Annotated in this window: 161 protein-coding genes; 93 read left to right on the forward strand and 68 right to left on the reverse strand. The window is 71.8% G+C overall.

The window, feature by feature from the left end; translation table 11 throughout:
- The first annotated feature begins 251 nt into the window (after positions 1–251).
- Positions 252–923, forward strand: a complete 672-nt coding sequence (locus ACFYUV_RS36600; protein WP_387677094.1) for a CHAP domain-containing protein — start codon at positions 252–254, stop codon at positions 921–923.
- Positions 924–1,386: 463 nt separating this feature from the next.
- Positions 1,387–1,575: a DUF5999 family protein gene (locus ACFYUV_RS36605; protein ID WP_358294619.1), complete on the forward strand. Its 189-nt coding sequence runs from the start codon at positions 1,387–1,389 to the stop codon at positions 1,573–1,575.
- Between the two features lie 79 nt (positions 1,576–1,654).
- Here the strand turns inward: ACFYUV_RS36605 and ACFYUV_RS36610 are convergent, their stop codons facing one another.
- Both ACFYUV_RS36610 and ACFYUV_RS36615 read right to left on the reverse strand, forming a co-directional pair.
- Positions 1,655–3,304, reverse strand: a complete 1,650-nt coding sequence (locus ACFYUV_RS36610) for a fumarate hydratase (protein WP_387677097.1) — start codon at positions 3,302–3,304, stop codon at positions 1,655–1,657.
- A 31-nt stretch (positions 3,305–3,335) separates the two neighbouring features.
- Positions 3,336–4,202 (reverse strand): DMT family transporter, encoded by an 867-nt coding sequence (locus ACFYUV_RS36615; RefSeq protein WP_387677100.1) that lies wholly within the window; start codon positions 4,200–4,202, stop codon positions 3,336–3,338.
- A 68-nt stretch (positions 4,203–4,270) separates the two neighbouring features.
- Between ACFYUV_RS36615 and ACFYUV_RS36620 the strand changes: the two genes are divergently transcribed.
- Together ACFYUV_RS36620 and ACFYUV_RS36625 are read left to right on the forward strand one after the other, a co-directional pair.
- Entirely contained in the window at positions 4,271–5,647 is a 1,377-nt protein-coding gene (locus tag ACFYUV_RS36620; protein ID WP_387677102.1) for a PLP-dependent aminotransferase family protein, read from the forward strand.
- Between the two features lie 25 nt (positions 5,648–5,672).
- Positions 5,673–6,611 (forward strand): Gfo/Idh/MocA family oxidoreductase, encoded by a 939-nt coding sequence (locus tag ACFYUV_RS36625; protein WP_387677105.1) that lies wholly within the window; start codon positions 5,673–5,675, stop codon positions 6,609–6,611.
- A 13-nt stretch (positions 6,612–6,624) separates the two neighbouring features.
- Here the strand turns inward: ACFYUV_RS36625 and ACFYUV_RS36630 are convergent, their stop codons facing one another.
- The gene (locus ACFYUV_RS36630) at positions 6,625–7,788 is read right to left on the reverse strand and encodes an MFS transporter (protein WP_358294453.1); all 1,164 of its coding nucleotides are present in this window, start codon (positions 7,786–7,788) and stop codon (positions 6,625–6,627) included.
- A gap of 105 nt (positions 7,789–7,893) precedes the next feature.
- Between ACFYUV_RS36630 and ACFYUV_RS36635 the strand changes: the two genes are divergently transcribed.
- Positions 7,894–8,496 (forward strand): TetR/AcrR family transcriptional regulator, encoded by a 603-nt coding sequence (locus ACFYUV_RS36635; RefSeq protein WP_387677110.1) that lies wholly within the window; start codon positions 7,894–7,896, stop codon positions 8,494–8,496.
- Here the strand turns inward: ACFYUV_RS36635 and ACFYUV_RS36640 are convergent.
- The gene (locus ACFYUV_RS36640) at positions 8,471–9,133 is read right to left on the reverse strand and encodes a DUF998 domain-containing protein (protein ID WP_387677112.1); all 663 of its coding nucleotides are present in this window, start codon (positions 9,131–9,133) and stop codon (positions 8,471–8,473) included. The genes ACFYUV_RS36635 and ACFYUV_RS36640 overlap by 26 nt on opposite strands.
- Positions 9,134–9,382: 249 nt before the next feature.
- Between ACFYUV_RS36640 and ACFYUV_RS36645 the strand changes: the two genes are divergently transcribed.
- Positions 9,383–10,033 carry a DUF1707 domain-containing protein gene (locus ACFYUV_RS36645; RefSeq protein ID WP_387677115.1) on the forward strand — a complete coding sequence of 217 codons (651 nt, stop codon included), beginning with the start codon at positions 9,383–9,385 and terminating at the stop codon, positions 10,031–10,033.
- A 6-nt stretch (positions 10,034–10,039) separates the two neighbouring features.
- Here the strand turns inward: ACFYUV_RS36645 and glpX are convergent, their stop codons facing one another.
- A complete protein-coding gene (gene glpX / locus ACFYUV_RS36650) occupies positions 10,040–11,074 on the reverse strand; it encodes a class II fructose-bisphosphatase (protein ID WP_387677118.1) in 1,035 nt (344 codons plus the stop codon).
- Positions 11,075–11,322: 248 nt separating this feature from the next.
- On the opposite strand from glpX, the gene ACFYUV_RS36655 reads away from it, so the two are divergent.
- The 3 genes from ACFYUV_RS36655 to ACFYUV_RS36665 are packed head-to-tail and all read left to right on the forward strand — an operon-like array spanning position 11,323 to position 12,737.
- Positions 11,323–11,931 (forward strand): TetR/AcrR family transcriptional regulator, encoded by a 609-nt coding sequence (locus ACFYUV_RS36655; RefSeq protein ID WP_387677121.1) that lies wholly within the window; start codon positions 11,323–11,325, stop codon positions 11,929–11,931.
- Between the two features lie 11 nt (positions 11,932–11,942).
- The gene (locus ACFYUV_RS36660; protein ID WP_387677123.1) at positions 11,943–12,473 is read left to right on the forward strand and encodes a DUF4245 domain-containing protein; all 531 of its coding nucleotides are present in this window, start codon (positions 11,943–11,945) and stop codon (positions 12,471–12,473) included.
- Between the two features lie 36 nt (positions 12,474–12,509).
- Entirely contained in the window at positions 12,510–12,737 is a 228-nt protein-coding gene (locus ACFYUV_RS36665; protein ID WP_352325447.1) for an exodeoxyribonuclease VII small subunit, read from the forward strand.
- A 4-nt stretch (positions 12,738–12,741) separates the two neighbouring features.
- Here the strand turns inward: ACFYUV_RS36665 and ACFYUV_RS36670 are convergent, their stop codons facing one another.
- On the reverse strand, positions 12,742–13,155 hold the full coding sequence (locus tag ACFYUV_RS36670) for a nitroreductase family deazaflavin-dependent oxidoreductase (RefSeq protein ID WP_387677126.1): 414 nt from the start codon (positions 13,153–13,155) through the stop codon (positions 12,742–12,744).
- Between the two features lie 83 nt (positions 13,156–13,238).
- Here ACFYUV_RS36670 and ACFYUV_RS36675 point away from each other — a divergent pair, with 83 nt between their 5' ends.
- Complete coding sequence (locus tag ACFYUV_RS36675) at positions 13,239–13,844, forward strand: TetR/AcrR family transcriptional regulator (protein ID WP_387677129.1); 606 nt, start codon at positions 13,239–13,241, stop codon at positions 13,842–13,844.
- On the opposite strand, the gene xseA is transcribed toward ACFYUV_RS36675, so the two are convergent.
- Positions 13,841–15,043, reverse strand: a complete 1,203-nt coding sequence (gene xseA / locus ACFYUV_RS36680) for an exodeoxyribonuclease VII large subunit (protein ID WP_387677132.1) — start codon at positions 15,041–15,043, stop codon at positions 13,841–13,843. The genes ACFYUV_RS36675 and xseA overlap by 4 nt on opposite strands.
- Before the next feature lie 26 nt (positions 15,044–15,069).
- Positions 15,070–16,233, reverse strand: coding sequence for a hypothetical protein (locus ACFYUV_RS36685; RefSeq protein WP_387677135.1), 1,164 nt, complete (start codon positions 16,231–16,233; stop codon positions 15,070–15,072).
- Between the two features lie 100 nt (positions 16,234–16,333).
- On the opposite strand from ACFYUV_RS36685, the gene ACFYUV_RS36690 reads away from it, so the two are divergent.
- Positions 16,334–17,299, forward strand: a complete 966-nt coding sequence (locus tag ACFYUV_RS36690; protein ID WP_387677138.1) for a 4-hydroxy-3-methylbut-2-enyl diphosphate reductase — start codon at positions 16,334–16,336, stop codon at positions 17,297–17,299.
- On the opposite strand, the gene ACFYUV_RS36695 is transcribed toward ACFYUV_RS36690, so the two are convergent.
- A complete protein-coding gene (locus ACFYUV_RS36695; RefSeq protein ID WP_358294442.1) occupies positions 17,296–17,805 on the reverse strand; it encodes a DUF6542 domain-containing protein in 510 nt (169 codons plus the stop codon). The two genes, ACFYUV_RS36690 and ACFYUV_RS36695, sit on opposite strands and share 4 nt — an antisense overlap.
- Positions 17,806–17,819: 14 nt before the next feature.
- Complete coding sequence (locus ACFYUV_RS36700) at positions 17,820–19,076, reverse strand: DNA recombination protein RmuC (RefSeq protein ID WP_387677142.1); 1,257 nt, start codon at positions 19,074–19,076, stop codon at positions 17,820–17,822.
- Positions 19,077–19,171: 95 nt separating this feature from the next.
- On the opposite strand from ACFYUV_RS36700, the gene ACFYUV_RS36705 reads away from it, so the two are divergent.
- Both ACFYUV_RS36705 and ychF read left to right on the forward strand, forming a co-directional pair.
- A complete protein-coding gene (locus tag ACFYUV_RS36705; RefSeq protein ID WP_387677145.1) occupies positions 19,172–19,897 on the forward strand; it encodes a hypothetical protein in 726 nt (241 codons plus the stop codon).
- Positions 19,898–19,908: 11 nt separating this feature from the next.
- The gene (gene ychF, locus ACFYUV_RS36710) at positions 19,909–20,985 is read left to right on the forward strand and encodes a redox-regulated ATPase YchF (protein WP_352352936.1); all 1,077 of its coding nucleotides are present in this window, start codon (positions 19,909–19,911) and stop codon (positions 20,983–20,985) included.
- Positions 20,986–20,999: 14 nt separating this feature from the next.
- Here ychF and ACFYUV_RS36715 read toward each other — a convergent pair whose 3' ends face one another.
- Positions 21,000–21,299: a hypothetical protein gene (locus ACFYUV_RS36715; protein WP_364337782.1), complete on the reverse strand. Its 300-nt coding sequence runs from the start codon at positions 21,297–21,299 to the stop codon at positions 21,000–21,002.
- A 197-nt stretch (positions 21,300–21,496) separates the two neighbouring features.
- Between ACFYUV_RS36715 and ACFYUV_RS36720 the strand changes: the two genes are divergently transcribed.
- The 10 genes from ACFYUV_RS36720 (at position 21,497) to ACFYUV_RS36765 (ending at position 37,518) form a co-directional block, all read left to right on the forward strand.
- On the forward strand, positions 21,497–21,796 hold the full coding sequence (locus ACFYUV_RS36720) for a hypothetical protein (RefSeq protein ID WP_352352934.1): 300 nt from the start codon (positions 21,497–21,499) through the stop codon (positions 21,794–21,796).
- A gap of 623 nt (positions 21,797–22,419) precedes the next feature.
- Positions 22,420–23,172 carry a conjugal transfer protein gene (locus ACFYUV_RS36725; protein ID WP_352352933.1) on the forward strand — a complete coding sequence of 251 codons (753 nt, stop codon included), beginning with the start codon at positions 22,420–22,422 and terminating at the stop codon, positions 23,170–23,172.
- A gap of 81 nt (positions 23,173–23,253) precedes the next feature.
- Complete coding sequence (locus tag ACFYUV_RS36730) at positions 23,254–23,499, forward strand: hypothetical protein (RefSeq protein ID WP_352325464.1); 246 nt, start codon at positions 23,254–23,256, stop codon at positions 23,497–23,499.
- Between the two features lie 55 nt (positions 23,500–23,554).
- On the forward strand, positions 23,555–26,779 hold the full coding sequence (locus ACFYUV_RS36735) for a TcpE family conjugal transfer membrane protein (RefSeq protein ID WP_387677151.1): 3,225 nt from the start codon (positions 23,555–23,557) through the stop codon (positions 26,777–26,779).
- 47 nt (positions 26,780–26,826) lie between these two features.
- Positions 26,827–29,304 carry an ATP-binding protein gene (locus tag ACFYUV_RS36740; protein ID WP_387677154.1) on the forward strand — a complete coding sequence of 826 codons (2,478 nt, stop codon included), beginning with the start codon at positions 26,827–26,829 and terminating at the stop codon, positions 29,302–29,304.
- Entirely contained in the window at positions 29,301–31,613 is a 2,313-nt protein-coding gene (locus ACFYUV_RS36745) for a type IV secretion system protein (protein WP_387677157.1), read from the forward strand. Before ACFYUV_RS36740 ends, ACFYUV_RS36745 begins: the two co-directional genes overlap by 4 nt.
- Before the next feature lie 2 nt (positions 31,614–31,615).
- A complete protein-coding gene (locus ACFYUV_RS36750) occupies positions 31,616–32,239 on the forward strand; it encodes a hypothetical protein (RefSeq protein ID WP_352352929.1) in 624 nt (207 codons plus the stop codon).
- Positions 32,240–32,241: 2 nt separating this feature from the next.
- On the forward strand, positions 32,242–33,339 hold the full coding sequence (locus ACFYUV_RS36755) for a bifunctional lytic transglycosylase/C40 family peptidase (RefSeq protein WP_358294436.1): 1,098 nt from the start codon (positions 32,242–32,244) through the stop codon (positions 33,337–33,339).
- 13 nt (positions 33,340–33,352) lie between these two features.
- Complete coding sequence (locus ACFYUV_RS36760) at positions 33,353–33,745, forward strand: (deoxy)nucleoside triphosphate pyrophosphohydrolase (RefSeq protein ID WP_358294435.1); 393 nt, start codon at positions 33,353–33,355, stop codon at positions 33,743–33,745.
- A gap of 2,333 nt (positions 33,746–36,078) precedes the next feature.
- Positions 36,079–37,518 carry a hypothetical protein gene (locus ACFYUV_RS36765; RefSeq protein ID WP_387677162.1) on the forward strand — a complete coding sequence of 480 codons (1,440 nt, stop codon included), beginning with the start codon at positions 36,079–36,081 and terminating at the stop codon, positions 37,516–37,518.
- 55 nt (positions 37,519–37,573) lie between these two features.
- On the opposite strand, the gene ACFYUV_RS36770 is transcribed toward ACFYUV_RS36765, so the two are convergent.
- The 7 genes from ACFYUV_RS36770 to ACFYUV_RS36800 all read right to left on the reverse strand — a co-directional run bounded on the left by ACFYUV_RS36770 (position 37,574) and on the right by ACFYUV_RS36800 (position 44,890).
- Positions 37,574–38,326: a succinate dehydrogenase/fumarate reductase iron-sulfur subunit gene (locus ACFYUV_RS36770; RefSeq protein ID WP_352324162.1), complete on the reverse strand. Its 753-nt coding sequence runs from the start codon at positions 38,324–38,326 to the stop codon at positions 37,574–37,576.
- Positions 38,323–40,209, reverse strand: a complete 1,887-nt coding sequence (locus tag ACFYUV_RS36775) for a fumarate reductase/succinate dehydrogenase flavoprotein subunit (RefSeq protein WP_387677165.1) — start codon at positions 40,207–40,209, stop codon at positions 38,323–38,325. The genes ACFYUV_RS36770 and ACFYUV_RS36775 overlap by 4 nt, the downstream gene beginning before the upstream one ends.
- Positions 40,210–40,222: 13 nt before the next feature.
- Positions 40,223–41,008, reverse strand: a complete 786-nt coding sequence (locus tag ACFYUV_RS36780) for a hypothetical protein (RefSeq protein ID WP_387677168.1) — start codon at positions 41,006–41,008, stop codon at positions 40,223–40,225.
- 195 nt (positions 41,009–41,203) lie between these two features.
- Positions 41,204–41,653: a response regulator gene (locus tag ACFYUV_RS36785; RefSeq protein ID WP_352352922.1), complete on the reverse strand. Its 450-nt coding sequence runs from the start codon at positions 41,651–41,653 to the stop codon at positions 41,204–41,206.
- A complete protein-coding gene (locus ACFYUV_RS36790; protein WP_387677171.1) occupies positions 41,650–42,792 on the reverse strand; it encodes an ATP-binding protein in 1,143 nt (380 codons plus the stop codon). Before ACFYUV_RS36790 ends, ACFYUV_RS36785 begins: the two co-directional genes overlap by 4 nt.
- A complete protein-coding gene (locus ACFYUV_RS36795) occupies positions 42,789–43,925 on the reverse strand; it encodes a PP2C family protein-serine/threonine phosphatase (RefSeq protein ID WP_387677174.1) in 1,137 nt (378 codons plus the stop codon). Before ACFYUV_RS36795 ends, ACFYUV_RS36790 begins: the two co-directional genes overlap by 4 nt.
- Positions 43,926–43,960: 35 nt before the next feature.
- Entirely contained in the window at positions 43,961–44,890 is a 930-nt protein-coding gene (locus ACFYUV_RS36800) for a LysR family transcriptional regulator (protein WP_387677177.1), read from the reverse strand.
- A 132-nt stretch (positions 44,891–45,022) separates the two neighbouring features.
- On the opposite strand from ACFYUV_RS36800, the gene ACFYUV_RS36805 reads away from it, so the two are divergent.
- From ACFYUV_RS36805 to ACFYUV_RS36825, 5 genes are all read left to right on the forward strand, one after another.
- The gene (locus ACFYUV_RS36805) at positions 45,023–45,781 is read left to right on the forward strand and encodes a succinate dehydrogenase cytochrome b subunit (protein WP_352352918.1); all 759 of its coding nucleotides are present in this window, start codon (positions 45,023–45,025) and stop codon (positions 45,779–45,781) included.
- Positions 45,778–47,703 carry a fumarate reductase/succinate dehydrogenase flavoprotein subunit gene (locus ACFYUV_RS36810; RefSeq protein WP_352352917.1) on the forward strand — a complete coding sequence of 642 codons (1,926 nt, stop codon included), beginning with the start codon at positions 45,778–45,780 and terminating at the stop codon, positions 47,701–47,703. The genes ACFYUV_RS36805 and ACFYUV_RS36810 overlap by 4 nt, the downstream gene beginning before the upstream one ends.
- Entirely contained in the window at positions 47,700–48,440 is a 741-nt protein-coding gene (locus tag ACFYUV_RS36815; RefSeq protein WP_352352916.1) for a succinate dehydrogenase/fumarate reductase iron-sulfur subunit, read from the forward strand. Before ACFYUV_RS36810 ends, ACFYUV_RS36815 begins: the two co-directional genes overlap by 4 nt.
- Before the next feature lie 135 nt (positions 48,441–48,575).
- Positions 48,576–49,106 (forward strand): RNA polymerase sigma factor, encoded by a 531-nt coding sequence (locus ACFYUV_RS36820; protein WP_387677182.1) that lies wholly within the window; start codon positions 48,576–48,578, stop codon positions 49,104–49,106.
- Entirely contained in the window at positions 49,103–50,242 is a 1,140-nt protein-coding gene (locus ACFYUV_RS36825; protein WP_387677185.1) for a CU044_5270 family protein, read from the forward strand. Before ACFYUV_RS36820 ends, ACFYUV_RS36825 begins: the two co-directional genes overlap by 4 nt.
- A 20-nt stretch (positions 50,243–50,262) precedes the next feature.
- Here the strand turns inward: ACFYUV_RS36825 and ACFYUV_RS36830 are convergent, their stop codons facing one another.
- Positions 50,263–51,201: an anti-sigma factor RsbA family regulatory protein gene (locus tag ACFYUV_RS36830; RefSeq protein ID WP_387677188.1), complete on the reverse strand. Its 939-nt coding sequence runs from the start codon at positions 51,199–51,201 to the stop codon at positions 50,263–50,265.
- 266 nt (positions 51,202–51,467) lie between these two features.
- Between ACFYUV_RS36830 and ACFYUV_RS36835 the strand changes: the two genes are divergently transcribed.
- On the forward strand, positions 51,468–52,655 hold the full coding sequence (locus ACFYUV_RS36835; RefSeq protein WP_387677191.1) for an RtcB family protein: 1,188 nt from the start codon (positions 51,468–51,470) through the stop codon (positions 52,653–52,655).
- A gap of 53 nt (positions 52,656–52,708) precedes the next feature.
- Here ACFYUV_RS36835 and ACFYUV_RS36840 read toward each other — a convergent pair whose 3' ends face one another.
- On the reverse strand, positions 52,709–53,098 hold the full coding sequence (locus ACFYUV_RS36840) for a VOC family protein (protein ID WP_358294425.1): 390 nt from the start codon (positions 53,096–53,098) through the stop codon (positions 52,709–52,711).
- Positions 53,099–53,360: 262 nt separating this feature from the next.
- Here ACFYUV_RS36840 and ACFYUV_RS36845 point away from each other — a divergent pair, with 262 nt between their 5' ends.
- The gene (locus ACFYUV_RS36845) at positions 53,361–53,780 is read left to right on the forward strand and encodes a spore-associated protein A (RefSeq protein ID WP_358294424.1); all 420 of its coding nucleotides are present in this window, start codon (positions 53,361–53,363) and stop codon (positions 53,778–53,780) included.
- Between the two features lie 54 nt (positions 53,781–53,834).
- Here the strand turns inward: ACFYUV_RS36845 and ACFYUV_RS36850 are convergent, their stop codons facing one another.
- Genes ACFYUV_RS36850 through ACFYUV_RS36870 form a run of 5 tightly spaced genes read right to left on the reverse strand, consistent with a single transcriptional unit; the run spans position 53,835 to position 60,845 of the window.
- Positions 53,835–54,455: a phosphotransferase gene (locus ACFYUV_RS36850; RefSeq protein WP_352352909.1), complete on the reverse strand. Its 621-nt coding sequence runs from the start codon at positions 54,453–54,455 to the stop codon at positions 53,835–53,837.
- A gap of 48 nt (positions 54,456–54,503) precedes the next feature.
- The gene (gene narI, locus ACFYUV_RS36855) at positions 54,504–55,184 is read right to left on the reverse strand and encodes a respiratory nitrate reductase subunit gamma (RefSeq protein ID WP_387677196.1); all 681 of its coding nucleotides are present in this window, start codon (positions 55,182–55,184) and stop codon (positions 54,504–54,506) included.
- The gene (narJ, locus tag ACFYUV_RS36860; RefSeq protein WP_387677199.1) at positions 55,181–55,735 is read right to left on the reverse strand and encodes a nitrate reductase molybdenum cofactor assembly chaperone; all 555 of its coding nucleotides are present in this window, start codon (positions 55,733–55,735) and stop codon (positions 55,181–55,183) included. Before narJ ends, narI begins: the two co-directional genes overlap by 4 nt.
- A complete protein-coding gene (narH, locus tag ACFYUV_RS36865; protein ID WP_387677202.1) occupies positions 55,732–57,333 on the reverse strand; it encodes a nitrate reductase subunit beta in 1,602 nt (533 codons plus the stop codon). Before narH ends, narJ begins: the two co-directional genes overlap by 4 nt.
- Positions 57,333–60,845: a nitrate reductase subunit alpha gene (locus ACFYUV_RS36870; RefSeq protein ID WP_387677204.1), complete on the reverse strand. Its 3,513-nt coding sequence runs from the start codon at positions 60,843–60,845 to the stop codon at positions 57,333–57,335. The genes narH and ACFYUV_RS36870 overlap by 1 nt, the downstream gene beginning before the upstream one ends.
- A gap of 45 nt (positions 60,846–60,890) precedes the next feature.
- Between ACFYUV_RS36870 and ACFYUV_RS36875 the strand changes: the two genes are divergently transcribed.
- From ACFYUV_RS36875 to ACFYUV_RS36885, 3 genes are read left to right on the forward strand one after another with little or no spacing between them, the layout of a single operon-like run.
- Positions 60,891–62,066, forward strand: coding sequence for a nitrate/nitrite transporter (locus ACFYUV_RS36875; RefSeq protein ID WP_387677207.1), 1,176 nt, complete (start codon positions 60,891–60,893; stop codon positions 62,064–62,066).
- A gap of 55 nt (positions 62,067–62,121) precedes the next feature.
- Positions 62,122–63,810: an ABC transporter ATP-binding protein gene (locus ACFYUV_RS36880; RefSeq protein ID WP_387677210.1), complete on the forward strand. Its 1,689-nt coding sequence runs from the start codon at positions 62,122–62,124 to the stop codon at positions 63,808–63,810.
- A gap of 2 nt (positions 63,811–63,812) precedes the next feature.
- On the forward strand, positions 63,813–65,567 hold the full coding sequence (locus ACFYUV_RS36885) for an ABC transporter ATP-binding protein (protein WP_387677214.1): 1,755 nt from the start codon (positions 63,813–63,815) through the stop codon (positions 65,565–65,567).
- On the opposite strand, the gene ACFYUV_RS36890 is transcribed toward ACFYUV_RS36885, so the two are convergent.
- A complete protein-coding gene (locus tag ACFYUV_RS36890) occupies positions 65,564–66,439 on the reverse strand; it encodes an MBL fold metallo-hydrolase (protein ID WP_387677218.1) in 876 nt (291 codons plus the stop codon). The two genes, ACFYUV_RS36885 and ACFYUV_RS36890, sit on opposite strands and share 4 nt — an antisense overlap.
- 64 nt (positions 66,440–66,503) lie before the next feature.
- On the opposite strand from ACFYUV_RS36890, the gene ACFYUV_RS36895 reads away from it, so the two are divergent.
- Both ACFYUV_RS36895 and ACFYUV_RS36900 read left to right on the forward strand, forming a co-directional pair.
- Entirely contained in the window at positions 66,504–66,932 is a 429-nt protein-coding gene (locus ACFYUV_RS36895) for a MarR family winged helix-turn-helix transcriptional regulator (RefSeq protein WP_387677221.1), read from the forward strand.
- Between the two features lie 48 nt (positions 66,933–66,980).
- Positions 66,981–67,844: a hypothetical protein gene (locus ACFYUV_RS36900; protein ID WP_387677224.1), complete on the forward strand. Its 864-nt coding sequence runs from the start codon at positions 66,981–66,983 to the stop codon at positions 67,842–67,844.
- 31 nt (positions 67,845–67,875) lie between these two features.
- Here ACFYUV_RS36900 and ACFYUV_RS36905 read toward each other — a convergent pair whose 3' ends face one another.
- A complete protein-coding gene (locus ACFYUV_RS36905; RefSeq protein ID WP_387677226.1) occupies positions 67,876–68,586 on the reverse strand; it encodes a TetR/AcrR family transcriptional regulator in 711 nt (236 codons plus the stop codon).
- A 133-nt stretch (positions 68,587–68,719) separates the two neighbouring features.
- Between ACFYUV_RS36905 and ACFYUV_RS36910 the strand changes: the two genes are divergently transcribed.
- Positions 68,720–69,421 carry an NAD(P)-dependent oxidoreductase gene (locus ACFYUV_RS36910; protein WP_387677229.1) on the forward strand — a complete coding sequence of 234 codons (702 nt, stop codon included), beginning with the start codon at positions 68,720–68,722 and terminating at the stop codon, positions 69,419–69,421.
- 99 nt (positions 69,422–69,520) lie between these two features.
- Here ACFYUV_RS36910 and ACFYUV_RS36915 read toward each other — a convergent pair whose 3' ends face one another.
- Positions 69,521–71,587, reverse strand: a complete 2,067-nt coding sequence (locus ACFYUV_RS36915) for a prolyl oligopeptidase family serine peptidase (RefSeq protein WP_387677232.1) — start codon at positions 71,585–71,587, stop codon at positions 69,521–69,523.
- Positions 71,588–71,631: 44 nt separating this feature from the next.
- On the opposite strand from ACFYUV_RS36915, the gene mshB reads away from it, so the two are divergent.
- The 3 genes from mshB to ACFYUV_RS36930 are packed head-to-tail and all read left to right on the forward strand — an operon-like array spanning position 71,632 to position 73,504.
- Entirely contained in the window at positions 71,632–72,561 is a 930-nt protein-coding gene (mshB, locus tag ACFYUV_RS36920; protein ID WP_352325601.1) for an N-acetyl-1-D-myo-inositol-2-amino-2-deoxy-alpha-D-glucopyranoside deacetylase, read from the forward strand.
- An 11-nt stretch (positions 72,562–72,572) separates the two neighbouring features.
- Positions 72,573–72,992 (forward strand): DUF6113 family protein, encoded by a 420-nt coding sequence (locus tag ACFYUV_RS36925; protein WP_358294410.1) that lies wholly within the window; start codon positions 72,573–72,575, stop codon positions 72,990–72,992.
- Between the two features lie 17 nt (positions 72,993–73,009).
- A complete protein-coding gene (locus ACFYUV_RS36930; protein WP_352325598.1) occupies positions 73,010–73,504 on the forward strand; it encodes a flavin reductase family protein in 495 nt (164 codons plus the stop codon).
- Between the two features lie 8 nt (positions 73,505–73,512).
- Here ACFYUV_RS36930 and ACFYUV_RS36935 read toward each other — a convergent pair whose 3' ends face one another.
- A complete protein-coding gene (locus ACFYUV_RS36935; RefSeq protein WP_387677235.1) occupies positions 73,513–74,124 on the reverse strand; it encodes a TetR/AcrR family transcriptional regulator in 612 nt (203 codons plus the stop codon).
- Positions 74,125–74,177: 53 nt separating this feature from the next.
- On the opposite strand from ACFYUV_RS36935, the gene ACFYUV_RS36940 reads away from it, so the two are divergent.
- The gene (locus tag ACFYUV_RS36940; protein ID WP_387677238.1) at positions 74,178–74,519 is read left to right on the forward strand and encodes a cupin domain-containing protein; all 342 of its coding nucleotides are present in this window, start codon (positions 74,178–74,180) and stop codon (positions 74,517–74,519) included.
- A gap of 148 nt (positions 74,520–74,667) precedes the next feature.
- On the opposite strand, the gene ACFYUV_RS36945 is transcribed toward ACFYUV_RS36940, so the two are convergent.
- Positions 74,668–75,147: a VOC family protein gene (locus ACFYUV_RS36945; RefSeq protein WP_387677241.1), complete on the reverse strand. Its 480-nt coding sequence runs from the start codon at positions 75,145–75,147 to the stop codon at positions 74,668–74,670.
- Positions 75,148–75,199: 52 nt separating this feature from the next.
- On the opposite strand from ACFYUV_RS36945, the gene ACFYUV_RS36950 reads away from it, so the two are divergent.
- Positions 75,200–75,862: a TetR/AcrR family transcriptional regulator gene (locus ACFYUV_RS36950; RefSeq protein WP_387677244.1), complete on the forward strand. Its 663-nt coding sequence runs from the start codon at positions 75,200–75,202 to the stop codon at positions 75,860–75,862.
- Between the two features lie 199 nt (positions 75,863–76,061).
- Here the strand turns inward: ACFYUV_RS36950 and ACFYUV_RS36955 are convergent, their stop codons facing one another.
- On the reverse strand, positions 76,062–77,057 hold the full coding sequence (locus tag ACFYUV_RS36955) for a hypothetical protein (RefSeq protein ID WP_387677247.1): 996 nt from the start codon (positions 77,055–77,057) through the stop codon (positions 76,062–76,064).
- A gap of 75 nt (positions 77,058–77,132) precedes the next feature.
- Between ACFYUV_RS36955 and ACFYUV_RS36960 the strand changes: the two genes are divergently transcribed.
- A complete protein-coding gene (locus tag ACFYUV_RS36960) occupies positions 77,133–77,555 on the forward strand; it encodes a hypothetical protein (RefSeq protein WP_387677249.1) in 423 nt (140 codons plus the stop codon).
- A gap of 15 nt (positions 77,556–77,570) precedes the next feature.
- Here the strand turns inward: ACFYUV_RS36960 and ACFYUV_RS36965 are convergent, their stop codons facing one another.
- From ACFYUV_RS36965 to ACFYUV_RS37005, 9 genes are all read right to left on the reverse strand, one after another.
- Positions 77,571–78,422 (reverse strand): hypothetical protein, encoded by an 852-nt coding sequence (locus tag ACFYUV_RS36965; RefSeq protein ID WP_387677251.1) that lies wholly within the window; start codon positions 78,420–78,422, stop codon positions 77,571–77,573.
- Positions 78,423–78,552: 130 nt separating this feature from the next.
- Positions 78,553–81,039, reverse strand: a complete 2,487-nt coding sequence (locus ACFYUV_RS36970; protein ID WP_387677254.1) for a penicillin acylase family protein — start codon at positions 81,037–81,039, stop codon at positions 78,553–78,555.
- 119 nt (positions 81,040–81,158) lie between these two features.
- Positions 81,159–82,469, reverse strand: coding sequence for a cysteine--tRNA ligase (locus tag ACFYUV_RS36975; protein WP_387677257.1), 1,311 nt, complete (start codon positions 82,467–82,469; stop codon positions 81,159–81,161).
- A gap of 16 nt (positions 82,470–82,485) precedes the next feature.
- Positions 82,486–84,330: a sigma factor-like helix-turn-helix DNA-binding protein gene (locus tag ACFYUV_RS36980; protein WP_352352886.1), complete on the reverse strand. Its 1,845-nt coding sequence runs from the start codon at positions 84,328–84,330 to the stop codon at positions 82,486–82,488.
- A 48-nt stretch (positions 84,331–84,378) separates the two neighbouring features.
- On the reverse strand, positions 84,379–86,139 hold the full coding sequence (locus ACFYUV_RS36985; protein WP_387677261.1) for a UvrD-helicase domain-containing protein: 1,761 nt from the start codon (positions 86,137–86,139) through the stop codon (positions 84,379–84,381).
- Between the two features lie 66 nt (positions 86,140–86,205).
- Complete coding sequence (locus tag ACFYUV_RS36990; protein WP_387677264.1) at positions 86,206–88,374, reverse strand: hypothetical protein; 2,169 nt, start codon at positions 88,372–88,374, stop codon at positions 86,206–86,208.
- Positions 88,375–88,600: 226 nt separating this feature from the next.
- Positions 88,601–89,377, reverse strand: coding sequence for a methyltransferase domain-containing protein (locus ACFYUV_RS36995; RefSeq protein WP_352352883.1), 777 nt, complete (start codon positions 89,375–89,377; stop codon positions 88,601–88,603).
- A 101-nt stretch (positions 89,378–89,478) separates the two neighbouring features.
- Entirely contained in the window at positions 89,479–90,450 is a 972-nt protein-coding gene (locus ACFYUV_RS37000; RefSeq protein ID WP_387677267.1) for an ABC transporter substrate-binding protein, read from the reverse strand.
- A 119-nt stretch (positions 90,451–90,569) separates the two neighbouring features.
- Positions 90,570–90,800: a hypothetical protein gene (locus tag ACFYUV_RS37005; RefSeq protein ID WP_387677270.1), complete on the reverse strand. Its 231-nt coding sequence runs from the start codon at positions 90,798–90,800 to the stop codon at positions 90,570–90,572.
- A 105-nt stretch (positions 90,801–90,905) separates the two neighbouring features.
- Between ACFYUV_RS37005 and fdxA the strand changes: the two genes are divergently transcribed.
- From fdxA to ACFYUV_RS37020, 3 genes are all read left to right on the forward strand, one after another.
- Positions 90,906–91,232, forward strand: coding sequence for a ferredoxin (gene fdxA, locus ACFYUV_RS37010; protein ID WP_106240826.1), 327 nt, complete (start codon positions 90,906–90,908; stop codon positions 91,230–91,232).
- A gap of 94 nt (positions 91,233–91,326) precedes the next feature.
- On the forward strand, positions 91,327–92,397 hold the full coding sequence (gene dapC / locus ACFYUV_RS37015) for a succinyldiaminopimelate transaminase (RefSeq protein WP_387677273.1): 1,071 nt from the start codon (positions 91,327–91,329) through the stop codon (positions 92,395–92,397).
- A gap of 78 nt (positions 92,398–92,475) precedes the next feature.
- Entirely contained in the window at positions 92,476–93,150 is a 675-nt protein-coding gene (locus ACFYUV_RS37020; RefSeq protein ID WP_387677275.1) for a DUF4178 domain-containing protein, read from the forward strand.
- Between the two features lie 22 nt (positions 93,151–93,172).
- Here the strand turns inward: ACFYUV_RS37020 and ACFYUV_RS37025 are convergent, their stop codons facing one another.
- A complete protein-coding gene (locus ACFYUV_RS37025) occupies positions 93,173–94,030 on the reverse strand; it encodes a hypothetical protein (protein WP_387677278.1) in 858 nt (285 codons plus the stop codon).
- Between ACFYUV_RS37025 and ACFYUV_RS37030 the strand changes: the two genes are divergently transcribed.
- The 6 genes from ACFYUV_RS37030 (at position 94,029) to ACFYUV_RS37055 (ending at position 98,787) form a co-directional block, all read left to right on the forward strand.
- Entirely contained in the window at positions 94,029–94,847 is an 819-nt protein-coding gene (locus tag ACFYUV_RS37030) for a 2,3,4,5-tetrahydropyridine-2,6-dicarboxylate N-succinyltransferase (protein WP_352325370.1), read from the forward strand. The two genes, ACFYUV_RS37025 and ACFYUV_RS37030, sit on opposite strands and share 2 nt — an antisense overlap.
- Positions 94,847–95,902 (forward strand): succinyl-diaminopimelate desuccinylase, encoded by a 1,056-nt coding sequence (dapE, locus tag ACFYUV_RS37035; protein ID WP_387677280.1) that lies wholly within the window; start codon positions 94,847–94,849, stop codon positions 95,900–95,902. Before ACFYUV_RS37030 ends, dapE begins: the two co-directional genes overlap by 1 nt.
- 238 nt (positions 95,903–96,140) lie before the next feature.
- Entirely contained in the window at positions 96,141–96,941 is an 801-nt protein-coding gene (locus ACFYUV_RS37040; RefSeq protein ID WP_352352877.1) for a TIGR00730 family Rossman fold protein, read from the forward strand.
- Positions 96,942–96,952: 11 nt separating this feature from the next.
- Positions 96,953–97,537 (forward strand): TIGR00730 family Rossman fold protein, encoded by a 585-nt coding sequence (locus ACFYUV_RS37045; protein WP_387677283.1) that lies wholly within the window; start codon positions 96,953–96,955, stop codon positions 97,535–97,537.
- Positions 97,538–97,609: 72 nt separating this feature from the next.
- Positions 97,610–98,245 carry a hypothetical protein gene (locus ACFYUV_RS37050; RefSeq protein ID WP_387677286.1) on the forward strand — a complete coding sequence of 212 codons (636 nt, stop codon included), beginning with the start codon at positions 97,610–97,612 and terminating at the stop codon, positions 98,243–98,245.
- Positions 98,242–98,787, forward strand: coding sequence for a DNA-3-methyladenine glycosylase I (locus tag ACFYUV_RS37055; RefSeq protein WP_357974337.1), 546 nt, complete (start codon positions 98,242–98,244; stop codon positions 98,785–98,787). Before ACFYUV_RS37050 ends, ACFYUV_RS37055 begins: the two co-directional genes overlap by 4 nt.
- Before the next feature lie 21 nt (positions 98,788–98,808).
- Here ACFYUV_RS37055 and ACFYUV_RS37060 read toward each other — a convergent pair whose 3' ends face one another.
- Both ACFYUV_RS37060 and ACFYUV_RS37065 read right to left on the reverse strand, forming a co-directional pair.
- Complete coding sequence (locus ACFYUV_RS37060; RefSeq protein ID WP_358294613.1) at positions 98,809–99,570, reverse strand: enoyl-CoA hydratase-related protein; 762 nt, start codon at positions 99,568–99,570, stop codon at positions 98,809–98,811.
- An 11-nt stretch (positions 99,571–99,581) separates the two neighbouring features.
- Positions 99,582–100,379 (reverse strand): PaaX family transcriptional regulator C-terminal domain-containing protein, encoded by a 798-nt coding sequence (locus ACFYUV_RS37065; RefSeq protein WP_387677288.1) that lies wholly within the window; start codon positions 100,377–100,379, stop codon positions 99,582–99,584.
- Positions 100,380–100,538: 159 nt separating this feature from the next.
- On the opposite strand from ACFYUV_RS37065, the gene ACFYUV_RS37070 reads away from it, so the two are divergent.
- Together ACFYUV_RS37070 and ACFYUV_RS37075 are read left to right on the forward strand one after the other, a co-directional pair.
- Complete coding sequence (locus ACFYUV_RS37070) at positions 100,539–100,706, forward strand: DUF3117 domain-containing protein (RefSeq protein WP_020545024.1); 168 nt, start codon at positions 100,539–100,541, stop codon at positions 100,704–100,706.
- A gap of 75 nt (positions 100,707–100,781) precedes the next feature.
- Positions 100,782–102,197, forward strand: coding sequence for a leucyl aminopeptidase (locus ACFYUV_RS37075; protein ID WP_387677290.1), 1,416 nt, complete (start codon positions 100,782–100,784; stop codon positions 102,195–102,197).
- A gap of 24 nt (positions 102,198–102,221) precedes the next feature.
- On the opposite strand, the gene ACFYUV_RS37080 is transcribed toward ACFYUV_RS37075, so the two are convergent.
- Positions 102,222–102,860 (reverse strand): O-methyltransferase, encoded by a 639-nt coding sequence (locus ACFYUV_RS37080; protein WP_352325381.1) that lies wholly within the window; start codon positions 102,858–102,860, stop codon positions 102,222–102,224.
- Positions 102,861–103,021: 161 nt separating this feature from the next.
- Here ACFYUV_RS37080 and sigE point away from each other — a divergent pair, with 161 nt between their 5' ends.
- The 4 genes from sigE to ACFYUV_RS37100 all read left to right on the forward strand — a co-directional run bounded on the left by sigE (position 103,022) and on the right by ACFYUV_RS37100 (position 106,502).
- Entirely contained in the window at positions 103,022–103,654 is a 633-nt protein-coding gene (gene sigE / locus ACFYUV_RS37085) for an RNA polymerase sigma factor SigE (protein WP_352325382.1), read from the forward strand.
- Between the two features lies 1 nt (position 103,655).
- Positions 103,656–104,180, forward strand: coding sequence for an anti-sigma factor (locus ACFYUV_RS37090; protein ID WP_352325383.1), 525 nt, complete (start codon positions 103,656–103,658; stop codon positions 104,178–104,180).
- Positions 104,181–104,336: 156 nt separating this feature from the next.
- Positions 104,337–106,049 carry a trypsin-like peptidase domain-containing protein gene (locus ACFYUV_RS37095; RefSeq protein ID WP_387677293.1) on the forward strand — a complete coding sequence of 571 codons (1,713 nt, stop codon included), beginning with the start codon at positions 104,337–104,339 and terminating at the stop codon, positions 106,047–106,049.
- Between the two features lie 87 nt (positions 106,050–106,136).
- A complete protein-coding gene (locus ACFYUV_RS37100) occupies positions 106,137–106,502 on the forward strand; it encodes a sec-independent translocase (protein ID WP_358294385.1) in 366 nt (121 codons plus the stop codon).
- 68 nt (positions 106,503–106,570) lie between these two features.
- Here the strand turns inward: ACFYUV_RS37100 and ACFYUV_RS37105 are convergent, their stop codons facing one another.
- Positions 106,571–107,710, reverse strand: a complete 1,140-nt coding sequence (locus tag ACFYUV_RS37105) for an Mrp/NBP35 family ATP-binding protein (protein WP_358294384.1) — start codon at positions 107,708–107,710, stop codon at positions 106,571–106,573.
- 160 nt (positions 107,711–107,870) lie between these two features.
- On the opposite strand from ACFYUV_RS37105, the gene ACFYUV_RS37110 reads away from it, so the two are divergent.
- Positions 107,871–108,332, forward strand: a complete 462-nt coding sequence (locus tag ACFYUV_RS37110) for a MarR family winged helix-turn-helix transcriptional regulator (RefSeq protein ID WP_387677296.1) — start codon at positions 107,871–107,873, stop codon at positions 108,330–108,332.
- Here ACFYUV_RS37110 and ACFYUV_RS37115 read toward each other — a convergent pair.
- Together ACFYUV_RS37115 and ACFYUV_RS37120 are read right to left on the reverse strand one after the other, a co-directional pair.
- Entirely contained in the window at positions 108,316–108,783 is a 468-nt protein-coding gene (locus tag ACFYUV_RS37115) for a DUF1003 domain-containing protein (protein WP_387677298.1), read from the reverse strand. The genes ACFYUV_RS37110 and ACFYUV_RS37115 overlap by 17 nt on opposite strands.
- Positions 108,773–109,981 (reverse strand): magnesium transporter MgtE N-terminal domain-containing protein, encoded by a 1,209-nt coding sequence (locus ACFYUV_RS37120; RefSeq protein ID WP_387677300.1) that lies wholly within the window; start codon positions 109,979–109,981, stop codon positions 108,773–108,775. The genes ACFYUV_RS37115 and ACFYUV_RS37120 overlap by 11 nt, the downstream gene beginning before the upstream one ends.
- Positions 109,982–110,080: 99 nt before the next feature.
- Here ACFYUV_RS37120 and ACFYUV_RS37125 point away from each other — a divergent pair, with 99 nt between their 5' ends.
- On the forward strand, positions 110,081–111,031 hold the full coding sequence (locus tag ACFYUV_RS37125; RefSeq protein ID WP_387677302.1) for a DMT family transporter: 951 nt from the start codon (positions 110,081–110,083) through the stop codon (positions 111,029–111,031).
- A 33-nt stretch (positions 111,032–111,064) separates the two neighbouring features.
- On the opposite strand, the gene ACFYUV_RS37130 is transcribed toward ACFYUV_RS37125, so the two are convergent.
- Entirely contained in the window at positions 111,065–111,433 is a 369-nt protein-coding gene (locus ACFYUV_RS37130) for a hypothetical protein (protein WP_387677305.1), read from the reverse strand.
- A gap of 51 nt (positions 111,434–111,484) precedes the next feature.
- On the opposite strand from ACFYUV_RS37130, the gene ACFYUV_RS37135 reads away from it, so the two are divergent.
- The 6 genes from ACFYUV_RS37135 to ACFYUV_RS37160 are packed head-to-tail and all read left to right on the forward strand — an operon-like array spanning position 111,485 to position 115,359.
- Positions 111,485–112,126 carry a hypothetical protein gene (locus ACFYUV_RS37135; RefSeq protein ID WP_387677308.1) on the forward strand — a complete coding sequence of 214 codons (642 nt, stop codon included), beginning with the start codon at positions 111,485–111,487 and terminating at the stop codon, positions 112,124–112,126.
- Positions 112,127–112,181: 55 nt separating this feature from the next.
- The gene (locus ACFYUV_RS37140; RefSeq protein WP_352319223.1) at positions 112,182–112,793 is read left to right on the forward strand and encodes a molybdopterin-dependent oxidoreductase; all 612 of its coding nucleotides are present in this window, start codon (positions 112,182–112,184) and stop codon (positions 112,791–112,793) included.
- Positions 112,763–113,488 carry a ferredoxin reductase gene (locus ACFYUV_RS37145; RefSeq protein WP_387677311.1) on the forward strand — a complete coding sequence of 242 codons (726 nt, stop codon included), beginning with the start codon at positions 112,763–112,765 and terminating at the stop codon, positions 113,486–113,488. The genes ACFYUV_RS37140 and ACFYUV_RS37145 overlap by 31 nt, the downstream gene beginning before the upstream one ends.
- Before the next feature lie 10 nt (positions 113,489–113,498).
- Complete coding sequence (locus ACFYUV_RS37150) at positions 113,499–113,768, forward strand: DUF6510 family protein (protein WP_352319227.1); 270 nt, start codon at positions 113,499–113,501, stop codon at positions 113,766–113,768.
- Between the two features lies 1 nt (position 113,769).
- Entirely contained in the window at positions 113,770–114,366 is a 597-nt protein-coding gene (locus ACFYUV_RS37155; RefSeq protein WP_387677314.1) for a sulfite oxidase-like oxidoreductase, read from the forward strand.
- 60 nt (positions 114,367–114,426) lie between these two features.
- Complete coding sequence (locus tag ACFYUV_RS37160) at positions 114,427–115,359, forward strand: HpcH/HpaI aldolase/citrate lyase family protein (RefSeq protein ID WP_387677317.1); 933 nt, start codon at positions 114,427–114,429, stop codon at positions 115,357–115,359.
- On the opposite strand, the gene ACFYUV_RS37165 is transcribed toward ACFYUV_RS37160, so the two are convergent.
- Together ACFYUV_RS37165 and ACFYUV_RS37170 are read right to left on the reverse strand one after the other, a co-directional pair.
- The gene (locus ACFYUV_RS37165; protein ID WP_387677320.1) at positions 115,349–115,906 is read right to left on the reverse strand and encodes a DUF6529 family protein; all 558 of its coding nucleotides are present in this window, start codon (positions 115,904–115,906) and stop codon (positions 115,349–115,351) included. The two genes, ACFYUV_RS37160 and ACFYUV_RS37165, sit on opposite strands and share 11 nt — an antisense overlap.
- Positions 115,903–116,640 (reverse strand): hypothetical protein, encoded by a 738-nt coding sequence (locus tag ACFYUV_RS37170; RefSeq protein WP_387677323.1) that lies wholly within the window; start codon positions 116,638–116,640, stop codon positions 115,903–115,905. The genes ACFYUV_RS37165 and ACFYUV_RS37170 overlap by 4 nt, the downstream gene beginning before the upstream one ends.
- A 189-nt stretch (positions 116,641–116,829) precedes the next feature.
- Here ACFYUV_RS37170 and ACFYUV_RS37175 point away from each other — a divergent pair, with 189 nt between their 5' ends.
- Together ACFYUV_RS37175 and ACFYUV_RS37180 are read left to right on the forward strand one after the other, a co-directional pair.
- The gene (locus ACFYUV_RS37175) at positions 116,830–117,756 is read left to right on the forward strand and encodes a CPBP family intramembrane glutamic endopeptidase (RefSeq protein ID WP_387677326.1); all 927 of its coding nucleotides are present in this window, start codon (positions 116,830–116,832) and stop codon (positions 117,754–117,756) included.
- Between the two features lie 506 nt (positions 117,757–118,262).
- On the forward strand, positions 118,263–121,217 hold the full coding sequence (locus ACFYUV_RS37180) for a hypothetical protein (RefSeq protein ID WP_387677329.1): 2,955 nt from the start codon (positions 118,263–118,265) through the stop codon (positions 121,215–121,217).
- Here ACFYUV_RS37180 and ACFYUV_RS37185 read toward each other — a convergent pair.
- A complete protein-coding gene (locus ACFYUV_RS37185) occupies positions 121,201–121,602 on the reverse strand; it encodes an NUDIX hydrolase (protein WP_387677332.1) in 402 nt (133 codons plus the stop codon). The two genes, ACFYUV_RS37180 and ACFYUV_RS37185, sit on opposite strands and share 17 nt — an antisense overlap.
- Positions 121,603–121,676: 74 nt before the next feature.
- Here ACFYUV_RS37185 and ACFYUV_RS37190 point away from each other — a divergent pair, with 74 nt between their 5' ends.
- The 4 genes from ACFYUV_RS37190 to ACFYUV_RS37205 all read left to right on the forward strand — a co-directional run bounded on the left by ACFYUV_RS37190 (position 121,677) and on the right by ACFYUV_RS37205 (position 124,656).
- Positions 121,677–122,303, forward strand: coding sequence for a DUF6758 family protein (locus ACFYUV_RS37190; protein ID WP_387677335.1), 627 nt, complete (start codon positions 121,677–121,679; stop codon positions 122,301–122,303).
- 83 nt (positions 122,304–122,386) lie between these two features.
- Complete coding sequence (locus ACFYUV_RS37195; RefSeq protein WP_352319244.1) at positions 122,387–123,001, forward strand: MarC family protein; 615 nt, start codon at positions 122,387–122,389, stop codon at positions 122,999–123,001.
- Between the two features lie 11 nt (positions 123,002–123,012).
- On the forward strand, positions 123,013–123,732 hold the full coding sequence (locus tag ACFYUV_RS37200; protein WP_352352854.1) for an MBL fold metallo-hydrolase: 720 nt from the start codon (positions 123,013–123,015) through the stop codon (positions 123,730–123,732).
- Positions 123,733–124,656: a RecB family exonuclease gene (locus ACFYUV_RS37205; protein WP_387677338.1), complete on the forward strand. Its 924-nt coding sequence runs from the start codon at positions 123,733–123,735 to the stop codon at positions 124,654–124,656. It begins immediately after the preceding gene.
- A 15-nt stretch (positions 124,657–124,671) separates the two neighbouring features.
- On the opposite strand, the gene ACFYUV_RS37210 is transcribed toward ACFYUV_RS37205, so the two are convergent.
- From ACFYUV_RS37210 to ACFYUV_RS37220, 3 genes are all read right to left on the reverse strand, one after another.
- Positions 124,672–125,577: an oxygenase MpaB family protein gene (locus ACFYUV_RS37210; RefSeq protein WP_387677341.1), complete on the reverse strand. Its 906-nt coding sequence runs from the start codon at positions 125,575–125,577 to the stop codon at positions 124,672–124,674.
- Positions 125,578–125,590: 13 nt separating this feature from the next.
- Positions 125,591–126,481 carry an alpha/beta hydrolase gene (locus ACFYUV_RS37215; RefSeq protein WP_358294368.1) on the reverse strand — a complete coding sequence of 297 codons (891 nt, stop codon included), beginning with the start codon at positions 126,479–126,481 and terminating at the stop codon, positions 125,591–125,593.
- 312 nt (positions 126,482–126,793) lie between these two features.
- Complete coding sequence (locus ACFYUV_RS37220; RefSeq protein WP_387677345.1) at positions 126,794–128,638, reverse strand: DEAD/DEAH box helicase; 1,845 nt, start codon at positions 128,636–128,638, stop codon at positions 126,794–126,796.
- 350 nt (positions 128,639–128,988) lie between these two features.
- Between ACFYUV_RS37220 and ACFYUV_RS37225 the strand changes: the two genes are divergently transcribed.
- A complete protein-coding gene (locus ACFYUV_RS37225) occupies positions 128,989–129,642 on the forward strand; it encodes a ferritin-like fold-containing protein (RefSeq protein ID WP_387677348.1) in 654 nt (217 codons plus the stop codon).
- Positions 129,643–130,214: 572 nt separating this feature from the next.
- Here ACFYUV_RS37225 and ACFYUV_RS37230 read toward each other — a convergent pair.
- The 5 genes from ACFYUV_RS37230 to ligD (ACFYUV_RS37250) all read right to left on the reverse strand — a co-directional run bounded on the left by ACFYUV_RS37230 (position 130,215) and on the right by ligD (ACFYUV_RS37250) (position 133,272).
- Complete coding sequence (locus ACFYUV_RS37230; protein ID WP_352319257.1) at positions 130,215–130,445, reverse strand: DUF3107 domain-containing protein; 231 nt, start codon at positions 130,443–130,445, stop codon at positions 130,215–130,217.
- A 91-nt stretch (positions 130,446–130,536) separates the two neighbouring features.
- Positions 130,537–131,157, reverse strand: a complete 621-nt coding sequence (locus tag ACFYUV_RS37235; RefSeq protein ID WP_352319259.1) for a TetR/AcrR family transcriptional regulator — start codon at positions 131,155–131,157, stop codon at positions 130,537–130,539.
- Between the two features lie 108 nt (positions 131,158–131,265).
- Positions 131,266–131,475 carry a hypothetical protein gene (locus ACFYUV_RS37240; protein ID WP_387677350.1) on the reverse strand — a complete coding sequence of 70 codons (210 nt, stop codon included), beginning with the start codon at positions 131,473–131,475 and terminating at the stop codon, positions 131,266–131,268.
- Positions 131,476–131,518: 43 nt separating this feature from the next.
- Complete coding sequence (ligD, locus tag ACFYUV_RS37245) at positions 131,519–132,394, reverse strand: non-homologous end-joining DNA ligase (protein WP_387677353.1); 876 nt, start codon at positions 132,392–132,394, stop codon at positions 131,519–131,521.
- Positions 132,391–133,272, reverse strand: a complete 882-nt coding sequence (gene ligD / locus ACFYUV_RS37250) for a non-homologous end-joining DNA ligase (RefSeq protein ID WP_387677356.1) — start codon at positions 133,270–133,272, stop codon at positions 132,391–132,393. The genes ligD (ACFYUV_RS37245) and ligD (ACFYUV_RS37250) overlap by 4 nt, the downstream gene beginning before the upstream one ends.
- Before the next feature lie 81 nt (positions 133,273–133,353).
- Here ligD (ACFYUV_RS37250) and ACFYUV_RS37255 point away from each other — a divergent pair, with 81 nt between their 5' ends.
- The 3 genes from ACFYUV_RS37255 to ACFYUV_RS37265 all read left to right on the forward strand — a co-directional run bounded on the left by ACFYUV_RS37255 (position 133,354) and on the right by ACFYUV_RS37265 (position 136,742).
- Complete coding sequence (locus tag ACFYUV_RS37255; protein ID WP_387677359.1) at positions 133,354–134,256, forward strand: Ku protein; 903 nt, start codon at positions 133,354–133,356, stop codon at positions 134,254–134,256.
- A 1,435-nt stretch (positions 134,257–135,691) separates the two neighbouring features.
- Entirely contained in the window at positions 135,692–136,051 is a 360-nt protein-coding gene (locus tag ACFYUV_RS37260; RefSeq protein WP_387677362.1) for a hypothetical protein, read from the forward strand.
- 367 nt (positions 136,052–136,418) lie between these two features.
- Positions 136,419–136,742, forward strand: coding sequence for a hypothetical protein (locus ACFYUV_RS37265; protein ID WP_387677364.1), 324 nt, complete (start codon positions 136,419–136,421; stop codon positions 136,740–136,742).
- Positions 136,743–137,093: 351 nt separating this feature from the next.
- Here ACFYUV_RS37265 and ACFYUV_RS37270 read toward each other — a convergent pair whose 3' ends face one another.
- Together ACFYUV_RS37270 and ACFYUV_RS37275 are read right to left on the reverse strand one after the other, a co-directional pair.
- Positions 137,094–137,504, reverse strand: coding sequence for a hypothetical protein (locus ACFYUV_RS37270; RefSeq protein ID WP_358294358.1), 411 nt, complete (start codon positions 137,502–137,504; stop codon positions 137,094–137,096).
- A 459-nt stretch (positions 137,505–137,963) separates the two neighbouring features.
- Positions 137,964–138,353, reverse strand: coding sequence for a hypothetical protein (locus ACFYUV_RS37275; protein WP_387677368.1), 390 nt, complete (start codon positions 138,351–138,353; stop codon positions 137,964–137,966).
- Positions 138,354–139,112: 759 nt separating this feature from the next.
- Here ACFYUV_RS37275 and ACFYUV_RS37280 point away from each other — a divergent pair.
- From ACFYUV_RS37280 to ACFYUV_RS37320, 9 genes are all read left to right on the forward strand, one after another.
- Positions 139,113–140,018 carry an alpha/beta hydrolase gene (locus ACFYUV_RS37280; protein ID WP_358294356.1) on the forward strand — a complete coding sequence of 302 codons (906 nt, stop codon included), beginning with the start codon at positions 139,113–139,115 and terminating at the stop codon, positions 140,016–140,018.
- A gap of 43 nt (positions 140,019–140,061) precedes the next feature.
- Positions 140,062–141,243 carry an adenylyltransferase/sulfurtransferase MoeZ gene (gene moeZ / locus ACFYUV_RS37285; protein WP_358294355.1) on the forward strand — a complete coding sequence of 394 codons (1,182 nt, stop codon included), beginning with the start codon at positions 140,062–140,064 and terminating at the stop codon, positions 141,241–141,243.
- Between the two features lie 46 nt (positions 141,244–141,289).
- Complete coding sequence (locus ACFYUV_RS37290) at positions 141,290–142,012, forward strand: hypothetical protein (RefSeq protein ID WP_358294354.1); 723 nt, start codon at positions 141,290–141,292, stop codon at positions 142,010–142,012.
- Positions 142,006–143,241, forward strand: coding sequence for a S8 family serine peptidase (locus ACFYUV_RS37295; protein WP_387677373.1), 1,236 nt, complete (start codon positions 142,006–142,008; stop codon positions 143,239–143,241). Before ACFYUV_RS37290 ends, ACFYUV_RS37295 begins: the two co-directional genes overlap by 7 nt.
- 59 nt (positions 143,242–143,300) lie before the next feature.
- On the forward strand, positions 143,301–144,200 hold the full coding sequence (locus ACFYUV_RS37300) for a hypothetical protein (protein ID WP_387677376.1): 900 nt from the start codon (positions 143,301–143,303) through the stop codon (positions 144,198–144,200).
- Positions 144,176–145,345: a S8 family serine peptidase gene (locus ACFYUV_RS37305; RefSeq protein WP_387677379.1), complete on the forward strand. Its 1,170-nt coding sequence runs from the start codon at positions 144,176–144,178 to the stop codon at positions 145,343–145,345. Before ACFYUV_RS37300 ends, ACFYUV_RS37305 begins: the two co-directional genes overlap by 25 nt.
- A gap of 56 nt (positions 145,346–145,401) precedes the next feature.
- Positions 145,402–145,761 (forward strand): hypothetical protein, encoded by a 360-nt coding sequence (locus tag ACFYUV_RS37310; protein ID WP_352319288.1) that lies wholly within the window; start codon positions 145,402–145,404, stop codon positions 145,759–145,761.
- Positions 145,749–146,063 (forward strand): MGMT family protein, encoded by a 315-nt coding sequence (locus tag ACFYUV_RS37315; protein WP_352352833.1) that lies wholly within the window; start codon positions 145,749–145,751, stop codon positions 146,061–146,063. Before ACFYUV_RS37310 ends, ACFYUV_RS37315 begins: the two co-directional genes overlap by 13 nt.
- Before the next feature lie 101 nt (positions 146,064–146,164).
- Entirely contained in the window at positions 146,165–149,017 is a 2,853-nt protein-coding gene (locus ACFYUV_RS37320; protein ID WP_387677383.1) for a CDP-glycerol glycerophosphotransferase family protein, read from the forward strand.
- Positions 149,018–149,027: 10 nt separating this feature from the next.
- On the opposite strand, the gene ACFYUV_RS37325 is transcribed toward ACFYUV_RS37320, so the two are convergent.
- Positions 149,028–149,627 carry an NUDIX hydrolase gene (locus ACFYUV_RS37325; RefSeq protein WP_358294344.1) on the reverse strand — a complete coding sequence of 200 codons (600 nt, stop codon included), beginning with the start codon at positions 149,625–149,627 and terminating at the stop codon, positions 149,028–149,030.
- Positions 149,628–149,893: 266 nt separating this feature from the next.
- Here ACFYUV_RS37325 and ACFYUV_RS37330 point away from each other — a divergent pair, with 266 nt between their 5' ends.
- A complete protein-coding gene (locus ACFYUV_RS37330) occupies positions 149,894–153,166 on the forward strand; it encodes an ATP-dependent helicase (protein ID WP_387677482.1) in 3,273 nt (1,090 codons plus the stop codon).
- Positions 153,160–156,420 carry an ATP-dependent helicase gene (locus ACFYUV_RS37335; RefSeq protein WP_387677386.1) on the forward strand — a complete coding sequence of 1,087 codons (3,261 nt, stop codon included), beginning with the start codon at positions 153,160–153,162 and terminating at the stop codon, positions 156,418–156,420. The genes ACFYUV_RS37330 and ACFYUV_RS37335 overlap by 7 nt, the downstream gene beginning before the upstream one ends.
- Here ACFYUV_RS37335 and ACFYUV_RS37340 read toward each other — a convergent pair.
- From ACFYUV_RS37340 to ACFYUV_RS37355, 4 genes are read right to left on the reverse strand one after another with little or no spacing between them, the layout of a single operon-like run.
- Complete coding sequence (locus tag ACFYUV_RS37340; RefSeq protein ID WP_387677389.1) at positions 156,409–157,470, reverse strand: type III PLP-dependent enzyme; 1,062 nt, start codon at positions 157,468–157,470, stop codon at positions 156,409–156,411. The genes ACFYUV_RS37335 and ACFYUV_RS37340 overlap by 12 nt on opposite strands.
- Positions 157,467–159,071 (reverse strand): IucA/IucC family protein, encoded by a 1,605-nt coding sequence (locus tag ACFYUV_RS37345; RefSeq protein WP_387677392.1) that lies wholly within the window; start codon positions 159,069–159,071, stop codon positions 157,467–157,469. Before ACFYUV_RS37345 ends, ACFYUV_RS37340 begins: the two co-directional genes overlap by 4 nt.
- The gene (locus ACFYUV_RS37350) at positions 159,072–160,535 is read right to left on the reverse strand and encodes an IucA/IucC family protein (RefSeq protein ID WP_387677395.1); all 1,464 of its coding nucleotides are present in this window, start codon (positions 160,533–160,535) and stop codon (positions 159,072–159,074) included.
- Complete coding sequence (locus tag ACFYUV_RS37355) at positions 160,532–161,665, reverse strand: siderophore biosynthesis protein (RefSeq protein ID WP_387677398.1); 1,134 nt, start codon at positions 161,663–161,665, stop codon at positions 160,532–160,534. Before ACFYUV_RS37355 ends, ACFYUV_RS37350 begins: the two co-directional genes overlap by 4 nt.
- Before the next feature lie 147 nt (positions 161,666–161,812).
- Here ACFYUV_RS37355 and nudC point away from each other — a divergent pair, with 147 nt between their 5' ends.
- On the forward strand, positions 161,813–162,787 hold the full coding sequence (gene nudC, locus ACFYUV_RS37360) for an NAD(+) diphosphatase (protein WP_387677401.1): 975 nt from the start codon (positions 161,813–161,815) through the stop codon (positions 162,785–162,787).
- A 49-nt stretch (positions 162,788–162,836) separates the two neighbouring features.
- On the opposite strand, the gene ACFYUV_RS37365 is transcribed toward nudC, so the two are convergent.
- Together ACFYUV_RS37365 and ACFYUV_RS37370 are read right to left on the reverse strand one after the other, a co-directional pair.
- Positions 162,837–163,085 (reverse strand): glutaredoxin domain-containing protein, encoded by a 249-nt coding sequence (locus ACFYUV_RS37365; RefSeq protein ID WP_358294331.1) that lies wholly within the window; start codon positions 163,083–163,085, stop codon positions 162,837–162,839.
- Between the two features lie 85 nt (positions 163,086–163,170).
- Positions 163,171–164,067: an alpha/beta hydrolase gene (locus ACFYUV_RS37370; RefSeq protein ID WP_387677405.1), complete on the reverse strand. Its 897-nt coding sequence runs from the start codon at positions 164,065–164,067 to the stop codon at positions 163,171–163,173.
- Between the two features lie 154 nt (positions 164,068–164,221).
- Here ACFYUV_RS37370 and ACFYUV_RS37375 point away from each other — a divergent pair, with 154 nt between their 5' ends.
- From ACFYUV_RS37375 to ACFYUV_RS37400, 6 genes are all read left to right on the forward strand, one after another.
- The gene (locus ACFYUV_RS37375) at positions 164,222–166,255 is read left to right on the forward strand and encodes an ATP-dependent DNA helicase UvrD2 (RefSeq protein WP_387677485.1); all 2,034 of its coding nucleotides are present in this window, start codon (positions 164,222–164,224) and stop codon (positions 166,253–166,255) included.
- A 156-nt stretch (positions 166,256–166,411) separates the two neighbouring features.
- Complete coding sequence (locus ACFYUV_RS37380) at positions 166,412–167,281, forward strand: acyl-CoA thioesterase II (protein ID WP_352352821.1); 870 nt, start codon at positions 166,412–166,414, stop codon at positions 167,279–167,281.
- 547 nt (positions 167,282–167,828) lie between these two features.
- The gene (locus ACFYUV_RS37385) at positions 167,829–168,098 is read left to right on the forward strand and encodes a WhiB family transcriptional regulator (protein ID WP_125636897.1); all 270 of its coding nucleotides are present in this window, start codon (positions 167,829–167,831) and stop codon (positions 168,096–168,098) included.
- 41 nt (positions 168,099–168,139) lie between these two features.
- Complete coding sequence (locus ACFYUV_RS37390; RefSeq protein WP_357987333.1) at positions 168,140–168,334, forward strand: hypothetical protein; 195 nt, start codon at positions 168,140–168,142, stop codon at positions 168,332–168,334.
- A 467-nt stretch (positions 168,335–168,801) separates the two neighbouring features.
- On the forward strand, positions 168,802–169,245 hold the full coding sequence (locus ACFYUV_RS37395) for a helix-turn-helix transcriptional regulator (RefSeq protein ID WP_387677410.1): 444 nt from the start codon (positions 168,802–168,804) through the stop codon (positions 169,243–169,245).
- Between the two features lie 20 nt (positions 169,246–169,265).
- Positions 169,266–169,682 (forward strand): VOC family protein, encoded by a 417-nt coding sequence (locus ACFYUV_RS37400; protein WP_352352819.1) that lies wholly within the window; start codon positions 169,266–169,268, stop codon positions 169,680–169,682.
- The last annotated feature ends 451 nt before the right edge of the window (positions 169,683–170,133 follow it).

Consider the following 170,133-nt stretch of genomic DNA (forward strand, 5'->3'; position numbering starts at 1 on the left):
CATCGTGGCGAGAGTCAGTTGGGTCCAGTTTGTGCGCGGACGGCATGAGCCGTCCGCGCACAGGCGTCCTGTGGGGATTTCTTGGGGTGGGAATTACCCAGGTCAGGGCGCTGTTGTACCTGTTTGTACGCGACGGCAGGGCAGCCGTGTCGAGGCGCCCCCGCAGATCTGTCGTCATCACCCATCGCAGGATTCACACCTGTGACCCGCCGTGCCTCATGCGCGGACGGTGAGCAAAGGAGCACCCCCCGATGGCCAAGCACGCCATGATGACCACGTCCCATATCGCCAAGCTCGCTCTCGGCGCGACCATCGCCGTGACCGCGCTGGGCACCACTGCCGCCGTCAGCGCCGCCACCGCGCACCGGACCGACGCCCAGACCGCCGCGCAGCGGTCGGCCGCGCAGGGTTCGGCCCAGGGCCGGGTGAACGTCACCGCCGCCCAGGTGCTGGCCACGGCCCGCGCCCAGGTCGGCACCTCCGAGGACGCCAACGGCGGCGGCACCAAGTTCCAGAAGTGGTACGCCGACTCGCAGCGCGCCGGCGAGACCGTCGCCCGCGACGGCGGCAGCCGCCAGGACTACCTGAACGCCGCCTGGTGCTCGATGTTCGTCTCCTGGGTCGGCGAGCAGACCGGCGCCCGCCCGCAGGTCGGCTGGGACGCCTACACCGTGACCCACGCCAAGTGGTTCGCCGCCAACGACCGCTGGGGCACCGAGGCCAGGCCGGGCGCCGTCGTCTTCTTCTCCTGGAGCGGCAGCAAGAGCCTGAGCGACATCCAGCACGTCGGCTTCGTCGTCAAGGACAACGGCGACGGCACGATCTCCACGATCGAGGGCAACACCGGCAACGGCAAGGTCGAGGAGCGCGTCCGGCCGATCTCGCAGGTCGTCGGCTACGGTTACCCGTCCTACGCCGCCTGACACATCGACACAGCGCGCATTCCTGCCCGGGATGCGCGCTTTGTTGTATTACCGCACGTCAGAGCGACTGTGACGCTCGGCACACCCCTCTCCCCGATAAATGTGCATGATGCCTAGTAGGGCACTTTCCCGCGTACGGCAGGCTGATTGACAGGAACCACGGCACGCCGTCAGCAAGATGTAAGGGTGCCGAAAGGGGACGGGGGCATGGTTAGGACATGAGACCAGGCGAGAACCCGCGAGCAGCTGAAACTGTCGGTGCCGGCCCTGAGACTGGGTAGGACGCCGACGTTCCACCACTGACGACAGAAGTTGAAGGACGTGATGGAGATGCGCCAGACACAGGTTCGCCGCCGGCCGAGGAAGCCGGTCGGCGCCACCCTGGACCTTCGCACGCCGTCGGGGCGACAGTTGCCCTTTTGAACATCAGGAAGCAGGAGCGCCATCTGAGAGGTGCGCGATGATGTGCAGTCACTTTCCCGTATGCCCCAGTGCGGACTCGCCCGACCGTGAGCGTTCGCACGTGATCTCGGCCCACCCCGACCAGGGCTGGAGCCTCCTCTGCAACGGCGTGGTGCTGTTCGAGGACACGGGTCTGCTCCTGCCTGACGGCAGCGTCGTCGCCCCCCACCGAGCCGCCGTCGCGGCCTGAGACGCCCGGAGCAACCCCCCCGTCGTCCGGTGCCGAGGGGCTTCGACCGCCGCCCGGCACCCTTCGACGCGCTCGGGCCCTACCTGCGCCCGATGCTCAGCACCGGCCCGGTGCGGTCGGTGAAGAAGTCCTCACCCTTGTCGTCGACGACGATGAAGGCCGGGAAGTCCTCGACCTCGATCTTCCACACCGCCTCCATGCCCAGCTCGGGGTATTCGAGCACCTCCACCTTCCTGATGCAGTCCTGGGCCAGCCGGGCCGCCGGGCCGCCGATGGAGCCCAGGTAGAAGCCGCCGAACTTCTGGCACGCCTCGGTGACCTGCCGGGACCTGTTGCCCTTGGCCAGCATGACCATCGAGCCGCCCGCCGCCTGGAAGCGCTCGACGTAGGAGTCCATGCGGCCGGCCGTGGTGGGGCCGAACGAGCCGGAGGCGTAACCCTCGGGGGTCTTGGCCGGGCCGGCGTAGTAGACCGCGTGGTCCTTGAGGTACTGCGGCATCTCGCCGCCGTCGTCGAGCAGCTCGGCGATCTTGGCGTGCGCGATGTCGCGGGCGACGACGAGCGGGCCGGTGAGGGAGAGCCGCGTCTTGACGGGGTACTTCGTCAGCTCGGCCAGGATCTCGGGCATCGGCCGGTTGAGGTCGATGCGGACGACGTCGTCGGACAGGTGCTCGTCGGTGGTCTCCGGCAGGAAGCGGGCCGGGTCGGTCTCCAGCTTCTCCAGGAACACGCCCTCGGCCGTGATCTTGGCCAGCGCCTGGCGGTCGGCCGAGCACGACACCGCGATGGCCACCGGGCAGGAGGCGCCGTGCCGGGGCAGGCGGATCACGCGCACGTCGTGGCAGAAGTACTTGCCGCCGAACTGGGCGCCGATGCCGAGCTTCTGCGTCAGCTCGAAGACCTTGGCCTCCAGCTCCAGGTCGCGGAAGCCGTGCCCGGAGGGCGAGCCCTCGGTGGGGATGGAGTCGAGGTAGCGGGCGCTGGCGTACTTGGCGGTCTTGAGCGCGAACTCGGCGGAGGTGCCGCCCACCACCACGGCCAGGTGGTACGGCGGGCAGGCCGCGGTGCCCAGCGAGCGGATCTTCTCCTCCAGGAAGGCCAGCATGCGCTTCTCGTTGAGCACCGCCTTGGTCTCCTGGTAGAGGAACGACTTGTTGGCCGAGCCGCCGCCCTTGGCCATGAACAGCAGCTTGTACTCGTCGGCGTGGCCGTGGGGGTCCTCGGCGTAGAGCTCGATCTGGGCGGGCAGGTTGCTGCCGGTGTTCTTCTCCTCCCACATGGTCAGCGGGGCCATCTGGGAGTAGCGCAGGTTGAGCTTGGTGTAGGCGTCGTACACGCCCTTGGAGATGTGCTCGGCGTCGCGGCCGTCGGTCAGCACGTGGCGGCCGCGCTTGCCCATGACGATGGCGGTGCCGGTGTCCTGGCACATCGGCAGCACGCCGCCGGCCGAGATCGAGGCGTTCTTCAGCAGGTCGAGGGCGACGAACCGGTCGTTCCCGCTGGACTCGGGGTCATCGACGATCTTGCGCAGCTGCGCCAGGTGCGACGTGCGCAGGAAGTGGGAGATGTCGTGGACCGCGGTCTCGGTGAGCAGCCGCAGGGCCTCGGGGTCGACCTCCAGGAACGTACGCCCGGCCGCTTCGACCTTCCGCACCCCCTCCGACGTGATCAGCCGGTACTCGGTCTCATCGGCGCCCAGGGGAAGCAGATCGGTGTAGTCGAAGTCCATGTCCATAGAGGGTACGCCCCCCGTCAGGTGGTCATCCCGGGGCCGGCACGGGCTCCGGCGAGCGCCGCGCGGTGAGCCCCACCAGGATGCCGACGATCACCAGACCGGCCCCCGCCAGGTCGTAGACGCTCGGCGTCGCGATGCCGAGCGCGAGCCCCGTCACGATCGCGCCGACCGGGATGAGCCCGGCGAACAGCCCGGCCGTCCCGGGGCCGAGCCTGGGCAGCGAGGTGTACCAGAGGAAGAAGGCCACGACCGTGACCACGACCGCCAGGTACACGAAGCCCAGCGTCTCGGCCGCGGTCGGCGTCCTGAACATGGCCGAGCCCTCCTGGACCAGGCCGACCACGGCCAGCATGGGCACGGCCAGCGCCGTCGAGTACGCCGACACCCGGATCGCCCCCAGCTTCGGCAGCAGGGGGATGGCCAGCATGGAGAAGCTCACCTCGCCCGCCAGCGCCCCGAGCGCCCACAGCAGGCCGGTCGGGTTCCCGCTGCCCAGTCCGGTCGCCAGCGTCGCGCCGGCCACCACCACCGACGCCCCCACCAGCAGCCGCGGCGCCGGACGCCCGCCGGCCAGCGCCAGCGCCAGCGGCACGGTGCCGAGGACGGTGCCCACCAGCGCCGGCCCCGAGGCCCGGGTGGACTCGACGACGCAGATGTTGAAGACCACCAGCCCGAGCAGGGTGAGCCCGCCCAGGTACAGGGTCTCCCGCCCGGTCAGCCGGACGAACCGCAGGCCGAGCGCCCTGGTGACGACCAGCAGGATGACCGCCGCGGCGAGGTAGCGCACGGCCTGGCCGCCGTACACGGGATAGGAGCCGATCAGGCCGGACACTCCGGCCAGGGTGCCCACCAGGAACATGGCGGTGGCGGCTCCGGCGATTCCGTTTCTCATGTGCAGGATCGTAGGGAGACAATGGTTCGGGCAAACAGTCCAATAGGCCGCTATATGACAGGACCAATATGGCCGACCTGCACATCCAGATCAATCGGGATGCGGGAGGGATCGCTGGGCAGATCGCGGCCGAGCTGCGCGAGGGCGTGCGCCTCGGGCGGCTCGTGCCCGGCACCCGCCTGCCCGCCACCCGCGACCTCGCCGCCGACCTCCAGGTCTCCAGGGGCGTGGTGGTGGAGGCGTACGAGCAGCTGGTGGCCGAGGGGTTCCTGGTCTCGCGGGTGGGGGCCGGGACCGAGGTGGCCCCGCTGGGCGCCGTCCGGTCCGCCCGTCCGTGGCCGGTGGCCGACGGCGGCGCCTGCGGGCCGTACCAGGGGCACCGGGCCACGTCCCCCGACCTGGGGCACTTTCCCCGGGAGCGGTGGTCGGCGGCCGTCCGGCACGTGCTGGCCACCGTGCCGTCCGACGCGCTCGACTACGGCGACCCCGGCGGCGTCCCGGAGCTGCGCGAGGAGCTGGCCGGTTACCTGCGGCGGGTCAGGGCGGCCGACGTCCATCCCGACAATCTGGTCGTCGTGGGCGGTGTGGCGCAGGGGCTGAGCCTGGCGCTGCACGTCCTGGCCCGGCGCGGCGGCCTGCGCCTGATCGTCGAGGACCCCACCAGCCGCCGCCAGGTCCCGCTGCTGGAACGGGCCGGGGCCCGCCTGGTGCCGGTGCCCGTGGGCTGCGAGGGCCTGGTCACCGGCGCCATGGAGGGCGAGGCGGCGCTGGTCACGCCCGCACACCAGTACCCGACGGGCGTCGTGCTCTCCCCGGCCAGGCGGGCCGCGCTCATGGAATGGGCCTGCGCGGGCGACCGCACGATCCTGGAGGACGACTACGACGCCGAGTTCCGCTACGACCGCGACCCGGTCGGCTGCCTCCAGGGGCTGGCCCCCGACCGGGTGATCCTGACCGGCAGCGTCAGCAAGTCGCTCGCGCCCGGCCTGCGGCTCGGCTGGGTCGCCGCCCCCGCCCACCTGGCCGAGGCGATCCGCCGCGCCCGGAGCGAGCTCGACCTGGGCTCCCCGGTCATCGAGCAGTACGCGCTGGCCCACTTCCTGCGCACCGGCGGCTACGACAAACATTTGCGACGCATGCGCAGGGAGTACCGCCGCCGCCGGGACGCCCTGGTCAGGGCGCTGGCCGAGGAGCTGCCGGAGATCCGCGTCCGGGGCATCCAGGCCGGGCTGCACGTCTACCTCGACCTGCCGGACGGCTGGGACGAGCTGCGGGTCGTCCGCGCGGCCGAGGAGGTCGGCCTGGCCGCCGAGCCGGTCGCGCCGATGCGGTTCTCGCCCGGCCCGCCGGCGGTCGTGGTCGGGTTCGCCCGGCTGCCGGTGCATCAGGCGGCGGAGGCCGTACAAGGCTTAAAAGTCCGTATGTCCGGACATATCAAGGACTGAGGCGGAAAGCGGCATTGGAGGCGGCATGCGGGTGGGACTGCTGGGCCTGGGCCGGATCGGCGCGTTCCACGCGGTGAACCTGGCCGCGCATCCCCTGGTCGACGAGCTGATCGTGGCCGACCCGGTCAGGACCTCGCCGTACGGCAGGCCGGGGGACCCGTTCGAGGCCGACGCCGTGGTCATCGCCACGCCGACGAGCACGCACGCCGAGCTGCTGATCAGGGCGTGCGAGCGGGGCGTTCCCGTCCTGTGCGAGAAGCCGGTGGCGGGCACGGTCGCCGAGACGGTCAAGGTGCTGGAGGCGAGCGCGGGCCGACGGGTGTGCATCGGGTTCCAGCGCAGGTTCGACCCCGGCTACCGGGCCGCCCGCGCCGCGCTGCGGGCCGGCGAGCTGGGGGAGCTGCACCGCGTCCACCTGGTGACGGCCGATCCCGCGCCGCCGCCCGCCGGGTACGTCCCGCTGTCCGGCGGCCTCTTCCGCGACTGCCACGTCCACGACTTCGACGCCCTGCGCTGGGTGACCGGGCGCGAGGTCGTCTCCGTCCACGCCGTCGGCGCGAACCGGGGGGCGGCGTTCTTCAAGGAGGCCGGCGACGTGGACAACAGCGCCGCGCTGCTCACCCTCGACGACGGCACGCTGGCCACCCTCCAGGGCTCCCGCTACAACGGCGCCGGTTACGACGTGCGCATGGAGCTGGCCGGCACCAAGGGCACCCAGGTGGCCGGGCTCGGGCCGCGCGCCCCGCTGCGCAGCGCCGAGGGCCTGCAGCCGCCCGGCCCGCCCTGGCCCGACTTCGCCGCCAGGTTCGGCCCCGCCTACGCGGCCGAGATCGACGCCTTCCTGCGCGGCGGCGAGGGCCTGTGCTCGGTCGAGGACGCCCTGGCCGCCCTGTACGTCGCCGAGGCCGCCGACCTGTCGCTGCGCGAAGCGCGTCCCGTCCAGGTGGCCGAGGTGCGCGGCTGAGGAGGCTCGCGGATCACGCCTGCGCGGCGGCCCGCCGGGGCGCGAAGCCCGGCGCGAGCGCGATGATCACGCCGGCCAGCAGCAGCGGCGCGACGAACGCCACCCGCCAGTCCGTGGCGTCGGCGATGCCGCCGATCAGCGCGGCTCCCACGATGAAGCCCACGTAGTTGAAGAGGTTCACCCGGGCGATGGCCACCCCGGTGCCCGCCGGGTCCAGCTTGCCCGCAGCCGAGAACGACTGCGGCGCGACCACCGACAACCCCAGCCCGGTCAGCCCGAACGCGACGATCGCCAGCGGCTGGTTCGGGGCCACCACGACGCCGAGGAAGCCCAGCGTGGCCAGCGCGCCGCCGAGCCGGACGATGGCGGCCGGGCCATAACGGCGGACCGCGACGTCGCCGGCGAGCCGCACGGCCAGCGTCGCGCCCTGGTACACGCTGTAGGCCAGCTTCGCCACGCTGTCCTGGGCCAGCAGGGCCTTGCCCATGAAGACGGTCGCGAAGTTCGACACCGCCGCGTCGCCGATGTAGAGGAAGCCCATCGCCAGGCAGAGCGGGATGATCGGCCGCCAGGGGAACTTGCCGGTCGCGGCCTCGACGACGTTCTCGACCTTCTCCTCGGCGATCGTGCACAGCTTCGGCCCGGCGTAGATCGACCCGGCCACCGCCAGGACCATGGGGATCGCCATCGTGACCGCCAGCGAGACCCGGCCGGCCGCGAACACCGCCCACAGGGCGCCCGCCAGGCTGAGGACGCTCCACACGCTGTGGAAGCCGTTCAGCACGGCGGTGCCGTACCGGCGTTCGACGGCCACGCCCTGCATGTTCATGCCCGCGTCCACCGCGCCGACCGCCAGGCCGAACAGCAGCAGCGCGGGCACGGCCAGCGGCACCGAGGGCGCGAGGCCGGTGAGCACCACGGCGAGCGCCACCGCGGGCTGCGCGACCCGCAGGAGCAGCTTGCTGCCGTACCGGGCGGCGAACGTGCCCGCGCCGACGCTGCCCACGCCGGCGAAGACGGGCACGATCAGCAGCAGGAGCGTGAGCGCCCCGTCGGTGAGCTCCAGCTCGGTCTGGAGGCTGGCCACCTGGACGAGCAGGGTGGCGAAGGAGAGGCCCTGCACGCCGTACACGACGTACGTGGCGGTACGGGCCTGGCGATCACGCGGGGACGGCACGACGGCCTCCTGATCGGGGGGGAATCAAACGTGAGGCGGAGTCAGGTTAGCGGCTGCTCAGGGCCGTACGCCAGCGTCGGATCCGGCGGCGGATAGGGTGCCTGGGTGAGACGGGGCTACGCGACCGGCGAGGCGCGCAAGGAGCGCATCCTGGCGGTCGCGCTGCTGGAGTTCGCCGAGCACGGCTACCGCGGCGCCTCGCTGGCCCGCATCGCCGAGCGGGTCGAGCTCTCCCAGGCCGGGCTGCTCCACCACTTCAGAAGCAAAGAGCGTCTGCTCCTCGCGGTGCTCGACTACCGCGACGAGCTCGACCGGCGCAGGTTCGGGCCTGGGCACGACGGCCACGACGGCGGCGCCGCCGCGCTGCGCGCCCTGGCCGACGTCGTCGACCACAACGCGCGGGTGCCGGGCCTCGTCCAGCTCTTCTCGGTGATCAGCGGCGAGGCGGTGACCCCCGGCCACCCCGGCCACGAGTGGGCCAGGCGGCGCTACCGGCGGCTGCGCGCCGACGTGGCCGCCGCGCTGCGCGCCGGCGCCGAGCGCGGCGAGTTCCGGGCCGGCCTCGACGCCGAGGCCCACGCCGACCGCCTGATCGCGATGATGGACGGCCTGCAGACCCAGTGGCTCATCGACCCCGGCCAGGTGGACATGGCGGCCGTCTTCCGCGGTTACGTGGAGGACCTCATCGCCGCTCTACGGCCCGCCTGACCGCCCGCACGGGCTCGGCCTCCGCCAGCCGTCCGGCCGCCCACACCCCGAGGGCCAGCAACGCGGCCACCTCGGTAACCGCCAGCCCCCGTTCGACCAGGCCGAGGGGCATGACGCGGTACCACGGCAGCCCGTGGCGGGCGCCGATCAGCACCGCCGCGCCGATGCCCACGACCCACAGCGCCGAGCACACCCCCAGCCCGAACGCCACCATCGCCGACCTGCGGCGTTCCCGCTGACGCCAGGGCCGGGCGATGACCAGCGCGGCGAGCGGCAGGCTGAGGAAGGCCACGAAACTGCCGACCCGGTGGATGCTGCCGCTCGTGCTCGGCCCGACCGCCCAGTCGTGCTTCTGGAACGACGCCGTCAGCAGCAGCCCCACGCTCCAGGCCATGAGCGCGACCGTGCCGACCGCCCCGGCCAGCCGCTTGCGCGCCAGCGAGACGCCGATGGCCGCCGACCCGGCCGCGAGCAGCCCCACGGCGAGCCCGAAGATCCACCCTTCGGGGCCGAGACCGTGCTCGCTGATCGTGCGCCTGAACGGGTTCGTCTCGTCGAGGCTGGTCAGATCCAGGCCCGCGATCACGGCGATGCCCACCCCCGCCGCACCGAGCCCCCATCGCGCCGGTTGGTGCACGCCCGCCTCCCGGGATCAGCGGTCAGAAGCCTGTCGCGTGGATCAACGGTGGGAAACGCCGGACGATTCCGGCGTACGGCCATCGGTACGCCGACCGGACGATTCCGGCGCACGGTCACCGGCACGCCGAGGCGAATGGAGAGCCAGGTCGGGAGATCGGCGCGTTGCTCGGGCGGATTCGCCGATGTGCGCCCTGTTGGTCCGTTCTTGGGCGAGCGAATACCCGGGCCGCCGGATATCGTCAGAAGTGTGAACGAACGCGCGGGATCGTGGTTGCCGAAGCTGCAGGAAGTCGGAGAGCGGCTTGCTGAGGAGTTCGTGACGTCCCGGCGCGCACCGGCCGCGCCCGGCCTGCCGCAGCCGCACGAGCTGCGCGCCTCCGACGCCGACCGAGAACGCATCGCGCAGGTGCTCCAGGACGCCCACGCCGACGGCCGGCTCGACCTCGTCGAGCTGGAGGAGCGGCTCGGCGTCGTCTACTCCGCGCGCACGCTCGGCGACCTCGCCGGGCTCACCGCCGACCTGCTCCCGGCCGAGGAGCAGCCGCTGAACCTCGACGGCCGGCCGGTGTCGGCCATCTTCAAGAAGGAGCAGCGCGGCGGGCGCTGGGTGGTGCCCGCCGAGCTCGACGTCACGGCCATGTTCGGCACGACCAAGCTGGACTTTCGCGACGCGATCCTGCAGAACAGCCGGATCGTCATCAACGCCACCCTGGTCTTCGGCGGCCTGGAGATCCACGTGCCGGAGGACCTTGAGGTGATCAGGGTCGCCAAGGGGGAGACCGTCCGCCTGACCAGGCAGCCGGTCGAGCCCGGCGGGCCCGTGGTCGAGGTGCGCACCACGAACTTCGCCGGCGACATCAAGATCAAGGAACCGCCCAGGCGCAGACGACGCCGGTGAGCCGGGTCAGCCGGCCGTGTCGAAGTTGATCGCGCTGTAGGCGCGCAGCTTCCAGAGCTGGTGCTCGCTCTCGATCTTCCTGATGGTCCCCGACCGGCCGCGCATCACCAGCGAGCTGGTCACCGCCGCGCCCGACCTGAACCGCACGCCCTGCATCAGCTCGCCCTGGGTGATGCCGGTCGCGGCGAAGAACACGTCGTCCGACCTGACCAGGTCGTTCGTGGTGAGCACCTGGCTGAGGTCGTGCCCGGCGTCGACGGCCTTGGCGCGCTCGGCGTCGTCGCGCGGCCACAGCCGGCCCTGGATCACGCCGCCCAGGCACTTCAGCGCGCACGCGGCCACGATGCCCTCGGGCGTGCCGCCGATGCCCAGCATCAGGTCGATGCCGGTGCCCGCGCGGGCCGCCATGATCGCGCCGGCCACGTCGCCGTCGACGATGAACTTGATCCGCGCGCCCGTCTCCCTGATCTCCTTGACCAGCTTCTCGTGCCGCGGCCGGTCCAGCACGACCACCGTGACGTCGGACGGCGAGCAGTGCTTGGCCCTGGCCACGGCGTTGACGTTGTCGGCCACCGACGCCTCGATGTTCACCACGTCGGCCGCCTCCGGCCCGGTGACCAGCTTCTCCATGTAGAACACCGCGGACGGGTCGTACATCGAGCCGCGCTCGCTCACCGCGATCACCGACACCGCGTCCGGCATGCCGAGCGCCGTCAGCCTGGTCCCGTCGATCGGGTCCACCGCCACGTCGCAGTCGGGGCCGCTGCCGTCGCCGACGCGCTCGCCGTTGTACAACATCGGGGCGTGGTCCTTCTCGCCCTCCCCGATGACCACCACGCCGTTCATCGACACCGTGTTGATCAGCTGGCGCATGGCGTTGACCGCCGCGCCGTCGGCGCCGTTCTTGTCGCCGCGGCCCACCCAGCGGGCCGCGGCCATGGCGGCCGCCTCCGTCACGCGTACCAGCTCCATCGCCAGGTTGCGGTCGGGGGCGTGCTCGCCCGTCGCGAGCGCTGCCGGTACCGACGTCTGATCGGACATGATGAGCCTCCTCGTTGAGAACTCTCTCGATCGTAGTTGCCGGTCTATTCCCGGTCAGAGGGGGATAATCTGCCCAGTCCGGCTCAGCTCTCTGCACAAGGGCCGTCACGCGATGGTCAGGGACCGGCTAAAAGGGATATCTATATGGGTGCCCCGCATGACGGAGACCGGATTTTGCGCCATATCGCGTGCGCGTAGGAGATCTCGCCTCCACCATGGACATGCGCCCCCGCCGTGGAGGAGATCGAATGAGCGAAGTGGAACACGCGGTGACCCAGCCTCGCACGTCCGAGCGGGGGGCTGCGACGCGGAGCTCGCTGCTGGCCGCCGCGCGGGAGGTCTTCGTCTCCAAGGGGTTCGCCGAGGCCGGCGTGACGGACGTCGTCGCCAGGGCCGACGCCAGCGTGGGCAGCCTCTACCACCATTTCTCCGGCAAGGCCGACCTCTACCTCACGTTGTGGGAGGAATGGCAGGCCCGCCAGGCCCAGCGCACCAAGCAGGCCGCCCGTACGGCCCGCGCCGCCGCCGAGGGCGACCCCATGCGGGTGTTCATCGACGCCGCCCGCGCCTACCTCGAAGGCTGCCTGGAGGAACGCGAGCTGGCCGCCCTGTTCCTGCGCGGCGACGGCCCGCCCGGCTTCGAGGTGGTCATGCGCGACCGGCTGCGCACGTGGGCCCAGCGCAACGCCGCCCTGTTCGAGGACGAGCCCGCGCTCGTCGTCGTGGTCACCGGCGCCCTGGCCGCGGCCGTCAGCGAGATCGTCTTCTCCGGCGACCGCGCGATGGTCGACGACGTGCTGGCGATCATCGGCCAGATCAGGCCCGCCGCTTCGGCGACCGCGCCCTCCAGCGGGTAACCTCGCCAAGTGTGCGACGGTTCAGCCAAAGTTTCTACGGCTACGCGGTAGCCCTCTTCGTGTGCCTGGCGGGCGTGGGGCTCTTCATGCTCGTCGCCCCGCAGAGCCGCGAGGAGCACATCCCGCGGCTCGACTACTCCATCACCGTCGCCAACTTCGGGCACGACGTGCCCTACCAGGTGTGGTCCCCGCAGAAGGACCCGGCGGGCTGGGTGCCCAACAGCAACAGGATCGCCAAGGGCGAGAACGGCGCTCAGGTGCTCTACCTGGGCTACGCCACCGCCGAGCGGCAGCACGCCATGTTCGCCCAGAGCGACGAGAAGCCGGCCGCCGAGTTCGCCAACCGCATGACCGGCATCGCCAAGCCGTCCGGCAGCCAGCAGGTGGGCGGGGTGACGTGGGAGAAGCGGTTCCGCGAGGACAAGAACCAGCGCTCGCTCGTGCGGGTGCTCCCCGACGTCACCCTCGTGATCACCGGCACGGCCGACTGGCCCGAGCTGACCGAGCTGGCCGGGCTCCTGCAGCAGCGCGCCAAGGGATGACCCTGGCCGGGCGCGGCGGCGTCTAGGGTGGTGGCCGTGGCAGACGAGAAGACACCTTCGTACGAGCAGGCCCGCGAGGAGCTGACCGAGGTGGTGCGCCGCCTGGAGACGGGCGGGCTCACCCTGGAGCAGTCGATCGAGCTCTGGGAGCGCGGCGAGCGGCTCGCGGCCGTCTGCGAGGAGTGGCTGCAGGGCGCCCGGGTCAAGCTCGCCGCCGCCATGGCGAGGCGCTCGGAGCCGGGCGCCGACGACGCCCCCTTCTGATCCGTCAGGAGGCGGTGCGGTTGAGCGCCACCACGGGGATGCGGCGGCTGGTCTTGGCCTCGTACTCCGCGAAGCCGGGGGCGATCTCGACCATGCGGGCGTAGAGCCGGTCGCGCTCGTCGCCCTCGATGAACTCCGCCTTCACCTCGAACGTCTCGGTGCCGATCTCGGCGGTCGCCGCGGGGTTGGCGCGCAGGTTGTGGTACCAGGCCGGGTGGTTGTCGGCGCCCGCGTTGGAGGCGATGATCACGTAGCGGTCGCCGTCGGCCAGGTACATCACCGGCGTGGTCGTCGGCTTGCCGCTCTTGGCGCCCGTCGTGGTGAGCAGCACCAGCGACGCGCCCTCGAACATGCCGCCCACTCGGCCCTCGTTGGCCCGGAATTCGTCAATGACCTGCTGGTTGAACGAGTTGGTCATCCTCAGCTCCTCATAATCGGAGAGTTCTCCGATTCGGAGAATACCGGAGAGCTCTCCGTTCACAAGGGAGTTATGCTCCAGGCGTGTGCGCACGTCCCCTGCTGCCCGTCGTCGGGCAGCCCCAGCCCGAGCGGGCCGACGCCGCGCGCAACCGCCGGAAGATCATCGAGGTGGCCGCCGCGATGATCGCCGAGCGCGGCGCCGACGAGCTCTCGCTCGACGAGGTGGCCAAGGCCGCCTGCGTCGGGGTGGGCACCGTCTACCGGCGCTTCGGCGACCGCGCGGGGCTCGTCCTCGCGCTGATCGACGAGCGGGAGCGGCGCTTCCAGGCGGCGTTCCTGAACGGCCCGCCGCCGCTCGGGCCCGGCGCGCCGCCCACCGAGCGGGTCACGGCCTTCCTGCACGCGCTGGTCGATCGCATCGTCGAGCAGCAGGACCTGTTCCTGCTGCTGGAGAACGGGCCGGGCAAGGTGCGCTACAGCGGGCCGTACAAGGTGCATCAGGTGCATCTGGCGAGCCTGCTCGCCGCGGCCCGGCCGGGGGCCCACGCCGCCTATCTGGCCGACGCGCTGCTCGCGCCGGTCACAGCCTGGCTGATCAAGTTCCAGCGGGAGGAGCGCGGCATGACGGTGGAGGACGTCAAGGCCGGCCTCGCCGACCTGGCCGCCGCCGTCGTGCGGGGGCCCTAGTCCTCCGTACGGACCGTGAGCCGGTCGTCGCTCAGCCTGATCGTCAGCGGGGAGCCCGGCGGCACGTCCTTGGCCAGGCGCACGACCTCGCCCGACGGATGTTGCACGATCGCGTAGCCGCGCTCCAGCGTGGCCGCGGGCGACAGCGCGACCAGGCGGGCCCGCAGGTGCGTGAGGTCGTCGGCGGCCCGGTCGAGCGAGCCGGTCAGCGACCGCCTGGCCCGCTCCCGCAGCGCGTCGACCTGCTCGGCCCGGCGTTCGAGCTCGCGCACCGGATCGGCCAGCGACGGCCGCGAGCGCACCGACGTCAGCCAGGACATCTCGCGGTCGAGCCAGCCGTTGAGCACCCGCCGCCCGCGGTCGCGCAGCTGGCGGATCAGCGCGAGCTGCTCGCCCACGTCGGGGACGACCTTCTTGGCGGCGTCGGTGGGCGTGGAGGCGCGTACGTCGGCCACCAGGTCGAGCAGCGGGCTGTCCTGCTCGTGGCCGATCGCGCTGACCACGGGGGTGCGGCAGGCGGCCACCGCGCGCACGAGCGTCTCGTCGGAGAAGGGCAGCAGGTCCTCCAGCGAACCGCCGCCGCGGGCCACGACGATCACCTCGACCTCGGGGGCGGCGTCGAGCTTGCGCAGCGCCTCGGTGACCTCCCCGACCGCGTACGGCCCCTGGACGGCCACCTCCTCCACCTTGAACCGCACGGCCGGCCAACGGCGGCGGGCGTTCTCCAGCACGTCGCGCTCGGCGGCCGAGTCGCGCCCGCAGACGAGCCCGATCGTGCCCGGCAGGAACGGCAGCCGCCGCTTCCTGTCGGCGTTGAACAGCCCCTCGGTGGCCAGCAGCCGGCGCAGCCGCTCCAGCCTGGCCAGCAGCTCGCCCACGCCGACCGGCCGGATCTCCATCGCCGTGAAGGCGAACGAGCCCTTGTTGACCCAGAAGTCCGGCTTGACGTGCACCACGACCCGCGCGCCGTCGGAGGGACGCGGCTCGGCGGCCTCGTAGACGCCGCGCGGAGCCGTGACCCGGGCCGAGACGTTGGCCACCGGGTCACGCAGGGTCAGGAACACCGTGCCGCCGCGCGCGCTCAGATCGGTGATCTGGCCCTCGACCCACACCGTGCCGAGCCTGCCGATCCAGCCGCCCACCATCTGCAGGACCGTGCGGATCGGCAGCGGAGACTCGGGTGTGGTCTTCGAGGTCATGGCGGAAGACTACGGGTTCGCTACGACTACTCCCCGGTCTGCAGCTTGGCCAGCCGGTTCTCGAACATGCGGACGACCTCGTCGCGGGCCTGGGTGGCGCGCTCGTAGGCGAGGTAGTCGCCGATCTGCTGGGCGGACTTGCCGCGCATCCTGGCCCGCAGCGAGGCCACGGTCAGCTCGGAGTAGCCGGGCAGCGGCTCGGCCAGGTCGTCGGGGACGACCTTGGGCTCCGCCACGGGGGCGGCCGGCTCGGTGACGGCCTCCGCGGCGGCCTTGAGCACGCCGTCCTGGGGCGCGGCGGCGGGCGCGGGCTCCTCGGTGACCTCGGTGACGGCGGCGGGCTCGGCGGCGGCCTTGGCGGCCTTCGTCGCCTTCGCGGGCTTGGCCGGCTTGGCGGTGGTGGTGGTCGCGGCGGCCTTCGTGCTCTTGGCGGTCTTCGTGGCCTTGGCGGTCCTGGCGGGCTTCGCGGCGGGCTCGGCCGCGGGCGCGACCTCAGCCGCGACGTCCGGCTCGACCTCTGCGGCCGGCTCGGCCTCGGCGGCCTTGGTCTCGGCGGCCTTGGTCTCGGCGGCCTTGGTCTCGGCGGTCGGCTCGACCTCGGCGGCGGGCTCGGCCTCCGTCGGTGCCTCGGCCTTGACCTCGGCCTTCGCGGGCGCCTCCGCCTTGACCTCGGCCTTGGCCGGCGCGTCGGCCTTCGCCGGGGCCTCCGTCTCGGCCGCGGCTTCCGGCTCGGGCTCGGACGTCGCCTTGGAGCCGGTCGACGGCTTGGGCTCGGTCGTCGTCTTCGCCTCGGTCTCCGGCTTGGGCTCGGTCTCCGGCTTGGTGGCGGTCTTGCCCGCGGGGGCGAAGATGACCGGGTCCGGCTTGCTCTTGGCCGACCCGTTGGGCGCGGCCTCCGGACGCGGCGTGAAGATGACCGGCTCCTTGCGCGCCGGCTTCTCCTCCTCGGCCGGGGGAGCGGCGACCTGCGCGGCGGCGGAGGGACGGGACTCCTGCTCCTCCTCCTGCTCCTCCTTCGTGCCGAGCCCCTTGATGGAGTTCTTCACCCGGTCCACCACCAGCAGCGCCTGCCCGGCCGCGCTGAGCGTGGTCTGGACGACGAGCAGCGGCAGATCCTTGGCCTTCTCCTTGAGTTCGTCCTTGTTGGTAACGGTTCTGGCGATGTTGCGTATCACGTCGCTGAGGGACATGACGTCTCCCTGGGAGGTCTGTATTGGACGGCCAGTCTGGCAAACGGCGGGCGACCACGCACGCGCAGCCCTGATGGCCGCTCCACGTAGCATAAGAAGTATGGAGCCCCAGACCCCCACTTCCCGCCGAGTACTCGTAGCCAAGCCGCGCGGCTACTGTGCCGGAGTCGATCGAGCCGTGGTAGCGGTCGAGAAGGCTTTGGAGCAGTACGGCGCGCCGGTCTACGTCCGCAAGCAGATCGTGCACAACACCCACGTCGTCAAGACGCTGGAGGCCAGGGGCGCCATCTTCGTCGAGGAGACCGAGGAGGTGCCCGAGGGCGAGATCGTGGTGTTCTCGGCCCACGGCGTCTCGCCGGCCGTGCACGAGGAGGCCAGGCAGCGGGGCCTGCGCACCATCGACGCCACCTGCCCGCTGGTCACCAAGGTGCACAACGAGGCCAAGCGGTTCGCCGCCCAGGACTACGACATCCTGCTCATCGGGCACGAAGGCCACGAGGAGGTCGAGGGCACCTCGGGCGAGGCCCCCGACCACATCCAGCTCGTCGACGGTCTCGACTCGGTCGAGAAGGTCCAGGTGAAGGACCCCGACAAGCTCGTGTGGCTGTCGCAGACCACCCTGTCGGTCGACGAGACCACCGAGACGGTCGCCCGCCTCAAGGAGCGCTTCCCCACCCTGATCGACCCGCCGAGCGACGACATCTGCTACGCCACCCAGAACCGGCAGGTCGCGGTGAAGGAGATCGCCGCCGAGGCCCAGCTCGTGATCGTGGTCGGGTCGGAGAACTCGTCCAACTCCAAGCGCCTGGTCGAGGTGGCCAAAGACTACGGCGCCGAGGCCGCGTACCTGGTGGACAACGCCGGCTTCATCCAGGACGAATGGCTCGACGGCGTCACCACGGTCGGCGTGACCAGCGGCGCGTCGGTGCCGGAGGAGCTGGTCGACGAGGTGCTCGCGCGGCTGGCGGGGCACGGCTTCGGCGACGTGCGCGAGGTCGAGTCGGTGCCGGAGAGCATGCGCTTCGCGCTCCCGCACGAGCTGCGCAAGGACCTTCGCGCCGGCTAGTCGTCGCCGCGCGGGGTGCCGTAGACCTTGGGCTCGAAGTAGCCCTCCGGCTCGGGCACGAACGGCTGGCGCGGGCGCGGCATCTCCGCGCCCGCCTTCAGCTCCTCGCGCAGCTCCCGCACGTTGTCGCGCAGGCCGCGCCGCCAGGCGACGGCCAGCACGACCGCCGAGCCGGCGAACAGCCAGGGAGCGCCGCGGGTCAGCGAGCCGTACAGGCCGAGGGCCAGCGACTGCATGATCGACACCGAGCCGAACGCGCGCCCGAGCTCGACGAAGAGCGTCGCGCAGAAGAACACCAGCGGCGGCGTGACCACCAGCGACAGCAGCTCGCGCTTGTTGACCAGGAGCACGCCGAGCAGGCTCGACACCACGAACGCGGCCCCCACCAGGTAGGACAGGCCGAGCACCGCGGTCAGGACATAGCCCGCCAGGGTGGCGACCAAGGTGAGCGCGATGGCGCCGCGAGCGGTCAGCCTGACGCCAGAACGCCTGCCCTTCTCTGCCACTGTCCCACCCCCGTTTACGGCGACCCGCCTGCCAACTTACCGTTCGAGTGCGAAATCAGAGACGTGGTTTCGAGCAGTTCGGGCGAGGCCAGGGGTCTCGGCAGCCCTTCGAGCATGTCCGGGGCGTCCAGGTCGCCGTCCACGACGCCCAGATCGTTGAGTTTGCGTGCGGTGACCAGGACGCGGCTTTCAAGCGAACCGACCGACTTGTTGTACGCCTCCACCGCCCGCGTCAGCGCCTTGCCCAGCGACTCCACGTTCCTGCCGAGGGACGACAGCCGCTCGTACAGCTCCTTGCCCAGCTCGAACACCGCCCGCGCGTTCTCGCTCAGCGCGGCCTGCTGCCAGGCGTAGTGGGCGGTGCGCAGCATCGTGATCAGCGTCGTCGGGGTGGCGATGTGCACCCGCCGCGCCATGGCGTACTCCAGCAGCGCGGGGTCGCGTTCGAGCGCGGGCGCGAGGAACGCCTCGCCCGGGATGAACAGCACCACGAACTCCGGCGAGGGGTTGAACCCCTGCCAGTACGCCTTGGCCGCCAGCCGGTCGACGTGCTCGCGCACGTGCCTGGCGTGCGCGTCGAGCCGGACGGTGGCCAGCGACTCGTCGCCCGCCTCGGCCGCCTCCAGGTAGGCCGCGAGCGAGACCTTGGAGTCGACCACGATGTTCTTGCCGCCGGCCAGCCTGATCACCATGTCGGGACGCATCGCGCCCTCGACGACCTGCTCCTCGAAGTCGCAGTGGCGCTGCATCCCGGCGATCTCGGCCACCCGGCGCAGCTGCAGCTCGCCCCACCGCCCGCGCGCCTCGGGCCGCTGCAGGGCCCTGACCAGCGCGGTCGTCTGCGAGCGCAGCTGCTCGTTGCTCTGCTGCACGAACTCCATCTGCTTGGCCAGCTCCGCCCGCGCCGCCCGCTGCCCGGCCTCGGTGTCGCGAAGCTGCGACTCGACCCGCGCGAGCGCGTCCTTCAGCGGCTCGACCAGGTGCTCGACGGCCTGCCTGCGCTGGTCGAGATCGCCGGCGGCCTCCGCGCGGCTGGCCGACAGACGGGTCTCGGCCAGTTCGAGGAAACGCACGTTGTTGACGTCGAGGGCGCGCGTGGACAGGGCCTGGAACCGTTCGGCGAGCTGTTCCTCGACGTAGACCAGCTTCTCGGCGGCCGACCTGGCCCGCGCGTCGGCCTCGGCCACCCGCACCGCCGCGCGGGTCCTGGCGACCAGGAAGCCGACGAGGAGTCCGAGGGCGAGTCCGATGAGCAGCGAGACGACATCCACTCCAACGATGATTGCAGCACATCGCGTCTGGATCTTCCCGACACGCTTGCGGAATCCGCTTGTGCGCCGACTGATCCGTCACGCACAGTATTGGGATGGCTACCGGTACGAGGCTCGCCGTCGCCGTGTCCGCGGTGTCGGTCGCCCTGATCGCCCTGGCCGGAGCCGTGATCACCGGTCCCGGGGCCGAGGGGCCGGCGGCCACCCGCCCGACCCTGCGCTGGACGCCCGGCGCCTGCGTCACCGACCGCTACGCGCTGATCCCCTGCAACGGCGGCGACTTCGAGGTGCTGGCCATCGCCCACGACCCGCCGCGGCCCGCCGACTGCCCCGACGACACCGACGACGTGCTGCGCATCGGCCTGGGCCGCACGGCCTGCGTGCGGTCCTTCCTGGCCCCGCACGCCGGCGTGCCCGGCGGTGGCGGCGGCCTGCTCAGGCCCGGCGACTGCGTGGCCCTCGACGGGCGGGAACGCCCGTGCGCGGGCGCCGGTTGGTACGGCAGATCCGTCGCGATCGCCTCGACCGCCGACGAATGCCCCTCGTCCACCCTCGACACGCTCGAAAGCGGAGCGAACGTCGTCTGCCTCGGCCCCGGCGGTCAGGTGCTCGCCGAGGGCGCGTGCGTGGCCAGACCGCCCGCCGACGTCGTCGCCAGGTCGGCCGTGACCAGGGCCGCCTGCGACTCGTCCGCGGCCTGGGCCCGCGTCGTCTCCTTCGAGGCCACGCCCGCGGCCTGTCCGGCCGGCGTCCAGCGCTACCTGCGCGCGGCGCCCGGGACCTACCGTCCGGTGACCTGCCTGCACCTGCTCAGCAAGTAAACTCGCTGTCCGTGAGCCTTTCCATCGGCATCGTCGGCCTGCCCAACGTCGGTAAGTCCACGCTCTTCAACGCGCTGACCAAGACCGGCAACGCACTCGCGGCGAACTACCCGTTCGCCACCATCGAGCCCAACGTGGGGATCGTGGGCGTGCCCGACGACCGCCTGCCCAAGCTGGCCGAGATCTTCGGCTCGGCCCGCATCCTGCCCGCCAAGGTGGAGTTCGTCGACATCGCGGGCCTGGTCAAGGGCGCCTCGGAGGGGCAGGGCAGGGGCAACCAGTTCCTCGCCAACATCCGCGACACCGACGCGATCTGCCAGGTCATCCGCGTCTTCGGCGACCCCGACGTCACGCACGTCGACGGCGAGATCTCCCCCAAGCGGGACATCGAGACCATCAACACCGAGCTGATCATGGCCGACCTGCAGACGGTCGAGAAGGCCGTGCCGCGCCTGCAGAAGGAGGCGCGCAACAACAAGGACAAGAAGGCCGCGCTGGAGGCCGCCGAGGCCGCGCTGGCCGTCCTGGAGACCGGCAGGACCATCTTCGAGAGCGGCCTCGACCGGGAGGAGCTGCGCGAGCTCCACCTGCTCACCGCCAAGCCCTTCCTCTACGTCTTCAACCTCGACGCCGACGAGCTGACCGACACCGCGCTCAAGGAGCAGCTGTCGGCCATCGTCGCGCCGGCCGAAGCCGTCTTCCTCGACGCCAAGATCGAGTCCGAGCTGGTCGAGCTCGACGAGGAGGAGGCCCTGGAACTGCTCCAGTCGGTCGGCCAGGAGGAGTCGGGCCTGCGTCAGCTCGCCCGGGTCGGCTTCGAGACGCTGGGCCTGCAGACCTACCTGACCGCCGGCCCGAAGGAGACCAGGGCCTGGACGATCCGCAAGGGCGCCACGGCGCCCGAGGCGGCCGGCGTGATCCACACCGACTTCCAGCGCGGCTTCATCAAGGCCGAGGTGGTCTCCTTCGACGACCTGGTCGAAGTGGGCTCCATCGCCAGCGCCCGGTCCGCGGGCAAGGCCCGCATCGAGGGCAAGGACTACGTCATGCGCGACGGCGACGTGGTGGAGTTCCGCTTCAACGTCTGATCCGCCGGCCCGCGCTATCCGAGCAGCCCGCCGAGCAGGGCCGCGGGGCCGCCGCTGAGCGGGCCGCCGCCCCCGCTGAGCGGGCCCCCGCCGCCGTTGCCGGCGGGCTTCTTGTCGAAGTGGATCATCTCGTTCGCGTACGTGCCGCCCTGGCACACGGCCTTGCCGCGGCCGACGGGGGAGACCTTGCCGCCCGCCTCGGTGCACTCGCTGTCGGTGACCCAGGAGGGCGCGGCGGTGGCCGGGGAGGGCGCGCAGAGGGCGAACGCGGCGAGCGCGGCGGCGGGCAGGAGGGCGGCGGCGAGGCGACGCATCACATCAGTCCAATCACGGTGGGCTAACTTTCGCTACGCTAGGTTACCGGCGGATCGCCGTCGAAAGCCCATCGTCCGGATGACGAACGCGCAGGCCCCTCCGGGATTATGTGATTCCGGGACAACTGACGCGTCAACCACTTTGGGTCCCTACGCGTCGAATCGTCACGGCGTTCACGCTGACTCGGGAGGCCCTCATGATCCGACGCATCATCCGGAAACGACGTCCGGCGCCCACCCTCGCGGGCATCAGCCTGGAGGAGGAGCTGGCCCTGATCAGGGTCGAGCTCATGTACGGGCTGCGCGTCAACCGTGAGGCGTACCTGCGCAGGAAGGTCGACGAGCGCAACGAGCTGGCCAGCCGCATGCGGGAGCGGGACGCCGCCTCGATGCTCGCCGACCTGCGGGGGTCGCTGGAGCGCGCGGTGTCGCCCACGGTCGTCGACCTGCACAGCCGTCGCCGGGCACGCACGAGCCAGGACCCCGAGCCCGCCTGAGCCGAGACTGTCGTACCCCCAGAAGTGGTGCGTAACACCCTCTGTCCTCCTCTCATGCCAAATGCGCAGGTCGTGAGCATCTATGCCTGTTTTGGACAGGAATCCATGTCTGCCGCGCTAGGCGGAAATGGGCGTCTGGCCTGGTCAAATGGTGATTCCGCCAGTAAGTGACGGGAACCGGCGCTGACGTCTGCCATACGGATCCGGTTTGCCGTCAAGGCGGTCATGCCTGCAGCATGGGCGTGGCTTTCCTGGAAGAATGGCGGGACCGGATAGGGTGACTACTTCACCGCGGATGATGGGGATCGGCAACGGACGACACCGCGCCAACCGGGGGGATCGGCGCGAGCGGAGGCGTGATGGCTCGTAGGTCTACCGTCCAGCACGATCCTCGGATCGCTGGCGAGCCCGAGCTTTCCGCGCGCCCGGACATGGCTGACTTCGACGCGCCGCCCTCGCGCAGGCCGCGTCGGGGCGGCTGGTCCGGTGGCGGCGGACGGTGGCTGGTCTGGGCCGGCCGCATCATTCTCTGGGCGCTTATTGTGGTTATCGTGGTGAATGGGATTCGTGCCCCATTTGAGCGGTATACCCAGCAAGAGCCCACGACGACGAATGGCGCCGCCGTGGCGCACAAGGGATTCCCCGCTGACCAGGGCATGGCTTTCGCCGCCCAGTTCGCCGGGGTCTATCTGAATTTCAGCCCGGAAGACGCGGCCAGCCGCACCAGGAAGCTCGCCGCGTTCCTGGCCGAGGGCATGGACGCGCAGATGTGGTGGGACGGCTTCGGCAAGATGGCCGCCGTCGCGATCCAGCCGTACGACATCGAGGCGACCGACGCCCAGAACGCCGTGGTCAGCGTGGCCTTCCAGTCCGGGCCGCGCCGGCTCATGCTGTCGGTCCCGATCTACTACTCCGGCGACGACAACGGCAGGCGGTTCGTCATCGCGGGCCGTCCGGCGATCCTTCCCGCGCCGGCCCCGGCCGACCTGCCGCAGCTCGCGAAGCCGGAGACCGACGACGCGGCGGCGGCCGAGCTCAAGCCGCAACTGGAGGGCTTCTTCAAGGACTACGCCTCCGGCGACACCGCCGGGCTGCAGCGCTACGTGGCCGCCGGGAAGACCCTGCCGAGCTTCGGCAGCGCCTTCACCTTCGCGGAGCTGAAGGACATCGTGGTGCCTGTGGGGGGTGCCACCCGAGAGATCCAGGCGGTCGTGGTGTGGATCGTGCCCAACGGCGACGCTCCGGCCACGCCGAGCGCCACCGACCCGGCCGCCGTCGGCGGGCGGCTGGAGCAGGCCTACCGCCTCACCGTGGAGAAGCAGGGCGACAAGTGGTACGTCGCCGACATCCGCGGCGCTGGTCGGGCCGTTGGATAGACGCACGACCGCGCTGTTGTTCGGTACCCCCCGGGAGGACAAGAAGTGACGTTGAAGACCGTAGTGCTCACCTTGATCGAAATGTCGCCGTCGCCGTCGCCGACCGGCATTGACACCGGAGGGCTCGCCAACTTCCTGCGTGCCTTCTTTGCCCCGTTGTTCCTGGTAGTCGTCTCCGTGGTCGCGCTCTTCTTCCTCTTCACCCGCGAGATCACGCGTTTCGTCCAGTTCCTCATCCTGGCTGTGGCCATCGGAGTGATCTTCTACGTGCCCAACATCATCGAGGTGACGGCGAAGGCGATCGCGGGCGCTCTCGGCATCAAGTAAAGGGTTGAGACCGCTCCAGGGCGGTCATGTACGAGCGGGTGGAGAGGAGGACTGCGTGGACCTGCCCACGTATACGAACATCTGGCGCATCGAGAAGCGGCTCTACAAGCTCTACGACCTTCGCCTCCCGATGCCGCTCCCCATCGTCTGGATCGGCGTGTTCGTCGGGGTGTTCGTGCCGTGGTCGCTCCTGCTGATCCTGGTGGGCGTGCCGGTGGCCATGCCGTGGCACGTGTTGTTCCTGGTCCCGCCGGGGATCGTGACGTGGTTGTCCACGCGTCCCGTCATCGAGGGCAAGCGGCTCACCGAGCTTCTGGAGTCCCAGCTGCGCTACCTGGGCCAGCCCAAGGCCTGGTACCGGCTCGCGCCCACCTCCGAGCCCGAGGCGGTCACGTTCTCGGGGCGCATCTGGCGTACCACTCCGGTGCGGGTCAAGGCCAAGGCGGCGCGCAAGTCCCGCCAGCCGCAGCGCAAGCGTGAGGGGCAGCGGATCACGGGTCCGCGCCAGGTCCGTCCGGCCGTGGCCGCCGCGGCGGCGGCCGCCCAGCAGGCGCCGGTGGCGGAGGCGCGTACCGGGTGGGGGTCGCGTACCAGGCGGGGCATCGCGCCCGCGCTGGCGCCGCAGGCCCGCCGTCCCGCCCCCGCCTTCGGCCGGGACGTGCCGCTGGTCCTGGTCCCAGGGGATGAGAACGGACCGGCGCTGCCGCCGGTCGAGCACGACGTCGCCGCCGGAGAGCTGGCCAGCCGCGAGCTCACCGGCGGCGCCCTCCCGGCCCGTCCCCGCCGCGCCGCCCCCGACCGCCGCTCCGAACGCGACGCACCCGGCCACGAGGCCGTGGGTCCCGAGGCCGCCGTTCCCGAGGCCGCCGTTCCCGAGGAGCGGGACGCCTCTGAGACGGCGCAGCCGAGCGCGCGCAGGGGCTCCACGAGCAGGGCGTCGGGCGAGCGTACGGAGTCCGGCAGGGCGTCGGATCAGCGTGCCGACTCCGGCAGGGCGTCGGGCGAGCGTACGGACGCCGGTGCGGGTGAGGTACAGAGTGGTCGTGGGGCCGTCGTGCCGATCCGGTCGGCGGAGGGGCTCAGGCCCGTGGCCGGCAAGCCGATCGACACCGAGGCCCTGCGGCGGCTGCGCCGGCTCGCCGCCACCGCCGACGCGCCCGGTGAGGCGGCGGGTCGCGCGGAAGGCGAGCGCGGCGTCGCAGAGCGCCGCGACGACCTCACCGGACGTCGTGAGAGCACGGACGAGCGTCGCCAGGGCGTCGCCGGCCGTCCCGAAGGCGTGGGCCGCGAGGACGAGAACACGATCGCCCGTGACCAGCACAGGAAGGGGCAGCCGCCGCGGGTCGCGCCCGGGACGGTGATCCTGGGCGCCCAGCGTTCCTGGCCCCCGGTCGACCCCGACGCCAAGCCCCTCTCCGGCCCACCCCTCCGCCTCGAAGACCAGATCCCCACCCCCCACCCTCCCGCCGACAACCCACCGGCAGCCGAAGCCGGGCAGGTGGATGAACCCGACCTCGTGGGCGAAGCCAGGCATGTGGGCGAGGGCACGCACGCGGGAGAAAGCGCGCCCCTGGAGGAAAGCGCGCATTCGGGCGAGGGGGCGCGGACCAGCGCAGATGTCCCGACGGCCGAGGACGAGTCGGCAAGCGAAGGCGTTTTCGTCGAGGAGACCACTCCCGCCGCCGGCACAGACGCTCCGAGCCCCGACGCCCCCCACGCCGAACGGTCCTTCGAGACCGCGCACGAGACCGCGCACGAGACCGCGCACGAGACCGCCACCGAAGCCTCTGCCCGCGCCGAAGCCTCCACCCGCAGCGAAGCCTCCGTTGGTGGCGAGGATGTTGCCGAGCGGCCGGTCTCCGGCGAAGGGCACGTGTCCTCCGGGCCGGTTGTCACCGGCCAGGAGGATGTCCCCGCTGGGCAGGGCACTCCCGACCGGAGGGCCGGTGCCGGGAGGCGGGCCGTTTCCGAGGGGGGGGATGCCGTCACCGAGCAGGGGGCTGCCGTAGGGGTGTCCGCCGACGCGGGCGCGGTCGTCGAAGGGGCTGGGGTCGGACGTACGGAGGTGCCGGCCGATCGGTCCGAGGGCGAGGGGGACGTACCGGACGAGCAGGCCAAGCCTTCCGAGGCGTACGGCGAGCCCGGGCGGGACGTGGCGGCGCGACGGCGGCCCGCCGGCGGCTCGCCAGGTGACAGGGCCGGCGGCCGGCCAGGCGACAGGGCGGGCGGACGGCCAGGGGACAGGGCGGGCGGGCTCGTGGCGCCCGTGCCGGTTCCCAGGCCCGGTGAGGGCGGCAGGCCCGCCGAGGGACGGGTGCGCAGGGTCGAGTCCGTGGTGGGCCGGGACTCCGGCGGATGGCGCCGGATCGCCCAGGTCGTGGTGGGCGGAGGCGGCGTACGCACCGACGGGTCCGAGATCGACGAGGCCAGGGCCAGGGCCGTGTTCGGCGGCAGCAGGCGGATCGTGGTGCTCGGCTGCACCGGCGGCGCGGGCCAGTCCACGACGGCGCTCATGCTCGGCCACACCTTCGCCACCTACCGCGACGACCGGATCGTGGCCGTCGACGCCAACACCGGCGGAACCACGCTGACCAGCAGGATCGAGCCCGAGACGCCGGAGACCCTCACGTCGCTGCTGTCCGGCCTCGACCAGGTCAGCGGCTACCTGACGATGCGGGGCTTCACCACCCGCACCGCCTCCGGCCTTGAGGTGATCTCGGCCGACACCGACGCGGGCGCCGAGCAGCGGCTCGCCGACCGCAGCTTCTTCTCCGACCACCGACTGGGCGAGTCGATGCGCCTGCTCGACCGCCACTACAAGCTGTCGGTCATCGACCCGGCCGCCGCGCTCGCCGCCCGCATCCTGCCGTACGCCGACCAGCTCGTGCTGGTGGTCCCGGCGAGCGAGGAGGCGGCCGAGGCGGTGGCGATGACGTACGAATGGCTCGACGGGCACGGCTGCGGCGAGCTGCGCAGGCGTGCGGTGATGGTCGTCAACGGCGTGAGCAGGCGGTCGATGGCCGACGTCGAGCAGGCGGAGGCGGTGGCCAGAGGCAGATGCCGGGCCATCGTCAGGGTCCCGTGGGAGGACGGCCTGGCGCCAGGCGGCGCGGAGATCGTCGACCCCGGTCAGTTGCGCGCGGCCGGACGGCGGGCCTACCTCGCCCTCGCCGGCGTCGTGGTTGCAGGCTTCGCGGTACAGGCACACGGACAGGCCGTCCGACCGAGCGAAGAGGAGTTGGCGAGTGACCCCCCGGGCACGAGAATCGGTGAGCGTTAAGTGAACATGCGAGCAGGTCTGGCCCGTTCATGCGCCGAGGGGGCGGCATGAGCAGGGCGTCCCGAGCGCACCAGCGTCTCGCGGTCCGCTACTTCGACGACCGCATCCTGCTCACGGACACCTGCGCGTGGGCGTACTTCCGGCTTCCGACGGTCAGCTACGAGTTCGTCACGCCGGAGGAGCGCGAGGCGCTGGCCACCAACGTCACGATCGCGCTGGCCGCGATCAGGATGCCCGACGCCGAGGTCCACCTGCGGGTCGCGCACCGCACCTACCCGGCGGCCGAGTGGGCGATGGCGCTCAACGCCACCTCCGACGAGGGGCCGGGCTGGCGCGACTACCTGGAGGAGATGTACCGGCACGTCTGGGCGAAGGACTTCTGGTCGAAGGAGGTCTACCTGGGCGTCCGCCTAGGGCCGCGCGGCAAGCAGCTCGGCAGCGGCGTGCTCGCCCAGCTCCTCGGCTTCTACCAGAAGACCGAGAAGGCGCTCGGCATGGAGGACGACCACGTCCCGGACAGCGAGATCGGCCGCTGGACGGAGTCGGCCGAACGGCTGGGCCGGGCCCTGGCCTCCAGCGCCCTGTACGCCAGGCACGCCACGTCCGTCGAGGTGGCCTGGCTGTTCCAGCACGCCGCCGCGGGAGCGGTCGGCGACCCGCCGCCCTCGGCCAGCCCGAAGCGGCGCTGGGGCAAGGGCGAGATCGAGTCGCTGGTCGAGGGCGAGATCCACAACGGCAGGTCGCTGCTGCGGATCGTGCAGCCGCAGGGCGACTCGTACGTGGCCCACCTGTCCTTCGCCCGCTTCCCCGACCTCATGCCGTTCCCCGACGGCGAGCCGTGGATGCACTTCGCCGACCAGCTGCCCTTCCCGGTGGAGATCTCGTCCAGGATGCGGCTGATCCCGCCGGTCAAGGCGTCGAAGGACGTCGCGCGCAAGCTGGCCCACGCCCGCGACATGGACCACCACATCCGCGAGGCGGGCGCCGAGGCGCCGATCGCGCTGGCCGAGCAGATCGACGCGGCCCGCATGCTCGAACACGGCATCACCAAGGAACGACTGCCCTTCGTGTACGGCTGGCACCGCCTGATCATCTCGGCCCCCACGGAGGACATCTGCGTGCAGCGGGTCGAGGCGGTCGTCGAGCACTACCGCGACATGGGCATCGACGTGGTGAACTCGACCGGCGACCAGTTCTCGCTGTTCTGCGAGACGCTGCCGGGCGAGAAGGTGCGCGTCAACGCCTACGCCCAGCGTCAGCCGCTGCGGACGATCGCGGGCGGCATGGCCACGGCCACCGTCGACCTCGGCGACCGGCTCGACGACGGCAGCGAGGGCTGGCTCGGGCCGTACATCGGGGAGACCGTCGGCAGGGCGCGCAGCATCGTGCACTTCGACCCGCTGCTGGCCGCGAGCCGCAACCGGCCGACCGCCATCGCGATCACCGGCGAGCCGGGCGGCGGCAAGACCACGCTCGCACTGCTGATGATCTACCAGATGGCGTTGCGCGGGGTCACGGTCGCGGTGATCGACCCGAAGGGCGACGCCGAGTCGCTGGTCCAGCTCCTGGAGAAGCGCGGACGCAAGGCCAGGGTGATCCCGCTGGGCTCGGCCGCGCCGGGGCTGCTCGACCCGTTCTCGTTCGGTGACGACATCGCGGCGAAGAAGACCATGGCGACCGAGACGCTGCGGCTGCTGCTGCCCCGCATGTCGGAGGAGCGCGAGTCGGCCATGATCCAGGCCGTGGCCGCGGTGTCCAACGGCCCCGACCCGTCGCTGGGCAAGGTGGTCGACTACCTGGAGCAGGCCGACGACCCGGCCTCCAAGAACCTGGGCGCGGTGCTGCGTTCCATGTCGGAGATGCACCTGGCCAGGCTCTGCTTCGACCCCTCGGGCGGCGACCAGATCGACAGCGAGGGCTGGACCACCGTGTTCACCCTGGGCGGCCTGACGCTGCCCGACGTCGCCACGACCAGGGACGACTACTCCTACGAGCAGCGGCTGTCGGTGGCCCTGCTCTACCTGGTCTCGCAGTTCGCCCGCAGGCTGATGAACGGCCTCGACCGGCGGGCCCCCAAGGCGATCTTCCTGGACGAGGCGTGGGCGATCACCTCCACGCCGGAGGGCGCCAAGCTGGTCCCCGAGGTCAGCCGCATGGGCCGGTCCAGGAACACCGCGCTCGTCCTGGTCTCCCAGAACGCCGGAGACCTGCTGAACGAGCAGGTGACCAACTGTCTGTCCTCGGTGTTCGCGTTCCGTTCCACCGAAAGGGTGGAGGTGGATCACGTCATGTCGCTGCTCGGCGTGGAGCCGTCGGAGGAGCACAAGGCCGTGCTGCGCTCGCTGGGCAACGGCGAATGCGTATTCCGTGATCTGGATGGCAGAGCCGGGCGCATCGGAGTAGACCTGATCTCCGAAGAACTGCTCCGCTGGCTCGACACGAACCCGACACACGACAAACCAGACGGTGGCGGGCATGATGATCTTCGAGGGGGCGTGGGCAGGGCGCAGGAGGTACGGTCATGAAGATCCGACTATCCCGACGACTGGCGCTGGCGCTCGCGCTCGTGAGTGCCGTCCTCGTGGTTCCGCTGGTGGTGGGCGGTCTCTCCACGCCCGTCGCCGCGGCGCCCTGTGACCTGTCGGGGCCGCTCAACCCCGAGATGATCGGCGGCGGCACCGACGGCATGATCCAGCCGCCGCCTCCCGCGGGCGGCGTCCAGGCCCCGACGACGAACTACGGCCAGTTCGGCATGGCCGGCCAGTTCTGGCAGACCCACGGGCTCGGCTGCTCCGACTACGTCGCCGTGCTCGGCAACATGTGGGCCAACGGCGTCTTCACCGCGGCCAAGGCCATCGACCGGCTGACGATCACGACGTACCAGGCGGCCGCGACGGAAGGACCGCTCCAGTCGATCAAGGACGTCGTCGACGACATCGTCCAGAACCTGTCCGAGGCCATGTACTGGCCGTTCCTGCGGCCGATCGTGATCCTGGGCGCGATCTGGCTCGCCTGGTACGGCCTGATCCGCAAGCGGGCCACCACCACCGCCGAGGGCGTGATCTGGATGGTCCTCGCGGTCACCGTGGCCGTGTGGTTCTTCAGCAGGCCCGGCGACTTCACCGGGCTCGGCAAGGTCGTGACCGACAAGACGGGCGAAGTGGTCAACTCCGCCTTCTCCGGCCTGCCGGGCGCCGGCGGCGCGTCCTGCCTGCCGCCACCCGGCCAGACGAACCCGCAGGTCAAACCGGGCGGTTACGGCCAGGTCGGCACGGCCGGCGTCGACCAGAACGCCGACGCCCTGTGGTCCACGCTGGTCTGCAAGCCGTGGCTGGTGGGCATGTTCGGCACCGCCGACCCGCAGCAGCCGATCGTGCGCGACTTCGGGCGCAAGATGCTGGAGACCCAGTCGATCGCCCCCGCCGTGGCCGGCCAGCCCGCCCCCGACATCGCCGCCCACCAGGCCGAGTACGCCAAGGTCGCCGAGCTGCTCAAGAACGACTCCCGCTACACCGTCTTCTCCGGCCGCGACTGGTCGAGCAGGCTCGGCGTGGCCGTCGGCGCGCTCATCGCGGCGGTGGTGGCCGGGTTGCTGATCTTCCTGGTGGCGGTCTCGCTGCTGGTGCTCAAGGTGGGCTTCCTGCTGCTGCTGATACTCGGGCCGGTGTTCCTGCTGGTCGGCGTGCATCCGGGCAGCGGGCGCATCATCGCCATGCGGTGGGTGGAGATGCTCGTCGGCACGCTGCTCAGGCAGGCGGTGCTGACGCTCGTGCTCAGCGTCCTGGTCTACGGGTACGCGCTGATCATCTCCACGGCCATGCCCTGGGGGCTCCAGGTGCTGTTCATGGCCCTGCTGACGATCGCGGTGTTCTTCTACCGGCGTCCGTTCCAGCACCTGTTCGCGTCCTTGAGCGGCCACACGGTCACCACCCGCATGCTCGGCGACGCCGCGAGCTCGCCCGTCCTGGAGCGGGCCGCGAACGTGTTGCCGCCGGTCGCCGGGGCCAAGCTCGGCCGGTGGGGCCTGCGCAAGGCCGAGCCGCTCATCAGGGCGGCGGCGGCCGGCAGCGGCGCGGGCGCGGCGGCCGGCGCCGCGGCCGCCCAGGCGCGGATGCGCGGCGAGGAGGGCGAGGGCGTCTCGGCCGGCACCCGGATGCCGGTGGCGGCCGCGCCGCTCGACACCGACCAGCACGGCGGCAAGGCGGGGGCCCGGCCCCCGCTCGAACCCCGCAGGGGCACCGCGCCCCCGCTCAACCTCGGCGGCCAGGCCGGCCGGACGCGCCCCGCGACGGCCGGCGGCGCCCGCGGCGGCTCCGGTGGCGCGGCGGCGGGCGGCACCGCGTCCGGGGGCATGGCCGCCGGAGCCACGACCTCCGGCGGCGGTTCCGGCGGCGGTTCCAGCAGTGGCGGCGGTGGCTGGTTCGGCGGGCGGTCGGGCGGCGGATGGGCCTCGCGCGGTGGTGGTTCCGGCGGCTCGCGCAACGGGTCGCCGGGCGGCTCGCGGGGCTCCCGGTTCGGCGGGTCCGGCGGGTCGGGTGGCTCGCCGTCCGCGGGGTCGCGTGGCTCCGGCGGCGGGCTGTTCGGCGGCGGCGGATCCAGGAACGGCGGGTCCGGGAACGGTGGCGGGTCCAGGAACGGTGGCGGGTCCAGGTCCGGAGGGGCCGCGTCCCGGCCGTCCGGCGCGTCGTCGGGGTCCAGGATCTTCGGCTCGGACGAGCCGTCGTCCCGCTCGTCCGAGGCGCCGCCGTTGTGGCTGCGCGGCAGCGGCAACGGCGGCTCGGGTGACGATCCGTCGGTGCCCTTCTGGCTCAAGCCCAACCGCGGCAAGGACTGACCATGGCTCAGTCCGGTGACAAGCGCGGGCTGGCCTTCGCCGCCATCGTCGTGGTCATCGCCGCGGTCGGCGTCTACCTCACGATGTGGCCGAGCTCGGACGATCCGCCCGAGCAGGCCCCGGCCACGGGCACGACGTCCGCGTCCGCGCCCACGGCGGCGAGCAAGCCGCTGGCCACGGCCAGCGCCGCGCCGTTCGACGTCTACTCCTACCTGCCGATGAAGAAGGAGCAGCTGGCCGCCGCGGCGGACCTCGCCGAGCGCTTCACCGCCGTCTACGGCACCTTCCGGTACGACGAGGACCCGGCGGCGTACGCCACGAGGGTCAAGACGTTCACCACCGCCGAGCTGGGCAACATCCTCGCCCGGACGCTCACCTCGGCGGGCACCGTCCAGCAGAACCGCGACGACCAGATCGTCTCCCAGGCCACGGCCAGGCTGAAGGAGATCAGGCAGATCGAGAAGACCTCCATCGTGTTCGTCGTGACCGAGACCAGGCAGGTCACCGCGAAGAGCGGCAACCGGCAGGACGTCGAGGACCTGGCGGTCACGGTGAGCCAGCTCGGCGCCGACTGGCGGATCTTCGACGTGCTGCCCGCCACCGAGGGCCAGGACGGGGACAGCTAGCGGTGAAGTCCTCCCGAACCCGCCTGGCGCTGCTGCTCGGTCTCGCCGGGATCCTGCTGCTGGCCGCGATCATCATCTCGCCGATGCTGCTGGTCACGATGCCGTCCTTCCTGAACGGCGGCGGCGAGGGCTCGGTCGACTGCGAGGGCGGCACCCAGGTGCAGGAGGTGTCCGACTCGGGCGCCGCCGACATCCCGGGCGACTACCTCGACCTGTACAAGAAGTGGGGCAAGAAGATCGGCGTCCAGTGGACCATCCTGGCCGCCGTGGGCAAGCGCGAGACCGACCACGGCCGTTCCGACCTGCCCGGCGTCAAGAGCGGCACCAACTACGCGGGCGCGGCCGGCCCGATGCAGTTCCTGATCTCGACCTGGGGCGGCAAGGCGCAGATCCCGATCTCCTCGACGTTCAACGGCTACGCCTCCGACGGCGACGGCGACGGCGTGGGCGACGTCTACAACCCGGCCGACGCCATCCTCGGGGCCGCCAAGATGCTCAAGCGCAACGGCGCTCCCGAGAACGTCCGGCGGGCCCTGTTCACCTACAACCGCGCCTGGTGGTACGTCGACCAGGTCGAGGAGATCGCCAGGAAGTACGCCAAGTCGGGCGAGGTGGAGGTGCCGCCGCAGGCCGCCGAGGAGTGCGACGACCCCCTGGTGGCGGCCGCGCCCAGCGACGTCGTGGCCAAGATCCTGCAGTTCGCGCTGGCGCAGCGCGGCAAGCCGTACCTGTGGGGCGGCACCGGGCCGGACGCGTTCGACTGCTCGGGCATCATCTACGCGGCCTACCGGGCCGCCGGGCTGAGCATCCCGCGCACCACGTTCACGCAGTGGCCGTTCGGGGTGAAGGTGTCAGCGGGTGAGGAGGAGCCCGGTGACCTGGTGTTCTTCAACGCCGGTCCGGGCACGTCGGCAGATAATCCCGGTCATGTCGGGCTGGTCGTGTCGAAGGGCAAGATGCTGGAGGCCCGGTGCACGCTCTGCGGGCCGATCAAGGTCACGAGCTACCAGGCGCGCGACAACAAGGTGGGCTTCACCCGTCCCCTGCAGAACCCCGATGTGCTCGACCAGCTCAAGAAGCTGCAGAATCCCGCACTATGAGGATGACGAACGCATGAGCACGATCGTGGTCGCGGCGGTGATCGTCGCCCCCGGCGGCAGGGTGCTGGCCGCGCAGCGCGCCGCGCCGGCCGCGCTGGCCGGGGGCTGGGAGTTTCCCGGCGGCAAGGTGGACCCGGGGGAGAGCGAGGTGGCCGCGCTGGTCCGGGAGTGCCGCGAGGAGCTCGGCGTGGAGATCGCGGTGGGCGCGCGCGTGGGCGAGGACTGGGCGCTGTCGGACGGGTACGTCCTGCGCGTCTGGCTGGCCACGCTCACCTCCGGCACGCCCGAGGCCCGTGAGCACCTCGCTCTTCGCTGGCTGGGGCCGGGGGAGTACTACGACGTGGAGTGGCTGGGCGCCGACCTGCCGATCATGAAGACCGTGGAGAGTCTGCTTCAGCAGGATTAGACCGTCTCTCTCTGTGACATAACGATTACTACACGTGATTTGTCGCAGTGGGGGAGTGGAGTGATGCGGCGTGGCTGGATCCTTTCTGGAGCGCTGATCCTGGTGGCGTTGCCCTCCGTCCCCGTGGCGGCGGCGGGGGTGACGCTCGTGCTCGAACGCGTGAGCGGCCCCGAGGGTGTGGGCCAGTGGATCAGGACGGGTGACGTCCAGCGTTTCAGGGTCCGGCTCAACGGGATGGGCAAGGGGGCCAGGGTCGCGGTGGCGACCAGTCCGGCGGCGGCGTTGTCGGGGTTGGCGTGCCCGTCGCCCTCCGGTGCTTCCCGGCTGTCGGCCGGTGGGGTTGAGGGGTCCGAGGGTTCCGAGGCTTTTGGTGGGGTTCCGGCATCTGGAGGGGATCCCGTGTCGGGGCCGTGGAGTGCCGGAGGCGCGACGGATCCGGGTGCCGGGGCGTTCCAGGAGGAACCGGAGGGCTCGGATGGCCCGGATGGCCCGGAGGCGTGGCGCCCGGCGCCGGGCCGGCGCCTGACCCGCGCGCAGGCCGGTCACAGGGTGCCGCGCGCCGAGGACGGTCAGAGGGCGCCGCGCGCGGAGGCGGGAGAGGGCGCGCCGTGGGCTGAAGCCGGTCAGGGCGCGCCGTGGGCTGCGGGCGGGCGGGGAGTGTCGCGGGCTGAGGACGGTCAGGGCGTGTCTCGGGCTGAGGACGGTCGCGGGATGTCCCGGGCTGAGAGTCGTCGGGGCGTGCCTCGCGTTGACGGTGGTCGGGGGATGTCCCGGGTTGAGGACGGTTGGGGTGTGCCGCGGGCTGAGGGTGGTCAGGGGATGTCTCGGGCCGAGGGTGGTCGAGGGGTGTTTCCGGCTGAGGGTGGGCCGGGTGGGGGGCAGGTCGGTGGGGGGCGGCAGGCGGCCGGGGTGCTGGCCGCGCGGGCGCTGGCCGGCGTGGAGGGCTCGGCTTCCGATGGCGGTACGCTGCCCGGCGCGCGGGTCTGCGCCCTTGGGCCGATCTTCGGGGAGCGGGCGCTGGACGTGACCTTCCAGGCGCCCGAGGGGGCCAAGGAGGTGGTGCTCGCGGCGGTGGCCAGGATGCGGACGCCCTCCGGTGGGCTGACCACCATCAACAGGACCACGTCCATGCAGGTCGCCGAGGAGATGCCGCGCGAGACCGCCACGATCAGCGGCCAGGCGGTGCCTGTTCCGGCCACGGCCCCCCACAAGCGGAGACGGCCGGGCCGGCAGGTGACAGGCGGACAGGGACAGCAGGCGGGCGCCGCCGGGCTCCTCGCGGGGACGGGCGGAGGCGTCGCCGGGCTGACGCCGGGGGCGGGAGGAAAGACGCGAGGCGGCCTTCCCGGCCTAACCGGTACGACGGCGGGAAGGGGCGGCCTCCCCGGCTTGACCGGTACGACGGCGGGAAGGGGCGGCCTCCCCGGCTTGACCGGTACGACGGCGGGAAGGGGCGGCCTCCCTGGAGGGGCCGCGGGCCTGCCCATCACCGGTGGAGCCCGAGGGGCGCTCCCGCGCGTCGGCGGCGGGGGCGTGGCGCGGGCGCCGCGGCAGGGCGGCACGGGCGGAACCCTGGGGGCGTTCCCGCGTGCGGGAGGCGTGGGCCAGGGCCTCGCCCCTGAAACGACCGGCCGGGCGCCCGCCGGCGCCCGGGGGACGGCACGAAACGGCCTCCCCGGCGGCCTGACGGCGGGCAGCCTGCCTGGCGGCGCGTCGGGCAGCCTGTCGAGCGGACTGTCGAGCGGACTGACAGGGCGTCTGCCCGGTGGTGCGGCGCACGGAGGGCTGTCCGGTGCGGCAGGGCTGGCGCAGGGCGGGGTGCCGGGGATGACCCATCAGAGCCTGCCCGGCGGTATGCCGCCAGGGAGTGTGGCCGGAGGGGTGGCGCCGGGGAGCGTTGCCGGGGGTGTGGCGCCGGGAGGCGTGGCCGGGGGCATGGTGCCCGGGGGTGTCGCCGGAGGCATGGCCCCGGGAGGCGTCGCCGGGGGTGTGGCGCCGGGGGGCGTCGGTGGCGGGGTGCAGGGGGGAGTGGTTCCCGGCGGCGGGGTGGTCAGTCTGGCGCCGGAGTCGGGGGCCGGGGCGCCGTGGCCGGTGCAGGTGGTGGAGGCGCGGAAACCGGTTCGTCCGGTCGCGTACACCAGCCCGCTGGAGGGGTCGCGCGGCTTCTCGCTGGTCATCGGGGCGATCGGCGTTCTGCTGGGGGCCTTGTGGCTGGTTACGCGAGCAAGACGCCGCCATAAGCCGCGAAACGTATGGTAATTCCGTCTTTACTGTTGCTTTGACCCGACTAGTATTCCCTTGACCATGGTTCCGGGACTATGCGGAGGGCTCCGGTGGCACGCACGCGAGCGACGGCCGTGTCCGCGATCGTCCTAGCGCTCGGGCTCACGGGCGTCGGCGTGGCCCCCTTCGTCGGTCAGAGCGCGAGCGCCTCGGTCAGCCGCGCGGCGTTCGACCCGGCGGTGGAGCCGTGCGACGCGGGCCAGACCTGTGATCCGCAGACCACGGTCACGGTCACGACGACGTTGGGCACGCCCACGCCGGAGGAGGCTCCGGAGACGACGATCACGCACACCGTCACCGCGAGCCCGACGAAGACCACGAAGGCCCCGAAGCCGCCCAAGACCACCACGGCCCCCACGCCCCCGCCCGTCCAGGAGACGACGCAGCAGCCGCTGGCGCCCCTGCCCACCGCGCAGACCACGGCCGGTCCACTGCCCACGGAGCAGACGACGGAGCCGTCCGTCGAGATGCCGTCCGTCGCGCCGACGGACCCGCCCACCACGGCCGCCCCGCTGACCGCCGACACCGCCCCGAGCACGGACTCGGTCCAGCTTGAGGTGCGCGCGGCCGCGCCGGAGTTCGACCAGAAGTCGCTGACGCAGAAGCTCAGCATCCCGGCGCTGGTGCTGGTCCTGCTCGCGCTGTTCGCGGTGCTCATCTTCGAGGGACGGCTGCGCCGCATGGCCCACGCGGCGGCCGTGCGCAAGGCGGGCCCCCCGATGGCCTCCCCGGTGGGCCGCCCGGACGCGCCCCCGCCCGGCTACCCCGCCGGACCCGGTTACGCCACGGCGTCCTTCCCCGCCCCCGGCTACCCGGGAGGCACGGCGTACGCGCCGATCATCAGCTTCGTCCCGATCCAGACCTACCCGGCCGGTCAGCCCGGCTACGGCCCGGCCCACCACGACCCGGCCTACCACGACCCGGCCTACCACGACCCGGCCTACCACGACCCGTACGGGCCCCAGGGCGGCTACCCGCCCGAGCCGGCGCCGACCGTGCCCGCCACCATGCCTGCCAACATGCCCGCCACCATGCCGGCGACCGCGCCCGAGCCCGTCGTGCTGCACCCGGACGAGTTCGACTCCTACAACGAGCCGCCGCAGCCCGCCCAGGACTACCGTGACCCGTTCGAGCCGCTGATCCCGGCCGAGCAGCCGCCCGCCGAGATCCCCCCGGGCGGCGGGAAGCCGTACGAGGACGAGCGCGAGTTCCCGCTCGCCCCGGCGGCGGCGGCCGAGAGCGGCGACTCCGAGCCCTGGCAGCAGGGCCCGTCCCTGTTCGAGCCGAAGCAGCCGGTGCAGCCCCGCCCGCCGGTGCGACCGCAGGGCGAGCAGCCGGAGCCGCCGGAGGGCTACCGGCCGCCGCCGTACCTGCCGCCGGAGGGGGACGCCGCGACGGTCGTCCAGCCGTTGCCGCCGCAGCCCCCCGAGGGCGCCACCAAGGAGATGCAGGACCCCAAGCACCGGAAGAAGCGCTGGGGCCGCAAGTAGCACAAAGCGGAAGCGGGGGCCGGATCCGTCCGGCCCCCGCTTCCGCTTTCTCCGCCTACTTGGCGCGCTTGAAGATCTTGTTGCCCAGCCAGACCAGCGGGTCGTACTTGCGGTCGGCCACGCGCTCCTTCATCGGGATCAGCGCGTTGTCAGTGATCTTGATGTGCTCGGGGCAGACCTCGGTGCAGCACTTGGTGATGTTGCAGTAGCCGAGCCCGTGCTCCTCCTGGGCGGACTCCTGCCGGTCGGCCACGTCGTACGGGTGCATGTCCAGCTCGGCGATCCGCATGAGGAAACGCGGGCCGGCGAAGGCCGGCTTGTTCTCCTCGTGGTCGCGGATCACGTGGCAGACGTTGTTGCACATGAAGCACTCGATGCACTTGCGGAACTCCTGCGAGCGCTCGACGTCGACCTGCTGCATGCGGTACTCGCCGGGCCGGACGCCCGCCGGCGGGGTGAACGAGGGGATCTCGCGGGCCTTCTGGTAGTTGAAGGACACGTCGGTGACCAGGTCTTTGATGACGGGGAAGGTCCGCATCGGGGTGACCGTGATGGTCTCGTCCTCGGAGAAGGTGGACATCCGGGTCATGCAGCCCAGGCGCGGCTTGCCGTTGATCTCCATGCTGCACGAGCCGCACTTGCCGGCCTTGCAGTTCCAGCGCACCGCCAGGTCGGGGGCCTGCGTGGCCTGCAGCCGGTGGATGATGTCGAGGACGACCTCGCCCTCGTTCACCTCGACCGTGAAGTCCTCGAGCTTGCCCTCGCCGCCCTCACCACGCCAGACCTTGAACTTCGCCTTGTAACTCATTTGGCAATCCCGTCGAACTCGGCCATCTCTTCGTCGGTGAGGTACTTCTTCAGCTCGTCCCGGTCGAACAGGGTGATCAGGTCCTCGCGCATGGACGGCTGGACCTTCTCCACGACCTGGACGTCGTTGCCGTCCGCGGTGGAGCAGACGAGCAGCTTGCGGCGCCATTCCGGGTTCATCCCGGGGAAGTCGTCGCGGGTGTGGCCGCCGCGGCTCTCCTCGCGCAGGAGGGCGGCGCGGGCCACGCACTCGGAGACCAGGACCATGTTCCGCAGGTCGATGGCCAGGTGCCAGCCGGGGTTGTAGATCCGCGAGCCGGCCGCGCCGACCTGGCGCACCCGCTCCTTGAGCTTCTCCACGACCTCCATGGCCTCGGAGACCTCCTCGGCCTTGCGGATGATGCCGACCAGCTCGTTCATCGTCCGCTGGAGCTCGTGGTGCACCTCGTACGGGTTCTCGCCGTCGCGCTGGAGGGGCGCCAGGGCCTCCTCGCGGGCCGCGTCCACGAGCTCCTGGACGACCTTGGGACGGGTCTTGAGCCCGTCGACGTAGGCCGCCGCGCCCGCGCCCGCGCGCCGCCCGAACACCAGCAGGTCGGACAGCGAGTTGCCGCCCAGCCGGTTGGACCCGTGCATGCCGCCGGACACCTCGCCCGCCGCGAACAGGCCGGGCACGGCCGCCGCGCCGGTGTCGGCGTCGACCTCGACGCCGCCCATGATGTAGTGGCAGGTCGGGCCCACCTGCATGGGCTCGGCGGTGATGTCGACGTCGGCCAGCTCCTTGAACTGGTGGTGCATCGACGGCAGCCGCTTCTTGATCTCCTCGGCCGGCAGGCGGGTGGAGACGTCGAGGAAGACGCCGCCCTGGGGCGATCCGCGGCCCGCCTTGACCTCGGCGTTGATCGCGCGGGCCACCTCGTCACGCGGCAGGAGCTCCGGCGGGCGCCGGTTGTTGGCCTGGTCGGTGTACCAGCGGTCGCCCTCCTCCTCGGTGGTGGCGTACTTGTCCTTGAACACCTCGGGGATGTAGTCGAACATGAAGCGCTTGCCCTCGGAGTTGCGCAGCACGCCGCCGTCGCCCCGGACGGACTCGGTGACGAGGATGCCGCGCACGGACGGCGGCCAGACCATCCCGGTGGGGTGGAACTGGATGAACTCCATGTTGATCAGGTTGGCGCCGGCGAGCAGGGCCAGGGCGTGGCCGTCGCCGGTGTACTCCCAGGAGTTGGAGGTGACGACGTACGACTTGCCGATGCCGCCGGTGGCCAGGACCACGGCGGGGGCGTCGAACAGCAGGAAGTTGCCGGTCTCGCGCCAGTAGCCGAACGCGCCGGAGATGCGGTCGCCGTCCTTCAGCAGGCGGGTGACCGTGCACTCGGCGAAGACCTTGATGTAGGCCTCGTGGTCGCCGTGCGTCTCGAAGTCCTCCTGCTGCAGCGCGACGACCCGCTGCTGGAGGGTGCGGATCAGCTCCAGGCCGGTACGGTCGCCCACGTGTGCGAGCCGCGGGTACTCGTGACCGCCGAAGTTCCGCTGGCTGATCTTGCCGTCCTTGGTGCGGTCGAACAGCGCGCCCCACGCCTCCAGCTCCCAGACGCGGTCGGGGGCCTCCTTGGCGTGCAGCTCGGCCATGCGCCAGTTGTTGAGGAACTTGCCGCCCCGCATGGTGTCACGGAAGTGCACCATCCAGTTGTCGTCGGAGTTGACGTTCCCCATCGCGGCGGCCGCGCCGCCCTCGGCCATGACGGTGTGGGCCTTGCCGAACAGCGACTTGCAGACGATCGCCGTGCGCTTGCCCTGCTGACGGGCCTCGATGGCGGCCCGCAGCCCGGCGCCGCCCGCACCGATGACGACGACGTCGTATTCGTGACGCTCGATTTCCACTGGAAGAAGTCCTTTATGCGAACGGGAAGGCGATGACGCCCTTGGCGACCATGCGGACGTAGAAGTCGGCGATCATGACCGAGAACATCGAGGCCCAGGCGAGCTGCTGGTGCTTGGCGTTGAGCTTGGAGACGAACGTCCAGGCCTTGTAGCGCAGCGGGTGACGGGAGAAGTGGTTGAGCCTGCCCGCGGTGATGTGCCTGCAGGAGTGGCACGACAACGTGTACGTGTTGATCAGCACGGCGTTGATCACCAGGATCCAGGTGCCGAGGCCCTGCGGCTTGTGCACCAGCGCCAGGACGGCGTCGTAGGCCAGCACGAGGCCGATCACGATGGCCGCGTAGAAGAAGTACCGGTGGATGTTCTGCAGGATCAGCGGGAACCGGGTCTCACCGGTGTACTTGCCGTGCGGCTCCTGGACGGCGCACGCGGCCGGCGACAGCCAGAACGACCGGTAGTACGACTTGCGGTAGTAGTAACACGTGAGCCGGAAGCCGCCCGGCAGGCCGAGGATGAGCAGCCCCGGCGGCAGGGTGAACCAGTCGCCGATCGGCGCCCACCCGAACAGCCGCGCGCCCTCGGGGCACGCCGTGGTCAGACAGGGCGAGGCGAACGGGGCGATGTACGGATCGACGAAATAACTACCGTCGATGATCGCCCACACGCCGTAGACGAGGAACGAGCTGAGCCCGAGGAAGGTCAGCAGCGGGACCAGCCACCACCTGTCGGTGCGCAGCGTGCGCACCCTCACCTGGGCACGTTGCCTTCTGAGCGGGGCTTCGGGCGTCGTCTGGGTCATCGCGGACCTCTCCACCTCCCGCGGACCCTGCACACAGGGGGGTCCGGGTCGTTTCACTGGGCGCGCGTACGGCGGGTGCGGTACCGCTCTGGGCGCGCATTGGTGGGGGATACGTTACGACGACCGCATACGATTTTGTGAGCGGGGTCACTCACTTTTTCGATGACCCACTGTGATTCCTGTCACGTATACGCGTCAGGGCCGCGGGCCGGGGGCCGGCAGCTTCACGACGGTCACGAAAAAATCATCTATTTGCCGGACAACACGGATAAATTGCTCGAAATCCACTGGCTTCGCGACATAGGCGTTGGCGTGCAGCCGGTAGCTGTGCAGGATGTCCTCCTCCGCCTCCGAGGTCGTCAGGATCACCACGGGGATCGTCCGCAGGGCGGCGTCGGCCTTGACCTCGCTCAGCACCTCCAGGCCGTTCATCCGGGGCAGGTTGAGGTCGAGCAGGATCAGGTCGGGCCGCGGCGCGCCGGCGTAGGCGCCCTCCCGCCGCAGGTACGCCATCGCCTGCTCGCCGTCGTTGACCACGTTGAGCCGGTTGCGCACCTTGTTGAGGTCGAACGCCTCCCTGGTGAGCAGGATGTCCCCCTGGTCGTCCTCCACGAGGAGCACGTCGATCGGGCGCCAGTCCGTCATGCGTCGCCTCCGGCCGCCGGCAGCGTCCAGCGGAACGTCGTGCCCTGATCGGCCGGTTCGGCGTCGAGCCAGAGCTGCCCGCCGTGGTACTCGACGATCTTCCGGCAGAGCGCCAGGCCGATGCCGGTGCCGGGGTACACGTCGCGGGGGTGGAGCCGCTGGAAGATCAGGAAGATGCGGTCGGCGTACTTGGGGTCGACGCCGATGCCGTTGTCGGAGCAGCTGAACTCCCACATGTCGCCCTTCCGCTCGGCCGTCAGGCGCACGCGCGGCGGGTCCTCGGAGCGGAACTTGATCGCGTTCTCGACGAGGTTCTGGAAGAGCTGCGTGAGCTGCATCCGGTTGCCCTCGACCACGGGCAGGTCGTCGCGGGTGACGGTGGCGCCGGTGTCCTCGATCGTGGCCGACAGGTTCTCCAGGGCCCGGTCCAGGGCCCCGCCCGAGTCGGTCGGCACCCGCTCGCCGCTCACCCGGCCCACCCGGGAGAAGTCGAGCAGGTCGTTGATCAGGAGCTGCATGCGCTTGGCGCCGTCGACCGCGTAGTGGATGTACTGGCGGGCGCGGTCGTCGAGCTGCGGGCCGTACCGCTGCTCCAGCATCTGGGTGAAGCTGGCGACCTTGCGCAGCGGCTCCTGCAGGTCGTGGCTGGCGACGTAGGCGAACTGCTCCAGCTCGCCGTTGGACCTGCGCAGCTCGTCGGCCTGGTCGGCGGCCCCGCGCCAGGCCGAGACGATGCGGCGGCGCATGGAGTCGACGTGGCTGGACAGCTCGCTCAGCTCGGCCGGCCGGTCGACGCCGAGCCGGTGGTCGAAGTCGCCGGCGGCCACCGTGCGGACCTGCTCGGTGAGCTGGTCGATGGGCTTGAGCACGGCGTACCTGATCACGAACGCCAGGCCCGCCCCGCCCGCCAGCAGCACCGCGAACAGCACGACCAGCGCCACGTTGAGCCGGTCGAGCTGGGCGGCGATCTCCGGCCTCGGCCCCAGGGCCCGCGCGTGCGCGATCATCGACATGGTGACCACCACGCCGGTCGCGAACGCGAACCCCGCCAGCACGCCGATGGCAAGGAACCAGCGGGCCACCGGCAGCCTGCCGAGCCCGGTCGGCGCCTTCGGCGGCGGCAGCGGATGGATGCTCATGCCTTCCTCCTCGACACCAGGACCACCGCGAGATCGTCGCTGAGCCTGCCGGCGTGCCTGATCAGCCGGTCGAGGTCGATCACGCCGTGCTCGCGCACCAGGCCGACCAGGCCCTCCACGCCGAGCAGCTCCTTCTGCCCGCCGACGGCCGCCTCGATCAGGCCGTCGGTGTAGAGCATGATCGACCAGTCGTCGCCGAGGGGCACGTCGATGACCCTCCACTCGGCGTCGGGGAAGATGCCGAGCGGCGGCCCCGAGGGCGTGCCGGCCAGCACCGCGGGCACGCCGTCGCGGACCAGCACCGGTGGCGGGTGCCCGACCACGCGCATCCGGGCCTGGCGCAGGTCGGGCGTGAAGGTGGCCATGCAGAGCGTGGTGAAGATCTCGGGCGCCTTGCGCTCGGCGCGCAGGAGGGCGTCCATCGTGCGCAGCAGCGTGTCGTCGGTCTGCCCGGCCAGCACCAGCGTGCGCCAGGCGATGCGCAGCGCCACGCCGAGCGCGGCCTCGTCGGGCCCGTGGCCGCAGACGTCGCCCACCACGACGTGCACCGCGCCGTCGGCGGTCTGGACCATGTCGAGGAAGTCGCCGCCCAGCAGGGTTCCCTGGTTGCCCGGCAGGTAGCGGATCTGGTGCGTGATCGCCTCGGTGCGCAGCAGGGGCACGGGCAGCAGGCCGCTCTCCAGGCGGGCGTTCTCCTTGGCGGTCAGCTCGGCCTCGAACAGCCTGAGCTGGGCCAGGTCGGCGCGCTTGCGCTCCATGGCGTACCTGATCGACCTGGCCAGCAGGCGGGCGTCGATGTCCTGCTTGACCAGGTAGTCCTGGGCGCCCGCCTGGACGGCGGCCACGCCGACGTGCACGTCCCGGAGGCCGGTGAGGACCAGGACGGCCGCGTGCGGCGCCAGCGCCAGCACCTCCTCCAGCGCCTCCAGCCTGCTGGCGTCGGGCAGGGTGAGGTCGACGAGAACGCACTGGATCGTCGGGTCGAGCTTGGCCTTGGCCTCCTGGAGGCTGCGCGCCCAGAAGATCGTCGGTGGCGCCTCGGCCTGGTTGAGCAGTTCTTCGACGAGGAAGGCGTCGCCGTCGTCGTCCTCGATGAGGAGCAGTGTCAGCGGCTCGTTGAGGTTTGCCGTCACACAATGCCTTCCCGGGGGAGTCGGGCTGTTGCTGCTCATTCTGCGATGAGCTCGACCCCTTGCGGAAGCGTGCCTTCCTGTCCGGCCTCGACCACGAAGGCGAGCAGGGTCTCCCGGAACGCCTGCGCGGCCCTGGTGGGCTCGACGTCCTTGCGGTGGGCCAGGGCGATCGTCCGGCTCAGGCCGGGCGGGGCCAGCGGCGTGCCGGACAGTCCCGGCCGCCCGTCGAGCACCATCGACGGCACCACGGCCACGCCGAGCCCCGCCTCCACGAAGCGCAGCACCGCGTCCATCTCGCCGCCCTGCACCGAGAACCGGGGCTCGAACCCGGCCTGGCGGCAGGCCGTGAGGGTGGCCTCGCGCAGGTCGTAACCGCGCCGGAACATCACCATCTGCCGCCCGCGCAGGTCCTCGATCCGCAGGTACGGCCCCCGCGCCCGCTCGTGCGAGGGCGAGACCACCACCAGGTTCTCCCGCAGGATCTCCTCGGTCACCAGGGAGGGGTCGTCGCTCTGCAGCGGCATGATGATCAGCGACAGGTCGAGCTGCCCCCTGGCCAGCGCCCTGACCAGGTCACGCGAGCCGCCCTCCTCCACCAGCAGCTCCACCCCCGGGTAGGCCCGGTGGAAGCGCGCCAGCGCGTCGGCCAGCAGGCCCGCGCACAACGACGGCGTGGCCCCCAGCCGCACCCGGCCCCGGCGCAGCCCGGCCAGCTCGGCCACCTCCTGCCGGGCGGTGTCGGCGTCGGCCAGCATCCGGCGGGCCAGCGGCAGCAGCGCCTCGCCCGCGGCCGTCAGCGTGACGTTGCCGCGCGCGCGGGAGAACAGCGGGGCGCCGAGGTCGTTCTCCAGAGCCTTGATCTGCTTGCTGAGCGAGGGCTGGGCGACCCGCATGCGCTCGGCCGCCTGGGTGAAGTGCCTGGTCTCCGCGACCGCGACGAAGTAGGCGAGCTGCTGCAACTGCATGTGATTTTCCTCGCACCGGCCGAGCATTTTTCCTTATGCCGACCGTATAAACCAAGCATCATAGCCGGAAGCTATGGAAACCAGATCCGCGATGACTTGGACGGATCATTGCTGGATACCTAGCGTTCAAACGTGACTGCCACGATAGAGCGCGGCGCCGCCACCGCGCCTGTTAACGCCCCCAAGGGTGCCTCGCCCGCACCGACGTCCAAGAAGCCGAGCCGGTTCCTGAGCTCGTCGAACGGCAAGAAAGTCGTCATGGCCGTCACGGGCGCCGTGATGGTGTCCTTCCTCGTCCTGCACATGCTGGGCAACCTGAAGATCTTCCTCGGCAAGGACTCGTTCAACGAGTACGCCGTCGCCCTGCGCACGCTCCTTGAGCCCATCGCGCCGTACCGGACGGTGCTGACGATCCTGGAGATCGGGCTCGTCGTCTCGGTCGTGCTGCACATGTGGGCCGCGATCTCGCTGGCGCGCAAGGCGGCCAAGGCCCGTCCGGTGAAGTACGTGGCCAAGAAGTCCCAGGCCAACGGCTACGCCACGCACATCATGCGGTTCGGCGGCCTGACGATCCTGCTGTTCGTGATCTGGCATCTGCTCGACCTGACCTTCGGCGTCGTCAACCCCAAGGGCTTCGACTCCGAGCCCGCCGACCGCATGGTCGCCGGCTTCGACCCGTCCCGCTGGTGGGTGACCCTCATCTACCTCGTGGCCGTCGTCATGGTCGGCCTGCACCTGCGGCACGGCATCTGGAGCGCCTTCCAGACGCTGGGCTGGGCCAACCGCAGCCGCTACCGCGGCCTGCGCCTGACGGCCGCCCTCGTCTCGGCGGTCCTGGTCGTCGGCTTCCTGGCACCGCCCCTCGCCATCACGTTCGGAGTTGTGAAGTGAAGTACACCGAAGGCTCGGAGATCCGGGACACCAAGGCGCCCGCCGGTCCCATCGAGGAGCGGTGGGAGAAGCGGAAGTTCAGCGCCAAGCTGGTCAACCCGGCCAACAAGCGCAAGCTCAACGTGATCGTCGTCGGCACCGGACTGGCGGGCGGCTCGGCCGCGGCGACCCTGGGCGAGCTGGGCTACAACGTCAAGTCGTTCTGCTACCAGGACACGCCCCGGCGCGCCCACTCCATCGCCGCCCAGGGCGGCATCAACGCCGCCAAGAACTACCGCGGCGACGGCGACTCGATCTACCGGCTCTTCTACGACACGGTCAAGGGCGGCGACTTCCGCGCCCGCGAGTCGAACGTCTACCGCCTGGCCCAGGTGTCGGTGAACATCATCGACCAGGCCGTGGCCCAGGGCGTGCCGTTCGCCCGCGAGTACGGCGGCCTGCTGGACACCCGCTCGTTCGGCGGCGCCCAGGTCTCCCGCACGTTCTACGCCCGCGGCCAGACGGGCCAGCAGCTCCTGCTGGGCGCCTACCAGGCGCTGGAGCGGCAGATCGCGGCCGGGACCGTGGAGATGCACACCCGCCACGAGATGCTCGACCTGATCGTCTCCGACGGCCGGGCGCGCGGCGTCATCGTGCGCGACATGGTGACCGGCGAGATCGAGCGGCACCTGGCCGACGCCGTGGTGCTGGCCACCGGCGGTTACGGCAACGTGTTCTTCCTGTCCACGAACGCCAAGGGCTGCAACACGACGGCCATCTGGCGGGCGCACGAGCGCGGGGCGTACTTCGCGAACCCGTGCTACACGCAGATCCACCCGACCTGCATCCCGGTCTCCGGTGAGTACCAGTCGAAGCTGACGCTGATGTCGGAGTCGCTGCGCAACGACGGCCGCGTGTGGGTGCCGCTGCGCAAGGACGACGACCGGGCCCCCGGCGACATCCCGGAGGAGGAGCGCGACTACTACCTGGAGCGCATCTACCCGGCCTTCGGCAACCTCGTCCCGCGTGACATCGCCTCCCGCGCCGCCAAGAACGTCTGCGACGAGGGCCGCGGCGTCGGCCCCGGAGGGCTGGGCGTCTACCTCGACTTCCGCGACGCCATCGGCCGGCTCGGCCGCGACGCCGTGGAGAAGAAGTACGGCAACCTCTTCGAGATGTACGAGCGCATCACCGGCGAGAACCCGTACGACGTGCCGATGCGCATCTACCCCGCCGTCCACTACACGATGGGCGGCCTGTGGGTGGACTACGACCTGCAGTCCACGATCCCCGGCCTGTTCGTGATCGGCGAGGCCAACTTCTCCGACCACGGCGCGAACCGGCTCGGCGCCTCGGCGCTGATGCAGGGCCTGGCCGACGGGTACTTCGTGCTGCCCACCACGATCGGCGACTACCTGGCCAACGGCCCGTACGGTGAGGTGGACGAGGAGGCCGTGGCCGAGGCGGAGATCAAGGTCCGGACCCGGATCGACCGCCTGATGTCGGTGAACGGCACCCGCACCCCCGACTCCTTCCACCGCGAGCTGGGCAAGCTCATGTGGGACTACTGCGGCATGGAGCGCACCGAGGAGTCGCTGCGCAAGGCCCTGGAGCGCATCCCCGAGCTGCGCGAGGAGTTCTGGAAGAACGTCAAGGTGTCCGGCACCGCCGAGGAGCTGAACCAGGTCCTGGAGAAGGCCGGCCGCGTCGCCGACTTCTTCGACCTGGCCGAGCTCATGTGCCTGGACGCCCTCGTCCGCACCGAGTCCTGCGGCGGCCACTTCCGCGCCGAGTCGCAGGACCCCGACGGCGAGGCCCTGCGCGACGACGAGCACTTCGCGCACGTCTCGGCCTGGGAGCGCACGCCCTCCGGCGAGACGGTGCTGCACAAGGAACCGCTCGAGTACGAGTACGTCAAGATGACCCAGCGGAGCTACAAGTGAACCTGACCCTCAAGGTCTGGCGTCAGAGCGCCCCCTCGGACGCCGGGCGCATGGTGACGTACCGGGTGGAGGACGTGTCCCCGGACATGTCGTTCCTGGAGATGCTGGACGTGCTGAACGAACGGCTGATCCTGGAGGGCGACGACCCGATCGCCTTCGACCACGACTGCCGCGAGGGCATCTGCGGCATGTGCGGCATGGTCATCAACGGCGTGGCGCACGGCGAGCAGCGCGCCACGACGACCTGCCAGCTGCACATGCGCCACTTCGAGGACGGCGCCGAGATCACCATCGAGCCGTGGCGCGCCGCGCCCTTCCCGGTGGTCAAGGACCTGGTCGTGGACCGCAGCGCGTTCGACCGCATCATCCAGGCGGGCGGCTTCGTCTCGGTCCCGGCCGGCTCGGCCCCGGACGCGCACAGCGTCCCGGTGCGCAAGGAGGACGCCGACGCCGCGTTCGACGCCGCGACCTGCATCGGCTGCGGCGCCTGCGTGGCCGCCTGCCCGAACGGCTCGGCCTCCCTGTTCACCGCCGCCAAGATCACCCACCTCAGCCTGCTGCCCCAGGGCCAGCCCGAGCGCCTGACCCGCGCGAAGGCCATGGTGGACCAGATGGACGCCGAGGGCTTCGGCGGCTGCACGAACACCGGCGAGTGCACGGCGGTCTGCCCCAAGGGCATCCCGCTGGACACCATTGCCCAGATGAACAGCGACTACCTCAAGGCCAACGCCAAGTAGGCCAGGTCGAGCAGGCCCCGTCCCGGAACGCCACCGGGGGCGGGGCTTCTGCTTTTCCGGCGAGCTGTAACAACACGGACGTTCCCACCACTTCCCGGTGTCAGAAGAACGCATCAGGGACGAAGGGGCTGCGCGGTGACGGATGATTCCCGCCGTTTCACCGGCATGTACGACGAATGCCGACAACGGGTGTGGGCCTACGCGGTCAGTCGTGCGGGCCGGCAGGTGGCCGACGAGGTGGTGAGCGAGACGTTCGCCATCGCCTGGCGGCGGCTGGACGACGTGCCGGAGCCGCCGCTGCCGTGGCTGCTCGGCGTGGCGCGCAACCTCCTGCGCGACGACGCCCGCTCGCAGGCGCGCAGGGACGCGCTGGCCGCCGAGCTGAGCTCGTGGACCGAGGACGGCCGCCCGGACGTGGCCGAGCAGGTGACCGAGCGCATGGGCGTGCTGCGCGCGCTGGCCGAGCTGCACGAGGACGACCGGGAGGTGCTCATGCTGGTCGCCTGGCACGGGCTGTCGCCCAAGGAGGGCGCCCGGGTCGTCGGCTGCTCGTCGGCGGCCTTCCGCGTCCGGCTGCACCGGGCCCGCAAGCGGCTCACGCGAGCCATGGAGTCCGCCGAACCGTCCCGTCCCTACGTGCGCAACCTCAGCGAGGAGTGGTCATGAACCCGATGGACGAACTCCGGGCCGCGCGGCCCGCGCACCTCGGCGACCGGCCGGTGGACGAGCACACCAGGGCCGCCGAGCTCGCGCACGCCATGTCCGGGCCGCGCGGGTCCCGGCGCCGGCGCACGGCCGTACGGCCGGTGTGGGGGCTCGCGGCCCTGGCGGCGGGGGCGACCGCGGTGGCCGTCGTGGTGGCGGGGAACGCGGCTCCGGCGCCCAGGAAGCAGGCTCCGCAGGCCGGGCAGAGCGCGTCGGCGACGCCGCGCAAGGTCACGCTGTCGGCCAGGGAGGTGCTGCTGGCCGCCGCGGAGAAGGCCGACCGGCAGCCCGACCGTACCGGCGACTGGTGGTACACCGTGACGGTGAGCAGGCACGCCTACCCCGCCGTCAAGGGCGGGTACCTGGTACTGGACCGGCAGCGCGACGAGGAGTGGACGCCGCGCGCGACCGGCGGCGAGCAGTGGAGCCGCACCCGCCGGCTCGGCGCGCTGCCCGCGAGCGAGGCCGACCGGCTGGCCTGGGAGCAGGCGGGCTCGCCCGCCGGGATCGAGGTGGTCGTGCCGATGAAGAAGGTGGCCCCGCTGACCCTGCGGACCTCCCCGGACAAGGCCACGACCTCGCACAGTCCCCTGGTCGACGGCGACAAGGTGTTCTGGCTCGGCCGCAACGTCACGATGAAGGACCTGCGCGGCCTGCCGGACGAGCCGGCGAAGCTGAAGAAGTGGCTGCTCGACTCCTACGACGGGCATTCGACCGAGTCGTCCAGCGTGGAGATGTCCGCCGACACCTGGCTGTTCACGGTCAGCGTCGGGCTGATCGTCTCCATGCCGGTGACGCCGCAGGTGCGCGGCGCCGCCTTCCGCATGCTGGCCGGGCTCGACTCCGTCAAGGTCATCGAGAACGTCACCGACGCCGAGGGGCGTACCGGCACGGCCGCGGCCATCCAGCAGAGCGACGAGCGCACCGGCGTGCGGGAGAGCCGCCTGATCTTCGACGAGGCCACCGGGCGGGCGCTGGGCACCGAGAGCGTCGTGGTCGAGCCGCGCGGCCTGTGGAAGAGCTTCGAGCCGGGCACGGTGTCGAGCTCCGAGGCCGTGCTGGAGGCCGGCTGGACGGACGCCGGCCCCAAGCGCTGAGCCCGCTGCGGCCCGCGCGGTCAGTCGCGCAGCAGGTGCAGGCGGAAGCGGGTCCCGGCCGGCTCGGAACGCACCTGGAGCAGGTCGCAGAGCTGGCGCACCACCCACAGGCCGTGCCCGCGCAGGGCGGTCGGGGCGGGCGGCAGGTAACCGGGCAGGACGGCCGTCAGCTTGCCCGGGTCGGTCACGTCGCACACGACGGCGTTCCCGTCGGTCCAGATCGCGAGGTCGCCGTGCCCGCCGCCGTGCTCGACGGCGTTGGCGGCGACCTCGTTGACGGTCAGCAGCAGGCGGTCGGTCAGGGCGCGGGACAGGCCGAGCCGTTCGGCGGTCGCCCGCACGTGCCGGCGCACGCGGTGCAGGTCGCCGTCGAAGCGCAGGCCGGCGACCCCGGGCGGCGGAGGCGGCAGCGGGTCGTGGTCGGAGGCGTGGCTGAAGGACTCGGGCTCGACGTAATCGGTGCTGGCACGGGGGCCGTCACCGGTCAGCAGCCCCGGATGGGTCCGGCGGGCGCCGCCGACGACCCGGTCCGGCACCGCGCGCGCGTCGAAGGCGCAGACCATCCAGGCCGCGCGGGCGGCGAACGCGGCGTTGAGCACCGACTCGTACCGGGTCCACTCGGCCTCCTCGACCGGGGTGCGGCCGTGCCAGACGGGCTCGCCGATCACCCTGACGCGGGGATGGGCGTCGAGGTAGCGGCCGTAGGCGGCCAGGGTGCGGCCCGGAGCGTCGTACCAGCCGCCGGCCTCGGCGAACTCGACCTCGCCCGCGTCGCCGCCGAGGGCCCGCGAGAGCAGGCCGATGTTGGCGGCCGTGGACACCACGAGCACCCTGTCCCGCGCGGCCAGCCCGTCGCGGCAGAAGGGCACGGCCGCGGCCAGGAAGCCGGCGTCGGTGGAGTAGACGAGCGCCTGGTGGACCAGCGGATGCTCGTCCGGCTGGCCGGCGACGGCGATCATGTGCGCCCCGTTTTCTCCGCGACGGCGAGCTGCTGCCCGGCCACGATCGGTTGGAGGGGTCGGGCCGTTCTCAACGGTATATCTCCCGGGTGCGCGCATACAGGGTGTATGTCGGCACACCACGGTCACCATAGCCAATGGAGCGCGGACCCGGACCGGGCTTGCCAAGATCTTCGGGGGCGGGGGCCGTACTAAATCGGTTGCAGGGGGTATGTCGTGTCTGGCCAGATAGATCGTGTTCTTGAAGGCGGCCGGGAGGAGGCGACATGGCGTACAACGAGGTGAGCGGGACCAGGCATCCGCTGCGGATGTGGGCGGAGCCGGAGACGGTGGAGCCGCAGGCGATGCAGCAGTTGCGGAACGTGGCCAACCTGCCCTGGGTCCATGGCGTCGCCGTCATGCCCGACGTGCACCACGGCAAGGGGGCGACGGTCGGGTCGGTCATCGCGATGAAGGACGCGGTGTCGCCGGCGGCCGTCGGGGTGGACATCGGCTGCGGGATGACGGCCGTGAAGACGTCGTACCAGGCGTCGCAGCTTCCCGACAACCTGGCCTACCTGCGGGGGAAGCTGGAGCAGGCGGTCCCCGTCGGCTTCCAGCACCACAAGCGGCCCGTCGATCCCGGCAAGGTGCACGGGATGCGGACGGCCGGGTGGGCGGAGTTCTGGCGCGAGTTCGACGACCTGGCCCCGGCCGTCCACGCCCGCCGCGAGCGGGCCGAGGCGCAGATGGGCACGCTCGGCGGCGGCAACCACTTCCTGGAGGTGTGCGCCGACGACGAGGGCTGGGTGTGGGTGGTCCTGCACTCGGGGTCGCGCAACATCGGCAAGGAACTGGCCGAGCACCACATCGGGGTGGCCCGCCGCCTCTCCCACAACCAGGGCCTGGTGGACCGGGACCTGGCGGTGTTCCTCGGCCACACCCCGGAGATGGACGCCTACCGCCGCGACCTGTACTGGGCCCAGGACTACGCGCGCCGCAACCGGGCGCTGATGATGGGCCTGGTCTGCGACGTCCTGCGCCGCCACCTGCCGGGCATCGGCTTCGACCAGCCCATCTCCTGCCACCACAACTACGTGGCCGAGGAGCGCTACGACGGGGTGGACGTGCTCGTCACCCGTAAGGGGGCGATCCGGGCGGGCAGCGGGGACCTGGGGATCATCCCGGGCTCGATGGCCACCGGCACGTACATCGTGAAGGGGCTGGGGAACCCGCGGGCGTTCAACTCGGCCTCGCACGGGGCCGGCCGGAAGATGAGCAGGACCAAGGCCAAGAAGACGTTCACGGTCAAGGACCTGGAGGAGCAGACGTTCGGGGTCGAGTGCCGCAAGGATCCCGGGGTGATCGACGAGATCCCGGGGGCGTACAAGGACCTGGAGTCGGTGATGGCCGCGCAGCGGGACCTGGTGGAGGTCGTGGCGCACCTGCGGCAGCTCATCTCCATCAAGGGCTGAGGCCCGCACGGCCCTGAGACGGGCCGTGCGGGTGCGCGGTCACGCGGGACGGCTCAGGGGTGCGGGGCCGTCCCGGCGCGCTCCGCGGCGCTGCGCAGGACGCAGAACTCGTTGCCCTCGGGGTCGGCGAGCACCGCCCAGCCGGTGCCGTCCGGCTCGCGCAGGTCGGCGATCAGGGTGGCGCCCCGGCGCACCAGGCGCTCGACCTCCTCGTCGCGCGTGGAGTCGGGACGCAGGCACAGATGCAGCCGGTTCTTGGCCGCCTTCGGCTCCGGCACCTTGTTGAAGTGCAGGATCGGGCCCTCCTTCAGCATCACCCGCGTCTCCTCGTCACCCGGGCGGTCCTCCGGGTGGACGGGACAGCCGGTCACCTCGCTCCAGAACCGGGCGAGCTCGTACGGATCCGCGCAGTCGATCGCGACATTCTGCAATACCGACACCATGCTGGGATCCTGCCCCAAGGCAGGGCGCATGTCGCAGGAGACCCGCCCGGTGTTCGGCGACGCTGTGGCGGAGATCACGCGGCTCGCCGCGGCGCTGGGATGACCCCGCCGCACCTGCGCGGTCGCTCCCGGGACGAGCCGGAAGGCCGTGGATTACGGGGGAACCGAAATCGCATTTGTGTGTTGTTCGCCTGCTGTTCGCTTTCTTGATCACTCGCTGCGCGAAGCTGACGGGCGTTCAAGAGCGACAGTAAGGATGAACATGCGCACGATCACCAAGACGCTCTTCGCCGCGGGCGTGCTCGCCTGCGGTCTGGCCGCCGCTCTGCCCGCACAGGCCGCCGTCGCCGCCGTGGACCCGGCCGGCGTGTGCGGGTCCGGGTTCCGCGTCATCGACTCGCACCCGTTCAAGTCCGGCAGCACGGCGCTGGGCACGATCTACCTGTCCTACAACTCCGGCACCGGCAAGAACTGCGTGGTGACGGTCAACAAGACGCCGTACACGCGGTGGATGCGGGCGACGCTGAGCGTGCAGGGCGGCGCGACCAAGACCGACGCCGGTGAGTTCAAGTCGTACGCCGGGCCGGTGATCCTGTCGGCCGTGGACACCTGCGTCAAGTGGGGCGGCGCCTGGGACGAGTCGCCGTACGTGTGGACCAGCGGCTGGAGCCACTGCGGCTGATCCCCGTCAGGACGTCCGGGCCTCGCTCCCGGGGCTCGGGCACCGCGGGACGCGTCAGGCGCTCCAGGCGGCGGTGCGGTCGAGGCGCTCGCGCCACAACTTCTCGCCGCCCCCGCCCGGCTCCCACCGGCCGCAGAACTCCAGCAGGTCGCGGCAGCGCGCCACCATCGACGCCTGCCGCTCGGCCCAGGACGGCACCGGCCCGCCGTAGGCGTCGAAGAAGCGCGGCAGCAGGGAGACGTGCTCGGGGTGGTGGCTGCGGACGATCCACTCGCACCAGGCGAGGTCCTCCACCGGCCGGCCCGGATGGGCCCACTCCCAGTCGAGGATCGCGGTGGTCTCGAACGTGGCGGGGTCGAACAGCAGGTTCTGGGGCCCGTAGTCGCCGTGCACGATGCCGAGGCGGTGGATGCGGGCCAGGACGCGGCCGCACTCGGCCAGCACCTCGGCGGCGCGGCCCTCGTCCAGCAGGTCCTGGCCATGGGCGCCGGCCACGAAGCGGGTGGTCAGGCTCGTGGCGGTGATCTGGTGCACGCGCGGAACCGGGAGCCGGCCGCGCAGCCGGCGCAGGTATCTGCTCTCCGTGCCCAGCCTGAAGGCGGCCTCCGGGCCCTGGTAACACTTGACGACCAGAGCGCCGTCGCCGACCGTGCTGTTGGTGTACCCGTGCTCCACAGCCAACGATTCTGACGCACCGGCCCCCGTTCCGGGCGGCGCGGCGCGCTATCGGGACCGGGCCCGATACACGATGTAAGGGCGGAACAAATAGGTGATCGGTGCCGAAAGGGCGTGCACGAGGCGGCTGAACGGGAAAAGCACGAACAACGCCATCCCGATCACGGTGTGCACCTTGTAAAGGATGCTCGCGTGCCCCATCGCGGTGGCGTCCGGGTTGAGCACGAAGACGCCGCGGAACCAGGGGGCGACCGTCGTCCGGTAGCTCACCTCGCTCGGCACGAACCCCGCCACCGTCGTCACCACGCCCGCGACGATCGACGCGGCGAGCACCACGTACATGGTCTTGTCGTTCTTCGTCGTGGCCAGGAAGACGGGCCCGTTCGTCCGGCGGCGGTAGACCAGCAGGGCCAGCGCCACCAGTGTGGCCAGCCCGGCCAGGCCGCCCCAGATCAGGGCGTTGGCGTGGTACGCCTCGTTCGACACGCCGATCGCGTCCGTCCAGGAGAGCGGGACGAGCAGGCCGGTCACGTGCCCGATGATCACGAAGATCAGGCCGTAGTGGAACACCGGGCTGGCCACGCGCAGCAGCGGGCTCTCGTAGAGCTGCGACGACCGGGTGGTCCAGCCGAACTTGTCGTACCGGTACCGCCAGATCAGGCCGCCGATGAAGATCACCAGGGTGACGTACGGCGCGACCACCCACAACATGCTCTCGCCCCAGCTCACCGGTACCCTCCCACGGTCTCGGCGGGTGGCCCCCCGGCGGCCAGGCGGTGCGCCGCGGCGCGTTCGGCGGCCGTGGGCGGCGGCAGCGCCGCGCACACCACCCCGACCACCTCCGCGTACGGCGAGCCCAGCTCGGTCAGGGCGGACAGCAGCAGATCGAGCCCGATGCGATGCTCCCGCAGCAGCGCCACGCCGGACGGGTCGAGCGCCGCGAACTCCAGCACGACCGGCAGGAAGTCGGGCAGCTCGTCGTCCATCAGCTCCCAGCCGGCCACGCGGTAGCGCTGCTTGAGCGCGGCCAGGGACGCCCCGCGGCGGCGGGTGTCGCCGTCGGTGTAGTAGGTCAGGTAGAGGCAGCAGCGCCGGTGCAGGTCGAACGTGTCGACGTAGTGCGCGGCCAGGTCGCCCGCGTCCATGTCCGCGATCCGCGCCAGGAACGCCGCGAAGTGCGGCTCGGCGGCCTCCCTGATCAGCGGCAGGCGGCGGTGGAAACGTTCGTCGGGGTAGGCGAGCAGGTGCGCGGCGGCCTGCCAGATCACGGCCTTGTTCATGATTTTCCCTTTTTCGGCGGGAAGAGTCCTGCTGGGATGCCCCGGCCGTCCCAGTTGAGGAGGTTCACCCGGTCGTGGGTGATCTCGTCGCTGGTCTGGCGGTCCTTGAGGCCGTGGAAGGACTCGACGGAGACCGGCAGCGGCTTGCCCGACGCCTCCCCGAAGGGGGCCTGCATGCCGGGGCCGCCGTAGTAGTCGAGGCTGCAGCCGGCCTCCTCGACCACGCCGGGCACGTTGCCGTACGCGGTCGGGATCACGTACCGCTCCTCGTACTTGGCCAGGGCCAGCAGGCGGTACATGGCCCTGATGTCGTCCTCGGTCAGGCCGGTGTCCGGCAGGACCGGCTCCTGCCCCAGGTTGACCCCCCGCATGTACGAGCGCATCGCGGCCAGCCGGCGCAGCGCGGCCGTCACCGGGACGGGATCGCCCGCGGTGAACAGCTCGGCCAGGTACTCCACGGGGATGCGCAGCGACTCGATGGCGGCGAACAGGTTGTCCGCGTCCTCGCCGTCGTGCCCGGTGTTCGCCAGGGCGTCCACGACGGGGGAGAGTGGCGGGACGTACCAGACCATCGGCAACGTCCGGTACTCCGGATGCAGGGGGAGCGCTATGCGATATTTCGTGATCAGGTCGTATACGGGGGATCTGCGGGCCGCCTCGATCCAGTCGGCGGGCAACCCCGACGCGGCCACCACCGGGTCGTCGGGGTCGACGAAGACGCCGAGCTGGGCCTCGTACAGGTCCCGCTCGTCCGCCACCGAGGCGGCCTGGCTCACCCGGTCGGCGTCGTAGAGCAGCACCCCGAGGTAGCGCAGGCGGCCCACGCAGGTCTCCGAGCACACCGTCGGCAGCCCCACCTCGACCCGCGGGTAGCAGAACGTGCACTTCTCGGCCTTGCCGGTCCGGTGGTTGAAGTACACCTTCTTGTACGGGCACCCCGTCACGCACATCCGCCAGCCCCGGCAACTGTCCTGGTCCACCAGGACGATCCCGTCCTCGGCCCGCTTGTACATGGCCCCCGACGGGCAGGAGGCCACGCAGGACGGGTTCAGGCAGTGCTCGCAGATGCGCGGCAGGTAGAACATGTACGCCTGCTCGAACTCCAGCCTGACCTGCTCCGACAGCTTCCCCAGCACCGGGTCGGGGGACGGGTCGCCGCCCAGGTTGTCGTCCCAGTTCGCGCTCCAGCGGATCTTCATGGGCTCGTTGCTGATCAGCGACCGCGGCGGCGCCACCGGGACGTCGTCGGACAGCGGGGCCCGGGTCAGGTTCTCGTAGTCGTAGGTCCAGGGCTCGTAGTAGTCCTGGATGGAGGGCATGAGCGGGTTGGCGAAGATATTGGCCAGCTTGCGGAACCGGCCTCCGGCGCGGAGTGTCAGCCGGCCCCTGCGGTCGAGCTTCCAGCCGCCCCGCCAGCGTTCCTGGTCCTCGTACCGGCGGGGGTAGCCCTGGCCGGGGCGGGTCTCGACGTTGTTGAACCAGACGTATTCGACGCCGGGACGGTTGGTCCAGGTCTGTTTGCAGGTGACGGAACAGGTGTGACAGCCGATGCACTTGTCCAGGTTCATCACCATGGCGATCTGAGCCATGATCTTCATCAGTAGCGCACCTCCTGCGACCTGCGGCGAATGGTGGTGACCTCGTCCCGCTGGTTGCCCGTGGGGCCGAGGTAGTTGAAGGCGTACGAGAGCTGGGCGTAGCCGCCGATCATGTGCGTGGGCTTGATCAGCACCCTGGTCAGCGCGTTGTGGATGCCGCCGCGGCGGCCGGTCTCCTCCGACTTCGGCACGTCGATCAGGCGGTCCTGGGCGTGGAACATGTAGACCGTGCCCTGCGGCATGCGGTGGGACACGATGGCCCTGGCCACCACGACGCCGTTGCGGTTGACCGCCTCGATCCAGTCGTTGTCGGCGATGCCGAGCCGGGTGGCGTCCTCGGTGGACATCCAGATGGTCGGGCCGCCGCGCGACAGCGACAACATGAGCAGGTTGTCCTGGTACTCGGAGTGGATCGACCACTTGGAGTGCGGGGTCAGGTAGCGCAGGGTGGCGCTCTCGCCGAAGAGCTCGGCCATGTCCAGCGGCGGGCGGTAGACCGGCAGGGCCTCGCCGTACTCGTGCATCCAGTCGTGGTCGAGGAAGAAGTGCATGCGGCCGGTGAGCGTGTGCCAGGGCTTGCCGTTCTCGACGTTGATCGTGAACGGCGAGTAGCGGCGGTCGTGCGCCTCCTTGCCCGACCACTCCGGGCTGGCCGCGACGTGCGTGGGCCGGGCCTGGGTGTCGGCGAAGACGATGCGGTGGCCCTCGTCCATCAGGTCGTCGAAGCTGCGGCCGGTGCGCCGGGCGAGCTGGCGGAAGCCCTGGGCGGCCAGCCTGCCGTTGCTCACCCCGGACAGCGCGAGGATCGTCTCGCACGCCTTGGCGTCGGTGTCCAGCTCGGGGCGGCCCTTGGCCACGCCGCGCGGCACCAGGCCGCAGCGCTGGCCGAGCCAGGTGACCTCCTCGTCCGGCATGAAGGTCACGCCCTTGACCTGGAGGCCGAGCCGCTCGGTGAGCGGGCCGAGCGCGGCCAGCTGCTCCGCGACCGCGCCGTAGTCGCGCTCGACCACCTTCAGCGTCGGCTCCGGCGCGCCGGGCGCGCGCCCGCCGGGCTGCCCGGTCTCGCCCGGCGTGTCGTGCTGGTACGGGACCACCACGACGTCCTTGCGCACCCCCAGCCGCTCCTTGGCCAGCGCGCTGAAGGCCCTGGCGATGGCGTGGAAGGCGGCGAAGTCCGTCCTGGTCTCCCAGGGCGGCGAGATGGCCGGGTTGAACGCGTGCACGAACGGGTGCATGTCCGTCGAGGACAGGTCGTACTTCTCGTACCAGGTGGCGGCGGGCAGCACGATGTCGGAGTAGACCGTCGAGGACGTCATCCGGAAGTCCAGCGTGAGCAGCAGGTCCAGCTTGCCCCTCGGCGCCTCGGGGTCGGGCTGCTCCAGGTTGGACGTGGCGCCGAGCAGGTGGTGCAGGAAGTACTCGTTGCCCTTGGCCGACGAGCCGAGCAGGTTCGACCGCCACAGGGTCAGCACCCGCGGCCAGTTGGCCGGGTCGTCGGGGTCCTCGGCGGCGTGCCGGAGCCTGCCCCGCCGCAGCTCCTCCAGCGTGTACGCCACGGGGTCCTCGTGCTCGCCCAGCTCCAGCGGGTTGCGGTCGAAGGCGGGCGACATGGGCATCCAGCCGTTGCGCACGGCCTCGGCCACCAGGTCGGCCGTGTGCCTGCCGCGGAACGCGCCGGGCCCGAGCGGCGAGGTCAGCGCGCCCGCGTCGAACCGGTCGTAACGCCACTGGTCGGTGTGCAGGTACCAGTACGGCGTGCCGGGCGCCTGCCGCGGCGGGCGCGACCAGTCGAGCGCGCCGGCCAGCAGCGCCCAGCCGCTCTGCGGACGGCACTTCTCCTGGCCGACGTAATGGGCCCAGCCGCCGCCGTTGCGCCCCTGGCAGCCGGTCAGCAGCAGCAGCGACAGGAACGCCCGGTAGATGGTGTCGCCGTGGAACCACTGGGTGGCGCCCGCGCCCATGATGATCATGCAGCGGCCGCGGGTGGTCTCGGCCGTCCTGGCGAACTCACGGGTGATCTTGACCACCCGCTCGGCCGGGACGCCGGTGACCGGCTCCTGCCAGCCCGGCGTGTACGGCTCGGCCGCGTCGTCGTACCCGCCGGGCCAGATCCCCGGCAGGCCGGGCCTGGGGACGCCGTACTGGGCGAGCAGCAGGTCGAACACCGTGGTCACCAGCCGTCCGCCGACGCGGGCGACCGGCACGCCGCGGCGCAGGGAGCCCTCGCCGTCGAAGCGCGGCAGCAGGAGCTGGGCCGACTCGCCGCCGTACAGGGTGAGCTTCGGGTCGACGTCCAGGTCGAGGTTCCAGCGGCCCTCGCCCGAGTCGGTCCAGCGGAAGCCGACCGAGCCGTTCGGGACCACCGGCTCGCCGGACCCGGCCATGAGCACGGTCTTCCACTCGGCCGCCTCCTCCGCCGAGCCCAGGTCCTTGGCCGTGAGGAACTTGTCCGGCACGTACGCGTCCTCGTGCTCGCGCAGCGTGACCAGGAAGGGCAGGTCGGTGCAGCGCTTGACGTAGTCGGTGAAGTAGGGCACCTCCCGGTCGACGAAGAACTCCTTCAGCAGCACGTGGCCCATGGCCATGGCCAGGGCGCCGTCCGTGCCGGGACGCACGCTCAGGAACTCGTCGGCGAACTTGGCGGCGTCGCTGTAGTCGGGCGAGACCACCACGACCTTCTGGCCCCGGTAGCGCGCCTCGGCCATCCAGTGGGCGTCCGGCGTGCGGGTGACCGGGACGTTGGAGCCCCACATCACCAGGTACGCGGCGTCCCACCAGTCGGCCGACTCCGGGACGTCGGTCTGGTCGCCGAACACCTGCGGCGAGGCCACCGGCAGGTCGGCGTACCAGTCGTAGAAGGAGAGCATCGTGCCGCCGATCAGCGACACGAACCGGGAGCCGACGGCGTGCGAGACCATCGACATCGCCGGGATGGGCGAGAACCCCGCGACCCGGTCGGGCCCGTACGCCTGGATGGTGTGCACGTGCGCCGCGGCGATCATCTCGACGGCCAGGTCCCAGGTCACCCGGACGAGCCCGCCCCGGCCGCGCGCCCCCTGGTAGCTCGCCCGCTTCTCCGGATCGGTGGTGACCTCGGCCCAGGCGGCCACCGGGTCGCCCAGCCGCTCCCGCGCCTCCAGGTAGAGCTGGACCAGCACGCCCCGCGCGTACGGGTAGCGGATCCGGGTCGGCGAGTAGGTGTACCAGGAGAAGGCCGCCCCGCGCGGGCAGCCGCGCGGCTCGTACTCCGGCCGGTCGGGGCCCACGCCCGGGTAGTCGGTCTCCTGCGTCTCCCAGGTGATGATGCCGTCCTTGACGAACACCTTCCACGAGCACGAACCCGTGCAGTTCACGCCGTGCGTCGAGCGCACCACCTTGTCGTGGCTCCACCGGTCGCGGTAGAACGCGTCGCCTTCCGTGCCGCCTTTCAGGTAGAGAGTCCGCAGGTCACCACTGGTGGCCGATCTGCGGAGGAACCGACCGGTCTTCAGCAGGAGATCCTCGGCGCTCATACCCCCACTTCATCACAGAAGGTGACCCTCTGTTACACAGGGTGTATGTCTGCGCTTCGTAAAGGTCAGGTGCGGAACCTGGCGCTGGCCACGGCGGCCTTCGCCGTGACGTTCTGGGCCTGGAACCTCATCGGTCCCCTGTCGGGCAGTTACAGCAGGCAGCTGCGCCTGTCCGCGACACAGACCTCGCTGCTGGTCGCGATCCCGGTGCTGGTCGGCTCGCTCGGCCGCATCCCGGTGGGCGTGCTGGCCGACCGGCTCGGCGGGCGGCGCATGTTCGCGGTCATCTGTTTCGTGTCGATCGTGCCCGTCCTGTTCGTGGGCTGGTCCGAGTCGTACGGGTGGCTGCTGTTCTGGGGGTTCCTGCTGGGCGTCCCCGGCACGTCGTTCGCCATCGGCATCCCGTTCGTCAACGCCTGGTACGAGCCCGCCCGCAGAGGGTTCGCCACCGGCGTGTTCGGCGCCGGCATGGGCGGGACCGCGCTGTCGGCGTTCTTCACCCCCCGCCTGGTGGAGGAGTTCGGCCGGTTCGCGACCCACCTGCTCATGGCCGCGGTGCTCGCGCTGATGGGCGTGATCATGATCGGCGGCAGCCGCGACTCGCCCGCCTGGTCGCCCGCCACCGCCCCGGCCCTGCCCAGGATGCGCGAGGCGACGAAGCTCAGGGCCACCTGGCAGTGCGCCTTCCTGTACGCCGTCACCTTCGGCGGCTTCGTGGCGTTCTCGACATACCTGCCGACCCTGCTCCAGAACGTCTACCACTTCGCCCAGACGGGCGCCGGGCTGCGGGCGGCCGGGTTCTCGATCGCCGCCGTCGCCGCCCGGCCGATCGGCGGCACGTTGTCCGACCGGATCGGGCCGGTCAGGGTGCTGCTGATCTCGCTGGCCGGGACGGTCGTGATGGCGGTCGCGCTGTCGTTCCGGCCGCCCGCCGAGGTGCCCGCCGGGGCCTGCTTCGTGCTCATCGCCTTCTTCCTCGGGCTCGGCACGGGCGGCGTCTTCGCCTTGGTCGCCGAGCTCGTCGAGGCGTCGAAGGTGGGGACGGTGACGGGGCTCGTGGGCGCGGCCGGCGGGCTCGGCGGGTACTTCCCGCCGCTGGTGATGGGGGCCGTCTACGGCGCGTCCGGGTCGTACACCGTGGGCTACCTGCTGCTCGCGCTGACCGCCCTGGTCACGTTGATCTACACCGTGCGCACGTTCCGGCACGTGCCCGATCGTTAGCCAGGCGAAAAACCGTTTGCCGGGCCGGGCGCCGGCTTGTCAACCTTGTCAGACCATGCGCTCCCTTCCTGAGGCTGATCCCGGCCTGCCCGACATCCGCAGCCCGCTCCGCTACCTGTGGTGGAACGCGCGGCGTCAGGCGCGTGCCTTGCTCGCCGGCATCGGTTTCGCCACCCTGTGGTGGCTGGTGCAGGCGCTCGTGCCCGCGGTGCTCGGCAAGGGCATCGACGCGGTCACCGCCAAGGACACCCGGGCGTTGCTGACCTGGGCGTCGATCCTGCTCGGGCTGGGGCTGCTGCAGGCGTTCACCGGGATCATGCGGCACCGGATGGCGGTGTTCAACTGGTTGTCGGCCGCCTACCGCACCGTCCAGCTGACCGCGCGGCAGGCCGCCAGGCTCGGGGCGACGCTGCCCAAGAAGGTCTCGACCGGTGAGGTCGTCAGCGTCGGCAACTCCGACATCGCCCACATCGGCAGCTCCATGGACATCCTGCTGCGCGGCACCGGGTCCGTGGTGGCCATCGTCGCGGTCACCGTGATCCTGCTGACGACCTCGGTCCCGCTCGGGCTGCTCGTGCTGTTCGGCGTGCCGCTCATGGCGCTGGCCGTCTCGCCGCTGCTCAAGCCGCTGCACCGGCGGCAGAAGCGGCAGCGCGAGCTGACCGGCGACCTGTCCACCAGGGCCGCCGACATCGTGGCCGGCCTGCGGGTGCTCCGCGGCATCGGCGGCGAGCAGGTGTTCGCCGGCCGCTACGGCGAGGAGTCCCAGCGCGTGCGGCACGCCGGGGTGGGCGTGGCCCGGGTCGAGTCGCTGCTCGAAGGCGCCCAGATCCTGCTGCCCGGCCTGCTCATCGCGGTCGTCACCGGCATCGGCGCCACGTTCGCGGTCGGCGGCGAGATCAGCACCGGCGACCTCGTCGCGCTCTACGGCTACGCCGCCTTCCTCATCGGCCCGCTGCGCACCTTGACCGAGGCGGCTGACAAGCTCACCAAGGGTCACGTCGCGGCCCGCCGCGTCATCCGGATCCTGGCCATCGAGCCCGAGGTCGCCGGCGGCACCGAGACCAGCGGCGGCGGCGTGCTGCGCGACTGCTACAGCGGCGTCACCCTCCAGCCCGGCATGCTCACCGCCGTCGCGGCCGACGCGCCCGAGGAGGCCGCCGCCATCGCCGACCGCCTCGGCCGGTACGCGCCCGGCGACGTCACCTTCGGCGCCGTCGAGCTGGCCTCGCTGCCCATGGCCGAGATCCGCGCGCGCATCCTGGTCGCCGGCAACGACGCCCGCCTGTTCACCGGCAGGCTCAGGAACGAGCTCGACGTCCGCGACGCGGCCACCGACGAGGACGTGCGCGCCGCCCTGCACGCCGCCTGCGCCGAGGACATCGTCGAGGCGCTGCCCGACGGCCTCGACGCCCAGGTGTCCGAGGCAGGGCGCGAGTTCTCCGGCGGCCAGCAGCAGCGGCTGCGCCTGGCGCGGGCCCTGATCGCCGACCCCGAGGTGCTCATCCTGGTCGAGCCCACCAGCGCCGTCGACGCCCACAGCGAGGCCCGCATCGCCGAGCGGCTGGCCAAGGCGCGCGCGGGCCGCACCACCATGATCTGCACGACCAGCCCGCTGGTGCTCGACCGGGCCGACCACGTGGTCTACGTGGCCGGCGGCCGGGTGCTGGCCGAGGGGACACACCGGCACCTGCTGGACGCGTCCCCCGAGTACGCCGCGACCGTGACCCGAGGGGAGGGCTGACCGTGGCCCGCGAGATCCTGCCGGTCGCCGACCGGAAACAGGTGCGCGCCTACGCGCGCAGGCTGACGCTGAAGTACCCGCGGCAGCTCACCGTCGCCCTGGCCCTGCACGGCCTGGCCGCCGTCGCCGGGCTCGTCGTGCCGTGGCAGCTCGGCAGCCTGGTCCAGACCGTCCAGGACGGCGGCGAGGTCGACGGGCTGCTCGTGGCCGTCGTCATCGGCGCGTTCCTGTTCCTCCAGGGCCTGCTGGTCCGCTTCGCCGTGCTCGCCTCGGCCAGGCTGGGCGAGAAGGTGCTGGCCGAGCTGCGGGAGGAGTTCGTCGACCGGGTGCTCGGCCTGCCGCTGTCCACGGTCGAGCGGGCGGGCGCCGGCGACCTGATCACCCGTACCTCCCGCGACGTCGACTCGTTGTCCAGGACCGTCCGGCACGCCGTGCCGGAGACGCTCATCGCGCTGGTCACGTTCGTGATCACCATGGGCGCGCTGGTGCTGGTCAGCCCGCAGCTCATGCTGCCGATGCTGGTCGCCGGCCCGCTGATCTGGTTCGCCACCCGCTGGTACCTCAAGCGGGCGCGCGACGGCTACCTGCGCGAGAACGCCGCGTACGCCGACATGACCGAGGGCCTGGCCGAGACGGTCGAGGGCGCGCGGGCCGTGGAGGCGCTCGGCCTGCAGGAACGCCGGCGCGAGCGCACCGACGGCGACATCAGCCGCTCCTACGCCGCCGAGCGCTACACCCTGGGCCTGCGGACGCTCTGGTTCCCCGCGGTCGAGCTCGGCTACGTGATCCCGGTGGTCTCCACGCTCCTGGTCGGCGGCCTGTTCTACACCAACGACTGGGTGACGGTCCAGCAGGTCACCGCCGCCCTGGTCTACGCCCAGCAGCTCATCGACCCGCTCGACCGGTTCCTCATGTGGATCGACGAGCTCCAGGTGGGCGGCGCCGCCATGGCCCGGCTGCTCGGCGTGGCCAACGTGCCCGACGACCGCGAGCCCTCCGCGGCCCGCCCGGCCGGCGAGCTGCTGCGGGCCGACGACGTCAGGTACGCCTACCGCGAGGGCCGCGACGTGCTGCACGGCGTGTCGCTGACCGTCGAGCCGGGCGAGCGGCTGGCCATGGTCGGCCCGTCGGGGGCCGGCAAGTCCACGCTCGGGCGGCTGCTGGCCGGCATCCACGGGCCGCGCACCGGCGAGGTCAGCGTGGGCGGCGTGCCACTGGTCGACCTGCCGCTCGACGACCTGCGCGGGCACGTCGCGCTGGTCACCCAGGAGCACCACGTCTTCAAGGGCACCGTCCGCGACAACCTGCTGATCGCCCGCCCCGGCGCGGACGACGCGGCGGTGCGCGCGGCGCTGGCCGCCGTCGACGCGCTCGACTGGGTGCGGGCGCTGCCCGAGGGGCTGGAGACCGAGGTCGGCTCCGGCGGCGCCGCCGTGCCGCCCGCGCAGGCCCAGCAGCTCGCGCTGGCGCGGCTGGTCCTGGCCGACCCGCACACGCTGGTGCTCGACGAGGCCACCTCGCTGATCGACCCGCGGGCCGCGCGCCACCTGGAACGCTCGCTGGCCGCCGTCCTGGAGGGCCGTACGGTGATCGCCATCGCCCACCGGCTCTACACCGCGCACGACGCCGACCGGGTGGCCGTCGTGGAGGACGGCCGGATCACCGAGCTGGGCCCGCACGAGGAGCTGGTCGCCGAGGGCGGCTCGTACGCGGCCCTGTGGGCGAGCTGGCACGGCATCCCCGCCGCCACTCCCTAGGCCACGGGCTCCCAGACCGGCCCTTCGGCCGTGTCCCGCGCGCGGCCGAAGACCACGTCGGCGAAGTGGATGCCGAAGCCGATCGTGTCCGGTCGCAGCAGCTCCTCGACCAGCCGCCGCCGGTGCACGGTCGACTCCACGCGGTCCAGGTCGGAGCCGGCCGGCCACTCGGGACGGCGCACCTGCACGGGGGAGTGCAGGGCGTCGCCGAAGGCCAGCAGCCGCTGTCCGCCCGAGGTGATCGTGTAGGCGGTGTGCCCGGCGGTGTGGCCGGGCGCGAACGTGGCCCGCACGCCGGGGAAGATCTCCTCGCCGTCACCGAACGTCCTGACCCGGGGGGCCATGGTCGTCAGGGCCTCCGCCGGCGTGCCGAAGTCGAGCGTCCGGTGGCGCTCGGTCCATTCGGGCTCGGCGAACAGGTACTCGGCGGACGGGAACGCGGGCCCGCCGGCGGCCGGGTGCCAGGCCCAGCCGATGTGGTCGATGTGCAGGTGGGTGAAGGCCACCGCCTCGACGTCCTCGGGACGGCGGCCCACCCGGGCGAGGTTGTCCAGCAGGTCGCCGCCGCGCAGCTCGCCGATCAGCGGGTCGGCCGGGTCGTCCGGCTGGTGCACCGGGCCCACGCCCGCGTCGATCAGCAGGGCCCGCTCGCCCGCCTCCACCAGCAGGCCGCCGATGCCGGCCACGAGGTTGCCGGTCTCGTCCAGGTGGTCGGCGTTCTCGGCCCAGTCACGCTCGGTCGTGCCCGGCAGCCAGCCGTACGGCTTGAGCCGCACGCTCCCGTCGGGCACGAACGTGACCTTGAGATCGCCGACCCGCAACGACCGGAGGGCGGACGGGCGGCGCAGACGAAGGCTCTCAGAAGTGCTCATGGCGGAAACTTATAGCCAGAACCTTTCAAGTTGCAAACATCCAAGCTTGAGGTAGTTTGGCGGTATGACAATGTCCGAAGCCGAAGCGCGGGCCGCGGCCGAGCGGAACCTCTGCGGCCTGGTGGGCGCGCTCGCCAGGCAGATCGAGGGGCACGTCAGGGAACGCGCGGCCGCGCTCGACCTCACCACCGCCCAGGCGGTGGCGCTGCGCGAGCTGACCGGCCCGATGACCATGAGCGACCTGGCGGGGCGCATGGGGTGCGAGCCCTCCAACGCCACGTTCGTCATCGACCGGCTGGAGCAGCATGGGGTGGTGGAGCGCCGCCCCCATCCCAGCGACCGCCGGGCCAAGCTGCTGGTGCTCACCCAGGAGGGCGCCGGCCTGCGGGAGCGCCTGCTGGGCCTGCTGACCGAGGGCTCGCCGCTGGCCGCGCTCACGCCCGACGAGCAGTCCGTGCTCCAGGAGCTGCTGGAGCGGGCGGCGCCGCGGTAGCGCCTGCCGGGGTTGCGATGATCGTCCGGCGCTGTCAGCATCGTCGGAGTGAGCACCTGGCAGCGCGCCTGGGAAGGCGTGCTCGGACTCCTCGCCCTGCTGGGCCTGGCACTCGTCCTGATCACTACGGTCAGTGACCGCCTGCTCGACATCCTCGCCCACGCCGGCCAGCTCGGCCTGATCGTCATGGGGTTCGGCCTGTCGCTGCGCACCGGCACGCCCAATCTCGCCGTGGGCGCGGTCGCCGCCGCGAGCGCCGCCTTCGTGGCGTCCACGGCGGGCGCCGGGGTGCCGCTGCCGCTGGCGATGCTGCTCGCGCTCGTGCTCGCCGGGCTCCTGGGGGCCGCCATGAGCGCGTTCACGATGCTGCTGACGGCCCCGGCCTGGGCCGTCACGCTCGGGGCCGCCGTCGTGTGCGAGGCCGTGGCCGTCGCGCTGCTCGACGACGGGACGATCCCGCTGGAGACCGCCGCGCTCTATCCCGGCCCGCTCGGGTTCGCCGTGTTCGCGGTCGTCTCGATCGCCGGCGGCCTGCTGTGGAACCGGCAGGAGGTGCGCAAGGAACTCGGCGCCGGATGGCCCGGCGCGGTGCTCGGCCTCGCCGGGTCGAGCATGCTCGCCGCCGCGGGCGGCATCGCGCTGCTCCTGCGCCTCGGGGCGGCGCCCCCGGGCGACCAGGGGCTCTACAGCACCGTGTTCGCGCTCGCCGCCGTCCTGCTGGGCGGCACCAGCCCGTACGGCGAGCGCGCCGGCGTGGCGGGCACCGTGCTCGGCGTGCTGATCCTGGCCGTGGCGCAGGGCCTGCTCGCCTACCTCGGCGCCCCCCTGTGGGTGTTCCTGCTGGTCATGGGGCTGGTCGTGCTGATCGGCCTGGGGGCGTCGAGGCTGCTCGACGCCCTGCGGACCGCCTAGTACTCCAGTACGACTTCGTCCGAACCGCCCGTTAGGCGCCGAGACCCAGCGATCTCACCAACTGGCTGAGTTCGGCGTGGAAGAGCTTGTCCGGCGAGAGTGTCTGGGCGCGCAGGTGGCCGTAGATCTCCAGCGCGACCAGGCCGTGCAGGTGTCCCCAGATCCGCAGCGCCAGGGCCACCCCGGCCGGCGGTAGCGCGGGGAACGCCGGGCGGACCTTGTCGAGCAGGCCCGGGTCGAAGTCGTCCCAGCCGAAGTCGCCGTCCCCGTGCGACCGTTCGGCGCCGCCCCAGGCCGTGTCCGCCAGCGCGGCGATGCCGACGCAGACCCGCCGGGCCGCTTCCGGTGCGGCGCCGCCAGCTGGGGCCCGGTAGCCGGGAACGGGGTCGCCGTAGATCAGCCGGAAGCCCTCGGGGTTGGCCAGCGCCCAGTCGCGGAAGGCGTGCGCCCAGGCTTGGATCCGCTCCGCCGGCCCGCCCTGCGCCGTGGCGGCCCAGGCGGTGTCGACGGCGTCCGCGAGCGCGGTGTAAACGTCCGCGATGAGGACGGTGATCAGGTCATCGCGGGTGGCGAAGTAGCCGTAGATGGCGTTGGCGGTCATGCCCATCTCGCGGGCGATCGCCCGCAGGGTGATCGCGTCGGGGCCGCCCGAGCCCATCAACTCCAGCGCTGTGCGTTTGATCTCCGCGGTCGTCTCGGCCCGCAGTCGCTCGCGTCGTTCGGTGCTCCGGGTGCCTGCCATGGGTTCACTTTACAGCGTCACCCAGCTGATTGCCGTCCATAAACTTCACGGCGTATAGTCACTGCACGGCGTGAGGTCAGTCGGCCTCATCCGTCCATCCGGCATGACCACGGCACGAATCAAGGGGAGAACCATGCACATCGGCGTCATCGGAGCCACCGGCACCATCGGCAGCCGGGTCGTCAGCGAGGCCCTCCAACGCGGACACCGCGTCTCGGCATTCAGCCGGGACGCCTCCGCGATCACCGACCAGCGGGAGAACCTCAGCTGGGCGAGCATCGACGTGCTGAACGCGGCGAGCATCGCCGCTGTCCTGCCCGGCCTGGACATCCTGATCAGCGGCTTCCAGCCCGGGAACGCGGCGAAGAACTTCGCCGACACCGTCCAACGCTCGATCGCGGACCCGACCGTCTATGCGGCTGCCGCCCAGGCCCTGCTCAAGGCATTGGAGAGCCACCCCCGCACCCGGCTGATCGTCATCGGCGGCGCCGGCAGCCTGGAGATCGAGCCGGGCGTCGTCCGAGCCGACCACGAGGAACTCATCCACGCGTCGCTCGACGAACTCGGCCTGCCCCGCCAGTACGCCGCCGCCGTACGCGGCCACCGGGAGGCGCTGAACGTCCTGCGCGCCTCGAATCGGCTCTGGACCTACTTCAGCCCCGCCGAGCAGATCGCCCCCGGTGAGCGCACCGGTCGCTTCCGCATCGGCGGCGACCAGCCCGTGCTGGACTCCGACGGCCTGAGCCGGATCTCAGCGGAGGACGCCGCGGTCGCCCTGGTGGACGAGGCAGAGCTGCCGCACTTCGTCCAGCGCCGGTTCACCGTCGGCTACTGAGCCTGCCGCTGACCCGGTAGCCGCCTACTGGCGTCCGTACGCCGGATCAGCCGCGCCCTGCCGATCCCACCGATCACGCCCCTGCGCAGGCTGCTGACACTAGCCCAGCGCCTTCTTCAGGAAGTCGACCTGGAGCAGGAGCAGGTTCTCCGCCACGACCTCCTGGGGCGTCATGTGCGTCACGCCCGACAGCGGCAGCACGCTGTGCTGGCGGCCGGCCGCCAGCAGCGCCGAGGACAGGCGCAGCGTGTGGGCGGCCACCACGTTGTCGTCGGCCAGGCCGTGGACGAGGAGCAGCGGGCGTTCGAGCTTGGGCGCGTCGGCGAACAGCGAGGAGTTGTCGTAGACCTCGGGCTGCTCGTCGGGGTGGCCCAGGTAGCGCTCGGTGTAGCAGGTGTCGTACAGCCGCCAGTCGGTCACCGGCGCGCCGGCCACCGCCGCGTGGAAGACGTCGGGACGCCGCAGCACGGCGAGCGCGGCCAGGAAGCCGCCGAACGACCAGCCGCGGATGGCCACCCTCGACAGGTCGAGGTCGTCGGGGTACTGCTCGGCCACGCCCTGCAGGGCGTCGATCTGGTCCTCCAGCGCCGGGGTCGCCAGGTCGCCCAGCACCGCCCGCTCGAACGCCGGACCGCGGCCCGGCGTGCCGCGGCCGTCGGCCACGATCACGGCGAAGCCCTGCTCGGCGAACCACTGGCTCTCCAGGAACGCGCCGCGCCGGTTGAGCACCCGCTGCGCGTGCGGGCCGCCGTACGGGTCCATCAGGACCGGCAGCCGGCCCGATCCCTGCTCGTACCAGGACGGCAGCACCACGGCCGTGGCCAGCTCCCGCCGGCCCGAACGCCCCAGCGACACCCGCAGATCGAGCCCCGGACGCTCGGCGTACGACGGGATCGGGACCGCCATGCCGTCGCGCCGCACCACCGTGGTGGAGACGCCCTCGGCGTCGAGGCTCTGCTCCGACAACACGCCGACGCCGCCGGACATCCGCCCCGAGAACACCCCGGACCGGGTCGAGACCGGCAGCAGCGAGTGGCCGTCCCAGGTCCACAGGTGGATGTCGGTCGGGTCGCCGCCGCTGGCGCTGAACAACACGCTGTCGTGGTCGACGTCGAGCACCGACCGGACCTGGAGGGTGGGCGGCGTGACCGCGCGGCCGCCGACGAACAGCCGGTGGCCGCCCTCCGACGTGGCCACCCAGACCAGCGAGCCGTCGTCGAGGTGCGCCGGCACGCCGGTCACGATGTCCACCCAGGCCGGGTCGGTGTCCTCGCGGACCAGCGTGGACACGCCGGTCGCCGGATCGACGGAGAACAGCCGCAGCGTCTTCTGGTCGCGCGTCATCGTCACGATCGACAGCGCGTGGTCGTCCCAGGCGGCCGTCGTGAGGTACTCCTCCTCGAACGGCACCGCCACCCGCGAGCCGTCGAGCCCGAGCACGAACAGCTCGGTGCGGGCGTTGGGCGTGCCGGCCGCCGGGTAACGCTGGGCGACGGCCGGGCGGGACGGGTTGGCCGGGTCGGCGATGTACCAGGTGTCGACCGGCTCCTCGTCGGCCCGCTCGACCAGCAGCGCGTCGCCCGACGGCGACCACCAGTAGCCGCGCATCCGGTCCATCTCCTCGGCGGCGATGAACTCGGCCAGGCCGTAGGTGACGGTCGGCGACTCCGGCGTGGCGAGCACCTCGCCGCGCCCCGAGTCGAGGTCCTGGACGTGCAGGGCGCCGCCGGTGACGTAGGCGACCTGCCGCCCGTCGGGGGACAGCCGGGGGTCGATGACCGCGCCCGGCGTCTCCAGCCTGCGGGTCTCGCCGCTCGCCAGCTCGACGACGTAGAGCGCGCCGGACAAGGCGAAGGCCGCCCTGGTCAGCGCGGCGTCGGCCCCGTAGGCCACCACGCCGCCGGCCGCCTCACGGCTGCGCTCGCGCCGCGCGCGCTCCTCCGGCGGCAGGTTCTCGTCGTCGGCGTGGAGGGTGCGGGGATCGACCACCAGGCGTTCGACGTGGGTTTCGGTGTCGAGCTCCCACAGGCAGGTGACCGGGTCGGTGCCGGACCTCGTCCGCAGGAAGACCACTCGTCCGCCGTCGGGGGAGATCGTGAACCCCCTGGGCACTCCCAGGGTGAACCGGCGGGTCCGTGCCGACAGTCGCGGGAAGCTCTCACTCATGGGCTCAATCCTGCCAGTATCCAGCCATTGTTACGCTCATGACTATGACTGATCGCCGCCTCCTGCTCGTGCACGCCCATCCGGACGACGAGTCGATCGGCACCGGCGCGACCATGGCCAAATACGTCGCGGAAGGCGCCCACGTCACGCTGGTGACCTGCACGCTGGGGGAGGAGGGGGAGGTCATCCCCGCCGACCTCGCCCACCTGGCGGCCGACCGCGACGACCTGCTCGGGCCGTACCGGATCGGGGAGCTGGCGGCGGCCTGCCAGGCGCTCGGCGTCGAGGACCACCGCTTCCTCGGCTCGCCCGGACGCTGGCGCGACTCCGGCATGATGGGCGTCGCCACCAACGACCGCCCCAACGCCTTCTGGCAGGCCGACCTCGACGAGGCGGCCGGCGAGCTGGTGAAGGTCATCCGCGAGGTGCGCCCGCAGGTGCTGGTCACCTACGACGCCAACGGCTTCTACGGCCATCCCGACCACATCCAGGCCCACCGGGTGGCCCGCCGCGCCTTCGAGCTGGCCGCCAAGCCCGACTACGTCCCGGGCGGCCGGCCCGCCCCGCGCCAGGACGAGCCGTGGCAGATCGCGAAGTTCTACCACACGGCCGTGCCCAGGTCCGTCATGCGGCGCACGGCCGAGGCGCTGCCCGGCTCCGGCACCGGCTTCCTCGTGGAGGACGTCGACGACATCCCCTTCGGCAGCCCCGACGAGGACATCACCACCGAGATCGACGCCCGCCCCTGGGTCGGCAACAAGCGGGAGGCCATGCGCGCCCACGCCACCCAGATCACCGTCGACGGCCCCTGGTACGCCCTGTCCAACAACATCGGGCAGGAGGTGCTCGGCGTGGAGCACTTCGTCCTGGCCATCGGCGTGCCCGGCCGGCCGGTGCCCGGGCCGCCGGTCGACGCCGGTGGGCTCGGCGAGCCGCACAACCGCGAGAACGATCTCTTCGCGGGCATCCACTAACCTCGTTCCCCATGGAACATCGCAGCCAGGCGGAGTCGGCGCTGGGCGGGGCGGCGTACGGCATGCTGTTCGTGCTGGGTGTCGTGCTCGGCGTCGTCGGCGGGTTCACGCACGCGCTCGACCAGCTGGGCGCCGTGCCGTGGGTGGCGATCGGGTGGGTGCTCGCGCTGTTCCTCCTCCCGCTGGGGGCGGCCAGGCTCATGCGGACGAAGCTCGCCGCGTTCGCGGTCGGGCTCGGCTGGCTGCTGGTGACGATGCCGTTCACGCTCGAACTCAGTGCCGGAGATCTGGTGATCTCTCAGGGTGCGGCGGGGTACGTCTACCTGTATGGCGGATTGCTGGCTCTCGTGGTGGCGTTCCTGTGCTCGCCCTCGTCCGGTGGGGGTTCGTGGTTGTTGCGGGGATACCCACCTCCAAAGAATCCGACGTAGAGGCATAAAGTAACGTCGTGCATTCCATAGAGCGGCATGTGGACCCGGGAAACTACCGTAAGGTCGTCGGCCGCTTCGCCACGGGAGTCGCGATCGTCACGACCCGGCTCGGCGGTGTGGACCACGCGATGACCGTCAACTCCTTCACGTCGGTGTCGCTCGACCCCCTGCTCGTGCTCTTCTGCGCCGAGAAGGTGGCCCGTTTCCACGACGCCGTGATCGAGGCCGGGGTGTGGGGCGTGTCGGTGCTGCACGCCTCGATGGAGGACGCCTCCCGCTTCTTCGCCCACCGCGGCCGTCCGCTGAACGGGCAACTGGCCCGGTGGGAGCACCATCGCGGGGAGTCGGGGGTGGCCCTGTTCACCGGCGCCCTGGCCACGGTCGAGGTCGCCACGACCGCGGTGTACGACGGCGGCGACCACTCCATCGTGCTCGGCCAGGTGACGGCCCTCGGCACCCCCGCGGACGGCTCGCCGCTGCTCTACCACGACGGCCGCTACAAGAACCTCTGACGCCGCGGCTACGCCTGCCCGGTGCGGCGGTCGTGCCGGTCGAGGGCGGCGACCAGGAGCGCCCGCGCCGACGAGCACATGGTGTCGGCCGCCTGCTGCCGGGTGTATCCGGCGATGTCGGTGAGCCAGACCAGCGACTCGATGCCGGTCGCGGCGCGGATGGCCACCGCCAGGTGGTGCAGGTCCAGGCCGGGGTGGGTGTCGCGGAGCGGGGCGAGGGCGTCCTCGATCCAGCCGACGGCCCGGCCGCCGCGCAGGTGCGGCTGTTCGGCGCCCGGTCGCAGGGACAGGCGCAGCGAGGTGCGCAGCTGTGGTTCCCAGTCGAGGGTGAGCCGGGTGAAGGCGGTCATCACCAGGTCCAGGCGCGCCGCGGGGTCGGCGGGCGGGTCCGGGGGGAGCAGGGAGGTCTGCTCGATCTGCGGGTGCGCGGCGGTCAGCAGGGCGTTCTGGTTGGGGAAGTAGCGGTAGGCGGTGGTGCGCGAGATGCCGGCCGCGGCGGCGGCGTCCTCGACCGTGGGGTCCGTGCCGTCGGCCAGCAGGCGGCGGGCGGCCCCTACCAGGGCGGCGCGGGTGCGGGCCTTCTGCCGGTGACGGCCGGTCTGCTCATATGGTACCGACATGCCCATCATGGTACCGTCGTCCCATGTAGCTGACTCGCCTTGTGAGGTGGTCCATGAGCGCCGATCCCGTGGTCACGAACCCAGGTCTGTACACGGTGATCTTCGAGAACGAACGGGTCAGGGTGCTGCGCTACCGCGACCGGCCCGGCGACTCGACCAGCCCGCACAGCCATCCCGACAGCGTGATGGTCACGCTGTCGTCCTTCAGCCGCCGCCTCACCTCGGGCGCGCGAGAGGTCGAGCTGGACCTGGAGGCGGGGCAGGCGCGATGGGTCGGCGCGCAGGAGCACGCGGGGCGGAACATCGGCGACACCGAGTCGCACGCGATCTTCGTCGAGCTCAAGGAAGAGCCGGGCGGCGTTCCGTCCGAAGCGCCGCTCGGTCCCGCTGTGTGAGGTGACCGGCCGGGTTCGGAACTCGCGGAAGCCCGGGGCGTGTACCGTTCTGCCTTCCTCGTGCCGCTGCCGACTGCCGCAGGCGGGCGCCTTGGCGGGGGGCGAAGACCTCCAGGCGCCCGTCGTGGTTGCGGACTGCGGTCATGGCTCAGGAGGTCTCGGCCGGACGGGGGCCGTTCTGGTGCTCCTCGTCCGCGTCCGCCGTGGCAGGGGCGGGCCGCTCGCGCGGGGGCAGCGGCTGCGTGGTGTAGAAGCGGATCTCGTGGCCGTCCGGGTCGTGCAGGCCGGGCAGGATCCAGCCGATGGTCGCCTCGTGCACGTCGGCGTGGCTGTCGCCCAGGGTGGTCAGGTGGGCGGCCAGCTCCTCGATGGCCTGCTTGTCCGGGACGCCGATGGCGAAGTAGTCGAAGCCCGCGGCGGCCTTGGCCCGCTCCGGGTCCAGCCGCAGCGCCAGTACGGGACCGCCGGCCGGATGGGCGAGCGCGTAACCCATCGGCACGCCCTGCTCGACGAACTCGATGTCGATCTCGTACCCGAACCGGGAGCGGTACCAGGCCAGGGAACGCTCCAGGTCGGTGACCGGGAGCTTGAGGTGGTGCACGCCGTCCAGACGCGGGAGGTGCGACACAGCAATCCCCTCCTTGCAGTTGCACTGCATCGATGCAGTTATACTGCATTTTATGTCGGAGCCCGTCAAGCGTGATCTGCGCGCCGCCCGCATCGCCGCCACCGAGGAGAAGATCCTGGCCGCCGCCACCGAGCTGTTCCTCCGCAACGGCTACGCGGCCACCACCCTGAGCGCCGTCGCACAGTCCGCCCAGGTCGGGGACCGTACCGTCTACCTGCGCTTCGGCACCAAGGCAGCGCTGCTCAAACGCTGCGTCGACGTCGCCTTCGCCGGTGACGGGGCCGCCGTCGACGTCACCGGCCGCGACTGGTACGTCCGCGCCGGCACCGCCCCCACCGCCGAGGAGCGCATCGCCGCCCTGGCCGGGGGCAGCCGCCAGATGGCCGAACGCGCCGGCGACCTGCTGGCCGTCGCCCTGCAGGCCGCTCCCACCGAGCCCGACCTGGCCGCCGCCACCCGGGCCGGACGCGAGGCCACCCGCGCGAACATGCGCGCTTTCTGGGACAAGATGGCCGCCGACGGGCTTCTGGCGGGCGGGCACGATCTCGACTGGCTGACCGACACCACCGCCGTCCTGGTGCACACGGAGACGTACCTGCTGGGGCGGGAGATGCTGAGCTGGGACGCCGACGCCTACGAACGCTGGCTCACCGACACCCTCACCCGCCTGCTGACCCCGACCCCACCACCCCACCCCACAAACGCCCCGCACTGACCGACCCCGGCGTACCCGGTCATGAGCCGGAGGGATGGGAGCGGTGGCGCGGCGTCCCTGCGGGGTTGGCGGCCTGGTTCAGCGGTGGTGCGGCGTCCCGGATGTGAGAGGGCGGTCGCGATGGGTTGTGGGGCGGGGGGACATGATTCAGGCCAGGCGCTGGGGCCTGGCCTGAATCATGCGTTGTGTCGGTCGGGGGTTACTGGGTGGGGGACTCCGGCGGGGTGGGGGTGTCGGTGGGGGTGCCGGTGTCCGTGGAGGTCGCGGTCGGGGTTGGGGTCGGGGTCTCGGAGGGGAGATCCGTGGGCGGCGCGCACGTCGGGATGTCCGTCGGGACGTCCGTGGGGACGTCGGTCGGGGCGCCGGTGGGGGTGTCGGTCGGGACGTCCGTCGCGGTCGGCGTCGGCGTCGGCGTCGGCGTCGGGGTGGGGGTCGGGGTGTCGCTCGCCGGTGGGGCGGGGGCCTGGGCCGGGGCGTCCGGGACGTCCGGGGATTCCGAGACCGAGGTCGACGGCGTGGCGGTCGGCGGTTCGGACGGCGGAAGCGGGGTCGTCGGCGGGGAGGGCTGACAGGTGTACGTCACCGTCTCCGTCGGCCCCGGCACGGTCACCGTCGGGCCGGGCACGGTCACGGTCGGGCCGGGCTGGGTCACCGTGGCGGTCACCGTGGCCTGCTCGGTCACCGTGGACGTCACGGTCGCCGTCGCGCTCGGCGCGGCCGTGGCGGTCGGCGTGGCGGTCGGCGAGACCGTCACGGTGCGGGTCGGCCAGGGGAGCGGCTTGACCTTGACGGCCGGCTTGCCCCGCGCCTTGTACGTGCCCTTGCCCAGCTTCTTCGTGGTCTGCCCGGCCCCGGTGGTGACGGGGAACTGGGCGGTGGCGCTCCTGCAGGACTTGCTCCTGCACACCTTCTGCTTCACGGTGAAGCGGGCCGCTCCGTCGTACTTGACGGACACATTCAAGTACGAGACGCCCTTCTTCTTGACCACCTTCGTCGTGGCGGTGTAATCCCCGACCGAGGGCGTCGCCGTGGGCGTCGCCGTCGGGGTCGCGGCGACGGGTAACGCCACCTGCGCGCCGGAAGGAGAATCGGTGGAACGTAGGGGATCGGTGGCTGATGTCTGGGTGATCGCGACTCCGCCGGCTCCGGCCAGTGCAACAGCGCCGAGCAGCGCGCCCAGGATGGAGAATCTCATAATCCTGCTCTTGTGGGAGATTTCAGGACGCAGATCATTATTCCGACTTGTCAAGATTGGTCAAGACTGAGACGCATGAACAGGCGCTATCGGTTCCGGCGGGCGGTGAACTATGTGAACCTCGCCACCCCGCTCGGCCTCCTCATCTCGATCGTCGGCGGCGCGGCCCGCCGGCCCGGCCCCGACGGGCTCATCCTCGCCTTCGGCTACCGCTACCGCTTTCCCATCGCGGGCGCGTTCACGGTGGGGAACGTCGTCCTGACCAGGCAGGACGACCTCGACGACCGGCTCATCCGGCACGAAGCACGGCACGCCACCCAGTGGGCCTGCTGCGCCGGACTGCCGATGCTCCCGCTCTACCTGCTGGCCATGCTCGTATCGGTGGTCGTGTGCGGGCATCAGGCGTCGTACAACGTGTTCGAGCGGCTGGCCGACCTGGACGACGGTGGTTACCCCCGCGCGCCCGTGTGGTGGCGGCGGCGACGGCATAACGGCTGACCCATTACCCCGGCCTCAATGCTTCGCCCGGCCGAGGCGGGGGCTGAACCGGCCCAGCGCGATCGCCGCGATGGCCAGGGCCGAGATCGCCCCGGCTGACAAGACCGACGCCGTGGACGGCCCCACGACCGCCACCCCCGCCACGGCCAGGCCGGACACCAGCGCGGCCACCGCGACGTACGCCCAGGTGGCCAGGCGTACGGCTCGCAGCCGCGCGCCCTCGGACGGGAGCGTGCGGGACAGCAGCCAGGACAGGGCCGGCAGGAGGAGCACCCCGTGCATGAGCACGGCGTGGGCCGGTTTGAGCGCGGTGGCCACCGTGTAGGCGAGCTGCTGGTTGCCCGTCATCACCGCCACGACACCACGGGCGATCATCACGCCGCCGAAGACCATGGACGCCAGCAGCGTGGCGAAGCCGGCCCGTACGGCCAGACGGGTGCTCGGGGCGACCTCCGGCGCCGGGCGGAAGGCGGCGATCGTCATGGTGATCGCGAGGACGATGAGCGTGATGCCGAACGCGGCCAGCGTGCGGGCGATGGCCGTGTCGAGGGGGGTCTCCATGTTGAAGTGGGACGGCACCCCGCGCCACGCCTGAAGGGTGATCAGCGCCACCTCGACCGTGGAGGCCACCGCGAACGCCCCGAGGACGAACGTGCGGGCACGCAGCCGTAACCACTGGGACACCCAGGTCAGGGTCAGCACGCTCAACCCGAACGACACCCCGAACGTGAACGGCTTGCGCCACGACACGGCCCCCTCCCACGGGCCGCCGGCCACGACGAGCACGCCCAGGTGCGCCAGGCCCACGAGCAGGAGGAAGATCCCGACGGAGTACCAGAGGCGATCGGAGTACCGGAGGCGAGTCATGCGGCCATGCTGACAGCGGCCGGGGGCCCGGCGCGTCGGACCACGGTCTGGCCTTCGACTACGACCACGGTCGTACGCCGGGCCCGCGCAGGTCCTCCCGCCCCCTGGAGGCCGGGACGTGGCCCCGGGGTCAGGGGGTGAGGGTGAGGGTGTGGGCGGCGGCGTTCTTCACCGACTCGGGCTTGGAGTGCATCGGGAGCAGATCGCCCCGCGCCCACGCCTCGGCCTGGTCCCAGTAGTTGTCGTGGAAGGCGTGCCCCGAGGCGCCCGTCAGGTTGATCCAGCGGGACTTGTCCAGGTCCGCCAGGTCGACGACCATGCGCATCGACGGCACCGCCGTGACCCCGTACCCCTTCTGCACGTTCCACCCGGTCGCGTTCACCGCGTCCTTGTTGCCGGGCACGGCGAACGGGCCGCGGTTGAACAGCGCCTCCACGGGCGCGAGGCCCGACGTGCCGAGCGTGCCGTTGACCAGTTCGAGCTGGTGCAGGTCGCCCCACTTCCAGGACTTGACGTCGGTGCCGAACAGCTCCGACAGCTCGTGGTAGGCCGAGGCCATCGCCTGCCGCAGCATGTCGTCGCGGGTCTCGGTGAGGTTCTTGGTGGTCACGTCGTCCCAGAAGGGGTCGTCGGGGGCGGTGAGCAGGTCGGCGACCACGTCGTACCAGCGGTCGCCGCCGCCGGGCCACACCTGCTCGGGCAGGTCGTCGTCGAACGTGAGCATGAGCAGGTGCCGCCACACCGCGTTGTAGTAGGCGGCGGGGGCGGAGTCGAGCCCCTGGGAGTGGTCCCACGTGCGCAGCAGCTCGCGGGCCTGGCGGGCGGGCCCGGCCAGGTCCACCCGCAGCAGCGCGGGCACCAGTGTTTCGGCGAACTCGTTGGAGGTGTCCTGCTGGATGTCCGACATCGTCCCGGCGTCGATCTTGCCCTTGGCGATCGCGGACTCGATGAGCTCGCGGATGCGCTGGGAGCGGTAGCCGTAGGACCAGTCCTTGGTCAGCAGCGGCTGGTAGCGGCGGGGGTCGATGACGGCGTTGTTCGCCGTGACGACGAACCCCTCGGCCGGGTCCTCCACCGTGGGCAGCTGGTCGTAGGGGATGGGCGCGGCCTTCCAGTCGTACTCGCCGGTCCAGCCGGGCACCGGCCAGGCGCCGTCGCCCTTCTCCCGTACGGGGATGCGCCCCGGCGCCTGGTAGCCGATCTTGCCGCTGGTGTCGGCGTAGATCAGGTTCTGGGACGGCACCTCGAACAGCGCCGCCGCCGAGCGGAACTCGGGCCAGTCGCCCGCCTTGTTGAGCGCGAAGATGGCGTCCACGGTCCTGCCGGGGGTGAGGGCGGTCCATTGCAGGGCCACGGCGTTCGCCTCGCCGCTCGGCCGGGCGTCCGCCATCACCTCGTTGATCAGCGGGCCGTGCCGGGTGCTCTTCACGGTGATCGTGACGGGGGCGCCGCCGGCGACCTTGATCTGCTCCTGCCGCGTCTCCAGCTTGACCTGCTCGCCCTTGTACAGGTACGTGTCGCCGTCCACCTTCTCCAGGAAGAGATCGGCCACGTCCGGCCCGAGGTTCGTGAACCCCCACGCGATCTTGTCGTTGTGCCCGATGATCACGCCGGGCACGCCGGAGAAGGTGAACCCGGTGACGTCGTAAGGGCACTGCTCGGACAGCTTCCTGCAGTGCAGCCCGGCCTGGTACCAGACGGACGGCATCTGCGGGGACAGGTGCGGGTCGTTGGCCAGCAGCGGCTTGCCGCTGGTGGTGTGCGCGCCGGAGACCACCCACGAGTTGGAGCCGATGCCCTCGCGCTCCTCGCTGCTCATCGTGCTCGGCACGGCGTCGAGCGTCGCGGCGGCCTGGGAGAGCGCGCGCACACCGCCGATCCGCGGCTCGGCCTGCTGGTCGTAGCGGCCCTGGGAGAGCGCGCCCTCGCCGACGATCGGGGAGTGGCGGTCGTACGGGTAGCCGGGGTAGAGCTGCTCGACGCGCTCCTTGGGCAGCTTGGTCAGCGCCAGGGCGCGGTCGATCTCGTCCTCCATGTTGGAGCGCAGGTCCCACGCCATGGCCTTCAGCCAGGCGACGGAGTCGACCGCGGTCCACCGCTCCGGCCGGTACTCGCCGTTCTGCAGCTTGAGCACCGAGTATTCGAGGCTGCGGTCGGAGGCGTTGGGGTTGGCGTCCAGCCAGGCGTTCACGCCCTTGGCGTAGGCGGCCAGGAAGTCCTGGGTCTGCCGGTCGAGGGCGGGCAGCTCCTGCTCGGCCACCCGGCGCCAGCCCATGGTCCGCAGCGCCTTGTCGTTGCCGAGCGTGGCCTTGCCGAACAGCTCGGAGAGCCGTCCGGCGGTGGTGTGGCGGCGGAAGTCCATCTCGAAGAACCGGTCCTGGGCGTGGACGAAGCCCTGCGCCATGAACAGGTCGGCCGCAGTGTCGGCATAGATATGCGGAATCCCCGATTTATCGCGATAAATCTCGACCTTCCCGGCCAGACCGGGCAGTCGCAGCGTCCCGTCCACCTGCGGGAACGACTTCCGCACCGTGTACACCAGGACCCCGGCCAGCACGAGCGCCAGCACGACAAGCACGGTCAACACCCGGGCGAACCACCGGAAAGGCCACGGCATCCACGCAAAGGGTCTCACCGATACCTCCATCTTGCCGAACTGGAACAAGTCTGGCAGTACCGGCTCACTGCTCCAGCCGTTTCAGACGGCCGGAGCGGCCTCGCGCGGAGGGCTTCCGATCAGCGGGCCCAGCTCTGGCCCTCCGGGGTGTCGGTGACGCGAACTCCCAGGTCGGCCAGCTCGTCCCGGAGCCGGTCGGCCGCCGCCCAGTCGTTGGCCGCCACCGCCCGCTCCCGCTGCGCCAGCAGCTCGCCGGCCCCGGCGGGCGGCACCCGCGGCTTGCCGATCTCCGTGGACAGGTCGAGCGCCAGCACCTGGTCCAGGTGCAGGAACGTCTCGAACTTCGACCCGGGCGCCACCGACTCGTCCAGCTCCAGCTCCCGCAGGACGGCCAGCGCCGCCGGGGTGTCCAGGTCGTCGTCGAGGGCCCCCCCGACGCGCTCGGCGTACGACGCGGCCATGGGCGCGCTGGGCGACTCCGACCACTCGGCCACCCGCGCCCGCCACCGCCGCACCGTGCGGTCGGCGGCCCGCAGGACGTCCCAGGAGAGGTCGAGCCGCTCCCGGTAGCGGTGCCCGAGGAAGGCCAGGCGCGCCGCCAGCGGGTCGAGCCCGGCCGCCACCACGTCGGACAGCAGCACCGCGTCGCCCGCGGACTCCGCCATCTCGCGCCCGTCGAACAGCGGGCGCTCACCGTGCACCCAGTGGCGCACCACCTCGTGGCCGGTCGCCGCGTCCGACTGGGCGCGCTCGGCCTCGTGGTGCGGGAAGCACCGGGCGGCGTCGCCGACGTGCAGGTCGATCCGTTCGCCGAGGAAACGCAGCGACAGCGCCGAGCACGCCACGTGCGGGCCGGGCAGGCCCCGGCCCCAGGGCGCGTCCCGGCCCTGGTCGCCGTCGGCGGGCCGCCACAGGGCCCAGTCGGCGTGGAAACGCCGGTGCGGATCGGCGGCGACCGGGTCGGCGGGCTTGAGATCGTCCAGGCCGGTGCCGGAGATCTCGCCGTACGCCGGGAACGTCCGTACGTCGAAGTACACCGAGCCGTCCGGCGCCGGGTAGGCGTGCCCGCGCTCGACGAGCCCGGCGATCAGCTCGATCATCAGGTCGACCGTCTCCCCGGCGCGCGGCGCGTGCTCGGGCGGCCGCAGGTTGAGCGCGGCCGCGTCGTCGACGAACGCGTCCTCGTGGGCGCGGACCGTCCCCCCGGCCTCCCCGTCGGGACGCCCGAGGTCGGCGACGTGCCGGCAGGCCACGACCCGGGTACGCCGCCCCTCCAGGACCCTCCTGACCAGGTCGGACAGCACGTACGTACGCAGGTCGCCCAGATGGACGCGGCGGTGCAGCGCCGGCCCGCACGTGTACACGCGCACCGCCCGCCCGCCCGAGATCTCCTCGACCTGCCTGGCCCGGGTGTCGTGGATCCGCAACATCACCCGAGCCTAGCCCTCACCCGCCGAGGAAGCCGAGGATGTCCCTGTCCCCGCGCTCGCGCAGCCGGGCCAGCACCTCCTCGCGGGTGGCCGTGTCGGGCAGCCCGATGCGGGCCCCGATCAGCCGCAGCCCCTCCATCTCGGAGTGCACCGGCGCGGTGTAGCCGATGAGGTAGAGCGCCCGGTTCAGCGGCGGCATCGCCACGGCGGCCGCGGGCAGGTAGCGGGTCAGCAGCTCGCCGCCGTCGGAGACGGTCAGGAACACGTGGTCGCCCTCGCTGGCCTTGAAGTCGGCCAGCACGTTGCGGATCGACCCCATGGTCGGCTGGTTGTGCCAGCTGATCACCACGTCGCCCGAGGGCGTCGAGGCGGTCAGCGACCCGCCGGGAGCCATGCCCAGGTAGGCGGCGAACCCGGTCGGCAGGGGCGAGCCCGACCCGCGCAGGTGCTCGGCGTTGACGTCCACGCGGTGCCACCACCGTCCGTCGCGGGAGCGGAAGCTGCGCCGCGTCTCCGAGACGTCCTTGCGCGGCTGGTACGGCTCCGACTCCCCGGTCGGCGACGTTCCGGCCACCCTGATCCAGCCCCGCTGCGTGCGCTCGAACCCGGGGCCGCCCGAGTAGGCGCGCACCGAGCTCTCGCTCACGTCGTAGCGGGAGGTCAGGTTCGTCACGATCGTGCTCACCGAGGCCTCGCCGCCGGCCCGCTCGATCTCCCTGGAGATCATCTCCCTGATGCCCAGGTACTCGTCGCCGCCCCACCTGGTCAGCCCGTACTTGTTCCGGTCCACCCGGCGGAAGCGCTCGTCGGCGGTGAGCTGGTTGCGGATGCCGACCAGGCTGTAGTCCTCGCCGATGCGTTCCTGGATCTCCTCGGGCGACAGCGGCGTGCCCGCCACCGCCAGCACCGCCTCGGCCTTCTCGTTGATGCTGCGCGGCCAGGGCACCACGTGCCGGCCGAGCACCCGAAGCTGCGGCACGGCGAGGATCCACCGCTCGGCGACGTCCTCGCGGACGCCGAGCTGGGCCACCATGGACACCGCCTCGTCGAGCGGCCGCGGCCCGTCGGTGAACAACTGCCGCGTCTTCTCCCGCAGCTCGTCGGCCCCGCCGGAGACCAGCCACCCGTCGGCCTGCTCGTAGCCGGTCAGCAGCGTGCGGACGAACCGCCACGCGGGGATGCCCAGCGTGCGCAGGTCGCCGCGGTGCCACGGCACGGCGGCCGCGAGGTCGTCGGCCGGGACCGCCGACCCCAGCCTGCCCCTCAGCCACGTCACGTGCGCCACCAGCCCCGCCGCCTCCGGCGAGCCCAGCCAGGCCTCCACGTGGTCGCGCAGGTCCCGCTCGATCTGCCTGATCCGCTCGCGGGTGACCGAGAAACGCTGCGCCAGCTCGTCGAGCGTGGCGCGCTGTGCCGCGTAGAGCCGGTCGCGGGCGATGGCGCGCTGCCGGTCGTCGAGCGCGGCGAACACCGCGTCGATCAGCTCGGGAAGGGGTTTGTCGGGCCGGGCCGGGACGGGCAGGGCGGCGGGCGCGGGTTCGAGCAGCCGCTCGAACACACCGGTGAACAGCTTCTGCACCACGTCCTTGCCCAGCGACTCCGGCGTGCGCTCGGCCTCGGCTGGGTCGGAGAAGCGCAGCAGCGGCAGGATGTCGCCGAGCAGCAGGTGCCCCCAGCAGGCCACGGCCAGATCGGCCAGGTGACCCGCCACGGTCTGCGTCCCGACGATCGCGCACGCGCGGTCGAGGGGGATCGCCTGCCACCAGGCCTCGGGCAGCTGGGGCTCCTCCACGATCGGCGCGATCTGACCAGGGGAGGTCCAGCGCAGGGGTGGCGCGAGGTCGCTCAGGCTGAGGTTCATTGAGGTCCAACCGGCAAAGGGAAGATATCCGCAGTTCAGACTATGTGATCAGGGGGACAGAAATGGGCTCCCCCTTCCGGAATGCGAGATATAGAGCATCGTTCGGGCCCGTGTGCAGGCGACGAACAGTATGCTCCGCTCGCGTTGCAGCGCCCGAGCCCGCGCGGCCGGCTCCGCGGGCAGCGGTCCGGGCACCACGCCCTCCGCCACGCCGACGAGCGCCACCCGTTCGAACTCCAGGCCCTTCAGATGCTGGAAGGTCGCCACGCGCACGTCCAGCCCGTCCAGCGCCTCCCGGGCGGACCGGACCAGCGTGGGGGTGCGCGCCCCGACGGCGATCTCGCCCTCCGGCACGCCGTCCGCCAGCCAGCCGCCGACCGTGGCCCGCAGCCCGGCCAGTTCGGACTCGGGTGTGTCGTACGCCCGGACCACCGGCCGCCGGCCGTTGTGCGTGGCGCGGTAGCCGAACAGCTCGGCCACGCCCTTGACCAGGCCGTTCGCCGGGCCGCCGCCGCGCAGCCGGACCACGTAGGACAGGATCTCCTGCGGCAGCCGGTAGGAGATCCGCAGGTCGTGCTGGACGGCCGGGATGCCCACCGCGCCGAGCGCCACCCGCGTGTCGGTCACCCGCTGGTGCGGGTCGCCCACCACGAACAGGTCGTCGTGCGCGTGCGGCGCCGCCGCCCGCAGCAGCCGCCACTGCGCCGGGCTGATGTCCTGCGCCTCGTCCACCACGATGTGCCGGTACGGCTTGCGCCCCGGCTCCACGTCGTCCAGCAGGTCGCCGGTCGTGATCGACAGCAGCCTGATCGCCTCGTCGGTGAGCTGGGCCAGCGACCGGGCCCCCGGGCCGACCAGGGCGGGACGGCGTCCCTCCGCGTCGGCGACGATCCGCACGGCCAGGCGCTCGGCGTTGTCCACCTCGACGCGCTTGCGCACGGTCTCGTCGTCGATCAGCACGTCCAGCCGGCCGGCCAGCTCCTCGGCCAGGCTCTGTGAGAACGTCACCAGCAGCACCGGGCCGCTGCCCCGCGCCGCCAGGTGGGCCGCCCGGTGCAGGGCGATGATCGTCTTGCCGGTGCCCGCGCCGCCCACGACCAGCACCGGCTGCTCGTACCGTCCGGCCCTGGCCAGCCGGTGCTGCGTCGGGTGCAGGAACGTGCACCAGTCCGGGGCCCCGAGCACCCGGTCGAGCTCCACCTTGTCGGCGGCGAACACCGCGCGGTCCGGGCTGCGCAGCAGCGCCGCATGCAGGTCGTCAGGGTCGATCGCGCCCGTCTCCTCGTCGCGGGCGCGCCAGTTGTCCAGCTCCCGCCACGCCTCCGACAGCGTGCCGCCCCTGGCCAGGACGGCCAGCGGCGCGTACTGGGTGGGCGGCAGCAGCGGTTCGAGCGCGGCCACGTCGGCCTCGGTGGAGATCAGCCGGACCAGGGGCAGCGCGTGCACGTCGATGCCGAGTGCGAGCAGGTCGCCGTCGCAGATCTGCTCGAACAGCCGCGAGGGGCGGGCAGACCTGCGTAAGGCGGGTTCGACCCGTTCCAGGGTCTCGGCGTCCCACTCCTCGACGACGCCGATCACGGGGTTGACGCCGTACCGGTGACGCTGGGCGTACGACCACGCCTCCGGATCGGGCCGCACGGCGAGCAGCCAGTAGACGTCGCGCTGCCGGACCACCACGCCGCGATGCCCGTCGGCCAGGCGCAGCGTGGCGACCTTGGCGTCCCGGCAGCCCCGCACCCGCTCGGGGTGCGGGGCTCCGGACACGTTCAGCAGGAACCGGCGCAGCGCGACCACGGCGTCCCTGCGCACCGGCTGAGCCAGTGCGCCGAGCTCCCCTGGAAAGTCAGGGCCGATCGCGAGCCGCGGCACGGGCGGTCAGTCCAAGAGGGCGAGCAGGTCGCGGTCGCCGCGTTCGCGGAGCCTGGTGAGCAGGTCGGGCAGCCCGACGGGGCCGGTGAGCCCGATCCTCGTCGCGATCACCCTGGCCGCCTGGTCCCGGGTGCCGCCCGGCGCCGTGTAGCCGACCAGGCGCAGCGCCTTGGTGATGCTCTCGGCGTTCTGGGCGGCGACCGGCAGGTGACGGGCGCGCAGGACGCCCTCGTCCGACAGCGTGAGGAACAGGTGGCCGCCCTCCTTGGCGCCGACGTCAACGAGCAGGCGCTCGATGGACTCCAGCACCGGCCTGCCGTGCCAGGTCATGGTCAGCTCGCCCGCCGCGCTCCTGACCGCCCGGCTCTCGCCGGGGGACAGGCCCAGGTAGGCCGCGAAGCCCGTCGGGAGGGCGCACTCGCCGCCGGCCAGCTGCTCGGCCGTCACGTCGATCCGCAGCCACCAGCGGCCGTCCGGCTGGCGGAAGCAGCGCCTGGTCTGGGAGACGTCCTTGAGCGGCTGGTACGGCTTGTTCTGCTCCGCCCCGCCGTTGCCCTCCGCGGGCGGCGGCGGGACCGGCGTGAACGCCTGGAACTGCGGCGGACCGGCCGGACTGACCGGACCGGGAGGACTGGCCGGACCGGGCGGACTGGCCGGCGGCGGTGGCATGGGCGGTGGCGGCAGGGGAGGCGGCGGCTGCATCGCGGCGAACGCCGAGTGCGGCTGCTGGAACTCCACCGGCTGCTGGAACTCCGCCGGCTGGTTCGGCTGCGCGGGCAGCGTGGCCAGCACGAACTGCCAGGCCGGCACCTCCAGCGCGCGGATCTCCCTGGCGTGCCAGTCGGCCGCGCCGATCAGCTGCTCCTTGGGCGCGGCCGGGCCCAGCGTCCTGCGCAGCTCGTCCAGGTGGGCGCGGTACGGCGCGGCCTCCTCGCTGGCCAGCCACTGGTCGAGACGGACGCGCAGCTCCCGCTCGGTGGCGGAGATGTCGGCCGGGGGGACGGCGAACAGCTTGGCCAGCTGGTCGACCGCCGAGGGCTCGTCGGTGAAGACGCGGTTCTGCGCCACGGCCCAGCTCTTGTCGTCGAGCCCGGCGAACGCGGCCTCGATCAGCTCGGACAACTCCGCGCCGCCCTCGGCGGGCTCGTCGTGCGGACCCGCGGCGGCCTGCCCCTGCTCGGGGTGCGCGACAGGCGCCTCCGGCTCGGGCCGCTCAAGGAGCGCCTCGTGCTCGGAGTCCGCCTCGCCGGGTTCGGCGTGCTCGGGTTCCGCGTGCTCGGCGTCGGCCTCGGGCTCCGCGTGCTCGGCCCCGGGTGCCGCGTGCTCGGCCCTGGGCTCCGCGTCGGCCTCGGAGTGCTCGAAGTCGGCCTCGCGCTCGGGCTCGGCCTCGCGCTCGGGTTCAGTTTCGGTGTCGTGCTCGGCGTGCGCCTCAGGCTCGGCGTGCGCCTCGGGCTGGGCGGCCTCGGCCCGCTCCTCCTCCCGCCCCTCAAGGACCTCAGGGACGTCGGCGGAGCTGTCGAGGTCGGCGGGTTCGCGCCGTTCAGCCTCTTCGTCGTGATCGTCCGGCGAGAAGGGCTCCGGCTCGCCGCCGACCCCCTGCGCCTCCAGCGCGGACGCCTCCGCGGCGGCGGGCTCGGGCGCGGGCTCCTCGGCGGCGTCGAGCACGGGCTCGGCCTCGGGCCGCGGCACCTCCTCGACGACCGGCTCGGAGTCGGCGTCGAGCACCCGCTCGCCGTCACGGCCGGCCGCCTCCCCGACGGCCTCCGCAGCGGCGCCGCCCTCAGGGAACGCGGGCTCATGGGCGAGCTCCGCCGCCACGACGGCGTCCGCCGGGGCCGCGAGAGCCACCGGTACGTGCGCCTCGGCCTGCCGCCCGCCCGCGTACGGATGCGCCAGCCGGACGAGCACCGCCCCGAACAACGTGTTGAGCACCGGCCGGGCCTGGATGAACGGCTGGTCCACCAGCTCCCGCCCGGTCAGCGAGAGCAGCCCCGTCCACGACCCGGCGCGGTCGAGCGCGATGGCGACGGCGGGTTCGTCGGCCTCGTCCGGGTCCAGGACGTGCAGAGCCGGCAGGACGTCGCCGATGGCGGCGGCCGGCCAGTGCTCCAGCGCGATCTCGGTCAGCAGCTCGCCCAGTGACTCCGGGCCGATGGCTGCGAGCACCAGCGGCATGGGCAGGCTTCGCCACCACGCGTCCGGCAGATCCGGCTGCCCGGTCAGTAGCGTGATCGTCGACGCGTCGCTCCACCTCAACGGTGGCACGAGGTCGCTCAGGCAGAAGTTCATCCCGTTCCGTTCACCAGCCCCTCACGCCGCCGGAGCGGCGCAGCCAACATCTCGCCGCCCACGGAACAGACCATAGTCCGGCAAAACAGCCCTACGCATCATGCACTACGCATCAGCGCCGAACAGCGGCAAAGCGTAGACGCACGTAGTCGGCCATCCAGCCCGTCTCCCTCCGGAGGGCGGGCGCGGCCAGCTCGTTGACCCGTCCGAGCAGGGGGTCCACGATCTCCGGCGGCAGTCCTTCGAGCACGGACGAGGCGAACATGCGCACCCAGTCGGCGGCCCCGCCGGGGCACTCGTCGAGCGGCGTCGGCCGGTCGAAGTACTCCAGCAGGCGGACCACGAAGCCCTCCTGCTCCAGCCGGCGCGCGTACTCGGCGGGCGTGGGGAAGTACCACGGCAGATCGGGCTCGCGCAGGCCGTACTCGCGCCAGGCGGTCAGCATCGCGGCGGTCAGCTCCGCGCAGTTGCCCGCGCCGCCCATCTCCGCGACGAACCGGCCGCCCGGCTTCAGCGCCTCGCGGACGTTGGCGATCACGGTGGCGGGGTCGCGGCTCATCCAGTGGAGTGCCGCGTTGGAGAAGACGGCGTCGTAGGGGTCCACCACGGTGAAGTCGTGGCCGTCGCCGATGATGAAGTCGATCCCCGGGTACTGGGCCAGCGCCTTCTCGATCATGGCGGCGGAACCGTCGATGCCCAGGACGTCCGCGCCCCTGAAGGCGATCTGCGCGGTCAGCACCCCGGTGCCGCACCCGAGGTCGAGCACGCGCTCCCCGGGCTGCGGGTCGAGGAGGTCGACCAGCGGCGCGCCCTGGGTGGAGACGTACCCGAAACTGCTGTCGTAGGCGCGACTGTTCCACCGCTCCAAGCTCGGTGCGTCGTATCGCAAGACGATCAGCTCACATTCGTCAGACATCGGGCCCCCGTGGCCGTGCTGTCCGTTCACTTTAGAGCCTGATCGTCTCTACGACATATCAAGTCACAACGGACTCATCCCACGCTCTTGCTCCATTCCCGCTTGAGGTACGCCTTCGCCGCGTCCGTCTGCGGGATCGTCATGAGCACGGGCGGGCCGGCGGCCTTGGGCAGCCGGGCGGCCTGCTCGGTGTCGAGCTTGCCCTTCATGAGCATGGCCTCGCCGCGCGCCGGGCGGGCGTAGCCCTTCTGCAGCAGGTTCTGGCCCTCGTCGGAGAACAGGAACTCCTGCCACAGCCGGGCGGCGGCCGGATGCGGGGCGGTCTTGCTGATCGCCTGGACGTGGTACCCGCCGAACGGCGCGTCGCGCGGGATCGTCACCTCCCAGGAGTCGGCGTGGTCGGCGCTACGGGTCGCGTTGAGGTGGTCCCAGTCGATGATCACGTTCGCCTTGGCCGGCTCGACGAGCTGCCCGGCCTGCTTGAGCTTGGCGAACAGGTCCACCCCCTGCCTGGCGTCCGGTTTGGCGCCGGCCTTCATGGACGCCGCCATCACGCCGCCGAACGCCGCCGCCGAGCGCAGCGGGTCGCCGTCGAGCGCGACGCGGTAGCCGGGCTTGAGCAGGTCGGCGAAGGAGGCCGGGGCCTTGACCTCGCGCGGGTCGTAGCCGATCGACATGTAGCCGCCGTACGCGCCGTACCAGGCCCCCTTGGGGTCCTTGACGAAGTCGGGCAGGTCCTGCCAGCCCGCCACCTTGTACGGCGCGAACTTGTCGGCCCCGTAGACGGCCATGTCCAGGGTGAGATCGAACACGTCCGGCTTGAGCTGGTCGGCGGCGTCGAGCTCACGCTTGCTGCTGGCGCCCGGCTCCAGCTCGTTGACCTTGATGTCGTACTTGTCGGCGAAGGTGTCGATGATCTCGCCGTAGTTCACCCAGTCGTGCGGCAGGCCGATCACGGTGAGCTGGCCCTCGCGCTTGGCGGCCTCGGCCAGGCGCTCCATCGTGCCGAAGCCCTGCTTCAGCGACGCGGCCCGGACGTTGAGCACCGGAAGGTCCTTCGACCCCTCGGACGTGGACGGCGATGTGGACGCGCCGCATCCGGCGCTGGCGAGAACGGCTGCTACGGCGGCGCAGATACGTACGGTCACACAATGAATACTTACCGTTACTTCGCCTGAGGTCGAGGAGGCGCGACCGGAACGACCTTGGCCGCGACCAGCGATTCCTCGTCGATCTCCACCAGAGTGCCGTCCCGCTTGCGAACGCGCAACACGCCGTCCGTCCAGGACTCGAGCACGCCGACGGCGTCCCGGAAGCCTTCTGGGACGCGCCTTCGAGTGGTGATCCGTGCGCCTATGTCCTGAGTTGTGATCGCGACGACGAGGCGTGCGGCCATGAGTTTGCCACCCTCCGTTTCGGCCAGCTGGCAAGCACGGCAATACTAGGGCGTAGCAAACCGCGGTCAGAGTCATGCCATGGTGCGGAGAAAAAGGAGCTCGAGGTGACCTACGTCATCGCGCAGCCTTGCGTGGACGTCCTGGACAAGGCGTGCATCGAGGAGTGCCCCGTCGATTGCATCTACGAGGGCGAGCGCATGCTTTACATCCACCCCGACGAGTGCGTGGACTGCGGCGCGTGCGAGCCTGTGTGCCCCGTCGAGGCCATCTTCTACGAGGACGACCTTCCCGAGCAGTGGAAGGACTTCTACAAGGCGAACGTGGACTTCTTCGAGGACCTCGGCTCGCCCGGAGGCGCCTCGAAGGTGGGCAAGATCGAGAAGGACCACCCGGTGGTGGCCGCGCTGCCGCCGCAGGGCGAGGACCACTAGCGAGTCGCGTGCGCCGGGGCCGTCCACGTCGGGCGGCCCCCGCGCGCCCGCGTCCGCCGCAGGCGTGTACGGCCCCGAACGACCCTGGAGAACCGTGAACAAGCTGCCCGACTTCCCCTGGGACCGGCTCGAACCGTACAAGGAACGCGCCCTGGCGCACCCCGACGGCATCGTCGACCTCTCGGTCGGCACCCCCGTCGACCCGGTGCCCGAGGCCGTCCAGCAGGCGCTGCGCGATTCGGCGGACAGCCCCGGCTACCCGCTGACCCACGGCACGAAGGCGCTGCGCGAGGCCGCCGCCGGCTGGCTGCGGCGCCGCCACGGCGTCACCGTCGACCAGCAGGACGTCCTGCCGCTGATCGGCTCCAAGGAGTTCGTCGCCTGGCTGCCCACCTATCTCGGCGCCCGGCGGGTGGTCTTCCCCGAGCTGGCCTACCCCACCTACGACGTGGGCGCCCGGCTCGCCGGCGCGACCGCCACCGCCTCCGACAGCACGCTGTCGGTCGGCCCCGAGCACGTCGACCTGCTCTGGATCAACTCCCCGGGCAACCCGACCGGGCGCGTGCTGCCCGCCGAACACCTGCGCAAGGTGGTCTCCTGGGCGCGCGAGCGCGGCACGGTCGTGGCCTCCGACGAGTGCTACATCGAGCTCGGCTGGGAAGAGGAGCCGGTCTCCATCCTCCATCCCGACGTCTGCGGGGGCTCCCACGAGGGGCTGCTCGCCGTCCACTCGCTCTCCAAGCGCTCCAACCTGGCCGGCTACCGGGCCGGGTTCGTGACGGGCGATCCCGTCCTGGTCAAGCGGCTGCTGGAGACGCGCAAGCACGCCGGCATGCTCATGCCGAAGCCGGTCCAGGACGCGATGACGGTCGCGCTCGGCGACGACGCGCACGCCGAACGCCAGCGCGAGCTGTACTCCGCGCGGCGCGCCGTGCTGCGTCCCGCGCTGGAGCGGGCGGGGTGGACGATCGACCATTCGACCGCCGGTCTGTACCTATGGGCGTCGAATGGGCAGAACGCGTGGGATCAAGTGAGTAAGCTTTCCGAAATCGGGATTTTGGTCGCGCCGGGAGACTTCTACGGATCGGCTGGTGGACGGCACATCCGCGTCGCGATGACCGCCACCGACGAACGCATCAGTGCGGCCGTGCGCCGCCTCCAGTAGGATCGCCCGTCGTAACGCACGGACAAATTGAAAAAAAGGCGTCTGCCGAGACAGACCGCGAGTGGAGCGAGCTGACGGATGAGCATGACCTCCATGGTCGTACTCGGGCTGAGCATCGCCACCGTCCTGTTGTTGCTGGGGGCGTTCCTGGCCACCATGCGGCAGGACAGGAGGGGCCGGGCGAGCGCGCCGCCGCCACCGGCCGAGGTCGCTCCGGTCGAGGCCCCGCTGCCGGCGCCGGTCGAGGCCCCCGGGCATGCCGGCACCGACTACGCCGACCCTCGCACGATCCAGGTCGCCGACCGGATCGAGGTGCACGGCTCCCCCTACCGGGTGCTCGGCGCGATGCACGTCTCCTGGCAGGGCCGGCAGTGGATCGAATACCTGCTGCGCGACGTCGCCCGCCGCCGCCTGTGGCTCTCCGTCGAGGTGCGCGAGGGCAAGGCCGCGGGCGAGGCGTCCCATCTTGAGGTGCTGCTGTGGACCGAGGTGCCGACGCAGGGCATGGTCCCGGCCAAGAGCATGCTGATCATGGAGGGCGTGGAGTTCTTCCCGATCCAGCGCGGCACCGCGGCCTTCAGGAGCGAGGGCGAGACCGGCAACCCCGAACGCGGCCTGCTCGACTTCGCCGACTACCACGCCTCCGACGGCCGTCTGCTCTCCTTCGACCGCATCCAGGGCCACGCCTGGAGCGCCAGCTACGCCCAGCCGCTGCCGCCGGGCTCGATCACCATCGTCACCCGCGCCACCTGACGGCCACCGGAGACGCGGGCGGTCAGGACAGCTCGACCTCGCCGTCGCCGGCCTGGCCGCCCTTCTTCCAGCCGTCCGCCTCGACGTCGTTGACCCAGGTCGCGCCGCTGTAGCCGACGCGCCGCAGCTGGTACTTCTCCGCGTACGCCACCGACCAGGACGCCACCAGCCAGCCCCGCTTCTTCGTCGTGATCGCCGGATCGCCGAGCGCCCTGGCCAGCTGCTTGCGCGCCTCGGCGGTCTTGGCCCGCGGCGCGGGCGTCTGCTTGGGCGGCGGATACCAGCAGTGGACGGACCTGGGCACCCGGCCGGTGAAGGCGGCGGCGAGGATCTTGGCGTCCTGCTCGTGCTGCGCGTACGCGTAGCCGCCCGCCGACCGCTGCACCTCCTGGGCCGCCTCGGCCAGCGGCAGCTTGCGGTAGTTCTTGACCTTCACCAGGGCGGCGAAGAACTTGTTGCTGGCGTAGACCGGGTCCATCAGCTGCTTCTTGCGGCCCCAGCCCTGCGACTCGCGCTGCTGGAACACGCCCACCGAGTCGCGGTCGCCCCAGGAGAGGTTGCGCAGCTTCGACTCCTGCAACGCGGTGCCGTACGCGATGACGACGGCCCGCTCGGGCAGGCGGCGGCGGGCCGCGACCGCGGCGATGGTCGCGGAGACCTGCGCCTGCTCCGGATCGAGGGTCAGGACGCCCTCGGGGGTGCGCACCATGCAGTAGGCCTCCGGGAGGACCAGCGGCGTCGCTCGCTTGAGCAGGAGGTAGAGCCCCACGGAGACGCCGACGGCGAGCACCACGACGATGATCGCGATGGTGATGACTCCACGGGAGAAGCGCAGGCGCACCCTGAAGAACCTACCCGGCCGGATAAGCTCCGTGGCCATGAGTCACGTGATGTCCCCGGTGGTGGACGAGCTGTGGGAACGACGCGCGGAGCTGTCCCCGGCCGACGTGGAGGCCCGCATCCAGGTCGTCGGCGCCGTCGACCTGCTGGACAAGGGTGAGGCGAGGGTCGCCCGCCTGGTCGGCGGCGAGGTCGTGGTGGACGAGCGGGCCAAGCGCGCGATCCTGCTCGCCTTCCGGCTGCTGGGCATGGCACGTTCCCAGGTGGGCGACTTCCAGCACCACGACAGGGTGCCGCTCAAGACCTCCTTCGAGGGGGTGCGGGTGGTGCCGGGCGCCATCGCGCGCTGGGGCTCGTACCTGGCGCCGGGGGTGGTGCTGATGCCGTCGTTCACGAACATCGGCGCGTACGTGGACTCGGGCACCATGGTCGACACGTGGGCCACGGTGGGCTCATGCGCCCAGATCGGAAAGAACGTGCACCTGTCCGGCGGAGTGGGCATCGGCGGCGTCCTGGAGCCGCCGGGCGCGGTGCCGGTCGTCGTGGAGGACGACGCGTTCATCGGCAGCCGCTCGATGATCGTCGAGGGTGCGCGGGTGGGCCGGGGCGCGGTGATCGGGGCGGGCACGATCCTGTCCGGCACGATCCCCGTGATCGACGTCCAGACGGGCGAGGAGCTGGCCAGGGGCAGGGTGCCCGACTGGTGCGTGGCGGTCGGCGGCACGCGGCAGAAGGAGTTCCCCGGCGGCACGTTCGGGCTGCCGTGCGTGCTGGTGATCAAGCGTCTGGAGCCGGAACAGCGGCACGACAAGGCGGCACTCAACGAGGTGCTGCGCGAACATGGAGTGAACACGTGATGCTGGACCTGACACAGGATGTACGCGCGCTGACCGCCGCGATCGTGGACATCGAGTCGGTGAGCGGCGACGAGAAGGCCCTGGCCGACGCGGTCGAGCGGGCGCTGTCCGCGCTGCCGCACCTGAAGGTCGACCGCTCCGGCGAGACGATCGTGGCCCGCACCGACCTCGGCCGGGCCGAGCGGGTGCTGATCGCGGGCCACCTCGACACGGTCCCGGTCGCGGCCAACCTGCCCAGCCGGGTGGAGGGCGACCTGCTCTACGGCTGCGGCACCTCCGACATGAAGGCGGGCGTGGCGGTCGCGCTGAAGCTGGCGGCCACCGTCCCGGCCCCCAACCGCGACGTGACGTACGTCTTCTACGACTGCGAGGAGATCGAGGCCGAGCGCAACGGCCTGACCAGGATCGCCAGGGACCACCCCGAGTGGCTGGCGGCCGACTTCGCGGTGCTGATGGAGCCGACCGACGGCGTGATCGAGGGCGGCTGCCAGGGCACCCTGCGCGCCGACGTCACCGTGACCGGCAAGCGGGCCCACAGCGCGAGGTCGTGGTACGGGGTCAACGCCGTCCACGGCATCGAGCCGGTGCTGGCCAGGCTCAACGCCTACGAGGCGCGGCTGCCGGTGGTCGACGGGCTGGAGTACCACGAAGGGCTCAACGCGGTCGCGGTGCGCGGCGGCGTGGCCGGCAACGTCATCCCCGACGAGTGCGTGGTCAGCGTCAACTACCGGTTCGCCCCCGACCTGACGGTCGAGCAGGCCGAGCAGCACGTGCGCGAGGTGTTCGAGGGCTACGAGGTGAGCTTCCTCGACGCGGCGCCCGGGGCGAGGCCCGGCCTGACGCATCCCGTGGCCGCCGCCTTCGCCGCCGCGGTCGGCGGCACCCCGCGCGCCAAGCTGGGCTGGACGGACGTCTCCCGCTTCTCCGCGCTCGGCGTCCCGGCCGTGAACTACGGCCCCGGCGACCCCAACCTGGCGCACCAGCAGGGCGAGTACGTGTCGCTGCCGAAGATCACGGAGAGCGAGCGGGCCCTGCTCAACTGGCTGACAAAATGAAAGTGGCTTTCCTCGCCGGCCATTTGGCGGGGAAAGCCACTTTCAGTCCCGAGCAGCACCCTCGGCAGTTAGACGCAGGGGGGTCGAAATTCGGTTCCCTGCTTTTCCCAAGATTTTTTCGGCGCCTTCATCTGGCCTTCGACCTGGGCGTTCATCCTCGAAGTGTCCGCTTCGGCGGGCGCGGCCGGGGTCGGGAACGGCGCCGCGGGCCGGTACGGAGAGGACTAGCGTGACCACCATGGAACAGAAGCAACGAGCCGAACGCCGTCAGGGGCAGGCGGTCGTGCGCGGGAGTCTCGTCCCCAGCTCCACCCACGACCAGCGGCTGCTCGACCGGCAGGGTCCCTCCGACTGGGTGCACATGGACCCGTGGCGGGTGCTGCGCATCCAGGCCGAGTTCGTGGAGGGGTTCGGCCAGCTCGCCGAGCTGCCCGCGGCGATCACGGTCTTCGGCTCGGCCCGCACCCCCGAGGGCACCCCCGAATACCAGATGGGCCGGCGGCTCGGCCGGGCGCTGGCCGAGTCCGGCTACGCGGTGATCACGGGCGGCGGCCCCGGCGTCATGGAGGCGGCCAACCGGGGCGCCTCCGAGGTCGAGGGCGCGGTCTCGGTCGGGCTCGGCATCGAGCTGCCGTTCGAGCAGCGCATGAACGACTACGTCGACCTCGGCATCGAGTTCCGCTACTTCTTCGTGCGCAAGACGATGTTCGTCAAGTACTCGCGCGGCTTCATCGCCCTTCCCGGCGGCTTCGGCACGCTCGACGAGCTCTTCGAGGCGCTGACGCTGGTCCAGACCCACAAGGTCACCTCGTTCCCGGTCGTGCTGATGGGCTCGGAGTTCTGGGGCGGCCTGCTCGACTGGATCAAGAACACCCTGCTCGGCACCGGCAAGATCGCCGCCCAGGACCTCGACCTGATCTCCGTCACCGACGACCCCGACGAGGCCGTGCGGATCATCGCCGACTCCGACCGGGCCCGCTCCCGCCAGCGGGAGGAGGAGCTGGAGGCCGCCGCCGCCCAGACCGCGGAGCCCCAATAGGCTGTCGGCCCGTGAACATCTGCGTCTTCTGCGCCTCCAGCCTCCGCATCGACAGGAAGTACGTCGACCTGGCCGAAGAGGTGGGCGCCGAGCTCGCCAGGCGTGGTCACACGCTGGTGAGCGGCGGCGCCACGGTCTCGTGCATGGGCGCGGTCACCTCCGCCGCCCGCGCCGCCGGCGGGTTCACGGTCGGCGTGATCCCGCAGGTGCTGGTGGACATCGAGGTGGCCGACACCGACTCCGACGAGCTGATCGTCACCGACGGCATGCGCGAGCGCAAGGGCGTCATGGACGCCCGCTCCGACGCCTTCCTCGTGCTGCCCGGCGGCATCGGCACCCTGGAGGAGCTGTTCGAGATCTGGACGGCGCGGGTGCTCGGCATCCACGACCGCCCGCTGGTGATCCTCGACCCCTGGGGCCTGTACCAGCCGCTGCGGCAGCTCGTCTCCGGCATGCACGCCGAGGGCTTCACCCGGGCCGACGTCTTCGACGCGATCTCCTGGACGACCACGGTCGAGGAGGCGTTCGCCCATCTCGAAGCGCGTCCGCAGCCGGTCCGTCCGAGCGTCGCCGAGCTGGGTGAGGCCACCGGCTGAGCAGCCTGCCCCGATTGCCCGCACTTGTGGTAGATCGCTGAACGTGCTCGTCCATATGAGTACGATGCCAATGTGCTGGTCATACTCGCCATCGCCGCGATCGCCATCCTGGCCTGCGTGGTCCTGGTCTCCCTCGGCAGAGGCGGGGAGCTGACCGAGTTCCCGCCGGACGTCCCGCCGCTCGACCTGCCCGAGGCCGGACAGCTCACGGCGGTCGACTTCATGGCGCTGCAACTGCCGGTCAACCTGGTCGGCTACCACACGCAGAGCGTCGACGAGACCCTGCGCCGGGCCGCCCAGGCCATCAGCGCCCGCGACACCAGGATCGCCGTCCTGGAGCAGCGGGTGTCGGAGCTGCTGTCCAGCCGGCTGCACGCGCGCCAGGAGATCTACGCCACGCCCGGGGCCGGGCTGCGCACCGACCACGAGCCCGAGGCGCCCGCCGCGCCCAGGGAGCTGCCGGAGTCCGGCGACCCGGTCACGTCGAGCGGCGCGACGGTGGAGTGGGCGGGCGAGCCGGAGCTGCGCGACCCGTCGGAGGAGCCGGACTGGCGCCTCCCGGAGCAGGACGAGCCCAAGGCCGACGAGCCCGAGAACGACGAGCCCGAGAACGACGAGCCCGAGAACGACGAGCCCGAGAAGGACGACGACGACTCCGTGCGCACGACCCCGGGCAAAGAGGACAAGGACAAGGACGAGCGCCCGTGACCGAACTCATCCGGTGCACCTGGCCGGGCATGGGCGACCCGCTGTACATCACCTACCACGACGAGGAGTGGGGCCGCCCGGTCAAGGGCGACGACGAGGTCTTCGAACGCGTGGCGCTGGAGGCGTTCCAGTCGGGCCTGTCGTGGCTGACGATCCTGCGCAAGCGGGAGAACTTCCGCGCCGCCTTCGACGGCTTCTCGACCGTCAAGGTGGCCGCCTACACCGAGCGCGACGTAGAACGGCTGCTCGGCGACGCCGGGATCGTCCGCAACCGGGCCAAGATCGAGGCCGTGATCGGCAACGCCAGGGCCGCGCTCGACCTGCCCGAGGGCCTGTCGGAGCTGGTGTGGCGGTTCGCCGACCCCGACGCGCCGGTGCCCCGGACGATGGCCGACGTGCCCGCCATCACCCCCGGCTCCAAGGCCCTGGCCAAGGAGCTGCGCAAGCACGGCTTCAGGTTCGTCGGCCCGACCACCGCGTACGCGCTGATGCAGGCGATCGGGCTGGTCAACGACCACATCGAGGGCTGCCTGGCCCGCTGAGCGCCCCTGAGCGCCGGCCGGTCAGCGGCCTCTGAACACCGGCCGCTCCTTGGCCAGGAAGGCGCGGGTGGCGTCCTGGTGGTCGTCGGTGGCCACGCACGCGTCCTGCAGGTCGGCCTCCAGCGCGAGCGAGTCGGCCAGCGAGTGCGTGGCGGAGTGGGCCAGCGCGCGCTTGGTGGCGGCGTAGGCCGTGGTCGGCCCGGCGGCCAGGCGTACGGCCAGCTCGTGAGCGGTCTTCGGCAGGTCGTCGGCGGGCACCACCCGCGTGACCAGCCCGAGGTCGAGCGCGGCGGAGGCGTCGAGCGGCTCGCCGAGCAGCAGCAGCTCGGTCGCGCGGCCCCGGCCGACCAGGCGCTGCAACGTCCAGGACGCGCCGGAGTCGGGGGCCAGCCCGATGCCCGCGAACGCCAGCGCGAACTTGGCCTTGTCGGAGGCGACGCGCAGGTCGCAGGCGAAGGCCAGGGCCGCGCCCGCGCCCGCCGCGACGCCGTTGACCGCCGCCACAACCGGCTTGGGCATGGTCGCGATCAGCTCGACGATCGGGTTGTAGTGCTCGCGCACGGTGTCGGCCAGGCCGCGGCCCGCGGCCAGGTTGGCGGCGTGCTCGCGCAGGTCCTGGCCCGCGCAGAAGGCCCGGCCGGAGCCGGTGAGCAGCACCGCCCTGACCTCGGGGTCGGCCGCCGCCCTGCCGACCGCGGCCAGCAGCGCGGCCTTGACCTCGGCCGTGAGCGAGTTCATCGACTCCGGCCGGTCGAGGGTGACGGTGGCGACGGCGTCGGCCATGTCGTAACGGATCACATGAGCTCCCTGTCGACGAACGCGGCGGCTGCGGGCAGCAGCCTGGTGGCCTCCTGCTCGAAGAACGTGCGGGCCTTCTCGCCCGGCCAGCCCGCGGGCAGCAGCTCGGCCGGCAGCCCGGGGTCGCGGAACAGGAAGTTGCGCCAACCGTGCACCAGTCTGCTCCTGGTGGCGAACACCCGGTCGGGCGGGGCGTCCTCGGGCAGGGTGCTGATCAGCGTGACAGCTTCGGCGTGCCAGTGCTCGTACGCCTCGCCGATGGCCGCCAGGTCCCAGGCCCGCGCCACCAGCTCGCGCGGGTCGCCCTCCAGCGCCGCGTCGAACCGGTCGGCCCGCACGCCCTCGCCGTCCAGCAGGTTGTCCAGCTCGATGGAGGAGCGCGGCCCGATCCACGTCGTCTCCGACAGGCAGGCGTAGCCGAGGAAGGTCAGGTCGGCCCTGATCCGTTCCCGGCGCTGGCGCTCCCTGACCGGCTCGATGACGATCACGTGCCAGCGGCCGTGCCAGGCGAGTGTCCCTGATCGGTAAATTCTCAGCGCTGCCTCATCCAGGCGCCTGACACACTTCGGCGTGAGCCCGTAGCCGGCTCCCTGGGGCAGCCGCAGCGGGCGCAACCAGCCCTGCCGGACCATCCGCGAGACCGCCGTGCGGACGGCCGGAGCGGCGATTTCCAGGGGGTTCATGAGCCGTACGAGCGCGGCCACGGTCGCCTGCCCACCGCGCGAACGCAGGTGGTCTCCGTACAGGTCGAAGAGAGCGGCGCGAGCGTGCACGAAGTCCAGTTTGGACGCCATCGCCTGGCTCGACAACGCATTCTGGGAGGAGATCGTTACCCATGAGGGCTCTCGATGCGGGAGAATAGGACATCACAGAAGACGTGAATGCGCCGACCACCCCCTCGGGCGGTCGGAAATCGCGGGCCGCGGGAGCCCAAGGCAGGAAGGGATGCACGCATGGCGGCGATGAAGCCGCGGACCGGCGATGGTCCGCTCGAGGTCACCAAGGAAGGGCGCGGCATAGTCATGCGGGTCCCTCTCGAAGGTGGCGGCCGGCTCGTCGTGGAGATCTCCGCCGACGAGGCAAAGGCGCTCGGCGAGGCGTTGAAGAACGTCGTCGGCTGAGCGCTCCCGAGACAACCTGATCCTCCGACCCTGGCGTAAGTCCGGCGCCAGGGTCGCTGACGTTTGGAGGGTTCCGTGCCCATCGAGACCACCGTCTCCGCGGTCGCCGAGGTTCCTGAGGGCGCCGAGCTGCTGGCCGTGCCCTACGCCGCCGACCTGCGTCCCGCTGTCGAGCCGTACGTCGAGCTGCACCTTCCGGTCGCCGACCTGCTGGCTCACTACGAGGCCAAGGGCGAGGCGGGCGAGATCGTCGAGGTCCCGGTGGCGCGGGCGGGCGGAATCGGGCGCGTGCTCCTGTACGGAGTCGGCGACGGCTCGCCGCGGGCGTTGCGCAGGGCCGGCGCGGCGCTGGCGCGCAAGGTCAAGGGCCGCGACACGCTGACCGTGGTGCCGCCCGAGGGCGACGTGGCGGCGATGGCCGAGGCCGCGCTGCTGGCCGGATACACCTTCAAGATCGGCAAAGAGGGCCGGAAGGGCGTGCGGGCGATCGAGTTCGCCGGCGCCGACGCGGAGCCGGTGCGCCGGGCCGAGATCGTGGCGGAGGCCGTCGCGCTGGCCCGCGACCTGGCCAACATGCCGTCCTCGGTCAAGCATCCCGCCTGGCTCGCCGAGCGCGCCGCCGAGCAGGGCCTGCCGGTGCGGGTGTGGGACGAGGAGCAGCTCCAGGCCGAGGGGTTCGGCGGCATCCTGGCCGTCGGGCGCGGCTCGGTCCGGCCGCCCCGGCTGATCCAGCTCTCCTACGTCCCCGAGCAGCCGGCCGAGCGGCACGTCGTGCTGGTGGGCAAGGGCATCACGTTCGACTCGGGCGGCCTGTCGCTCAAGCCGACCGAGAACATGAAGACCCAGAAGACCGACATGGCGGGCGGCGCGGTGGTGATCGCCGTGCTGGCCGCGCTGGCCCGGCTGGGCGCCCCCGTGCGCGTGACGGGCCTGATCGCCGCCGCCGAGAACATGCCGTCCGGCACCGCCCAGCGTCCCAGCGACGTCATCAGGCACTACGGCGGCCGCACGGTCGAGGTGCTGAACACCGACGCCGAGGGCCGGCTCGTGCTGGCCGACGCGCTGGCCTACGCCGACGCCGAGCTCGACCCCGACGCGGTCGTGGACATCGCCACCCTCACCGGGGCCATCTCCGTGGCGCTCGGCCGCAACGTCGGCGCCGTCTACGCCTCCGACGAAGACCTGGCCGCCCAGCTGCTGGCCGCCGGTCAGGCCAGCGACGACCGGCTCTGGCGCATGCCGCTGATCGACGACTACGCCCCGGCCCTGGAGTCGTCGATCGCCGACCTGGCCAACGTCGAGAGCGGCTCCCGCTACGGCGCCGGGTCCATCACGGCGGCGCTGTTCCTGCGGGAGTTCGCGGGCAAGCGCCCGTGGGCGCACCTCGACATCGCCGGGGTCGGCCGCAGCACGGTCGACGAGGGCACCCTGACCAAGGGCGCGACCGGGTTCGGCGTGCGCGTGCTGCTGGAGTGGCTGACCCGGGGCTGACCCGGGCGCCTCGGGCGGCTCGGGCTAGTCGGCGATCTTCACGGCGGCCAGCAGGCCGTCGCCCAGGGGCATGAGCACCGACCGCAGCCGGTCGTCCCCCTGCACCAGCTTGCCCAGCTCGCGCAGCGAGACCGTGTCGGGGTCGCGCTGCGTGGGATCGGCCACCCGGTCGTGCCACAGGGCGTTGTCGAAGGCCACCACGCCGCCGACGCGCAGCAGGCGCACCGCCTCGGCCAGGTAGTCGACGTACTCCTGCTTGGCGCCGTCGGCGAAGACCATGTCGTAGCCGCCGTCGGAGAGCCGGGGCAGCACGTCGAGCGCCCGGCCCGAGATCAGCCGCACCCGTCCGCCGGAGAAGCCCGCCTCCGCGAACGCCTGCCGGGCCAGCCGCTGGTGCTCGGGCTCGACGTCGACGCTGGTCAGCGTGCCGTCGCCGCGCATGCCGCGCAGCAGCCACAACCCCGAGACGCCGCAGCCGGTGCCGATCTCGACGACCGACTTGGCGTTGACGACGGTGGCGAGGAAGCAGAGCGCCGCCCCGCCCCCGGGAAGGATGGGCACCGCACCCATCTCCAGCCCGCGCTGACGCGCCGCGTGCAGGATCTCATCCTCGTGATGGAACTGCTCCGCATAGGCCAGAGTGGCCTCCACCGGACTGGTCATCGGCCTCCTCCCCCCACTTTCGTGCGATTGGTCACCGATCGCAGCCTAGGGGAGTCACGCCTGCACGGGAACTCAGGACGGTCCGAAGGCGTTGCAGGTTTAAACGGGCTTTGCCGGTCCGGAAGGCAGGCAGTGCGCACGAAGGGACGAAACCAGGCACTATGACGGTAGCGGTGGTCCCAGAGAGAGGAGTGCTGGTGGACGAAAGCGACCACCAGGCGGATACTCCCGTGTCGTCTGATTGGACGCCTCCCACATGGGAGGAAGTGGTGCGGACTCACTCCGCACGCGTGTACCGGCTGGCGTACCGGCTTACCGGCAATGTCCACGATGCCGAAGACCTCACGCAGGAGGTCTTCGTCAGGGTCTTCAGGTCGCTGTCGAGCTACACCCCCGGCACGTTCGAGGGCTGGCTGCACCGGATCACGACGAACCTGTTCCTCGACATGGCGCGGCGCAAGCAGCGCATCAGGTTCGAGGGGCTGGCCGACGACGCCGCCGAGCGGCTGCGCGGCCGCGAGCCGTCGCCGGCGCAGGCGTTCGACGACGCCCACCTGGAGCCCGATATCCAAGCCGCCCTCGACGCGCTCGCCCCCGAGTTCCGGGCCGCGATCGTGCTGTGTGACATCGAGGGCCTGTCCTACGAGGAGATCGCGGCCACGCTCGGCGTCAAGCTGGGTACGGTCCGAAGCCGTATTCACCGTGGCCGGGCGCAGTTGCGGGAGGCGCTCGACCATCGGGCCCCCCGTACTACCCAACTCCCCCCGACCGTGATCAGTGGGGAGGAAGTCTGATATGGCTCATCTAGGAGAACGCGTTTCGGCGCTCGTCGACGGAGAGCTGAACCACACCGAGCGCGATCGCGCGCTCGCCCACCTGACCTTCTGTGCTGACTGCCGGCGGGAGGTCGAGTCGATGCGGGCGCTGAAGTCGCGCCTGCGCTCGCTCGACGGCCCGGCGATGCCGGCCGATCTGACCATGTCGCTGCTGCGCATGGCGGAGCCGGGCGGGCCGCTGCCGCCGAGGGAGCGCCCTTTTCCTACCCGTACGTTCGGGGGGGTGCCCATTCCTGGGCCCCACAGCATCGCGCCCCTGGACAACCGCCCGCGCCGGGACGCCACCGCTGGGGCCTCGGGCCCTGGGCGGGGCGGTAGGCGACGCGGGGCCTACGTCGCGGTGGGCGTGGTGTCCGCCGCCGTCGCACTCGGCACCTTCTTCGCGGTCTCGGGCACAGGGCCCCAGACCTCGCCGCCGCCGGTCGAGCTCTGGCGGGTCCAGCACTCACCGGCCACCAGCGCGCCGCCCACCGCCACGCCTTGAACCGGGGGCTCGCCTGGGATACTCGGGTGGCGTAGTCGACGATGCCAGGGGCATACGATCTGGGTTCGGGATTTGTCGCAAACAAAGCCTTTTATGACCCTCGTATGCCGCCAGAGCAAAGATTGCGGTGGCCGAGCAAGGAGTGGTGAGACGTAGATGACCGACGAGACGCGCCCGGGCGAAGGACGCACGACGTCGGACTTCCCCGAGCCACAGGGGCGGCCGGAGTTCCTGCCCGCCGACGAGCCGGGCGAGCAGGCGGACCGCCGGTCCGACCCGCCCGCCTCGTTCGGCGCGTCCTGGGGCGACCCGTCGGGCCGCTCCGACACCCCGGGCGTGTCACCGTACGAACCGCCCGGCCGTACCGACAGTCCTGCGTCGGCCTACGAGCCGCCGAGTCGTTCGGAGAGCCCGGCGTCGCCGTACGAGCCGCCGGGCCGTTCCGATGCTGTGCCGCCGCAGGACGGGGGCACGCGGGCGTACGAGGGCCCGTCGTTCGAGAGCCCCACGGGGCCGCGAGGGTTCGAGAGCCCGTTCGAGAGCCCTGGCGGCACGCGGGCCTACGACACACCGTCCTTCGGGCCGGCGGAGACCGGGCCGCGGCCGATGCAGCCGCCGCCCTTCATGGGCGCGTACGGCGGCAACCACCCGCCGCCGCCGCGGCAGGCCCTGGGCATGGGCCCGGGGTGGGCGCCGCCGCCCCAGGGCGGGCCCGGCGCGGGCGCGCTGCCCAGGCGCGGGCTCAACGCCGGCGCGCTGATCGCGATCGCCGTGGCCATCGCGCTGGTGGCCTCCGTGCTCGGCAGCCTCGGCACGTACCTGCTGACCAGGTCGGGCAGCAGCGGCACCGACCCGTCCTACAGCCTCGGCCCGGCCCCGACGGGCGCGACCAACAGGGCGCCCGACTCGGTGGCCGGCGTGGCCGCGCGGGTCCTGCCCAGCGTGGTCTCGCTGGAGGTCGGCAACGGCACCAACACCGAGGGCGCGTCCGGCTCCGGATTCCTGATCAAGAACGGTTACGTGGTGACCAACAACCACGTGGTCGCCATGGCCGCCAAGGGCGGCGAGATCAAGATCATGTTCAACAACCGCAAGACCACCGCGGGCCGCATCGTCGGCCGCGACCCGGGCTCCGACCTGGCCGTGGTCAAGCCCGAGGAGACCTTCGGCACGCCGGAGATCACCCTCGGCAACTCCGACCAGGTCGTGGTGGGCGACCCGGTGATCGCCATCGGCTCGCCGCTCGGCCTCAGCGGCACGGTCACCACAGGCATCGTCAGCTCGCTCAACCGTCCGGTCATCGCCGGCGACGAGACGGGCGCCGCCACCGAGGAGCCCGCCTACATCAGCGCCATCCAGACCGACGCCGCCATCAACCCCGGCAACTCCGGCGGCCCGCTGGTCAACGGCCGGGGCGAGGTGGTCGGGGTGAACTCGGCCATCGCCACCCTCAGCCGTTCGGTGAACAGCCAGAGCGGCAGCATCGGCCTGGGCTTCGCGATCCCGGTGAACCAGACGCGGCGGGTGGCCGAGGAGCTGATCACCACGGGCAAGGCCAAGCGTCCCAAGATCGGCATCGTGCTGGACAAGGACTACAAGGGCCAGGGCGTGCGCATCGCCTCCGAGCCCGCCGAGGGCCGCCAGCCGGTCGACGCCAACGGCCCCGCCGACAAGGCCGGGCTGAAGGCGGGCGACGTCATCCTGGAGGTCGACGGGCTGGCGCTGCAGGACGGCAACGAGCTGATCGCCCTCATCCGCAGCAAGGCGCCGGGCGCCAAGATCACCATCAAGTACCAGCGCGCCGGAGCGGAACGCACCGCCACCCTCACCGTCGTCGCCGACGATCAGCCGGCTCCCACCCCGTCCTGAGTGATATGACCCATGGGGGACGGTTCAGCCACGGGCTGGAGCCTTTAGTCTGTGGAGAGGATTGTGGACTGCGGGTAGGAGCGTACGGTGTTCGGACTCGGGTGGATGGAGGTCGGAGCGCTGATCGTCATCGCGCTCCTGGTCTTCGGTCCTGACAAGTTGCCGCAGGCCGCCTCGCAGGCGGGCAAGACACTGCGCAACCTGCGGCGCATGGCCAACAACGCGCGCGACGACCTGCGGGCGGGCCTCGGGCCGGAGTTCCAGAACTTCGACCCCGCCGACCTCAACCCGAAGAACTTCGTCCGCAAGCACCTCCTCGACGAGCTGGAGGACGACTGGAACGGCCGCCCCAAGGATCTGGAGCCGGCCGCCGTCGCGTCCTACGACGCCGCTGAGCCGCCGTCGGAGCTCGCCTATGGCGAGCTGCCCCCCTACGACTCCGAGGCCACCTGACACACCCTGCAGACGCGCGACGGGCCCGCCCAGCTTCCGCTGGGCGGGCCCGTCTTCGCGTGAGCGGGTCAGGAACGGTTGGGCGCGAGGCCGAGCTGCATGCCCTTGATGCTGGAGGAGCGCTTGCTCAGACCGGCGGCGATCTTCCGCAGCTCCGCGGCGGCGGGCGAGTCGGGGTCGGTCAGCACCAGCGGCTTGCCCTCGTCGCCGCCCTCGCGCAGGCGCAGGTCGATCGGCACCTGGCCGAGCAGCGGGACGCGGGCGCCCAGCGTGCGGGTCAGGGCGTCGGCGACGGTCTGGCCGCCGCCCTCGCCGAACACGGCCACGCGCTCGTCGCAGTGGGGGCAGGGCAGCCAGGACATGTTCTCGATGACGCCGGCGATCTGCTGGTGGGTCTGGGCGGCGATCGAGCCGGCCCGCTCGGCCACCTCGGCGGCGGCCTGCTGGGGCGTGGTCACGACCAGGATCTCCGCCGACGGGAGCCGCTGCGCCACCGAGATGGCGATGTCGCCGGTGCCCGGCGGCAGGTCGAGCAGCAGGACGTCGAGGTCGCCCCAGTAGACGTCGGCCAGGAACTGGTGGAGCGCCCGGTCGAGCATCGGGCCGCGCCACACGACCGGCGTGTTGCCCTCGGGCTTGAACATGCCGACGGAGATGACCTTGATGTCGTGCGCCGACGGCGGCATGATCATGTCCTCGACCTTGGTGGGACGCTCGGCGGCGCCCAGCATGCGAGGAATGCTGTGACCGTAGATGTCGGCGTCGACGATGCCGACCTTGAGGCCGTTGGACGCCATCGCGGCGGCCAGGTTGACCGTGACCGACGACTTGCCCACGCCGCCCTTGCCGCTCGCGACGGCGAAGACGCGGGTCAGCGAGCCGGGCTGGTTGAAGGGGATCTCCTTCTCCGGGCCCCGGTCGCCCCGCAGCTTGGTCTGCAGGGTCTTGCGCTGCTCGGCGCTCATGACGTCGAGCTCGATCTGGACGTCCGTCACGCCGCCGACCTTGCCGACCGCCGTCTTCACGTCGCGGGTGATGGTGTCCTTCATCGGACAGCCTGACACGGTGAGGTAGACGCCCACCCGGACCGCGCCGTCGGGGGCGATCTCGATGTTCTTGACCATGTCGAGGTCCGTGATCGGGCGACGGATCTCGGGGTCGATGACGGTGGCGAGGGCGGCCGTCACCTGTTCCTGGGTTGGTGCCATCGAAGTCTCGGCACGAGGGAGTGCCGTCCCTCCTTAGTCGGTCTATGTGTGACAGGCGCTGAAAGCCAGTGAGAAATGCCCCTCCATGGTATGAACCAGGGGCGCCGCTCAGTTAATCCGCGCTGTTAGGTGTCTGTGCAACAACGTCTAAGGTTACTGCGTGACTCTGCTGCGCGACGAGGGGCTCACCGCCGAGGAACTGGCGGTCTGGCGGATGTTGCAGCGGGCCCAGGTGCGCATCGCCCGCCGCCTGGAGGCCGAGCTGCTGGTGGCCCACGATCTGCCGCTGGCCTCGTACGAGGTGCTGGCGCAGCTCGCCGAGGCGCCGGGGCGGCGGCTGCGCATGAACGACCTGGCCGACCGCGTGCTGCTCTCGCGCAGCGGGCTGACCAGGCTGATCGACCGGTTGCAGCGCCACGGGCTGGTCGGGCGGGAGGCGTGCTCCGACGACGCCCGCGGGCTGTTCGCGGTGCTGACCGAGCCGGGCGCCGCGCGGCTGGCCGAGGCCACGCCGACCTACCTGCGCGGGGTCAAGAACCAGTTCCTCGACCTGCTGGGCGCGGGCGACCTCGGCGAGGTGCGGGCGCTGCTGGCCAGGCTCGACGTCACTGACGTTTGTTGAGCTCCTCCAGCAGCCGGCCGAGCTCGGCGCGCAGGTAGTCGCGGGTGGCGACCTCGTTGAGTGCCAGGCGCAGGCCGGCGATCTCGCGGGTGAGGTACTCGATCTCGGCCTGGTTGCGATCGGCGGCCTCGCGGTCCTGCTCGTACTGGATGCGGTCGCGGTCGTCCTGGCGGTTCTGGGCGAGCAGGATGAGCGGCGCGGCGTAGCTGGCCTGGAGCGACAACATCAGCGTGAGGAAGATGAACGGGTACGGGTCCCACTTGAGCGCCGGGGGAGCGGCGATGTTCCAGATCACCCAGATCGCCACGAACACCGTCATGTAGACGATGAAGCGGGCCGTGCCGAGGAAGCGGGCGATGCGCTCCGAGAGGCGGCCGAACGCCTCGGGGTCGTAGTGCGGGCGCAGCGATCGGCGCAGCGCCCGCGGCTGGTCGAGCCGGTCAGTGGTCACGGTGGTCCCCCTCGCGCCAGTCGTCGGGAAGCAGGTGGTCGAGGACGTCGTCGACGGTCACCGCGCCGACCAGCCTGCCCAGCTCGTCCACGACCGGGGCGGCGACCAGGTTGTAGTTGGCCAGGAAGGCGTGGACCTGGCGCAGGGTGAAGTCGGGCCTGATCGGGTCGAGCGAGGGGTCGAGCACGCGGCCGAGCAGCGTCGAGGGCGGCTCGCGCAGCAGCCGCTGGAAGTGCGAGACCCCCAGGTACGTGCCGGTCGGCGTCTCGGTGGGCGGCCTGGTCACGTAGACCTGGGCGGCGACGGCGGGCGGCAGGTCCTGCTGGCGGATGTGGGCCAGCGCCTCGGCCACCGTCGCGTTGGGCGGCAGGACGACCGGCTCGCTGGTCATCACGCCGCCCGCGGTGTCGTCGGCGTAGGTCAGCAGCCGCCGCACCGGGGCCGCCTCGCCGGGCTCCATGAGCGCCAGCAGCCTGGCCGCCTGGTCCTCGGGCAGGTCGTGCAGCAGGTCGGCGGCGTCGTCGGGGCTCATCTCCTCCAGGACGTCGGCGGCCCGTTCGGGTTCGAGGGTGCCGAGGATGCCGATCTGGTCGTCGGGCGGCAGCTCCTCCAGCACGTCGGCCAGGCGGTCGTCGGCGAGCTCGCGGGCGATCTCGATGCGCCGCTTGCTGGGCAGCTCGTGCAGGGCGCTGGCCATGTCGGCGGCGCGCAGCGACTCGAACGCGGCGATCAGCCCGGCCGCGCCCTGGTCCTTCTGCAGGGTGTCGAAGCCGGACACCTCGGTCCAGTCGACCGTCCTGGGCTCGCGCCGGCGGCCCTTGAAGAGCGCGACCTTGGTGATCTCCCACCGGGACGGCAGGGTCTCCTCCATGGCGACGTCGTAGACGGTCATGGGCTCGTCGCCGACGCGCACGGACAGGTCGAGCACCTCGCCGATGACCAGGGTCTCCGAGGCGCGCTGCTCGAACCTGCGCATGTTCAGCCGCCCGGTGAAGACGACCGCGCCCGCCTCGATGCGGCGCACGCGGGTGATCGGGAGGAACACCCGGCGGCGCGGCTGCACCTCGACGACCATGCCGTGCACCTGGGGGTTGCCGGTGATGCGCAGGCCCACGACCACGTCGCGGACCCGGCCGATCTGATCGCCCGTGGGGTCGAAGACGGGGGTCCCCGCCAGCCGGGCCACGAAGATCTTCACGTGGGCCAGGCTAACAGTGAGACGCCGTTGCGCCCCGGTTGCCTGGCATGTCAGTATCAAACGCATTTAACGCTGATTACTGGGCACTAGGGGTACACCATGAGGCTGGCGGGGCTCGCACTGGCATTCGTGTCGTCGTGTTGTTTCGCGTTCTCCGGGCCGATGGCCAAGTACCTCATCACCGCCGGGCTGGCGCCGGTCGAGGCCGTCTGGACCCGGATGGCGGGCGCCGGGCTGCTGCTGGTCGCGGTGCTGGCGGTGGTCAAGCCGCGGGCCCTGCGCATCCCGCGGGCCCGGCTGCCGTTCCTCGGGCTCTACACCGTGATGGCCGTCGCGGGCGTGCAGTCGCTCTACTTCGTCGCCATCACCCGGCTGCCGGTGGGGATCGCGCTGCTGCTGGAGTTCATGGCGCCGGTGATGGTGGTGGCCTGGGTCCGGCTCGTCCGCAAGGTACGCCTGGCCGGGGCCGCGTACGTCGGCGCGGTGATCGCGTTCGTCGGCCTGGCGATCGTCGTCGAGGCGTGGCAGGGCATGCGCCTGGACGCGGTCGGCCTGCTCCTCGGCCTGCTGGCCGGGGCGTGCTGCGCCGGGTACTTCCTGATGGGCGACAGCATGGGCCCCGACATCGACCTGCTCGGCCTGGTCGCCTGGGGCATGGTCGGCTCGGCCGTCGTGCTCGTCCCCTTCGCGCAGCCCTGGGACATCCCCTGGGAGGCCTTCACGGTCTCCGTCGCTCCGCAGGGCGGCACGACGCTGCCGGTGCTGGGGGCGTACCTGTGGCTGGTGCTGGTGGCGACCGCGCTGGCGTACATCCTCAGCATGAACATGGTGCGGCGGCTGTCGGCGGCGGTGGGGGCGACGGTCGCCTCGCTGGAGGTCATCGGCGGCGCGGTGGTCGCGTGGGCGCTGGTCGGCGAGACGCTGGGGGTGTTCCAGATCGTCGGCGGGCTGATCGTGCTCGGCGGCGCGCTGCTCGCCCAGACCGCCACCTCGGGCGGCGAACCGGCCGCCGCCCCGGACCGGCCGGCCGAGATCACCGCCCAGGTGTGAGCCCGGCCGCCGCGGGCCCGGCGCGGCCGAGGGTCAGCGGTCCGGAGTGAGGCGCAGGACGGTCGAGTCGCGGGCCCAGCGCTCGGTCAGGTGCTCACTGTCGGGGGCGTTGAGCCGCTCCTTGGCCAGCACCGCCACGGCGTCGGCCGCCGCGGCCTGGTCGACGACCGAGACCGCCGCGTCGAACTCCACCAGCCGCGCGCCGTTGTCCTTGCTGCGCAGCGTCACGCGCACCCGGTCGAGCGCGCCGAGCCCCGGCAGGTCCTGCTCGCCGCCGCCGGTCACGAGGTAGATGGCGCCGTCGTGCCAGGCGTGCCAGGCCAGGCGCGGGCGGTCGAGGGCGAGCCAGAGGATGCCGGACTTCTTGGCGCCCTCCTCGATGGCCGCGATGTCGTCGCTCACGATCAGACTGTAACCCCCGAACCGCTCGGGGCCCGCGCGCGTTTCACCGGTATGCGGTCGTTCATCCTCGTGCTCCTCCTCGTCGCGGGCTGCGGCGCCGCCGGTCCGGAACCGCCGTCCGGGTGCGCGGCCTCCGCCCGTACGGGCCCGCTGGACACGCGCGTCCTGCGGCAGACCGTGTACGACTACCCGGCGTCCCCGACGCCCGAGGCGCTCGCCGGGAAGGTGGAGACCGTCGTCACCGGCCAGGTGACGGGCTGGGTCGCCGGGCCCGTGGTCGAGGAGGGCATCCCGGGGGACCGCACCCATTACGTCCTCATGCGCACCCAGGTCGGCGAGCGGCTCAAGGGCGCCGCCGCGGACGTCGCGGACGTCGCCTTCTACCAAGGGGCGGCGGTGGACGACGCGGGCACGCCGGTCCACAGCGTGGCCGACTTCGCCCGCGCGGCGCCCCCGGGCACCCGGGTGCTGCTGTTCATGAACCGCGCCAGACCGACCGGCAAGGTCGTCGAGGGACGTGCGGTCGCCTCGTCGACGCCCCCGCAGGGCGTGATCCTGCACAAAGTGACCGACGACCCCGGCGGCCGGGCCGTCGGCGGCAGGGACGAGATCTTCTCCTCGACCGGCTGGAACCAGCCGTGCGGCATCGACGGCCTGATCGCCCGCCTGCGCGCCCACGGATTCACTGGCTGAACACTTTGCCCTTTTCTGGTGTCCTCCGGGTGCTCTGTCGGGGAGAACCGCATTCATGGGGATCGTCTCTCGCGGCTTCGCCGGAAAACACTTCCGGCGGCCGCGGCCGGAGCTGGCCGGGCGGGTGCCGCCGGGGCAGTACCTGGCCGAGGGCTTCCCGGTGCTCACCGCGGGGGCGACGCAGCACATCCGGACCGAGCGGTGGTCGTTCACCGTCAGAGGCGGCGCGGGCGAGCCCACCTGGACGTGGACGGACCTGCTGTCGCTGCCCGCCGAGCAGATCACCGTGGACATCCACTGCGTCACCCACTGGAGCAAGCTCGACACCACCTGGACGGGCGTGTCCCTCGACCGGCTGCTGACCGGCGCCGACCGGGCGGCCGGGTACGCCCTGGCCGTCAGCTACGGCGGCTACGCCACCAACCTGCCGGTCGAGGAGATCGTGGACGGCAAGGCGTGGCTGGTCTACGCCTACGAGGGCGCGCCGATCCCGCCCGAGCACGGCGGCCCGGTGCGGATGCTGGTGCCCGCCCACTACCTGTGGAAGAGCGCCAAGTGGATCCACGAGCTGTGGCTCATGGACGAGGACCGCCCAGGCTTCTGGGAGCGGTCCGGCTATCACAACTTCGGGGACCCATGGCGGGAACAGCGGTACTACGACGACTGACCTGGCAGCCGGCCACGATCGCCGAGGTCGTCCCGGAGACCGACCAGACGCGCACGTTGCTGCTCGACGTGCCCGGCTGGCCGGGACACCGCGCCGGTCAGCACGTGGACGTGCGGCTGACGGCCGACGACGGCTACCAGGCGACCCGGGCGTACTCGCTGGCCGGCGCGCCCGGCGAGCGGCCCTCGATCACCGTGGTCAGGGTGGCGGGGGGCGAGGTGTCGCCGTACCTGGTGGAGGTGGCCGAGGCCGGCGACCAGGTGGAGGTGCGCGGCCCGATCGGCGGCTACTTCGTGTGGGAGCCCATGCCGGAGCGGCGGCCGCTGCTGCTGGTCGCGGGCGGGTCCGGCGTGGTGCCGCTGCGCTCGATGCTGCGCCACCGCGCCCGGCTGGGCGACGGCACCCCGGTACGGCTGGTCTACTCCGTACGCGACCCCGGCCAGGTGATCTACCGCGACGAGCTGGAGGCCGCCGGCGCCGAGGTGACCTTCGTCTACACCCGCTCGGCCCCCACCGACTGGCCCGAGCCCGTCGGCCGGGTGGACCGCTCGCAACTGGTCCGGCTGGCCTGGCCGCCCGCCCACGAGCCGCTGGCCTACGTCTGCGGCCCGACCGCGTTCGTCGAGCACGTCGCCGCGATCCTCACCGCCCTGGGCTACCCGCCCACCGACATCCGCACCGAGCGGTACGGCTAGGAGAGACACCATGCAACAACCCGTGGACGGCAACGCCGCGGCAGGCCCGCTGGCCCAGTTCTTCGGCCGGGACATGACGGCCGCGCAGGGCGTCTGCGCGCAGTGCGGCATGAACGGCCCGCTGGGGGAGGCCACCGTGTACGGCCCCGCCCCCGGCACCGTGCTGCGCTGCCCGAACTGCGACAACGTGCTCATGACCCTCGTGGAGGCGCCGGGCAGGATGATGGCCGCGATGCCCGGCCTCGGCCTGCTGGAGACGCCCGTGCAGGGAGGTGGCTGACGTGGCCGTCGTCTCAAAGGGCTTCAAGGGACGCGGCGGGCACGACGACCGCCTGCCGCCCGGCCAGTACCTCACGCCCGGCTTCCCCGTCCTGTCCGCGGGCCCGACGCCCCAGGTGGACACCGCCGGCTGGACGTTCACCCTGGTCACCGAGGCCGGCCGGGAACGCGTCTGGACCTGGGACGAGCTGCTCGACCTGCCCCAGAGCGCCCCGCACACCGACCTCCACTGCGTCACCGGCTGGTCGAAGTTCGACACCGACTGGCAGGGCGTGTCGATCGACGTCCTGCTCGACGACGTGGACACGCGGGCGGAGTTCGCGGAGGTGTACTGCCACGGCGGCTACACGACCAACCTGCCGCTCGCCGACCTGCGCGGCGGCAGGGCGTGGATCGTCCACACCTTCGACGGCGACCCGCTGCCCGCCGAGCACGGCGGCCCGGCCCGGCTGCTGGTCCCGCACCTGTACCTGTGGAAGTCCGCCAAATGGGTCAAGGGCCTGCGCCTGCTCGACCGCGACCGGCCCGGCTTCTGGGAACGGGCCGGGTACCACAACTACGGCGACCCCTGGCGCGAGCAGCGCTACTGGAACAGCTGATCGTGCCCATAGACGGGGGACGCCTGCCGCGGGCCGCCCCGCAGCCGTTAGCGTTGGCGCATGCGCTCACGTCGTTCCGTGCTCTCCGTGCCGGGCAGCAACCCCCGCTTCCTGGAGAAGGCCCAGACCCTGCCCGCCGACGAGGTCTTCCTCGACCTTGAGGACTCCGTCGCGCCGCTGGCCAAGGACGAGGCCCGCAAGAACGTCGTGACCGCGCTGCGCGCGGGCGACTGGACCGGCAGGACCCGCGCGGTCAGGGTCAACGACCTGACCACGATGTGGACGTACCGGGACGTGATCGAGGTCGTGGAGGGCGCCGGGGAGTTCCTCGACTGCCTGATCCTGCCCAAGGTCCAGGACCCGACCGAGGTCGTCTGGCTCGACACCCTGCTGACCCAGATCGAGCGGTCGATGGGCTACGAGGTGGGCCGCATCGGCATCGAGGCCCAGATCGAGAACGCCCGCGGCCTGGTCAACGTCGACGCCATCGCCGGGTCGTCCAGGAGGCTGGAGGCCCTGGTGTTCGGGCCGGCCGACTTCATGGCCTCGATCAACATGCGCACCCTCGTGGTCGGCGAGCAGCCGCCCGGCTACGAGGAGGGCGACGCCTACCACTACATCCTCATGCGCCTGCTGATGGCCGCCAGGATGCACGACCTCCAGGTGATCGACGGCCCCTACCTCCAGATCAAGGACGTCGAGGGCTACCGCCGGATCGCCCGCCGGGCCGCCGCGCTCGGGTTCGACGGCAAGTGGGTGCTGCACCCCCTGCAGGTGGAGGCGGCCAACGAGGTGTTCTCGCCGAGCCAGGACGACTACGACCACGCCGAGCTGATCCTGGAGGCGTACGAGCACTACACCACCGTGGAGCGGCGCGGCGCGGTCATGCTGGGCGACGAGATGATCGACGAGGCGTCCCGCAAGATGGCGCTCGTCGTGGCCGCCAAGGGCAGGGCGGCCGGTCTGGCGAGGACGAAGTCGTTCACACCTTGACGCCCACCGCGGTGAAGAACCACAACGACGAGGTCAGCCAGAGCCCGACCAGCGCCGTGAACGCCAGCCCGCCGAGCAGCGGCAACGTCCAGCCCGGCGCGTCGCGCTTGGGCAGCGCCAGCATCTTCGCCGTGAACACGCCGTAGAAGAAGCAGCCGAGCAGCGAGTGGGCAAGCACGCGCGGCACGTCGAACTGCAGGCCCAGGGCGTACAGGCAGTGGAAGGCGACGGGGATCGTGAGGAGGAAGGCCAGCCGCCCCGACCAGCGGTGTACGCCGTCCGGCAGCTCGATCCCCAACCTTCCCCACATCGACAGCGCCGTTACCACCTGGACGATCGCCAGCGCGAACGCCCCGGTCGTCAGCCACGCCTTCATCGGCAGCGCGCCGGAGAACCCGGCCGGGCCGATCGCGAACCCCGTGGGCGTGTGCGCCCGGCCGTACACGCCGAGGCCCAGCGCCACCAGGCCGCCGGCCAGCAGCGGGAGCAGGAGCACGGCGGCCGTGCCGGGCGAGGGCCGGTGCGAGGGCCGGTGAATGGCGGTCATTGCATCTCCTCGATGAAGCCGTCCACGTCCTTCGGCAGGACGGTGGCGCCGGCGACGGTCACGGGGGTGGTGGGCCGCCCGGCGTCCAGCCGGGGGATCTCCACCTGGTCCTGGCCCAGGAACGCGGCGCCGACCTGGTCGTAGCCCCCGCCGGGGCGCGGGACGCGGATCCAGCCCGCTCGCAGCTTCGCGCCTCTGACCTGCGCGGTCGCCCGGTACAGCCCTGACGGCCGGACCACGGCGGGCGCGGTGAACGTCCACCTCCCGCCGCCGACGGACAGGCTGCCCCTGGCGCGTCCGCCGCCGAGCGTGGCGGTCAGCCGGGCCGTGCCGGGGCCCTTCAGCACGGCCTTCCCGCCGGCCTCGCCGCCCTTGAACCAGGCTTCCGACCTGCCGTCGCAGAAGTAGCCGACGGCCTTGCCGTCGCGGACGGAGATCGCTATCAGGCCGCCGTTGCCCTTGACGTACCCGCCGTAGTCGGCCTTGGGGATCTTCGCGGCCTCGGTGGGCGCGGGCGACGCGGACGATGACACGGACGGCGACACGGACGGCGATGGCGCGGCGGCGGCCTCGGTGGGGGATCCCGCCGCGGCCGTGTCGGTGGTGGGCGCGGTGTCGGCCGCGGTGGTGGGTGCGGTGTCGGCCGCCGGTGCCGCGGTGACGCTGGCGACGCCCAGCCCCGCGGCCAGGACCGCGCCCGCCGCCAGGGTGATGAATGGTCCCAGCCTTGACATGGACTGCTCCCAAAGTCGGAAGGGCGAAATGCCGTACGACTCCGAGCATCCGCCCAAAGGGGCGGGTCGTCTGTGAACTAATGCTCACCCGGCAGACAGAATGTATGGATGCAGGAGAACCCTGGACCGAATCCGCCATATGGCAGTCAGCCGCCTGGGCCGCCCGTCTATCCTTATGGGCCGCCGCCCGTGCCGCAGTCGCGGTCCTGGTTCCTGCCGACGCCGCAGGGGGCGCGTTACGACCATCTCGCGCGCGCCCCGGCGAACGAGCCGTGGCGGGCCGTCGTCGGCACGATCCTCGTGGGCGTCGGGTTCTTCGTCGTCGGCACCGGCGTGCTGCTCGTGGGCAAGGCCGCCGAGCTGATCCTCGGCCTGCCCGCGCCGACCGACCCCGGGCAGATCTTCGGCGATCCGGTGTTCGGGCTGGTGATGGTGCTGCTGTCGATCGCGGCCGTGCTGCCGCTCGTCTTCGGCACGGCCGCGCTCGTCCAGCGCCGCAGGCCCGGCACGCTGTCGTCGGTCGCCGGACGGCTGCGCTGGTCGTGGTTGCTGCGCTGCCTCGGCCTGGCCGTGCTGGCGCTGGTGCTGGGCCAGATCGCGCAGGTCATGGCCCTGTCCTTGTCGGGGGAGGGGTACTCCGACCTGTTCGGCTGGGTCGGCTGGGGGCGGTTCCTGCCCGCCCTCGTGGTGATCGTGCTGCTGGTGCCGTTCCAGGCGGCGACCGAGGAGTACATCTTCCGCGGCTGGTTCGTCCAGGCGGTCGGCGTGCACGTGCGCAATCCGGTGTGGGCGATCCTCATCGGGTCCCTGCTGTTCGCGTCGCTGCACGGCTACTCGTGGGTGGGGCTGCTCGACGTGTTCGCCTTCGGCGCGGTGATGGGCTGGCTGGCCGTGCGGACCGGGGGGCTGGAGGCGCCGATCGCGTTGCACGTGATGAACAACATGCTGGCCTTCGGGCTCAGCGCGGCCTCGGGCAGCCTGGAGGACGCGCTGGACCAGGGCAAGACGCCCATCCCGTGGCAGGCGTTGTCGGGAACGGTGGTGCAGCTCGCGGTGTATGCGATTGGTGTGTTCTATATATCCAAAAAGCGGGCAATTAGTGCTATTTCTGGATAAATCAGGCGGGAGGTTGCGGAAATCTCGCTAGAGAGGTCTCGCCAATCCGGCTCAGGCATGCTGGTCTGGTTCCTGTGGGACAGGCGAGGGCGTCACGGAGGTGATCGTTTTGGTGGGACGGGGTAGAAAATAGGCGCATAAGGTGGGACGGGATTTGTGGAACGGTCCGTAAAGAAACGGCCCGTTCGCTCACCGTTTCCCCGCGCAACCCGGTTGACCAGGTCCGATTCGACGGGTTCCACCTGTACGACGAGTTCGACTAGGAGGTGCGGCGCGTGGCCTCCGGCCCCAGCGATCCGCCACGGCGACCGCCGGACGACGACGACCCGCGTCCTGAGGACGCCGCGGAACCCCCCTCTCCCGAGGAGCCCGGAACCTCTCCCGGGCAGCCCAGGGCCTCCTCCAGGCAGGCCGGGGCCTCTTCCGGGGAGCCCAGGATCCGCCACTCCCCGCCCGGGCCCACCGACGACCGGGCCCGGGGCTTACCCTTGACCTCCCCTTGGGGCATGCCGCCGTTCGCGTCCCCGATCCCGGAGGAATCGCCGCAGGAGCCGCCCAAGGGGCGCAGACCGTACAGCTCGCCGACGGCCGAGCCCGAGGTCGAGCCGCGCCGCCGCCCCCGGCGCATCGTCAACCGCCCGGACAAGCTCGTCGCCGGCGGCCCGCCCCGCCAGGAACCCTCCGCCGCGCCCCCGCCCCCTGGGCCCCCGTCCGGGCCCCCGGCTCCGCCCGCCGACGGCCCCCAGGAGGGCACGGCCCCCGCGGGCCCCTACCGAGAGCCGCCCTACCACCTGCCGCTCCCCGCCGACGAGGCCCCCGCCACACAGCCCCCGCCCTCGCTGCCGGAGACCCCCGGACCGCACGACTCCGGATCCTGGGCCCATGGACCGCACGACCCCGAGCCCGGCGCCCCCGAATCCGGCGATCCGGAGTCCCGCGTCCAGGAGTCCCGCGTCCCGGAGTCCCGCGTCCCGGAGTCCCGCGTCCCGGAGTCCCGCGTCCCCGAGTCCGGCGATCCCGAGGGCCGGGAAGCCGAGCTCGCGGCGGCCGGTGAGGAGGACACCGAGGTGAGGCGGGTGGGCCGGCCGCCTGGCGGGCGTCCCACGAGACCGGACCTGCTGGTCGCCACCGGCCCGCCGCGCCCCGCCGGGGCCGGCGGCAGGCACCACAGAGGCCCGGCCCCGGCCGCCGTACGCAGGTCCAGCCCCGTGCACCGGGGCAGCAGGGCCGCCCCCATAGCCCTCACCATGGCCCTGGCGCTCCTGGTGGCCGCAGGGGTGCTCGTATGGCGCTGGAGCGACACCGACGCCACCGGGCTGCGCCTGGAGGCCGGCACCGGCCGTTCGGGGGACGACCTCTTCACCGTCCCGGCCGCCGGCGTCGGCACCAACCAGAAGCTCAACGACATCGTCTCCGTCGGCCGCGCGGTGGTCGCGGTGGGCAGCGACACCACCAGCCCGACCCCGCGCCCGCTCTTCCTGTTCTCGCCCGACGCCGGCAAGCACTGGCAGCTCGGCCAGGTGAGCGGCGCCTCCACGCCCATCGTCCAGCGCGTGGTCGGCGGCGACGGCCGCTGGCTGGCCAGCGGCGGCGACGGCCCGTCCGGCGAGCGCGGCCTGTGGACCAGCGTCGACGGCTTCAGCTGGACGACGGTCAACGCGACCGGTATGGCCGCCTTCCGCCCCGGCGACCAGATCTACGACATCGCCAGGACGGCCTCCGGCTTCGTCGCCGTCGGCGCCACGCCGGGGGACGGCGGCCCCGGCCCGGCGGCCTGGCGCTCGTCCGACGGCCGGGCCTGGGAGCGCGTGGAGACCAGAGGGCTGGACGTCCAGGAGATCAGGGCGGTCGTCGCCCAGGGCGACACGGTCGTGGCCGTCGGCCGCCCGTCCGACGGAAGCGGCTCGCGGGTGCTGCGCTCGTCCGACGGCGGACGCGGCTGGCAGGCGACCGGCTTCCAGCTGCCCGAGGCCGAGCCGCGCACGGGCACGGTGGCCGTGCTGCCCAAACGGTTCGTCCTGGTGCCGACCAGGCAGCGTACGGTCGACGGCGGCGTGCGCGTCTACTGCTCGCCCACCGGCGCCCAGTGGTCGCAGTGCGGTTCCATCGGCGGACTGAGCGGCGAGAGCCCCGGGGTGGAGTCGCTGGTCTCCTACCGGTCCGGCGTGGCCGCGATCAGCCAGGCCACCTTGGGCAGGTACTCGGTCCTGACCAGCGCCGACGGCCGCGGCTGGGCCAAGCGGGCCGACCTCGGCGACCTGGCGGGCGCCACGCTGCGCGGGTTCACGATCTCCGACGGCGGCACCCTGTTCGCCGGCGGCGACCAGGCCGCCTCCGACGTCGACAACCAGCTCGTGCTGATGACCGCGCCGCCGCGCGGCGCCGCCTCCCGCGTCCAGCTCGGCCAGGTCGAGGGCCTGACCAGGGTCTCGCGCGAGACCACCCGCCTGGCGGCCGCCGGCGGCCGGTACGTAGCGGTCGGCGCCGCCTCCGGCGACGCCGGCCTGTGGACGATCAGCAACTGGCAGCGCTGGAAGTCGATGAGCCTCGGCGGCCCCGGCAGGCAGATCCTGGAGGACGTCGCCCACGGCGGGCGCGGCTGGCTGGCGGCCGGCAGCACCCAGACGAACCTGGCCGTCACCGACCCTCTGCTCGTCACCTCCGACGACGGCGAGAACTGGCGGCGCGTGCCGGTCTCCGGCGACCTGGCCCGCGACCGCGACCGGCCCTACCTGGACACCCACGCCGTCGCGGCGGGCAAGAAGGGGTACGTGCTGGCCGGCGAGTCCCACGACCAGGCGGGCTCGGTGGCCGCCGCCATGTGGTTCACGCCCGACCTGCGCAAGTACACCCGGTCCAGGAAGCTGCCCCAGGGCGGCTCGGGCGTACGCGTCCACGACGTGATCGCGACCCAGGGCGGCTACGTCGCGGTCGGCGGGTCGGGGACCGGCGACCGGGAGAACAGCGTGGTCTGGTTCTCCGACGACGGCGTGAACTGGAGCGCCCGCAAACGGGTCACCCCGCCGGACGCCACGTCGGCCGGGCTGCGGCAGGTCACGACGTACCACGACAAGCTCGTCGCGATCGGCACGGCCGTGACGGACGGCTCACGCCGCGCCTTCTCCGCCGTCTCCGACGACGACGGCGAGAGCTGGACGACGGCCTGGCTGCCCGCGGACCAGGCGGCGGCCGTGCACGACCTGGCCGCGGGCGACCAGGGCCTGGTGGCGGTCGGCTGGCACGGAGTCCCGGGCGAGGGCGACAGCGCGGCCTGGGTCTCCCAGGACGGCCTGTCGTGGAACCGCATGGCCCTGACCAGGGACCGGCTCTCCGGCCTCGGCATGCAGGCCCTGACGGCCGTGGCGATCAGCGGCACGGAGGTGGTGGCGCTCGGCAGGTCCACGACGTACGACACCGACCACCTGATCCTGTGGACCTCCAGCCTCACCGCCAGCCGGTGAGCACGGCCCACTCGGTCAGGCATGCGAGCAGCCCCTCGGTGAGCGGCAGGAGCGCCAGCTCACCGGGGCCGCACCAGCGCACGTCGGCGGCGTCGTCACCGGCCACGGGCACGCCGCCGGCGCAGGTCGCCAGATAGTCGCGGATCACGTACGTGACGCCGTCCGGCCCGGGACGCTCCACCGTGCCGGCCAGGCGGCCCACCTCGACGCGCAGCCCGGTCTCCTCCATGACCTCGCGGCGCACGCCGGCCGCGTCGCTCTCGCCGGGCTCCAGCCGGCCGCCCGGGAGCGACCACAGGCCCTTGCCCGGCGGGCGGCCGCGCCGGATGAGAAGAAGCTGGTCAGAGGCGTCGAAAATGATCGCGCCGACACAATTTACGCGCACATGACCAAGATTACGACGGGATAACGGGTCCCGGTCTTGACGCGACCGGGCCGGAGGAAGCACCGTGGGTAGCTGTGAGAGCGGCTCCTACCTGCCCAAGGTGCTTCGGCCCGCTTCACGGGTCGAGCGCCCTGTCCGGTGCGTTCCATTGCGACACGCACGGCGACGTCCTGCCGTACCAGCCTCCGCGACCGCCCACGGGCGAATCGCTGGAGGCCATGCGGAAACGCTCGGTGGTGCCCGTGTGGCTGCCCTGGCCATTGCCGCCCGGCTGGGCGGTGACCGGGTTCGGCGAGGTCGGCGACGACCGTACCGGCTCGCGGGCCAGCGTGGTCGCGCTGAGCGGGCCGTCGCCGATCGAAGGGCCGGCCGACCTGCTGGTGATCGCCGAGGAACCGGGCGTCGGGCTCGGCGCGACGTACGCGGGGCTCGACGGTCCCGATCCCGGCGAGGGGTTCGACTCCGGGCCGCCCAACGCGAAGATCGAGGTGCTGGGTCATCCCACGGCGATGTGGTGCCTGGCCGGCATCGACGACCGGGCCGTCTACGCCGGTGAGGCGCTGGGCAACTGGTTGTGGACCATCGCCTGGCCCGCCGAGGCCGGCTGCATGATCGCGCTGGCCGAGCTGTCCCTCCAGGACGCCCGCGACCGCGAGTTCGAGGTGCCGTTCGGCGGGTTCTCGCCGCTGCTGGAAGACTGAGAGCCGGAGATCGAGCGCCTGCGAGGGCCGGGCGCGGAGCTGAGCACAGGATCGCCTCCCCCGGGCGGCCGGTTGGGGGAGCGGTGTCCGGGGTCAGGTTCTTCGTCGAGGCGTTCGTGACGATGTTCGTGATCATGGATCCGCCGGGCGTCATCCCGCTCTTCCTCGCCTACACCTTCGGCCGCACCCCTGCCGAGCGCAGGCGCATCGCCTGGCAGGCCGCGGTGACGGCGTTCTGCCTGGTGGTGGTGTTCGCGGTGTTCGGGCGGGCCATCCTGTCCTACCTGCACGTCGAGGTGCCCGCCATGCAGATCGCAGGCGGCCTGCTGCTCCTGCTGGTGGCCCTGGAGCTGCTGCGCGGCACGGCCGAGCCGCGCACCGACACCGTGCGCTCGAACGTCAACGTCGCCCTGGTGCCGCTCGGCACGCCGCTGCTGGCCGGGCCCGGCGCGATCGTGGCGACCATCGTCTTCGCCCAGCAGGCCGAGGGACGCGCCGACGGGCTGGCCGCGCTGATGCTGGCCATCGCGGCCGTGCACATCCTGCTGTGGCTGTTCATGCGCTTCTCGGTCAGCATCATCCGTGTCATCAAGGAGAACGGCGTGGAGCTGGTCACCAGGATCGCCGGCCTGCTGCTCTCGGCGCTCGCCGTGCAACTCATCATCAACGCGATTCGCGCTCTCATGCAGACGGGCTAAAGTTCGGAAGCGTGACAGCGCGTATCGAGCGAGTGGTGACCGAGGGCGTCGTCGACATCGACGGCACCGAGCACAAGGTCGAGAACAACACCTGGATCATCGGTGACGACGACGAAGTCATCGTCATCGACGCGGCGCGTGACGCCGAGAAGATCCTTGAGCAGGTCGGCGAGCGTGAGGTGCTGGCCGTCATCTGCACCGCGGGCCTGCCCGACCACGTCGGCGCGGCCATCGAGGTGGCCAGCAGAGACGAGGCGGTCGTCGCCCTGCACCCCAAGGACAAGCCGCTGTGGCGGGAGACCTGGCGGGAGACCTGGCCCGACATCGACATGGAGGACGACGGCGTCTTCGGCGTCGCCGACGTCCAGCTCGACGTCATGGAGACGCCCGGCGTCACGCCCGGCGGGATCTCGCTCTACTGCGAGGCGCTGGGCGCCGTCTTCACCGGCAAGGCCCTGCAGGCCGACGGGCCGGGCAAGCTCGGCGGCGAGTACCCGGCGCTGGCCGACCAGCTCACCTCGATCGGCGGCCGGCTGTTCACCCTGCCGGCCGACACGCGGGTGCTGGCCAACCACGGTGACGAGGTCACCGTCGGCGACCTGGAGCCGCACTTCGACGACTGGGTGTCGGGCTCGCTGACCCGCGACCCGGCCGCCGCCCGCGACGACGAGGGCCCGCTGACCGACGGCACCAGGGTCTCCGGCATCAAGCTCGGCCCCGGCGACGAGTAGGTGTACGACCAGCTTCCGCTGGACGGGATGCCGCGGCGGCTCTACGCGTGCACGCCGTCGCGGTTGAACACCTGGCTCGACTGCCGCCGCCGCTACCGGTTCACCTACCTGGACCGGCCGCAGCCCTCCAAGGGGCCCGCCTGGGCGCACAACAGCGTCGGGGCCAGCGTGCACAACGCGCTGGCGGCGTGGTGGCGTGAGCCGTACGAGCGGCGCACGCCGCTGACGGCCGCCGTCCTGCTCACGAACGGGTGGATCACCGAGGGGTTCAGGGACGCCGAGCAGTCGGCCGAGTGGCTGGGCCGGGCCCGCGACCTCGTGTCCGGATATGTCACGACCTTAGATCCTGCGGACGATCCGGTCGGCGTCGAGCGCACGGTCGCCACGCGGACCAAGGTGGTCGCGCTGTCCGGGCGCATCGACCGGCTCGACCGGCGCGGCGACGAGCTGGTCGTGGTCGACTACAAGACCGGCCGCCGCCCGCTGACCCAGGACGACGCCCGCTCGTCCCTCGCGCTGGCCACGTACGCCATCGCGGCCTCCACGATGATGCGCACGCCGTGCCGGGCGGTCGAGCTGCACCACCTGCCCACCGGCGAGATCGTCGAGTGGCGCCACACCGACGAGTCGCTGGGCCGGCACCTGCGCCGCGCCGAGGAGATCGCCGTCGAGGCCGCTGCCGCCGACGACCGCTATCGCGCCGTGATGGGCGCCCCGACCTCGACCAAGCGTCCTGCCCAGGCGGCGGGCCGGGGGGCGGGCGAGCGTCCCGTCGTCGGCCCGGCCCAGGTCCCCGCCGAGCTCGACACGGTGTTCGCCGCCAGCCCCGGCCCGCTCTGCTCGTGGTGCGACTTCCGCCGTCACTGCCCGGAGGGCCAGGCCGCCGGCTCCGACCGCAACCCCTGGGACGGCCTGGCCGACTGATCCCCGGCGAAGCGGTCAGGCGGCCCGCGCCGCCGGCCAGCGACGGGGGTCGGTCAGGCCCTTCAGCCCCTTGCTGACGTCGTAGCCGGCCGCGCCGAGGCGGGCCCGCGCGCCCGCCAGCATCGTCCGCGTCGAGGGCATGAACGCCCGGTCGTGCACCGGCTCCGGCAGCGCGTTCATGCCCAGCCGGAACGCCCTCAGCGCCGCGGTGACCGTCGCCGGGGGCACCTCGGGCAGCACGCCGTACATGCGGCGGGCCCACTCCGGGAGCGTGTAGTAGCAGAGCGCGCCGAAGGGGAAGTAGGCCGGTTTGCCCGGCGACAACATGCGCAGCTCGCGCGGCAGCCGGGGCCACAGCAGGAACCGCACGGTCGCCGCCGCCTCCGCGGTCACCCGCAGGGCGGGCCGGGCCTGCTTGAAGTAGGCGTCCATCTCGGCGCACGAGCCCGGCACGTCCTCGGGGTGCAGCCCGACGTAGGAGGCGCTCCTGCGCTGCTCGCGCAGGTAGCGGTCGGCCTGCCGCTCGTTCAGCCCGAGCCCGCCGCGCCTGGCCACCTCCAGGTACGACGACACCTCCGCGCAGTGGACCCACAGCAGCAGCTCCGGGTCGTCCACGCGGTGCGTGCGGCCGGTGCGCGGATCGGTGATGCGCAGCGCCTTGTGGATGCCGCGCACCCGCCTGCCGATCTCGTCGGCCTCGGCCGGGCTGCCGAACGTCACCCGGCCCACGAAGTCGGCGGTGCGGCGCAGGCGGCCGAAGGGGTCGTCCTGGAAGGTGGAGTTCTGCCAGACGCCGAGCATGGCCAGCGGGTGCAGCGCCTGCAACATGAGGCCGCGTACGCCGCCCACCCACATCGAACGGTCGAGATGCACCTGCCAGGTCGCGCTCCGCGGCGCCTGGACGACGAGTTCGTCCGTCATAGTAAGTGAATGATTACATGGCGTTGGACCTTGTGTCCAAATAGTGCTTCTCGGCCGCGTTCCAGAACCTGACCAGCGCGGCGGCCGTCGTCTCCGGCGCCTCGACGGCGGGGGAGTGGACCGCGCCGGGCACGACCACGCAGTCGGCGCCGAGCCGGGCGGCCGTCTCCGACTGGGTCTCGGGCGACCAGCCGTCGTCGTGCTCGCCGTACAGGACCAGGGTGGGGATCTCGATCTCGCGCAGCTCGTCGGTGCGGTCGTGGGCGTGCAGGACCTGCTCGGCCATGCGGGCCAGGCCGGTGGGGGAGTTGGTCAGCAGCCGCCTGCGCAGGAACGCCAGGATCTCGTCGGAGACGTCGGCGGCCAGCGCCTCGGGCTCCATCCGGTGGTGCCAGAGGTGTTCGAGCCCCAGGGCCGGGATCTCCTCCATGATCTCCCGGCCGTTGCGCGCCCGCCTGCCCTCGATGGCCGCCGGGCCCGAGCTCATCAGCGTGAACGAGGCGAACCGGGTGCGCCCGTCGATCACGGCCTCCCGGCCGACCAGGCCGCCGAAGGAGTGGCCCACCAGGTGAACGGGGTCGCCGCCGCCGATGGCCTGGGCCATCAGGTCGACGTCGGCCCCGAGGGCGGCGCAGGTGTAGGCGGCGGGGTCGTCGGGGCCCGGGGTCTCGTACTGGCCGCGCAGGTCGACGGCCACCACCCGGCGACCGGACTGGGCCAGGGTCATCAGGACCGCGATGAAGTCCTCCTTGCTGCCGGTCAGGCCGGGGACCAGGAGGGCGGGCCAGCGCTCGACCACGCCGCTGACCGGAAGCGCCTCCAGAGCCGCGAACGCGCCGTGGGGCGTTTCGAGCTTCTGCGGCGTCACACCGGGTGGCAGGTCGAGGAATCGCGGCGTACTCACGTGGGGCAACAATACCCAGAGGTCAGCGCCTCGACACCGGCAAAGCTTGGACGCTGGTGCGAGTTGTGGCGAGTTGTGAGCTTTGCGGCTTTCACGCTCCGGAGGCGGGTGAGCGACGTCCTCGTCCCCAGTGGGGCGTGGCGGGCTCTGAGGCGGCCTCTGGGGTCCTGCGATGTCTGGAGGGCGCATATGTCGGGCGGTGCGCCCGCGAGGCCGTGAGGGGCCCGTACGGCTCCCTCACGGCGCCGGTGCCGTACGGACGAAAAAGGCGCGCACCCCGCGAACGGGATGCGCGCCTCCTTCTCGTCGTCGCTAGCCTGCGCGGCGGCGGTTGCCGCCACCGCCACCGCCACGGGACTGGCGGCGCTGCTGCTTGCGCTCGGTCGCCGCGGACGGCGCGATGTCATCGTCGTCCGTGGCCAGGTCGGGTGACTGGAAGATCACCGCGAACGGGCTCGGCGGGATGATCCGCTCCGGCTCCTTGCGGACCGGCGGCGGAGGCGTGGCCAGGAAGCTCGGCTCCGGCACGGACTCCACGACCGGCTCGGGCGCGACCTCGGCCGCCCGGCTCCGGACCGGCTCCACAGGAGCGGCCTCGGCCGCACGGTTCCGCGCGGGCGCCTCGGCGGCCTCCTCGCGCGGCTGCGGGTCGGCGGCCTGGGGCTGGTCGGCCTTGCGGGAGCGGGTCCGCTTCACCGGGGTCTCCGGTGCCTCGGCCAGCGCCTGCTCGATGGCCGACGACGCGGCCCCCCTGCTGCGGACGCGCGTGCGCTTCGGCTCGGCGGCCGCCGTCTGGACCTCGTCGGGCGTGAAGATGGCGGGAGTCTCCTCCGTCTTGGCGGCCACGATCTCGACCTCCGGCGTCTCGGCGGGTGCGGTTTCGGCCAGTTCCCTGCCGCCGCGGGTGCGGCGACGCTGGCGCTGGGCGCGGGCCGGGCGCTCGCGCTCTTCGCGCTCCTCGCGCCGGCCCTTGCCGCCGCGGGTGCGGCTCCGGCCGGTCTCACCGAGATCCTCGATGCGCTCGGCGGCCAGCCCGGCGCGCGAACGGCTCGCGTGCGGCAGGACGCCCTTGGTGCCGGCGGGGATGTTCAACTCGGTGTAGACGTGCGGCGAGGTGGAGTAGGTCTCCTCCGGCTCGGCGAAGTCGAGCCCGAGCATCTGATTGATCATCTTCCAGCGGGTCAGCTCCTCCCACTCCACGAAGGTGACCGAGATGCCCGTGCGCCCGGCCCGGCCGGTACGGCCGATGCGGTGCACGTACGTCTTGTCATCCGAGGGGCAGTCGTAGTTGACCACGTGGGTGACGTCGTCGATGTCGATGCCGCGGGCCGCCACGTCGGTGGCGACCAGCACGTCGATCTTGCCCGCCCGGAAGGCCCGCAGAGCCTGCTCGCGCTGGCCCTGACCGAGGTCGCCGTGGACGGCCGCGACCGCGAAACCACGCGTGTCGAGCTGTTCGGCGACCATGTCGCAGGCCCGCTTGGTCTCGCAGAAGACCATGGTGAGCCCGCGGCCCTCGGCCTGGAGCAGCCGGGCGACGATCTCGATCTTGTCCATCCGGTGGGCGCGCCAGACGATCTGACGCACCTGCGGGGTGGTCTCGCCCTCGCCGCTCTCCATCTCCGCGCGTACGTGGGTGGGACGGTTGAGGTATTTGCGGGACAGCGAGACGATCTCGCCCGGCATGGTGGCCGAGAACAACATCGTCTGCCGCTCCGCGGGGATCAGCTTGAAGATCCGCTCGATGTCGGGCAGGAAGCCCAGGTCCATCATCCGGTCGGCCTCGTCGAGCACGAGGGAGGTGACCTGGCTCAGGTCGAGGTGCTTCTGCTTGACCAGGTCGAGCAGACGGCCCGGGGTGCCGACGATGACGTCGACCCCGGCCTTGAGCGCCTCGATCTGCGGCTCGTAGGCCCGGCCGCCGTAGACGGTCAGGACTCGGGAGCCGAGCTTGCCGGCCGCGGTGACCAGGTCTTCACTGACCTGGACGGCCAGCTCGCGGGTCGGCACGACGACCAGCCCGCGGGGCTTCTTGCGGTTCTTGCGCGGCTTGCCGATGCTCTGGAGCATCGCGATGCCGAACGCGTAGGTCTTGCCCGTGCCCGTGCGCGCCTGGCCGATGAGGTCCTGGCCGCTCAAGGCGAGCGGGAGCGCCATCTCCTGGATGGGGAACGGTGTGACGATACCCTCGGTCTCGAGGGCATCGGCGATCTCTGGTGTGACTCCGAGGTCTCGGAAAGTCGTCAGCGTGGCCTGCCTCAGTCTCAAATGAAGGCGGGCCTGCCGGGACCGACGGGCGGAAAACAGCCCCCGTTACGTGGGTCCTCGCGGTAGAGCCAGCCCTCTCGCGTCATCAGCGACCGCGCACCCGGGGAATCGGGGGTTATCGGGGGAATCCCCCGAACTAACACAGTGCGGTCGCACTTTCACAGAGCAGTGTACTCGATACCACAACGCTGGCCGAGCTCGCTTATGTTCCCGCATATTTCGGGAAGTACGCTGCCTCCATGAACGAGTCTCCTGGAGTCGTCGACCTGCTCGGGGTTCTAGCTTACGCCGAGCTCAGCGCCTACGCCCGGATGACCGAGGACGCCGCCACCCTGGCGCCCTCGCTCGCCGACCGCGCCGCGCTCAGCGAGCTGGCCGTGGCCGAGTACGCCCACTTCCGCCTGCTGCGCGACCGCCTGGCCGAGCTGGGGGCCGATCCGGAGGAGGCGATGGCGCCGTTCGTGGCGGCCCTCGACGCCTGGCACGCCCAGACGCGGCCGGCCGACTGGCTGCAGGCCCTGGTCAAGACGTACGTCGGCGACGGGATCGCGCTCGACTTCTACCGGGAGGCCGCCAGGCACCTGGAGCCGTCGATCGTCAAGCTGGTGGACGAGGTGCTGGTGGACGAGGCGCGCTCGCAGTTCGCCGTCGAGCGGGTCAGGGCCGGGATCGAGGCCGACCCGACGGCGGGCGGGCGGCTGGCGCTGTGGGCCCGGCGGCTCGTCGGCGAGGCGCTCAGCCAGGGGCAGCAGGTGGCGGCGGCGCGGCCGGAGCTGGCGTTGCTGCTGGTGGAGTCGGCCAGGGCGGCGGGGGGCGAGACGCCTGACATCTCACGCCTCTTCGCGACGCTGACGGAGGCGCACAACAAGCGAATGGCCACCCTCGGCATCTAGCCCGGCTGGTGGACGGGCGACCGTGGGTGGCTGGGCCCGAGAGCTCGGCCGCCTCCTGTCGGGCGCCGAAGGAGACCGGTCTGGTCGTGGGGCGGTGCGAGGGGATGAAACGGATGTACCGTCCCAGACATGATGGCCTGGCGCCGCTACGGCAGTTCCTTGACGAGATGTGGGCCGAATCGCTGGACTTCGCGCGTCGTGCTGCGGAGGGGAAGCGCGGGATGCCCGACGAACGACCAGACACGGGATCAAGCCGACCACACACCGGATCAAGCCGACCACACACCGGATCAAGCCGACCACACACCGGATCAAGCCGACCACACACCGGATCACGCCGACCGGAGCCGCCACCACGCCGACCGGAGACGGAAGCACGCCGAGCAGCGCCGTCGCCGCGTCCGGGGCTGCCGCCTCGGACAACCGGGCGACCGCGAGGGCTGTGGCCCATGATGCGGGTGCGGCCTCCGGCGCGTTCCCGGCGTGACCTGGTGGAGGCGTCGGGCGGCGTGCGCGGCCGGTGAGGGTACGGCTGATTGTGGCCGTACCCTCGTTGTGGGCCTTTGGGGTGGTTAGAGGGTGCCGCCGAAGCCGACCGGCCTGGCCTCGTCCTCACCGATCTCGACGAAACCGAGCGAGGCCACCGGCACGACCACGCGCCGGCCCTTGACGTCGGTGATGGCGAAGACGCCGCGATCTACCGACAGCGCGTTCCTGATCTCCTCTTCGACCTGCTCGGCGGAGAGGTCGGTCTCGACAACGAGTTCGCGGTGTACCGAGCGTACGCCGATCTTGACTTCCATCGTGGCTCCCTAGTCGACTGGGTTAGCGCTCGGTTCCATCGTCGCCGCTCGGAGGCCCGGAGGCGGTGAATGATCGCGCCCAGCGAACGGGTTATGCCGTACGCGGAAAACCGCTGATCCCGCGCCAGGCGAGCCGCGCCATGAGCTGCTCGGCCGCGTCCTTGGGGATCGAGCCCTGCGCGGTGACCCAGTAGCGGGCGCTCACCTCGGCCATGCCGACCAGGCCGACGCCGAGCAGGTGGGCCTCGTCGCTGGTGCAGCCGGTGTCCTCCTGGATGACCGCGCTGACCATCTCGGCGCACTCCTGCAGGGACCGCTCCACCCGCTGGCGCACCGGCGCGACGTTGCGCAGGTCGGACTCGAAGACCAGCCGGAACGCCTCCCCCTGCGTGGAGACGAAGTCGAAGAACGCGCTGAACGTGGCCTGCACCCGCAGCTTGTTCTCGTGGGTGGAGGCCAGGGCCTCGCGGCAGCGGTTGACCATGTCGTCGACGTGCAGGTCGAGCAGCGCGAGGTAGAGCTCCAGCTTGCCGGGGAAGTGCTGGTAGAGCACCGGCTTGCTGACCCCGGCCCGATCGGCGATCTCGTCCATGGCGGCCGCGTGGTAGCCGTTCTCCACGAACACTTCCTGCGCGGCGCTCAGCAGTTGCCGGCGTCGGGCCAGTCGGGGCAGCCGGGTGCCCCGGGGCTTCGCGTCCGGGGTTGCGGTCACGCGGGTCTCCATTGGTCTCTCAGCGAACTGTGCCGACATCCTACGTGCGGGTAGCCGTCACCTCGGTGGTCATCGTCATACACGCTCGATCTGGCGGGCGGCCCGTGCTCAGCGGTAGTCGTCGTCGTCGTAGTCGACGACGCGGTCCTGGTCGGCCGCGTCGGCGGGGTCGGCGTCGAGCGGAAGCTCGCGGCGCTCCTGGCCGGTCTCCTGGCGGATCTCGCGATGCTGCTCGGCGGCGTCGGCCTCGGGCGTCTCCGGCGACAACTCCTCTTCCTCCTCCTCGTCGTAGACGCTCTCGTCCCCGCGGGTGTCCATCTCCGACATCTTCGGCCCCCCTCTTGGTGCGGACGGGTCCAGACTACGCCCGGCCGAAAAGGTCGCCGTGCTTCTCCACTCTGGCGAGTACGTCAGGGGCGGTGAACACCAGGTCATCGGCGTGTTCACAGTCCTCGACCTCCTTCCACAGCAGCGGCGTCGAGACCGTCGGCCGCTCCCTGGCCCGCAGCGAGTACGGCGCCACGGTGGTCTTGGCCGGATTGTTCTGACTCCAGTCGATGAACACCTTGCCCGGCCTGGCCTTCCTGGCCATGACGCTGACGATCTCCTTCGGATGCTCCTTCTCCAGGACCTGGGCCAGCCTCTTGGCGTACGCGGAGGGCTCCTCGCGGCAGTCCCAGTCGGCGTACAGCTGCATGCCCTTGTTGCCGCTGGTCTTGGGCCTGGCGTCGAGCCCCTCGCCCTTCAGCACCTCGCGCAGCGTGAGCGCCACCCAGCAGCACTCCACGATGGTCGCCGGCGCGCCCGGGTCCAGGTCGAACACGAGCGTGTCGGGCGGCAGCGCCGCGCCGTCGTCGTCCACCCGCCACTGAGGGACGTGCAGCTCCAGCGCGGCCAGGTTGGCGTAGTAGGCGAGCGTCGGCAGGTCCTCGATGACGGCGAAGTCGATGCTCTCGCGGCCCTTGGTGCTGCCGGGGGCGGGCAGGTTGACCTTCCTGACCCAGTCGGGCGTGTGCTCGGGCGCGTTCTTCTCGAAGAAGAACTGGCCGGTGACGCCGTTGGGGTACCGCTTGACGGTCAGGGGCCGGCCGGCGAGGTGCGGCAGCAGGACGGGGGCCACGCGGCTGTAGTAGTCGATGACCTCGGCCTTGGTGAAGCCGATCTCCGGGTAGAGCACCTTGTCCAGGTTGCTCAGCGTCAGCTCGCGCCCGTCGACCCTGACCGGCACCTTCTTCACAGCGTCACCTCCGCGGGGAGCTTGTCGGCGCGCAGCCCGCGCCACACCGGATGTCTCAGCCGCAGCTCGTCGGTCCACATGGTGTAGCCCACCTCCCCGACGAGATCGGGCCTAACCCACCGATTTCTCCACGGGACCGCGTTCGTGAACGGGCTGCGCGGGATCTCCAGAGGTCGGAGCGCCTGGTGGAGGTCGTCCAGGATGGCGTCGGTGAACCCGGTTCCCACGTGGCCGACGTACGTCAGCCCTTCACCGGTGAAGACGCCCATGACGAGCGAGCCGATCCCGCCGGCTCTGCGGCCCTTGCCGGGTTTCCAGCCGCCGATCACGACGTCCCGCGTGCTGAGGTGCTTGACCTTGATCCACCACGGTGAGCGCACGCCCGGCCGGTAGGGGGAGTCGAGGCGCTTGGCCACCACGCCTTCCAGGCCCTGCTCCCGCGTGGCGGCGAGCAGGTCGGAGTCCCCGGGGAAGTACGGGGGCGCGCCGACGTCCAGCTCGTCGAGGAGCGCGCGGCGGTCGCGGTAGGCCAGGTCGAACAGCGGCCGGCCGTCCAGGCAGAGCAGGTCGAAGGGCATGTACGTGACGGGGTAGAGCTCCAGAACGGCCGGTTCCGGGTCGGTCAGGTGCATGCGGTGCTGGAGCCGGACGAAACTGGGCCTGCCGCGCCGGTCCAGTGCCACGACCTCGCCGTCGAGCACGGCGTTCTTGACCCCGAACCCCGAGATTTCGGGGTATCGCCGGGTGTACTCCACGCCGTGCCGTCCCGTCACCCTCAGGACGCCGTCGAGGTGCACGAGCGCGCGGATGCCGTCCCACTTGACCTCCAGGCCGTACCGGTCGCGATCGGAGGGTAGTTCCCCAGGTACGGCCAGCATTGGTTCAATCGGGTATGGCATTGGTTGCCCCATGACGGGTATGTGCCCATATGGTGAGCCCGCTACTGCTGAGGAGTGCCCATGCGCAGCATCTGGAAGGGTGCGATCTCCTTCGGGCTGGTCACCATCCCCGTGAAGCTCTACTCGGCGACCGAGCAGAAAGACGTCAGCTTCCACCAGGTCCACCGGGACGACGGCGGCAGGATCCGCTACAAGCGCGTGTGCACGGTCGACGGCGAGGAGGTCCCGTACGCGGACATCGCCAAAGGGTACGAACTGGCCACGGGCGAGATGGTGGTGCTCACCGACGAGGACTTCGAGGACCTGCCGCTGAGCACGTCGCGCAGGATCGACGTCCTGCAGTTCACCCCGGCTGCGCAGATCGACCCCATCTACTTCGCCAAGTCGTACTACCTGGAGCCCGACGCGCAGGGCGCGAAGCCGTACGTGCTGTTGCGTGACGCCCTGGAGAGCTCGGGACAGGTGGCCGTGGTCAAGGTGGCGCTGCGGCAGCGGGAGTCGCTGGCCACCCTGCGCGTGCGGGACGGGGTGTTCGTCCTGGAGACCATGTTGTGGCCGGACGAGATCCGCGCCCCCGACTTCGAGTTCCTGGAGGAGGACATCGAGGTCCGGGCGCAGGAGCTCAAGATGGCCGAGTCGCTGATCACCACCATGGAGTCGGACTTCGACCCGAGCGAGTACCACGACACGTACCGCGAGGCGTTGCAGCAGGTGATCGAGGCGAAGGTGGCGGGCAAGGAGGTCGTCGCGGCGCCGGAGGAGGAAGAGGCGGGGCCGGCGGTGGACCTCATGGCCGCCCTGCGCGCCAGCGTCGAGGCCGCGAAACGGGAGCGGACCGGGGAGCCGGCCAAGCCGAAGAAGGCGGCGGGCGGCGGCAAGTCCGCCAAGGCGTCGAAGGGGGCGGAGGAGGCCAAGGAGGAGGAGAAGGCCCCGCCGAAGCGCAAGGCCCGCAAGTCCGCCTGAGCCCTTTCCGCCACGGAGGTCCGTACGACGACGTCCCCAGGACATTCGAACCGGACACCGAAGACATGGTGCCCGCCGACCCGCGTGACTGTCTCTCCGCTGGTCCGGCGACAGTACGCCCTGTAGCGCGATCGCAAACCGCCTGCGAGGGCCGGACCGCCTTTGCGGCGCCAGGAGTCGGAGACGGTGAGCAGACCTGGTCGCCCACGGCGGTCAGGGTGGAGATCAGCAGGCCGTTCCAAGACGGCGTGCCCGGAGAAGATCGTGTGCCGGTCGGTGAGGCCGTCCAGCGGGGCGCCGACGATCATCCCCGCGCTCAATCCCGGGCGGACGCCTTTCTTGCCCGCGAGCGCTGTGCGGACGCGAAGGACATGGCCATCGCCCTGGCGACAGACCGGCCGGCGGGACGCGGCGGCCGAGACGAGCTTCTGAGGCGGTCTGGATCGCCATGGCGAAGTAGCGCACCACCACGGCTCCTGTGACGAACCGCATGGCCAGAAGGGCTGGGATGAGGTGCCCACGGGGGGCAGCCAAGGCGACTGTCGCGGTGGTGGAGAGGGTGACGAGCCACCGATCCCGGTCCGCATGATCCGTTGCGAGGCTTGGCCGCTTCCCGATCCAGGAGACCGATCACGCCTGCGTACAACACCTGGCGGACCAACCAGGCGCACTGGCGTGAGGCGATCACCGCGCGGGAGCTGGCGAGGCGGTTGGTCGGGTGAGACGTCCAACGTCAGGTCCGCGCAGGACACCGGGCGGAGCAGGGGGTTGGGCGAGTGGTGGTCGCGCGTCCGACCGGGCCGGGGCGGGTGGTGGCCGGGTGGCCGCGTCCGGGCGGGCGGGGGTCGGGCAGGTCGTGTCCGTGGCGGTGGATGCCCCTTCCTCGGGGCGACGTGCCTGGGTGGCTGGGCGTATGCGCCTACGTGCGTGGGCCGCCGGACGGGCTCAGCGTCGCGTGGCAGGGGGCGCGCTGCCTGTGAGGCCCGAGGGCGGCACAGAAGGTGGCGGCTCTCGCGGTGTGCCGGAGCGGCCGTCCGTGTTCCGGCTCACATAACGGCCATTAGCCATAAAGCGGACATTATCTTCAAATCGCAATAAGCCGTACCAATTGCCCCGGGTAAATCGGTCGATCACCGACACTTGATGCCGGTCGAGGGGTGATGTTCGGGTTTCCGGGACCCGCCCACCCGTGCCGGACGCCCCCGCCCGGCGATCATGATAGATTCGGACATATCATGGCATATCAGTCAATAAATGTTTAATGCAAGCAATAAGGCTGTTAATGCATAGCAAAAAGGCGGCGGTTCTGTGTTGCCATGCCCGCGTCCAGGAAATGACATTTCACGGATGGCTCATCACAGGTCGTCCAAGGGCAGTTCCCTGGCAACCGGGGAGCGTTGAGAACGGGGCAACCAATCCTTTAGGGGGAAACGCAATGCCCAAGCTCAAGAGTATTCTCGCAGGCCTCGCCGTCAGCACGGCCATGGGCGGCGGTGTCGTAGCGCTCGGTGCGGCGACCACCGCGACCAGCGCCGACGCCGCCACCAGCGCCGGTGTCGTCACGTCCACCAGCTTCCAGGCCGGCTGCTTCCGCAGGTCCCGGTGCGGTGGCTGGGGATGGGGCAACAACTGGGGCGGCTGGGGCGGCGGCTGGGGCTGGCGCCGTCACCACAACCGCGTGGGCAAGGTGAAGGTCACCATCCACAACCGCAACTTCAACCGCAACCGGGTGACGGACACGGAGACCACGCGGCCGACGGTCCGCGACCACGACCACGACCGCGACTGGCGCTGACGGCGGACGGAACCGTCATCCTCATGAAGGCGGCGCCGCGCTGAATTCGACCACCGGGTACCGGGCTCGGACAATGGCCTGAATTACGGCACGGCGCGCCGGAGGGTTCATTCTCTCCGCGCCTTCGGAAATTCTGGTGAGGGCTTCACCGGCATCGGCCGGGGAGCCCTCACTTGCGTTTGCGCGCGAAGTCGCCATGCAAATCTGTGTCTACCGGCAAAAGAGGACAATTGCGGTTTGCTGGCTATTCATGGGGATATATCAAGGTCATGGATGGCAGGCATGGCAAGCCATACCGTCCACGTCGTTTCCTGGGAATCCGGAAGCGTCGAGAAACGGGGCATCCAAACCTTTAGGAGGAAACGCAATGCCCAAGCTCAAGAGTATTGTCGCAGGGCTCGCCATGAGCACGGCCCTGAGCGGCGGAGTGATCGCCCTCGGCGCGGCGACCACGACCACCAGCGCCGAAGCCGCCACCAACGTCACCACCGGGGCGACCACCACCACTCTGTCCGGCTGCTTCCGCCGCTCGTGGTGCGGCGGCGGCTGGGGCTGGCGCAACAACTGGCGTCGCCACCGGCTCCCCAGGATCAAAATCATCATCGTCAACCGGAACCGGAACCGCGACGCGATCGCGCATGCCGTCCGCCAGCAGGTTCGCACTGACGACGCCGAGCGCGACTGGAGCTGACCACGGGTTCTGAACCCGGGGCGCGAACCGTGATCGCGCGACCGAGTGCCCGCATTCCACCGGACTTCCGTTCTCGTCGAGAACGAGCTCCTGGCAGGGAATGCGGGCACTCACTCGTTTCACCTTCTTGTCCGTACGGTCATGGCACCGGATGACGATCCCTGTGCGGCTCCGAGGGGCGGGCCGGCTCGGAAGGACGCGGGACACGTCGAGTGCCCGCATCCGGGAGGCGATCCTCGCTCTCCGTCGAGAGAGCGGGTCGGCCGGATGCGGGCACTCCTCTACGTCGGCGTGGTCTCACTTCTCAGGTGGGCTCTCGCTGGGCGGGCCGTCCCCGGGTGAGACCGCCGCCTAGTCGTCGTGGTGCTCGCGCTCGTCGTGCCGCTGCACGTTGGTGTTGTTGTGGTTGCTGTTGTGGTTGGAGTTGTGGATGACGACGCGGACCCGGGGGGCGTTGTTACGCCGCCAGCCCCAGCCGCCGCCGCGGCCCCAGCCCCAGCCGCCGCCGCGGCCCCAGCCCCAGCCGCCGCCGCAGCGACGGTGGCAGCCGCCGCCCCAGCGGTTGCCCCAGCTGCGGCCCCAGCCGCCCCAGCCGCACCGGACCTCCCGGAAGCAGCCGGCGAGGGTGGCCGCGGTGGCCGAGCCGGTGACGCTGGCAGCGCTCGCGCCGGTGACGGTGGTCGCCGCGCCCGCGCTGACCACACCGCCGGTCAGCGCGGTGCCCATGGCGAGCCCTGCGATAACACTTTTGAGCTTGGGCATTGTGTTTCCCCCTAAAAGGATTGATTGCCCCGTACTCGTCGCTCCGCGTCATCCGAGCCTTTCCGGATTTCTGTGGAGCGGCGTGGATGCCCGCTAGCGAACATCCATGCCAGGGATATATCCGACCGAATGCCCCACAAACGGACATTGTCCTCTCTTGTCCGACACTATGGAGCATCATGGTGCATAATCGGACATTTCGGACTACCGGGGCCGTGGGGTCCGGCATCAGGGGAGATGGATCCCGCATTCAAGGGAGAACGCAAGTGAGGGCCCCACCGGCAGAATGCCAGTGGAGCCCTCACCGGGAATTGCCGCGGTGACAGAGGAGAATGGATTCTCAGGCAGGACAGCAAGGTCCGGGTGCGGTCACTTCCTGAGAGCCCAGTACTCGCCGGTCGGATTCACTTCGCCGTGAAGAGCGACCATCCATGGATTACGGGCACCATTCCCGCGCGATCAGTCGTCGCGGTCGCTGCGCGCGCGACGGTCCTCGCGCAGCTCGTTGCTGGTCCTCGTCTCGGTGTTGTCGTTCGTGTTCTCGTTGAAGATCTTGACGCAGACGCCGCCGCCGCGGTGGTGCCGGCGCCAGCCGCCACCCCAGCCGCCGCCCCAGCCCCAGCCGCCGCCCCAGCCGCCGCCCCAGCCGTGGCGGTTCCTGTTGCAGCGGTGGTGGCGACGGTGCCACCAGCCGTGACCGTCCCCATCGCCCCAGCTGAGGGTCGTCGGGCTGGTGACGTTGTTGGCGGTGCTGGCGTTGGCGGTGGTCGTCGCGCCCAGGCTGACCACGCCGCCGGTCAGCGCGGTGCTGACGGCCAGACCTGCGATAACACTTTTGAGCTTGGGCATTGCGTTTTCCCCCTAAAGGATTGGTTGCCCCGTTCTCGACGTTCCCGAGAGGCCGGGAACCAGGTCTTGAACGACTAGCTGATGAGCCATCCGTGAAATGTCATTTCCGAGACAGAGCTACAGCAAACAGGAGTGGCCCTATTTTGCTATGCATTAGCAATCTTATTGCTTGCATTACAGCTCTATCGAATGAAATGCCATGATATGTCCGATTATGCGCATATGACGGAGTGCCCATCACATCGGGTTCCGACAGCGTCGGCCGCGCTTTTCTCGTGTAATGACGGCACGGCCGTAAACGCCGGAAGGCGGCGGCCGTGCGTGTATTTACGGCGCGCAGAAAATGCTCGCCGGCACACCTGTGCGCCAGGCATGAGAAATGCTGGACGATGCTGTCGTCGGGATCGTTCGGGAAATGCCGTTACGCTTCCCCGATGGATTTCCGGTGACCACGACTTCCCGATCGCTGACCAAGAGTGTCCGGTAGGTCGCGCACCGTATCCGTTCCTGATGGTTACCCGTCTCGAACCTGGTAAACGGGGACAGACAGCTTTTGCCGCACACTTAAGCCGCCAAGAGATCCATTAGACATCTATGAGCGGAAATTTCGGGCCTGACCCATGTCCGCTCGCGGGCGCGACCCCTGTGCGTCCCGTATGTCCGGTGCTGCTCTGATAGGTCAGCGAAAGCGGTGTCTGTACGGAATGCAGACCCCGCCTGAGCGCGCTGGTTATCGTGGAAGAGCGACAAGGAGGACGTATGACAGCGGTGGAGCCGGTCCCTCACTGGCCGGGACGCATGATCGGCCCGGTGCACGTGCGATCCACCCCCGACGGCGGCCCGGCCGAGCAGGCCGTGTTCGTCCACGGGCTGGCGGGCTCGGCCACCAACTGGACCGACCTCATGGACGAGCTCAAGGACACCGTCACCGGCCACGCCCTCGACCTGCCCGGCGCGGGGTTCTCCCCGGCGCCGCGGGACGGCGACTACACGGTGGCCGGCCACGCCGCGGCGGTGATCGGGCTGATGGAGCACACGGGCCCGGCCCACCTGTTCGGCAACTCGCTGGGCGGCGCGGTCGCGGTGCGGGTCGCCGCTGCCAGGCCCGACCTGGTCCGCTCGCTCACGCTCGTCTCGCCCGCCCTGCCCGACCTGCTGCCCAGGTACGGCCCGGTCCGCGTGGCCGCCGCCGCCGTGCCCAGGGTGGGCGAGTGGTTCGCCGGCAAGCTGCGCCTGCTCCCCGCCGAGCAGCGCATCAACGCCTCCTTCGCCATGGTCTGGGCGGACGTGAACGCCGTCCACCCGGTGCGCCTGGCCGACGCCGTGGAGGAGATGCGCCGGCGCGACGACGTCCCGTACGCGGGGGAGGCCATGATCGGCTCGGCGCGGGGCATCGTGGCCGAGTACTTCCGGCGGGGCGAGGACAACCTGTGGCGCCAGGCGGCCAAGGTGAAGGCCCCGACGCTCATCGTCCACGGCCGGCACGACCGCCTGGTGCGCCCGGCCATGGCGGCGAAGGCGGCCCGTACGTTCCGGCAGGTCAGGCTCGTGCTGCTGCCGACGGCGGGGCACGTGGCGATGATGGAGATGCCCCGCGTGGTGGCGGCGGAGGCACGCCGTCTGATCGGTGAGACGAGATTGGGGAATGCCCCACTCGCCGAGTAGGTTTCAGCTAGAGATGTGACCCCCTGAAACGGGAGCGTAGAACGTGTCGTTGCCACCGCTGGTCGAGCCGGCCACAGAGCTGACCGTAGACGAAGTGCGCCGCTACTCGCGCCACCTGATCATCCCCGATGTCGGGATGGCCGGGCAGAAGCGGCTGAAGAACGCCAAGGTGCTGTGCGTGGGCGCCGGCGGCCTGGGCTCGCCCGCCCTGATGTACCTGGCCGCGGCGGGCGTCGGCACCCTCGGCATCATCGACTTCGACGTCGTCGATGAGTCCAACCTGCAGCGCCAGATCATCCACGGCCAGTCCGACGTGGGCAGGCTGAAGGCCGAGAGCGCCGCGGCGTCTGTCCGCGAGATCAACCCGCTGGTCGAGGTCGTCGTCCACAACGCGACCCTGACCACCGAGAACGTCATGGAGATCTTCTCCGGCTACGACCTCATCGTCGACGGCACGGACAACTTCGCCACCCGCTACATGGTGAACGACGCCGCGGTGCTGCTCGGCAAGCCGTACGTCTGGGGCTCGATCTACCGCTTCGACGGCCAGGCGAGCGTGTTCTGGGCCGAGCACGGGCCCTGCTACCGCTGCCTCTACCCCGAGCCCCCGCCTCCCGGCATGGTGCCGTCGTGCGCCGAGGGCGGCGTGCTCGGCGTGCTGTGCGCGTCGATCGGCTCGATCCAGGTCAACGAGGCCATCAAGCTGCTGACGGGCATCGGCGACCCGCTCGTCGGCCGGCTGATGATCTACGACGCCCTGGAGATGAAGTACCGGGACGTCAAGGTCCGCAAGGACCCCGAGTGCGTGCTGTGCGGCAAGAACCCGACGGTCACCGAGCTGCTGGAGGACTACGAGGCGTTCTGCGGCGCGATCTCCGACGAGGCCGCGCAGGCCGCCAGCGGCTCCACGATCACCGCGCGGGAGCTCAAGTCCATGATGGACAAGGGCGACAACATCTACGTGGTCGACGTCCGCGAGATCAACGAGTACGAGATCGTCTCCATCCCGGGCGCCACGCTGATCCCCAAGGGCGAGTTCCTCAACGGCTCGGCCCTGGAGAAGCTGCCCCAGGACAAGCGCATCGTGCTCCACTGCAAGTCGGGCGCGCGCTCGGCCGAGGCCCTGGCGATCGTCAAGAACGCGGGCTTCGCCGACGCGGTGCACGTCGGCGGCGGGGTGCTGAGCTGGGTCAAGACGGTCGACCCCAGCCTGCCCAGCTACTGAGGCGTTTTCCGGGGAACCTCCCGCCGAGGCGCTTAAGGTCGGTGTCGTGAACCACGCCCGCCCCTGGCCCACCCTGGTGGTGTCCTCCGCGCTGACCCTGGTCTGCGCGGTGGCCGCCGGGGTGGCCGGGAGCGCGGCGGGCACCGAGCTGACCCGCGGCCCGAGCGCGTCCGAGCTGCGTGCCGCCGCCACGCGCGAGGTCGCCGAACGCTGGCGTGCCTGGCCCGCCGGGCGCGTCTTCCCCGCGGCTCTGCCGTACGCGGCCGAGCAGGGCGGGCAGGAGCGGGCCGAGCGCATCGGCATCTCGCCGCACACCGGCTGCGGCGCCGAGTCCGTCGACGCGAAGGCGGTCAGGACGTTGCGCGAGGCGGGCTGCCGGGGCGTGCTGCGGGCCACCTACATCGACGCGCTGCGCGGGGTGCTCGTTACCGTGGGCGTGGTGGCGCTGCCCGACGAGTCACGCGCGGTCCGGGCCAGGAGCGCGTTCGCCGACAACGGCAAGCCCGTGCCGGGGCTGCGGCCGCTCAGCTTCACGGGCACGGTCGCCGAACGGTTCACCCCCTCGATGCGGCAGGCCGGGTCGGTGCGCCAGGCGGGGCCGTACGTCGTGCTGACCACGGCGGGCCAGGTGGACGGGCGGCCCGCGACCACGTCCGGCGAGTCACGTCCGGCCATCTTCGCCTTCGCCGCCGAGCTGTCCGAGCGCGTGCTGCTCGACCTCAGCACGCCCCGCATGCCCGACTGCGCCGCCGAGGGATGGCGGTGCTGAGCCGGCGCGCCGCGAAGGCGCTGTCCGCCGCCCCCGCGGTCCTTCTCGCGGTTCTTCCCGCCGCCCTGCCCGACTGCGCCCACGCCGACGACGACGTGCGCGGCGGCCAGCGGGCCGTGATCGAAACGCTCGACCTGCCCGCGGCCTGGCGCGTCACCAAGGGCTCGGGGGTCACGGTGGCCGTGCTCGACTCCGGGGTCGATCCGGCCCACCGCGACCTGGCCGGCACGGTGACCGTGGGCCGAGACTTCACCGCGGGCGCGAACCCGCCGGGCGTCGCGCCGCCGCGGCTGCACGGCACGTACATGGCCTCCCTGATCGCCGGGCACGGCCACGGGCCGGGCGGGAGGAAGGGCGTCATCGGCGTCGCGCCCGAGGCCGGCGTCCTGTCGGTACGGGTCATCCTGGAGGACGAGGAACCGGGGTTCAGGGAGTTCAACTCGGCCGAGCGCTTCGAGGACGTCGTGGCCAGGGGCATCCGCTACGCGGTCGACCAGGGCGCGGACGTCGTCAACATGTCGATCTCCAAGGAGCTCGCGACCCGGGAGGAACGGGCGGCCATCCGGTACGCCATCTCCAGGGGCGTCGTGCTGGTGGCCGCGGCCGGCAACGACGGCGACAGGAAGACCGCCGGCGACTTCGCGCCCTACTCCTACCCGGCGTCCTTCCCCGGCGTGGTGTCGGTGGGGGCGACCGACCGGCGGCTGCGCCGGGCCACGTTCTCCAACTGGAACTCATCAGTGCTGGTGGCCGCGCCGGGCGTGGACATCATGGGCGCGGGGCCCGGCGACGAGTACTGGGTCGGCCGGGGCACCTCGCAGGCGACCGCGCTCGTCTCGGGGGTCGCCGCCCTCATCAAGGCAAAATATCCGCAGATGTCGCCGCCGCTGGTCGTCCAGGCGCTCGCCGACAGCGCCGACGACCGGCCGCCCGGCGGCTACGACACCGGCACCGGCTTCGGCGTCGTCAACGCCCGCAGGGCCCTGGCCGAGGCCGCCCGCCTGGCCACGCACACCGAGACCGCGACCGGCCCGCAGGCCCAGGACCCCGCCCGGCCCCTGGCGGGCGGCCCGGCCGGGCCCATCCGGGTCACCGCGAGGGACCACCGGCGCGTGACGATCTACGCGGCCGTCGCCGCGGGCGCCGCGGGCGGCGCGCTCGCGTCGCTGGCGGTCATCTTCTTCCTGGTCAGACGCGTACGACGCGACCACGGCGCACACGACGCATGATCCGCCTGCTAACGGGGACGAAATAGACACCGACCAACCGCGGGAACGAGGCCAGGGTGGTGAAGGCACGTAGGTCGACCTCAGGGCTACCGCGCGCCGGCGAGGCCACATCGGGACGCAGCAACCCGCTCGGGGCGTCGACCGGCCGCCGGGCCCGCGTGCGCGCCTGGCCGGCGGCCAACTCCCGTACGCGCACCGCGGCCAGGGAACGCGCCGAGCTGGCGGCCCTCCAGCAGGGCGTGCGCTTTCGGCGCATCTTCGTCGTGCTGGTCGGCGCGGTCGTGGCCGTGTCGGCCCTGGTGGTGCTGCTGGGCACGATCGGGCTGCTCAACGAGACGCGCTCGCGCCCGCTGACCCCGTCCGAGCAGAACCGGTACAAGCAGGAGGAGATCGCCCGGCGCTGGCAGGCGTGGCCGGCCACGGGCGTCTTCCCCGAGGAGGTCAAGTACCTCGGCCTCGACCGCGCCCAGCAGTACGCCAGGCGGGTCGGCATCGCCCCCGAGACCGACTGCGGCAAGGGCGTGGACGCCTCCGTCGCCGGGGTCCTCGACAGCCACGGATGCGTCACGCTGCTGCGCGCCACGTATGTCGACCAGACCTCCACCTTCGTCATCACCGTCGGCGTGGCCGTGCTGAAGGACGAGGAGTCCAGGGTGTCGGCGGGCGAGCAACTGGGCCAGGACGACCGGGTGGGCGTGCTGCCCGTGGCCTTCCCCGGCACCGTGACCGAACGTTTCGGCACCGAGCAGCGCCAGCGCACCGGCTGGGTGGGCGCCGGGCCGTACATCGTCTTCTCCACCGCCGGGTACGCCGACGGGCGCACCAGGGCCGCCATCCCACCGGAGGAGATCCTGCACAGCGAGCTCTGGCCGGCGGCCAAGTCGGTCGGCAACCAGATCGCCTACTTCCTGGCGGATCCTCCCAAGGTTCCGCCGTGCACCCAGGGGAACGTGTGCTGACCGCCGTACGGGCGCTCGCGGCCACGTTGCTCGTCCTCCTCGGGCCCACGGCCGCCCCCATCAGAGACCAGCAGCAATGGGTGCTGGACGCGCTCAACGTCGAGCAGGCGTGGAACGTGACCAAGGGCGAGGGCGTCACGGTCGCCGTCGTGGACAGCGCGGTGGACGCCGGGATCAAGGAGCTGAAGGGCCGCGTCACGACCGGGCCGGACATGAGCTCGGGCGCGGTGGCCCGCGAGGTGCAGCCGGGGCGGCACGGCACCGCCATGGCCGCGCTGATCGCCGGTTCCGGCGCCGGCGACGGGCTGATCGGCGTCGCGCCCGGGGCGCGCATCCTGTCGCTGCCCCTGGCCACCGACGACGAGCCGGCGTTCGACCTGCTGCCCCCCACGGACCTCCAGTCGCCCGAGAGCTCGCTGGCCCGCGCCCTGCGCTACGCCGCCAACCACGGCGCCCAGGTCGTCAGCATGTCGATCGGCTCCTACGGGCCGATCAGGTCCGAGCGGGAGGCGGTGTCGTACGCGCTGAGCAAGGGCGTGGTGCTGGTGGCCGCCGTCGGCAACGACGGCCAGACGCCCTACGCCAAGGAGAAGGGCACCTCGTTCTGGAGTTTCCCGGCCGGCTACCCGGGCGTGATCGGCGTCGGCGCGACCGACAAGCAGGGCAGGAAGGCCACGTTCAGCAGCGACAACCTGTCGGTCCTCGTCGGCGCGCCCGGCGTGCAGGTGCCCGTGGTCAAGCGGCCCAGCGGGTACGAGCTGTCCGACGGCACCAGCTCGGCCGCCGCGCTCGTGGCCGGCGTGGCCGCGCTGGTCAAGTCGCGCTTTCCCGGCCTGCCGCCCGAGCAGGTGGCCCAGGCGCTGGCCTCCAGCGCGCGGGGCCGTCCGGCCGCGGGCTACGACGACAACACCGGGTTCGGCGTGGTGGACGCCGGGGCCGCGCTCAACGCCGCCGAGCGCCTGACCGGTCAGCGGCGCAGCGTGACCGTGCCCGGAAAGGACCACTTCGGCCGGGGCGAGGACTCCCCGGTGCCGACCCGTCCGGGGGCCGATCCGTGGCGGTTGTGGCTGTACGGAGGGGGTGTGCTGGTCGCGCTGGTGACGTTCTGCGGGGCGATCATCGTTCTCAATCAGCGCAAGGAGTGATGAACCGCTCGTACTTCGCCCGCGTGGACGGTAAAGATCCGCTATGGTCGCGCGTCATGGGATACGAGCTGCGGGTGGTGCGCGAGTCGCCACTCGCCTTCGCGGAGCTCGCGAAGGCCATCGCGCCGGCCGGTTTCGAGCTGCGCGGATCTGAGGAGATCGTGGCCGGCCACGACGGCGGCCGGCACGCGGTGGCGCGCTGGCAGGGCCAGGTCGTGGGCGAGCCCGGCTCCGACTGGCAGGTGGCCCAGCTCCTGCGGCTGTCGGCCGCGCTCGGCGCCCGCCTGGTGGGCGAGGACGGCGAGCTCTACGCGCTGCGCGACGGCGTGATCGAGGTCCTGTCCGGCGGGACGGTGATGGAGATCGGCAAGTTCGACGAGATCATCGACGCGGGCCCGGCCGCATGGACCCCCTGAACCCCTTCGCCGAGCGGGTGCTCGACCTGGTCGAACGCATCCCGCCCGGCAAGGTCATGGCCTACGGCGACATCGCCGAATACCTGGGGGAGGGCGGCCCCCGCCAGGTGGGCAAGGTGATGTCCACCTTGGGCGGCGGCGTCCCGTGGTGGCGGGTCGTGCACGCCGACGGCAGCGGCGCCGCCCCCGACCACCTGCGACGATGCCTGGCCCACTGGCGCGAGGAGGGCACCCCGCTGCGCGGCGAACGGGTGGACATGAGGAAGGCGCGCTGGGACGGGCGTTCAGCCGATTTTCAGTAAGGGTCCTGACCTGCGGTTTCGCCGTTGAGGCGATTCTGTGACATGTGACTCCCATTACCATGGGCTGAACACTGACAGGCCCGAAAGGCGGTGCCTCCACGATGGCCACCGGCGTCACAGCCCAGCGCCACAGCGGCGACACGCTCGCCGACCGCCTCAAGGCTGTCCAGGATCTCTGCGATCGTGGCGAGCCTCTTGAGGCGGTCATGCGTGCCGTCGGGCCCGGCGGCCGCGACGCGGCGTTCGACACCGAGGTGCTCAGCGGGCCTCTGGGGTCGCGCATCGACCTCGCGGTCAAGCGCGGCCCGGCCCGGCGCCGCGAGCTGCTCACCCTGATCCGCCCCTACCTGGCCGGCGTGGCCGCGGAGGTCAAGCGCGACCTGCCCGTCGCCCGCCGGGTGATCTGCCACCTGATCGAGCACCGTCCCGACGACGAGCTGGTCGACGGCGAGACGCTGGTCAAGGTCGTCACCGCGGCGGCCGAGCCGTCCAAGCGCATCCGCAAGGGCCTGAGCTGGTACGCCGACCTGCCCTTCCGCGACGAGCTGCCGCCCGACCTCTACCGGCTGCGCCGCGCCGACATGGTGCCGGTGACCCACATCGACGACATCGTGTGGGTCGACGGCAGGCTGCGCGTCACCGGTTTCGCGTACCTGGCCGGGTTGTCGGTCCGCAGCCGCAGGTTCAACTGGGCGACCGTGGTGCTGCGCGGGCCGCGCTGGCTCCCGCCGATCCGCATGCGCACCAAGCGGGTGCTCGCCCCCGAGGCCACCCACGGCGCGCGCGAGCCCGGCTGCAACTACGACTGGTCCGGCTTCACCGCCGAGCTGAGCCCGTGGCCGCTGCGCTGGCGCGGGGCCGTGCGCGGCATGGTGCACGCCGTGCGGCGGCGGTTGCGCCACCGTCCGGGGGTGCCCGACGCGACGACCTGGCGGGCCGAGATCGTCTTCTGGAGCCGTGGTGCGCGGGCGACCGGCCTGCTGCGCGGCTCGGCCATCGGCAGGCCCGAGCGTCCGGCCGGTCTCAAGCTGAAGCCCGGCTGGTGGGTGCGTCCGGTCTGGACGTCCGACCGCGCGCTGCAGGTCGTGCTCCAGCCCAACAGGGCCGAGCTGACCGGCGTGTCCGTCCAGGACGAACGCCTCGAACTCAAGATCTTCCTGCCCGGCCGCAGCGTGACCAAGGGCCACGCCAGGCTGGGCGGCCACCGCATCGCCGCCGACTTCACGCCGTCCGGCGGCGGCACCGAGGTGCTGATCGGGCTCGCCGTGCCCGCGCTGCTCCAGGAGAAGGACGGCCGGCGGCTGTGGGTCGAGCCCAAGGGCGACCCGGCGGCCTCCGTCATGCTCGGCGACCTGGTCGAGACGCGCACTCCGGTGGGCGACCGGGAGATCACCGTGCTCGGCGACCGGCGCGACCGCGTCGTGGTCTCCGCCCACCGCATCCGCCCGGTGATCACCTCCGCCGTCTGGGAGGGCTCCACGCTGGTCCTGCGCGGCGACTACCCCGACGCGCCCGGCCCCCGGGTACTGACGTTGCGCCACCGGTCGGGGCTGTCGTACTCGCTGCCCATGGAGCGGTCGGGCGACGACTTCTCCGTCCGCGTGACGCCCTCGTCCATGGACCGTTTCGGCGAGTCCGTGCCGCTGGCCTCGGGCACCTGGAACATGTCCTTCCGGCACCCGTCGGGCGAGATCGTGCCGTTCCGGATGGACCACGCCGCCCTGCCGGGGCTCGACGAGGAGCCGCGTACGGTCGACAGCCGGGCGTACCGGATGATCTCCACCCGGTTCGACGTGCCGGTGATCACGGTGGAGGAGGGGCGTCCCAGCGACGAGCGGGGCGTGGCCGGCACCCACGTGCTGCGCCGCGTCTTCTACCCGGCCCAGCGCACCGAGCCGCTGCACGACGCGACCGTCTACGTCGTCAACGACGGCCGGCTCTACGCCGACAGCGTGCGCGCCATCTACGAGGAGCGGCTGCGCAGGGGCGACGACCGCGAGCACATCTGGATCGTCAAGGACGCCGCGTTCGTGCCGCCGGGCGGCGCGCGGGCGGTGCGGGCGGGCAGCCGCGAGCACCACGCTGCGCTGGCCCGCTCCAGCCACATCGTCACCAACTCGTTCCTGCCCGCCTGGTTCCGCGCCCGCGAGGACCAGGTCGTGCTCCAGACCTGGCACGGCACCCCGGCCAAGCGCATCGGCAACGACCAGCCGCACATGGCCCGCGACCCGCGTCCGCCGATCTGGTACCGGCAGGCGGCCGAGGTGCGCGGCTGGGACCTGCTGCTGTCGCAGTCGCCGTGGGCCACCACGGTGCTGCGCCGGGCCTTCGGCTACAAGGGCGAGATCCTGGAGAGCGGCCTGCCCAGGAACGACGTGCTCAACTCGCCCGAGCGCGAGGTCAGGGCCGCCGCCGTCCGCGAGCGGCTCGGGCTGGCCGAGGGCAAGCGGGTGGTGCTCTACGCGCCGACCTGGCGCGACTACGACCGCAAGAACGCCATGGTCAAGCTCGACCTGGCCAAGGCCCGCGAGGCCCTGGGCGCCGACCATGAGATCCTGGTACGCGCCCATCCGATGCAGGCCATGCCCGCCGTCCCCGACATCGCCCACGACGTCACGACTTATCCGGACATGGCGGATCTGCTGCTGGTCGCCGACGTCCTCGTGACCGACTACTCCTCGGTCATGTTCGACTTCGCCGCCACCGGCCGGCCCATCGTCTTCTACGGCTACGACCTGGCGAAGTACTCCGCCAAGCGGGGGCTCTACCTCGACCTGGCCGAGCAGGCGCCCGGCCCGGTGCTGCCGACGTCGGCCGAGGTGATCGACGCGCTGCGCTCCATCGACGAGGTGGCCGCCGCGCACGCCGACCGCTACGAGGCCTTCCGGGCCACGTACGCGCCCAAGGACGACGGCAAGGCGACGGCCCGCGTGGTCGACCACCTGTTCTCCTGAGGGCGCGGCCTCAGAGGTCGATCGGCAGGTCCGAGAGCATGAAGGGCTTGCCGGGCTCGTACCCGAGGGGCCGCGGCGCGGCCGGAAGGCGCTCGACGAGCAGGTAGAGCAGCGCCGACAGGGTCGTGGCGCACACGATCTCGCCGGCCTCGACCAGCCGCCGGACGCTCGACAGGTGCACCCACTCGATGCGCTCGGCCTCCCAGGGGTCGCTGGGCGGGCCGATGTGGGTGGCCGTGTCGGCCCGGTAGATGTGGTTGAGGCTGTCGGTGAATCCGTTGGTGGGCTGGACCGACATCAGCGGACGCAGCGGCCCCGGACGCCACCCGGTCTCCTCCTCGACCTCACGGGCGGCCGCGGCCATCGGCATCTCGCCCTCGTCGACCTGGCCGAGCGGGACCTCCCAGCCCCAGCTGTCGGTGATGAAGCGGTGGCGCCAGATCAGCAACACCCGGTCCTTGTCGTCGGTGACGACCGCGCCCGCGGCCGGCGCGGTGCGGACCAGCCGGTGATCGAGGTGCCGCCCGTCGGGCAGCTCCACATCCGCGATCCGGATGTCCAGCCACTGGTCGGCGTAGAGCGACGTTTCGGAGTGGACCTGCCAGCGCATGTGACCAACCCCCTAGCAGAGGCGCGGGTATCAACCCAACGTTACAAGAGACAACGCTGCGTGTGTGGGGCAATCGTGCGGATCGTCGCATCGCCCCAGGCAGCGCCACGCCCACGGCGAAACCGCGACCTCGGCGTGTCGCACGATATTCGGATATTTGCCTCGATACGGTAGGCGGATCGCGGCGGGAGACCGGGTAAGTCGGCACGATCTGTCCGTGTGGTCTGGTGGAATCTAGTGCTGTGAGTGGTCAGACCTGGCGGTTGGTGCGGCGTGGCAGCGGAGGCCCTGTTGAGCCTCCTGCGCTGGATGAACATCAGCGTGCCGTGGTCGAGCACCGGAGCGGCCCGCTCCTCGTCCTCGCGGGGCCCGGCACGGGCAAGACGACGACGATCGTCGAGAGCGTGGTCGAGCGTATCGAACGGCGCGGGGCCGACCCCGAACGGGTGCTCATCCTCACCTTCAGCCGCAAGGCCGCCGAGGAGCTGCGCCAGCGCGTCACCGGGCGGCTGCGGCGCACCACCCGCTCACCTCTGGCGCTGACCTTCCACTCCTACGCCTACGCGCTCCTGCGCCGCGAGTCCGTGCTGGAGGGCAAGGCGCCGCCGCGCCTGCTGACCGGCCCCGAACAGCTTCTGGAGATCCGCCGGCTGCTCCACGGCGAGCTGGAGAACGGCGCGCTCGGCTGGCCGCCGTCCCTGCGCGAGGCGCTCAAGACCCGCGGCTTCGCCGAGGAGGTGCGCGACTTCCTGTCCAGGGCCGCCGAGCGCGGCCTCGACGGCGAGCGGCTGGTCGCGCTCGGCCGGCTGCACGGCAGGAGCGACTGGATCGCCACCGGCCGGTTCTACGAGCGCTACCAGGACCGCTTCGACCTCGACCCCGAGGACACCTACGACTACGCCGAGCTGATCGGGGCCGCCTCGGCGCTGCTGACCAGGCCCGAGGTGCGCGCGCGCGAGCGGGCCGCCCACGACGTCGTGTTCGTCGACGAGTACCAGGACACCGACCCGGCCCAGGAGTACCTGCTCGACCAGCTCGCCGGCGACGGGCGCGACCTCGTCGCGGTGGGCGACCCCGACCAGTCGATCTACGGGTTCCGGGGCGCCGACGTCCAGGGGATCATGAAGTTCCCCGAGCGGTTCAGGACGCTCGAGGGGCGCGAGGCGCCGGTGGTGGCGCTGCGCGTGTGCCGCAGGAGCGGGGCCGACCTGCTGGAGGCCTCGCGCCGGGTCGCCGCCCGCCTGCCGATCGCCCCGGCCCCCGACCACGACCAGCGGCACGGCCACCGCGACCTGGTCCCGGCGGCCGGCGTCGAGCCCGGCGACGCGCGCGTCCTGCTGGCCGACAGCACCAGCCAGGAGGCCGCGATCGTCGCCGACACGCTGCGGCGGGCGCACCTGATCGAGGGGGTGCCCTGGCACCGCATGGCGGTGCTGGTGCGCTCGGCCAAGCGCCAGGTGCCGCTGCTGCGGCGGGCGCTGGTCAACGCCGGGGTGCCGACGATGATCGCCGGCGACGAGGTGCCGATCGCCCAGGAGCCGGGGGTCCGGCCGCTGCTCACGATGCTGCGGGTGGCGCTCGACCCGGCGCAGCTCGACGAGGGGGTGGCCGAGGAGCTGCTGACGGGCCCGCTCGGCGGCACGGACATGATCGGCGTACGCCGCCTGCGCCGGGCGCTCAAGATAGCCGAGAACGAGGCCCTGGCCGCCGAGGAGCCGCCGACCGCGAGGGGACCGGCCGAGGAGGACCGGGCCGCCGAGAAGGAGCCGGCCCCCGACAAGGAGCCGGTCGCGGAGGAGGAGCCGGCCCCTGAGGAGGAGTCGGTCGCAGGGAAGGCCGGGGCGCGGTCGTCCGGCGAGCTGCTGGTGGCGGCGATCCAGGACGCCCGCGAGCTCACCCGCGTCGAGCCGCACGTCGCCCTCCCCGCCGAACGCGTCGCCAAGCTGCTCGCCGCCGCCCGCGAGGCCGCCGCGCAGGAGGGCACCGCCGAAGACCTCCTGTGGGCCGTGTGGCACGCCAGCGGCCTGGGCCCGCGCTGGACCGAGCAGAGCCTGTCCGGCGGCTCCCGCGGCGCGCAGGCCGACCGCGACCTCGACGCGGTGGTGGCGCTGTTCGACCACGCCGCCAAGTTCGTCGACCGCATGCCCAAGGCGGGCCCCGAGGTGTTCCTCGACAACCTGGCCGCCCAGGAGATCCCGGGCGACACGCTGGCCGACCGCGCCCCCGACGGCGACGCCGTGCGGGTGCTGACGGCCCACCGCTCCAAGGGCCTGGAATGGGACATCGTGGTCGTGGCGGGCGTCCAGGAGGGGGTCTGGCCCGACCTGCGGCTGCGCGGGTCGTTGCTGGGCGCCGACGACCTGGTGGAGGTGGTCGAGGGCGCCGAGCCGAGCGCCGCGTCGCTGGCCTCCAAGCTGCTGGCCGAGGAGCGGCGGCTGTTCTACGTCGCGGCCACGCGGGCCAGGCGGCGGCTGGTGGTCACGGCGGTCGGCGGCGAGGACACCGACGAGCGGCCCTCCCGGTTCCTGTCGGAGCTGATGCCGGGCGCGGTCGAGTCGGCCACGGTCGACGACCGGGCGCGCTGGCTGACCATGTCGGCGCTGGTGGCCGACCTCCGCAGCGCGGTGACCGACCCCACCAAACCGGCCAAGGTCCGGCAGCGCGCCGCGCGGCAGCTCGCCCGCCTGGCCGCCGCCGGGGTCCAGGGCGCCCACCCCAACGACTGGTACGCCCTCACCCCCATCACCGATGACCGCCCGCTGAGCTGGCCGGACGGCATCGTCAACATCTCCCCGTCCGCGGTCGAGAGCTTCACCAAGTGCGGCCTGCGCTGGCTCCTGGAGACGGCGGTCGGCGCCGCGGGCACCAGCACCGCCCAGGGCCTCGGCAACGTCATCCACGCGCTGGCCATGCTGGCCGCCACCGACCTGCCCGGCGAGGACGCCCTGGGCGAGCGGCTCGACCAGGTCTGGAACGAGCTCGACTTCGGCGGCGTCTGGTACAACCGCAAGCAGCGCCAGGTCGCCGAGCAGATGATCGGCAAGTTCCTGCGCTGGCAGAAGGACAACCCGCGCGAGCTGGTCGCCATCGAGGAGTCCTTCGTCGCCACGGTCTCCGAGGGCGTGCAGATCAAGGGCCGGGTCGACCGGGTCGAGCGCGACGACGACGGCCGCGCGGTGATCATCGACCTGAAGACCGGCGGCTCCAAGCCCAAGCCGGGCGAGCTCGACCGGCATCCGCAGCTCGGCGTCTACCAGCTCGCCGCGCTGCTCGGCGCGTTCGCCCGGCACGGCATGACCGAGCCCGGCGGCGCCGCGCTGGTCCAGCTCGGCAAGGCGGCCGGCAAGAACGCCGCCACCGAGCAGCGGCAGGGCGCGCTGGCCGACGACAGGAACCCCGGCTGGGCCGGCGACCTGGTCGACACCGTCGCCACGGGCATGTCGGGCCCGTTCTTCCAGGCCAAGGTGAACGACGGCTGCCGCACGTGCGCGGCGCGGGCGAGCTGCCCGGTCAACGACAACGGGGGCCAGGTGTGCTGAACCCGGTCGAACTGGCCGACAAGCTCGGCATCCTGCCGCCGACGAGCGAGCAGGCCGCGGTCATCGAGGCGCCGCTCGAACCGATGGTCGTCATGGCGGGCGCGGGCTCGGGCAAGAGCGAGACGATGGCCGGGCGGGTGGTCTGGCTGGTGGCCAACGGCCTGGTCAAACCGGAGAACGTGCTGGGGCTGACGTTCACCCGCAAGGCCGCGGCCGAGCTGGCCGTCCGGGTCAGGGAGCGCCTGACCGGGCTCGCCGAGGCGGGCCTGGTCGCGCCCGGCGCGCTCGACAACGAGCCGACCGTCTCCACCTACCACGCCTACGCCGCCCGCCTGGTCACCGACCACGCCCTGCGCGAGGCGCTCGAACCCACCATGCGCCTGGTCACCCCGGCGGTGTCGTGGCAGCTCGCCTCGCGCGTGGTGGCCCTGTACGACGGGCCGATGGACAAGATCGAGCTGGGCCCGCCCTCGGTAACCGCCGCCCTGCTGGAACTCGCCGGCGAGCTGTCGGAGCACCTGCGTGGGCCCGCCGACGTGCGGCGGGTGGGGGAGTGGCTGGAGGCCCGGCTGGCCGCGCTGCCCGGCCGCACGACCGTGGCGCAGCGCAAGCCGGTCGGCGTGCACGCGGCCAGGGAGCAGCTGCTGCCGCTGGTGGAGGCGTACGAACGGCTCAAGCGCCGCCGCGAGGTCATCGACTACGGCGACCAGATGTCGCTGGCCGCCCGGATCGCCGCCAACCACAAGGAAGTGGGCGAGATCGAACGGTCCCGCTACTCCGTGGTCCTGCTCGACGAATACCAGGACACCAGCCACGCCCAGCTCGTCCTGCTGCGCTCGCTCTACGGCGGCGGCCATCCGGTCACCGCCGTCGGCGACCCCTGCCAGTCCATCTACGGCTGGCGCGGCGCCTCGGCGGGCAACCTGCGCCGCTTCCCCCGCGACTTCCGCACCGGCGCGGGCGAGGAGGCGCCGGTGCGCCAGCTCAGCGTCAGCTTCCGCAACGGCGACCGGGTGCTCGACGTCGCCGCCCGCGTCCAGCTCCCGCTGCGCATGGAGGCCCGCGAGGTGCCCGTGCTGGTGCCGGGGCCCAACCGGGTCGACCGGGGCCGCGTCACCTGCGCCTTCCACGAGACCGCCGAGGACGAGGCGAAGTGGATCGCCGACGGCGTGGCCCGGATCCTCGGCGAGGAGACCGCCCCCGACGGCCTGCCCTGGGGCGAGAAGGAACGCAAGAAGACGCTCGCCCTCCAGCCCCAGGACGTCGCGATCCTGGCCCGCAAGCGCTCGCAGTTCCCCGCACTGCGCAAGGCGCTGGAGGACCGCGACATCCCGGTCGAGGTGGTCGGGCTGGGCGGCCTGCTGACCGTGCCCGAGGTCAGCGACATCGTGGCGACCCTGCGCGTGCTCTACGACGCCACCGCCGGCGACGCGCTGGCCAGGCTGCTGGCCGGGCCGCGCTGGCGGGTCGGGCCGGCCGACCTGCGGGTGCTGGGGGAGCACGCCAGGGAGCTGGCCCGCGAGCTGAGCGAGAGCCACCGCGCCGACGACCCGCTCGACCAGGTGGTCGCCGACCTGGCCGAGGAGCGCGGCAGCCTGGTCGACGCGCTCGACGAGCTGCCCGACCGGCCCGAGTGGCTGGAGTCGTTCTCGCCGCTGGCCCGCACCCGGCTGGTCGCGCTCGCCCAGGAGCTGCGCAGCCTGCGCGGCCACACCGCCCAGCCGCTGCCCGATCTGGTCACCGAGATCGAACGCCGGCTCGGCCTGGACATCGAGGTGGCCGCCCGCAGCGGCACGGCCGGGGCGTTCGCCGCGCGGGCCGACCTCGACGCCTTCATCGACGCGGCCGCCAGGTTCGCCGGCGACGCCGAGGACCCGACGCTGGGCGCGTTCCTGGCCTACCTCCAGGCGGCCGAGAGCGAGGAGTTCGGGCTGGAGGCGGGCCGGGTCGGCGAGAGCAACAGCGTCAAGCTGATGACCGTCCACGCGTCCAAGGGGCTGGAGTGGCCGGTCGTCGTCGTGCCCGGCCTGTCGCAGCTCCTCAGCTCGAAGGGCACGATCGCGACGGGCAGCGTGTTCCCGGCCACGCCGGTGATGAACAGCCGCTGGACCGACAACCCGCGCAAGCTGCCCTACCCGCTGCGCGGCGACGCCGCCGACCTGCCCCGGCTGGGCGGGCTGAGCAAGGAGGAGCTGGCCGCGTTCGACGAGCGGTGCCGGGAGCGCGACCTGATGGAGGAGCGGCGGCTGGCGTACGTCGCCGTCACCCGGGCCCACTACCACCTCATCGCCTCCGGCTACCGCTGGGGCAGCGCCACCAAGCCGCTGGAGCCGTCGGAGTTCCTGCTGGAGATCCGCGACACGGCCGACCGGGTGTCCTACTGGGCCGGCGACCTCGCCGAGGGCGCGACGAACCCGCTGCTCGCCGAGCCGGCCGAGGCCGTCTGGCCGGTCACCCCCGAGGGCCTGCGCTACGAGTCGGTGCTCGACGGCGCCCGGCTGGTCGAGGACGCCCTGGCCGGCAACCTGGCCGACGAGGACGACGAGCCGCTGCGCCCGTTCGAGGAGGAACGCCTGCGCGCCTGGGAGCGCGACACCGACCTGCTGCTGCGCGAGCGCGAGCTCAACCGGCGCAGGCCGGCGACCGTCGTCGAGCTGCCGGCCAAGCTGACCGTGTCGTCGCTGGTCACGCTGGCCACCGACCCGGCCGAGCTGGCCCGCAGGATCCGCCGTCCGGTGCCGCGCAAGCCCGCGCCGCTGGCCCGCCGGGGCACGTCGTTCCACAAGTGGCTGGAGAGCCGGTGGGACCAGCAGCGGCTGATCGACGACTTCGACCTCGACCCGCTGGAGGAGCTGGAGGAGGCCGACGTGCGGCTGGCCGAGCTGCAGGAGCGGTTCGAGGAGAGCGAGTGGGCCGACCGGCGGCCGGTCGACCTGGAGGTGCCGTTCGAGACCATGATCGCCGACCGGCTCGTGCGCGGGCGGATGGACGCCGTCTTCGAGCTGCCCGACGGCGGCTACGAGGTGGTCGACTGGAAGACCGGCGTCCCGCCCAGGGGGAAGGCGGCCCGCACGGCCTCGGTGCAGCTCGCCGCGTACCGGCTGGCGTGGTCGCACCTGGCCGGGGTGCCGCTGGAGAAGGTGAGCGCGGCCTTCCACTACGTCCGGGCCAACAGAACCGTGCGGCCGGTCAACCTGCTCGACGCCGACGGGCTGGTCGCGCTCGTCGAGGCGGTCCCGGCGTCAGAGTCCTAGGTGATGGAAGGCGGGGCGGGGGTGCATGAGGAAGTCGTGGTGGGAGATGTTCCAGGCGTAGGCCCCGGCCATGCCGAACACCACCCGGTCGCCTGCCCGCACCGAGGTCACCACGTTCCGGGCGAGGACGTCCTTGGGGGTGCACAGCTGGCCCGTGAACGTCACGGGCTCCCCGGCGACCCCGGGCCCGCCTCCTGTGGGCAGGACCGTGAACGGCTGGTCGTGGCCCTTGGTCACCGGCGTGCGCAGGTGGTGCGTCCCGCCCAGGACGATCGCGTACGCCTGGCCGCGCACCCGCTTCACCTCCACGACCTCGGTGACGTAGTGGCCGCAGTAGGCGGTGAGCGACCTGCCCGGCTCGACCCGCAGCCGCCGCCCGGCCCGCAGCGCGGCCAGGCCCTCGCCGTAGGCCGCCCAGTCGAAGCGTTCGCCCGACGTGTACGACACCGCCATGCCCCCGCCCAGGTTGACCTCCCGATGCCCGGTCTCCAGCAGGGCCCCGGCCAGGCGGAGTAGCTGGGCGGCGTTCAGGCCGCTGGCCAGGTGGGCGTGCAGGCCGCGCAGCCGTACGCGGCCGGTGAACAGCGACAGGCACTCGGCCAGCCCCGCCTCGTCCATGCCGAAGGGGCCGTCCATCGTGAGCGCGGCCCCCTCGACCGGCAGGTCCGGGTTGACCCGCAGCAGCACGTCGGCCTCCAGTCCGGTCGCGAGCAGGCGGCGCAGCTCGTACGGCGACTCGACGTGCAGGCGGTGGTGCGGCAGCCGCAGCTCGGCGTCGGTCTTGCCGGGCCCGCCGAGCGCCAGCCGCGCGCCCGGGAGCAGCGCGGAGACGTGCGCGTGCTCGCCCGCCGACGACACCTCGAACCCGTCCACGTGCCGGGCCAGCACCCGCAGCAGCTCGGCGTCGGGGTTGGCCTTGACCGCGTAGTACAGCTCGACCTCGCCCAGCGCCGCGCGCACCGACGCGGCGTGCTCGTCGAGCGCGGGCAGGTCGTAGAGGTAGGCGGGCAACGCGGGCAGCCGCGCCGCAGCCTCCAGCACGCCGCTCATGCGAGCGGGTTCGCGATCGGGACGTAGCCGGCGCTGCGGTCGGCCGCTCTGGCCCACCGCACGCGCAGGTTCGCCTTGGCGGGCAGCGGCGCCCCGGCCAGCAGGTCACGCAGCGGGAGCGGCTGCCCGAGCTCGGCGGCCTGGCGGGCGAGCAGGTCGCGGGCGGCCCGCCACAACGCGCGCAGCAGCTCGTCGTCGGGGCCCGCCAGGGTGGCGGCGATCTCGGTGAGGTGGTTGACGAACAGGCAGTAGACGACGCGGGCCCAGCCCCGCGCCGGGTCGTGGGTGAGCGCGGCGGCCACGGCCGGATGCAGCCCGTCCAGGTCGTGGCGGCCCGCGACGAGCTTGACGCCCTCCAGGTCGCGGAAGATCGCCTGGACGGGCCGGCCGGCGGCGTCCAGGCCGACGAGCACGTTCTGCAGGTGGGCCTCCAGGACGACGCCGTGGCTGACGTACAGGTCCACGACCGGCAGCGCGACCGCCGACACGTACGCCGTCCACCAGGCCAGGGGGTCGGCCGGGGCGGCGTCCAGGGCGAGGGCGGCGGCGAGGACCGGGGTGACGCCGGGGTCGCAGGCCGTCCACGGGCTCGCCCGGACGATCACGCCCAGGCCCTCGCGCTGCCCGAGTGCCGTGCGGTAACCGGGCTCGGGAAGCCAGCGGACGGCCGGGTGCCGCGCCGCGACCTCGGCGATCAGCGGGGCCAGCCGGGAGGTGAGCTCGACGGCCCCGGCCAGCTCGTACCAGGCGTTCTTGCGCACGCAGTTCGTGATCCGCACGTCCAGGGAGAACTTCAGGCACATCTCGGCGTCCGGCACGTACACGGTCCGCACCGACGAGGTCGGCACGGCGAGCGGCCCCGGCCCGAGATCGACCAGCTCGGAGCCGAGAGCGGGACGCAGCAGGGCGAGCTGCCACGGATGGGCGGGCAGCAGCCGGTGTCCGGCGGGCGCCGGGCCGAGCGCGTCCAGCGCCGTCAGGTCGCCCTCCTCGGCCAGCGCGTCGTCGCGTACCGCGAGCAGCCGCAGCGGGAAGGCGGCGTGGGCCTCGGGCGCGTAGCGCAGCCAATCCGCGCCGTCGCGGGCCTTGGGGGTGGGGTGGAACGGGTGCCCGTACACGAGCGCCTGCTCCGAGGCCAGCCAGGGATCGGCGGGCGGCTCGGCCCGCGCCCTGGCCGCCAGGATCGCCGCGATGGCGTCCCTGCTGGCGGCCACCTGACCGGCGAACTCGCCGTTGGGCTCGACGTCGAGGTGCGCCGCTTTCCCGCCTGGGCGCGCATGCTCGTCCTGCCGGTCGGGCAGGTCGGGCAGGTCGGGCAAGCCGGCCAGGTCGGCCAGGTCGGTCTCGGCCAGCCGGACCAGTTCGGCGACCGTCAGCGGCTGCCAGGAGCCGCTCTCCAGGCGTTCCGGAGGCCCGTCGAGGCGCAGCGCGGCCCCGCCGTGCGTACGGGCCCGCAGCAGCGTCCCCGCCACCCGCAGCAGCACGTACGGCGGCGCCGGCCAGACCAGCCCTCTGGGCCCGGCCACCTCGCGCACGCAGCACCGCAGCAGGGCCGCCAGCGTCGCCTCCTCGGCCGGCGTCCCGATGGCCAGGACGTCCATTCACGCTCTCCTCAGGTAGTTGGGCCCGCTGATGCCGTAGAACTTGTTCACGTCCCGCGCCCCGGACCGTTCCTTGGCCACGAGCGTCCCGGCGGTGACCATCGACTTGCCGGTGAGCCTGGCCGCGTCGAGCGTCCTGGCGCGCAGCAGCCGGGCCATGGGGTGGTCGCCGTGCTCGTCGAGCGCCTCGGCGAGCGTGCCGCGCACCAGGGCCGCCGCCCGCGCCGGCGGCAGCACCGCGAACGCCACCGCCGCGGCGGCCAGGTGCAGCGTGATCGTGACGAACACGTCGGCCAGCGCGTGCGGGTCGTCGGTGAGCATGCGCCCGTCGGAGAAGGCCGGCACGTCGATCCCGGCCGCCGCCAGCCTCGACGGCGAGGCCAGCAGGCCGTCGTTGTCCTTGACCAGCAGCCGCAGGCCGCCGTCCCGCAGGACGAGGGCCAGGTTCTGCTGGTGGGCCTCCAGCGCGACGCCGTACCGGACGAACAGCCGCACGTTCCAGCGCAGCAGCAGGCGCAGGTAGCGGGGCAGGACGTCCGGGCCGAGTCCGTCCAGCACGCCGGGCACCGCCAGCGCCGCGACCGGGACGATCCGCCCCTCCGGCAGCCGCCGGACCATCCACGCCAGGTACTCGTGGCCCGCGTGCGCGTAGGTCTGCTCGTCGGCCAGCAGCACGCCGGGATCGGCGAGCCGGCGCAGCAGCAGCTCGGCCCGCGCGCCGTCGTCCAGGGTGCCCGCCCTGATCGAGCGCCGGTTGCGCACGCCGAGCGTGCTCACCGGCAGCGGCAGCTTGAGGTGGGTGCGCGGCCCCACCTCGACGGTCCGCATGGACAGGGTGGGCCGTACGGTGACCGCCTCCTCCTCCAGCACCCGGACCCCGTCGATCTTCCGTACCTCGCCGACGGCCATCGGGTGCACCGGGAACAGCACACCGCGGCCCGCCGGCCGGGGCACGTCCGCGGGAAGTCCCGCGGTGGCGTGGGGGACGACCGCCCACCTCAGCGCGAACGAAGGGGCGAACTCCGGCGCGTACGCCAGCAGGTCGCGGTCCGAGGCGCCGATCCTGGCCCGCGAGGTCGGGTAGACGGGATGGTCGGCGAAGGCCGCCAGCGACTCGTACGACGGCCCGCGCCGCAGCACCTCCTCGGCGTGCGCGTCGTGCAGCTCCAGCGCGGACAGGGCGGTCAGGCACTCGTCGAAGAAGGCCGCCACCCCTTCGGCGTCGGCCGCGTCGGACACCTCCACGAGCGTCTCCAGCACCTGCTCCAGCCCCAGCCGCTCGTCCGGCGCCACCACGAAGTCCTGGAACGGCGACCCGGGGACCATCCGGACCCACCGCCCGTCGGCCAGCAGCAGCCCGGCCCCGGACCTGGTCCGGTCGAGCCGGGCGGCCAGCCCGCCGTAGTCCTCGCGGACCAGCGCGTCCAGCACCCGGGCGGCCAGGTACGCCTCCCGCGACCTCACCCGACCACCCACGGCCGGGCCGCCCGGTACCGCTCGACGGCGGCGTCCACGCGGGCGCGGTCCGGTCCCACGGCCCGGATGACGCCCAGGTAGTCCCGGTTCGTGTGGGTCAGCTCTATGACGTCCCCGACGGCCCGCAGCGGCCGGTGCCACAGCCGTACGCCGCCGTCCTCGACGTCCTCCTCCGGCGGCCCCTCCTTGACGACGCCCGGCCGGTCGGCGACCACGCTGACCGCGCAGCCGTGCCAGGGCGCGGGCGGCGGCTCGGGCGCCGGCTCCCCGAGGTGGGTGCGCAGGATCCACTCGAACAGCGGCACGCCCAGCACGTCGGCCAGCAGGAAGTCGCAGTGGTCGCCGATCGCCCGGTAGTTCACCTCGACGATCCGCGGCCCGGCGGGCGTCAGGACGTACTCGGTGTGGCAGGCGCCGAAGCCCACCCCGAGGGCCCGCAGCGCGGCCAGCACGTGGGCGTCGGCGGCGGGCGCCCAGTCCAGCCGCTCCTCCACGAAGTGCGGCAGCGGGCCCAGCGTGGTCGCGAAGCCGCCCAGCACCCGCGTCGTGGAGCCGTCCCCGAGGGTCTCCAGGGTCCGCAGCGGCCCTTCGAGGTACTCCTCCACGACCAGCGTCTCGCCCGGACGCCGCCGCCTGGCCGCGGCCACGGCGCGTGGGAGGTCGTCCTCGACCAGCACGACGTCCTCGCTGGCCACCCCCTCGCGGGGCTTCAGCACCACGGGCCGGGGCAGGCGCTCGGGCGCCGGATCGGCGGGCGCGAGCCGCAGCGAACGCACCGTCTCGATGCCGGCCGCCGCGAGCCCGCGTCGCATCAGGAACTTGTTCTTGGCGGCCAGGCAGGCCCGCCAGTCCTTGCCCGGAAGTCCGAAGTACGACGCCGCGAGGGCGGTCTCCGCCTGAAGGTGGTCGGAGTTGGAGAAGATCGCGTCGGGCCTGCCCAGGTGCTCGACCGCGTCGATCAGAGCGCGCGGGTCGCGTACGTCGCACCGCACCGCGCCGGGGTGCCGCTCCGGCCGGTCGGTCAGGACGGTCACCTCGCACCCGAGGGCCCGCGCCGCAGGCAGGAAGCCGTACGTCACCGAGTCCGTCGGCTTGAGCGCGGTCAGGTAGAGCCGCAACGCGAAGGCACCCCCGCAGGAATCAGGTAAGGCTAACCTAACTCGATGATCTTAGCCTGACAATGATCGCTCCGGGGCCCGCACACCCTAATCGGCGGCTAACTGCGAGGTCATAGGATGACAAGCGACTTGGGGAGGGGGCGGCCAGTGGAAAAGACCGCGGAAGAACAACTCATCGGCCCACTGCTCCTGGCACGGGGGACCATCGACAGATCGTCGGCGCTGCGTGCCGACGACAGATGGCTGGAGAAGGCGTGGGCCGACCCCGAGACCAGGGTGCTGGTGATCGACAACGGCCACACTCTCGTGCGGCGGGCCGGCGACGAGGTGCACGCGGTGCTCTACACCTCCGCGCAGGCGCCGCAGGGCGAGCGTTACCTGCTCGGCGTCGAGGGCGGCACCGCCTACTTCGCGGTGGCCGCGCCGCTGCCCGGCACGCCGGCCGGCGACCTCAACGGCCGGGTGACGATGCCGATGAGCCTTAACGACACGCCTGAAGGCCATCCGGTTCCGGCGGGTCTGCGTCAGGTGGGCGGGCTGCTCGGCGACCGCGACGCGGGCCTGCTGGTCCACGCGGTGGCGCTGGAGGCCTGGCACGCCACCCACCAGTTCTGCCCGCGCTGCGGCGCCCGTACGTCGGTGCAGGCCGGCGGCCACGTCCGGGTGTGCCCGAAGGACGCGAGCCAGCACTTCCCGCGCGTCGACCCGGCGGTCATCATGCTGATCAGGGACGAGGACGACCGCTGCCTGCTGGCCCGCGGCCCCCAGTGGCCCGAGGGGCGCCTGTCGATCCTGGCGGGCTTCGTGGAACCGGGCGAGTCCCTGGAGTACGCGGTGGTCCGCGAGGTCGCCGAAGAGGTCGGCGTCCACGTCGTCAACCCGCGCTACCTGGGCAGCCAGCCCTGGCCGTTCCCGCGCAGCCTCATGCTCGGCTTCTTCGCCGACGCCACCACGACCGCGCTGACCCCCGACGCCGACGAGATCGCCGAGGCGCGCTGGTTCACCCGCGACGAGCTGGTGGCCTCGCTCCGGTCGGGCGAGGTGCGCCTGCCGCCCCCGGTGTCGATAGCCCGCCGCCTGATCGAGACGTGGTACGGCGGCGAGCTCGTCGGCGACTGGTGACCTGCCGAGCGGAGCCGGGGAGTCCGAAGCAGGGCTCCCCTTCCGCGTCCTAGGAGTCGAGCAGGCGCTTGACCTCGATGACGCTGGGGTTGGTCCTGACGTGCTCCACCCCTGAACGGGAAACCGCCACGACCGTCGGAACGGTCTGGTTGCCGTTGTTGACGCTCATGACGAATTCGGCGGCGGCCGGGTCGCGCTCGATGTCGACCTCCTTGAACGCGATGCCTTCGCGGGCGAGCTGGGACTTCAGCCGCTTGCAGGGGCCGCACCAGGTAGTGCTGTAGACCGTGAGCGCCATGTCGGGTTGTCCCTCCAAGGTCAGGAAAATCAGGCGCTCGGTGCAACAACGCGGAGGCGCCCGCTTAATCCCTACCCGGGGCCCTCTAGCCGATGCGCTCGGCGATCCAGGCCTGCACCCGCTCGGCCACGCCCGGCTCCCGGTACAGGGGGGCGCTGTGGTTGGTGCCCGGCGCCGTCATGATCGTCATCGGCACGCCCACCTGGCCGAGCATCTGCTTGAGCAGCTGGCTCTGCGCCGGCGGCACGAACTCGTCCTCGGAGTGCACCGTGAGCATCGGGGCGTCCTTGGCGCTGGCGTGCCAGGCCACCTCCATGCTCGCCCAGACGCGCGAGCACTTGCCCTTGGGCTCGCAGCCGCCGGCCAGCCGGATCGCGGCCTCGCGCAGCTTGCGCTTGTCGTGGTCGGCGGTCTTCTCGCCGTCGGCGTACGCGCGCAGCGGCGAGATGATCGGCGACAGCCCGACCACGCCCTTCAGCCCGGCGATGCCGTTGCCGTACGTGCCGACCGAGGCGGCGATGTGCCCGCCCGCCGAGAAGCCGACGATGACGTACTTGCTCGCGTCGAAGGCCCAGCGGTCGGCGTGCTTGCGCGCCAGGGCGATGGCGGCCAGCGCGTCGGTGCGCTGCGCCGGCCAGGCGGCCTCGCCGGATAGGCGGTAGTTCAGGTTGAAGACCGTGTACCCGAGGTCGGCGTAACTACGGGTGATCTCCTTCATGTACTTCTTGTCGCCGCCGGACCACCAGCCGCCGTGGATCAGGAAGACGCCGGGACGCTTCTGGCCGTCGGGCGTCCACCACACGTCCATGTCCTGGTTGCGCTGGCGGCCGTAGGAAAGGGTCTCCGTGGCCAGCCCGCCGAGGCCGTCGGGGTCTGTGGGATTGGTCACCACGGGGACGGGCGGCTCGGCCGCGAACGCGACGGCAGGTGTGAGCGCCACGGCAGCGAGCACCAGCGCGCCCGCGAAAACCGCTGTTCGCACGGCCTTCCTTTCCCCCATGCGGCATGGTCGGCCCCATTGTGGGGGAAGCAACCATTCCTTTGCATCTCGGTGACTATGAACATACGTCGGGCCGCATGTTGCCAGAATAAAGTGCTTCGGCGCCACTTGCGGGGAGGAAGATCGGGTGAACAGCGTGGATGACGTCCTCAGCGGCCTCGACCCGGAACAGCGGGAGGTCGCCGAGGCGGTGCGCGGCCCGGTGTGCGTGCTCGCCGGCGCCGGCACGGGCAAGACCAGGGCGATCACCCATCGCATCGCCCACGCCGTGCGCAGCGGGGTGGTCGACGCGCCCAGCGTGCTCGCGGTGACGTTCACCACCCGGGCGGCGGGGGAGTTGCGGCAGCGGCTGCGGGCGCTGGGGGCGCCGGGCGTCCAGGCCCGTACGTTCCACGCGGCCGCCCTGCGCCAGCTCACCTACTTCTGGCCGCGGGTGATCGGCGGCGAGGCCCCTTCGGTCATCGAGTCGAAGTTGCCGGTGCTGGTCGAAGCCTGCCGCCAGATCCGGAAAAATCCCGACCGGTCCGAGCTGCGGGACATCGCGGCCGAGGTCGAATGGGCCAAGGTCTCCCAGATCGGCCCCGAAGACTACGTGGCCGCCGCCGCGAAGCACCACCGGACGCCGCCCGGCTCGCCGGAGGAGGTGGCCCGGCTCTACGAGTCGTACGAGCGCATCCGCCGCGAACGCCACCTGGTCGACTTCGAGACCATCCTCGAACTGACCGCGGCCGTGATGACCGAGCACCAGGAGGTCGCGGCCCAGATCCGCCAGCAGTACCGCTACTTCGTCGTGGACGAGTTCCAGGACGTCAACCCGCTCCAGAAACTCCTGCTCGACACCTGGCTCGGCGGCCGGGACGACATCTGCGTGGTCGGCGACCCCAACCAGACCATCTATTCGTTCACCGGCGCCAGCCCCCGCTACCTCACCAACTTCGCCGTCGAGCACCCGAAGGCCGCCGTCATCAGGCTGGTCCGCGACTACCGTTCCACCCCGCAGGTCGTGAACCTGGCCAACCTGGTCATCGCCAAGTCCAAGACCCCCAACCGCCTCGAACTCATCGCCCAGCGCCCCGACGGCCCCAAACCGGTCTTCTCCGACTACGACGACGAGCCCGCCGAGGCCGCCGGCGTCGCGCGGGCCATCAGGAAGCTGCTGGACAAGGGGGTGCCCTCGCGCGAGATCGCCGTGCTGTTCCGGGTCAACTCCCAGTCGGAGTCCTACGAGGAGGCCCTGTCCAAGGCCGAGATCCCGTACGTGCTGCGCGGCGCCGAGCGCTTCTTCGAGCGTCCCGAGGTGCGGCAGGCGGTCGTGCTGCTGCGCGGCGCCGCGCGGTCGGCCGCGGGCGAGCCGCTGGCCTCGGAGGTGCACCACATCCTGACCGGGGTCGGACTGACCCCGTCCCCGCCCGGCGGCGGCAAGGCCAGGGAGAAGTGGGAGTCGCTGAAGGCGCTGGCCGACCTGGCCGAGGACATGGCCGCCGAGGGCGCCGACCTGCCCGCGTACGTCGCCGAGCTGGAACGCCGCGCCTCCGAGCAGCACGCGCCGCCGGTGGAGGGCGTCACGCTCGCCTCGCTGCACGCCGCCAAGGGCCTGGAGTGGGACGCGGTCTTCCTGGTCGGCGTCACCGACGGCATGCTGCCGATCATCTACGCCGAGACCCCCGAGCAGATCGAGGAGGAGCGGCGGCTGCTCTACGTCGGCGTCACCCGCGCCCGCGAGCACCTGTCGCTCTCCTGGGCGCTGGCCCGCGCGCCCGGCGGGCGCAAGAGCCGCCGTCCCTCGCGTTTCCTCGACGGGCTCACCGGCCGCGCTTCCACACCGCCCCGCATGACGACCCCGGCCGGCGAACGCCGCACGGTCGCCGCGCCGGTGAGCTGCCGGGTGTGCGCCAAGACGCTGGTGGCCGCCGCCGAGCAGAAGCTCGGCCGCTGCGCGACCTGTCCCGCCGACTACGACGAGGCCCTGCTCGAACGCCTCAAGGTCTGGCGCACGGCCACCGCCAAGGAGGCCAAGATCCCGCCGTACGTCGTCTTCACCGACGTCACCCTCCAGGCCATCGCCGAACGCGCGCCGGCCACCGAGCAGGAGCTGCTGTCGATCGCCGGCATCGGCCGGGTCAAGGTCGACCGGTACGGCGAGGCGGTCCTTGCCCTGTGCCGCGGGTGACATCCCTCACGTACGCCCGGCCCCCTCGCGCGTGAGCCCCTTCCCCACCGGGCGAAACGGCGGGACGGGAGCATTCCGGCAAGGCAGGGCGGGTTTGGGGGAACAGGCGTGGCACGTCAGACTTGTCCATGGAAGGTTCGTCTGTGAGGGGGCCCTGTGAACGAGGCGCTGAAGGAGCTGCTCGACCTGCTCGACCTTGAGCAGATCGAGCTTGACATCTTCCGGGGCAGAAGCCCGGAGGAGCGCATCCAGCGCGTCTTCGGCGGCCAGGTGGCCGCGCAGGCCCTCGTGGCGGCCGGCCGCACCGTCCCCAAGGACCGGCACGTCCACTCGCTGCACGCCTACTTCATCAGGCCGGGCGACCCGTCCATCCCCATCGTCTACAACGTCGAGCGCCTGCGCGACGGCCGGTCGTTCACCACCCGCCGGATCGTCGCCGTCCAGCACGGCAAGGCGATCTTCACGATGTCGGCCTCGTTCCACATCTTCGAGGAGGGCGTGGAGCACCAGGCGTCGGTGGCGCCCGTCGTGCCCGCCCCCGAGACGCTGCCGACGTTCCAGGACAGGATGTCGGAGGTGCTGGGCGACCACCCCGAGCTGCGGGAGTGGCTCTCGCGCCCGCGCCCCGTGGACGCCCGCTACGTCTCGCCCCTGACGTGGGAGGCGCACCTCAACCCCGAGCTGCGCAGCGCCCAGACCAACGTGTGGTTCCGCTACGACGCCGACCTGCCCGACGACCCGCTGCTGCACGTCGTGCTGGCCGCGTACGCCTCGGACTTCACGCTCGTGGACACGATCCTGCTGGCCCACGGCATGGCCTGGGGAGCCTCGAACGTGATCGGCGCGTCCCTGGACCACGCGATGTGGTTCCACCGCCCGTTCCGCGCCGACGACTGGCTCCTGTACGCACAGGAGGCCCCCTGGTCGGCGGGGGCTCGGGGACTCGCGCGCGGCGAGATGTTCACCGCGTCGGGCGAGCTCGTGGTCTCCGTCGTCCAGGAGGCGATGATCCGCGTGGCGAAGTAGTCGGTTCGCAGCACGTTGTGACACCGTGGTTGTGTCACAAAATCGCAGGTAGAAAATATGTTGCCCCTTCCTGGCTTCCCGGTTTAGGGTCATGGACAAGCGAGTCGGACACTCCTGTTTCCGACGATCTGATGAGTGGAGGTGAGCCCCGGTGATGAGCATCCAGATGTCGGCCACGCAGTGGCTCGCTTCCGCGTGCCGTGACTCGGTGAGGCTCGCCGATGGGCCGGCCAAGCTGCGGCAGGAGAAGTCTGCCCGTAGCCAGGCCCCCGCCGTTCGTGCGAGGGCTCACGCGGGTGTCGCCGCTCCGCAAGGCGTTCCTGTCTATGGCGCAGGTATCGCTGCCCCGACCAACCAGCTCACCAAGGGTGGACTGTGCGGTCCGCAACCCTGGAGGGATGCTCCGGTCATAACCTGACCGGCACATAGCAGCCCCCAGGCCGCGGATCCGCACACAGGATCCGCGGCCTCTTTGTTTTTCCGCGATCCCCGACCACCTCCGAGGTGCCCGACCAAGATCAAAAAGCTCGATCAAAAGGAGAAGCAGATGGGGGCCAAGACGATCATGGACCTGATCGACGAAGCCAAGATCCCCTGTCGTACCGACCCTGACCTGTGGTTCGCAGAGTCACCCGAGGACGTCGAGTTCGCCAAGGCTCTCTGCGGCGGCTGCCCGATCCAGCAGGCCTGCCTGGCCCGCGCGCTGGAGCGCGAGGAGCCCTGGGGCGTCTGGGGCGGCGAACTGATCCTCAGGGGAACAGTCGTTCCCCGCAAGCGTCCGCGCGGGCGTCCCCGCAAGCACCCGGTCGCTGCCTGACCACCCACCAGCCCAACGAGCGAGAGAGAACAAGAACACCGATGAGCACTTCTTCCACCAGGAGCCTGGCCGTGCCGTATCTGTTTCATGACTTGGTCAACGACCGAATACAAACTCTCCACCGCGAAGCGGAGGAGCAGCGTCTCATCCTGCGCGTAAGCCGCGTACAGCGGGCGCGACGCGAGGTCAAGCGGGCGAACGACCGCTTGCGGAAGGCGCTGAGCCAGCAGGTGTGATCAAGGAGGTCCTGCCGCCGGCGCAGGATCTCCTGATCCCCACCTGCCTCTGAAGGGCCGGGCGCACCCAGCGCCCGGCTCTTTCCATGCCCAGACGTCTGCGTTCCGCCGGTTGAGCTGTGGGACGTCTGCGCTCGGTCGGAGTGCTGGAAACTGGGACGTCTGCGCTCGGTCGGAGTGCTGGGAACTGGGACGTCTGCGCTCTGTTGGATGAGCTGTGGTCCGGTCGCCGGGGAGCACGGCGCAGCCTGTGGTCGAGGCCCTTGCCCGTCTGTCTCCTTCCGTGATTCGCGATCCGGCCCTCGGCTGGCCCTCTTGCGCGGCCGGAACCTGGCCTTCCAGCTGATTGTCTTCGATGCCTGGTTCTTTTCGGCATGTCGGACTCGTGTCGGGGGCGTTCGTACGGCGGAGGGTGCGCCCTGAGCTGGGCGGCCCAGCGGTCCCGGCCGACCTCGGGCCGACGTACGATGGCGCATGTGACCAGCAGACCCGCCGAAGCGCAGCACCTGCGTGACCTCGCCCTGCTGCGCCGCGTCCGCGACCGCATCGACCGCGATTACGCCCAGCCGCTCGACGTCGAAGCCCTGGCCCGCGGCGTGAACATGTCAGCCGGCCACCTCAGCCGCGAGTTCCGCCGCGCGTACGGCGAGGCCCCGTACGGCTACTTGATGACCCGCCGCATCGAACGCGCGATGGCGCTCCTGCGCCGCGGCGACATGAGCGTCACCGAGGTCTGCTTCGCGGTCGGCTGTTCCTCGCTCGGCAGCTTCAGCACCCGCTTCACCGAGTTGGTCGGCGTGCCACCCAGCGTCTACCGTCGCCGCGCGGCGAGCGCGACCGCGGGGATGCCGTCGTGCGTGGCGAAACAGGTGACCAGACCCATCAGGAACCGAGAGACCGCGATTACCTGACCCCAATTAGCGTGACTTCCATGGACATCACCATCCACTCCAGCTTCCTCCCGCACACCGACCCGGAAGCCTCCCTGGCCTTCTACCGTGACGCCCTCGGCTTCGAGGTACGCAACGACGTCGGCTACAAGGGGATGCGCTGGCTCACCGTGGGCCCCGCCGGCCAGCCGGACACCTCCATCGTCCTGCAACCACCGGTCGCGAACGGCTACGGCATCACCGACGACGAACGCCGCACCATCACCGAAATGATGGCCAAGGGCACCTACGCCGGCGTGAACCTGGCCACCACCGACCTCGACGCCACCTTCGAACGCCTGAAGGCCAGCGGCGCCGAAATCGTCCAGGAGCCGATGGACCAGCCGTACGGCGTCCGCGACTGCGCCGTCCGCGACCCTTCCGGCAACCTGATCCGCATCCAGGAACGCCACCCCTGACCCACCCCCGGCACCATCACCCTGGACGTGTCCTTCGAGGTCGTCCCCTGACCCGCGTCCCGGAACGTCGTCCCCTGGTCGGCAGTCAGCACCATCACTCCTGACACGCCCTTGGGCTCCCCCCCCTTGACCGGCGATCAGAAACGTCACCCCTGGTCCGCGCTCGGTTCCATCACCCTGGCGCCGCATCGTGAGCAGGCTTGATCGACAGTTACGCCGTCGTACCCTGCCCGATCCGGACCTCGAACTCACAGAGCGACACCTGGATGCCTGGTGGCGACGAAGGCTCCACGAACGGACCTGAACCTCAGATCACAGACGGCCTACCGCGGCGCCGTACCCTCCTCCCGAAGCCCGAAGCCCGAAGCCCGAAGCCCGAAGCCCGAAGCCCGAAGCCCGAAGCCCGAAGCCCGAAGCCCGAAGCCCGAAGCCCGAAGCCCGAAGCCCGACG

The sequence above is a fragment of the Nonomuraea sp. NPDC003560 genome (genome assembly GCF_042878785.1).
In the GTDB taxonomy this organism is placed as follows: Bacteria; Actinomycetota; Actinomycetes; order Streptosporangiales; family Streptosporangiaceae; genus Nonomuraea.

Bases quoted from the DNA above. Each gene is read 5' to 3' on its own strand.
- ACFYUV_RS37060 (WP_358294613.1), bottom strand. From the start codon at position 99,570: ATGGCCGACGCCGTCGCCACCGTCACCCTCGACCGGCCGGAGTCGATG.
- ACFYUV_RS36785 (WP_352352922.1), bottom strand. From the start codon at position 41,653: ATGACGGACTGGCGCCCGATCGACGTGCTCCTCGTGGAGGACGACCAG.
- ACFYUV_RS37265 (WP_387677364.1), top strand. From the start codon at position 136,419: ATGCCCAAGCTCAAGAGTATTGTCGCAGGGCTCGCCATGAGCACGGCC.
- ACFYUV_RS36605 (WP_358294619.1), top strand. From the start codon at position 1,387: ATGTGCAGTCACTTTCCCGTATGCCCCAGTGCGGACTCGCCCGACCGT.
- ACFYUV_RS37260 (WP_387677362.1), top strand. From the start codon at position 135,692: ATGCCCAAGCTCAAGAGTATTCTCGCAGGCCTCGCCGTCAGCACGGCC.
- ACFYUV_RS37310 (WP_352319288.1), top strand. From the start codon at position 145,402: ATGGGATACGAGCTGCGGGTGGTGCGCGAGTCGCCACTCGCCTTCGCG.
- ACFYUV_RS36715 (WP_364337782.1), bottom strand. From the start codon at position 21,299: ATGCGTCGCCTCGCCGCCGCCCTCCTGCCCGCCGCCGCGCTCGCCGCG.
- ACFYUV_RS37170 (WP_387677323.1), bottom strand. From the start codon at position 116,640: ATGTCAAGGCTGGGACCATTCATCACCCTGGCGGCGGGCGCGGTCCTG.
- ACFYUV_RS36970 (WP_387677254.1), bottom strand. From the start codon at position 81,039: ATGCCGTGGCCTTTCCGGTGGTTCGCCCGGGTGTTGACCGTGCTTGTC.
- glpX (WP_387677118.1), bottom strand. From the start codon at position 11,074: ATGTCCGATCAGACGTCGGTACCGGCAGCGCTCGCGACGGGCGAGCAC.
- ACFYUV_RS36830 (WP_387677188.1), bottom strand. From the start codon at position 51,201: ATGATCGCCGTCGCCGGCCAGCCGGACGAGCATCCGCTGGTCCACCAG.
- ACFYUV_RS37105 (WP_358294384.1), bottom strand. From the start codon at position 107,710: ATGGCACCAACCCAGGAACAGGTGACGGCCGCCCTCGCCACCGTCATC.
- ACFYUV_RS37230 (WP_352319257.1), bottom strand. From the start codon at position 130,445: ATGGAAGTCAAGATCGGCGTACGCTCGGTACACCGCGAACTCGTTGTC.
- ACFYUV_RS37165 (WP_387677320.1), bottom strand. From the start codon at position 115,906: ATGACCGCCATTCACCGGCCCTCGCACCGGCCCTCGCCCGGCACGGCC.
- ACFYUV_RS37020 (WP_387677275.1), top strand. From the start codon at position 92,476: ATGAGCATGACCTCCATGGTCGTACTCGGGCTGAGCATCGCCACCGTC.
- ACFYUV_RS36950 (WP_387677244.1), top strand. From the start codon at position 75,200: ATGTCGGAGCCCGTCAAGCGTGATCTGCGCGCCGCCCGCATCGCCGCC.
- ACFYUV_RS36840 (WP_358294425.1), bottom strand. From the start codon at position 53,098: ATGGTGTCGGTATTGCAGAATGTCGCGATCGACTGCGCGGATCCGTAC.
- ACFYUV_RS36615 (WP_387677100.1), bottom strand. From the start codon at position 4,202: ATGAGAAACGGAATCGCCGGAGCCGCCACCGCCATGTTCCTGGTGGGC.
- xseA (WP_387677132.1), bottom strand. From the start codon at position 15,043: ATGACCTCGAAGACCACACCCGAGTCTCCGCTGCCGATCCGCACGGTC.
- ACFYUV_RS36780 (WP_387677168.1), bottom strand. From the start codon at position 41,008: ATGACCCAGACGACGCCCGAAGCCCCGCTCAGAAGGCAACGTGCCCAG.
- ACFYUV_RS37225 (WP_387677348.1), top strand. From the start codon at position 128,989: ATGAACGAGTCTCCTGGAGTCGTCGACCTGCTCGGGGTTCTAGCTTAC.
- ACFYUV_RS37390 (WP_357987333.1), top strand. From the start codon at position 168,140: ATGAGCACTTCTTCCACCAGGAGCCTGGCCGTGCCGTATCTGTTTCAT.
- ACFYUV_RS37180 (WP_387677329.1), top strand. From the start codon at position 118,263: ATGCCGCCGTTCGCGTCCCCGATCCCGGAGGAATCGCCGCAGGAGCCG.
- ACFYUV_RS37095 (WP_387677293.1), top strand. From the start codon at position 104,337: ATGACCGACGAGACGCGCCCGGGCGAAGGACGCACGACGTCGGACTTC.
- ACFYUV_RS36915 (WP_387677232.1), bottom strand. From the start codon at position 71,587: ATGAGTGAGAGCTTCCCGCGACTGTCGGCACGGACCCGCCGGTTCACC.
- ligD (WP_387677356.1), bottom strand. From the start codon at position 133,272: ATGCTGGCCGTACCTGGGGAACTACCCTCCGATCGCGACCGGTACGGC.
- narJ (WP_387677199.1), bottom strand. From the start codon at position 55,735: ATGAACAAGGCCGTGATCTGGCAGGCCGCCGCGCACCTGCTCGCCTAC.
- ACFYUV_RS37220 (WP_387677345.1), bottom strand. From the start codon at position 128,638: ATGGCGCTCCCGCTCGCCTTGAGCGGCCAGGACCTCATCGGCCAGGCG.
- ACFYUV_RS36875 (WP_387677207.1), top strand. From the start codon at position 60,891: ATGTCTGCGCTTCGTAAAGGTCAGGTGCGGAACCTGGCGCTGGCCACG.
- ACFYUV_RS37065 (WP_387677288.1), bottom strand. From the start codon at position 100,379: ATGGCGTCCAAACTGGACTTCGTGCACGCTCGCGCCGCTCTCTTCGAC.
- ACFYUV_RS36600 (WP_387677094.1), top strand. From the start codon at position 252: ATGGCCAAGCACGCCATGATGACCACGTCCCATATCGCCAAGCTCGCT.
- ACFYUV_RS37385 (WP_125636897.1), top strand. From the start codon at position 167,829: ATGGGGGCCAAGACGATCATGGACCTGATCGACGAAGCCAAGATCCCC.
- ACFYUV_RS36760 (WP_358294435.1), top strand. From the start codon at position 33,353: ATGAGCACGATCGTGGTCGCGGCGGTGATCGTCGCCCCCGGCGGCAGG.
- narH (WP_387677202.1), bottom strand. From the start codon at position 57,333: ATGAAGATCATGGCTCAGATCGCCATGGTGATGAACCTGGACAAGTGC.
- ACFYUV_RS36720 (WP_352352934.1), top strand. From the start codon at position 21,497: ATGATCCGACGCATCATCCGGAAACGACGTCCGGCGCCCACCCTCGCG.
- ACFYUV_RS36880 (WP_387677210.1), top strand. From the start codon at position 62,122: ATGCGCTCCCTTCCTGAGGCTGATCCCGGCCTGCCCGACATCCGCAGC.
- ACFYUV_RS37280 (WP_358294356.1), top strand. From the start codon at position 139,113: ATGACAGCGGTGGAGCCGGTCCCTCACTGGCCGGGACGCATGATCGGC.
- ACFYUV_RS37275 (WP_387677368.1), bottom strand. From the start codon at position 138,353: ATGCCCAAGCTCAAAAGTGTTATCGCAGGTCTGGCCGTCAGCACCGCG.
- ACFYUV_RS37090 (WP_352325383.1), top strand. From the start codon at position 103,656: ATGGCTCATCTAGGAGAACGCGTTTCGGCGCTCGTCGACGGAGAGCTG.
- ACFYUV_RS37255 (WP_387677359.1), top strand. From the start codon at position 133,354: ATGCGCAGCATCTGGAAGGGTGCGATCTCCTTCGGGCTGGTCACCATC.
- ACFYUV_RS36655 (WP_387677121.1), top strand. From the start codon at position 11,323: ATGAGCGAAGTGGAACACGCGGTGACCCAGCCTCGCACGTCCGAGCGG.
- ACFYUV_RS37080 (WP_352325381.1), bottom strand. From the start codon at position 102,860: ATGACCAGTCCGGTGGAGGCCACTCTGGCCTATGCGGAGCAGTTCCAT.
- ACFYUV_RS37160 (WP_387677317.1), top strand. From the start codon at position 114,427: ATGCGCTCACGTCGTTCCGTGCTCTCCGTGCCGGGCAGCAACCCCCGC.
- ACFYUV_RS37365 (WP_358294331.1), bottom strand. From the start codon at position 163,085: ATGGCGCTCACGGTCTACAGCACTACCTGGTGCGGCCCCTGCAAGCGG.
- ACFYUV_RS36895 (WP_387677221.1), top strand. From the start codon at position 66,504: ATGACAATGTCCGAAGCCGAAGCGCGGGCCGCGGCCGAGCGGAACCTC.
- mshB (WP_352325601.1), top strand. From the start codon at position 71,632: ATGACTGATCGCCGCCTCCTGCTCGTGCACGCCCATCCGGACGACGAG.
- ACFYUV_RS37145 (WP_387677311.1), top strand. From the start codon at position 112,763: ATGGCGGGAACAGCGGTACTACGACGACTGACCTGGCAGCCGGCCACG.
- ACFYUV_RS36825 (WP_387677185.1), top strand. From the start codon at position 49,103: ATGAACCCGATGGACGAACTCCGGGCCGCGCGGCCCGCGCACCTCGGC.
- ACFYUV_RS37340 (WP_387677389.1), bottom strand. From the start codon at position 157,470: ATGAGCGGCGTGCTGGAGGCTGCGGCGCGGCTGCCCGCGTTGCCCGCC.
- ACFYUV_RS36940 (WP_387677238.1), top strand. From the start codon at position 74,178: ATGAGCGCCGATCCCGTGGTCACGAACCCAGGTCTGTACACGGTGATC.
- ACFYUV_RS36960 (WP_387677249.1), top strand. From the start codon at position 77,133: ATGAACAGGCGCTATCGGTTCCGGCGGGCGGTGAACTATGTGAACCTC.
- ACFYUV_RS37240 (WP_387677350.1), bottom strand. From the start codon at position 131,475: ATGGACACCCGCGGGGACGAGAGCGTCTACGACGAGGAGGAGGAAGAG.
- ACFYUV_RS36690 (WP_387677138.1), top strand. From the start codon at position 16,334: ATGGAGCCCCAGACCCCCACTTCCCGCCGAGTACTCGTAGCCAAGCCG.
- ACFYUV_RS37070 (WP_020545024.1), top strand. From the start codon at position 100,539: ATGGCGGCGATGAAGCCGCGGACCGGCGATGGTCCGCTCGAGGTCACC.
- ACFYUV_RS36610 (WP_387677097.1), bottom strand. From the start codon at position 3,304: ATGGACTTCGACTACACCGATCTGCTTCCCCTGGGCGCCGATGAGACC.
- ACFYUV_RS36965 (WP_387677251.1), bottom strand. From the start codon at position 78,422: ATGACTCGCCTCCGGTACTCCGATCGCCTCTGGTACTCCGTCGGGATC.
- sigE (WP_352325382.1), top strand. From the start codon at position 103,022: ATGACGGTAGCGGTGGTCCCAGAGAGAGGAGTGCTGGTGGACGAAAGC.
- ACFYUV_RS37135 (WP_387677308.1), top strand. From the start codon at position 111,485: ATGCGGTCGTTCATCCTCGTGCTCCTCCTCGTCGCGGGCTGCGGCGCC.
- ACFYUV_RS36685 (WP_387677135.1), bottom strand. From the start codon at position 16,233: ATGTCCCTCAGCGACGTGATACGCAACATCGCCAGAACCGTTACCAAC.
- ACFYUV_RS36925 (WP_358294410.1), top strand. From the start codon at position 72,573: ATGGAACATCGCAGCCAGGCGGAGTCGGCGCTGGGCGGGGCGGCGTAC.
- ACFYUV_RS36845 (WP_358294424.1), top strand. From the start codon at position 53,361: ATGCGCACGATCACCAAGACGCTCTTCGCCGCGGGCGTGCTCGCCTGC.
- ACFYUV_RS37325 (WP_358294344.1), bottom strand. From the start codon at position 149,627: ATGCGCTGGCAGGTCCACTCCGAAACGTCGCTCTACGCCGACCAGTGG.
- ACFYUV_RS36790 (WP_387677171.1), bottom strand. From the start codon at position 42,792: ATGAGCATCCATCCGCTGCCGCCGCCGAAGGCGCCGACCGGGCTCGGC.
- ACFYUV_RS37210 (WP_387677341.1), bottom strand. From the start codon at position 125,577: ATGACGGACGAACTCGTCGTCCAGGCGCCGCGGAGCGCGACCTGGCAG.
- ACFYUV_RS37140 (WP_352319223.1), top strand. From the start codon at position 112,182: ATGGGGATCGTCTCTCGCGGCTTCGCCGGAAAACACTTCCGGCGGCCG.
- ACFYUV_RS37315 (WP_352352833.1), top strand. From the start codon at position 145,749: ATGGACCCCCTGAACCCCTTCGCCGAGCGGGTGCTCGACCTGGTCGAA.
- ACFYUV_RS36750 (WP_352352929.1), top strand. From the start codon at position 31,616: ATGGCTCAGTCCGGTGACAAGCGCGGGCTGGCCTTCGCCGCCATCGTC.
- ACFYUV_RS37040 (WP_352352877.1), top strand. From the start codon at position 96,141: ATGGAACAGAAGCAACGAGCCGAACGCCGTCAGGGGCAGGCGGTCGTG.
- ACFYUV_RS37025 (WP_387677278.1), bottom strand. From the start codon at position 94,030: ATGGCCACGGAGCTTATCCGGCCGGGTAGGTTCTTCAGGGTGCGCCTG.
- ACFYUV_RS37345 (WP_387677392.1), bottom strand. From the start codon at position 159,071: ATGGACGTCCTGGCCATCGGGACGCCGGCCGAGGAGGCGACGCTGGCG.
- ACFYUV_RS37150 (WP_352319227.1), top strand. From the start codon at position 113,499: ATGCAACAACCCGTGGACGGCAACGCCGCGGCAGGCCCGCTGGCCCAG.
- ACFYUV_RS36990 (WP_387677264.1), bottom strand. From the start codon at position 88,374: ATGCCGCTGGTGCTCGCAGCCATCGGCCCGGAGTCACTGGGCGAGCTG.
- ACFYUV_RS36800 (WP_387677177.1), bottom strand. From the start codon at position 44,890: ATGCAGTTGCAGCAGCTCGCCTACTTCGTCGCGGTCGCGGAGACCAGG.
- ACFYUV_RS36620 (WP_387677102.1), top strand. From the start codon at position 4,271: ATGGCCGACCTGCACATCCAGATCAATCGGGATGCGGGAGGGATCGCT.
- ACFYUV_RS36835 (WP_387677191.1), top strand. From the start codon at position 51,468: ATGGCGTACAACGAGGTGAGCGGGACCAGGCATCCGCTGCGGATGTGG.
- ACFYUV_RS36745 (WP_387677157.1), top strand. From the start codon at position 29,301: ATGAAGATCCGACTATCCCGACGACTGGCGCTGGCGCTCGCGCTCGTG.
- ACFYUV_RS37005 (WP_387677270.1), bottom strand. From the start codon at position 90,800: ATGGCCGCACGCCTCGTCGTCGCGATCACAACTCAGGACATAGGCGCA.
- ACFYUV_RS36705 (WP_387677145.1), top strand. From the start codon at position 19,172: ATGGCTACCGGTACGAGGCTCGCCGTCGCCGTGTCCGCGGTGTCGGTC.
- ACFYUV_RS36890 (WP_387677218.1), bottom strand. From the start codon at position 66,439: ATGAGCACTTCTGAGAGCCTTCGTCTGCGCCGCCCGTCCGCCCTCCGG.
- ACFYUV_RS36870 (WP_387677204.1), bottom strand. From the start codon at position 60,845: ATGAGCGCCGAGGATCTCCTGCTGAAGACCGGTCGGTTCCTCCGCAGA.
- ACFYUV_RS37030 (WP_352325370.1), top strand. From the start codon at position 94,029: ATGAGTCACGTGATGTCCCCGGTGGTGGACGAGCTGTGGGAACGACGC.
- ACFYUV_RS36955 (WP_387677247.1), bottom strand. From the start codon at position 77,057: ATGAGATTCTCCATCCTGGGCGCGCTGCTCGGCGCTGTTGCACTGGCC.
- ACFYUV_RS37400 (WP_352352819.1), top strand. From the start codon at position 169,266: ATGGACATCACCATCCACTCCAGCTTCCTCCCGCACACCGACCCGGAA.
- dapE (WP_387677280.1), top strand. From the start codon at position 94,847: ATGCTGGACCTGACACAGGATGTACGCGCGCTGACCGCCGCGATCGTG.
- ACFYUV_RS37270 (WP_358294358.1), bottom strand. From the start codon at position 137,504: ATGCCCAAGCTCAAAAGTGTTATCGCAGGGCTCGCCATGGGCACCGCG.
- ACFYUV_RS37395 (WP_387677410.1), top strand. From the start codon at position 168,802: ATGGCGCATGTGACCAGCAGACCCGCCGAAGCGCAGCACCTGCGTGAC.
- ACFYUV_RS36980 (WP_352352886.1), bottom strand. From the start codon at position 84,330: ATGAACCTCAGCCTGAGCGACCTCGCGCCACCCCTGCGCTGGACCTCC.
- ACFYUV_RS36740 (WP_387677154.1), top strand. From the start codon at position 26,827: ATGAGCAGGGCGTCCCGAGCGCACCAGCGTCTCGCGGTCCGCTACTTC.
- ACFYUV_RS37125 (WP_387677302.1), top strand. From the start codon at position 110,081: ATGAGGCTGGCGGGGCTCGCACTGGCATTCGTGTCGTCGTGTTGTTTC.
- ACFYUV_RS36770 (WP_352324162.1), bottom strand. From the start codon at position 38,326: ATGAGTTACAAGGCGAAGTTCAAGGTCTGGCGTGGTGAGGGCGGCGAG.
- ACFYUV_RS37320 (WP_387677383.1), top strand. From the start codon at position 146,165: ATGGCCACCGGCGTCACAGCCCAGCGCCACAGCGGCGACACGCTCGCC.
- ACFYUV_RS36670 (WP_387677126.1), bottom strand. From the start codon at position 13,155: ATGACCAACTCGTTCAACCAGCAGGTCATTGACGAATTCCGGGCCAAC.
- ACFYUV_RS36905 (WP_387677226.1), bottom strand. From the start codon at position 68,586: ATGGCAGGCACCCGGAGCACCGAACGACGCGAGCGACTGCGGGCCGAG.
- ACFYUV_RS36935 (WP_387677235.1), bottom strand. From the start codon at position 74,124: ATGTCGGTACCATATGAGCAGACCGGCCGTCACCGGCAGAAGGCCCGC.
- ACFYUV_RS36730 (WP_352325464.1), top strand. From the start codon at position 23,254: ATGTCGCCGTCGCCGTCGCCGACCGGCATTGACACCGGAGGGCTCGCC.
- ACFYUV_RS36975 (WP_387677257.1), bottom strand. From the start codon at position 82,469: ATGTTGCGGATCCACGACACCCGGGCCAGGCAGGTCGAGGAGATCTCG.
- ACFYUV_RS36625 (WP_387677105.1), top strand. From the start codon at position 5,673: ATGCGGGTGGGACTGCTGGGCCTGGGCCGGATCGGCGCGTTCCACGCG.
- ACFYUV_RS36910 (WP_387677229.1), top strand. From the start codon at position 68,720: ATGCACATCGGCGTCATCGGAGCCACCGGCACCATCGGCAGCCGGGTC.